This is a genomic window from Sphingobacterium faecium, from assembly GCF_003054045.1.
In the GTDB taxonomy this organism is placed as follows: Bacteria; Bacteroidota; Bacteroidia; order Sphingobacteriales; family Sphingobacteriaceae; genus Sphingobacterium; species Sphingobacterium faecium.
The window spans coordinates 230685-461370 of record NZ_QBKH01000001.1; the positions used below are offsets into that span (position 1 = coordinate 230685).

The 230686-nt window shown below is 38.1% G+C and carries 181 protein-coding genes, 4 tRNA genes and 1 riboswitch (2 of these 186 only partly in view); of the genes, 111 read left to right on the forward strand and 74 right to left on the reverse strand.

Features of this window, described 5'->3' with window-relative positions; all coding sequences use genetic code 11:
• From C8N37_RS01060 to C8N37_RS01075, 4 genes are all read right to left on the reverse strand, one after another.
• On the reverse strand, nt 1–388 hold the 5' portion of the coding sequence (locus C8N37_RS01060; protein ID WP_108157153.1) for an LURP-one-related/scramblase family protein. Its footprint begins 212 nt before the window's first position; 388 of the gene's 600 nt are visible here — the first part of the coding sequence; it begins with the start codon at nt 386–388; its stop codon lies beyond the left edge, outside the window.
• A 77-nt stretch (nt 389–465) separates the two neighbouring features.
• On the reverse strand, nt 466–951 hold the full coding sequence (locus tag C8N37_RS01065; protein ID WP_108157154.1) for a GNAT family N-acetyltransferase: 486 nt from the start codon (nt 949–951) through the stop codon (nt 466–468).
• A complete protein-coding gene (locus tag C8N37_RS01070) occupies nt 952–3033 on the reverse strand; it encodes a TonB-dependent receptor (RefSeq protein ID WP_108157155.1) in 2082 nt (693 codons plus the stop codon).
• 53 nt (nt 3034–3086) lie between these two features.
• Nucleotides 3087–4415 carry a BamA/TamA family outer membrane protein gene (locus tag C8N37_RS01075; protein WP_108157156.1) on the reverse strand — a complete coding sequence of 443 codons (1329 nt, stop codon included), beginning with the start codon at nt 4413–4415 and terminating at the stop codon, nt 3087–3089.
• 183 nt (nt 4416–4598) lie between these two features.
• Between C8N37_RS01075 and C8N37_RS01080 the strand changes: the two genes are divergently transcribed.
• Nucleotides 4599–6470, forward strand: coding sequence for a M1 family metallopeptidase (locus tag C8N37_RS01080; RefSeq protein WP_108157157.1), 1872 nt, complete (start codon nt 4599–4601; stop codon nt 6468–6470).
• Nucleotides 6471–6647: 177 nt separating this feature from the next.
• Here C8N37_RS01080 and C8N37_RS01085 read toward each other — a convergent pair whose 3' ends face one another.
• On the reverse strand, nt 6648–7118 hold the full coding sequence (locus C8N37_RS01085; RefSeq protein WP_244914306.1) for a hypothetical protein: 471 nt from the start codon (nt 7116–7118) through the stop codon (nt 6648–6650).
• A complete protein-coding gene (locus tag C8N37_RS01090; protein ID WP_244914307.1) occupies nt 7115–7687 on the reverse strand; it encodes a hypothetical protein in 573 nt (190 codons plus the stop codon). The genes C8N37_RS01085 and C8N37_RS01090 overlap by 4 nt, the downstream gene beginning before the upstream one ends.
• 170 nt (nt 7688–7857) lie before the next feature.
• On the opposite strand from C8N37_RS01090, the gene C8N37_RS01095 reads away from it, so the two are divergent.
• Complete coding sequence (locus C8N37_RS01095; protein ID WP_108157158.1) at nt 7858–9549, forward strand: sodium/sugar symporter; 1692 nt, start codon at nt 7858–7860, stop codon at nt 9547–9549.
• A 113-nt stretch (nt 9550–9662) separates the two neighbouring features.
• Here C8N37_RS01095 and C8N37_RS01100 read toward each other — a convergent pair whose 3' ends face one another.
• A complete protein-coding gene (locus tag C8N37_RS01100) occupies nt 9663–9923 on the reverse strand; it encodes a helix-turn-helix domain-containing protein (protein WP_108157159.1) in 261 nt (86 codons plus the stop codon).
• Between the two features lie 642 nt (nt 9924–10565).
• Between C8N37_RS01100 and C8N37_RS01105 the strand changes: the two genes are divergently transcribed.
• Nucleotides 10566–11141, forward strand: coding sequence for a hypothetical protein (locus C8N37_RS01105; RefSeq protein ID WP_108157160.1), 576 nt, complete (start codon nt 10566–10568; stop codon nt 11139–11141).
• Nucleotides 11142–11321: 180 nt separating this feature from the next.
• Here the strand turns inward: C8N37_RS01105 and C8N37_RS01110 are convergent, their stop codons facing one another.
• The gene (locus tag C8N37_RS01110; RefSeq protein ID WP_108157161.1) at nt 11322–11900 is read right to left on the reverse strand and encodes a hypothetical protein; all 579 of its coding nucleotides are present in this window, start codon (nt 11898–11900) and stop codon (nt 11322–11324) included.
• 542 nt (nt 11901–12442) lie between these two features.
• Between C8N37_RS01110 and prpB the strand changes: the two genes are divergently transcribed.
• The 3 genes from prpB (at nt 12443) to C8N37_RS01125 (ending at nt 15994) form a co-directional block, all read left to right on the forward strand.
• On the forward strand, nt 12443–13339 hold the full coding sequence (gene prpB / locus C8N37_RS01115) for a methylisocitrate lyase (RefSeq protein ID WP_108157162.1): 897 nt from the start codon (nt 12443–12445) through the stop codon (nt 13337–13339).
• Complete coding sequence (gene prpC, locus C8N37_RS01120; protein WP_108157163.1) at nt 13320–14474, forward strand: bifunctional 2-methylcitrate synthase/citrate synthase; 1155 nt, start codon at nt 13320–13322, stop codon at nt 14472–14474. The genes prpB and prpC overlap by 20 nt, the downstream gene beginning before the upstream one ends.
• Nucleotides 14475–14542: 68 nt before the next feature.
• Complete coding sequence (locus tag C8N37_RS01125) at nt 14543–15994, forward strand: bifunctional 2-methylcitrate dehydratase/aconitate hydratase (RefSeq protein ID WP_108157164.1); 1452 nt, start codon at nt 14543–14545, stop codon at nt 15992–15994.
• Nucleotides 15995–16142: 148 nt separating this feature from the next.
• Here the strand turns inward: C8N37_RS01125 and C8N37_RS01130 are convergent, their stop codons facing one another.
• Nucleotides 16143–18269 (reverse strand): 3-hydroxyacyl-CoA dehydrogenase NAD-binding domain-containing protein, encoded by a 2127-nt coding sequence (locus C8N37_RS01130; protein ID WP_108157749.1) that lies wholly within the window; start codon nt 18267–18269, stop codon nt 16143–16145.
• A 46-nt stretch (nt 18270–18315) separates the two neighbouring features.
• Nucleotides 18316–19503, reverse strand: coding sequence for an acyl-CoA dehydrogenase family protein (locus C8N37_RS01135; RefSeq protein ID WP_108157165.1), 1188 nt, complete (start codon nt 19501–19503; stop codon nt 18316–18318).
• A gap of 363 nt (nt 19504–19866) precedes the next feature.
• Between C8N37_RS01135 and C8N37_RS01140 the strand changes: the two genes are divergently transcribed.
• From C8N37_RS01140 to C8N37_RS01160, 5 genes are all read left to right on the forward strand, one after another.
• The gene (locus C8N37_RS01140; RefSeq protein WP_108157166.1) at nt 19867–21048 is read left to right on the forward strand and encodes a thiolase family protein; all 1182 of its coding nucleotides are present in this window, start codon (nt 19867–19869) and stop codon (nt 21046–21048) included.
• 359 nt (nt 21049–21407) lie between these two features.
• Entirely contained in the window at nt 21408–22199 is a 792-nt protein-coding gene (locus C8N37_RS01145) for an ABC transporter ATP-binding protein (protein ID WP_244914308.1), read from the forward strand.
• On the forward strand, nt 22183–22998 hold the full coding sequence (locus tag C8N37_RS01150) for a hypothetical protein (RefSeq protein WP_108157168.1): 816 nt from the start codon (nt 22183–22185) through the stop codon (nt 22996–22998). Before C8N37_RS01145 ends, C8N37_RS01150 begins: the two co-directional genes overlap by 17 nt.
• Before the next feature lies 1 nt (nt 22999).
• A complete protein-coding gene (locus tag C8N37_RS01155) occupies nt 23000–23383 on the forward strand; it encodes a GntR family transcriptional regulator (RefSeq protein WP_108157169.1) in 384 nt (127 codons plus the stop codon).
• Entirely contained in the window at nt 23380–24213 is an 834-nt protein-coding gene (locus tag C8N37_RS01160) for a carbohydrate kinase family protein (protein ID WP_108157170.1), read from the forward strand. The genes C8N37_RS01155 and C8N37_RS01160 overlap by 4 nt, the downstream gene beginning before the upstream one ends.
• A gap of 124 nt (nt 24214–24337) precedes the next feature.
• Here the strand turns inward: C8N37_RS01160 and C8N37_RS01165 are convergent, their stop codons facing one another.
• Nucleotides 24338–24844, reverse strand: coding sequence for an ecotin family protein (locus tag C8N37_RS01165; RefSeq protein ID WP_108157171.1), 507 nt, complete (start codon nt 24842–24844; stop codon nt 24338–24340).
• 212 nt (nt 24845–25056) lie between these two features.
• On the reverse strand, nt 25057–25791 hold the full coding sequence (locus tag C8N37_RS01170; RefSeq protein WP_108157172.1) for an SIMPL domain-containing protein: 735 nt from the start codon (nt 25789–25791) through the stop codon (nt 25057–25059).
• Between the two features lie 140 nt (nt 25792–25931).
• Here C8N37_RS01170 and C8N37_RS01175 point away from each other — a divergent pair, with 140 nt between their 5' ends.
• From C8N37_RS01175 to C8N37_RS01220, 10 genes are all read left to right on the forward strand, one after another.
• Nucleotides 25932–28730 carry a S9 family peptidase gene (locus tag C8N37_RS01175; protein ID WP_108157173.1) on the forward strand — a complete coding sequence of 933 codons (2799 nt, stop codon included), beginning with the start codon at nt 25932–25934 and terminating at the stop codon, nt 28728–28730.
• Nucleotides 28731–28915: 185 nt separating this feature from the next.
• Complete coding sequence (locus tag C8N37_RS01180; protein ID WP_108157174.1) at nt 28916–31102, forward strand: glutamine synthetase III family protein; 2187 nt, start codon at nt 28916–28918, stop codon at nt 31100–31102.
• A gap of 163 nt (nt 31103–31265) precedes the next feature.
• Entirely contained in the window at nt 31266–31694 is a 429-nt protein-coding gene (locus C8N37_RS01185) for a c-type cytochrome (RefSeq protein ID WP_108157175.1), read from the forward strand.
• Between the two features lie 264 nt (nt 31695–31958).
• Nucleotides 31959–32038 (forward strand) — tRNA-Leu (locus C8N37_RS01190).
• Between the two features lie 228 nt (nt 32039–32266).
• Entirely contained in the window at nt 32267–33265 is a 999-nt protein-coding gene (locus C8N37_RS01195; RefSeq protein ID WP_108157176.1) for a phosphotransferase enzyme family protein, read from the forward strand.
• A gap of 172 nt (nt 33266–33437) precedes the next feature.
• Nucleotides 33438–34118 (forward strand): response regulator transcription factor, encoded by a 681-nt coding sequence (locus C8N37_RS01200; protein ID WP_108157177.1) that lies wholly within the window; start codon nt 33438–33440, stop codon nt 34116–34118.
• Nucleotides 34115–35449, forward strand: coding sequence for a sensor histidine kinase (locus C8N37_RS01205; RefSeq protein WP_045753742.1), 1335 nt, complete (start codon nt 34115–34117; stop codon nt 35447–35449). The genes C8N37_RS01200 and C8N37_RS01205 overlap by 4 nt, the downstream gene beginning before the upstream one ends.
• A gap of 68 nt (nt 35450–35517) precedes the next feature.
• A complete protein-coding gene (locus tag C8N37_RS01210) occupies nt 35518–36771 on the forward strand; it encodes a TolC family protein (protein WP_108157178.1) in 1254 nt (417 codons plus the stop codon).
• A gap of 10 nt (nt 36772–36781) precedes the next feature.
• Nucleotides 36782–37885, forward strand: a complete 1104-nt coding sequence (locus C8N37_RS01215) for an efflux RND transporter periplasmic adaptor subunit (RefSeq protein ID WP_045753740.1) — start codon at nt 36782–36784, stop codon at nt 37883–37885.
• A gap of 3 nt (nt 37886–37888) precedes the next feature.
• The gene (locus tag C8N37_RS01220) at nt 37889–40981 is read left to right on the forward strand and encodes an efflux RND transporter permease subunit (protein WP_108157179.1); all 3093 of its coding nucleotides are present in this window, start codon (nt 37889–37891) and stop codon (nt 40979–40981) included.
• A 61-nt stretch (nt 40982–41042) separates the two neighbouring features.
• Here the strand turns inward: C8N37_RS01220 and C8N37_RS01225 are convergent, their stop codons facing one another.
• Nucleotides 41043–42209, reverse strand: a complete 1167-nt coding sequence (locus tag C8N37_RS01225; RefSeq protein WP_108157180.1) for a homing endonuclease associated repeat-containing protein — start codon at nt 42207–42209, stop codon at nt 41043–41045.
• A 251-nt stretch (nt 42210–42460) separates the two neighbouring features.
• Between C8N37_RS01225 and C8N37_RS01230 the strand changes: the two genes are divergently transcribed.
• From C8N37_RS01230 to C8N37_RS01240, 3 genes are all read left to right on the forward strand, one after another.
• On the forward strand, nt 42461–43375 hold the full coding sequence (locus C8N37_RS01230; RefSeq protein ID WP_108157181.1) for a carbohydrate kinase family protein: 915 nt from the start codon (nt 42461–42463) through the stop codon (nt 43373–43375).
• A 325-nt stretch (nt 43376–43700) separates the two neighbouring features.
• A complete protein-coding gene (locus C8N37_RS01235; RefSeq protein WP_108157182.1) occupies nt 43701–44498 on the forward strand; it encodes a hypothetical protein in 798 nt (265 codons plus the stop codon).
• 266 nt (nt 44499–44764) lie between these two features.
• Nucleotides 44765–45970: a hypothetical protein gene (locus tag C8N37_RS01240; RefSeq protein WP_146170965.1), complete on the forward strand. Its 1206-nt coding sequence runs from the start codon at nt 44765–44767 to the stop codon at nt 45968–45970.
• A gap of 3 nt (nt 45971–45973) precedes the next feature.
• On the opposite strand, the gene C8N37_RS01245 is transcribed toward C8N37_RS01240, so the two are convergent.
• A complete protein-coding gene (locus C8N37_RS01245; RefSeq protein ID WP_108157184.1) occupies nt 45974–46756 on the reverse strand; it encodes a patatin-like phospholipase family protein in 783 nt (260 codons plus the stop codon).
• Nucleotides 46757–47056: 300 nt separating this feature from the next.
• Here C8N37_RS01245 and C8N37_RS01250 point away from each other — a divergent pair, with 300 nt between their 5' ends.
• From C8N37_RS01250 to C8N37_RS01260, 4 genes are all read left to right on the forward strand, one after another.
• Entirely contained in the window at nt 47057–47770 is a 714-nt protein-coding gene (locus C8N37_RS01250) for a hypothetical protein (RefSeq protein WP_146170967.1), read from the forward strand.
• Between the two features lie 421 nt (nt 47771–48191).
• Nucleotides 48192–48347 carry a hypothetical protein gene (locus C8N37_RS22710; RefSeq protein ID WP_170114445.1) on the forward strand — a complete coding sequence of 52 codons (156 nt, stop codon included), beginning with the start codon at nt 48192–48194 and terminating at the stop codon, nt 48345–48347.
• Between the two features lie 1317 nt (nt 48348–49664).
• Complete coding sequence (locus tag C8N37_RS01255; protein ID WP_108157186.1) at nt 49665–50042, forward strand: hypothetical protein; 378 nt, start codon at nt 49665–49667, stop codon at nt 50040–50042.
• A gap of 19 nt (nt 50043–50061) precedes the next feature.
• On the forward strand, nt 50062–50559 hold the full coding sequence (locus C8N37_RS01260) for a hypothetical protein (protein WP_146170969.1): 498 nt from the start codon (nt 50062–50064) through the stop codon (nt 50557–50559).
• A 101-nt stretch (nt 50560–50660) separates the two neighbouring features.
• Here the strand turns inward: C8N37_RS01260 and C8N37_RS01265 are convergent, their stop codons facing one another.
• On the reverse strand, nt 50661–50909 hold the full coding sequence (locus tag C8N37_RS01265; protein WP_108157188.1) for a hypothetical protein: 249 nt from the start codon (nt 50907–50909) through the stop codon (nt 50661–50663).
• A 461-nt stretch (nt 50910–51370) separates the two neighbouring features.
• On the opposite strand from C8N37_RS01265, the gene C8N37_RS01270 reads away from it, so the two are divergent.
• Both C8N37_RS01270 and C8N37_RS01275 read left to right on the forward strand, forming a co-directional pair.
• Nucleotides 51371–52252, forward strand: coding sequence for a GLPGLI family protein (locus C8N37_RS01270; RefSeq protein WP_108157189.1), 882 nt, complete (start codon nt 51371–51373; stop codon nt 52250–52252).
• A 1-nt stretch (nt 52253) separates the two neighbouring features.
• The gene (locus tag C8N37_RS01275) at nt 52254–54926 is read left to right on the forward strand and encodes a TonB-dependent receptor (protein WP_108157190.1); all 2673 of its coding nucleotides are present in this window, start codon (nt 52254–52256) and stop codon (nt 54924–54926) included.
• A gap of 16 nt (nt 54927–54942) precedes the next feature.
• On the opposite strand, the gene C8N37_RS01280 is transcribed toward C8N37_RS01275, so the two are convergent.
• The 5 genes from C8N37_RS01280 to C8N37_RS01300 all read right to left on the reverse strand — a co-directional run bounded on the left by C8N37_RS01280 (nt 54943) and on the right by C8N37_RS01300 (nt 59806).
• Complete coding sequence (locus tag C8N37_RS01280; protein WP_108157191.1) at nt 54943–55461, reverse strand: STM3941 family protein; 519 nt, start codon at nt 55459–55461, stop codon at nt 54943–54945.
• Between the two features lie 35 nt (nt 55462–55496).
• Entirely contained in the window at nt 55497–56204 is a 708-nt protein-coding gene (locus C8N37_RS01285) for a LytR/AlgR family response regulator transcription factor (RefSeq protein WP_108157192.1), read from the reverse strand.
• Complete coding sequence (locus tag C8N37_RS01290) at nt 56197–57375, reverse strand: sensor histidine kinase (RefSeq protein ID WP_211322176.1); 1179 nt, start codon at nt 57373–57375, stop codon at nt 56197–56199. The genes C8N37_RS01285 and C8N37_RS01290 overlap by 8 nt, the downstream gene beginning before the upstream one ends.
• Nucleotides 57376–57516: 141 nt before the next feature.
• The gene (locus C8N37_RS01295) at nt 57517–58254 is read right to left on the reverse strand and encodes a CPBP family glutamic-type intramembrane protease (protein ID WP_108157751.1); all 738 of its coding nucleotides are present in this window, start codon (nt 58252–58254) and stop codon (nt 57517–57519) included.
• Between the two features lie 310 nt (nt 58255–58564).
• A complete protein-coding gene (locus C8N37_RS01300) occupies nt 58565–59806 on the reverse strand; it encodes a GTP-binding protein (protein ID WP_108157193.1) in 1242 nt (413 codons plus the stop codon).
• A 632-nt stretch (nt 59807–60438) separates the two neighbouring features.
• Here C8N37_RS01300 and C8N37_RS01310 point away from each other — a divergent pair.
• The 12 genes from C8N37_RS01310 to C8N37_RS01365 all read left to right on the forward strand — a co-directional run bounded on the left by C8N37_RS01310 (nt 60439) and on the right by C8N37_RS01365 (nt 80607).
• Entirely contained in the window at nt 60439–61068 is a 630-nt protein-coding gene (locus tag C8N37_RS01310; RefSeq protein WP_108157195.1) for an RNA polymerase sigma factor, read from the forward strand.
• Between the two features lie 50 nt (nt 61069–61118).
• A complete protein-coding gene (locus tag C8N37_RS01315) occupies nt 61119–62315 on the forward strand; it encodes a FecR family protein (protein ID WP_108157196.1) in 1197 nt (398 codons plus the stop codon).
• A 208-nt stretch (nt 62316–62523) separates the two neighbouring features.
• Complete coding sequence (locus C8N37_RS01320) at nt 62524–66003, forward strand: TonB-dependent receptor (RefSeq protein ID WP_244914309.1); 3480 nt, start codon at nt 62524–62526, stop codon at nt 66001–66003.
• 2 nt (nt 66004–66005) lie between these two features.
• Entirely contained in the window at nt 66006–67802 is a 1797-nt protein-coding gene (locus tag C8N37_RS01325) for a DUF4397 domain-containing protein (RefSeq protein ID WP_108157197.1), read from the forward strand.
• A gap of 49 nt (nt 67803–67851) precedes the next feature.
• Complete coding sequence (locus C8N37_RS01330; RefSeq protein ID WP_108157198.1) at nt 67852–69057, forward strand: hypothetical protein; 1206 nt, start codon at nt 67852–67854, stop codon at nt 69055–69057.
• Nucleotides 69058–69080: 23 nt separating this feature from the next.
• Nucleotides 69081–70169: a fasciclin domain-containing protein gene (locus C8N37_RS01335; protein WP_108157199.1), complete on the forward strand. Its 1089-nt coding sequence runs from the start codon at nt 69081–69083 to the stop codon at nt 70167–70169.
• Between the two features lie 17 nt (nt 70170–70186).
• Complete coding sequence (locus C8N37_RS01340; RefSeq protein WP_170114446.1) at nt 70187–71539, forward strand: fasciclin domain-containing protein; 1353 nt, start codon at nt 70187–70189, stop codon at nt 71537–71539.
• A 106-nt stretch (nt 71540–71645) separates the two neighbouring features.
• On the forward strand, nt 71646–72644 hold the full coding sequence (locus tag C8N37_RS01345) for a fasciclin domain-containing protein (RefSeq protein ID WP_084825423.1): 999 nt from the start codon (nt 71646–71648) through the stop codon (nt 72642–72644).
• 30 nt (nt 72645–72674) lie between these two features.
• Nucleotides 72675–75989, forward strand: a complete 3315-nt coding sequence (locus C8N37_RS01350) for a TonB-dependent receptor (protein WP_244914310.1) — start codon at nt 72675–72677, stop codon at nt 75987–75989.
• 160 nt (nt 75990–76149) lie between these two features.
• Nucleotides 76150–78318 carry an IPT/TIG domain-containing protein gene (locus tag C8N37_RS01355; RefSeq protein ID WP_170114447.1) on the forward strand — a complete coding sequence of 723 codons (2169 nt, stop codon included), beginning with the start codon at nt 76150–76152 and terminating at the stop codon, nt 78316–78318.
• A gap of 416 nt (nt 78319–78734) precedes the next feature.
• On the forward strand, nt 78735–79877 hold the full coding sequence (locus C8N37_RS01360; protein ID WP_108157202.1) for a sensor histidine kinase: 1143 nt from the start codon (nt 78735–78737) through the stop codon (nt 79875–79877).
• On the forward strand, nt 79852–80607 hold the full coding sequence (locus C8N37_RS01365) for a LytR/AlgR family response regulator transcription factor (protein ID WP_045754433.1): 756 nt from the start codon (nt 79852–79854) through the stop codon (nt 80605–80607). The genes C8N37_RS01360 and C8N37_RS01365 overlap by 26 nt, the downstream gene beginning before the upstream one ends.
• Nucleotides 80608–80774: 167 nt before the next feature.
• Here the strand turns inward: C8N37_RS01365 and C8N37_RS01370 are convergent, their stop codons facing one another.
• From C8N37_RS01370 to C8N37_RS01380, 3 genes are read right to left on the reverse strand one after another with little or no spacing between them, the layout of a single operon-like run.
• On the reverse strand, nt 80775–82187 hold the full coding sequence (locus tag C8N37_RS01370; protein ID WP_108157203.1) for an efflux transporter outer membrane subunit: 1413 nt from the start codon (nt 82185–82187) through the stop codon (nt 80775–80777).
• Nucleotides 82187–85342, reverse strand: coding sequence for an efflux RND transporter permease subunit (locus C8N37_RS01375; protein ID WP_094771563.1), 3156 nt, complete (start codon nt 85340–85342; stop codon nt 82187–82189). Before C8N37_RS01375 ends, C8N37_RS01370 begins: the two co-directional genes overlap by 1 nt.
• 19 nt (nt 85343–85361) lie before the next feature.
• Nucleotides 85362–86510 carry an efflux RND transporter periplasmic adaptor subunit gene (locus tag C8N37_RS01380; RefSeq protein ID WP_108157204.1) on the reverse strand — a complete coding sequence of 383 codons (1149 nt, stop codon included), beginning with the start codon at nt 86508–86510 and terminating at the stop codon, nt 85362–85364.
• A gap of 367 nt (nt 86511–86877) precedes the next feature.
• On the opposite strand from C8N37_RS01380, the gene C8N37_RS01385 reads away from it, so the two are divergent.
• Nucleotides 86878–87186: a hypothetical protein gene (locus C8N37_RS01385; protein ID WP_146170971.1), complete on the forward strand. Its 309-nt coding sequence runs from the start codon at nt 86878–86880 to the stop codon at nt 87184–87186.
• 163 nt (nt 87187–87349) lie between these two features.
• Here C8N37_RS01385 and C8N37_RS01390 read toward each other — a convergent pair whose 3' ends face one another.
• From C8N37_RS01390 to C8N37_RS01405, 4 genes are read right to left on the reverse strand one after another with little or no spacing between them, the layout of a single operon-like run.
• Nucleotides 87350–88534 carry an AGE family epimerase/isomerase gene (locus C8N37_RS01390; protein WP_045754438.1) on the reverse strand — a complete coding sequence of 395 codons (1185 nt, stop codon included), beginning with the start codon at nt 88532–88534 and terminating at the stop codon, nt 87350–87352.
• Complete coding sequence (locus C8N37_RS01395; protein WP_108157206.1) at nt 88535–89707, reverse strand: glycoside hydrolase family 130 protein; 1173 nt, start codon at nt 89705–89707, stop codon at nt 88535–88537.
• Between the two features lie 18 nt (nt 89708–89725).
• Nucleotides 89726–91126 carry an MFS transporter gene (locus C8N37_RS01400; protein ID WP_108157207.1) on the reverse strand — a complete coding sequence of 467 codons (1401 nt, stop codon included), beginning with the start codon at nt 91124–91126 and terminating at the stop codon, nt 89726–89728.
• On the reverse strand, nt 91127–92254 hold the full coding sequence (locus tag C8N37_RS01405) for a glycoside hydrolase family 26 protein (RefSeq protein ID WP_153194311.1): 1128 nt from the start codon (nt 92252–92254) through the stop codon (nt 91127–91129).
• Nucleotides 92255–92503: 249 nt separating this feature from the next.
• Between C8N37_RS01405 and C8N37_RS01410 the strand changes: the two genes are divergently transcribed.
• A complete protein-coding gene (locus C8N37_RS01410) occupies nt 92504–93385 on the forward strand; it encodes a helix-turn-helix domain-containing protein (protein WP_045754442.1) in 882 nt (293 codons plus the stop codon).
• A gap of 37 nt (nt 93386–93422) precedes the next feature.
• Here the strand turns inward: C8N37_RS01410 and C8N37_RS01415 are convergent, their stop codons facing one another.
• The 5 genes from C8N37_RS01415 to C8N37_RS01435 form a co-directional block, all read right to left on the reverse strand.
• A complete protein-coding gene (locus tag C8N37_RS01415; RefSeq protein WP_108157209.1) occupies nt 93423–94493 on the reverse strand; it encodes a cell shape determination protein CcmA in 1071 nt (356 codons plus the stop codon).
• Between the two features lie 12 nt (nt 94494–94505).
• Nucleotides 94506–96092, reverse strand: a complete 1587-nt coding sequence (locus tag C8N37_RS01420; RefSeq protein WP_108157210.1) for a RagB/SusD family nutrient uptake outer membrane protein — start codon at nt 96090–96092, stop codon at nt 94506–94508.
• Between the two features lie 11 nt (nt 96093–96103).
• A complete protein-coding gene (locus C8N37_RS01425) occupies nt 96104–99289 on the reverse strand; it encodes a SusC/RagA family TonB-linked outer membrane protein (RefSeq protein WP_108157211.1) in 3186 nt (1061 codons plus the stop codon).
• A 169-nt stretch (nt 99290–99458) separates the two neighbouring features.
• Nucleotides 99459–100514, reverse strand: a complete 1056-nt coding sequence (locus C8N37_RS01430) for an SGNH/GDSL hydrolase family protein (RefSeq protein ID WP_108157212.1) — start codon at nt 100512–100514, stop codon at nt 99459–99461.
• A gap of 127 nt (nt 100515–100641) precedes the next feature.
• Nucleotides 100642–101079, reverse strand: a complete 438-nt coding sequence (locus C8N37_RS01435; protein WP_244914311.1) for a GNAT family N-acetyltransferase — start codon at nt 101077–101079, stop codon at nt 100642–100644.
• Between the two features lie 608 nt (nt 101080–101687).
• On the opposite strand from C8N37_RS01435, the gene C8N37_RS01440 reads away from it, so the two are divergent.
• On the forward strand, nt 101688–102179 hold the full coding sequence (locus C8N37_RS01440; RefSeq protein ID WP_108157213.1) for a hypothetical protein: 492 nt from the start codon (nt 101688–101690) through the stop codon (nt 102177–102179).
• Between the two features lie 72 nt (nt 102180–102251).
• Here C8N37_RS01440 and tenA read toward each other — a convergent pair whose 3' ends face one another.
• The 4 genes from tenA to thiM are packed head-to-tail and all read right to left on the reverse strand — an operon-like array spanning nt 102252 to nt 105256.
• On the reverse strand, nt 102252–102902 hold the full coding sequence (gene tenA / locus C8N37_RS01445; protein WP_108157214.1) for a thiaminase II: 651 nt from the start codon (nt 102900–102902) through the stop codon (nt 102252–102254).
• Nucleotides 102889–103827 carry a bifunctional hydroxymethylpyrimidine kinase/phosphomethylpyrimidine kinase gene (thiD, locus tag C8N37_RS01450; RefSeq protein WP_244914312.1) on the reverse strand — a complete coding sequence of 313 codons (939 nt, stop codon included), beginning with the start codon at nt 103825–103827 and terminating at the stop codon, nt 102889–102891. The genes tenA and thiD overlap by 14 nt, the downstream gene beginning before the upstream one ends.
• Nucleotides 103824–104462 (reverse strand): thiamine phosphate synthase, encoded by a 639-nt coding sequence (gene thiE, locus C8N37_RS01455; protein WP_108157215.1) that lies wholly within the window; start codon nt 104460–104462, stop codon nt 103824–103826. The genes thiD and thiE overlap by 4 nt, the downstream gene beginning before the upstream one ends.
• On the reverse strand, nt 104459–105256 hold the full coding sequence (gene thiM, locus C8N37_RS01460) for a hydroxyethylthiazole kinase (protein ID WP_186812859.1): 798 nt from the start codon (nt 105254–105256) through the stop codon (nt 104459–104461). The genes thiE and thiM overlap by 4 nt, the downstream gene beginning before the upstream one ends.
• A 60-nt stretch (nt 105257–105316) precedes the next feature.
• Nucleotides 105317–105409: riboswitch (TPP riboswitch) on the reverse strand.
• Between the two features lie 109 nt (nt 105410–105518).
• Between thiM and C8N37_RS01465 the strand changes: the two genes are divergently transcribed.
• The 17 genes from C8N37_RS01465 to C8N37_RS01545 all read left to right on the forward strand — a co-directional run bounded on the left by C8N37_RS01465 (nt 105519) and on the right by C8N37_RS01545 (nt 135454).
• On the forward strand, nt 105519–109430 hold the full coding sequence (locus C8N37_RS01465; RefSeq protein ID WP_170114448.1) for a hybrid sensor histidine kinase/response regulator transcription factor: 3912 nt from the start codon (nt 105519–105521) through the stop codon (nt 109428–109430).
• Nucleotides 109431–109589: 159 nt separating this feature from the next.
• A complete protein-coding gene (locus C8N37_RS01470) occupies nt 109590–112166 on the forward strand; it encodes a hypothetical protein (RefSeq protein WP_108157217.1) in 2577 nt (858 codons plus the stop codon).
• A gap of 137 nt (nt 112167–112303) precedes the next feature.
• Entirely contained in the window at nt 112304–115285 is a 2982-nt protein-coding gene (locus C8N37_RS01475) for a SusC/RagA family TonB-linked outer membrane protein (RefSeq protein ID WP_211322177.1), read from the forward strand.
• 184 nt (nt 115286–115469) lie between these two features.
• Nucleotides 115470–117035 (forward strand): RagB/SusD family nutrient uptake outer membrane protein, encoded by a 1566-nt coding sequence (locus C8N37_RS01480; RefSeq protein WP_108157218.1) that lies wholly within the window; start codon nt 115470–115472, stop codon nt 117033–117035.
• A gap of 31 nt (nt 117036–117066) precedes the next feature.
• Nucleotides 117067–118119 carry a DUF5111 domain-containing protein gene (locus C8N37_RS01485; RefSeq protein ID WP_108157219.1) on the forward strand — a complete coding sequence of 351 codons (1053 nt, stop codon included), beginning with the start codon at nt 117067–117069 and terminating at the stop codon, nt 118117–118119.
• Nucleotides 118120–118173: 54 nt separating this feature from the next.
• Nucleotides 118174–119202: a glycoside hydrolase family 53 protein gene (locus C8N37_RS01490; RefSeq protein WP_108157220.1), complete on the forward strand. Its 1029-nt coding sequence runs from the start codon at nt 118174–118176 to the stop codon at nt 119200–119202.
• A gap of 393 nt (nt 119203–119595) precedes the next feature.
• On the forward strand, nt 119596–120465 hold the full coding sequence (locus C8N37_RS01495; protein WP_108157221.1) for a DMT family transporter: 870 nt from the start codon (nt 119596–119598) through the stop codon (nt 120463–120465).
• A gap of 447 nt (nt 120466–120912) precedes the next feature.
• Nucleotides 120913–121503 (forward strand): Crp/Fnr family transcriptional regulator, encoded by a 591-nt coding sequence (locus C8N37_RS01500; protein WP_146170973.1) that lies wholly within the window; start codon nt 120913–120915, stop codon nt 121501–121503.
• A gap of 174 nt (nt 121504–121677) precedes the next feature.
• Nucleotides 121678–122076 carry a response regulator gene (locus tag C8N37_RS01505; RefSeq protein WP_108157223.1) on the forward strand — a complete coding sequence of 133 codons (399 nt, stop codon included), beginning with the start codon at nt 121678–121680 and terminating at the stop codon, nt 122074–122076.
• A gap of 234 nt (nt 122077–122310) precedes the next feature.
• On the forward strand, nt 122311–122904 hold the full coding sequence (locus C8N37_RS01510) for an RNA polymerase sigma factor (RefSeq protein WP_108157224.1): 594 nt from the start codon (nt 122311–122313) through the stop codon (nt 122902–122904).
• Nucleotides 122905–123073: 169 nt separating this feature from the next.
• Nucleotides 123074–124105 (forward strand): FecR family protein, encoded by a 1032-nt coding sequence (locus tag C8N37_RS01515; protein WP_108157225.1) that lies wholly within the window; start codon nt 123074–123076, stop codon nt 124103–124105.
• 63 nt (nt 124106–124168) lie between these two features.
• Nucleotides 124169–127729 (forward strand): SusC/RagA family TonB-linked outer membrane protein, encoded by a 3561-nt coding sequence (locus tag C8N37_RS01520; protein ID WP_108157226.1) that lies wholly within the window; start codon nt 124169–124171, stop codon nt 127727–127729.
• Between the two features lie 12 nt (nt 127730–127741).
• On the forward strand, nt 127742–129106 hold the full coding sequence (locus C8N37_RS01525) for a RagB/SusD family nutrient uptake outer membrane protein (protein WP_108157227.1): 1365 nt from the start codon (nt 127742–127744) through the stop codon (nt 129104–129106).
• A 120-nt stretch (nt 129107–129226) separates the two neighbouring features.
• The gene (locus C8N37_RS01530) at nt 129227–131278 is read left to right on the forward strand and encodes a TlpA family protein disulfide reductase (protein ID WP_108157228.1); all 2052 of its coding nucleotides are present in this window, start codon (nt 129227–129229) and stop codon (nt 131276–131278) included.
• 22 nt (nt 131279–131300) lie between these two features.
• Nucleotides 131301–132923: a S41 family peptidase gene (locus C8N37_RS01535; protein ID WP_170114449.1), complete on the forward strand. Its 1623-nt coding sequence runs from the start codon at nt 131301–131303 to the stop codon at nt 132921–132923.
• A gap of 2 nt (nt 132924–132925) precedes the next feature.
• Entirely contained in the window at nt 132926–134068 is a 1143-nt protein-coding gene (locus tag C8N37_RS01540) for a TlpA disulfide reductase family protein (protein ID WP_108157230.1), read from the forward strand.
• 99 nt (nt 134069–134167) lie between these two features.
• On the forward strand, nt 134168–135454 hold the full coding sequence (locus tag C8N37_RS01545) for a retropepsin-like aspartic protease (protein ID WP_108157231.1): 1287 nt from the start codon (nt 134168–134170) through the stop codon (nt 135452–135454).
• Between the two features lie 281 nt (nt 135455–135735).
• On the opposite strand, the gene C8N37_RS01550 is transcribed toward C8N37_RS01545, so the two are convergent.
• The 5 genes from C8N37_RS01550 to C8N37_RS01570 form a co-directional block, all read right to left on the reverse strand.
• Nucleotides 135736–136632, reverse strand: coding sequence for a helix-turn-helix domain-containing protein (locus tag C8N37_RS01550; RefSeq protein ID WP_108157232.1), 897 nt, complete (start codon nt 136630–136632; stop codon nt 135736–135738).
• A gap of 69 nt (nt 136633–136701) precedes the next feature.
• The gene (locus tag C8N37_RS01555; protein ID WP_244914313.1) at nt 136702–137700 is read right to left on the reverse strand and encodes an aldo/keto reductase; all 999 of its coding nucleotides are present in this window, start codon (nt 137698–137700) and stop codon (nt 136702–136704) included.
• A gap of 556 nt (nt 137701–138256) precedes the next feature.
• Complete coding sequence (locus C8N37_RS01560) at nt 138257–138715, reverse strand: hypothetical protein (protein WP_108157233.1); 459 nt, start codon at nt 138713–138715, stop codon at nt 138257–138259.
• 98 nt (nt 138716–138813) lie between these two features.
• Entirely contained in the window at nt 138814–143316 is a 4503-nt protein-coding gene (locus C8N37_RS01565) for a hypothetical protein (protein ID WP_108157234.1), read from the reverse strand.
• A 204-nt stretch (nt 143317–143520) separates the two neighbouring features.
• Entirely contained in the window at nt 143521–143913 is a 393-nt protein-coding gene (locus C8N37_RS01570; RefSeq protein ID WP_108157235.1) for a helix-turn-helix domain-containing protein, read from the reverse strand.
• 128 nt (nt 143914–144041) lie between these two features.
• On the opposite strand from C8N37_RS01570, the gene C8N37_RS01575 reads away from it, so the two are divergent.
• From C8N37_RS01575 to C8N37_RS01585, 3 genes are all read left to right on the forward strand, one after another.
• The gene (locus C8N37_RS01575; protein ID WP_108157236.1) at nt 144042–144941 is read left to right on the forward strand and encodes a HEPN domain-containing protein; all 900 of its coding nucleotides are present in this window, start codon (nt 144042–144044) and stop codon (nt 144939–144941) included.
• Nucleotides 144931–146217: a hypothetical protein gene (locus tag C8N37_RS01580; RefSeq protein ID WP_108157237.1), complete on the forward strand. Its 1287-nt coding sequence runs from the start codon at nt 144931–144933 to the stop codon at nt 146215–146217. Before C8N37_RS01575 ends, C8N37_RS01580 begins: the two co-directional genes overlap by 11 nt.
• Before the next feature lie 795 nt (nt 146218–147012).
• Entirely contained in the window at nt 147013–148125 is a 1113-nt protein-coding gene (locus C8N37_RS01585) for an HNH endonuclease (RefSeq protein WP_108157238.1), read from the forward strand.
• Nucleotides 148126–148290: 165 nt separating this feature from the next.
• Here the strand turns inward: C8N37_RS01585 and C8N37_RS01590 are convergent, their stop codons facing one another.
• The 9 genes from C8N37_RS01590 to C8N37_RS01625 form a co-directional block, all read right to left on the reverse strand.
• Nucleotides 148291–148824, reverse strand: a complete 534-nt coding sequence (locus tag C8N37_RS01590; RefSeq protein WP_108157239.1) for an ORF6N domain-containing protein — start codon at nt 148822–148824, stop codon at nt 148291–148293.
• Nucleotides 148825–148878: 54 nt separating this feature from the next.
• Nucleotides 148879–149118, reverse strand: a complete 240-nt coding sequence (locus C8N37_RS23030; RefSeq protein WP_244914314.1) for a site-specific integrase — start codon at nt 149116–149118, stop codon at nt 148879–148881.
• 83 nt (nt 149119–149201) lie between these two features.
• A complete protein-coding gene (locus C8N37_RS01595; protein WP_244914315.1) occupies nt 149202–150101 on the reverse strand; it encodes a site-specific integrase in 900 nt (299 codons plus the stop codon).
• Between the two features lie 387 nt (nt 150102–150488).
• Nucleotides 150489–150561: transfer RNA gene (locus tag C8N37_RS01600), tRNA-Lys, on the reverse strand.
• 238 nt (nt 150562–150799) lie between these two features.
• Nucleotides 150800–152113 (reverse strand): TolC family protein, encoded by a 1314-nt coding sequence (locus tag C8N37_RS01605; RefSeq protein WP_108157240.1) that lies wholly within the window; start codon nt 152111–152113, stop codon nt 150800–150802.
• A 26-nt stretch (nt 152114–152139) separates the two neighbouring features.
• A complete protein-coding gene (locus tag C8N37_RS01610; protein WP_108157241.1) occupies nt 152140–155226 on the reverse strand; it encodes an efflux RND transporter permease subunit in 3087 nt (1028 codons plus the stop codon).
• A gap of 96 nt (nt 155227–155322) precedes the next feature.
• Complete coding sequence (locus tag C8N37_RS01615; RefSeq protein WP_108157242.1) at nt 155323–156462, reverse strand: efflux RND transporter periplasmic adaptor subunit; 1140 nt, start codon at nt 156460–156462, stop codon at nt 155323–155325.
• 247 nt (nt 156463–156709) lie between these two features.
• Nucleotides 156710–158077 (reverse strand): sensor histidine kinase, encoded by a 1368-nt coding sequence (locus C8N37_RS01620; RefSeq protein WP_108157243.1) that lies wholly within the window; start codon nt 158075–158077, stop codon nt 156710–156712.
• Nucleotides 158074–158757: a response regulator transcription factor gene (locus C8N37_RS01625; protein ID WP_108157244.1), complete on the reverse strand. Its 684-nt coding sequence runs from the start codon at nt 158755–158757 to the stop codon at nt 158074–158076. The genes C8N37_RS01620 and C8N37_RS01625 overlap by 4 nt, the downstream gene beginning before the upstream one ends.
• A 692-nt stretch (nt 158758–159449) precedes the next feature.
• On the opposite strand from C8N37_RS01625, the gene C8N37_RS01630 reads away from it, so the two are divergent.
• The 4 genes from C8N37_RS01630 to C8N37_RS01645 all read left to right on the forward strand — a co-directional run bounded on the left by C8N37_RS01630 (nt 159450) and on the right by C8N37_RS01645 (nt 164354).
• Nucleotides 159450–160262 (forward strand): hypothetical protein, encoded by an 813-nt coding sequence (locus C8N37_RS01630; protein ID WP_108157245.1) that lies wholly within the window; start codon nt 159450–159452, stop codon nt 160260–160262.
• A 9-nt stretch (nt 160263–160271) separates the two neighbouring features.
• A complete protein-coding gene (locus C8N37_RS01635) occupies nt 160272–161042 on the forward strand; it encodes a methyltransferase domain-containing protein (protein ID WP_108157246.1) in 771 nt (256 codons plus the stop codon).
• 1 nt (nt 161043) lies between these two features.
• Complete coding sequence (locus tag C8N37_RS23140; RefSeq protein ID WP_108157247.1) at nt 161044–163194, forward strand: sensor histidine kinase; 2151 nt, start codon at nt 161044–161046, stop codon at nt 163192–163194.
• A 74-nt stretch (nt 163195–163268) separates the two neighbouring features.
• A complete protein-coding gene (locus C8N37_RS01645) occupies nt 163269–164354 on the forward strand; it encodes a sensor histidine kinase (protein WP_108157248.1) in 1086 nt (361 codons plus the stop codon).
• 27 nt (nt 164355–164381) lie between these two features.
• On the opposite strand, the gene C8N37_RS01650 is transcribed toward C8N37_RS01645, so the two are convergent.
• The gene (locus tag C8N37_RS01650; RefSeq protein WP_108157759.1) at nt 164382–164852 is read right to left on the reverse strand and encodes a response regulator; all 471 of its coding nucleotides are present in this window, start codon (nt 164850–164852) and stop codon (nt 164382–164384) included.
• Between the two features lie 391 nt (nt 164853–165243).
• Here C8N37_RS01650 and C8N37_RS01655 point away from each other — a divergent pair, with 391 nt between their 5' ends.
• Nucleotides 165244–166329, forward strand: a complete 1086-nt coding sequence (locus C8N37_RS01655) for a sensor histidine kinase (protein WP_108157249.1) — start codon at nt 165244–165246, stop codon at nt 166327–166329.
• A gap of 1 nt (nt 166330) precedes the next feature.
• Nucleotides 166331–167059 (forward strand): LytR/AlgR family response regulator transcription factor, encoded by a 729-nt coding sequence (locus tag C8N37_RS01660; RefSeq protein ID WP_108157250.1) that lies wholly within the window; start codon nt 166331–166333, stop codon nt 167057–167059.
• Between the two features lie 115 nt (nt 167060–167174).
• Here C8N37_RS01660 and C8N37_RS01665 read toward each other — a convergent pair whose 3' ends face one another.
• From C8N37_RS01665 to C8N37_RS01685, 5 genes are all read right to left on the reverse strand, one after another.
• Nucleotides 167175–167963, reverse strand: a complete 789-nt coding sequence (locus C8N37_RS01665) for a DUF4249 domain-containing protein (protein WP_170114450.1) — start codon at nt 167961–167963, stop codon at nt 167175–167177.
• Between the two features lie 19 nt (nt 167964–167982).
• A complete protein-coding gene (locus C8N37_RS01670; RefSeq protein WP_108157252.1) occupies nt 167983–170310 on the reverse strand; it encodes a TonB-dependent receptor in 2328 nt (775 codons plus the stop codon).
• A 342-nt stretch (nt 170311–170652) separates the two neighbouring features.
• Nucleotides 170653–170725 (reverse strand) — tRNA-Lys (locus C8N37_RS01675).
• Nucleotides 170726–170816: 91 nt separating this feature from the next.
• Complete coding sequence (locus C8N37_RS01680; protein ID WP_108157253.1) at nt 170817–171512, reverse strand: SMUG2 DNA glycosylase family protein; 696 nt, start codon at nt 171510–171512, stop codon at nt 170817–170819.
• Nucleotides 171513–171805: 293 nt separating this feature from the next.
• Nucleotides 171806–172882, reverse strand: a complete 1077-nt coding sequence (locus tag C8N37_RS01685; RefSeq protein ID WP_108157254.1) for an agmatinase family protein — start codon at nt 172880–172882, stop codon at nt 171806–171808.
• Between the two features lie 148 nt (nt 172883–173030).
• On the opposite strand from C8N37_RS01685, the gene C8N37_RS01690 reads away from it, so the two are divergent.
• Entirely contained in the window at nt 173031–173465 is a 435-nt protein-coding gene (locus C8N37_RS01690) for an immunity 22 family protein (RefSeq protein WP_108157255.1), read from the forward strand.
• 178 nt (nt 173466–173643) lie between these two features.
• Here the strand turns inward: C8N37_RS01690 and C8N37_RS01695 are convergent, their stop codons facing one another.
• The 8 genes from C8N37_RS01695 to C8N37_RS01730 all read right to left on the reverse strand — a co-directional run bounded on the left by C8N37_RS01695 (nt 173644) and on the right by C8N37_RS01730 (nt 178731).
• Nucleotides 173644–174144: a hypothetical protein gene (locus C8N37_RS01695; RefSeq protein WP_146170977.1), complete on the reverse strand. Its 501-nt coding sequence runs from the start codon at nt 174142–174144 to the stop codon at nt 173644–173646.
• Between the two features lie 328 nt (nt 174145–174472).
• Nucleotides 174473–175267, reverse strand: coding sequence for a response regulator transcription factor (locus tag C8N37_RS01700; protein ID WP_244914316.1), 795 nt, complete (start codon nt 175265–175267; stop codon nt 174473–174475).
• 13 nt (nt 175268–175280) lie between these two features.
• A complete protein-coding gene (locus C8N37_RS01705; protein ID WP_108157257.1) occupies nt 175281–175544 on the reverse strand; it encodes a hypothetical protein in 264 nt (87 codons plus the stop codon).
• 45 nt (nt 175545–175589) lie between these two features.
• Nucleotides 175590–176033, reverse strand: a complete 444-nt coding sequence (locus C8N37_RS01710) for a hypothetical protein (RefSeq protein WP_108157258.1) — start codon at nt 176031–176033, stop codon at nt 175590–175592.
• Nucleotides 176034–176180: 147 nt separating this feature from the next.
• Entirely contained in the window at nt 176181–176681 is a 501-nt protein-coding gene (locus tag C8N37_RS01715) for a hypothetical protein (protein WP_108157259.1), read from the reverse strand.
• A gap of 106 nt (nt 176682–176787) precedes the next feature.
• Nucleotides 176788–177303 (reverse strand): hypothetical protein, encoded by a 516-nt coding sequence (locus C8N37_RS01720; protein ID WP_146170978.1) that lies wholly within the window; start codon nt 177301–177303, stop codon nt 176788–176790.
• A gap of 276 nt (nt 177304–177579) precedes the next feature.
• Nucleotides 177580–178329 carry a LuxR C-terminal-related transcriptional regulator gene (locus tag C8N37_RS01725; protein ID WP_108157261.1) on the reverse strand — a complete coding sequence of 250 codons (750 nt, stop codon included), beginning with the start codon at nt 178327–178329 and terminating at the stop codon, nt 177580–177582.
• Nucleotides 178330–178551: 222 nt separating this feature from the next.
• Nucleotides 178552–178731, reverse strand: coding sequence for an HU family DNA-binding protein (locus tag C8N37_RS01730; RefSeq protein ID WP_108157262.1), 180 nt, complete (start codon nt 178729–178731; stop codon nt 178552–178554).
• Between the two features lie 146 nt (nt 178732–178877).
• On the opposite strand from C8N37_RS01730, the gene C8N37_RS23245 reads away from it, so the two are divergent.
• Complete coding sequence (locus tag C8N37_RS23245) at nt 178878–178985, forward strand: hypothetical protein (protein ID WP_373866219.1); 108 nt, start codon at nt 178878–178880, stop codon at nt 178983–178985.
• Nucleotides 178986–179284: 299 nt separating this feature from the next.
• On the opposite strand, the gene C8N37_RS01735 is transcribed toward C8N37_RS23245, so the two are convergent.
• Together C8N37_RS01735 and prmC are read right to left on the reverse strand one after the other, a co-directional pair.
• A tRNA-Lys gene (locus C8N37_RS01735) sits at nt 179285–179357 on the reverse strand.
• A 138-nt stretch (nt 179358–179495) separates the two neighbouring features.
• On the reverse strand, nt 179496–180350 hold the full coding sequence (gene prmC, locus C8N37_RS01740) for a peptide chain release factor N(5)-glutamine methyltransferase (protein ID WP_108157263.1): 855 nt from the start codon (nt 180348–180350) through the stop codon (nt 179496–179498).
• A gap of 205 nt (nt 180351–180555) precedes the next feature.
• On the opposite strand from prmC, the gene ribD reads away from it, so the two are divergent.
• Both ribD and C8N37_RS01750 read left to right on the forward strand, forming a co-directional pair.
• Nucleotides 180556–181602 carry a bifunctional diaminohydroxyphosphoribosylaminopyrimidine deaminase/5-amino-6-(5-phosphoribosylamino)uracil reductase RibD gene (gene ribD / locus C8N37_RS01745; RefSeq protein WP_108157264.1) on the forward strand — a complete coding sequence of 349 codons (1047 nt, stop codon included), beginning with the start codon at nt 180556–180558 and terminating at the stop codon, nt 181600–181602.
• 28 nt (nt 181603–181630) lie between these two features.
• Nucleotides 181631–182911 carry a DUF2851 family protein gene (locus tag C8N37_RS01750; protein WP_108157265.1) on the forward strand — a complete coding sequence of 427 codons (1281 nt, stop codon included), beginning with the start codon at nt 181631–181633 and terminating at the stop codon, nt 182909–182911.
• Nucleotide 182912: 1 nt separating this feature from the next.
• On the opposite strand, the gene C8N37_RS01755 is transcribed toward C8N37_RS01750, so the two are convergent.
• Nucleotides 182913–183566 carry an ankyrin repeat domain-containing protein gene (locus tag C8N37_RS01755; RefSeq protein ID WP_108157266.1) on the reverse strand — a complete coding sequence of 218 codons (654 nt, stop codon included), beginning with the start codon at nt 183564–183566 and terminating at the stop codon, nt 182913–182915.
• 356 nt (nt 183567–183922) lie between these two features.
• Between C8N37_RS01755 and C8N37_RS01760 the strand changes: the two genes are divergently transcribed.
• The 8 genes from C8N37_RS01760 (at nt 183923) to C8N37_RS01795 (ending at nt 190543) form a co-directional block, all read left to right on the forward strand.
• Nucleotides 183923–184486, forward strand: coding sequence for a UbiX family flavin prenyltransferase (locus C8N37_RS01760; protein ID WP_108157267.1), 564 nt, complete (start codon nt 183923–183925; stop codon nt 184484–184486).
• 235 nt (nt 184487–184721) lie between these two features.
• Complete coding sequence (locus tag C8N37_RS01765; RefSeq protein WP_108157268.1) at nt 184722–185990, forward strand: dihydroorotase; 1269 nt, start codon at nt 184722–184724, stop codon at nt 185988–185990.
• 2 nt (nt 185991–185992) lie between these two features.
• Complete coding sequence (locus C8N37_RS01770) at nt 185993–186667, forward strand: hypothetical protein (protein ID WP_108157269.1); 675 nt, start codon at nt 185993–185995, stop codon at nt 186665–186667.
• Nucleotides 186667–187263 (forward strand): DUF4199 domain-containing protein, encoded by a 597-nt coding sequence (locus tag C8N37_RS01775; protein ID WP_108157270.1) that lies wholly within the window; start codon nt 186667–186669, stop codon nt 187261–187263. The genes C8N37_RS01770 and C8N37_RS01775 overlap by 1 nt, the downstream gene beginning before the upstream one ends.
• Nucleotides 187264–187364: 101 nt before the next feature.
• Nucleotides 187365–188315, forward strand: a complete 951-nt coding sequence (locus C8N37_RS01780) for a glycosyltransferase family 2 protein (protein ID WP_108157761.1) — start codon at nt 187365–187367, stop codon at nt 188313–188315.
• Nucleotides 188316–188324: 9 nt separating this feature from the next.
• Nucleotides 188325–189452: a glycosyltransferase gene (locus C8N37_RS01785; RefSeq protein WP_108157271.1), complete on the forward strand. Its 1128-nt coding sequence runs from the start codon at nt 188325–188327 to the stop codon at nt 189450–189452.
• Nucleotides 189453–189509: 57 nt separating this feature from the next.
• Complete coding sequence (locus tag C8N37_RS01790; RefSeq protein ID WP_108157272.1) at nt 189510–189782, forward strand: hypothetical protein; 273 nt, start codon at nt 189510–189512, stop codon at nt 189780–189782.
• Nucleotides 189779–190543 carry an MBL fold metallo-hydrolase gene (locus tag C8N37_RS01795; RefSeq protein WP_108157273.1) on the forward strand — a complete coding sequence of 255 codons (765 nt, stop codon included), beginning with the start codon at nt 189779–189781 and terminating at the stop codon, nt 190541–190543. The genes C8N37_RS01790 and C8N37_RS01795 overlap by 4 nt, the downstream gene beginning before the upstream one ends.
• A 41-nt stretch (nt 190544–190584) precedes the next feature.
• Here the strand turns inward: C8N37_RS01795 and C8N37_RS01800 are convergent, their stop codons facing one another.
• Both C8N37_RS01800 and queA read right to left on the reverse strand, forming a co-directional pair.
• Entirely contained in the window at nt 190585–191271 is a 687-nt protein-coding gene (locus tag C8N37_RS01800; RefSeq protein WP_108157274.1) for a 2-C-methyl-D-erythritol 4-phosphate cytidylyltransferase, read from the reverse strand.
• Between the two features lie 88 nt (nt 191272–191359).
• Entirely contained in the window at nt 191360–192409 is a 1050-nt protein-coding gene (gene queA / locus C8N37_RS01805) for a tRNA preQ1(34) S-adenosylmethionine ribosyltransferase-isomerase QueA (protein ID WP_108157275.1), read from the reverse strand.
• Between the two features lie 192 nt (nt 192410–192601).
• Here queA and C8N37_RS01810 point away from each other — a divergent pair, with 192 nt between their 5' ends.
• The 9 genes from C8N37_RS01810 (at nt 192602) to C8N37_RS22720 (ending at nt 204821) form a co-directional block, all read left to right on the forward strand.
• Nucleotides 192602–193846 (forward strand): ABC transporter permease, encoded by a 1245-nt coding sequence (locus tag C8N37_RS01810; protein ID WP_108157276.1) that lies wholly within the window; start codon nt 192602–192604, stop codon nt 193844–193846.
• Between the two features lie 113 nt (nt 193847–193959).
• Nucleotides 193960–196416, forward strand: coding sequence for a glycoside hydrolase family 31 protein (locus C8N37_RS01815; RefSeq protein ID WP_108157277.1), 2457 nt, complete (start codon nt 193960–193962; stop codon nt 196414–196416).
• Between the two features lie 27 nt (nt 196417–196443).
• The gene (glgB, locus tag C8N37_RS01820) at nt 196444–198354 is read left to right on the forward strand and encodes a 1,4-alpha-glucan branching protein GlgB (RefSeq protein ID WP_108157278.1); all 1911 of its coding nucleotides are present in this window, start codon (nt 196444–196446) and stop codon (nt 198352–198354) included.
• Nucleotides 198354–199772: a glycogen synthase gene (locus C8N37_RS01825; RefSeq protein ID WP_108157279.1), complete on the forward strand. Its 1419-nt coding sequence runs from the start codon at nt 198354–198356 to the stop codon at nt 199770–199772. Before glgB ends, C8N37_RS01825 begins: the two co-directional genes overlap by 1 nt.
• A 1-nt stretch (nt 199773) precedes the next feature.
• Nucleotides 199774–201045 (forward strand): glucose-1-phosphate adenylyltransferase, encoded by a 1272-nt coding sequence (locus C8N37_RS01830; protein WP_108157280.1) that lies wholly within the window; start codon nt 199774–199776, stop codon nt 201043–201045.
• 136 nt (nt 201046–201181) lie between these two features.
• Entirely contained in the window at nt 201182–201742 is a 561-nt protein-coding gene (locus C8N37_RS01835; protein ID WP_244914317.1) for a DUF2306 domain-containing protein, read from the forward strand.
• A gap of 1 nt (nt 201743) precedes the next feature.
• Nucleotides 201744–202667 (forward strand): YARHG domain-containing protein, encoded by a 924-nt coding sequence (locus C8N37_RS01840; RefSeq protein ID WP_108157282.1) that lies wholly within the window; start codon nt 201744–201746, stop codon nt 202665–202667.
• Between the two features lie 66 nt (nt 202668–202733).
• Complete coding sequence (locus C8N37_RS01845) at nt 202734–204071, forward strand: sigma-54-dependent transcriptional regulator (protein WP_108157283.1); 1338 nt, start codon at nt 202734–202736, stop codon at nt 204069–204071.
• Between the two features lie 609 nt (nt 204072–204680).
• On the forward strand, nt 204681–204821 hold the full coding sequence (locus C8N37_RS22720) for a hypothetical protein (RefSeq protein WP_153196729.1): 141 nt from the start codon (nt 204681–204683) through the stop codon (nt 204819–204821).
• Here C8N37_RS22720 and C8N37_RS22725 read toward each other — a convergent pair.
• Nucleotides 204810–204959 carry a hypothetical protein gene (locus tag C8N37_RS22725; RefSeq protein WP_170114451.1) on the reverse strand — a complete coding sequence of 50 codons (150 nt, stop codon included), beginning with the start codon at nt 204957–204959 and terminating at the stop codon, nt 204810–204812. The two genes, C8N37_RS22720 and C8N37_RS22725, sit on opposite strands and share 12 nt — an antisense overlap.
• Nucleotides 204960–205003: 44 nt before the next feature.
• On the opposite strand from C8N37_RS22725, the gene C8N37_RS01850 reads away from it, so the two are divergent.
• The 8 genes from C8N37_RS01850 (at nt 205004) to C8N37_RS01885 (ending at nt 213877) form a co-directional block, all read left to right on the forward strand.
• Complete coding sequence (locus C8N37_RS01850; RefSeq protein WP_108157284.1) at nt 205004–205363, forward strand: DUF7674 family protein; 360 nt, start codon at nt 205004–205006, stop codon at nt 205361–205363.
• A 14-nt stretch (nt 205364–205377) separates the two neighbouring features.
• Nucleotides 205378–205455 carry a K(+)-transporting ATPase subunit F gene (kdpF, locus tag C8N37_RS23250; RefSeq protein ID WP_108157762.1) on the forward strand — a complete coding sequence of 26 codons (78 nt, stop codon included), beginning with the start codon at nt 205378–205380 and terminating at the stop codon, nt 205453–205455.
• 39 nt (nt 205456–205494) lie between these two features.
• Nucleotides 205495–207183, forward strand: coding sequence for a potassium-transporting ATPase subunit KdpA (gene kdpA, locus C8N37_RS01860; RefSeq protein WP_108157285.1), 1689 nt, complete (start codon nt 205495–205497; stop codon nt 207181–207183).
• 77 nt (nt 207184–207260) lie between these two features.
• Entirely contained in the window at nt 207261–209270 is a 2010-nt protein-coding gene (kdpB, locus tag C8N37_RS01865; RefSeq protein WP_108157286.1) for a potassium-transporting ATPase subunit KdpB, read from the forward strand.
• Between the two features lie 12 nt (nt 209271–209282).
• A complete protein-coding gene (locus tag C8N37_RS01870; protein WP_108157287.1) occupies nt 209283–209849 on the forward strand; it encodes a K(+)-transporting ATPase subunit C in 567 nt (188 codons plus the stop codon).
• Nucleotides 209850–209853: 4 nt separating this feature from the next.
• Entirely contained in the window at nt 209854–210942 is a 1089-nt protein-coding gene (locus C8N37_RS01875; RefSeq protein ID WP_108157288.1) for a porin, read from the forward strand.
• Between the two features lie 65 nt (nt 210943–211007).
• A complete protein-coding gene (locus C8N37_RS01880; protein ID WP_108157763.1) occupies nt 211008–212129 on the forward strand; it encodes a sensor protein KdpD in 1122 nt (373 codons plus the stop codon).
• Nucleotides 212129–213877 carry a HAMP domain-containing sensor histidine kinase gene (locus C8N37_RS01885; RefSeq protein WP_108157289.1) on the forward strand — a complete coding sequence of 583 codons (1749 nt, stop codon included), beginning with the start codon at nt 212129–212131 and terminating at the stop codon, nt 213875–213877. Before C8N37_RS01880 ends, C8N37_RS01885 begins: the two co-directional genes overlap by 1 nt.
• Before the next feature lie 96 nt (nt 213878–213973).
• Here C8N37_RS01885 and C8N37_RS01890 read toward each other — a convergent pair whose 3' ends face one another.
• Complete coding sequence (locus tag C8N37_RS01890; RefSeq protein ID WP_228115875.1) at nt 213974–215179, reverse strand: pyridoxal phosphate-dependent aminotransferase; 1206 nt, start codon at nt 215177–215179, stop codon at nt 213974–213976.
• 370 nt (nt 215180–215549) lie between these two features.
• On the opposite strand from C8N37_RS01890, the gene C8N37_RS01895 reads away from it, so the two are divergent.
• The 4 genes from C8N37_RS01895 (at nt 215550) to C8N37_RS01910 (ending at nt 219910) form a co-directional block, all read left to right on the forward strand.
• Nucleotides 215550–216527, forward strand: a complete 978-nt coding sequence (locus tag C8N37_RS01895) for a cation diffusion facilitator family transporter (protein ID WP_170114465.1) — start codon at nt 215550–215552, stop codon at nt 216525–216527.
• 105 nt (nt 216528–216632) lie between these two features.
• Entirely contained in the window at nt 216633–218423 is a 1791-nt protein-coding gene (gene lepA, locus C8N37_RS01900) for a translation elongation factor 4 (RefSeq protein WP_108157291.1), read from the forward strand.
• 28 nt (nt 218424–218451) lie between these two features.
• Nucleotides 218452–219339: a bifunctional 5,10-methylenetetrahydrofolate dehydrogenase/5,10-methenyltetrahydrofolate cyclohydrolase gene (locus C8N37_RS01905; RefSeq protein ID WP_108157292.1), complete on the forward strand. Its 888-nt coding sequence runs from the start codon at nt 218452–218454 to the stop codon at nt 219337–219339.
• Between the two features lie 49 nt (nt 219340–219388).
• Nucleotides 219389–219910: a hypothetical protein gene (locus tag C8N37_RS01910; RefSeq protein ID WP_108157293.1), complete on the forward strand. Its 522-nt coding sequence runs from the start codon at nt 219389–219391 to the stop codon at nt 219908–219910.
• 67 nt (nt 219911–219977) lie between these two features.
• Here C8N37_RS01910 and hisD read toward each other — a convergent pair whose 3' ends face one another.
• Together hisD and hisG are read right to left on the reverse strand one after the other, a co-directional pair.
• On the reverse strand, nt 219978–221267 hold the full coding sequence (gene hisD / locus C8N37_RS01915) for a histidinol dehydrogenase (protein WP_108157765.1): 1290 nt from the start codon (nt 221265–221267) through the stop codon (nt 219978–219980).
• 36 nt (nt 221268–221303) lie between these two features.
• Nucleotides 221304–222155, reverse strand: coding sequence for an ATP phosphoribosyltransferase (gene hisG / locus C8N37_RS01920; RefSeq protein WP_108157294.1), 852 nt, complete (start codon nt 222153–222155; stop codon nt 221304–221306).
• Nucleotides 222156–222644: 489 nt separating this feature from the next.
• Between hisG and C8N37_RS01925 the strand changes: the two genes are divergently transcribed.
• The 3 genes from C8N37_RS01925 (at nt 222645) to C8N37_RS01935 (ending at nt 226463) form a co-directional block, all read left to right on the forward strand.
• Nucleotides 222645–223934, forward strand: coding sequence for a Gfo/Idh/MocA family protein (locus C8N37_RS01925; RefSeq protein WP_108157295.1), 1290 nt, complete (start codon nt 222645–222647; stop codon nt 223932–223934).
• Nucleotides 223935–223937: 3 nt separating this feature from the next.
• Complete coding sequence (locus tag C8N37_RS01930; protein WP_108157296.1) at nt 223938–225011, forward strand: Gfo/Idh/MocA family oxidoreductase; 1074 nt, start codon at nt 223938–223940, stop codon at nt 225009–225011.
• Nucleotides 225012–225212: 201 nt separating this feature from the next.
• Nucleotides 225213–226463, forward strand: a complete 1251-nt coding sequence (locus C8N37_RS01935) for a hypothetical protein (RefSeq protein ID WP_108157297.1) — start codon at nt 225213–225215, stop codon at nt 226461–226463.
• 69 nt (nt 226464–226532) lie between these two features.
• Here the strand turns inward: C8N37_RS01935 and C8N37_RS01940 are convergent, their stop codons facing one another.
• Nucleotides 226533–227156, reverse strand: a complete 624-nt coding sequence (locus C8N37_RS01940; protein ID WP_108157298.1) for a 7-carboxy-7-deazaguanine synthase QueE — start codon at nt 227154–227156, stop codon at nt 226533–226535.
• Nucleotides 227157–227569: 413 nt separating this feature from the next.
• On the opposite strand from C8N37_RS01940, the gene thrS reads away from it, so the two are divergent.
• The 4 genes from thrS to rplT all read left to right on the forward strand — a co-directional run.
• The gene (gene thrS, locus C8N37_RS01945; RefSeq protein WP_108157299.1) at nt 227570–229495 is read left to right on the forward strand and encodes a threonine--tRNA ligase; all 1926 of its coding nucleotides are present in this window, start codon (nt 227570–227572) and stop codon (nt 229493–229495) included.
• A 12-nt stretch (nt 229496–229507) separates the two neighbouring features.
• Nucleotides 229508–230071, forward strand: coding sequence for a translation initiation factor IF-3 (infC, locus tag C8N37_RS01950; protein ID WP_021191520.1), 564 nt, complete (start codon nt 229508–229510; stop codon nt 230069–230071).
• A gap of 40 nt (nt 230072–230111) precedes the next feature.
• A complete protein-coding gene (rpmI, locus tag C8N37_RS01955; protein WP_021191519.1) occupies nt 230112–230312 on the forward strand; it encodes a 50S ribosomal protein L35 in 201 nt (66 codons plus the stop codon).
• A gap of 97 nt (nt 230313–230409) precedes the next feature.
• Nucleotides 230410–230686, forward strand: the 5' portion of a protein-coding gene (rplT, locus tag C8N37_RS01960) for a 50S ribosomal protein L20 (protein WP_021191518.1). Its footprint extends 68 nt past the window's final position; only the first 277 of its 345 coding nucleotides appear in the window; the start codon lies at nt 230410–230412; the stop codon falls past the right edge of the window.

Consider the following 230686-nt stretch of genomic DNA (forward strand, 5'->3'; position numbering starts at 1 on the left):
GGATCTCTCCCAAAAAGCTATCCCCAACTTTTACCCATCCATTATCTTCTTGGATCTTGTAATCTTCTACACCATCTCGGTCAAATGCATTATAATTCGCTTTCCAAATCGATCGCATGCCTTTTCGTCCTACCTTTCCAATTATTTCAGTCGTTTTATGATCGGTAAACGTGTAGTTTGCATTGAAATCTAACCAACGGTCTGCTTTAATACTATATTGTTGTTCTGACCGACTTTCATCAGAAAAAATAATGATTTCCTCTTTTAACTTGAACAGTTTTTGACGAACGTAAAATAGCGTACGATCCTCACTATCCTTTATCGTAAAATCATTATGAAAAGTAGAAATCTTAAATAGAAAGTTTAATGGATAATTGAAGTTGCTCATGGTTTTAGATACGCTTTTATATAAAGCTAGTATTTTTAAAGGTATATATAAATGTTTAGATTAACGATATTCTATGCTTAATTTGTACGCGTTTTTAAACAGTATGAAAAAACAAGCATATGCTTCATTTGTATCCCGTTCTCTATAATAGGGGCAGTGTAATGGTCCAAAAAGAAATTCTTACGGATATGATCCATCTCAAATCCATTGCGCAAATAGAATCGATGCTGTAGGTGTCCGATATCAGCGGTCCCTACCCATATCTGTTGACAATGCTGATCTCGTGCGTAAGATTTTAAGAAAGATAATAAATCAGTTCCAAAACCCTGGGACTGTTCCTGGGGCGCAATTGCAATATTTTTCAGCTCAACAGTATCTTGATCTAAATGTACGATCGCCATGACTCCAACCAGATCATTTGACTTTTCCTTGATTAAGGTAAAGATGGTGCAATCAAAAATATACTTGTTTATAGCTTCTTTGGTTTCATCCGCGAGCAACAATAGCTCATAAGGAATAGGAGTACCATCAGCAAGTTTTTTAATAGCATAGTTCTCTTTCATCTAATAACTCAATTTTAGTCCAGCAAAAAAGTTTCGAGTAGGTGCTGCATTATAATATCGACCACCAAAAGCGTTGATATCGTTGCCGAGGCTATATTTTTCATTCAACAAATTGTCAACACCAAGATAAAGGTTAGCCTGTAGATTCGTTGAAAATTTAAAACCCCACTGCATTTTTGCTTGAATCAGATGGAAAGATTCTGCAAAGGCTGTATTAGCATCATTTAACGGCATTTTTGAGGTGTAATTATGCTGCAGATTAAAGCCAATCTGATGAGCAAGATCGAGCTGAAGTGTATGTACAATAATCCAATCGGGCACAGCCGTAAGTTTGTTGTTGTCATAGCTGTCTTTTCCTACTTGATAAGTTCCAAATCGATAATGATGGTAGGTCAAACTAGAATTGATATAGAGTGATTTTACAACATGATTTGCCGTAGACGGTGTCACGATAAAACCTGTGATCGAACTCTCGATTCCTTTTTGTTTGATCTTGCCCGCATTCTGATAATATTCGACAGCATTCTCATTCAATTGTCGAATGATGGCATTATTCATTTTGTACTGATAGTAGGATATATCAGTGATAAGGCGACGGTTCATCCATTCCCATCTTAAGCCAATCTCTTGATTGTAACCAGACTCGGGTTTTAGTTCTGTATTGATCCGATTATCTGAAGATCGGATTTCAGCAATGGTTGGAGCTGAAAATCCGGAGGATATAGAACCACGTATCGCAAAATTTGGTGTCAACAAATAGGATGTGGACATCTTGGGCATCCAAGTCGTTCCGAACGATATTTGGTCCTTTTGTAATGAAACCGTAGGATGCAATTGTTTATAAGCAACTTGATTTTTATTTAATCCAATAGCTCCTTCTACTGTCCACTTCTTGGCAATGATCATTTTAGCCCTTGCATAATAAAAATGTTGCCAATTCTCCAATTTATCCTCAGCTTGAAGATCGGTAGGGGTACCACCATGGTTATTATAGTTAGCGATATCATACCAGCCCTTTTGACCTTCTGTACCAACTTGCAATTGCCAGTTCCATTGATCTTGGGATTCATAAGAAAAATAACTTCGGTAACCTAGATTGCGCTCGTCCCTAAATTCGTAATTGGTAATAAATGGATTTTCAACTTTGGATGAAGAACCAAAAATAGTAGTTGTATTGCTCAGTCTATCCCCGATTTTGATTTTATGAGATAGTCCTGCGTATAGAGTTTTATTGTCGATAGCTGCTTTTTGTTGTTTTGCAGATGGAGCGTTTGCTGTTGCAGGTCTTGCTGCACGTGGGTTTTCTTGATATTGTTCTAGTGTGAGTCCACCCGGTGTCTGGTAGTTTAAATCACTATAAAGCGCCAATAATTTTAGACTGGCTATTGGTGTATAATCCCAGTAATGTGCTGTCTGAAAAGTTTTTTTATTTAATGCTGTCTGCTCTCTATAGCCATCCGATCGTGTAAAACTTTGATCAAAGGAAAAACGATATTTTTTATTGATATGTTGAAGAGTAGAAAATTGCTGCTGTGCAAAACCGAAAGAGCCACCCGCCAAATTCATTGCAGTTTTAGATTCTCCATCTTTTTGAAAGCCGTTGGGTTTTATGATCATGACACCGCCCGAATTAGGTCCAAAAATGGAACCATCAGGTCCTTTGAGCACTTCTACCTGTGCTATTGAGGCCGGATCGATCAGATTCAGGTAGGTATTTCCGCCAGCATCTGTAAGGGGAAATTCATCGCTATATATTTTTACATTTCGGATACCAAATGGCGAACGGATGAGGCTCCCACGTAGTGCCAAACGATAGCTACCGGGCGATCGTTCTTCCATGCGTAAACCTGGGACGGTATTTAAACCCGATAGTAAAGTGGCACTATTTTGACTAAGAATTGCTTTTTGACCAAGTATTGATACCGAGCTTGGCGTGGTCAGTAAAGGTTGTTCTGTCAAATAACCTGAAACTTTCGCTGTTTCTAATTGATAGGAAGTGATCGTGTCTTTTTTTGCATCTTGGGCGTAGAGGCACGTCGGAATAAATAATAAACAGGATAAAACAGATTTAATCACAGGCATAGGGTCTCAAAATATTTGCTCTAAAATAATGAAAAACTTCCATTAAGCCTTTTTTAAAAAGTTTCATTGAGTCCTAAGAACACACCTCTTTGATGATATCCTCCTATAGCATAATCAATACATAGATTCGTGCGGGTCGCTTTATTAAATAGAATGCGTAAGCCTGCACCACCCGCAGCCCGCCATGATTTAAACAGTTTGCTGTCCATATCATTGTTCGTAGATTGAATATTGAAAAATGTGGCACCACTAATAAATTTGTTTCGAAGGATCGGGAAACGATATTCAGCTTCATTATAGAAGTATGATAGTCCTTTGAAAAAACCGAGGGTATAGCCCCTTCCTGATCTCAGCGAATTATCTTTTGCAGTTCCCGGCAGATCTAAGTACGGGAGTCTTCCCGATATTCGGTATGAACCATAGTTCCAAAAGGCAAGTACATGCTCTGGGTTTTCCTCCGAAAGGCTGAAGTATTTTCTAAAATCGGTCGTAAGTTGTATGGCATTTTTACTACTACCCATCCACTCTTGGTTCATCCGTATCCCGATGTCCGAATATATCCCTTTATAAGCACGATTTGGATTGTCGCGGGTCATGTACTGCACATTGAATAGCAGACCATTGGAATTGTATTTTTCCGGATTAAATCCATAACGCTGGCTATAGACATAGTTCGGGTTGTCGTTATTTTCCGTTGATGCTGTGATATTTTTGCGAATATCGAACGCAAACCCGGCACCTAGAAAAAGATTATCAGAAACGCGTTTATATAACTTTTCATTGATACTGAATGAAGTGTATTTATATACAAACATGTTCTTGTCTGGATTGGTCAGGATATCATCGTCGCTTTGCCCCGAAAATGTTTTTGTCATCCCTAAACCTGCGTCTGGATTGACCATTTTAACAATAGCCCATCCTCCTTGAATATTCCATTTATTCTCTTTTGTATAGATGTTGTGACTGACGTAAAACACGAGAATACCTTTTGTTGTAACAGAAGCTGTCGATGCTGCAGTTGACATCATGGTATTTGCTTTATCTCCCAATACAACGCCTGCTACACCTTTGATCCCAATTTGGGCTCCAATGGTTGGATTTAGCGCAATTCCTGGCATGAGGGTAATTCCTGAACGTTTTTTATTTGGATTTCGTTCTTTCTTAGGATGAAGAATATTACGAAATAAATCCGAAATATCGTATTGATAGGTGGAGTTGGAATCAATTTTATGCTGCACATAGTTGGATTGGGATTCAACACGTGACGAATCCGATACAAGTGTAACTTGAGCTTGAGTAGGATTAATGAAAGTGATGAAAAAAAGCGCTAAACCGGCTATTGAGATGTCAAATGTGTTGAATTTAAGTAGCTGTTTTTTCATTTATCAAGTTTATAGTGCCTATTTTTTATAAATTTTATCGGATTTTATTCGTACAGATAGTCTACAAATATAGTTAAAAGAAAGAATTATGATATTTCTTGGTTACTAATTTTTCATATAGGCAGGTTATCTGAGTTGTACGGCGTTATCTAACTCCTTATCTTTAACAAAAAAATCCATTACATGAAAATTAAGATTCTCTTTAGTTTAGTATACGTTTTCACTTCTAGCATTTTAGCACATGCGCAGGAGCTTTACACACCGCGTCATATCAAACAGGCATACCAAAATGAGACCCGAAGTTTAACGGGAGCTCCAGGTGCCAAGTACTGGCAAAATAGAGGACAATACAACATCCAGGTAACTGTTGATCCAGAAACAAAAATAGTGTCTGGCAAGGAATATATTGTGTATGAAAACCATAGTCCCCATGCCTTGCGTGATCTCGTTATTCACTTTGCTAATAACGTTCATAAACCCACTGCAGCAAGAGCATCAGACGTCAGTACAGATTTTCTTACTTCCGGATTGAAGTTGAAGTCATTTAAATTGGATGGTCAGGTATACCAGATTGATAGTAAGGATTGGACAACCGCCAATCGGGTGATATTGAAAAAAAACATAGATGCCAAATCAACTGTAAAGGTTGAAATGGAATGGGAATACCCCTTGTCATTATCAAGTGACCGTGAGGGACAAATCGATCCTGGAACATATTATTGCGCTTATGCATATCCGCGTATTGCTGTTTATGACGATTATAATGGATGGGATATGTTAGAGCATAATGGCCGTCAAGAATTTTATCATGATTTCAACGATTATCAAGTTGAAATCCGAGTACCTAAAAATTATGTGGTCTGGGCTACAGGAAGCTTTTTAAATCCTGAAGAGGTTTTGCAGACAGCAATAATGGACCGCTTTAAAAAATCATTAAACACCGATGAAGTCGTTCAAGTCGCGAGTTTAAAAGAAATGCAAGGCCAGCGCGTTACAAAACAACAGGATTGGAATAGGTGGAAGTTTAAGGCTGATCATATTTCCGATTTTTGCTTTGCTTTGAGTAATCATTATGTTTGGGATGCTTCTAGTGTACAATTGAAGACCAAAAGAGTCAGTGTACAGGCAGCATATCGAGATGGTACCAAAGATTTTGAACAATATGTGGATTGGGAACGTTATTGCATAGATTGGTTCTCTAAAAATTGGCCTGGAGTAGAGTATCCATTTACAACCATGACTGCTGTGCAAGGATTTGCTGATATGGAATATCCAATGATGGTCAATGATAGCAGTGTACCAGATAATTTTATGGATGCAAGGCAAACAGTAGATCATGAAATAGCACATACATACTTTCCTTTTTATATGGGTACTAATGAAACCCGCTATGCATTTATGGATGAAGGCTGGGCAACCGCTTTGGAGTTATTGATTGGAATAGAAGAGAATGGTGAAGAGGCGGCGAAGCAGTTATTTAAAGAATTTCGTGTGCAAGGATGGATTCAAGATCCTGCCACCGAACAGGATCAACCATTGATATCTTTATCCTCGCAGTTAAGTGGCAAAGGTTATGGTAATAATGCCTATATCAAATCGGCATTGTCCTATTTGGCATTGAAAGATTATTTGGGAGATGAACTCTTCAAAAAAGCTTTACATCATTATATGGACAACTGGAATGGCAAGCATCCAACTCCCTGGGATTATTTCTACTCTTTTAATACAGGTGCTGGGAAAAATCTGAATTGGTTTTGGAACAATTGGTATTTCAGTAATCATTATATTGATTTGAAGTTGGAGAAGGTAAATCAGAAAAATAAAATCATGACGTTACATATTCAAAATGTGGGAGGTTTTGCAATTCCATTTGATGTGATTTTGCATTATGCAGATGGTCAACAAGAAAAAGTTCATTTTACCCCACAAGTATGGGAAAAGAATCAAAATTCAATAGCGTTAAAACTAAAAACAAAAGGTCCGGTAAAAGAAGTTGTTTTAGATAATGATATTTTTATGGATTACACAGGCGATGATAATCGGGTAAGACTTTAAGTTGCTTTTACCAATTCTTTTTAAGTGATCTTATTGATGACGATCTGAATACTGTTATTTTTATCTTCGATAAAAATAACAGTATTCAGATCGTTTTTTATTAAGTTCTTTAAGTAATCAAGAGTCTTTGTTATCCGATGAGATAGGATAAAGATAAGATGGATCACAAGAAATCAGTCAACGCAATTTCTTGTGATGATGTTTTCTTCTTTTTTCCTTGAACATCATGCTACGAAGCTGAAAGAAACCCAGGGTCATTTTATGATTGGATCGTAGATATGGTATACTCATGATGACCAATAGCGAGATACAGGCAGAAGTCCCTAAAGCACCTCCAAAACCATCAAAAAATTTGCTGGTATTGATATAGATCACACTGTAGACGAGGCCAGATAGGGAAACACCGATAAAGGTAGACAATTGATTGCTCGAAACCATACCAACAAAAGATGAACCGATAAAAATCAGTGGAATATGATTCACCAATTCTAGAGGGATATAAGAAGGGAAAAAGTGAACAAATCCAGCTACTATGCTGCTCAGTAGGGAAGAGGAGAGAACACCTCCCAGTTTCAGTTTATTATTAAAATAATAAGTCAGTAAACTTCCGAATATTCCAGTAAAGATAAGGATTGCTGTATAGATCATGATCTTGAAAATAGAAATAATATCAGATAGGTAATGGCAACTCCGGCAAAAGCAAGTGTTCCTAACTTGCCCCCAACTCCATTCAACAAACTTTTTGATATGATCAATAGCACTGCTGTACAAATACTGGCTGCTAGGATAAAATAAATATCGTGTGCTACTTTAGTATTGGACATTCCAACAAATGAGCCACAGTAAATAGCAGGGGGTAGGTGCGATAGGTAGTCTGACTTTTTATTCAGATACGGGATTAGCGCCCCAGCTAAGCCAACCAAACTAGCTGAAAAGACGGAACCTAAACCAAACTGATGATTTAAGAAATAACAGCTGACAGCCCCAATAGGTACCCATACCGCAATATAAACTTTTTCGTAAGTAAATTTATGATGATGGACAGGCGACTTAAAAAATGAATAGAGTAATAGAAATGAAATCAGAACAATGAAGAACGATAGCGCAATAGTGGAATTGTTTTCTTTAAAAATCGCTAATAAAAACAATAATTGTATGATGAAAAGCATCACCAGAGAGGTATAGCGAATAACTCTATTTGAGGATATTTTTGACATTATTGTGCAAAAATACAAAGAAAATTGACAAAGAAACACTAAAAGCCAACTATTGTTAAATACTTGAAATCGGTAGCAATGGGATTTTACTTCAATAAATATGAATTTCTGAAATAAATATTTATATATTTAGCCTCAATTTCATAAATAAATCTAATTAATCTTACATAATGAATACTATTTTAAGTACGAAGGATTATATTGTATTTTTTGTATACTTTATAATTGTTGCTTCTTATGGTTTGTGGATATACTACAAAAAGAAGTCAGCTTCAGAGGGTGCAAAGGATTATTTCCTAGCAGAGGGATCATTGACCTGGTGGGCAATCGGTGCTTCATTAATTGCGTCAAACATTTCTGCAGAACAATTTATTGGGATGAGCGGTTCCGGATTTAAAATGGGACTAGCGATTGCTGCGTATGAATGGATGGCTTCCATAACCTTGATCGTTGTGGCTATTTTCTTTATGCCTGTCTATCTTAAAAATAAGATATTCACGATGCCCCAGTTCCTCAACCAGCGCTATAATGGTACGGTAGCGATGATTATGGCTGTGTTTTGGTTGATGCTCTATATTGTGGTCAATTTAATGTCTATCCTTTATCTTGGAGCTGTTGCTATTAGCGGTATTTCTGGATTAGATTTGACCTTATGTATTATGTTGTTAGCTGTTTTTGCCATCATTATTACATTAGGAGGAATGAAGGTAATCGGTTATACAGACGTTATTCAGGTATTTTTCTTGGTATTAGGAGGTTTAGTCGCGACGTACTTGGCGTTAAATATTATATCAGATGGCAATGGGGTATTGGCAGGTTTCACCACCTTACATAATGATGCTCCAGAGCATTTTCATATGATATTCAAAACGGATAATCCAAATTATATGGATCTGCCAGGTATCAGTGTCTTGATCGGGGGTATGTGGATCGCAAACTTAAGCTATTGGGGCTGTAATCAATATATCACACAGCGTGCATTAGGAGCTTCCTTGCCTACAGCAAGAAATGGTCTATTATTCGCCGCCTTCTTAAAACTATTGATGCCGGTGATCGTAGTCATACCAGGTATAGCTGTCTACTACATCGTCAATAAAAATTTAGGAGCTATCGATTCTTCAAGTTTATTGACTTCAACCGGAGCGCAAGATCCAAATAAAGCATATCCAGCATTGCTGACACTACTTCCAGCAGGTTTAAAAGGTTTATCTTTCGCTGCTTTAACAGCTGCTATAGTTGCATCTTTAGCAGGAAAAGCGAATAGTATTGCGACTATCTTCACCTTAGATATCTATCAAAAAGCAATTAATAAAGATGCTTCTGAAAAGAATTTGGTCAATGTTGGTAAAATTGCTGTCATTGTTTCGATGTTCTTAGGTACTGGTCTAGCACTTATTTTGGGAGAGTCATTGATGGGAGAAGGAAAACAAGGATTCCAATATATCCAAGAATATACAGGATTTGTTTCTCCAGGTATTTTCGCCATGTTTATTCTAGGTTTTTTCTGGAAAAAAACAACTTCAAATGCGGCGATGTTTGCGACTATTGGTGGATTTATTTTATCCGTACTTTTCAAAAAACTACCCGATCTTATGGATCTTTCCTTTTTATCAAGTACAGGTTTCTCAGTATTAAATCCAGCTACAGGTATTTATGAAATTCCATTCATTGACCGGATGAGTTTTGTATTCATCATCTGTGTCATCTTTATGGTGATCATTAGTTTAATTGACAACAAGCGCGGAATTGTTCCTAAAGGACTGGAAATCGATACAAAAATGTTTAAAGCGCACAACGGTTTCGTAATCGGGTCACTACTGGTTGTGATGATTGTGGTTGCGTTATATTCGATTTATTGGTAAAAAATATCGTTTGGCTTGATAATATGATAAAAGGCATCCATTGGATGCCTTTTATCATTTCGCCAGTTTTTTTAACGTATTGATAGCTGCTTTTTGTAGCTTGTCGACATGACTTAAGCTGGGTCGTTTTCCGAACCAATTAATGGAATAGGCTCTTCAGGAATAAATTCTTTAGGGCTACAATTAAATAAAAGTGCTAGTCTATTCAGTTGGTCATAAGAATACATACTATCCGAATTTTTCATTTCTATTTGACCAATATAGCCCGCAGAGACCTGTATCAGTGAAGCAAGCTTAGCCTGACTCATATTTAGATCTTTCCTTTTATTACGAACAAGATTGACTATTTCAAATTCTATAAGTGATTTAGACATAATAATTTAAAAAATATTTGCTTAGTAAATACTAAGTAATTATATTTGTTTAACTTAGTTGTTACTAAGTGATTTTGTGGCTTATTCTGTGTGTTTTTACGAATAATATGAAATGAAAATAAGATAAGCCGAGCACCAATTACCAATTTTAAATTATGAAAATGCAAACTAAATTTACTGGCTATGTCAATCTCATATTCAGCTTCATTTCTTTTTCCAATTATTAGTTACAAAAGAACATAAAATGCTATCGAGAATAAATTTATGAATCTTTAAAAATGAATAGGTAAGGGGTCATCCTGTACAGCATGTTTTCGCCTTCATGCTGTATGATCCAGCATAAATTTCTTATGGATGGTGGTGGCCTACCTTAGAATTTTTACCGACCTGCTTTGCTATCAAATAATGCGATAAAAAGAAAGCAAGATGCTATTTATTCTTGACACAATAAATATAGCATTTTTTTCTTGGTAAGCCAATGATAGCCTTATGTATTTAGACCTCTTGTTTTAGCATAAAGAAGGCGGGTCGGTTTTTAATAAAAATAGATTTTGGCCATATGAAGATGGAAAAAGATGTGGTATTGGGACAGCTTTGTGGTGATTGTTAAACAGGTAGGTTAACCAATTATAAATAATTAAAATGAAAACATTACTGCTAGAACGCTTTAAGACTCGTCAAACGAAAGAATTTCAATGCCATAATCGGGAACAACCGCTCAAAAGTATTTTAAAGATAAAGCCTAAAGAACGCTATTATTCGCAGTTTACTCCACTACTGGCAGATTTGGATTCTTACAGTTGTGTGGTCCGAGATGAGCAAGCAGATGTGCTCCGCATCTCCTTAGTTAACATGGCCATTTATGAGTTTTATTTATTTGCCTTTGGTCTTTCCGGTACTTTTCCTGTCTCCCGTATTTTTGTATACAACTGCGATCGATGTAACTATGTGCACGATCACGACTGTGGTGATCATGAGATCTGGAAAGAGAATCATCTTTATTGCTATGAACTCACGTTGCCAGCAGCAACTGAGAGGGAAGAGTATCAGCAAAAAATCTTAAATGATCTCCATAATAAATTTCATCTGGAGGTGAGAATAGAAAAAGAACAGGTCGTTTCTGATGTTTATTTTAATGAAATTATGGGCTGTCCAGCAGCGACAAGCTGGCACGAACAGACTGTTATGACCATTAAACCTAGGATCATGATGTCGTGATAGGCAGGATGATGATACCTATTGGAGTCTACTTTTTCAAAACAATTTTGGAGTTAAATAATTCGTGCTGAATTATTTAAGATCTTATTTTTACCAATTATTAAATAAAAGCGTCAAACGCTAGAAAGGCGTGTACGCGTTGTACATGCCTTTTCTATTTTAATTATGCAATCTGTTTTGCTATCTCTGTCCAGGTAAGTAGATTTGAAAACCAAGTCCTACACCTAAACCAGAAGCTTTTTCACCTAAGTTTACATTTGATTTTGTATAGTTATAGCCAACAGTCGCCTCCAATGCTACTGTTCTCGTGATGAAGTGGGCATAACCTAGATTTGCTCCTAATGCCAACGAAGCTCCTTTTCCAACTGAGCTACCAGCTATACCGATATCTCCCTGTCCAAAAAAGCGACCTGATGAAGATGAACCCTCAGGGAAATAATATCGTACGAATGGTGCGATACCGTAATTCCACTCGTTGTCATGTCCTTTTACACCAATAAAACCTAAGTTAGCTTGAGCTCCAATAGCGATACCATCAGAAACGAAATAACCAGCTCTTGGTTGTACATTAATATTAAACGCTTTTCCTTCAAAACTATAACCTAGATTCGCTAAGGAACCACCGACCATCCAGTTACCCTTTTGTATTGGGGCAGTACCAACATCTGCTGAACTTTGTGGAATGGTTTCGATTTTTTGAGCATTTGCACCGAAAGCTATTCCCCCCATAATTGTAAGTAGTAGTGCTAATTTTTTCATGAGTCTTAAGTTTTTCTATATAATTAACGATTCTTGTTTATTATATAACAGTAAAAGAAAACAAAAGTTTTATTTTTTTTAGCTTTAACTTACAAGTTACCGCTGCAACAATTTATTTTTAATTTTTAGCTGTTTAATTTTCCATTACTAATAAGGCACAGGATGATGTTTTGATGTTATCCGTTTCTTACCCTCAAAATTGTCATTTTTACCTTGACCAATGTCATCAATCATGCACTATCGATGCCATCATATTTTTACATTCAAAAAGCTGATGTGATTTTTTTTTAGTCGTGATTGAAGTCGTTAAAATATTTGTAAATCAGCTTATTATTACTTCCTGTTTATACTGTGTACTGCATACAATTTCACTATATTTCATCTTGGTAATTTGCATTTTCGACTATTATTTTTCTTATCTTTAGCAGGAAGGGGGGCTGGTCAACACCTGATAAAGTGCTGAAAATAGCCTTGAAAAATAATCAAATAGGTTTAATCCATTACAGCTCGGCTTTCGAGCTAATTTGATAAGATCCAATTATATGATAAAAACCGCAGGTCTTCTTTTTAGAGAAGCGATCAAGAATGAAAAACCATTACAAGTGGTTGGTACTATCCATGCTAACCATGCACTTTTAGCCCAGCAGGCGGGTTTCCAAGCCATTTATTTATCAGGAGGGGGCGTTGCAGCTGGATCTTTAGGAATCCCTGATCTTGGGATCACAACACTTGAAGACGTATTGGTCGATGTTCAACGGATTACCAATGTATGTACACTGCCTTTATTAGTTGATATTGATACTGGATTTGGTCCATCGGCATTTAATATTGCCCGAACCATTCAATCCTTGATCAAAGCTGGTGCCGCCGCCGTACATATGGAAGATCAGGTTGGAGCAAAACGTTGTGGCCATCGACCGGGAAAAGAATTAGTGTCAAAAGCAGAAATGGTCGATCGTATCAAGGCTGCAGTAGACGCCAGGACGGATGGTACATTTGTCATCGGTGCCCGTACTGATGCTTTGGCCTCTGAAGGATTGGAAGCCGCATTGGAAAGGGCTGTTGCTTACAAAGAAGCAGGTGCAGATTTTATTTTTGCTGAGGCTGTACATGACTTGCAGCAATATAAAAGTTTCAGTGACGCTACTCAACTTCCTATTTTAGCCAACATCACCGAATTTGGTCAAACGCCCCTGTTCACCCGAGAAGAGTTATCCCAAGCGGATGTTTCGATTATCCTATACCCACTTTCTGCTTTTAGAGCTGCAAATAAAGCAGCTGAAAATGTATACCAACATATACGACAGGATGGTACGCAAGCTGCTGTAATACCCCATATGCAGACGCGAGAAGAACTCTACCGTAGCATTAATTATTACGCATATGAAAATAGATTAGATCAATTGTTCAATAGTAAACATGATGATAGAAACAAATGAAAAGGGTTTTAAACCCAAGAAAAGCGTCGCATTATCCGGTGTTGAAGCTGGCAATACAGCTTTAAGCACAGTCGGGAAAAGTGGTAACGATTTACACTATCGCGGTTATGATATTTTGGAACTTGCCGAACAAGCTAGTTTTGAAGAAGTAGCGTATTTGTTGATTTATGGAAATTTACCAACCAAAGCACAGCTCACCAGTTATCAAGCGCAGTTAATTAGCCAGCGTGGATTACCGATTGCGATACAAAAAGTATTAAAACAATTGCCAACTACAGCACATGCGATGGACGTGCTTCGTACCTATGTTTCCGTATTTGGGAGTATTCAACCAGAAAAAGAGAGTCATCCCATTGCAGGGGCACGCGATATTGCCAATCGCTTGATGGCCTCCATGGCGTCTGCTTTGCTATATTGGTACCATTTTAGCCAACATGGACGTGAAATTGACGTTGAAACAACGGATGGAACTTTAGGTGCACATTTTTTGCATCTTTTACATGGAACTCCCCCGCCAGCATCATGGGTCAAGGCGATGCAGGTATCTCTAAATCTGTATGCAGAACATGAATTTAATGCTTCAACCTTTACCGCACGTGTGATAGCAGGTACTGGTTCTGATCTTTATTCGAGTATTGCAGGAGCTATTGGAGCACTGCGTGGACCAAAACATGGCGGAGCCAATGAAGTTGCTTTTGAAATACAGAGCCGGTATGCCGATGCTGACGAAGCAGAAGCTGATATTCGAAAACGGTTAGCCAATAAAGAAGTAATCATTGGTTTTGGACATCCTGTTTATACGATCTCTGATCCACGCAATCAAGTAATCAAGCAGATTGCTAAAGAGCTTTCCGAAGAAGCAGGTGATATGACATTGTATACCATTGCCGAACGTTTGGAATCAGTGATGTGGGAGGAAAAGAAAATGTTTCCAAATCTAGATTGGTATTCTGCTGTATCCTACCATTTGATGGGGATCCCAACCGAAATGTTTACGCCTTTATTCGTGCTGTCGCGGATTACAGGATGGTCGGCACATGTATTTGAACAACGACAAGATGGTAAGATCATTCGACCGAGTGCACACTACATTGGTCCTGAAAATAGACCCTTTGTTCCTATTTCTGAAAGGTGAAAAATACTTTCAAGTCAGAGGATTAGCACGATAATTTAATATATACACTTATAGTTTTTATAAATAAAATGGCATCACAAATTTCGAATGACAGACCGCAAGCAGATCAGGTATTAGCTGATATTGCGGATTATGTCCTTCATTACAACATCGAAAGTAAAGTGGCATGGAAAACCGCATTTTACTGTTTTTTAGATACATTAGGATGCGGGTTTGAAGCGTTGACCTATCCCGCTTGTACCAAATTATTAGGACCCGTTGTACCGGGTACCATCGTTCCCAATGGGGCCAAAGTTCCAGGTACTTCTTATCAATTGGATCCGATTCAAGCAGCATTTAATATTGGAGCTATTATTCGTTGGTTAGACTTTAATGATACTTGGTTAGCTGCCGAGTGGGGGCACCCTTCGGACAATTTGGGAGGGATCTTAGCGACCGCAGATTGGTTGAGCAGAACACGGATTGCTCATGGAGAAAAGCCTTTGAAAGCGAAGGTTGTGCTGGAAGCCATGATCATGGCGCATGAGATCCAAGGCGTATTGGCATTGGAAAATTCGTTTAATAAAGTCGGTTTAGACCATGTGATTTTAGTAAAGGTGGCATCTACGGCTGTTGTTGGAAAATTGTTGGGACTGAGTCGAGACGAGTTGATCAATGCGATTTCTTTGGCCTTTGTAGATGGTCAGGCACTTCGTACCTATCGTCATGCACCTAACACAGGTAGCCGAAAATCATGGGCTGCCGGTGATGCTACATCTCGCGCGGTGAAGTTGGCATTAATGGCCCAAACGGGAGAGATGGGATACCCTTCGGTACTGTCAGCGCCTGTATGGGGATTTTACGATGTATCCTTTAAAGGACAAGCTTTCAAATTTCAGCGACCTTACGGATCTTACGTGATGGAAAATATCCTGTTTAAGATTTCTTTTCCAGCCGAATTTCATTCTCAGACAGCAGTTGAAGCAGCTATGCAATTATACGATCAACTCAAAGCTATTGGAAAAACAGCAGCAGATATTGCCCATATTCAAATTCGTACCCATGAGGCAGCCATACGTATTATCGATAAGAAGGGACCGTTGCACAATCCTGCTGATCGAGATCATTGCATACAATATATGGTTGCAGTTCCCTTGTTATTTGGTCGATTGACAGCGGAAGATTATGAAAATCAGGTAGCAGCAGATCAACGTATCGATGTATTGCGCGATAAAATGAGCTGTGTGGAAGATGTTCAATTTACAGAAGATTACCATAATCCTGAAAAAAGAGCCATTGCCAATGGGCTTACGGTCACGCTAAACGATGGTACCGTACTCGCAGAGGTCTTGGTCGAATATCCAATAGGTCATCCTCGTCGTCGCGATGAGGGAATTCCCAAACTGATTGAAAAATACAGGATTAATTTAGCTCGTATCTTTGCAGATAAGCAACAAAAACAGATTTTGAATGCGACATTGGACTACGATACTTTTATTGAAATGGATGTGAATCAAGTGGTTGATCTGATGATGAAATAAGGTGAGAAGGTTAACAGGTTAGGAGGTTATAGTGTTAGAAAGTTAGGAATTCGCTTTGTTACTGCGTCACTAGTCACTGCGTTATTAGATCACTATCGTCCATAAAAAAGGCCTGCTTATCAAATGAATAAGCAGGCTTTTTTATGTGTTAATTTTTATTTTCAACAGGCCAGTTTGACTGTAGTCCTGAGTAGAAGCTGTAGTTTTCTTGAGCCAACTTTTGGAGAGATTCAGGAATGATCCATTGCTCACCTAAGGGTGTAAAAGTTTGACAGTCCTTCACAAATTTTTCAAGACCCACTTGATCCATATGACCAAATACTCCGCCTGTATGTACAGGATATCCTATACCTAAAGTAGCGCCAACATCAGCATCGATGGGGCGATCCAATACGCCCTCTATTAAGCATCGGTAACTATCGAGTGACATCACGTGCAATAACCTATTTTGTATGGTTTCCAATTTTGGTAAGGGTTCTATTAGGGGTAAAGTGTTATCGTACCAGATTGTTTTTTTTCCAGATCCCATATCATAATCATAAAAACCCTGACCTGATTTTCGTCCATTTCTTCCTGCATCTACTAATGTTTTCAAATAATGGTAGCACCGTTTTTGGCTGGGGTGCAAATGTGGTAACTGATCGTACACATGTAGCATCAGGGATAGCGATATCTCATCAAGTACCGCGAGAGGACCAACTGCAAATCCGGCATATTTCGCTTGTTCATCAATTAATGCAGCCGGAATACCTTCTAACAACATCGTGACCGCCTCCAAGAGATAATTGAAAAAAATCCGGGAGGTAAAAAATGCAGGGCCATCATGAACAATAATTGGGATCTTTTCCAGTTTTCGTACGACTTTTAAAGCTTTAGCTAGTGTTTGCTCGCTCGTTTGTTTTCCCCTAATGATTTCGACTAAAGCCATACGATCTACAGGCGAAAAGAAATGCAGACCAATAAAGTTTTCTGGATGAGGACTTACCAAAGCCAATTCACCGATCGGAAGGGATGTGGTATTGGAAGCAAAGAAACCGTTCTTACTAAGAAAAGGAAGAGTTTCATGACTGACTGCTGCTTTGAGTTTTTTATCTTCAAATACAGCTTCGATAATGAGATCCACTTCACCAAAATTGTCAACCTGATCTGTAGGATAGATACGGGAGAGGAGTATCTGTCTTTTTTCTTCATCCATTTTTCCCAAGGTTACCCATTTCGACGATACTTTTTCGGCATAGGCTTTTCCTTGTTCTGCTTGCTGTAGAGTCACGTCTTTTAAGATGACATCAATACCCGCTCGGGCTGCTTCAAAAGCAATTCCAGATCCCATCATCCCAGCACCCAAAATCGCTATTTTTTGGAGACTGTACGAACTGTTGTCTACAGGTCCGGAAGAACTTATTGCTTCTTGAGCAGCAACATATTGTGTGCGGATGATACTCCATGTTGTGGGATCCTGAAGGACCTTGATGTAATTTTCAATTTCGAGTTCTAGCGCTACTTTTTTTGAAATATCCCTGCTCTTATCCATTACTTGTAGACATCCTTCGATATTAGGTCGAAGGCCAGCATGACGTTTTCTGATGGGATCAGAAAGTTTTTTCCAAAGTTCGTCATCCCCTATAGTTGTAGATCTTGATCTAGTATGATGGAGATTTTCGAGGATCCAGGTTTGAGCATGTTGTATAGCAGCATCATCGTCGGGTACGATTTCGTCAATAAGTCCTATCGACTTGGCTTGATGAGTTGATAGGTTATCACCTTGCGTCAATAAGGGAAGTGCCGCCTCTAATTGAAGTAATTGCGTCGCCAGTACCGTAGCCCCCAATCCTGGAAACAGACCCTGTTTTATTTCTGGGAATCCCAATTTTACATCACTTAAAGCAATGCGGTAATGTGCCCAGAGCATCGTCGTAAGCTGTAGGCTCAGACAATCATCGGTTATGATCCCCACGATAGGTTTACGTTGTTCTTGAAGGAGATCCCATGTGTTGATCAGCGATGTTAACCGCTTTTTAAAGGGATATGCTTCTTTTGCTAGATTAAGCAATATTTCATAGTCGATTCCTTGTTTGTCAAGTGGGGGAGTGAAGATTATTCCTTTCACTTCAGCATCCTCGATATTTTTTGTCAGAACAGCTACAAATTCTTCCAAAAGATCAAGGCTTTTTCCTTTGGGGGTATCAGCAGTATAACTTGGGCTGATGAATACCATTCCTTTTTCATTTCTTTCACTCTGGAAATGAATGAAGTCGGTATTTTTCACAATGTCCATAATAATCATTTATGTAAAAGATCAATCTTAAGTATCGATCTAAAAACTAATTTGAAGAAATAGGTGTACTAGCTTGTTGCTGATAGTTGACTTTATCAATCGTCATTTTAGCAATAATTTCCAGCATGATTTCAGAAGTGCCACCAATAATCGTACCCACTCGAACATCACGGTATAGGCGTGCTATTTTATAATCTTCCGTAAAAGCATATCCTCCAAAAAATTGAAAACATTGGTTTACCACACGAACCGCGAGTTCACTGGCTTGTAGTTTAGCGATTGAACATTCTTTTACCGCATACATTCCCGACTGTTGTAAATCGCAGCATGAATAGATAAAAGCTTTAGTAACCGCTATATCGGCGACCATTTGTGCGACACGATGTCTGACAACTTGAAAATCCTGAATTTTTTGTTTGAAAGCCTCTCGTTTATTGATATACTCCATCGTATACGCTAAAGCCGACTCCGCAGTAGAGATACTGTGAATCGCAGCAGTAAGACGTTCCAATTGCAATCCATCCATCAAATAGCTAAAACCAGCACCTTCTTCACCAATCAAATTTGATACGGGTACTTTTACTTGATTAAAACCCAGTTCCGCGGTATCCGAAGCGTGCCATCCCATTTTATTGATTTTAGTAGCCGTTACGCCAGCAGCATGTCGATCAATCAAGATTAGACTGATACCTTTACTCCCTTTACTTGGGTCAGTCTTCACAGCGGTGATAAAAAAATCACCATAATAACCGTTCGTAATAAATGTTTTTGAACCATTGATCAGGTAATGATCTCCTTCACGAATAGCAGTTGTTTTGATTTTTTGCACATCTGATCCCGCACCTGGTTCAGTGATGGCGACAGCACTGATCAAATCTCCTGCAATCACTCCCTTTAAATATTTTTCTTTTAATTCTTCAGAAGCGTATTTCAGTAAATAAGGAGCCGACATATACTGGATCACTAATGCAGTAATGGTAAATCCTCCAGAAAAACAGTGGGAAAGTTCCTCGCACAAAATCATGGAATAATAGAAATCCAAATCTAGTCCGCCGTAAGCTTCGGGATAATTAAGTCCTGTAAATCCCATATCGCCCATTTTTTTCCAAATGGAGCGGTCTATTTTTCCCTCTTCCTCCCATTGATCGATATGGGGCAGGATTTCTTTACGGATGAATGCTTTTAAACTTTCGCGGAATACGTGATGCTCAACGGTTAATGATGTTGCTTGCATATGCTATTAAGTTATATTGGTTATACTTTACGTTAGACTTAGTGTTCCAAGTAAGTTTGAAGCTAAATTAAATTAAAAAGATGATGTTTTCATTTATTTGAAGGTTAAATATTTGTGAAACTCTTTTGAACAGAGCTAGTTTCCTGTTTTTAGTAGTTCTAGAACTGTTTTTTAGGTGGAATTAAAATATATGCTTCAGCTGTTGATTTCCTGTTTACTATTTTTGTACCTTTAAACATAACTTTATGATAAAGCTATCCCCAAACGATTTTGTCTAAGTGAACACCGATCGGTATACAAAATATGCAGATTTGATGTTTACACAAAACACGGTAGTAGCATAGATAACCAAAATAATAAACGATGACTAAGAAAGTATTTATTGTCGCTGCACAGCGTACAGCAATAGGAAGCTTTGGTGGCGGACTATCCACCCTGAGTTCAACAGAACTGGGGGCTCATGCTGCGAATGCAGTTTTGAAACAGGCCGTTGTAGATGGAGAAGAAGTTGATGAAGTGTTAATGGGTTGTGTGTTACAAGCAGATCTGGGACAGGCTCCTGCACGTCAGGTGGTGAAATATGCTGGTTTATCTGATCATATTCCAGCAACCACCATTAATAAAGTTTGTGCAAGTGGGATGAAGGCAGTAGCCTTGGGTGCGCAAGCTATTTTATTGGGCGATGCGGAAGTAGTACTAGCCGGAGGTATGGAAAGTATGAGTCGGGTTCCTTATTATGTACCAGCGGCACGTTGGGGTGCGAAGTACGGAAATCAAACTTTGGTCGATGGCGTACAACGAGATGGACTTAGTGATGCCTATGCCCAAGAGGCTATGGGTGTTTTTGGTGAATTATGTGCTGCGAAATATGGTATTAACCGGGAAGAACAAGATGCATATGCGGTATCATCCTATACCCGAAGCCGTGATGCTTGGCAGCAAGGAAAGTTTGACAAAGAAGTTACACCCGTTACCATTACCACACGTAAAGGAGAGCAAATGGTGAAACAAGATGAGGAATTTACCCAAGTTAATTTCGATAAAATATATACCCTCAAACCAGCTTTTGAGAAAGAGGGAACTATTACAGCAGCTAATGCATCTACATTAAGTGATGGTGCTGCTGCATTACTGTTGATGTCTGGTGAAAAAATGGAAGCACTGGGTCTACAGCCTTTAGCCGAAATTATCGCCTATGCTGATGCGGAGCAAGAGCCAGAGTGGTTTACAACAACACCAAGTCTGGCGGTGAAAAAAGTACTACAGAAAGCAAATCTGACTTTAGCTGATATCGATTTCTTTGAATTTAATGAAGCATTCTCCGTTGTGGCGTTGGCTAATGCTCGAATACTGGATATTTCCTTAGAAAAAATAAACGTATACGGTGGAGCAGTATCTTTAGGGCATCCGCTAGGCTGTTCAGGTGCTCGGATTCTAGTAACCTTAACAAGTGTACTGGAACAAGAAGGAGGACAATATGGATTAGCAGCGATATGTAATGGAGGAGGAGGAGCATCCGCCATGATTCTTAAAACATGTAACTAGTCTTTTCGAGATTGGTTTTGATGCTTTTCCTAAAATAGTTGACAAACCAAATCAGGTCACATGAGCTATTAAAAAACCGAAGATTACAACAATTACTGAAATTGTATTGAAAAAAGACCGTTTATCCATATAGCATGGGAAGCGGTCTTTTTATTTGACCTGCTTGATGAATTAAGATATCGCACTATTACTCCTTCTGATTTGACGTCACATCAGTTATCATAATAAAAAAAATAAAAAATAATTGCATTTTCATTTTTCCTTTCTATATTAGTGTATTAATTAAATAATACAGTAGTATGATAACTATTAAAAACCTAAATTTCAGCTACAGCAAAACGCGACCATTATTTAAAAATATGGACTTAACATTAAAAGAAGGACATATTTATGGTTTGTTGGGGAAAAATGGTGCAGGCAAGTCAACCTTACTTAAGAATATGGCCGGTTTGGTCTATCCTGTAAGTGGTACGATTGAAGTGTTACACTATAATCCTTGCCATCGCGAACCTGCTCTGCTTCAGGAAATCAGTTTTATTCCTGAGGAATTTCATTTACCTGCAGTGAAATCCGCCACTTTTGTAAAGGCCAATGCTGTCTTTTACCCCAAATTTGATCATCAGTATTTTCAGCAGCTGATTCACGAATTTGAGATTCCGATAGAACAAAAGTTGGCGAACATGAGCTATGGTCAGAAGAAAAAGTACATTATATCATTTGGCTTGGCTTCCAATACCAAAATCATGATTATGGATGAACCGACCAATGGTTTGGATATTCCTTCAAAAGTTCAATTTCGTAAAATTATGGCTTCAGCGATATCGGACGAACGCTGTGTTATTATTTCGACCCACCAGGTGCGTGATCTCGATAACCTCATCGATGCAGTTATCCTATTGGATGAGCATCGCGTGGTGCTGAATGCAGATGTGAATATCATTACGGATCGGATCAGTTTCAAAAAAGTACGCGAATTAAGTGACGATGTGCTCTATGCCGAACCTGCATTAGGCGGCTATAATACGATACAGCTAAATACATTGGGGGACGATTCTAAATTAGATCTTGAACTCTTGTTTAATGCCGTTTTACAGAAAAAAGAATTGATTACAAACCTTTTAAACGTTACAGAAGATGTCGAACGTATTTAATTTTAATCGCTTATGTGCATTGATCCGTCGGCAATGGATTGCTGTGGGGAAAATCTATATGATGTCGATAGTGATCATTGCTGGGATCTTTATTGCTTTTTATGGTTTTTCAATTTTTAATAATTATGGAGATATAAGTACACACTCTGAAATGGGGCGATACGTGCTTAATTTTAGACAACCCTTATTTTATTTTTTAGGATTGTTTTTTATTACGATTATATCGAGCAGTTATTTTTCTGATTTGGGACAAAAGACAAAAGCTATTTTTGAATTGATGATTCCGGCTTCAAGGCTAGAAAAATTTCTTTCTGCAGTATTTTATACTGCGATTGTTAGTTTGTCTGCTTATTTCTTATTATTCTTTTTAGTTGATTTAGCATTTGTATCTTATTTAAGAAGTATTGGATCTTCCATTACAACTATTCAAATGGAGCCCAGGGGGCCAGTGGTGGTCGATAATTGGATGTATTTCTTCAAAATGGAAAAATCTGAATTTTTGCCCTATTTTTATTTTCTACCATTTATATTGAATGCCCTATTTTTATTAGGTTCCATTGCTTACCAAAATTATCAATACATTAAAACAGCTATCACCATGATCATCTATATAGCGGTCTGGATCATCACATTTATTTATGTGATGAAATTAACAACCGATAATACCATTGGCATAGATAACAATAATTATTTTGATGAGAAGGTCCATTCACTTCAACTTGTTCTAGCAATTGGTATATTTTTAACATTAACTTTTTGGGGTTTAGCATTTTTGAAATTAAAGGAAAAGGAGGTTTAAAATGGATTTTAATGCTAATAAAGCCATTTATCTCCAGATAGCAGCATATGTTTGTGATCATATTCTGCTGGGGACTTGGAAAGTGGAGGATAAACTGCCTTCGGTACGTGAACTTGCCGTACAATTGGAAGTAAATCCAAATACCGTGATGCGCACTTATGACCTGCTGCAACAAAAAGAAATTGTTGTCAATAAACGAGGAGTTGGATTTTTTGTGACCGATACATCGGTGGAAAAAGTTAAGGCATATCGCAAAGCTGTTTTTTTAGAAGAAGATCTCAATCCGTTTTTTAGAAATATCTATCTCTTGGAAATTAGTTTAGATGAACTCAAGCAACGGTATCAATCTTTTATCGAACAAAATTTTAAAAATAACGAATTATGAAACTGAGTAGTAAAATATTGATAGGCTTGGGGATAGCATTATTTATAATTCCTATAGTCACCACTTCTTATATTGTTGGCCATGATCGAGTGGATACAAAAGTGTATGAGGATATCCTTCGTCAAGAGGGGACTGATCCCAATAGCAAAGATACGTACCTAAAAACCTTCAAGACTAAAAATTTTAATAACGTAAATGTTATCGGTAATCAAAAAGGATCGATCGGTCTCTTCCTGGTAAAAAGTGATAAATATGCCGTTAAGATAGATAAAAATAGCGAGAGTGAAGTTGCTGTTTCTGTCAATGCGGAGGGTCAGTTAAATATCGAGCTAAAAGATAATGCAAAATCATACTATAAACGCATTTATATTTTTACTCCAAATATCGCCCAGATTAAGTTGTCTAACCTTATTGTCAATGACTTCTCTGGACAGTGTGACCAGTTGGAAATCATCGGAGATAGCATAGAAGAATTTAAATTTAATTCAAATATAGCGATCAATAAATTGACCTTACATTTGAAAAAATCTCTTCTCAAAAGTAGTGAGTCTGAATCCTTACAGATACCAGATTTTACCTTGGATTTAGATAGCAGCGTTGTCAACCTTGTCAATCAAAATAATGGACAAGTCTTTGTTCAGGCAAAAGATTCTAAAGTAAATTTCTTTGCAAAGGATCCAAATGTAAAACTCAAGTCTTTGCATTTGAAAACGGTGGGAAATTCGATCATTAACCTGAATGATTCTCAATTCGAAAGTATAGATGGGCAGCTATCAGAAGAAACAAAAACAGATTTTTCGATTGGTCTTCTTAGACGAATTTTGAAATAGTGAACGATAAGTTTTTATCATCATTCATCAGGATAAAAAGACTCAATTGAGCATCGTAATACTGGATACAACAAAAAGCGCTCTTCAAATTTAAAGAGCGCTTTTTGTTGTATATCAAATCTAACTATTTTGTACTTTTAACAGCAACCTCTGCAGCTTGATATGTTTCAGGTTCTGCTTTATAAATTTTGAATTTCACTTCATAACCTTCCGGTGCGTAAATCACGATTGGCATTCTTCCATTATACTCCGTCATGACAGATTGAGCAGGCACAAATGTGTTCTTCTTTTCACCTTGACAGAACATTTCGGTCATGCCTACATTTCCATCCGTTTTAAAAACATAGTATTGATAGCCCCAACCTTGCAAATCTTTTTTTTCAAATTCTCCGGATAAAAAATAACTATTGCATGCATCCGTCTCCATATATTTACCAGCAAAAAATTCAATTTTTTTATTGCTGTCACCAGCTATTCCGGCATGTGGCACTTCGATAACATATTTGACCATTCCCTTTTCTGGAGCAGGGAATATTTGAACGTCCTGTTTAAGTAAAGTTTGCGCCATACCAGATATCGAAATCAATAAAGTAGCAACGATTATTCCTGTTTGTAACATTAACTTTTTCATATCTATTATTTTTTACCATGTTTAGTATATGTGATTAGAGAAAAAATTAATGTATTGGTTTAATCAATTGCCTATTTTTTTTATCTTGAAAGACTATTAATATCTTGATTGTAACGTTATTCGTTTGATAAATAAGATGTTGCTTTTGTTTATTGTAAAATGATTTTTTAGATAACCTGTGCTGATTAATTATTCCCTTGATGGGACAAAGGTTATTGTGGCAAATAACTCGCTTTTACGGTAATGTTCGCTGTCTTCTTTCTAGAAGTGGTATTGAACGCTCCTCCATATGAAAATTCTTCATTGTCGTTCTGACCGGTGATCTGAAACACACCCAAATCTGCCTTCACCAACTGACCTAATGAAGATGCCGATTCTGATGCAATATTCGCTGCACGTTGATGTGCATTTTTCGAAGCCTGAGAAATAAGTTCCAATTTTAAATCTTCTAACTTAGAATAATAATAATTGGGGGTACTGGAGCTTAATTCCAATCCCTGTGAGATCAATGTCGATATCTCACGAGATGCATTGTCAACTTTGTTGAGATCCCGAGACTCAACACCAACAGTCTGCGACAGGGTATAACCTGAAAAAGTATTATAACTGCTTCCTTTACCATCGGTATGGTACTCAAAATCCTTAATGATATTTACCGCTTCAAATCTAATCTCTTCCGATTTTAACCCTTGAGCGATTAAAAACTTACGGACTAACTCCCGATCTTCCGCAAGTTGGTCAGAGGCACTTTTTAAATCAAAATTTTTGCGGCTATAGCTCGCATTCCATTTTACTAAATCAGACTCAAAATCTTTCTTTGCATTTCCATTTACTGTGATGGTCTGCGATGACTTAAATTTATAGCGGTAGGCGTTACTGAAAAGACAGGCAGCTACAATAATGACAATACCTGCAATGAGGGCAATGATGATTGGATTGTATTTCATAATCAGATATTCTAATAAGGTTATTTCTATTTAACAGACTCTATATGTAGCAATCATGATACCAAAAAAAACTGCTAAATTTGAATTTAAATAGATAATTTGCGGTTTTTGAATTAGAGTGTTAATATAAGTGATAAATAATGAATAAAAAAATCATTCTTATAGGATTGTTTGCGATGCATGGGGCAGCATTATTAGCCCAAAAGAAACCACTAGACCATACCGTTTATGATAGTTGGCAGAGTTTGAGTGCCAGTGAAATAAGTGTAAGTGGCAAATACATATCATTTCAGGTTATACCTCAAGAAGGGGATGGCAATTTTTATGTAAAAGATAATTTAAATAAAGCTATATTTTCCCTACCTAGGGGCTATAATGCTCGTTTAACGCGCGATGAAAAGCATGTCATCTCATTAATCAAGCCTAAGTTTGTCGATACACGCCAAGCAAAGATCAAGAAAAAGAAGCCCGAAGATATGCCAAAAGATTCTCTTGCAGTCTATACTATAGCGACAGGCAAACTGACCAAGTATGCTGATGTTAAATCATACAAATTGGCAGAAGAGGCAAGTGGATATTTCAGTTTTTTGACTGACGGAAAAACAGCTGCACCTGCAGATACAACCGCGTCAAAGACTAAAAAAACAGCTAAGATCAGTACCTTACATCTTTTTGATTTAGCAACAGGTGATACCCTTAATTTTCAGCAGGTAGATCAGTACGATTTTAATAAAACAGGAGATAAACTGGTTTTTACCAAAAAAGCAGAAGCGAAAGACTCGACTTCCAATATTGCGGGCGTTTATCTATACGATCTGACAAATAAAACCCTTAAAAAGATCACAAATGGTCGCGGTACGTATAAGAACTTTACATTTGATGACATTGGAAATCAATTGGTCTATTTAGGTGATCGAAGTGCAGAAAAATCGTTGGTCAAGGATTTTAATCTATATTATTATACCGCTCAGTTGGATACAGCACGTATTGCTGTTCAAAAAAATACCACTGGATTACCTACGAATTGGGCTGTAAGTGGCGATGGAGATTTAAAATTCAGTAAAAATGGTCAAAAGCTATTTTTAGGTTTGGCTCCTATACCACGTGTCAAAGACACCACATTAGTTGATTTTGAGCATGCAAAAGTTGATGTATGGCATTGGCAGGACGACTACCTGCAGCCGCAGCAATTGGTTAACTTAAAAAAAGATCTTGCCCAAAGTTATTTAAGTGTATTTTATCCGCAGCAGGGAAACCGAGTTATCCCTTTAGTAGATGACAAATTCAATCCAGTACGTACAACCGTTGAAGCAGATCAAGAGTATGTGTTGGCAACCACGGATTTTGGTAGAAGAATCGAAACACAGTGGGATTATCGCAGCAAGCAAGATGTATATGTCGTATCTACCGTTTCAGGAGCTCGTCAACTGGTGATTGAAAATTTATCCGGACAAGCGGTTTTATCTCCTGATGGTCAATATGTACTTTACTTCAACCAAGATAATGGCAATTGGTATTCCTATCAGATTGCTTCAAAGAAAGTCACCTTATTAAATGATGGTCTTCCAGTATCTTTTGTGGATGAAGATAACGATATGCCTGGCAAACCAAGCGGTTACGGTATGGCCGCATGGGCAGTGGACGGAAAAGGGGTATATCTCAATGATAAATTTGATATCTGGTATTTTGCCTTAGATGGATCAGATAAATATCTAGCCACCAACGGATATGGTCGTGCATCAAGTACAGTATTGCGTTATAAAAATTTGGACCATACGCAAACTAGTAAATGGAAATCAAACACACTCGATGAACGTCAACGAGTGATCCTGACTGCTTTTAATGAAAAAACGAAAGAAAATGGATTTTATGAAATGCGGGGAAAACGTAAAGATCCGAAAGCGATCCTGATGTCAACTAACGTTTATAGAAACCTCCAAGCATCTGACGACCAAAAGCAGTTCATCTATACCAAAGAAGATTATGTTCATAGTCCTGATTTATATGTGAATACCCATACATTTAAAAAGGAAGAGCCATTAACAGCATTAAATCCGCAACAGGCAAATTACAATTGGGGAACAGCAGAGTTGGTACAATGGTCGACACCAGCAGGTCATCAAGCAGAAGGAATTCTTTACAAACCCGAAGATTTTGATCCGAACAAAAAATATCCCGTAATTGCTTATTTCTATGAAAAGTTGACGGATGGTTTATATAATTATCAAGCTCCAGCGCCTACACCATCTCGTTTGAATATCCCATATTTTGTGAGCAATGGGTATTTGGTTTTTGCACCTGATATTTCTTATGTAACAGGAGAACCAGGAAAATCAGCTGAAGAATATATCAATTCGGGTATGAAGCATCTGGCTCAGAATAGCTGGGTTGACTCCTCCAAATTGGGGATTCAAGGACAAAGTTGGGGTGGTTACCAAGTGGCACATCTCATCACGGCAACAGATATGTATGCCGCAGCATGGGCGGGTGCACCAGTTGTTAATATGACTTCGGCTTATGGTGGTATCCGTTGGCAAACCGGTATGTCAAGACAATTTCAGTATGAAAATACGCAGAGTAGAATTGGAAAGACATTGTGGGAAGCACAAGATGCTTACTTGGCCAATTCACCGCTTTTTCATTTAGATAAAGTGAAAACCCCGGTTGTCATTATGGCAAATGATAATGATGGAGCAGTGCCATGGTATCAAGGAATAGAAATGTTTACGGCGTTGCGTCGTTTACAGAAACCGGTTTGGATGTTAAATTACAACGGTGACGAACATAATTTGTTGTTACGACAGAATCGAAAAGATATCCAAATACGCGAACAACAGTTTTTTGACCATTATTTGAAAGGTGCTCCTGCACCAAAATGGTTGAAGTCCGGAATTCCTGCTAAAGAAAAAGGAATAGATTGGGGTTTTTCCGTAGATTAATTTTAAAAAAGAGCTTATTTGTTACAAATAAGCTCTTTTTTTTAGCGCTTGTTTTATTTGTTGAAGCTTTTTAATAAAAAAATCAAAAAAAATTTCAATTTTTATTGAAAACAACATATTTTTACAAAGTAATTTGATGAAAAATCAAAACAAGGGTATTAAAAACTTAAAATCTGAATCATATAATGTCTAACTTAAGATTTCAATCTGTTGAAGCAGCTGCAACACGCAAGAATGCTTCTCTAAAAGTAGAAACGAAAAAAGCAACCGAAATTTACGGCAAGAATGTTTTTTCAATAGCGAAGATGAAAGAATATCTTCCTAAAAACTCATACAAAGAGTTAGCACAAGCTATTGAGGAAGGATCTGCAATTTCTCGTGATTTAGCAGAGCATATTTCACAAGCCATGAAAAGTTGGTCACTATCAAATGGTGCTACACATTATACCCACTGGTTCCAACCTTTGACAGGATCTACAGCTGAGAAGCACGATGCTTTCTTCGAACCAGATGATAATGGCGAGGCTATTGAAAAATTTACAGCTGATGCTTTGGTACAACAAGAGCCTGATGCGTCAAGTTTTCCAAATGGTGGTATCCGTAATACATTCGAAGCGCGAGGTTACACTGCATGGGATAGTTCATCACCCGCTTTTCTTTATGAGACAGGTTCTGGTAAGACATTATGTATTCCCACAGTATTTGTATCGTACACAGGAGAAGCATTAGATTATAAAGCACCTTTGTTAAAAGCTGTAAGTGCTATTGACAAAGCATCTACAGATGTTGCACAATATTTTGATAAACAAATTACGAAAGTAAATGCTTCTTTAGGTATTGAACAAGAGTATTTTTTAGTAGATCTTTCATTATATAATGCACGTCCAGATTTACAATTGACTGGCCGTACATTATTTGGTCACATGTCTGCAAAAGGACAACAATTAGATGATCATTATTTCGGAGCGATTCCAGAGCGTGTTTTAGCGTTTATGGTAGATTTAGAAAATGAAGCACTGAAATTAGGTATTCCTTTAAAAACTCGGCACAACGAGGTAGCGCCATCTCAGTTTGAGTGTGCACCGATGTACGAAGAAATGAACCTTGCCATCGATCATAACCAATTGTTACAAAATCTGATGGACCAAGTTGCTTTGCGTCATCATTTCAAAGTCTTATTACATGAGAAGCCTTATAGCGGTGTCAATGGATCAGGTAAACACAACAACTGGTCATTAATTACCAACACAGGTGTTAATTTATTATCCCCAGGTAAGACTCCTAAGACCAACTTGATGTTTTTGACTTTCTTTGTCAATATCATTAAAGCCGTATATGAGCACGCTGACTTACTACGTGCATCGATTGCAAGTGCGAGTAATGATCACCGTTTAGGTGCAAATGAGGCTCCTCCTGCTATTATTTCGATCTTCTTAGGATCACAGTTAGATGATCTTTTAGAAGAGGTAGAGTCAGCTCGTGTGGCTAAGAAAGTAAAATCTGAAGCAAACTTATGGCACGGTATTCCTAAAGTTCCTGAATTAAGATTGGATAACACAGATCGTAACCGTACATCACCATTTGCATTTACAGGTAACAAATTTGAGTTTAGAGCAGTAGGTTCTTCAGCAAACTCAGCATTGCCAATGACCGTTTTAAATGTCATTGTCGCTAATCAATTGATTGAATTTAAAATTGAAGTTGACAAACAAATTAAAAAAGGAATCAAGAAAGATTTAGCTTTACTTAATGTTGTTCGTAAATACATCAAAGACTCAAAATCAATCCGTTTCGAAGGTAATGGTTATAGCGAAGAGTGGGAGAAAGAAGCAGAAGCAAGAGGTCTGTCGAATATCAAATCTACTCCTAAAGCATTAGATGTATATGTTAAAGAAGAGACGATTCAATTATTTGAAAAATTAGGAATCTATACCAAAAGGGAGAGCGAAGCACGTCACGAAATTTTGTTAGAAAACTTCTATAAAAAACTGCAGATCGAAGCACGTGTTATTGAAGAAATCGTTAACAATCAAATCGCACCTGCATGTTTGATTTACCAAAATGAATTGATCAAAAATGTTCAAGGCTTGAAAGAATTGGGTCTAGGAAAAGAAGCATATAGCTCACAATGGAATTTCTTAGAGCGTATTTCCTTCCATGTAAACACTGTTCTTGAAAAAGCGGAAGAGATGCGTAAAGAGCGTAAAAAAGCAAATCAGATCGAAGATATGCGTGAGAAATCTATCGCTTATGACGAGATCGTTAAACCTTATTTTGACGATATCCGTTACCATGTCAATAAATTAGAGAAAATTGTTGATGACCAAAAATGGCCATTACCAAAATTGCGCGAATTATTATTCATTAGCTAATCTAACTATTAAATAAACAAAGAAAAGCGATTCCATCTGGAGTCGCTTTTCTTGTTTTATCATACTTTGTAACAATCTGCTGTATTGTCATATTAATTTCATTTTATTGTAGGTTATGATCGCATCATTTCTTACATTTAGTCATTAAAAGAAGAAGAAAAAAATGAAGAAAATTAATTTTAAATATCGGAAATTATGCATGGTTACTGCAGTTATTGCAGCAACACTCTCTTTGAGTGCATTTATTCCAAATCAGGAAAAACCAAAAGAAGAAAAGTTTTCTAACCTCAAAGTATTACCCAAAAATACAACTCCAGATCAACTAAAAGCAGTCATGCATGATTTCAATGCATCCCTTGGTGTAAAGTGTGGGTTTTGCCATGCCCCTTCAAAAGATGATCCTAAGAAAATGGATTTCGCCAGCGATGAAAATAAACACAAAAATGTCGCGCGTGATATGATGAAAATGACCGCTAAAATCAATAAGAAATACTTCCATAAAACCAATAAAGAAGGGGAGATCAAGGCCATCTCCTGTAAAACTTGCCATAATGGACAGAAACATCCCGAAATGAAAATCGCGAGTTTATAAAATCGTTCAGAAAAAGGAAGCCTCAGCTTTCTTTTTCTAATCTTAGATGCTCATATGGGATATTTAAATTTACTTTATTGTTCTATCTCCGCTATTCTGGGGGAGCACATGCATATTTTCTAAGGAATGATTTTATTTGATGTAAAAATAAAATCATTCATAATCAGATATTTCCTTGCTAAGGTGTATTTTTATTTTGCATATATCAAAAGAATATCTACCTTTGCATCACTCCAAACAACGAAATACTTGTTTGAACGGACCGCCCGGATGGCGGAATTGGTAGACGCGCTAGTCTCAAACACTAGTGGGAAACCGTGCCGGTTCGATCCCGGCTCCGGGTACCGAAAAAGGATCTGAAGTTAATTCTTCAGATCCTTTTCTTTTATGCCAGAATTTAATTGCATGATAATGGATGCATATACAGGCTAAATGATATTTCTGGTACATAATTAGCATGCGGTACAATTCTTTTTGCTCATCAGATCATTTTATTATTTCCTATAACTTTTCAGAATTGGGATTCTTATTTTGCCCTTACGAAATGAAGATAAAATATTATATTTAACCATATGCCTATTTTTCCAACCCAATATTCTACTTTGTCATCCACTGCATTGAAAATCTTTCTTCAAAGCGAATATGGATTTGAGATTCTTGTATGCACGTTTTTGTTGCGTGGAGTAAACGATCATTATCAAATTGAAACCAAAGATCACAAGTATATATTTAGAATATACAGAAATACCCATAGATCGTTTCAAGAAATAAGCTCCGAAGTATTCTTTTTAAATGTACTGAAGGAAAAAGGAATCGGTATATCATTTCCTATACGTACGTTAAATGAGGAGCAAATATTAAAGTTTGATGCAGCTGAGGGAACTAGATATGGTGTCTTATTCAGTTATGCACAGGGAGAATCGTTAGACATGCTCAGTAATCCGCAGCTTGCTAGTCTCGGAGAAGAACTCGCGCGGATTCATCAAGTCTCGGCTGAAATTACATTGCCATTTGAACGTCGCGAATATAATTTGAATACCACTATTTTACAACCTATACATGCGCTTAAGCCAATTCTCGACGTAAATTCACCCATGGCTGTATGGATTAATGAAACAAAGGAAAGAGTAATCAGCAAGTTTAAAACATTTGATTTATCTAAGTTTAGCTATGGCTACTGTCATTACGATCTTTTTCCAAAAAACTTTCATTTTGATCATGAAAATCAGATTACTTTTTTTGACTTTGATTTCCTTGGAAAAGGCTATTTAGTTAATGATCTCATGACTTTTTGGCTTCACCTTTCTCTCCATGCTACATTTAATAAAATAACTCAAGAAGAAGCAGATCGTCAATTTAGCGTATTCATTGCAGCTTATAGAGGCATAAGGCAGCTTCATGAAAATGAAATAGCCGCTATTCCCTATTTAAGTTTTGGTTTTTGGATATTTTTCATGAATTTTCATCAAGAACATTTTGACGATTTTTCCAATCCTTTTTTCAATGGCAGGTATATAAATCAAAGATTAGATTTAATAAAGACTTTAACAGATCGTTATTGCCGCTTTTAACATCTTCATGTTTATTAAACTGAAGAAAACATATACTCCTTTTTCTTTTAGATCCCTTCACACTTTATGCGGTTCAGCAGACCTAAGCTAGATTAGAATTTCATTAGATAGCTATATTTTTACCCATTTTACCCCTAGCTTTCTTTAAATTTGTGAATTAAAGTATATTACCATGCAGATTTTAGTTGTAGAAGACGATAAGCGGATCAGTGATTTTCTAATTAAAGGATTAGAAGAAAATGGTTATATGGTTACCTTATGCCGATCTGCTGAAGAAGTGATCGCAGATTTTCTGAATATCGCATGGGACTTATTGATTGTTGATATCATGCTTCCGGGCATGGATGGCAGGCAATTGGTGAGTACGCTACGTTACAAGAACTGTCATGCGCCAGTGTTGATGTTGAGCGCATTGAATACGGTACAAGATAAGGTCGATTCCTTAGACCTCGGAGCGGATGATTACCTTACCAAACCCTTTCATTTTGACGAATTATTATCCAGGATCAAAGCATTGACCCGCCGCAGTCAGATTGGTTTCGAAGTTAAAAAAAGTCAATGTATTCAAGTTGGTGCGCTAACAATTGATAAGGATCAGTACAAAGTCTATGACGGCGATCAGGAATTGGAACTGTCTCCCCGAGAATTTAAACTGCTGATGTACCTCGTTGAAAATCAAAATAAAGCAGTCAGTAGAATTCAGATCCTCAATGCTGTTTGGGGAATTAATTTTGATAATCAGACCAATGTAGTTGATGTGTATATCTCCTATGTTCGCAATAAGATCGAAAAGAAACAAAAATATATATTTACAGTAAAGGGAGTCGGGTATCTATTTAAATTGGAGCAATGAATTTAAAGAATCGTCTTTCTGTATATGCTGCTTTTATTTTTGGAGTGATTATTTTGATCGCTTCGACGATCATCTATGTTTCCTTCTACACCAGAATGGAAGGGCAGGAGTTTCGAAATCTGGAAAGTAAAACCCTGCTGTCGGCACTCTTTTACCTGGAGAAAGATGAGGTTTCCTTTATTGAACATGAAACCATTAAAAATCAGCTTCAAAAGAATATTTCTAAACGTAATATCTTGGTCGTCGATTCGCTCAATCGACGTTATGACGGACAGATGGAAGAAGATATCCCCATTTCGGCTGAATTTTTTGATTTAGTGCGTAAACAAGACGTTGCACAACTCAAAACAGATGCATTTTTTTATAATGGACTCTATTATCATGATAATGAAGGCGATTTTGTAATCGTCACTCGAGCTTCAACCGCTGAATTTCAAGATCAAATGCAATTGCTGCTCCATATTTTATTAGCAGTTTCTTTTATCGGGCTCATCTTGATCCTTATCTTTTCCCAATTTTTAGGCAATATTGCTTATGATCCCATCCTGAAGATGATCAACCAGATTAAAAAGAGAGATGATCAAAATTTTAATGAACCGATCGTTTTAAACAAATCTTATCAAGAAGTCCAGGAGCTGGTGGATACTTACAATCATTTTGTTGAAAAACTAAGCGAAACATTTTCCATTCAGAAAAACTTCATTGACTACGTATCCCATGAACTGCGGACTCCACTTGCAGCCCTCTTAGGTACGCTGGAAGTCAGTAAACAAAAGCCTCGTACCGTAGAGGAACATGAATTGGTCAACTTACAACTCAAACGGTATACCGAAGATCTTCGCGATACGATCGATCATATGATGATCCTTTCGGGAGCAAAGACCAATTTCGAAACCAAGATCATCCGTATTGATGAAGTGCTATGGGAGATTATTGAACAATTGACTTTGGTGCATGGCGCTCAAATCAATGTTGATATCCAAGTGGTGGACACGGATATCCTAAAAGTCGATGCCAATGATAAACTGTTGCAACTTGCCATTCAAAATATCATTTTGAATGGGGTGAAATACTCCAATAATCAACCCATCGTTGTGCACCTCAAATCGCATACAGGTAGATTATTAGTTGAAATTATGGATCAAGGTATCGGTATCGCGCCAGAAGAACTTATTCGGGTCACCGAAAACTTTTACCGCGGAGAGAATGCGCAAGATTTCAATGGAAAAGGAATCGGTCTATCCTTAGCCAATGTGATTTTTAAATTGCACCATATCCGTATGGACATCAGCTCCAATAAACAGGGAACAACAGTTTCCTTGTATTTCTAATCAAATTCTAATCTACTTCGAAATTCCTGTTAATCTACCAACACTAGCTTTGCTAAAAATAGTAAAGAGTGAAGATATATTGGTTTATCGGTGTTTTGCTGTTGACAGTTGGTCAATCTCGAGCACAAACGTACACGTTACAGGAATTGAAAGATATGCTCTTGCAGCATAATGGGCAACTGATCGCTCAAAAATATCAGATAGCAGCCTCAGATGCGCTGATTGTGCAAGAAAAATTATGGTCCAATCCCACCTTAAGTATCAGTGAAGTCAATCTCTGGAAGAATGGCACATCAGAGACATTGCCTTATCTGTTCGGAAAATATGGACAACAGCAGCAAGTTGCGGTAGAACTGGAGCAACTGATTGAAACGGCTGGAAAACGTCAAAAAAGAGTCCATCTCCAATCCTTAGAAAAGAAAGACGCCTTGCTCGAATATGAAGAACTGCTACGCCAATTGCAGTTTGAGCTCGATGAAGCCTATTGGAATTATAGGGGAGTTTCGCGAAAAGAAGCGCTTTTAGATACCATAGTCAATCTCTATCAAAATTTAGAACAGCAATATAAACGTCAGTCGGATCTTAATAATATTCCTAAATCTGATTATCTGCGTATTCAATCGGCATTGATGAATTTTGAGAAAGATCGGGTAGAACTCTATGCTGACAAGAATAATTGGTTGACCAAAATTAAAATTTTGACTCAACAAGAAGCGATTGAAAATCTACAAATTGAACAAGCCGATGTACGCTTGGATTTAACTCAAAAAATTCCCCTTAATATCGAAGATCAGTTATGGGATCAAAATATTGGCTATCAAAAGCAGATCAACGAACGGGATAAAGCACAGCAACAACTCCGGATTGAAAAAGCTGAAAAGACCCCAAATCTAACCTTTCAGTTGAACTATGATCGTGGAGGAAATATCATGCGTGATTTTGTAGGAGTAGGGCTGAGCATGGATCTACCCATATGGAATCGCAATAAGGGAAATATCAAAGCGGCAGAAAGTAGGACCAAGCATGCCGAATCCGAACAACAGGTCTTGCTCCATCAACTTAAAGGGCAGCTCAAGGATTTGAAATATCAAGTTCAACTTTATGAAGCGACCCTATTGAAATCACAACAGATCGCATCCGAAGAACGGAAAGCCATGATTGCCAACTACCAAAAACATTTACAAAAGAAGCAAATCACCTTATTGGAGTTTATAGACTTTATCGAAGCCTATCAAGAAACCGAAACGGGTATTGTTGATATGACCCTATCTTATCAATTGGCGTTTGCTCAGCTGCAATATTTAACAGGACAAAAATTTTAATGAGATCATAATGAAAACCAAATTAACATATGTATCGATGGTTGTTTTGATAAAATTGCTATCAGGATGTGCAGCTGATAGCACCACAACTACAACCGGGCATGTTGCTGATACTACCAAATTTTGCCTGAGTGAACAGATGAAAAAAACGACTGTTATCAGTCCAATTGATCGTTTACCGATCACCGAACAACTGTCTTTATCCGGAAAGATCGATTACAATGAGAATGATCTGGTGGCTTTTAGAAGTTTATTGGAAGGTACAGTAGAACGTGTCGGATTTGAACTGGGTGATTATGTCAAGGCAGGACAAATATTGGCCACCATCAAATCAACACATGTACAAGAGCTATTTCAAGAGCAGCGAAATTTCCAGAATCAAATCGCGATGGCGACCAAACAATTGCAGACCAAAAAAGAATTGCTACAGGACGGTATGGTTGCAGGTACCGAAGTATTGACCACAGAGCATGAGTTAGCAAGCTTAAAAATAGAATTGGATCGCGTACAACAAGTCTTAAAAATGTATCGCGCCAAGGGCCAGGGATCCTTTGAAATTGTAGCACCCAAAAACGGCTATATCATTCAAAAAGCAGTCAGTGTCGGTCAGAGTATTTCGGCAGATCAAGATCCACTTTTTTCAATATCCAATCTCAAGCAAGTGTGGGTGATGGTCAATATCTACGCCAATAATTTGAAATACATCAAGGAAGGCGATGCGGTAAAAGTAAAAACGATCGCACAGCCCGATATTTTTTATGCCGGCAAAATTGATAAAATATACCATGTATTTGATGACAATGAACACGTATTAAAAGCGCGTGTGGTTTTGGAAAATCAAAATTTACAGTTGATGCCCGGTTTAGCAGCCGATATCATTATCGACAAGTCCAATGCAGGAGCTGAAGCTTATGCGGTGCCCAATGCCGCCATTGTCTTTCACAACAATAAAGAATATGTCGTTATTTATAAAAATGACTGTGCTATTTCGACCAAACGCATTACGACACTCGCATCCAATGAGCAATATACATTTGTTCAAGAAAAATTCGAACAAGGTGAGCAGGTCATCAGTAAAAATGCCTTGTTATTATTTGAACAGTTAAACCCCTAAGGCATGCAAAAGTTAGTACAAAATATCGTGACCTTTTCGTTGCGAAATACCACCGTTATTCTTTTTGCAACGATAGCATTGCTATTTGGGGGTATATATGCCTTACGTCATACGGCTATCGAAGCATTTCCTGACGTAACCAGTACGCGCGGTCGTATCATCACGCAGTGGCCCGGTAGAAGTGCAGAGGAGATGGAAAAACTGGTCACCTTACCGATATCAAAGGTGATGAATAGTATACCGCACAAGTCCAATATTCGGTCTATATCCTTATTTGGTCTCTCCGTGGTGACCGTACAGTTTGAAGATGGAGTCGATGATTTTTATGCACAACAGTACATCTCCAATAAACTGAGTGGCGTCCAGTTGCCCGAAGGTGCCAGTGCTGAAATTGAACCTCCCTCGGGAGCGACAGGAGAAATCTTTCGCTATGTGATCAAAAGTGATCTTCCATTGAAGGAAATTACAGCCATACAGGACTGGGTGATTGAGCGCGAATTGCTTTCTGTCTCTGGAGTTGCCGATGTGGTGAGTTTTGGTGGAGAAGAGAAAACCTATGAAATCAAAATCAATCCAACAGAATTGAAAAATTTTGACCTTTCTCCATTGGATGTTTATGAAGCCGTATCCAAGTCCAATGTCAATGTGGGTGGAGATGTCATCGAACAGGGAAGTCAAGCGTATGTCGTGCGTGGAGTAGGTCTGTTGGATAAGATCGAGGATATTGGCAATATTACGATTAAATTAAACGGTTCTACTCCCATTTTAATTAAGAATGTGGCCGAAGTGGTCATCTCCCATAAACCCCGTTTAGGACAGGTCGGCTATAATGAACACAACGATATGGTCGAAGGGATTGTGGTCATGCTGCGTGGAGAAAATCCATCAGCTGTAATTGAAAATCTGAAAGCAAAAATTACCGAACTGAACGAACGCACATTGCCCGACAATGTGAAGATCGAAACTGTTATCGACAGAACCAAATTGGTGGACAATACCGTCAAGACTGTATCTAAAAATTTGGTAGAAGGGATCCTGTTGGTATCACTGATTGTTTTTATTTTTCTTTACAACTGGAAGTCCACCTTTATCGTCGCCTCGGTCATACCACTCGCATTTCTGTTTGCGATTATCATGCTCAAAATACAAGGATTGCCGGCCAACCTGATCTCCATGGGATCTTTAGATTTTGGACTGTTGCTGGAGGGAACACTTGTTATTGTCGAAACTGTTTTCGTTGCCATGGCTACCTTATCGCATCGAGTAGGACCCGAGCGTTTTGCCAAAATGAGCAAGCTGGGGGTGATCAAGAAAAGTGCAGGTAGTGTAGCCTCCTACATCTTCTTTGCATTGCTGATTTTGATCGTTGCACTATTGCCTATCTTCTCCTTTCAAAAAGTAGAGGGAAAGATGTTTACCCCATTGGCATTTACATTGGGTTACGCTTTACTAGGATCCCTGATCTTAAGTTTGACCTACGTTCCAGCGATGTGTAAATTGTTGTTTACCAAAAATATGGAGGAGAAGGAAAATATGATCACACGATTTTTCCAGAAAACAATTTTTGGTATGTATGCCACAGCATTCCGATATAAAAAAGCGACCATTGGTCTATTTTTAGGCATTTTAGCCTTATGTCTTTTCAAATTTATGCACTATGGATCCGAATTTTTACCCAAGCTCAACGAGGGAGCCATTTACATCCGTGCGACTTTGCCCAATAGCGTCAATTTGAAAGAATCGACCCGCTTGACGACAGAAATGAAAAAACTGATGCAGAAAGATTGTGAAGAGATTGATTTTATTTTAACACAAACTGGTCGGCCAAATGATGGAACGGATCCTACCGGATTTTTTAATATCGAGTTCAATGTTCAGTTGAAAGATGCGAGCGACTGGAAAAGAAACGTATCCAAAGAAGATATTATTCAAGAAATGCGCACCAAATTGGATCATTATCCCGGTATTACATTTGGATTCAGTCAGCCGATTCAAGATAATGTGGAAGAATACGTTGCTGGTGTGAAGAGTTCATTAGTGATCAAGATCTTTGGCGACGATCTTTACGATCTGGAGAAATACGCGAATCAAGTGGCCAAATCCATTTCAAAGGTTCAGGGTATTACCGACCTCAATGTGTATAAGAATATTGGATTACCGGAATTGAAGATTCAGTTGCACGATTCAAAGATGGCAAAATATGGGATTCAGACACGCGATGTACAGGCTGTTATTGAAATGACGATCGGCGGACAGGCAGCGACGACCTTTTATGAGGGCGATCGACAGTTTGATGTCATCCTTCGTTTTCAAGAAGCCTATCGCGACACGCCCACCAAAATTGGCAATATTTTGATCCCCACGAGTAATGGACAGAATATCCCTTTACAGGAAATAGCAAGTATCAATTACCAGACAGGACCTGCATTTATCTATCGTGAAGGCAATAGCCGTTATATCGGTGTTGGATTTAGTATCGACGGTCGTGATTTGGGCAGTACCATCGCAGAAGCCAAAGAAGTAGTCGCCGCAGAAGTCAGTCTGCCAAAAGAAAATCACATGGAGTGGGCAGGAGAGTTTGAGAGTAAAGAACGTGCCGCCAAGCAATTGGCTTTAGTAGTTCCGATTTCTTTAGTTCTCATTTTATTGTTGCTATATGCCAATTTTGGAAATATAAAAGATACCGCTATTGCCTCGCTCACGTTGCCCTTTGCGTTTATCGGAGGATTTATCTCACTTTGGGCCACAGGTACCATCTTTGGGATATCGGCAGGTATTGGTTTCATTATCCTATTTGGAGTCGCCACGATTGATGGGATTGTACTCATTGGAGTCATCCGCGACAACCTCAAGCATAAAATGAAATTGAAAGATTCCATTATACAAGGAGTCCGAAGCCGGATCAGACCTGTAGTCATGATCGCCTTAATGGGATCGATGGGTCTATTGCCAGCAGCCTTATCAACAGGAATGGGCTCTGAAATCCAGAAACCACTGGCCATTATGATTGTCGGTGGACTGTTGATCTGTTTGGTGCTTTCGTTCACCATTTTACCCGTTGTTTTCTATCTCGCTTATCGTAAAGAAAAAGCGTAAACCATATGGAAATATATTCTATAAAACCCTCAATTACTGCATTGAGGGTTTTATATTGATGTTATCTTTGGTTACTATATGGAGGTTTATTCAAGATATCGCGCAGCTCTTCTTCCGAATACTTTTTACCACCCTTAAATGGTAACTTAAAATTACACACGAGGCGAAGACCATTCATAGAAAAAAACCTCTTTTCGTAAATATCTCTTGAATATCCGGTCAGTTCCTGTAATTTATCCCGTGGCATACCATTTGGATATCCATGTGCTAAGCTTTTCGATTTATACAGTTCCACAAGTTGTTTTTTAGTGAGCTTGCATCTTGTCGGTGTTTTATGTGCAGGTTCATGTCCTATCGATAGGATAAAATCATTTAGAGGTTGGTTCAGTTTCCAAACGATACCACTAGGTGATATTTTCATCTTTTTAGCCAGTTCTTTTGCGGTTGGCTTACTTGTATTTTTCTTCAGATTCAAGTAGTGGTCTTTAACGCTAAATTTAGTCACCGGTATTTTTGTTCCTGCCATATAGCACAGATTATTCCACCCAAACTTTTCTTTCAGGTACCATAGCGAAGGAAAATTTTCAGGTTTCAGTTTTTCATATATTTTGCCGTATTTAATTTTATGTTTTTTGATGAGGTTAATGACCTCTTCTTTCGCTTCGGCATCAGTCATCGTTGTCACTCTAAAATAAGGACGGAGACCGACATATTCGAGCACATCTGGCCATGAATTAAGCCCAAAATGTGTAAAATACGAGCAATGATTGTAAAGACCATTCTTGGCTAGGCAATCTCCAATCGTTGGGACCTTTTGATGTTTCAGATAGTATTGCCGTAAGGAGTTTTTAAGTTTCATCTTGGACGGTATCCTTCGCGAATTAGGTTCATAGCCTGCAGCAGCTATAAATTTATTCCACGATCCAAAATATTTACATATAGTACCATTTTTCCTGGTAAATTCTCGACGCATCGGGATACGTCCATGCAATTGATAAAAATCATGCACCATGTTAAACAATCCCTCGGTAATCTGTGCTTTTGTTTTTTTTACGTTAGGTTCATAGCCTGCAGCAGCTATAAAATTATTCCAGGTTCCAAAGTACCGACGCGCTATCGTATTGATAGCTTCACGTTCACGCCTTATCGGAATCCGGCCATGTTGATCATAAAAATCTCTGATCTCGGAAAAGGCATTCGCAATAATTTGATCTTTATTTTTATTCAAGACTTATTATTTTATTAAAAATAGGGTTATAATATTGTCTTTAAATTAAGAAATTAAGTACAGCTTTCAAAATAGACTTTAAAAGGGATACCTGTTACAGCCCTATTTTTAATAATTTTTACAACAGGCTCAGATTGATTGCCAATCATTTCTTCAATTATGAGTAAATTAGCAGATAGAAAGAGTCCGATTGCGCATTAAAGACCACTCAACTGATTTTACTGTTCAATATATTTTTATTAAAAACTGATATGGCAACACCTGATATTAAAATAGCCTGTTTTGGCGAAGTATTGTGGGATATATTCCCTGGAGGAGATCGAAGAGCTGGAGGAGCACCGTTCAATGTCGCTTACCATCTCTCTAAAATGGGCGTTGAAGTCAATATGATCAGCAGTGTCGGCAATGATGAATTAGGTCGTGAACTATTGCAAAAAATACAGAATTGGAAAATCTCGACAGCAGGAATACAGGTCAACGATACCTATCCAACAAGCACCGTTGTCGCGACGATCGATGAACATCATGATGCACACTATGATATTGTTAGCGACGTAGCTTGGGATTATATTGAGTTCAATCCTGTCAACCAAGCTATGGCAACCACATCCGATGCGCTAGTTTTTGGATCATTGGCTACCCGCAACGAACGATCTAGAAACACCTTATTCCAATTGTTAGAAGCGAGTTCATACCCTGTTTTCGACATCAATCTGCGTGCACCACATTATGATGTACATGTTATAAAAGATCTGTTGTATAAAACGCACTTGGCCAAATTTAATAAAGCCGAACTGCGGATGATGATTGATTTTATGGGTAAGTCGTATACCACAGAAGAGGATAGTGTAAATTTTCTGAGAGATACCTTTGGCATGGCAGAGGTTATCGTGTCCAAGGGAAGTAAAGGAGCACTATATGCCGATCATCAAGATTTTTATTCCATACCGACCATTCCTATTCAAGTAAAAGATACCGTTGGTAGTGGTGACTCCTTTTTGGCAGGTTTTTTATCTAAAAGATTGGAGCAGGGAACTTCCGCAACCGCAATTATGCATCAAGCCGTTTCCTTAGGCGCATTTGTTACAGCTCAGGAAGGAGCTTGTCCGGAGTATACATTAGCAGATTTTATTTCCTTTCGAGAAGATGCCGCTCAGAAGCAGTGAAAAGAACTGCTTGAGTAGCGTATGATTATTTCCCTTATTGATTTCTAGATGCCTCCATAAAAGCTTATTTTTTAAAATAGCTTTTATGGAGGCATCTAGTTTAGATATATTTTTCAAAACGATTAAACAAATGGAATGGTTGTCAGTGCTTGATCCCGTACGGTAATGATTCCATCTATGGGATTGGATAACGTACGAATTTTAAACCAAGCTTGACAAATCTGAAATGGTTCGGCTCATATTTACCTGAATTTCTATTTTTGGCTAGTAAATTGTTTACAGTGAAATATAAATTTTGAATAGTAGTAATACAACCTAAAATAACATGGATCGAACAAATGCTAACCCAGGTCAAGTTCCGAGTTCTGATAACCTTCCAGAATCGAAACCTAAATCCAATAAAAGAACGATTATTTGGATTGTTGTGATTATTGCCGTACTTGCGGCAGCTTGCTTTATTGCATTTCAATATGGAATATATAAACAGCGTCAGGAAGTTTATGAAGAAGAAGTCGCCTATCCCGCTGATAGTGTTTTTGTAAATGGATGGGCCAGTCCAGAAGATTATGCTCACTGGAAAGATGCCGTTTTTACAATTCCTGAGTACAATGATATCCCTATTCCATTTCAGAGAGCAATTGTGAAGATTTTTATGGACAATAAGTTTATTCAAAATGAAGAAAACAATCAATACTTTTTTACAAAAATTAAAGATCGTGCGCATAAAGTGATTGCGTATGGCAATTTTACAGGTCAGGGCGATAAAGAAATGGCTTTTCTGGTTGAAAAACAAGATTTTGCCAGTAGTGCTATTTTTATTATAACCGACCAAGGTAACCTCTTATACTGGAAGGAATTGAATAACGAGTTGCCAACCCTTAAACGATTTGCAAAAGGAGCGCTCATATTTCTGAATGATATGAAACTTGTACCCGCTCCAACTGATGGTATCATCAGACAAAATAAAAACTCCAAATATGTGTTGATTTACAACCGCGAAACAAAAACATTTGATGAACATTATCAATATACAGATGAAGATGTTAAAAATTCAAAACTTGAAGTGGAAGATGATGAGGTGCTTATCGATGAGTTAGATACTGCAATTGCAGAACAACCTTAAGTGTTTTTTAATATGTTGATGAAACGCAATTCAATGTCAAAAGGAGTAAGCTACTTTTAATTCATCAGTTCGCTCCCTAAAGAGCAGCAGCGAACTGATGGATTAAAAATCAGAGGATAAAAAAGTGCAGGATCGATTTGATACAAGCTCATCATAAAAGTCAATCTGTAGCTTTTAAAAATAGATATAAACCGAAAATACAACTTCAGTAGATCTTGCAATTAATACGTGCATCAAGTCCTGAACCATTCATAAAAAAATATACCATGAAATTACGATACTATTATATTCTCCCGATGATCATGTTGCTCTGCTTGGCTGAAAGCGGAAGTGCACAAAAAAAGAAAGTGAAAAAAGCGACAAAAAAGGAGATCCTGAAACCGGTTAAAAAAGAAAGCGAACCACCCGTTGTGATGGAAAAAATAACAGATTCCATTTTTGAAGAAATCCCTCCGATGATTGCATATCCTATAAAAAGTCAGGATCTAGAAGATGATATAGCAGATGCTGCTAAACCCGCCCGTGAGAAAAAATCTTATGATAAACCTTTTCAGTTTTGGCCATCTATTGATACGGTGATCCACGAAGATGCACAGACCTATTTGGAAAAGAGAAGATCATCCTGGAAAAACTACAGTACAGGTAAACCCTCATCTATCCATAAACCCGTGTTGAAGTCTGTAAATGAACTGTGCTACATATTGGAGAATAATAAAATGGATACGGTACGTTATTATGGTGATGGGTGGAATGAACGTAAAGTATATGATAGCAACGGCAATCTGACTCATCTGTATATTATTTTTGAGGACGAGAAGACGAAGCAAGATAGCGCTTATCTCACTACTCAGTATTTTTACGATGGAGATCAATTAAAACTCAAATCATATTATTGGTGGGAGACAGGTCAAAAAGAAGCGGAAGAAGAACTAGAATATAATGACAAAGGACAACTTTGGAAAGTATACTACACTTCGTTAGATAAAAATGGAGATGAAATCATAGAGGAGGGGCGAGGCTTTCGGACGCTTTATAAATACGAAGATCAGCTCCAGATTGAAGAAAATTATGAGCGTCTGGAAGATGCGATGAATGAGTATGTCTTAAATGAAACCATCTATAAAACACTTGGCAAAGGTGGAGTCGTCGTTGAAAGTAAAAAAATAGCATGGCCAGAGGAAACTCCAGCTACGATGACCACTTATCAGTACGATACCAACGGAAACAAAATTTTTTCGGGAGATCAAGAATCTTCTTACACCTACCAATATAATGAATATGGCGATGTTGTCAAGTCAATTTACAAAACCGCAGATCCCAGTTCCAGTAGTACCACGACCTATACTTATACCTATGATCAGCATCACAATTGGTTGACGCGAGAAGAGGTCAATATGGACAAGGATCAGGATACGACAACAGAAAAAGTTTATTTATGGAAGCGCGAGCTATCTTATCATGATAAAGATTAGTTGTTAACCGACCTCTTTTTGGAGGTCTACAAATTCCTTTTCAAATTCTTTAGCATAGTTATATCCAAACTGGTAGATCTGATCCACTTTACTGGTGTCAAATGTTTTAAACTGATTGATATCCTCCGGCTGTAAGAATATATCGCAATCACCAGGAGCTTCAGCCCTAATATTGGAGGTCGTGATCCGGATGATACGTTCCACAATCTGTTTGTAGTTGAGTCTACCTTCGGAACGGTTGACCGGATTGACATTGATGCCGATACTTTTGTTGCAGGTCGCTTTGATCTGCTCCACTGGAAAGTTATTCACTATTCCGCCATCACAAAGGAAACGGTTGTTTTTATAAGCTACCGGTTGAAATACCAAAGGAAAACAGCAAGAAGATTTAACCGCAAAAGATAGTGAACCTTGATTGAAGATCAGTGACTCCGCATTGGTTAAATCCGTAACGGCAACATATAACGGCATTTTTAAGCCTTCGAAACTGTCGTGAGGAATATACTTTTTAATGATTTTTTCAAAAATATCTGCACTAAACAGTCCATCCGTTCTAATAGAAAAGTCAGAATAGGTGAAAAATTTTTCTAGTTTTACCAATTCCAATATCTCTAGCGGAGCGTATCCTTCTGCTATAAAAGCACCAACCAAAGCGCCAGCGCTTGCGCCCGATATCGCATGAAGTTGTATATCCAATTCCTTCAGATATTGCAGTATGCCCAAATGCGCGATTCCTCTGAAACCACCACCAGATAGTGTAATTCCTATTTTGTTATTTACAATCATTTCAATTTTTTGTAAGAATATCTATTTTAACACACCATCTTCGCAACATTTTTTCTCCGTTATCGGATTGATGGCTTTAAAATCAAATTTAAGTTTATTCGGTCAAATAACCAGTAAGTTATAGGGTTTAAATATCGACTGAACTTGGGTGTTACTTGACTACACAGTAGCATTAGTGCTTTGTTAAGAAGATAAAATCAAATTCCTCATAGCAGATATTTATTTATATTCTGGTTTCCCGTATAATTTGTTATAATATTTAACTGTATCTTAATGAAATTTTTAACTTATAGAATGAATATGAAAAAATTATTACTATTGTTTTTAGCGGTAGGTACATTAGTGAGTTGCAGTAAAAGTGAAGACTCCAATCCTGAATTTAAAATTAACCAAAAAGAAGTTAAACTAAATTATGATGGTAGTTTCAACTTTAAGGTGGAGAATGCTTCCAATGTTTCTTGGACATCATCTGATGAATTTGTGGGTACAATTGGTTCAGATGGTAAATTTGAGGCGAAACATATCGGAGAAGTGACTATTACGGGAAAAGTAGGTGGTAGCTCAGTTTCAGCCAAAGTTGTCGTTGAGCCATACATTACAGGCGTTGTGGAGCCATTTTTTGATTTTACAAAAGGAGCTTCTAGCGTAAAATCTTATGAGAAAAGAAAACTCATATCGGAAACATCAACATTTATTTATTATAGTGATGCAAGTAAATATGTTACAAACTCTCTTTATAGTTTAGAAGGTGGTGTTCTGAAAAGCTCAGCATTAATGTTTGTCTCATCAAGTGCTGAAAATGTGGTAAAATTTTATGGTGAAAGATATAAATTTGACGGTTATGAGGATAAAATTGGCTTTTTCACAAGTAAAGATGCGAAAATCATGGTAGGAGTTACTGTAGATGCTAACTTAGGATTAGTCGCTCTTTATATGCCTAATACTTCAAAGAATAAGGCTTCCATAAAAATGGCTAGCAAGGATTATCATTCGGTTGTTAAAAATATTAAATAGTCGAATTGAAATTTTTATTTTAACAAAAATCCTTACATCGTACTGTAAGGATTTTTTTATGTTAACCTATTTATATAGGGAGAGAAAACCAATATTGTACTTCCAAGATGGTGCGATTAAAGGAGAGCTGTTAAATAAAAAGTAGCTGATATCACCTAAAAACCCTATCCCTAAAAACACTTCCAAAAATAATGTTGTGCAAGCAACTAACGTGTGATTTATCAGTCAAAATTCCTTCGGTAAATATTCACCTGCTACACGATAATTCCCCGAAGATGAGCCGAACAAAATTCGAGCAGGAGCAGTAGACCAGAATCCAGCGGACAAAATACTCACCTTTTCCTAACCAACTTCGCCCCATCTTCTAGGTCGCTTCGAGTGGGATCCGAGGCGGCTTCGACTGGGCTTCGAGTGAGCGTGCATGAAAAGTCGAAGCCCGCTCGAAGCGGACTCAGGTGGAGGTAGAACAAGTCTAGAAGAAAGGTCGAAAAAAGGTCGAAGAAATGCAGTAAAATATCAAATGGATGTTTTGGAGCAGTTTTTGGCAGCGACCAGATCCATACCAGCTCCTAAGTAGATTCGGACACTGTTTTACCGAAAGCCGTCTGTACACCGCTTCTGCACCGCGTATTTCCCGTCTCTGACCCGGGAAATGGACGGTGCAGGGACTGTGCAACTGCGGTGCAGGGACTGGGAAGTTTAAAACAAGGTACGAACAAGGTTAAAACAAGGTACGAATCAGATCCAAATAGCCTGAACATCCTTGCTGTTGATTTTGAAGGAAAATAAGGCTTTCAAATTGGCCAAGAGTGTACCGTTAGTGTACGGGTTATTCACGGGGAGTGTACCAATGCTGTACCGAGAGTGTACTAAGAAGGTACCAAAGAGCTACTAAAAAGGTACCAAATAGCTACTCAGTTCAGTAGCTTGATTGAAGATCAAAAGGCTCAGCCTAGACCAGCACGGGAACAAGGTGGTTCATGTATCTCCCAAGCATCCGTAGTGCATATGCTAAGCAATGGTCAAGTATGGATAGTGCGTAAAACATTACCTGTTGATAAAGTATCAACGCACTATCCACGCTTCATCTTGCTTCATTCATACTTGACCTACATTTCAAATGTGTTTTATCTTAAATAAGGCGTTTTAAGTCCTTAAGTTTCTTTTTCCATACTCTAGTGTGTTTTTGTAGGGATTATCTTTTAAATCGCTTAAAATGACTCTCAAATGAAAGGAAATTAGGTGGTCATCATGATTGAATGAAAGGATTGGTGATTCGATATTCAGTTAAGATATCTGTTGTGTAGCTCAGCAATGAGTCTAAGATTGACCGATTTGGATTAAAGAATTTAAATGCCTGAATATACTTAAATAATATTATTGCCTAGGCAACTAAATACTTTAAATGGTCCGGTAAAAAAAGTGATATCTATAGCCTCCGAGCAATTCTTTAAGAAATTTCCAGTGGGAGTTTTGTACACATTTGCAAATAGTATCTATAATCTTAAAGCCTGCCAAGTTCTAGAAAGATTGAAGGATATCATTGAGTTGGTATTTTTTAATAATCGCAAAACTGGCTGCCGAATAAAGAAAAATATAAAAATGTCTCTAATTTCTAGTTATAGTTCCAAATCATCTTTTCAATACAAGTACACATGTGATTTTTATGTTAAGTGTGTTCGTTCGTATGGCACTCTGCTAAAAAAATCTTTCAGTAGTTTGTATGATATTTAGTTCATTCTCTTCCATCAATTCATGTTTTCATACAAGTTTTTACAATTTCTTTTTCTCGTTGGTATTTTGTGCTATCATACGAGAATAATATCAATTAATCCTACGGCTAACCGTAGCTTTTAAATATTTGTATTTGATAGGTTTGCCAAAATTTTAAACTATGTATACAATATTACGATCAGTTTTACTTGTATTATCACTTACTTCTTGTACCAGTTATAAGTATGCAACAGAGGGTAATACACAAAAGAGTAACCTCACCATGGGTACTGTAAAAAGCAAGGTAATTAAAGGGCAAACCACACAAGATGAAATCATGAAGTTGTTTGGTTCTCCGAATTTGGTTTCTAAAAACAAATTGAATAAGGAGGTTTGGAGTTATAATCGAATGTCTGTTGAGAATAAAGCTGGATCTACAGATTTTTTTGCAGGGCAGCGTGCTAGCCAAAGTAGTAGTAGTAAATCTTTTGATCTCATCATCACGTTTGATGAGCATGATGTTGTCGCCGATTATTCAGTCGTATCCACCGCATATTAACTTTTAGAATTATATTGAAATGAAAAAAACGACAGTATTGTTATGTTTTATCGCATTGTTGAGTTCATGCGCTACTCAAATGGTAACTAAATCACCTGCTGAAGTAAAAATGATGACAACGAAACAATTTGAATCTGGTCAAGATTTGATATTTAAGTCCATTATTAGCTTGCTACAGTCGGAGAGTTATATTGTGGACCGTGCTGATAAAGAAACGGGTCTAATCAATGCGAGTAAGAGAATTGAAAATAAAAATGCTGCATCACAGCGCTTTTGGACTGGTTCTTCTAAAGATGCTAACACTTCTAAAGCTATGTTTTATGTGGAGGCCGTTAATGATGATGTGACGGAGGTTAAGATCTCGATGTATGAAGGAAGCGAATCCAGTAAAAGTGGCTATTGGCGGCAAGTGAATAAGGATAGTAAGGAGCAAATGATCTATGAGCCTCGTGTTTATCAGGAATGGTTCCAGAGCCTCCAGGCTGAGGTGGAGCGAAGAAAAGCACTGGGTAGATAAGTTTCACAATCAGTGATAAAGTGAATACCGATTTTAAATTCAATTTTGCAACGCCCGTTGCAAAATTGAATTTAATCATTTAAAATGATGTTAATAATTCTTTATCTATCTTCTTTCAATTTCTTCACTTCACTGGCAAGATCTAATACCGCTTTGCTTAATGCTGCAATGGATTGGGTCTTGATGCGGTCTTCTTCAATAAATTTTTCTAATAGTGCGAGCAGTTTGTCTGACCCATCAGAATTAAATGTTGGTTGGGTATGCTGACTAGAATTGGTAGATTGGTCGCTAAATAAACCATAGAACCCTATTTTGGTATCAAAGTGTTGCGTGTCTATAAGCCCTACCATAAATAGCTAATGCTTCGGAAAGAAGCAAATCTGCTAACCTCTTTTACGATTTTTTAAATAGGAGCTTGTCATAAAAAGCGCTTTGTAATACCTGCCGGTAAATCAGAATGTTCGTTGTTGGAATCTAATTTTGTATACCATGTTTCGTGTATATCTATTTAAAGTGTGGTACATGCAGATATTTCTGGTATATCTTCTAATTATAGCTCACGATAAATTTTGCAGCATATCTACCCCCAATGCCTTATTAAACAATCTAAGCAGCAGGAAAAATCTTCCACACAGCACAAAAAACCAATACTTACAGCTCACTAAAAATGGTCTATTTTACGTGAAAATAATCATATCGTAATTTTATTGATCAAATAATCAGTTGCTTGCATTTTTATTTAATGATTTTTCATGAGGACTATTTGTTAATTACGAATATTTCGTAAGTTTACAAACAAATCGTAAACATTATGAAAAAGATCTTACTAACCGTATTGATATCAGTCAGTTTTATGGCTGTTAAAGCACAAGAAAAGGCAATCGCCAAAGTGCATTACATATTCAAGCATGTCAATGACACGACACAAAGAGATAAGCATACCCGTGATGAAGTAGTTACTTATTTAGGTCAGCAAACAAGTTATTATACCAGTTATTCAACGACCAGAATGCAGGAGCAAACCACAAAAATGCTTTCAGCTCCAGATTTTGACGGTAATTTAGTGATCTCGAGATCGACCAGTGGCATCAAAGAATCTTTTCTACTCGAACCTGCTAAATCCCAGATGGTAGAAGTGAAGCGTGTTGCTTCAGATGAGTTTTTATTGGAGACAACCTATCCTAAACAAGATTGGAATATAGCCGATGAAACAAAAGTAATAGGTGGATATACCTGTCAAAAAGCCACCACCACTTTTGCAGGTCGACATTATACCGCTTGGTTTACAACCGATATTCCGTTTTCTTTTGGACCTTGGAAATTACACGGTTTGCCAGGACTTATTCTAGCCGCAAAGGATGATAAGAATGAGGTGGATTTTGAATATTCAGGTTTTGATAAATTGGCGGCTGATGTCCAAGTGACCATTGGAACTCCCGCAAAGGCTATTTTGTCGACAAAAGATGAAGTCGAAAAATTAGAAAAAGCATTTAAGGCAAATCCCAATGCCTATATGCAATCGAAATCAAATATGAGATCTGCAAGCCCAGGTGTTTTTATCAGTAGCGGAGGTAGTGCCACTTCATCTTCCTCAGCTATAGATCCATCAAAAATTAAATCCATGTCCATTAAAAATGACGATAATTATAAACCTTCTTCGGTCACGAATAATCCTTTAGAATTAAAACCATAGTATGTTACAACGCGCTGTTTTTATTGTTTACCTGCTGCTTTGTAGTGCACAGCTTTTTGGACAGGAACAGGTGATCGAAGGATTTTTAGTGGATAAAAACACGAAGAAGGCCTTAAATCATATCCATGTCCTGCTCAAATCTAGTGACCATAAATTGTTAACCTTCAAAGAAACAAAGGCGGATGGTGCTTTCTCTTTGGCTACAGTTAAAGATGTGGATGGAGCGTATCTGGAGATCAATCATCTTGGCTACCACAAAAAAATAATCCCATGGACAGAAGTTGGCTTAAAAAAAACAATTGAACTGGAGCAAAAAGTAGTGCTATTGGAAGATGTAGAAGTCAAAAGCCGACCGCAGATCAGACAGATTGGTGATACGCTTGCCTATAACGTGGCTTCGTTTGCAAAAGAGGAGGACCGTAGCATTGGTGAGGTATTAAAACGGATGCCGGGTATTGAGGTCGGGGACAATGGAAGTATCAAATATCAGGGAAAAGCGATTTCGAAGTTCTATATTGATGGGGATGATTTATTGGATGACCGCTATGCGATCGGAACCAAAACGATCCCGCATAAGATGGTGAAGGACATCGAGGTACTGACCAATCATGAACACATGAAAGTGCTCAAAAATAGACGCTATACCGATGAAGTGGCGATCAATCTCGTGATCAAGGAAGATGCGAAACTGAAGTTGACGGGTCAAGCAAAATTAGGTGCAGGACTACCCAAGCAATATGACGGCGAACTCAATACGATCCTGTTTAATAAAAAATATAAAGTATTGAATGTCTTGCAGGGCAATAATATTGGAAATGATCTGACGGGAGATTTTACAGGGTTTAACCAAGCTACTGTGCTCTCGCGAATGGGGTATTCGGCCGTTAATAATCTACTGGCTCTAGGTACTGTCGGCGGTCCTCCTGTAGCCAAATCAAATTATTTTATGAATAATTCGGTGGCTTTAAATGCCAACAATCTATTGAATATCAAAAATGGCTTCCAATTGAAATCCAATATTCAGCTCTTACAGGATAAAAATAACACCAATTTTAAAGGAGAGACGAGTTATTTTTCAGAAGATGGCGATTATATTTTTGATGAAAATCAGTATACCCAAACAACGGAATGGCTAGCGGCACTGCGCTTGAGTTTAAATAAAAATATAGAGAAACGCTATATCAATAATGCTTTTTCATTTGAGTATGAAAAGGAAGATCGTGAGGCAAATATCGGAAGCAATGGGGAAGCTATTTTGGGCAGTCTCCATCATCAAATAAAAGGCTTTTCAAATCAATTGGAATGGGTACCTGCACTTAAAAATGGTGATATTGTCCAAGTAAACTGGTATCTCAATTACGCGACCAAACCGCAAACTTTATCATTCTCCCCAGGGCTCTTTCCTGATGTGTTCTCAGGAGGGGTTCCTTATGAACAGACTTGGCAGCATGTGGAAGTTCCAACAGTTTTTACACAAGCAAGTGTCGGATATAGACTTCCTAAAGGGAAATTAAAACAATACTACAATCTCGGTGCGATGGTCGAAGATCAAAAATTGAGATCTAATATCGCGATCCATAAAGCGGGCAATATCGCGGATGTCGCGCTAGATTCTACTCAAAATAAGCTGCATTGGAATCGCTCCTCCGTTTCTGCAAATGCAGAATATGAATGGAGCAATAGGAGATTGGCCACTCGACTGGTATTGCCGGTTTCATGGCAATATACCTTTTATGCGGATCCTTATTTTAACCTCGATAAAAATCAACATGATATTTTATTCAATCCTACATTTTCCGCTAGGCTTCGTGTGAGTCAGGAAGATGAACTTAGTTTTTCTTATCAACGAAGCCATTCATTTGGAAATATAGAAAATGTGTATCAGGGGCTATTGATTAGAAACTATCGCACCTTCTCAAGCAATAACGGTGTTATCACCGAAAATAAAAACAATGAGTTTGGCTTAAATTATAAGGTAGGGAGAACGATAAAATTGTTATTTATGAATGTAGGATTGAATTATAAACAATCCATCTCCAACACCATACTATCCAATGTGGTGAATGATCAATCGACACAGACACAATTGATCGAACAGGAAAATATCGTCAATTCTTATCAGGCGTCTGTTGGATTTGACAAATATATCTTTGCCTTATCCAGTACCATGAAGCTGGCAGCATCGTGGTCCCTTTCCGATTATAATCAGTTTTTTAATAACGAGATCCTCCCATTTCAAAATATAGGCTATACCTTGAGACCTAATTTGGAATTAAAAATCTGGAAACAATTGAATCTTTCGTACACGGGGCAGTTGTCGTGGATGAGCAGTAAACAGAAAGGAAAGGTGAGGAGATTGGATCGAAATACATTCCAGGCTTCCCATCAGCTTGGGTTACCGATGACCTTGTTCTCCGGTTTTCATGTACGGTTCAGTGCTCGTAATGTCTATGCGCATCAACCTGGATTCAACGATTTTAATTACTTGTTTTTCGATACCTTCATCCGCTATCGTCACAAAAAATCAAAAACGGACTTTGAACTCAACTTGACGAATCTGGCGAATGTTAAAAAATTTGAAACCTATTCGGTATCTGCGAACATGCAAATGCATAACAGCTATGAGCTAAGAGGGCGAATGGCAGTTTTAAAAGCCGTGTTTAATTTTAAATAAGCACTCATAACAGCACTCACCGATTCGCTTCACCATATGCTTTTAATCGAGTTTGAAGTAACAGCAAAAGTTGTGGTTCAGAAATCGCTAAAACATCAACATCGATCCAAAGTAAATCAGGTTTTGACCTCAAAAAACGACCTATCGCATTTAAAGCAGTTAAGTAAGCTGTACGTTTAACTTGGTCATATTTTTTCTCATCCTTAACGTGGATAAAGATTTGATTCTGCGCGCGATAAAAGCCGGTTTCAAAAGTTTGAATATCATTCCAAGGAATAAAAATGGGGGTATCTGCTGTGTTATTTACTATTCCTTGTTCTTCTATGCTTAATCCTGGTCTTCCTTTTTTATGTTCGATCCAGAACCTAATTTTATGAAAATATAAGATATGAAGCGTGACGAATATTAAAAATAGTAGAATGGGAGCATAGCTGTTTGACGAGTTAAAAATAAAGAAAAGTAAAAGCGCAATAAAGGCTATACATAGGAAAATACCTGTACTAATTTTACTGTTCTTAAATTGTATATCTACCATAAGGATCTTAAGTAAATATAATAAAATTATCTCTTTTATTTGATGCCCAACAACTTGAAAAACTCTTCCTTTTTATTTAAAGCAATAGCTATTGATTTACCATTGGTCAACTCGATCATATTTCCGCTGACGGTTTTGACAGCTTCGATATTAAGGATAAACGAACGCTGCACACGAAAAAAGAGCTGCTTATCTAGGATTTCGTCCATAGATTTGAGCGTAGCTTGCGTGGTATAGCTATTTTCGGGAATGACGATCTTCAGGTAATCGCCTTGCGCTTCTATATAAAGGATTTCATTCAATACAATTTTGACTAACCTTCCTTCCGATTTGATAAATATACGGTCAGGCTTAGTCTCTGGGCTTGTAGTAGCCTTACTTGTCAGGACTCTTTCTTTAGCTCTGTTGACAGCCTTTAAAAACCGATCGAATCGAACCGGTTTTACCAGATAGTCGGTTGCCCCAGCATCAAAACTATCCAATGCGAAATCGCGATGGGCAGTAACAAAAATAATAACAGGAGGATTGACCAAGGCATGTACCAGCTCCATCCCATTTATTTTTGGCATTTGGATATCACTAAACATAATATCGACCTGATGGTTTTGTAAATAGAGCAGCGCTTCTACGGAATCACCAAAGGATGCCACGAGGGTCAGAAAAGGAATTTCTTTTATAAACGTTTCGATCACCTCTCTACCGAGCGGTTCATCATCTGCAACGATGCACGTGAACTTATCCATGAGTTGTTAAATTTATTTTTAAGCTGACAACAAATTTATGTTGGAGATTTTCAATCCTGAGTTCATGTTTATCGGGATATAACAACTGCAAGCGCTTTTGAACATTCGCAATCCCAATACCTCCAAACTCCTTTGTGGAAACATGGTCATCTACATCATTTTCAAGATGAAAGTAAAATTGATTGTCCTCAATTTTTATACTCAAATATATAAACTGTTCTTTGTTATGGCTAAGACCATATTTAAAGGCATTTTCTATAAAAGTAAAAGTGAGCAATGGAGCAATATATAATCCCATCAAATTGTTTTCATCCGGAATCTGTAATACAATCTTTTTATCAGCTGGATAGCGCATTTTTTCAAGTTCGCTATAGTTTTTTATAAATTCCAGTTCTTTTTGTAAGAATACCTTTTCTGTATTGGATTCATAGAGGGTGTAACTCATAATATCCGAAAGATTGACGATCACATCTGGCGTTGCGGGATCTTTTTTTATCGCAAGCCCATATAGATTGTTTAAGGTATTGAATAGAAAATGTGGATTGAGCTGGGCTTTCAAAAAGTTTTTTTCAATATGGATATTTTCTATTTCTAAGCTTGCTTTTTCCTGCTGAATTTTTAAAGTTTTACTATAAAGTTTAGAGATTTCAAATAGAATTTTCACAAAAAAGAAGGGCGATAGAATCGAAATCACGATGAAGGCCTGCGAGATCATGCGTTTGAAAGAAACAGCCTGTAAAAACGTTTGATCGGCACTCATCTTAATCGCTCCTTTAAGTTCCCCATTTTCGATTTCAAACCCCAAAGCATGATAGAGGTGGGAAAAGAAATAGGTGATCGCAATCCAGATAAACAACAGGAAAGGCAAACTAATGATCAATAGTACAATGATCTTATTCCTGCCTCCAGCTAAAATCTTGGATAGCAAGACATAAAAGAAGAGATAGAATACGAGCATATTAACAGTCGTCATCCTGATGGTGAGGATCACAGCATTAAATAGAGAGAGTTTGTAAGCCAGTATGTAGCTTAGCAGCAATAAGACTGAAAAAGTAAACCACATGCATACATGCAGCAGCATTCGATTTGTTTTGGTATATAAACGCTCAAAATCAAATTCTGCTATCTTACTCGTTAAATAGCTGGAGAAAACCTGTGTATCCTGCGACATGAAATGTGTTTAAAAAGATCAACCAAATATAGTTTTTTGAACGCTTTATAGGGATAGTTTTTGTATAAAAAGACAAGCGACCATACTGTTGGTGATCGCTTATTGGAAAGATTACCCTTGCTATCGTTAGCCGTTGTTTGATTATAAAATTCTAATGATTGCATTACATAGATTGACGGTATTGTGTCCAAGGATGGGGTAAATCAGGTTACCTGAAAATTTTCGCAATAGGCCCAGACTGAGCGAAGATATCAGCGTGAGGTAGATGATCGTGATGATATCAAATTTGAGTTGATGATCTTCCGTGAGCACAACACCATGTGCAACACTGAATAAAAGCGTCACGATAACAAATCCCCAGCCAAATGAGATCCCTTTTATATTCCATTGGGGAGTAAAAGCTTGATCAAGAAGCCAAAAGCAAATGCCCCTGAAGACCAATTCTTCCGTTAAACCGGGCATTGTTGCCTGGAAAGCGAATGTCTCAAGATCAAAATGACCTCCTTTAGGGAATAGGATCAATTTGAAAATCAAATCAAAAAGTAAGAATCCAAGGAATAGAAAAATCCCGAATCGGACCTGTTTCTTTGCATTACTTTTCGAGGTGAATCCGATCTGCTCACGATGAGTTTTGCTTACCGAAAAAATGATGGTCAGCGATAACAATAAACTTAAGATTTTACCGACCCATGAAAATTTGAGTCCGATCGAATCCAGGCTAACATACTGTCTGCTAAAATGCTGGATATAACAATCAGCTAAAAAATAGACGATGAAAAGGATTAAAAATTTTGAATTTACTTTTTTTGTTTTGGCAAATGCTATAGCCATTAACGGTAGCATGATAGAGATCCAAATAAGCGGTGTGTATAGTGACATATCTTTTAATTTTTCTTTAAAAGTAGAGCAACACCACATCCTTTAAAAATTCTACCGATCAAAAGGCATGATCAACCGATAGAAGCTATTTTTTGATCGATTAAGCAGGTCCGTTATTAAGCGTTTGATCGCCTTGGAGATTGAAAAAATAGTGCAGTAAAAATTTAAAAGATCTGACAGATCATTAAGAGATGAGGAAATCAATTACAGGGCTGATGTACACATCTATAATGATGTCCCCTGATAAAAAAATAACATGGTGCTTATTTATGCAACCATGTTATTTCATTTTTAGTCAAGATGATCCACCTTATATATGGGTTGGAAAAGGATCTTCAAACCTGATATTTTTATCAAACAGATAAAACTCATCTTCTTGGAGTAAGCATTTTTCCAGGTCCATCCTCACCTTGTTTTCATTGATTTCTTGTCCAATAAAGACAAGTTCATTTATTCTATCCCCCCATTGTTTACTCCAGCGACCTTCGATATAGTCTTTATTGGCGAAGTAAATTTCAAATTGTATGCGTTCGAAGTAGGACATACTGATCCACCACACACCAGCAGTCTCTAGGCGCGAAGAGCCGCCAGCCTGAGAAAAATTTAAAGCTTCATCACGACGGGAGGCTAGCCAGAAAAGACCCTTGGCACGTATAATACCTGCGGGATACTGATGGTTTAAGTAATGCCAAAACCGTTCAGGATGAAAAGGTCTTTGATTTCTGAATACAAACGAACTGATCCCATATTCTTCTGTTTCGGGAGTATGCTGTTCCGACTCCAATTCCTTTTGCCATCCTGCCGAATTCTGGGCTTCATCAAAATCAAAAAGTTTGGTGTTTAATACTTCTTTTGGACTTACTTTTCCAAAAACAGAACTGATTATTTTTGCCCCAGGATTTAATTTGTGTATCGCAGCCTTTAAAACACCAACGGTCCCAGCATCCACCAGATCTGTTTTATTCAAGATGATGACATTCGCAAACTCGATCTGGTCGGTCAGCAGGTTGACGATCGTTCGGTCGTCACCTTCCATATCTGTTAGATTGCGATCCTGTAGCATTTCATTTGTACCAAAATCTTTGAAAAAGTTAAAGCAATCCACCACCGTCACCATGGTGTCGATATAGCTGAAGCGAGACAAGTCGATACCATACTCTTCGTCAACATAGGAAAAAGTCTGCGCTACCGGAATAGGCTCACTGATGCCTGTGCTCTCAATCAATAAATAATCAAATCGACCTTCATTCGCGAGTTTTTCCACCTCAACCATGAGATCTTCGCGTAGGGTACAGCAAATGCAACCGTTGCTCATTTCAACCAATTTTTCTTCTGTACGTGATAGCGTGTGTTGATGTTCAACCAAGCGCGCGTCCACATTGACCTCGCTCATATCGTTGACGATCACTGCTACCTTCAACCCCTCCTTATTATGTAAAATATGATTGAGGAGGGTTGTTTTTCCAGCACCAAGAAATCCGCTTAATACGGTAACGGGGAGTTTCTTTTGCTTGATCCCATCAGGAGTGGATACGGATGTTTTTGTCTGCATGTATTTAATTCTTTAGTATTTTAATGTAAGTGGTAAGGGGACTTTCGTGAGATAAAGTCCGCACGTGTAAAACCTAGCTGATCTGATCCTCAATCGAACCTTCAACTATTTTTGTAAACCAGCGAATGATGTTTTGATGGTGTTGAGAGCCATATAAGCGGATGAATGTTTTCGTTTCCGATTTGTTAAAGTCCTGGTAAACAGTAAGTCTCGTTCTGGCAAATTCTGCTGTTAGCGGGATCTTGCAATCATGTACCAAAAAGGTTTTCCATTGTTCAAATGTTTCAGGTATCATATATAATCTGTTTTCTTAAGTGTAATACAAAAGCAAAGATATAAAACTAATATATTAAATGCAATATAGTTGCATTTGTAGAATTAAAGAAATTGAAAAAACAGATTAGGTACACATACAGACATGATGGACAAGATAATATACCTTTTAAATGATCCGGATAAAGGAATCGGATATATTAGATAGACAATAGGGGGCAGGTACATCGTGTGCCGAGCTGCTGCTCGGCTTTATATGGAGGATCAATATGACATGATTTGGTTATTTATAATTAATGCTCTGTTAATATGCGTTCTATTTCTTTGTAAAGAAAAGTTAACCGTATGATCTTGAATTTATGTCTCCTATAACACGTCACGAACTGAAAGAACACTGGAATACATTTGTTGCAGCAGCATGTGAAGAAGCGTTTTATCAGATTTACGAATACTACCATCATTATCTCAGCTATGTAGGCACCAAACGTGGTTTTGCTATCGATATCATTCAAGATGCCATCAATGATGTGTTTCTTCATTTATGGGAAAACAGAGCTAAAAGTAGCAGCATACACAATCTGCATAATTACATCATTACCATCTTTTTGCGGAAACTATTTCGTGATGATGCCAAGAAGTATGAAATGATTCCGACAATCGCCACTTTATTGGAGAACTGCGAAGTTCCTTCTGTGGAGGATGGTTTTATACAGCGCTATACGGAAGACGAGGTGGGACGCTTTGTAAAAGAAAAAGTTGATGAGCTAGGCGAGAAACAACGTTTGCTGATTTACCAAAAATTTTATCTTGGATTATCCTACCAAGAAATTGCTGCTGCAAATGGTATTTCCATCAATACCGTCTACAATACCATCTATAAGTCTGTGGATAAATTAAGAAATCTGTTGACTGCAGAACAAGAAACATTCCTTAAAATAGCCATTGGGGCCCTTTCAACATTTTTTTTATTTTTTTTACAAAATCAGTAGTGAAAATAGCATACTCCATGCTCTATTGATCAAATGAAGAAAAATAAAACATGGAAGAACTGAATCTGAAAGCATTGTTAGCAGATGAGAGCTTCATCAACTATTGTAAAGGATACCCAGCTCAGGATGTTGCCAAATGGGAAAACTGGCTGCAAGACCATGCGCAGTACCGTAAAGAAGTAGAAGAACAGAAGCGGATAGTCCAAACGTTGGCCTATCATGCCGCCGTAACTACTGTTGAAGATCATTATCTCCGCCTCAAGGAGCAGATCGCAAAAAAAAATAAGAAAACGGATACCCGTTTTCGAATTTCCCCATGGCTAAAGATCGCGGCTTCACTACTGCTCATCGGTTCCCTATCGTACTTGATGTTACGTCAATCTTTCCTATCTGAACCTGATAACAATAAGCAAAGTGTAGTAATACCCGGAGAAGATAAAGCCTTATTGACATTGGCAGATGGTTCGACCATCTCATTGGATGAAGTTGCAGTCGGAACATTGGCCTTAGAAGGCGGTGTGCGTGTAGAGAAAACAAAAAGTGGTCAACTTATTTACAGCGTTTCCGAATCCGAATCCAGCAACAGGAATGCTTCCAATACCATTACCACTCCTAAAGGAGGGCAGTATCGACTTACCTTACCCGATGGCTCTAAGGCTTGGTTGAATGCTTCATCAACCTTACACTATCCCCTACATTTTGAACATAACGAGCGCCGGGTAAAAATGACCGGTGAGATATATTTTGAAATCGCCAAAAGGGAAAAGCGTCAACATGGTCGGGTCGAGCGTATCCCTTTTTATGTGGAAACAGCGCATCAGGAGATCCAAGTATTAGGTACGCATTTTAATGTGAACTCCTATCCCGATGAACCCGGAATAGTTACTACACTGCTGGAAGGAAGTGTGCGGGTTACCTCTTCTTTAAACGGCGAATCGATTCTGTTGCGTCCCGGACAGCAATCATTCTTAGATAAACACCTGGTCGTAAGTACGGCAGATGTCGAGCAGCAGGTAGCATGGACTGCCGGAGATTTTGTGTTTAAAAGTGAGCCATTAACCAGTATCCTGCGTAAAGTTTCGCGTTGGTACGATGTGGATATCGTATGTCCACCACATTTAGGAAAACTCAAATTTGATGGCATCGTTTCGCGTTCTCAGCCTTTGACTGCTATTATGGATATGGTTGAAATAACGGGAAAAGCAAAATTGAAATTGATAGAAAGGAGGATTATTGTGACCGATTAATACCTCTATAATACCTGATCGGCTTTTAAAAAAAGGCCAAAGGTGCTCGTAACACCTCTGGCTAGTGCGTTAAGCTGATCGATAACGTTGTGCGAACAAAATCATCAATTAATATTAACGACAACAAATATATAAAATATTCATTTGCATTGGGTAAACACCCGTCATGAATCTGCTATATAGTCTTGTTAAAGGACAATAAATACATATGAATTTTTATCAATGCATGCGTGTTATGAAAATCACCATGATGTTAATGACTTGCTTGTTGGTTCAGGTCAGTGCGTCTACTTTTGGACAACGCATTACACTGAATAAACAAAATAGCAACATACCATCCATATTACAGGAATTCAGAAAACAAAGTCAGTACGACTTTTTTTATGATACTGAATTATTTAAAAATACCAAACCGATCCATATTAACCTGAAGGATGCTTCCATTGAACAGGCATTAATGGCTTGTTTTTCCGATCTACCTTTTCGATATGTGATTAAAAATAAATTAGTAGTGGTGACCGATGCTCCAGAAAATGCTGGAAGCAAATCCAAACCCGAACAACAGCAATTTACGATTACCGGAAGGGTGCAAGATGTGAATAATAAAGCGGCTCTTGCAGGGGTCACCATTCGGGTCAAGGGTCTTTCATTGGGTGCGACTACCGATGCCTCGGGCAATTTTACAATCATCGTTCCCAAAAGCATACAGGTGTTTGTATTCACTTTATTGGGATACCAATCCCGAGAAGTATCGATTAACGCCGCCGAACGTAATATCCTAATCCAACTGCGTTCTGCTTCAACAGCATTAGATGAGGTGGAAGTCAGGGTACAGGCGCGACGTAAAGCAAATACCGAAGTTGCCGTTTTGGAAGAGCGTAAACGAGCATCTATTGTTCAGGATGCCATTTCGGCTGAATTGATACAGCGTACGGGAAGTATTACCACGACTCAAGCTTTACAACGGGTCACCGGAGTAACCGTTACTGACGATAAATATGTTGCGGTACGCGGTCTTGGTGACCGATCGGTGATTGGACAGCTAAACGGAGTACGTCTGGCATCATCGGATCCTGACCGTAGTTCTATCCCTTTAGATTTGGTACCTGCTTCCTTATTGGATAACATCACCATATATAAAACGGTGACACCTGATAAACCGGCAGATGCGGCTTCGGGGATTGTAGAACTGAAAACAAAGTCTGTCCCCGATCGGATGACTTTCGAAGTCATAGCACAGACCGGATTAAATTCCAATATTGGGATGGGAGGGAAGTACAATAGTTTCTGGAATAGTGAGATGGGATTTTTGGGCACAAAGATCAATAATAAAAATCTGTCGACTGATTTCTTACATCTAGCAAAAGAATATCCCGCAGGCTTATCATCGATCCACAATATGATCGCCAACAGTAATTATAGCAACGATGCTTATCAGGAGGTCGGACGGATTAACGGCATTATGCAGGGCTTTGATCCTGTGATGACCAGTACCTATAAAAAAGCGCCATTGAACCAGTTGTATTCGGCCACCTTTGGAAACAGTTATGACCTGTTTAATAAGAGACATAAGCTAGGGGTCATTTTAGGTGGTAATTATTATAGAAGAACAACCGATATCAGTGGCGGTGACTTGACACAATATAGTATCTATCAAGGAGTCGTAACTGGTAATCCAGACGTGTACAGTGTCCGCAATATTCCAAATTATATTACACCCAATAGTCTGTACATGGGCAAATATCAGACTTATAAGGAAAATACCGGAACCGAAACATTGAATTATGGAACGCTGGTGGGACTGACCTACCGATTTAATCCACAGCATGAAATCAGTATGCAGTACCTCGGGAGCTGGGGCGGTGAAACAAAATCTACTCACCTAAATGGTCGATACGAATACACGGGTTTGCCGGGAGAGGTGAGAAGTACAACCTATTCGCTTAAACAGACGTTCAGAAACCTGAATACCTTCAATTTACAAGGAGAACACAAATTTTTAAAAGGTGATCTTTCTCCTCGTCTAAGTTACAATGTGGCCAGTTCAAAATCCAAACAGAATGATCCTGATTTTCGTTTCGCGAGTTTAGCAGACTATATCCCGCGTGGTGGAGGTTATTATAGCAGACCAGTTGTGGGCGCAAATAATGGTGAAACAGAAGAGGTGTATACTCAACATTTGTATGCCTTGACTTCAGGTTATGTCAATGGATTTGGTACCTATGGTATTATGCAGGCGGAGCCGAATGGCCGGAGATGGCGAAATCTGACAGAACAGAATTACAATTACAAAGCTGATATCAGCATTCCTTTCCGCTTATTAGGTCAGAAGCAAGAGTTCAAAACAGGGGTAAACTATTTGTTTCGGGATCGGGATTTTACAGAAAACCAGTTATTCTTACCAGGATCGAATTTTACCAGAAATAAAGCATTACCGCTCTATGACGTTGAAGGTAATCTGAATCGTCTGGTCAGTAATGAAATCATTGGAGTGAAAATACCAGCAGCTGGTCAGGGTGAAGGAATGATGCCTATCGGCGGATTTTTATATAACAGTCAGAAATCACCGAACAATTATACCGGTTATTTTGAAACCAATGCCCTATACGGTATGCTTGATCTAAAATTGACCGACCGTTTCCGTATGGCAGGGGGTGTTCGATTTGAAATGACCAATATTGGCTCTACAGTCGATACAGCTGGCGTATTTTTGGATCCTTCATTGACAACAGGTGCCAATGGAGAAGCTCCAATACCGCTTAATCCGATTGATCCAAACTCGGTCTATAAAACAGGTTATAAGCCTTTTTACTCGTTGAATGCAACGTTTACCTTAAACGATAACATGAATTTCAGGGGCGCTGTCAATACGACTTTAGCAAGGCCGGAGCTTCGGGAAATTACCAATGTATTTGAATTTGACGCTTTTCAAATGGGATTGGTCGTTGGAAATCCAAATCTAAAAAATCAATATACACAAAATGCAGATTTTAGATGGGAATGGTTTCCGGCAAAAGGTGAGGTTATAGCCGTTTCGGCTTTTGGTAAGCGTATCGAAAACCAATTGGTCAAAGTGTTTAATCTGGAAACTCAGGGATTGGCAGCTACTTACCCAGAATTTCCGACCATACAATTCCAGAATGATGTCAATGTCGGTAAAGTATGGGGAGTAGAGTTTGAAGTGGTTAAAAACTTGGGAACTTTGATCGATCCTTTACGCAATTTCTTCGTAGGCTCCAACCTCATGCTTGCTCAAAGTGAGATCCAAAAATCAGCGGCGCGCTATGAAGCCAATCGCTCATTGGATCGACATTCACCAAAAAATAGCCCCCTGTTTGAACAAGCTCCCTATTCGATCAACGCTTGGTTAAATTATGATAATGATCAATCAGGAACAGATCTAACGATGACCTTTAATATGGTCGGCGAACGCTTGGTCCAGATCAATCTAACGGGTGAGCCAGATCTATATACACAGCCAGTTCCTTATCTGGACTTTGTATTTAGTCAACGGATCAATAAAAGAATTCAATTTAAGGGCTTTGCCAAAAATATCATGAATCCAGCGATTAAAACGGTGTATGCTAATCCGCAAACGGGAGGAAAATGGTACGGCAACGAGTACATCAACCGTAGTTATAAACGCGGTGCGGAAATCATGGTAGGCTTTACATATAATTTATTGTAGTCATGCGATATCAAAAATTAGACTTTAAACAGTACAAACGCGATCATACGCAACAAGCTTATTGGTGTCGCCTAGTGGATAACCACCTCATGTATGTGGCCATTTTATTTTTCACATTCGTGTTTACGGCCTGTCAGAAAGAAAAAATGGATATGGGTGTTGACAATCGGGCGGTAACGGAAAACCGTGAACGATCAAATGTGCGGATTATAAATATGGCTGGATTTAATCAGGTTATTTCAGGTAAAGATAGTTTAACCAATTTTATCGTGCGTCGTCCAGACGCTCCAGATACGGATCGCTATCCGGGTACATCCTATTTTCCTGTAGACGGACGATTGGGTAAAAGCTGGGTAATTCCACAGGATCTCTTTAACCAACAGGATCAAGTAAAGCTTACGTTGGGGATACGTCATTATCAGGGGGCTTTAGATCGGGACATTACTTTTCAGGCTGCCAACGATTACCGTAAACCGATGGATTATTTCTTGATGCCTACGTTATTTATGGATGGACAACCGGATATAGTAGCGGTGCCACGTGCGGTTTCCGCTCCTTCAAAACCGGATCATTTTAAAATCCGAGTCGTCAATCTGGGTGGTCCTATCAAACATCAGACCATGGGCCTTTTGGGTATGCAGGAAGATATTACGGGGGCCGTATCTCTAGCGTATGCCGATGGTACATTGGTCAGTACACAGACCAATAATATACAGACAAATGCAGTAGCTTCTGATTATATTGAACTGCCTTATGGTACCTATCAGTTTAGGTTATTGCTCCAAGACGGAAGACAGATTCCAGCTTTGGGAGCAGATACTTACGCATACACTGTCCTTCATCCGTCGACATCCACGATCGCTATCGATCATTCGAGCAATAGCAATTTGCATTACGCTCCCGTCACGACCTATCAACCCGGTGGCGTGTATACCTTGTTGGTTGCTCCCGGAGAATTTAATTACTACGTCGATGAAATCGGAAATACCTCTTCGTATTATCAGAATGCTTTTCAGGTATTGACCGATGTAGTAGCTCCTGCCAACCGGACCTATTCCCGTATTCAAGCAGCTAATGCGCGAGCAGGTCAACCGGTCAATTTTCGGGTTGATGGTAAACCACTAGCCAATGCTTTGACTTTTGGTCAGGCCAGTAATTATCTCAATATGATTCAGGGAACACATATGATAGAAGCCTTGGATGCATCAGGCAAAGTATTGGTTTCTTTGGAGCAGGCGATGCAACCGGCACAAAATTATACCATTTGGCTTTATCCCCAACAAGATGGTAAACCTCAACTGCTATTAGTAGCCAATGACTTAAGTGGTTCGGTCTATACAGGAGCTCAGGATGATGCCAGTTTTGCCCGTTTACAATATCAGTTTTATTTCCCAAAACGCTTTTTAAACTTATCCATTGGAAATCCATATGTGACGTTTACCGTGGGCAATGGACAGTCTCCTGCCACGTCTTTCGATAATCGGGACGCGGTAGAAAATCTACAACCTGGAATTCCGAAGATGGAAAGACCATATATCGGATATCGAATGCTCTATAATCCTTTTGAATTTATGGTCTATCGTTCGACACCTGATGTCGTTCCAGGTATATGGGCAAGCGATATCAGCGTGTTGACACACGAAGCTTTTATCGCCAATAAAAAACTTTACGAGAAATCAGGACGCCCCGAACCCATACAGGAAGCAGGCGTATATACGGTTGCTCTTATTGGCAAGAGTTCAAAAGATGCTACTGCGACCGATAAAGCAAGAATGATTTTAGTTAAACATACCCGATAATGGAAGGCATAAGTATTCTTGTCTGACCATGATTTAAAAAAATATTGATATGAAAAATCAACGATTAACGATTTACTTAGCACTATGGCTGCTGTGTGTTTCCCTATTTACAAGTTGTAATAAGGTGGAATATACAGCCATCGCCGAACCTGCCTATCTACGGGTGTTCAACAACCTCAATTATGTTCAGACCTTAGGCAGTAAAGATGATAAAGTGCCCTATTTCTGTATGTTGATCAATCCTACCTTTGGTGCAGGAGGAGCAATAACAGGAGCCGAGATTGTAGGTGACTTTCTGGATAAAAGAGCAGCTTATGCTCCACCTTATCCCTCACATATCGGAAATAGTACCACAGTGGATAATCCAGAATATCCAGGTAAAGAAAATGTACTGGTAGGCCCTATCTTAAACGGATTTGATTTAAGCAGCTGGGCTCAAGTTCCGTCGGGAGACCTGCGCATTATTTTCGCCTATCGACCAAAGAACAGCATACCTTTTTTGGAATTAGAAAGTCACCTGAAGACAGATGTTTTAATCGATACGGTGATCCATCTAGCAAGTAAAGAGGTGTATACCCTGCATCTGCTGCAAAAAGATTTTGTGACCAAAACGCATGGATTGCTCTTGCGTCAGGAGAATTTTCATAAACTGCCACTTTCTGATTCCTTGGTCTATGTCAATTTTTACAACATGAGTGCAACAGGCTTCTTAGAGGCCGATCTGACTTTGAAAGATGATGATTACTTACTGCGGAGTTTTAAAAATGGGATCAAAGACGAGATGAATATCTTTCTTTCGCTGTATGAAAGTCAAGAAAAACCTTTTGTTCAAGCACAGACAGTACCTGGTTATAAAGGTAAATTTTTAACGCGATTGACCCGTAATAATACCAACGCTGCGGTCAGTCCTTATGTGAGTTTTCCGCTGTGGGCAAGCAGTAAAAGTAATGGTATCCAGACTGATATCTGGCAACGGTTTGATTTCTTTATTCCAGGTATGGATATTACCAATAATCCTTTTTTCTCCGGTGATATCGCTACCGGAGGCAATTGGGCATCCGTGAACTGCCTGAAGAATGGAAAAGTATCATTAGAAGGATCTGATAATGGAACGCAGTTGCCGAACCTCTTGGTCAATGTGCATTCCGGCACCCATAATCCACAAACTTTTGCAACAGTCAACACATTAGAAGTGGTCAATGGCCGGATTTACCTGACCACCATTCAACGCAAATATGCACCACCAGTTTATTAACAGTTAGCTAGGAGATTTTAAATATGAACTATAAGATAATCGATAAGAGATGGTATCCAGTAAGGCAGTACGTATTATTTATGCTTTCGTTTTTCCTTTTCTCTTGTGAACATCCCGATTTAACGGTGGTCGTACCCAACGAGAACTTACGTCCAGCATCGGATTTTATCAAAAATAATTATGAAATGACCTTATTCAGTGCTGCGCTGGAAAAAGTGGGATTGGCATCAACATTAAATGAAAAGGGACCTTATACCGTTTTGGTGCCTACAGATGCCGCATTTAATGAATTAGGCATATTTAGACCTTCAGATTTTGATAAGATGAATCTGGACAGTTTAAAAAAAGTGATCCAATACCATATTCTTCCTCGCCGTATGCTCTTGCGGGATATCCCATCAAATGGGGTAGATGTGCGCTATGCCACGCTAGCCGGTTCGGAGTTATATGCTTCGCTAGGTTCGGTGGGACCAAATGGTGGTACGCCTACAAATGAGCTTTTTTTCAGTGGAGCAAAGGCGTCTAGAAAAGATGTGATTTTAGCCAATGGCGTTTTGTATGTTTTGGATAAAATGATGAAACCACAATTTGATACCTCTATTCAGGCCTGGTTGGCAGCACGTCCTACCTACCGTGTTTTTGTAAGTGGGTTGAAGAAATTTGGTTTATGGGATCAACTGGCAACGAATGGGCCCTTCACCATCTTTGCGCCGACCAATGAAGCATTGGAAGAAGTGGGTATTACCGAAGAAACATTACAAACATTAAGCCCAGAAAAATATCGTGCTGATGTGCTGTTTGGATCTTACCTCATCTATGACAAACACTTTTTTGTATCCGATGCTAAAGTTATGGGGATCATTGCGACTACTGGGGGCTATACCTATCAGTTAAAGAACAATCTGCATGAGATGAGTTTTGCTGCCGGAGAGGACTACCCCAGTTTTATATTAAGTTACTACCTCAGATTACGTGCAGACCGTACCGTCACAGCACCCATAATTGCTCAAGTATCGTATGGAATCAGGGCAAAGATGGACTATCTGTGTCGTAATGGTGTGGTACATGATCTTAATCAAGGATTGGTAAGACCTGAACAGGCTATTAAATAATATCACAAATTATGCTGATGAAAATGCAACAAATCAATACAATATATAAGCTGGCCTTTATGGGCTTGCTCATGACGCTGTTATTTTCCGCCTGTAAAAAAACAGAGTTTATGCCTGCAGCGGAAGGCGAACAGGTTCCCTATAAACCTGATGCGACTGAGAGTGTTACCGAAATATTAGGTAAAAATCCGGATGCGACATTATTTTATACGGCTTGGAAAAAGAGCAGCATGGAGGAGAAAATCAAGGAAAAAGGAGGGAATACAACCTATACCTTGTTGGTTCCCAGCAATGCGGCGATGATCGCATCGGGACTGACCGAAGCAAAGATTGCACAAATGCCACGGGCAGATGTAGACAGCCTCCTGTTATTTTATACGGTTTTGGGTATGATATCTCGTGATGAACTTCGAGATAATAGTTTACCTGTAAAAAGTATGCTGATGAATCCGGGTTTACGAGTTCCTTTTTATGAAGGTGGAGTCGGATCAGGTCTTGGCCAACGATATGATCCCTACTATTACAAACATTATCTGGCTATACGCGATGAACAATTGCTGATCAATGGAAAGAAAGCCGGTAAAATGAAGTATCAACCGGCACGTAATGGTGCACTTTATTTTTTGGAGCAAACCGTTACCAAACCGACAAAAACTGTTTTGGAAGCCTTGGAGCAGGATGGGCGTTTTACCATGTTTCTCGAATTGCAACGCCTTTCTGATGATGCTTTCGTGGAAGTGATGGTGACTCAAATGGAGCCTTTATTTGGCTATAAAATGTCACCTGAAGAATATTGGCAGAATTTTCCTGATGCGCGGGAGCCTTATACAAAAAAATGGCTAATTGGACCAACACCTAATCCCGATTATGCTGATCCCAACATCACCATTTCGACTTGGTTTGCTCCGACAGATGCCGCCTTTAAGCATGCTGGATTTAATTCTGTAGCAGAAATGCTTCAATTCAATGAGACTCGTGGACATGTGTTTTTTGATGAAGGAACGTTTCAACCCACTGGTGGTTATCCATTGGATAGTATCGTTAACTATCATCGGGATTGGGGACGTTTTTTTGCGATCCAGGATCCTAGTTATGGATTAGCCTATCCCAATAGTACGGTATTTTTTAGTAATGATCTGACTGCAGACTTCTTACAGGATTATTACATCAATATCGGTGGAAATGCGCAGGTGCAATATGCCTATAAAAATCCTTTTGCTTTTACAGCATCCAATGGAAAGCTATCCATGACCATAAAAGAAAGTGGCGGCACACCTGTACAGATCATCGAAACAGATATCAATACCCTCAATGGACCGATACATGTTGTTGACAATCTGCTGTTGCCTAAGGGATTTAAATTAAAGTAGACGCTTAAATCGTATGGAAACTGAAAAATAACAAGATACCGATACGATTTCAGGTGAACGCTGAATAACAAAACGAGCTGGTAAGCTCATGATTAATAAACGATAGATGAAACTACAGCTAAGATATTATAAGCAATTGGGGATATTGCTTTTTGCAACTTTCATGGTGACCTCATGTAAAAAGGACGAGGTACTGAATAGTCATGACAATAATAGGGTCAATTTGGTCATAGCCGACAACTTTAATCTGTCTAGTTTTAGTGCCGTTTTGCGTAAAAGCGGCATGGATAAAGTTTTACAGGATGGAGAAGGACCCTATACCTTATTGGCACCTTCCGATGCGGCTTTTTCAGCAGCAGGTTATGGCGATGCGGTATCAGTTTTGGCGGGAAATACGAAAGTGATCAGCAGAATTGCTCATTATCATATGTTGGATGGTAAATATGAGTTAAATAAACTTCCTTTTTTGTTTAATCAGGAATTACGCACGCGTGGAGGAAAAATGTATGCGACCCATTGGTTAAAGGGAGGGGATACGGTATTGACGCTCAACGGCTCACGTGTACTGGCTCAAAACATCGCCGCATCCAATGGACTGATTCAGGTCTTAGATCGGGTGCTGACGCCCTATGTGCACGATTTGATTGGAAATGCTATTGCTGCTGACCCCAGTATCACCTTGTTTGCACAAGCCTTAAAGACTTCGGGAGTTCTACAGACCATAAGTGATGCGGGTCCATATACCGTATTTGCTCCTAATAATGCAGCGATGCAAGCTTTAGGGTATAGTACGGTACAGCAGATTCTGTTGGCAGATCCGGTCAAACTCCGAAGTTTTTTGCTCTACCATATTGTGAAGGATAGACGTTTTGTATACGACTATATTCTGAGTACGGGTGCTTCAAATAAGGCGCAACAGGGCATGATGGACGGTAATAGCATCACCATCTCACTGGTATCAAATCCAAATGCTCCTAATTCTTTTCAAGGGATCAGCTTACGTGGAATAGGGAATACTTCAGAGATCAAATTACTGAAACAAGATATGTTAAGTGGAAATGGGGTATTACATGTGATCGATGGCGGTTTACGGATTACTCAATAATCAAATTAGGATTAGCTAAAAGAAATTAAAATGAATATTTATATCAATAGGAAGCCCAGATCAGGTCTATTTTCAGGGAAAGATATGCTTTGGAGGATACACATACAAGTTGCCTTATGGTGTCTCGTCTTTTTTATGAGCACCTCTGGTTTTGCACAGGAAACATCTGGTGCTTTAACAGGGCGTGTGCAACATGTCGATGGGCATGCTGTTGCAGGCGCTTCAATTCTGGCTGTACATACCCCATCGGGGACACGCTATTCGCTCGCTACCGATAAAGATGGGCGCTATACCTTAAACAATCTGCGTATTGGTGGACCCTATACGGTGACCGTGAGTATGGTCGGTATGCAAAGTGATACACGTACGGATATTCAAATCCGTCTTGGTGCGGCACAGGAACTCAATTTACAAGTGCAGGAAGGTAGTCAAGCGTTAGCGGAAGTTGCTGTAACTGGACGTTCGCAGCGACAACGTGTGGATATGTATGGCGCAGGGCGCAATATCAGTGCTGAGCAGGTGCGCAATATGCCTACGGTGAGTCGTTCGATTACAGATGTGACCCGCCTGACACCACAAGGAAGTCGAGACAATAGTTTCGGAGGAACTAATTTCAGGTATAATAACGTCACTGTAGATGGGGCCGTCAATAACGATGCGATCGGTTTTTCACCCTCTCTGGGTGGACAGACGGGGACTTCAGGCATGGCTGGAAGCAGTACGCGTACCAACCCGATCTCCATGGATGCCATACAGGACATGCAGGTCTATCTGGCACCCTACGATGTTAAAATCGGAAATTTTACGGGAGGTTCGGTCAATGCCGTAACCCGAAGCGGTACCAATAAAATCGAAGGCTCAGTCTATGGATATGGACGCAATGCTGCTTTAACGGGTAAAGACCGTGTGGGAAGTCTCGGTAAAATGGATCATGATTTTTATGACTACCAGTCCGGATTTAGAATTGGTTTTCCAATTATAAAAGATAAACTTTTCTTCTTTAGTAATGAAGAGATCACCCGTCGTCAAGATCCTACACAACTGCAAGTGGGGACAGCGGAGACTGCTCATATCCTAAGCGAAGAGGATGCCAAATCGATTGCCACGACAGTAGGTAACCGCTATGGTGATGTGTTTGATGCAGGTACAGCCGGTAAGTACACCAACTGGTCAAAATCCACTAAGTTTTTTAACCGTATCGACTGGAATATCAATGATAGACATCAATTAGCCATTCGTAACAATACTATTTTTAGTAGTGCGACTCACATGGACAGGGATCAACAGGATTTCCGCTTTTCGAGTATGGCGTTTAAGCAAACAAATAATCAAAGCAGTACAGTAGCTGAATTGAAAAGCCGCTTTAGCAATAATCTTTCTGCTAATGCAGTACTGGGGTTTACCGTAGTAAACGATAGACGGGATCCGTTGAGTGACCCTACGCTTCCTCAAGTACAGATTCAGGGGCGCACTCCAGGTACGACAATTTACCTGGGAACTGACCGTGAAGCCAGTATTTTTGATATGCAACAACGCACTTGGGAACTAACGGCAAATCTGAACTGGAACCTTGGCCGGCATAAACTCCTTTTTGGTACTCACAATGAGCTTTACCGTATTCGCTATGGTTTTGTTAATGCTTGGAATGGACGTGTAGACTATAATAGTATCGACGATTTTTTAAGTAATAATCCTTACCGTGTACGCGGTAGTTACAACTATAAGAACAATACGCGGGATTATATTTTAGATCATCCTGCGGCAGATTTTGGAATCAATATGTACAGTCTGTATGTACAGGATGAGATCAGGGTAAGTGATCATTTTCGTGTTACACCGGGTTTACGTGCCGATTTTACACAGTTGCCCGATATGCCGGCTTTAAGTGATAAAGTTCGCCATATACAGTCCGATCCGTACTTTGGTACAACCTATAATTACACGCCTTTGTCTCGGATTTCAAATGATTTCCTTAATCGCTTACAGTTGTCGCCCCGTGTGGGATTCCGCTGGGAGGTGTTGGAAGATCAAAGCTTAGTAGTACGTGGTGGAGCAGGACTTTTTACAGGACGTATTCCTTTTGCATGGTTGGCCTATGCGTTCTATAATACAGGGGACAGCTATGGTGCTTTTGATCAGCGTGCAGATCAGAAACCTTTTGCTCCGGGAAGTGATGCGATTAAACCCAGCCCCAATGGATTGGCCGATTTTATTGCCGCAAATGGAGCTGTAGTAAATGATCCGAAGAGTGGTAAAACGCAGGTTGATCTGGTTGATAATGGCTTTACAATGCCTCAGGTACTGCGTGGTAGTCTGGGTATTGACTATGAAACAGCGAACAACTGGAAGTTTACAGTCGAAGGTTTGTATACCAAAAATATCAGCGATGTGCTCTTTCAACAGTTGAATGTCCATGATAATCCACTTTATTATGGTTATGATATTCATCAACAGCAACCGGTGTATCAGGGTGCGGTTGATGATCGTTTCTCGAATATTTATGTATTGAGCAATACCGATCAGGGCTACCGTTATAACATCACGGGGACAATCAGCAAGCGAATGAAGAATTTTAATGGAACAGCGAGTTATACGTACGGAGAATCAAAGGATTTGAGCAACGGGGTGCGTAATTCTATGGAATCAAATTGGCAACTGAACCAATCGCTTATACCAAACAATCCAAAGTTAGCCTATAGTAATTTTGATATTCGTCACCGCATCGTTTCCAGTATCAGTTACGATCATTATTGGCGAACGGCTGGAAAAACAAACATCACCTTGTTTATCAGTGCACAATCGGGATCTCCATTTACTTATGGCATAGTAAACAACAGTATTCAAGGATTACCACAACAGGTGAGTTTAGTCTATGTACCAAATCCGGAGGAAGCAATCCGTTATTTTAAAGATATTCCTAGTGGAAACACGGCGGTACAACAAGCTGAAGCATTTAACAAGTACATCGATGGCAATGCTTATCTCAGCAGCAGAAGAGGAGATTTTACGGAACGTAATAGGGGACGTACACCTTGGAATGTGCAAGCGGATCTCCGCATTGCGCATGATTTGCCTGTGAGCATTAAAAAAGGACAGTTTATTACGATTTCTGCCGATGTGGTCAATGTGACAAACCTGCTGTACAAAAAGTGGGGAGTACAATATTTTTCGCCTAATACGTTCAATTCGACAAGTAGCGTGGGTTTGACACCGACCTTGTTTCCACCACAGCAAAATAATGGAAACTGGCCCGTATTTACGTTCAATGAACCTGGACAAACCTATAGTATTGATTATTTCAATTCAAGAGCACAGATACAACTCGGAGTTCGGTACACATTTTAAGACACGCGTTAGTCATCGTTATCAGCGATTTAATAGCTACTAAATGCTCTGAACTCAATAGGTCAGGCTGACACAAGAAAAGCATCTTTCGCTCATGCGAATGCAATAAAAGAAAGAGTGCATATGGGTATTCCATATGGTTACATAAAAAATGAAAGTCATGAAAACATGGACAAAATATAGCCTCAGTATCATCCTTTTTATTTTGGTACTTGCAGGTAGTGCAGGTTGTGAAAAGAAAGAAGCGATGCTTCCGGAGACAGCCGTGAAAATAACAGATTATTACCCGAATTCAGGAAAAGAGGGTACGCTTGTGACCATTGAAGGCGAAGGCTTTGGCACCAGTATAGGTGCCTATAAAGCAACGGTAAATGGTCAAGATGCCGCTGTGATCAGCGCTACAGCAACGGCTGTTGTCATTCGTATACCGGTGGGCGGGAGTACTGGAAAACTGGTATTGAGCTATGATAGCAAGATGATGGATGTGGGTACCTATACCTATCAAAATTTAAGTGTACGTCAGGTGTTTCCTGCTAATGGACCTGCTGGTTCCCAAATACGCATTGGAGGTACGGGATTTGGAAGTATTACTCATCCGGCGGAAGTCTTTATTAATGAAAAAAAAGCGTTGGTCGTCAGTATCAGTGATACCTTGATCGTAGCAGAGGTGCCCAATGAAGCTGGTTCCGGATCGGTATTGGTTAAAGTGGATGGCATGGATGCGAAAGGGCAAAACTTCACTTATCAGGCCATAAAAGGTATCAAGCCATTAAGCGGAGGAAAAGACACGCGTGTGGTGATTTCGGGAGAAGGTTTTGAGCAATTGACTACCCAAAATATCGTAGAATTTAATGGTAAGAAAGCTCTTGTGGTTGAATCTACCCCAGAGCGTTTGGTCGTAAAGGTTCCAGAAGGAGTAACCACAGGACCCTTATCGGTCAATATCAATAATCAGAAAACAACAGGCCCGTCTTTTACTGTGGTGGATAAACCAATCATCCAAACAGTAACCCCATTAAGCGGTCCAAAGGGGGCACAAATGACGATCAGTGGATCTTTATTCAGTAAAGAGCTGGATGAAAACCAAGTATATATCAACAATATATTGATACCGTTGAACTCAGCTAATGAATCGGAGCTGAAACTAACCGTTCCAGGAGGTACTGGGTCTGGCGTTATCCGTGTTGTGGTGAACGATCAGGTGAGTAATGGTCCACAGTTTAAAGATCAAAATCTGGGGATTACTGCGATGACACCAGACAACGGATTGACCGGTACGAGTGTGACGATTAGAGGCACAGGTTTTAGCACAACAGCATCAGAAAATAAAGTGTATTTCAATGGCGTATTAGCAATGGTAAAAACAGCAACGGAGAATAGTTTAGTGCTCGAAGCACCTCTAAGATTAAGCACTGGAAATGTGAAAGTGGTTGTTGGTGGGCAGGAAGCCCTTGCTCCGCAATTGTTTAAACGAGCAGGTGTAATGACTTTGGCGGGGGGACCTAGCAGTAATACCTTTGCCGGATATATGTCTGCTATTGCTACCGATCAGCAAGGGAATATCTATGTAACCGATACGAATAATAAACAGGTGAAAAAAATAACCCCTTCGGGAGCTGTTTCCATTCTGCAGGTCAATGGAACAGATGCGGTGTTTGTTAAACCGTATGGCATCGTCATCGATAAGCAGAATACCATGTATGTGAGTGATCAGGGAACCAATCAGGTGATCAAGATTACATCGGCCGGTCAACGTTCGGTGCACACGTCTGGATTTGCACCTGGGCATATGAGTATCGACGATGCTGGAAATCTGTATGTCAATATCAACGGATTTGCTGCAGGAGTCAATAAAGTCAATCCAACAGGAAATTATAGTAAAATTAATGGCACGGGTTGGGTGACAACCCGCACGGTAGTAGATGCTTTAGGAAATTACTACTATCCAGATCAAAATGCCATCAGTGGGAATGGTTTGATGCGTAGGGGATCTGATGGTATTACGATGAATGCATGGATCGGTTTTTCAGAGGCAGGCTATGCGGATGGTATTGGAAGTGCTGCACGTTTTCAGGGCATTAGCAGTGTTGTCCTTTTTGGAGGTAATACCATGTACGCTACGGATAACTTTAATTATGCATTAAGAGAAATTGATGTAGCAAATCGAAAGGTATCCACTATTTTCAAGGCGAACAACCGTGGATATGTAGATGGATCTTTAGTAGAGTCACGCTTTGGAGCTTTGGCCGATATGGCGGTAGACAAGAATGGTAATATTTATATCTTGGATCCGGACAATAAAGCGATCCGTAAGGTTTTCTTGAAGTAAAACCAATACTATTATTTTAATAAAAAGGCTAAAACATCCTAACAAATTGATCGTATGATCGATTTGTTAGGATGTTTTTTTCTATTTTGGTTGCTCAGCTAACACAGTTCTAGGACATAGGGTGAGAGCGATTGCCTGCTGTATATTGTCCCTCCATAATGATAAACTGGAGTTACATCTCGCATGGGTTATAGGAAGTTAACATTTCAGCATGAAATTGGTCATATTCAGCTTTTAATTTTGAGGGTTGAGCGAGTAAGTCTGTGCTAATCTGTAGAAGAACCACGATCTTTGGAAAAGAGGAATAGAAATACGGATATGTGTTAAAGAGGTCACTGAATGTATAGCCCATGTTCACTGATTGAAGCCTAATTAATAAATTTGAAGCATTATTTATGATTTAATTCATAGCAAGTATGAAGGGATATAGCGATCTGGAACAGATAAATAAACGATTTTTACCGACCCGTTTTAGGAAAATGTTGTTGGTGTTTTTTGCATTTATCATATTTTATCTGGTATCCTATATCCTCAATCCCTATAGTGATTTCTGGAAAGAGTATTTAAATCGAACGTTCTATGAAATAGTCATTGAGTGGATCGTGACTTTTCTATTCTGTTATTTGATCACGGAGTCCAGCATACTGATCCATAAAAAACTAAATCAACGTGTTCCATGGACGCAAAATAAATCCAAACGGTTATTATTAGAAGTTAGCTTTAATTTCGGGGTAGTGGTCATTCTGATCATGATGAATATGCTTTGTTTTTCTTGGATCTACTCCGATTTACCCGATACAGATATCTCCATGGAAGAGATTAAAGGTTTGCTCCAATGGATTGTGATCAGCTTAGTGATTTCATTTATGATTATTTCCATCAATACCGTTAGTTATTTGATCGATAACTGGATCGATACCTACATGGAAATGTCCCAACATAAAGTTCATGCCGTAGAATTGAGACAGGCTTCGGTAGAAGCGGAACTCAACACGTTGAAACTGCAGCTCGATCCTCATTTTATCTTTAACAATCTCAGTGTGCTATCGGAGTTGATTTTGGAAGACCAGCAGCTTGGATTCGAGTATTCCGAAAACTTTGCCAAAGTATACCGTTTTTTACTAGTTAACAGTAAAAAGAATTTAATTTCTTTAGAAGAGGAAATCAAATTCCTCCGAGCTTATATCTTTTTGATCGAAAATAGGGTCGGTATAGGAGTTCATTTTAGCATTGAAATTGATGAACGTAGTAAGCATATGTACATCCCGCCACTTACGCTGCAGTTGCTAATCGAAAATGCGATCAAGCATAATGCGACCCAGCAGAAAAATCCCCTGATGATCAGCATATACAATCCTGAAGTGGATCAGGTGGTTATTGAAAATACACGTTCTCCAATCGATCAGACCCAGATTACATCCACAGGAATCGGATTAAAAAATATGAATAGCCGTTTTAAACTTTTGGGAAAGAAAATTCCAAAAGTGTTTCAAAATGAACATATCTTTAAGGTATCTATACAATTAATAGCGTATGATAGAGAAAATAGTAATAGTTGAGGATGAAAAACTCAATGCAGACCGTCTTAAACGTTTAATAAGCGAGATCAATCCAAGCGTAAAAATTACCGCCGTATTGGATAGTGTGATGGATACGATAGAATGGTTCAAGGAAAATGAAGAACCAGATGTCGTCATGATGGATATTCGCCTTTCTGATGGGGTAAGTTTTGATATTTTTGATAAAGTAGCTATCCAATGTCCTATTATTTTTACGACTGCATATGACGAATATGCGGTACAAGCATTCAAATACAATAGCGTCGATTATATCTTAAAACCCGTTGAAAAGGAAGAACTTCATAGTGCATTAAACAAGGTAGACGATTATAAATCAAAAATGGAAAACCAGTTATCCATTGATAAGCTCCTCAGTTATGTCAAGCAAAAGGAGTATCGTACTCGTTTTCTAATTCCCTTTAGGGATGGTTTTCAAACGATATTGGTAACCGATCTATCGTTTATTTATATGGATATGAAATTGACCAAAGCACGATTGAAGAATGGTAAGGATGTTGTTTTAAATCTGAGCCTGGATGATCTTGAAAAACAATTGGATCCAAAATTTTTCTTTAGAGCCAATCGTCAATTTATTATCCATGTCGATTCCGTGGATCAATTGGTCAATTATTTCAATAGAAAACTAAAAGTTATCCTGTTTAATGCTGATGTTGAAGTGATCGTGAGTAGAGAGAAATCCAATCTCTTGAAAGAATGGTTGGATTCGTAACCGCATCAGGAATAGACCCACTGATTTGCTGATTAAAGCGCATATCAGATCTGGTCAAGCCGAAGATTGTGATCTAAAAACCCTTTTCTAAATTGGAGATGATAAAAAAAGCTGTGCTTCTGGATAGAAACACAGCTTTTATTTTTATGATGAACGTTTCCGATTTTTTAATCCACGCCTCCACCCAGAGCACGGTAAAGATCTGTGGCGGCATCAAAGCGCTCTTTTTGGATCGAGATCGCCTCCAGATCGTTCTGAAGGGAATTATTCTGTGCCGTGATCACCTCCAGATAATTGGCCATTCCACTTCTATACAGTAACATCGCATCATTTACCGCTTTCTGCAATGCTATTTTTTTCTGTTCAATAAGCGCAACTCGCTCATTGGCATATTGTCTTTTTGCTAAGGCATCAGATACCTCGCTTACGGCCGTCATGACTGCCAGTCGGAATTGCTCGGCTGATTTTTCCTGTTCAATTTTGGCTACTTCATAAGCTGTTTTTAACTTCTTATTTTGAAAAATCGGCTGGGTAATGTTACCCGCGATATTCTTCACCAGCGAACCTGGAAGATCAAACCAATTATCAAATTGGAACGAATTTGTTCCGATAGAAGGAGTCAATCGTAAAGAAGGATACATCTGAGCCTTTGCCAGACCGGTACCTGCATGAGCCACCACGACGGCATACTCTGCAGCTCGGACATCCGGGCGTCTACTGAGCATGTCGGCAGGTACACCTATTGGGAAGCTTTCCACAAAAGGTGTCATTTCCATAGTCGCTGCACGTGCGATGCTGTCCGGAAAAGAACCACAGAGAATACTTAATGCATTTTCTTGGATGGCGATGTTTTGCTTGGCTAGAGGCACAAGCAATTCAGCCGTCTTCTTTTGTGCTTCAGCCTGATCGACAGCCAATGAATTGGTTTGCGCTGACTCAAACTGCAGCTTGATCATGTGCAATGTAGTATCGCTCAAAGCAATATTTCGGGAAGCAACTTGAAGTTGCTCATCCAGTGTAATTAAATTGTAGTAAGCCTGTGCGACTTGACTGACAATACGCGTCCGCAATGCCGATAGATTTTCATGCTGCATGAAAAAGTTGGCTCGAGCAGACTCCTTTTGCATCGCTACCTTGCCCCAGATATCTGCTTCCCAGGAAAAATTGAGCGAAGCTGAATAATCGTCCATGTGTTGATTTCCTGTAAATTGCTCACTCAAAGATCCGTTCAAAGAACTTTTTGACAGATAATTTCGTGCAGCAGAAACGGAAAGTTCAGCCGTGGGAAGAAGTCCAAGTTTAGCCTGTTTATAAGAAAGATCCAATTGACGGAGATTCATCATCGCGACCGATATATCCTTATTCTTATCCAGCGCCTTTTCGATCAGAGCTGTCAGATAGGCATCTTTAAAGAAAGTTTTATAGGGCAGACTCATGGTGTCCCCCGTTACTTCAACCGTATTCCTATAACTTGATGGAGTCTCCAACTCTGGACGACTATACTTTTTGTTTACCGAGCAGGAGGACAGTAAAACTGCCACTCCAACACCGTAAAATATATTATTTATAGATAATGCCATTATTCAACACTTTGAATTTTTTGATTTTTGTTTTTACCCGATACCTTTTCCTGAAGATATTGAAAGAGTATATACAGGATTGGGATAACAAATACACCTAAGATCACGCCCGAAAGCATGCCGATTGCTGCACCTGTACTGATCGATCGATTCCCCATGGCAGAGCCACCTGTGGCAAACATTAAGGGAATCATACCGACAATAAAAGCCAATGAGGTCATGATGATCGGACGTAATCTTGATTTTGCTCCCTCAATTGCCGATTCAACGATCGTATAACCTGCGGCACGACGTTGTACAGCAAATTCAATGATCAAGATCGCATTCTTAGCTAATAGTCCGACAAGCATAATTAAACCCACCTGAACATAAATATTGTTGTCCAATCCGATTGCCCTAATCGATGCAAATGCACCAATAATACCTGTAGGAATGGAAAGCAATACCGCTAGTGGCAACAGATAACTTTCATATTGTGCGGCCAGTAAGAAGTACACAAATAACAGACACAGCGATAAAATAATCAAGGTCTGGTTACCAGCAGATTTTTCTTCTAAACTTAATCCTGTCCATTCGTATCCGTAATCTGAAGGCAATTTGCTCAGTACATTTTTTTCCAGATTATCCATGATTTCACCGTTACTAGCACCCGGTAGGGGCACAACACTGATCGTAAGGGCATTGAATAAGTTATATCTGCTCAACGATTCAGGGCCATAGACTTTATGTAGGGTGACCATGGAATTGACGGGCACCATTTGGTTCTGATCATTACGGACAAAGATTTCATTAAATGAATGTTCATCCGTTCTGAATACCCCATCTGCTTTTACATTGACGCGATAGAATTTACCGAATCGGGTGAAGTTCATGGATTGATCACCTGCAAAATAAGTTTGGATCACATTCATCATACGACTGATTTCCACACCCATCTGCTGTGCTTTATCTTCATCGACCTCCAGTTCAAGCTGAGGGAAATCTGTACGGAATGTGGTATATGCAAACTGTACACCGGGTTGCTGCATGATGTTTCCAATCACCTCATCGGACATCTGTTTTAGTTTTTCAGGCGATTTTCCGGTTTTATCTTGCAACACGATTTCAGCACCACTGGTGACTCCATATCCATCTACAGGAGGACTTCTAAAAGCCATGATCGTAGCTTCCTTGACCGTAGCAAATTGCGCTGTTAGGTTACCCAAGATGACATCAATATCTTTCTCCGCGCCACGGTCTTTTTTATCTTTTAATTTGATAAATCCCATGGCATACGCCGGACTGGCACTGTTTGATAAAATATTGAAACCCGTGATCGTTGTACTATTTTGTACAGATTCTGTCTTTTTCAAGATCTCATCCACACGTGCAGCGGCTGCAGTTGTCCGGTCCAGTGCAGTACCCGGAGGCATGCTTAAACTGAAGATAATAAAAGAATCATCTTCCATAGGAACAAAGCTTTTGGGTGTACTGCTCATCATCCAGCCTGCAAGGGCAGTGATCAGGATAATTAAACCAGCACCGATCCATTTTTTTACAATTAAGAACCGCAACCCCTTGATATATTTACCGGTTAAATTTTCAAAACCAGCATTAAATGCAGTAAAAAATCGTTTTCCAAATCCTTTTTCTTCAGATGCTCCATGTTGACCATCAGCATGATTATTTTTTAATAATAAGGCACAGAGTGCAGGAGTAAGGGTCAAGGCATTGACCGCCGATATGATAATGGCAATTGCCAATGTGTAGGCAAACTGCTTGTAAAATATACCTGCAGAACCGGTCATAAATCCAATCGGTATAAAGACGGCCGACATGACCAAAGTGATCGATACGACTGCACCCGTGATCTCGCCCATGGCACTATGTGTCGCCTCTTTTCCGGTCATGTTCGTCCCCTCCATTTTACTATGGACGGCTTCGACGACTACGATGGCATCATCGACGACAATCCCGATAGCGAGTACCAAAGCAAATAAGGTCAGCACATTGATGGTGAATCCAAAAGCGAGCAGGAAGAAAAATGTTCCTATAATAGCTACCGGTACCGCAATAGCGGGTATAATCGTTGATCTGAAATCTTGTAGAAATAAGAAAACGACAATAAATACCAATATAAAGGCTTCGATCAAGGTCGATTTCACTTGTCCCGTTGCTTCGTCCAGACGTTCTTTTGTACTCATCAAGCTCGTGTAGTCTACTCCTGGAGGAAAGTTTTTGGAAGCACTCTTCAGTACATCTTGTACACCTATTTCAATGTCATTGGCATTGGATCCCGTCGTCTGTAGAATAGCTACAGTCACGGCATTCTTCCCATTCATAGTCGTATTACCGCTATAATTAAGCGAACCAAATTCGATACGGGCAACATCTTTCAAGCGCACCAAAAGCTCACCATCGCGTTTCACGACAATGTTTTCGTACTCATGGGGTTGATTCTTTTTACCTTTATAGCGCATGACATATTCCAGAGCAGCATTGGATTCTTCTCCCAGCTTACCGGGCGCGACTTCTATACTTTGCGTACCGATAGCGTTGCTTACATCAGCAGGTTCTAAACCATAAGCAGCCATTTTCTGAGGATTGAGCCATACACGCATGGAATAATCTTTGGCGCCAAAAACTTGTGCCTGTCCCACTCCAGAAACACGTTTGATCTGTGGAATGACATTGATATTGACAAAGTTTTGAAGAAAAAGCTCATCATATTTTTCATTATCGTCCGTATATACGTTGAAAATGAGGATCATGCTATTCTGCTGCTTGGAGGTCGTCAGTCCCATTCTGATCACCTCTTGAGGAAGTATAGGGGTAGCTTGCTGCACCCTGTTTTGTACGTTTACAGCCGCTTGGTCAGGATCGACGCCCTGCTTGAAGATAATGGAAATAGAAAATGAACCATCATTACTCGCAGTCGATTTGATATACTGCATATTTTCTACTCCATTGATCTGCTCTTCGAGCGGTGTGACCACCGAACGAATAACGGCCTCACTATTCCCTCCAGGATAACTTCCCGACACCATGACGGTAGGCGGAGAAATATCCGGAAAACGCGTTACAGGGAGTCTTAATAACCCTATAACACCCAATATCAATAGCACAACCGAAATTACGGTGGCCATTACGGGTCTATCTATAATCTTTTTTAACATGTTGATACTGGTCTAGAAATTAATTTTTCAAAGAGTCTTGGCTCACGATCTTAGGCACGGCTACGACTCCTTCTGTTAATTGGTCTATACTATTGATAGCAATTTTATCGCCCGGTTTAACACCCGATTTGATGATATAATCTGAACCTGTGCGGCCATCTATTTCGATCGTTTTCATCGCCACCTTATTACTGTCAGCGAGTACATAAACAAAAAATTTGTCTTGTATATCTTTCACTGCAGCCATAGGTAATGTCAGGGCACTAGTCAGATTTTTTGTCAAAACCACGCGCGCAGCACCACCGGAACGTAAAATTTTATCGGGGTTTGCAAATACAGCTTTTAGCGATATCGTTCCCGTGTTTCGGTCAATATTACCACTTGCAATTTCTACTTGACCTTTTTGGTTGTAGCGGTTACCGTCTGCCATGATGATCTCTACGGTATTCATCCCTACATCTTTTTTTCGATCATTCATAAAGGCAATGAATTTAGCTTCATTCAGATTGAAGTAAACATAGACCTGATCTATCTCAGATAAACTGGTCAACGGATTTGCATCAGTAGGGGTGACCAAATTTCCGACCCTGCTCGGAATACGTCCTATGTAACCACTTACGGGTGCCTTAATGATCGCAAAAGCAGCATTTAACTGCGAAGAGCTCAGGGCTGATTTAGCCTGTGCCACTTGAGCTGTTGCAGCATCATATTGCGCCTGTGCAGTTTTTAACTGTAGGTCTGAAACCACCTTTCCCTGAACAAGAGGTCTTATTTTTTCCAATTCGATCTGAGCGTTGGCCTGTGACGCTAATGCCGATTGTAATGATGCTTTGCTATTAGTCACCTGCTCATTGAAGACATCGCTCTTGATTTTGAACAGCGATTGTCCTTTTTGTACATATTCTCCTTCTTTGACATAAGTAGCCTCTAGATAGCCGGATACTTGTGCTCGAATATCGACATTGACTGTTCCTTCTATAGTACCAGGGTAAGTTTCTACGATGGTAGTCGGAGATTCTTGTAATGCGATGAAATCAGCATGTAATGCCTGTTGTTCGTATGATCCTCCCTGTTGTTGTCCTCCACATGAACTAAACAAAATACCGAAAGCAAATACGGCTATGTATAGATTGAAATTGATCCTTGCTTTGAATTCTTGCTTTACCATTTTTTTATACTATTAAAATTTCAGATACAAATAACAAGAGTTATAATCATTTAAGAAAGGGATAAGTGACTGAACTGGCGAAAATGGCTTCTGAAACGAAACTGTTGTCATCTGAATCAACACGGTATAAAGTTGTACAGAACCAAACCTGTATGTCGTATATTTAACAGCTGCAGGCTTAATATGGGAGAGGTAAAAGAGTAAGATGGATCGTCAAGAAAATAGATGGGATACGGTTCAGCAGGTTGACGTTTTCAATTCAACATCGAATTTTGCTAGTTGAGCTATTTTTCTCTTAACAATAAGGCACCTCTTCTCTATTTTTGTATGACCTCCGAAGAGTAATCCAATGATGAAGAGTAATCCAATGATAATTAGGAAAGCGAATCAGGGTATCAGCGCTCAACGGGATAAATACTTAAACACAATTTCTACCATGATGATGGAATATATTTTGGTTTTTTCAATCTGCAAAGATATGATCGTAAGAAGGCAGGAGATCATGTCCTATCTGCAGCAACATCTCGATCATTTGGAATTAACGACCATTGAGTTACAAGATCGGAAGTTTACGATGTCCATCAAGTCTAGAGAACGCCTGGAATACCAAATTCAGAAATTGATCCGTTCAAAGGGTTTACAGATCGGTTTTATATCTGGCGAGCGTATCGGATAAGTCCACGCTTATGGATTGTGTATTAGGCTTATTTTATGATGAGCTAGACCATCCGTCAAAACTGCCGGAATTATTCATAATTAAAAAATGCACCTTCCTGCTTATGAGTCAAATTTTGACGGAAGGCACATTCTCTAATTTTTACTGCTTTTATTTGCACGGATCAATCTTTTGGTATTCGATGCAGTAATTCTAAGCAAGCTCGCGTATTATGGTAGGGGCATTTCCAGATGCCGACCTTATCTTCTCCCAGCATAAGTTCACCCTGCGCATCTCTTCCCCAGAACCATTCGCCATGTTTAGTATCAAGAAGATTGGATTTGATATAACTCCAGATCTGATACACGACTTTCAAATACTTCTCGTGTTGTGTAAGGGTATAAGCGGAATAAAAACCCACTAAAGCTTCAGCTTGTACCCACCAATGTTTTTCTGCATGCAGATGTCGGGTAGCATGGTTATATTCATAGTTGAGCGCACCACCTTCAAATCCTTCTAAAGCGCCTTCGGCAAGTTGAATGGCATGTCTTTTATAAATTTTGATCCACCTTTTATCTTGGATCGTTTCAGCACATTCTAACAGGAGCCAGGAAGCTTCAATATCGTGACCGAAGGAGAAAAAGCGTTGTGAACTTTCCCACCGATTATTCATAAAGAGGATCAGATGTTTGCCATTAATGATGTATTGGTCAAATATGGATAATAAATGATCTATTTTCTCTTTTAAATAATCAGTAGGCGCTACACGATATAAATTGGAATAGGCTTCAATAATATGGAGATGAGTATTCATGGTCTTGCTTGCCTGAAGATCCTTGTCTGAAAGGCGCACATCATCGATCTTAGACCAATCCTGACCTAATGCTTCGATATAGCCACCATATACAGGTTCAAAAGCATATTTTTCGAGTTTTTCAACTAATTTATTTGCCCAGGCAAGTACTTCCATATCCTGCGAAATTTCATAATATGCCGACAGACCATAGATCACAAATGCGATGGCGTAAGTTTGTTTTTTACCCTCCAATACTTCCCCTTTATGGGTCAATGACCAATATACCCCTCCATATATGGGGTCTATTCCATAAGTTTTTATATAGTGATAAGCGCGTTCGGCAAGAGCTAGATCAGTGGGATCGTTACTGTTTTTATAGGCTGCGGAAAATGACCATAGTAGACGTCCCTGTAGCACTAAACCCTTTGCCGCAGTATCATCTACCTGATTATCTTGCGTGATTCTTCCCACAAAACCACCATTGATTTCGTCGATGGTATTGTTCTTCCAGTAACGGAGGATATTGTTCAATGCGATATCCAATTCTTTGCGAAGGTTAGTTGTTGCCGGCATTTATGCGATCTTATTATTGGATTCAATCAAAGCTATAATTCTTTCTACAGAACTATTGGAAGTCAATAAATCTTCCGGAGTTTGCGTGACGTAATCAATCAATTGTTTTATAGTGGTTGTCGCTACATGCATGCGTGTATCTGAAGAAGCGTAATAGATCAATACATCGTCGCCATCCTGAATCCAGCCATTAGAAAATACAACATTGGAAACATCTCCAATACGCTCATCACCTTCTGGAGCGATAAAATAGCCTGCAGGTTTATAAATAACTTGCGTAATATCATGAAGGTCGGTCATAAACAGGTAGAGTACATAGCGAAGACCTGCAGCAGTATGGCGTACCCCATGTGCAAGATGCAACCAACCTAAATCTGTTTTTAAAGGAGCAGGTCCTTGACCGTTTTTAGCTTCGTAGACAGTATGATATACTTTTTTATCAATCACAATTTCATGATCGATGATCGCATTTTCCATTTTATCACAATAACCAATGGCGATTCCACCACCTTGTCCAGCTTCAAGGAATGAATCTTGTGGACGGGTGTAAAGGGCATATTTTCCTTCAACAAATTCGGGATGTAAGACCACATTTCTTTGCTGTGCAGCATGGGTTTTCAAATCGGGTAAACGTTCCCAGTTGACTAAGTCCGAAGAACGAATAATGCCGCATTGGGCAATTGCTGCTGTCTGATCATTTTCAGAAGCGTTTTTATCTCTACGTTCTGTGCAAAATAGACCATAGATATACCCGTCTTCATGTGCCGTAAGTCGCATATCATAGACATTGGTATCTGGTTCTTCTGTTTGTGGCAGTAAAATCGGTCTATCCCGAAAACGAAAATGATCGATCCCATTGGGGCTTTCAGCAATGGCAAAAAATGATTTCCGATCTGCGCCTTCTACACGTGCAACTAATAGATATTGGTCATGGAATTTTATTGCTCCTGCATTAAAAACAGCATTTATAGCAAAGCGTTCTATAAAATAAGGGTTTTCTGTTTGATTAAAATCAAAGCGCCATTTTAAAGGGATATGTGCCGCAGTAAGAACAGGATACTCGTATCGATCGAATATACCATTGCCAATTGCTTTTTTGTGGTTTTTTCGAACAAGTAATTCTTCTTGTTTTTGCGTGAGTAGCTGTAATCGAGATTCGAATATTGTGGTCATAAGAAAATATAAATTGTATTAATGGTGATTTCTGCGCTTCTCCAATTCTTCGGATATCGCATACATTTTCGCATCAGTAAGGCTATAGAAATAAATAAAAATAACGGAGATCAATGCCCCTATGGCAGGAATAATACTCATCATTAAGCGAATTCCATTTTTTGCACTATCGGTTTGTATTGCATTGGCTTCGAAGCCATAGATGGCCAATATCCAGCCCGTCAATGCTCCACCCATCGTCCAGCCTAACTTTTGAGACATCGAGGAGGAGGAGAAGATCAATCCTGTTGCTCTACGTCCAGTTTTCCATTCCGAATAATCGGCAATATCGCCATACATGGACCATAATAAAGGAAAAATTGCTCCTGCACAGATGGAAATTAAGCATTGTAAAATAAAAATATAAGCCACCTGTGTTTCGTCTAAACTATAAAAAAATAAACTCAGGATCCCGGCAAGGATCATAGCCGAGGCAAATGTTTTTTTCTTTCCTAATCGATCTGCAACGGGCTTGACAAGTAATACCCCAATAATATTAGCCCCTTGACCTAATACCAGGTAGAGTGTGGAATAGTTTAAATGGAGATTTAGAAATGGAATATGTACGGCATTTTGATTGGTAAAGTAGTATTTAAAATAGAAAATAGCAGAACCATCACGTAGGGAATTGAAAATCAATGTTGCAATCCCTGCAGCAAGCAATATAAACCAAGGCTTGTTGGTCGCTAAATCACGCAGGTCATCCCTCAGCGAATTGTCGGTACTTTTAACAGGAAGGATTCGTTCTCTTGTCCATGCAAATGTAAAATAGAATAAAACAGAAGCGATACAAGCAAAAATAATCATGGTATACTGCCATCCTCTTTGAGCATCGAATAGACCATTTTGCACTTTTCCAAAATAATCAACCAACGGTTCTGCTAATCCTAAAACTAAGATGCTTCCAGCAAATGCAAATACAAATCGATAAGAAGATAAGGCCGTCCTTTCTTTGATATCAGCGGTCATGACACCCATTAATGAGGCATAAGGCACATTGATAAGCGAATAGATCATCATCATCAAGGTATAGGTACAATAAGCATAAATAATCTTACCCGATTGACTCAGTTCGGGGGCTGAAAAGGTCAGGATGCCAATCAGACCAAAAGGGAGCGCAATCCATAAAATAAAAGGTCTAAATTTTCCCCACTTGGTGTGTGTACGGTCGGATATGATCCCTACAAGAGGATCAAATGCGGTATCCCAAATCCGTGTGATCAAAAACATGGTCCCTACTACAGCGGCGGAAATACCAAATACGTCAGTATAATAATAGAGCAGGTACACGGAGAATATTTTCCAAAAAATAGAAGATGCAAAATCTCCAAAGCCATAGCCCACTTTCTCCTTAAAGGATAGTTTTTCTGTTTTCATCATTTATTTATAGAGATTTAGCGCTTTAGTTTTCTTTCCAAAATAGACGTTAGGTAAGGCGTAGAAGTTTTTGAAATCAGAGGAGGAGGGGTGTCCCTTATATGGAGCATAATAATGCATTTGATTTTCTTCTTTTTTCAAACCATGATTTCTCCAGATCAAAACATAACAGATATCAAAATCTTGAACAGATGCATATAAAGTCTGCGTCCACCAAGTAGGATCGGGAATGGTTTCAAATCCTGTTTCCGCGAGTGCCATCGGTTTTTGATTTTTCTGGGCATATTGCTGCAATACGGTTAAATTATTCCGTAGCAAGGCCGTGAAATCTTTTTTTGATTGTTCAAGTTCTGCCTTAGAAGGGGATGGCTTGGCGAATTGATACGTATCGAAACTCATCATATCAGCATAATCATTGCCGGGGTATCTATGGATAAATTCCTCTTCAGATTGAAAATTATTGGTATTATAGACGTAGATCAGGTGGTGAATATTCTTTTTATTTTTCAGATAATCCACGGTAAACTTCCATAACTTGATATAATCATCTGGAGAACAGTGTGGATTTCCCCACCAAAACCAGCCACCATTATGTTCATGAAAAGGTCGAAATAGAATGGGGGCATATACGCCTTCTTTCGTTTTAAGTTCCTTCAGAAAATCTGCGGCACGATCTAACCATTGGACATATAACTGATGGTTTTTACCACCAGGAATAATGCTGGCGACTGCCGTTGTGGTATCCCATGAGTTTCCTAAGCTTTGTGGATTGTCCATATGCCAACTGATGGTGTTAATAGACCCAGCTTCAAAACGATCCACGATAAATGCTTTCATTTTAGCAAATGATACCTGATCGATATTATGCGAACGTTGGTGCTCAATGCCACCAATATCCCATCCAAAGACAGCCGGATAGTCGCCAACGACGTCTTTGACATCCGATCGATTCGGTACATCTTTCCAAGTGACACCGTAGGCTAATGCATCTTGGTGTCCAAATAGTAAAGCTTTTTTATCTTGTAATTTGAATAGGTTTTGATACAGGTTTTTGGTTTCTATTGTTGCTTCTTGGTCGATCAATACTTGCGCCCTTAACGGAAGTAAATACATGGATAAGAGTGAGCACATGAATAAATTGAATATTGGAAATCGCACTATAAATAGATTTATTGGTAAAATAATCAGGTTGCTAATTGTTGATTCAATATTACAAAGTAATTAGAAAATAGGCTAATACTATTTTAACAATATTGATTGATAATCTGACATTATCATTTGTTTAAATGATATGAAACCTATTTTTATTTAAAATTTATTTAATATTTATTTATCACATCTGATAAAAAATACTAGATTAGTATACCAATTGTAAACATCATGGATCATACCAATATCATTAAGGAAATAACACCACTAACGCAGTCAGATTGTTTTACGATGTTCAGTCGCATCAAGAAGGAGTTTGATTTTCCGCTGCATTATCATGATGAATATGAATTAAACCTGATTATAAATGGACAAGGAGCGAGGCGTATTATCGGCAATCATATCGAAACGATCGATGAACTGGAATTGGTATTGGTAGGACCCAATCTTCCCCATGCCTGGTTTACCCACCAATGTCAATCTGAGGAAATTCAGGAGATCACGGTACAGTGGCATAAGGATTTATTTGATGAAAAATTTCTAAAGCGCAATCAACTTAATTTCATTAAAAAAATGTTCGAATTATCATCCAAAGGCTTGAGTTTTTCCAAAGAAGCCATTGAGATGATAGCCCCTCGGATAAAAGATCTGGATAAAAAATCAGGATTTGATTCTGTGATTTCCCTGATGCTCATCTTACGGGATCTATCTTCTTCACGCGGGGTGCAAACCTTATCGGGAGATAATTTTATTCAGGTAGACAATTTCTCGTATAATAGCAGACGGCTTGATAAGGCATTTGAATATATGAATGCCCATTATGGTAAGCCAATATCGTTGAAAGAAATTGCCAAATTGGTCAATATGACAGAGGTTTCATTTTCCCGATTTATAAAAAAGCGAACGGGTAACACGTTTATAGATTCGTTAACAGAAATTCGATTGGGGCATGCGACCCGATTATTAATTGAAACCACACATGCGGTAGCAGAGGTGTCATTCACCTGTGGCTTTAATAACATTTCCAATTTCAATCGTATTTTTAAAAAGAAAAAGGGATGCACGCCGACCGAATTTAGGGAGAATTTTTCGGGCTCGCGGATATTTGTGTAATGTAAAAGGCGATCCGAAGATCGCCTTTTACAGGGTACTATTTAATAAAGATGAGATCATCTAAATAGATATTTTGATTAGCATCATCAGGACCCGGAAGCCAAAATCCCAATTGAACGATATTTCTACCGTTGACAAACTGATCTATATCTGCGGTTTTCAATTTAAAGTAATTCCATTTATTGGCCTTGACAATAAGTTCAGTATTCCGATCCGAATTGCCATAGGCAACATTTCGAGTATTCGAGGTGATATATAACGTCTGATCCGATGTACCACCTTTTAACCAGAATGAAATATAGGTATATTCGACAGGAACGCTAATTCCTCCTGACCAATTGGCAAATCCATTAGCCGACCAATTTCCTTTATTATAAGTCATCTTGAAAGAATGTGTTCCTGATTTAGCAGCTTCACTGGATACTTCTGCCGGTCCCCATGAACCATTGACAAGACCTTGCTCCATATCTTCATAAAACAACACTAAAGCTTTATCTAAATTGACAAAATCATCTTTACTGGTGATACTACCTGCTTCATTAGTCAAGATTAATTTGGATTGTGTAAATTCAACAACAGGGATTTTCAAGGTGATGGAAGTAGCCGTTTTCGAAACAATTTGAATCACTGCTTGCTCATCCTTGACAAATTTAGCTTCGGAGATATCCGCAAAATTCTTACCCGTCAGTGTAAGCTCACCATTTCCTTTAAAGTTATAATTGGCTACTTCGAGTATGTTTGGAAGACCCAGTACTTTAAAAGGAACGGTAAATTTGACGTCTTTGTAATTGATAAAAACAATATTTTGGTCTGCAGGTATTGCATCATCTGGAATACGGAAGATCACGGCATGGTCTGTATTGAAATTGGGATTTAAGGTGGCTTCAATACTATCTTTTTCAAAATAGATTGTTTTAATTCCACCTAATCCTGTGCCTTTTAGTGTCAATACTTCTCCTGCGGCACCTTGGCCCGGTGATATTTCTTGTGGATTGGGATTGGTGGAAGGCTCACTTAAGTTGCTTTCTTCTTTTTTACAGCCTATAAAAACTCCGACTGCACATAACATCCCGATGGATATAAATAATGGTTTTAATATATTTTTCATTTTTATAGGGGATTAATTCGTGTAATAAGGAACTGCTGGTTTTAATAATTCAGGATCAGAGACAGTTTCCGATTGCGGAATAGGTAAAAACAACTGCGCTTCATTATTGATCGTCGTTTTGAATGTGCTGATTCCATTACCGGTATAAGAACCACGTTCCTGTTTGGACACAAATTGCTTCGCAAAATCAAAACCTCTTCTTTGCACATCAAACCAAAAATCGCCTTCATAAGCAAATTCGGCACGTCTTTCTTTAAAGATTAGGTCTGCAGTTAAAGATGTAGCTGGGATGTTGTTGAAATTTCCCGCTCGATTGTGAACCTTATTGAAAGCATTTAATGCGGTTGCATCTGAAGTGCTCGCTTGGGTTCCTAATGTCGCCTCGGCATAAATAAGTAAAATATCAGCATAACGTAAAATATAGGTACAGATATCAGAAGATCCATTATCAGATAATTTTTCACCATTGGAACCTGGACCTACGACATATTTAAGCGAATTTGCTCGAGAACCATTTCTAAGAGTAGTCGTTGTTTCATAGTTTGTGCCGGTGGTATCGTAGGTAAAACCATTTGGAAAATTGACATTTTTCCAATCCGCTCGGAAAAAACCTTGTTCCATATTTGACCATTTACGGCGTCTATCTTGTGCGGCATAAGATTCTAACATATCGATAGTTGGATAGACGGATGAGTACCCAGTTCCTTTGTCGGGTTTCATTAAGGTACTCGGTGCTGCATAAGCATTGACAGCATTGGCATAACCATAACCACCATCTGCTATCCACTGCAATGCGAATAAAGACTCTTGATTATTATTTGCTTTAGAACTGGTGAACATTTCCTCATAATTTGGATATAGATCATATTTTCCGGAACTAATGACGAGTTGCGCTTTTTCTTTGGCCTTCTCATAATTCTTTTGATATAAATGTACTTTAGCCATCATTCCTGAAGCAGAAAGGGACGAAACTCGACCTTTTTGATAGGGAGTGGTCGGAAGATTTTGTTCAGCAAATGCTAAGTCTTCTAAGATAAAGCGTAATACATCCGATTGGATATAACGGGGTACATTGTAATTACCTGATCCAGCTAACGCAACTGGATCATTGACAATAGGAATATCCTTGTATATTCTGGTTAAGTAAAAGTAGGCAACTGCGCGAATAAAACGGGATTCGGCAATAGCGATATTCAAATAATCTTTATCTCCAGAAGTGGTTTTTTTCTGCTCGAAAGTCGAAGCCAAAACAGTAGCTGTACCCGCAACTTTATAGAGTGAGCGCCATGCAGAAGCAACCAGTCCATCGGTACTCAGGACGGTGAAATTATTAAAACTACCACCATCATAATTGGGCCCTGTTTCGGTTAACATATTCCCAGCTAGTGTTTCCCCGATAGCATGGAACGATTTGTCGGTGTAGTCGTACCAAACCGAATTATAAAGATAACCAGTAGCCGCATATACCTCTTCTGCAGTATTGTAATAGGTATCTAAGGTTGGATTATTTTCAGAGGGTTTATTTAGAAATTCCTTTTTACAAGCAGTAAGCATAAAGCCAAGCCCGAGGATCATATATATAAATTGATATCTTTTCATGATGATGGAAATTAGAATTGAATATTAGCTCCGATCGTAAATGTTCTTGGATTTGGATAGTGACCATTATCCACATTTTGAGATAAGACTGATTTATTGAACGAACCGATCTCGGGATCATACCCGGAGTATTTGGTAAACGTATATAAGTTTTGTGCGGATAAATAAATTCTTGCACTAGAGGCTTTCACCGATTTCATCCAACGTTCCGGAAGGTTATAACCAATGGCAATATTTTGAATTCTCAAATAAGAGCCATCTTCAATATAGCGGTCAGAATTTTTGGTATTGTTACTGTGCCATTGGTTGACAAAACGCGGAATAGATGCGTTGGGGTTGGATTCTGTATAGCGGTTTAAAACATCAGCAGATTGATTTAAAAAAGGATTTGAAAGTGATTCGGTATATTTCTTTGTCCAGTTAAAAATTTTTGAACCCTGCACTCCTTGTAGGAAAATAGATATGTCAAAATTTTTGTAGGTAAAATTATTGGTGATCCCGTAATTGAAGGTCGGGTTAGGATCTCCAATAGTGGTCACGTCTTCAGAGCCTATTTTTCCATCACCATTTAAATCTTTATACCGTACATCTCCTAAATATAAACCTGTTGGACCTACAGCCAATCCCCAATCCGTACCATTATTGAGTTCGTCCATCGAACGGAATAATCCGTCCGTGACATATCCATAGAAGGTACCGACTGCATGTCCTGCTCGCGTAATGTTAACGACAGAAGTAGAGCCCGTGAAATCTTGCTCTACGCCACGCAGTAACGCATTTTCCGAGTTTAGGCTAACCAATTTATTTTTATAGTGTGAAAATACAACGCTTGTTTTCCAAGTGAAATTGTCGCGTTGTATATTGTAACTGGTGATTCCGATATCAATACCTTTATTGGACATTTTGCCCGCATTTGTAACCGGAGGTTCAATTTCTTTATAGGCATTGTAGGGTGGGTTTGGATCTAATCCTGCAAATACTGGTAGTGTGGTGGAAAGAATCATATCCGTGGTCACTTTATTATAAACATCTACGGTTATTTCTAATTTTTTCTTCAATAGGGTTAAGTCAAAACCTGCATTTGTCGTTTTCACAGACTCCCATCCTAAATTTGGATTTCCGACATTGGCGGGAATACCTCCTTTGCCAAATGGAGAAATAGGGAAGAGGCGAATATTGGTAGAGTATGCATTTTGAACCGGAGAATTCTGATTTCCTACTGTACCATAACCAACACGAAATTTGAGATAATCGATCGCATTCCAGTTTTCAGCAAACTTTTCCGAAGTCATTGTCCATGCACCGGAGATAGCTGTAAAAGTTCCATGTTTCCTATTTTCTCCAAAGCTCGAAGCCCCATCACGACGTAGGGATCCGGAGATCGCATATTTATTGTCGAATGTATAGCTCGCGCGACCGAAATAAGATTCCATAGCCCATGAACTGGTGGTGGAGTTTGTTCCGGAAGGTACAACAGTTCCTGCATTAATAGATTTGATATTTTGATCTAGGTCGATGGCACTGATGTAATGTCCATTATAGTGTGATTCCTGTGCTTCATGTCCTAATACGGCCGACACCCAGTGTTTAGCACCAAATCCTTTGTTGAAATTTAAGAAATTTCTCAAAGCCCAAAAATGACTTGTGTTTCGATCTTCTCGCAATTTACTGGGAGAAAGAATACTTTGACCAGTATTCTGATTATCTATTTTGGGCTGGAATGCGGTATTTTCTGCTAATTGGAAATCATAGTTTACTTCATTTCTTAGCGTCAGATAATCGGTAAATTTCAGTTCCGCATAAATATTACCAAAAGCTTTATTTTGGATCGCATTTACTTCACGCAAAAGTGCAGTAGCAATTGGATTGCCATTGGCATTGCCAAACGTATTGTTACCTAAAGAACTTGTCGTGATATAGTTGCCATTTGCATCTTTAATAGGGGTTGCAGGACTATTATATAAAACGATTGCTGTGGGCGTTTCTACTCCGTCGGTAAGGGTAATCCCTTGATTAGAACGGGATAAGTTTGCGGTAATACCTGCTTTTAACCAAGGTTTCACTTCTTGATCCAATGCAAATCTACTGGCTAACCGATTAAAATCTGAACCAATGATGGTACCCTTTTGATCAAATGAATTGAGCGAAAAATAGTAAGACGTTTTGTTGTGCCCTCCAGAGAATGCTAATTGATGATTGCTCGTATGGCCAGTTTGGAATAATGCATCTTGCCAATCGGTACCCTTACCCAATATTGTGGGATCTTTGAGTTCACCGATCTCGTTGAGTGCAGTTCCAGAAGCTTTGAATACTTCGGGGATTAATGAATTATAATAGGTTGCGTACTGTGGCAAGTTCATGATGTTGAGTTTTTTTGCCACCTGCTGGATACCATAATAGCCATCATAGGTAAATTTACCTTCACCGGCTTTTCCTTTCTTAGTTGTGACTAGGATTACGCCATTGGCACCCAATGATCCGTAAATAGCTTGTGCCGAGGCATCTTTTAAGATGTCAATCGATAAAATGTCATTTGGATTTAATGTGGCGAGGACAGACTGCTCGGTCTGACCACCTTTTCCTCCAAGTTGGTCTTGTGAGACCGAGTTTGTACTGGTTAGGATCGGAACTCCGTCGATCACATAAAGAGGTTCTGTTCCATTGACTGAGGTAATACCACGTACTTTAACGGAAACGCCACCTCCGGGCTGACCGCCATTGTTGGTCACCGTTACACCTGCGACTTTACCCTGCAGTGCTTGATCTATTCCAGCTACGGGTTGGTCCTTAAAATCTTTTTCAGAGATAGAAGAAATGGAAGAAGTAACATTTGCTTTACGGACAGAACCGTATCCGATCACGACCAATTCATCCAAAGTATTGCTAAAGGGCTCTAAAGAGATGTTAATGGTGTTTTTATCTGCAATAGTAACTTCTTGAGCTTTGGAACCGACAAAGGAAAACACTAAACTCTTAGCGTTTGATGGGATCGTGATGGTATATTTTCCTTGACTATCTGTCGCGGCAACGGTATTGGTCCCCTTTACCGTAACGTTGACGCCAGGAAGTTTTTGTCCCTCTGCATTTTGGACTATACCTGTGATTACCCGATTTCCGGATTGTTGGGCATAAGCAGAATGGAGACATAATGTAAAAAAGCCCACTGTAAGTAGGGATCTTTGTAGAATGTTTAACATAGCTTTATTTCTTGGTTATAATTATCCAAATATGGAGATAATTCAAGTAGATCTTTAATACTATTATGACCAATCTTAATAATATTCGAACTATTTAAACCAGAAAATGTTTATTTAAGCTATTTTTTGTAGGTTACTGTATTGATACTATTTTGCTATTTTTTTGGTTCTATTTTTTCCAGTTATATTGTTTTAGGATAGCATGCTCCAGTTCTTGTGCGATCTGCACATGTTCCTGCGCATCAGGATGGCTGTCGCATCCAGAATTGTAAGATTTTTGAAAGAGATAATAGTTGATGTTCGTGTCATCTGCACGCTTCACAATTTCAGGTAATTGTAAGGCAAAATAGGATTTAAGTTCCGGATCTGCCATTGGGCTGCTTAAACATAAAATTTCTGCTTGAGGATATTTTTGACGTAGCTTCTTTAGAAAGTCAATATAATTCTTTATAAATAATTCAGCAGGTTGAAGACCATCATTCTGTCCAAGTGTCACACAGACTAAATCGGGTTGATAAGTGGAAAAGTTCCAATTGATGCGATTGTCGCGCAAATTTATTTTATCATAAATATCAGGCATTGTAAATTTTAGATCACAACACGAATGCATAAGACCTATTCCTGAGTATGATGTCAACTGCCATTTTGCATGGAGACTACGTGCTAAAATGGGGCCATACGCTGCATAGGCATCGTGCTGGTCAGACCATTCTCCTGTGCCGCAGGGGATGCTGAGGTTGGAGCCAGTCCCACAGGTGATGGAATTGCCATAAAATTCGATTTTGCGGGTCGTTTGGTCCAATGATTTGTAAATCTGTTCTGCTTGGATATTCTTTAATGCTAGGGACCCTATATTTGCTTCTGTTCCTTTACAGATCAATACGTGATGTCGACCTGCAGCAAGCTTTTCACCAATCCGTATTTTATTTTCCTTCGAGGCAAGCTTCAATCGTTGCACCGGTTCCTGATCGATGAGTATACTGATGTAATTATGATTTTTTCCATATAATTCTTCATCGATAAGTATAATGTCACAATAGGATCCTTCGTAATCGAACTCAAAGTACACCCCAGGAGCATAGAAAGTGGGCAATTTAGGATCTGAAAAATCAATTCTTCCAGTATAAGTAATTGCAGGGTGGTCAGCAGAAAAAGTTTGTGTTTTTTGCTGTGCTATACAGGAGAAAAAAGAGAACAATAGGATACTGATACAAATTCTATACATGGGGTTGTTTATTTTGGTGCTATAATATAGGTGTAAAGTTGTGTTTTTTGTGGCAACATGTACATCAAATAAGAATTAAATATGTGATGCAGAAATTTTGTATACGCTAGCTCTAAAGGCTCAAGTTTTAAACCTGTTCATTTTTAATATAATAAATTTTGCTTTCTTTAGCTTGAAAGCCGATACCTTGATAAAGGTTTAAAGCGGCTTCGCGATGATCTTCTGTGTAGAGTAAAATCTCCTTAAGCTTTTTCTCATGGCCAATTTCTAATATTTTTTCAATGAGTTTTTTTCCGATACCTCTACCTCTATATTGCTCATTCACCACCACGTCCTCGATCCATCCTTTGCTACCTGAAATTACTTGATAAGTACATATACTAGCTATCCCTGCTACATGCTGATCAATTAAACAGTAAACGAATGATATGGGATTTTCATCCTTCAATATTTCAGTTAACGGCAATTGCTTTTTTTGAGGACTGAGCTGTTTAAAAAGCGCTGCTATCTCTTCGGCAATTTGATCATTGATGTCAGCTAAGCTCAAAATTTTTATTTCCATCATATTTTTAGTTTGTTTTATTTAAAAATATCTCCTGTTACTGGTTCAGAAATTAAATACTGGTATTTATATGTAATATTTACAAATTTGAGAGAAAAAAAGTTATTTACCAAATACAATGTCTCGTGTAGAGATGTGATTGGCTTAATTTCCTTTAAGATCATACTTTAATAGGGATTGATGATCTTTTTTAATAAGCTACTCAAGAAAAAAAACAGATTCGTCATCTGATCGATCAAGCTGTACGGGTCAACTTTACTATCATGGTAAATCATCCCATCATGAGATGGCAGTACCGCAGCTGTGAGGATCCTAAATTTTATTCCTGATGATTTTGCGAAAACTGGAGTAAACCGAAAGTATTTGGTTGCATAAAGTTATTAATGCAACCATTTGGAGTGGATTAGTAAAAAAACAATAAATTGGGATTTTAATATTTAAAAACACCTTTTAAAGCTTATTTAAGCTTTTTTTAGCCTAAAACCGCCCATTCTGTGACCACTTCTTAGCTTTGTGCAGCCCTTTCTTCAGAAGAAGCAGCCCTTTCTTGTGAAGAAGGGGAATAAGATGTCTGAAGTCAAATCATTTGTTTCATACAGGGAGTTGCATGTTTGAAACAAGTGACGTCTTGTTGTCGAGGTTGGATCAGTATATCTCAAACTGCTGATGTTTCTTTAGCAAAAACGATCCCTTATGATGAAGCTGTGTTCCCTTACTGCAAACAAGCGATCACCTATGGTGAAGTTGTGTTCCCTTATCGCAAACAAGTGATCCCTTGTTGTGAAGTAGTATTCCCTTATTGCAAACAGGTGAACCCTTGTTGTAAAATTGTGATCCCTAATTGCAAACAAGTGAACCCTTGTTGTGAAGTGGTAATCTCTTATTACAAACAAGTGACTCCTTGTTGTGAAATTGTGATTCCTGATTGCAAACAAGTGACTCTTTGTTGTGAAGTGGTGATCCCTAATTGCAAACAGGTAACTCCTTGTTGTGAAGTGGTGATCCTTGATTACGAACAAGCGATCCCTTCTTGTCAAGAAGAGATCGCTGAAATCCAACAAGTAATCCCACTTTTACGCTCTTTATTTAACTTTTTGCTATAATTTTAGTAAACAGGTAGCGTGCTAACTATTTTTCATAACTGAAATGAATAATAGGATTTAACCTCTTTTCCATTAAATCCAGCTTTTAATATCATAAGCAGCTTCCCAGAAATAATATTCCATTTTTGAAGCTGTAATAAAAGCTTCGGTCATTTTTTCTCTAATGGTCGGTGATGCTTCCGCTGCTGCCTTGTCGCACAGATCAATGGCTTGCTGGACGGCAGTTGCAAAGTCTTCACCACCATAGGTATCAATCCATTTTTGGTACGGATTACTGCTACTGTTCACCTGATTAAGGATATGATCACCGACCTTTTTATAGATCCAAAAGCAGGGGAGTACCGCAGCCATAGCGATTTCAACGGCGTCTAGTGCTGCCGTACTTTTTAAAAAGTGTACGTAGTGATGACACACAGGTTGCATCGTTCCCTTTTCCGTTAAACCAAAATCCTGAAAGTATGCATGATGAAGGGCATTTTCGACCACAATCGCTGTTTCCGCATACTTGATATAGTTTAAAGTAGTATCTACATCATTTGCCCGAGCTGCGATCAGTGCTAATGCTCTTCCGAAGTGTTCCAGATAGAGTGAATCTTGAGCCATATAAAACTGAAATTTATGTATAGGTAGATTTCCAGCAGCTAGTTCAGTAATAAAGGGCATGTCTAAGATAGACTGGTAGTTATTTTCAATTTGATTCCAAGTGATTTCAGACCAATTCATTTTTAATTAATTTATCAGGGTTAAAAAAGTGGTTAAGAGGGCCATTGCCTTTTCCGATTACGACATCTTTTCCATGTTTAATAGCTTCGTAGATATAATCTTGCGCTAATGCTACTGCGGTATGAAAATTTTCTCCACGTGCCACGTAAGCGGCGATTGCTGAGGAAAGTGTGCAACCCGATCCATGTGTATTTTTTGTCGCAAATTTTTTCGTTTCAAAGGCTGTGTACTGGCCATTTTCTTCAAAAAATAATGAGGTTAGAGTAGCCGTTTGTTGGTGTCCCCCTTTAACAAGAACATGTTTACAGCCTAAGGTTTGAATAATCTTTGCCGCCTGGTGCATATCGTCCAGAGTTTTCACATCAATGCCAGCCAATAGTGCAGCTTCGTCCATATTTGGAGTAATGATGTCGGCTATTGGAAATAGCTTGTCCATTATGGTTTGGATGGTATCTGCCTCAATAAGTGTATGACCACTTGTCGCCACCATGACAGGATCAAAGACGATCGGGATCTTTGGATAATGACTTAAAGAAGTCGCGATTGTTTCCACCAGTTGGGGGGTATGGACCATGCCTATTTTAATAGCAGCAGGCATAATATCATCTAAGATCGAGGCGATCTGGTCGGATACAGCTGCTATCGGAATGGGATATATTTTTTGTACCCCTTGTGTATTTTGAACCGGTAGTGCAGTAAGGACTGACGTAGCATAGCAGCCTAAAGCTGAAAAGGTTTTAATGTCGGCCTGAATGCCTGCTCCGCCACTACCGTCAAAACCAGCAATGGTGAGCACCGAAGGATAGGTGTATTTTTTCATTCGTATCATTACTTTCTGAGCGCGAAGTCTCGGTTTGTGTTTGATGATGAAGCTATCGTGAGTCATATGAAGCAGTTTTTGTGCATATGCTCCTGAGGGCTTCATTTTAATAGTTCATTTTTAATCGCATAAGCAGCTTGTTCTGGATGGTCAGCACCACAGATCGCGGATACCACCGCTAAAGAATCGGCTCCCGCTTTTACGATTGCTGACGCATTTTCCAATCGGACATTTCCGATTGCAACCAAGGGCTTATCCGTACGAGAACGGATCATTGCTAATCCACTCAAGCCCCATTCCGTTACGGTATCTGTTTTCGTTTTCGTATTAAATATGGGGCTGATACCTAAATAATCTGCTACAGCGGTGTTTTCGTCATCTAATTGAGGGAGATATTCTATAGAATAGCCAATGAATTTATGCTCAAAAGAATGTTGACGGCGTAGCACAGCAGGAGCGACATCCTGATTTCCAACATGGATTCCAGCAGCCTTTATTTTTTCAGCTACCTCAGCCTGATCATTGATGATCAGTGGGATATGATATTTATCGGTAATCTCTTTCAATTTCAGGGCTTTATAAATAAACTCTTTAGTCGTGATCTCTTTTTCACGCAGTTGAATTATATCCACACCTCCACGAATGGCATATTCAGCAACTTGAAGGAAATCACGTCCTCGGCAGTCCTTTTCCGAAATCACTAAATAGAGAGGATAAGGAAATGAGGGGTGCAGGTTCATGATTGGACGATTTTTAAATGGGTAAGAAATTCGTGTTCTGTGATATTATAGAGTTTGTCTAGGATATGGGTCTGTAGACTTCCAGGACCAGCACTCTCATTTGCCGCTAATTCTCCTGCTATGCTCAATAGACTCATCGCAGCAGCAACAGCCTCCGTTTTATGGTCAACAACAGCAATAAACGCAGCGATTAGAGCTGATGCAGTACAACCTAATCCGGTCACCTTGGTCATCATTGAATTTCCATTCTTCAAGTATATACATTGATTTTGGCTGATGATGATATCTGTTTCACCTGAAATGCATATGATTGCGCCAGTTTTGGCGTGTAGATTGCGAGCAGCCTCAATAGCCTCGGTACTGATCGCGGTACTATCAACCCCTTTTGTCACTACATCTGCTGTTTTTGCAAGAGCAATGATTTCAGAAGCATTCCCTCTAATGACGGTAGGCTTAAAAAACAACAGTTGATTTAAAACAGTATCGCGATAGGAGGTCGCACCTGCACCTACAGGATCTAAGACCCAAGGCTTCTTGACCGAATCTGCTTTTTTAGATGCTATGAACATCGATTCGGTCCAATATTCGTCCAGCGTACCGATGTTGATGACCAGTGCATGCGATAGCGTTACCATTTCTTCGACCTCAGATTTGGCGTGTGCCATGATCGGTGATGCCCCCACTGCCAATAGTGCATTAGCGGTATTATTCATCACCACATAATTGGTGATATTGTGAATAAGAGGCGAGGTATTTCTTACCTGAATGATGTGTTGCCAGAGTTTTTTTTCCATTCTTATATTTTTAACAATAAAAGCTTTAGGAAAAATCCATAACAACAGTCCGGATAAGTAGATGGACTGATTGCTTTTCCCTACGCCGGTGTTAGCCGGATCAGGTTCAAAGGGACTCTCTCAATTCTTTACAGAATACCCCTAAAGCGTAAACAAAAGTATTGAAAAAAAATGAATTAATGGATATGCGGTCCGACTCATCATCATACGCTCCAGATTGTATTTACACTTTTAAATAATTATGTTTGTAAATACCTTGTTTATGATGCGGACAGTTTATTTGTTTTTATTGCTATTCCTTTCGCTTTGCTGTTCTTCTGTTTTTGGGCAATCGTTAGATTTTCAATTTTTTAGAAATATAGGGCTTGGAGCAAAAGCGAGTACAGTGCACTGCTTTGCGCAGGATAGCCTGGGTATATTATGGTTGGGTAGTAATAATGGATTATATAGTTACGATGGTTACTCCCTTCATGCTCCAACGGAGGCAGCATTGCACTATCAGACCTTTATTTATAGTATTGCTGTTCTTGACGGTACTCATCTTGCTTTGGGGACTGGTAAGGGTGTTTTTTTATACAATTATCGCGAAGATCGTTACGAAGTATTTCCAGCTGGTGGCCCCTCCGATGTCAGATCGCTCCTGTTAGTTGTTGATCAACTATGGATCGGTTCCATCTCCGGTTTATATGGATACGACACGAAAACCAAGAAACTGACTAATTACGGAAAAACTTGGTATAAAGATTTGGATGGACAAGCTATTTATGCCTTATCCACTCAATCGGATAAAATTTTAGTGGGTACTTATAAGGGGCTGTATCAACTCCATCCTGCTCGTAAAGAGGTGAAGAAATTGGTTCTACCAGATTATAAATCGGGCAGTAATCAATTTGTCAATTCTATTTTTTCCCTGACCTCGCCTAAAATAACATTTATAGGAACGGAATATGGTTTGTACATGTACGATAACAAGACCGAAAAGCTGTCCAAAGCACCGGTACTGCAAAACCATCCTATCAAATCAATGGCGACAAAAGATAGTCAAACGTTATTGATAGGTACTGATGATGGGCTCTTTGAATATCAGCCCGTACTCCATACGCTCTTGCGAACCAAGCATGATTCTCGAAATACGTATTCTTTAGCCAATAATATTATTTGGAGTATCTATCGGGATCGTAGCAATAATATCTGGGTCGGTACAGATTTGGGGATCTCCCTCTGGTCGAACCAACAAAAGGAGAAAAATTTTCCGATTTATCAGTTTACCAATAGCAGCGATGGGAATCGATTTTACAAAGTATTCAAAGATCGTGCAGGATGGTATTGGCTTGGTGGCGACAATGGTTTGATTCGGACCAGAGGATTGGGGCAAAAAGACTTTGAGAGCTATTGGTACCGGATGGATGCTGCTCCATATAAACTTCCCCATAATCGGATTCGGGATATCTATCAGGATGTTGCGGGACATTTATGGATAGCTTCTGACGGTGGGGTCAACGTATTTGATGCCCAGACCAAACAGTTTAGAAGTTTTGATATTGTGGATTCAAATGGCATGAGAAATGCAAAATGGGCCTACAATATCTTAGAGGATAAGCAGGGTGAACTTTGGATAGCAACCTATATGGGGGGTATATTTAAGGTCAATAAAAATAAACTTTTATCCTCTTCGGGATCTTTTATTGCTAATAAAAATTATACTCAATCTGATGGATTATTGGCCGATTTTGCCAATCAGATCGTTGACAATGGACGCGGGAAAATTTTAGCCCTGTTTTATAACTTGGGTATCAGTAGTATTGATCCTTTGACGGGAAAAGTGGAAGAATGGAAAGATAAAGAGGGTAAATCGCTGAACCAATCTACGTTTATGTTGAAAGATCGGGAGGGTACGGTGTGGATAGGACAGCATGGCGAATTGAGGCGGGTAGACAAAAATGATCGTAATGATCTTCTTGTTTTCGATCCTGTGGTCAAAGGAGAAGTCACTGCTATGGTAGAGGTGGGTGATGAGATCTGGCTTTCTACCAATGGAGGTGTCTGGAGCGTAAATAAAAAAAGCTTAAAACCCGAATTACTGAGGTATAGCCATGATATAACGGCGATGTATTATGACCAAATTCAACATGAGGTCGTACTGGGCGGAATCAATGAGCTGACAGTCTTACCTGATAAAGCGATCCATGGATCCAAGCAAAAAACTAAAAAAATTGTGCTCACAGCCATGTATGTGAACAATGAAGCATATGGTAATTACGGTTATGGTTTGCGCTACAGGAATGAAATTACATTGGATCATGATCAAAATAACCTGAGACTTGAATTTTCAGATCTTGATTATGGCAATCATCTTGGACACCGTCTGGCTTATAATTTTAAAGATAAAAATGAAAATTGGATCCCACTGGAGCGCGGAGATAATAAAGTCCTGCTTTCCAATTTAAGATCAGGTGATTATCATTTGCAGCTGACAAAAGTGGATCTTTCTGGAAACGTGGTGTCGGATATTTATGAATACCATATTGTGATCAAACCTATCTGGTATGCGTCTATATGGGCTAAAATTGGTTATGTGCTGGCAGGTTTTGGCCTTATTATTTGGGTGATGAACTTTTTTCGAGTGCGTAATACCTTAAAATGGGAAAGACGTGAACGACATAAAGTCCAGGAACTGACCCGTATGAAAATGGATTTTTTAACCGCGATCTCTCATGAGTTGAAAACACCACTTAGCTTAATTTTAGCTCCTGTTAGCCAATTAATGCGAAAGACAAAAAACAGTGAAAATAAGAAAAGTTTAGAAGGAGTGCATCGCAATGCGCTTAAAATAAATAACTTGATTCAGGAAGTAATGGCTTTTGATAAAGCCGAAAATCAAGATTTATCGGCACCTAATTTACTCAATTCGCAAATTGATCTTGTTGCATATGTCAAGCAGATCACCGAAGAGTGGCAAAACAATACAGCCTATGCGCATCTGGAATTTTATTTTAGTTCAGAAATAGAAAGTGTTTTTGTCTATACTGACGTCTCCAAGCTGGGATCCATTTTAAATAATCTGCTGTCGAATGCATGTAAATATAATCGACAGGAAAAGGGATCGATCGCTGTTAAGATCACGAAGGGTGAAGAAACATTAAGCCTGGTTATTGTTGATACCGGAATAGGGATCAGCCCAGAAGATCTGCCTTATATCTGCAGCAAATTCTACCGTTCATCTTCCGATGAGGTCAATCGACTTGAAGGAACTGGGGTGGGCTTGTATTTGGTGAAGAGTTACTGTGATCAACTGGGCTGGGAAATGGATATTGTATCCACTTATCAGTTGGGAACTGCGGTATCGATCAGGATGTTTATGGATCGTTGGGAGCTTAGGGAAGATGATGCAGAAAGCATGCCTTCAGATAAACGGAAGCTCCTGGTTGTGGAGGATAATGAAGAATTGTCTTCTTTCTTAAAAGTAGCCCTCGAGTCCTTGTACATCTGTAAAGTAGCGAAAGATGGCCACGAGGCCATGCAGTTGATCAATGACCATGCTTTTTTGCCCGATATCATCATCTCAGATGCGATGATGCCGGTAATGGGGGGACTTGAATTGGCGAAAAAATTACGTCAAAATACGCTCACCTCAACAATACCTATTATTTTATTGACTGCTAAGAATGATGATCTGATCCAACGAGAATGGGTTGCGGTAGGTATAGATGTGTATATGGCTAAACCTTTCGATCTGGAAGTCCTTAAGATGCAATTGTTACATTTATTGGACAAAAAAGATAAACTGGCAACCCAGTTGCGGATCCAGGAGATCGGTCAGCCGAGCGTGAGCAGCGATCAGGTATCTCCAGATGAAAAGTTACTGAGTAAAGTGACAGCGATCATCGAAAAGAATATCGATGATTCCGACTTTTCGGTACAGCGACTTGCTGAAGAAACGGATACTGGAGCAAAGCAATTGTACCGTAAGATTAAACAAATGACGGGCTATACTCCGGTCGAATATATTCGTACGATCCGGATCAAAAAGGCAGCTCTTTTATTGCAACAGAAAAAGTTTACCGTTGCCGAAGTGATGTATATGGTGGGGTATTCTAATCCTTCTTATTTTTCAAAGTGCTTTCAGGCAGAGTTTGGTGTCACACCGAAAGCTTATATGGATCGAAATGCCTAACGGGTTGTTATTGAGACTCTTGATTTTGTTGTCCAATGGGTTGATTCCGCAGATGTCCAATTTGTGTTGTTCTTTGTCCGATATGCGTTCGTAGATATCGTATGCGCTTTATAAGTTTGTGTTATCAATTGAAACCAAATTTATAAACTGAATTATTGTATGCGTATAAGTATTATATTTATCGGCGCTATTTTTGCGTTTTTGACTTCTTTTTCTCAAGAAAATAATCGAGTGCCTACTATTTTTGTAGACAAGCAAGGTGTCATGCGCTGGTCGGATACCCAAAAAGAGGCGTCTTTCTACGGCACGAATTATACGGTTCCATTTGCCCATGCTTATCGTGCGCTATCTTATAAAGGAGTCAACCATAAAGAAGCGATAGATCGGGACGTTTACCATCTGGCGCGCTTAGGTTATAATGCTTATCGCATCCATATCTGGGATGTGGAGATCTCAGATGCAAAGGGCAATCTTTTGGAAAATGAACATCTGGATTTACTGGATTATCTATTTTTTAAATTACAGGAGAAAGGTATCCGGATTTTAATTACGGGGATGACTAATTTTGGAAACGGATATCCGGAAAAGAATGAAGATACTGGGGCTTTTACTTACCTTTTTGATAAATGTCAGGTTCATGCTGATCCACGGGCAATAGCGGCACAAAAAGCATATATCACACAGCTCCTTCGTCACAAAAACCCTTATACAGGTTACACCTATCAAGAAGATCCCTATGTTGTGGGATTTGAAATCAATAATGAACCCTGCCATATGGGATCGGTACATACGACAGCAGCTTATATAAAAGAAATGGTAACCGCTATGAAGAAAGCGGGAAATAAAAAACCTATTTTCTATAATGTAAGTCATAATATCGATCATGTACCAGCTTATTTTAATGCGGATATTCAGGGTACTACTTATCAATGGTATCCCGTTGGTCTGGTTGCTGGAAAACAACGTGAAGGAAATTTCTTACCCTACATTGATCAGTATAATATCCCTTTTTCGACCGTTAAGGGGTTTGCAAATAAAGCCAAGGCTATTTATGAATACGATCCGGCCGATAATCTATACGGTTATATGCATCCGGCGATGGTACGTACATTTCGTTCTGCAGGTTTTCAGTGGATTACTCAATTTGCATATGATCCCATCGATATTGCGGCCTATAATACCGAATACCAAACCCATTACCTCAATTTGGCTTATACACCTGCTAAAGCAATCAGCACCTTAATTGCAGCACAAATTGCCTATACGATTCCAAGAAATCAACAATTTCCAGCTTATCCTCAGGATACACTCTTTGGCGATTTTATGGTCAGTTATAAGCAAGATCTGTCTGTGATGAATACGCCAGAAAAATTTTACTACAGTAATGAGACTTCATATTTGCCGAAACAAATTGATAGACTACAGCATATTGCGGGCTATCGATCTTCGCCTGTCGTTGGATATACGGGTTCTGGTGCCTATTTTTTAGACCAATTGGAAGATGGGCTTTGGAGATTGGAACTCATGCCCGATGCGGAGCAGGTGGCGGATCCATTTGGCAAACCATCTCTTTCCCGTGAGGTGACGCAAATTTTGCACACCGCACATGTTATGGATATCAAATTGCCCAATCTCGGTACAGCATATACGGTTCAACATATAACAAATAATACCGATGACAATAATCTTCAACAAGTGCAACATACGAGTTTTGTCGCAACTCCAGGCGTGTATCTACTAAAGCGTAAAGCCTGGAGCAGTAAAAATAGCTGGACAGCAGATAGCAAATGGGAACTTGGAAAGATAGGTGATTTTTATGCTCCTGTAGCAACTGTAAACAGTAAACCGGTGATGCAGCATCAACCTGCTAAAACGATAGAGAAAGGTAAAGCAGTCAGGTTAGATTTTCGCTTGATCACGGCACAGCAACCCGATTCGATCATTTTGCAGACGGATCAGGTTTCTTTCTGGAAAGCGCATAATCCTTATATTAAACTGTTGCCGAAGGATCATTATACTTACGAAGCTCAGCTACCCGAATCGATGTTGCAGGGAGACTTGCTCCGCTATACCGTTACCGTATTTATGAATGGAAAACAGTTCACCTATCCTGATGATAAAAATGGGGCACCGCTAGATTGGGATTATCAGGTCGGTCAGTATTGGACATCTGATCTGGTTGAATCGAGCAGTCCCATACTCTTGACCCAAGCCGAAGGACCGGACTGTCCATTTGAACGCTATGCGATTCCGGAGAAAGCTTATGTAACATCTAAAATAGTACAAAACAACTTGACCGAAGTCGCGCAATGGCAGTATACTTTCGAAGGTAAAGATGCTGGTTCCCGTTATTTCTGGGTGAAGGATGTGAAAGATATTATTGCTGCACGACCTAAAGGAATAGCGCAGGCAACAACAGTCTGTATACAGCTGCAATGGAAAGATCATACAGGTTCATTGGATATCGGCTTTGTGGATGATCAGGGATATACTTATGCAAAACAAGTGTTTGTGGAAAATAAGGAAAAGAAGGTGTTGCGCATTCCTCTGGCTGATCTGCAGATGATACCGACTGCTTTATTACCAGCTCCTTATCCCGATTTTTTAAACCGTTATTTCCATCCGGAGATTCCTCTTCCTTTTGTAAAGGATAAAATCGAGAAATTGGTTATAGCGACAAATGGGGAAGTGCAACAGGGGGCTTCGGTTTCAATTGGAGCGCTTTGGTTAGAGTAGGGTTTGTTGTGACAAAAATTGTAAGGGAGTAAACTTTTGTCGTCGTGATCTGGTAAAGGGTATAGACCCTCTTGATCTGTGCAGGCGTCAAAAGAGAGAGATAGCATTAAATTATATACGATTATAAATCTAAAAAAATGAAGGGTTTTACATTTAAAACAAGTGTATTGGGTTTGTCTTTGCTTTCTTGTTTAAGCGGGATGACCGATCTGCATGCGAGTATGATACCGCATAGCAGATGGACAAAACCCCTGCAACAAGAAATACGGGGTATTGTGCGCAATGAAAATGGGGAGGCTTTGGTTGGTGTGACAGTTATGATAGCGGGTACAACGGTAGGTACCTCGACATCAGATGATGGGTCTTATCGTATCCTGTTACCTAATGGGAAGTCGCAACTTGTATTTTCCATAGTAGGTTATAGCAGTCAAACGTTGACTGTGACTGGCCAAAAGCTGGATGTGCAGATGAAGGCTAGTGGTACAGTATTGGAAGAATTGGTCGTGATTGGCTACGGTAGTTCAAATAAAAAAGATCTGACTGGAGCGGTGACAACGGTAAGCAGTAAGGATTTTAATGCAGGATTGGTCGGTTCTCCAGAACAATTGATCAATGGTAAGACTGCTGGGGTGCAAGTGATGTCCAATAGCGGTTCGCCCTCTGCGGGAAGTACGATCCGTATCCGTGGCGGAGCATCGCTAAGTGCGAGCAACGATCCTTTGATTGTACTGGATGGTGTGCCTTTGGAAACGGGGGGTATCAGTGGTAATAGTGGCAATTTTTTAAGCTTGATCAATCCCAATGATATCGAGAGCATGACGGTATTGAAAGATGCCTCTGCAACGGCTATTTATGGTTCTCGGGCATCCAATGGGGTTTTGTTGATCACCACAAAAAAAGGAAAAGGGGATACCTTACGACTTTCATTTTCGTCGATCGTATCGATGCAGCAGGCTTTGGGGGTTGCGGACATGATGTCACGTGAAGAATTTGCAGATCTGATCAATACCAAAGGTACTGCAGCACAGAAAAATTTATTGGGCAATGCTTCTACGGACTGGTTGGAAGAAGTTTTCCAACAGGCGATGGGTACTGATAATAATGTGAGCTTGCAGGGTAAAATAGCCAAGACATTACCGTTTCGTGCTTCCGTTGGTTATTATGATCAACAGGGGACCTTGCGAACGGATAGGAGCGAACGCATCACAGGTGGAGTGGTGCTGACGCCAACTTTTTTTGATCAGCACTTATCTGTAAATCTGAATTTAAAAGGTGCCAGAAACAACAATCGTTTTGCGAACACGGATGCCATATGGTCTGCCATAGCATTTAATCCGACACAACCGATCTATTCGGGAGTGGACGCCTATGGTGGTTATTACGAAAGTTTGGACAATGCGGGGCTCCCAGCTACTGGAGCTAATCTAAATCCGCTGGGTCTGATCAAACAAGAGAAACATCGTAGTACTGTCAATCGAGGTATCGGAAATCTGGATATGGATTATAAGTTTCATTTTTTACCAGCTTTAAAGGCACATGTGACCATCGGGTATGACTACGCTAAGGGTAGTGGTTCTAATCATATTCCAGCAAGTGCGGCAAATAATTTTTTGATTGGTGGTGCATATGATGCGTATGAGCAGACCCTTAAAAATAAATTATTTACAGGTTATTTGACATATAATAAAACTTTCCCCAATATCAAAAGTACCGTAGAGTTTACGGCAGGACACGACTATCAGCATTGGAGCTCAACAAGACCTGCCATTAGTTATTTTAATGAAGCCGGAGATTTGCGTTCTACAGGGATCGCTTCGGACGAAAGACACACCTTGATTTCTTGGTATGGCCGACTTAATTATAATTACGATAGCCGCTATCTGTTGACTGCCACGATCAGAAAGGACGGTACTTCCAGATTTAGTCCAGAAAATCGTTGGGGAACATTTCCATCGCTTGCACTGGCTTGGAGACTTTCGGAAGAATCTTTTTTAAAAGATGTATCTTTTTTGGATGATCTAAAACTTCGTGGTAGTTATGGGATCACAGGGCAGCAAGAAGGGATCGGTAATTACGAATATCTGCCTGTGTATACCCAAGGTACTACCTATGCGCAATATCGTTTTGGCGATCAATACCATCTCGTTTACCGTCCATCGGTCTACAACAGAGATCTAAGATGGGAAACAACAAAAGCCTTTAACTATGGCTTGGATTTTTCATTATGGAAAGCACGAGTTTCTGGTTCTGTCGAATATTATACCCGTAAAACACATGATCTACTAGCCAATGTACCTGTTGCTGCAGGGACAAATTTTGATCAAAATGCGACCATCAATGTGGGTAATGTGGAAAGCAGAGGTTGGGAGTTTCAGTTAAATACGGTGCCTATTCAGACCGATAATCTACGATGGGAAGTAAATATCAATGCCACCAATCAACATACTCAGGTGACCAATATTGCTCTGGTACAGGACGCTTCATCCGTAGGAACTTATGTAGGACCGGTAGTCAGTGGACGGGGTATACAGATATTGACCACAGGATACCAACCGTATATGTTTTATGTCTATAAGCAGTTATATGATGATGCTGGAAAACCATTAGAAGGTATCTATGCTGACCTAAATGGCGATGGAGCTATAGATGAAAAGGATCTATACCGGTATGAATCACCTGCTGCGAAGTGGTTATTTGGTTTCAATACGCAATTGTCTTACAAGAAATGGACAGCGTCTACGACTTTGAGAGCTAATCTAGGTAATTATGTGTTCAACAATACGAAAATGAATCTCAGCGCTTGGGAGACTGTACAGTACGTAGACCCAGCACTTAATAATCTGCATCGCGATTATTTCAATACGGGATTTCAAAGCAGACAATATTATTCAGATTATTATGTTGAAAATGCTTCGTTCTTACGGATGGAAAACTTTTCGCTAGGCTATAATTTTGGGAAGATCGGAAAGGTGTCCAATCTACGAGTGGGTGCTATCGTGCAAAATGTATTTGTGATCAGTAACTACAGCGGTAATGATCCGGAGGTCCCTAGTGGCTTTGATAGTTCCTTCTATCCGCGTTCCCGCACGTATTCTTTAAGCTTAAATTTAGATTTTTAACCCTTTTAAAAACCAAGTTCATGTCCGATGAAATCCTCATGAATACCTGTTTACATACAGCGATGAATAGGGCTCATGATCGCTTCATAAACGATAAAAACACTGCGGGCAGCATGCCTAAAGAAACAATCAACTTGTGAATATATAAATCGAGCTTACGAGCTCACAACGTAATGATATACTGATGAAAAACTTGAAAATATATAGCTGTAGCATACTATCGATCTTTCTAATGCTGTTTTCATGCACCAAGGATCTCGATCAATATCCTACAGTACAGACCACATCTGAAGCCGTATATACTTCAGTAGCTGGTTATCGTTCGGTACTGGCAAAATTATATGCTTCTTTTGCTGTCGCCGGAAATGGTCGTGGAGATGCCGATCCAGATATGGCAGGAGCAACAGCTTCATGGGGTTACCTGCGCGTTTTCTTTAATTTGCAAGAGGTGCCCACAGATGAGGTTATTTATACTTGGGCCGGTGGTGATAACATGGAGGATATACAGTACGTAAAATGGGGCGCATCCGACACTTGGGTGAATGCCATGTACTACCGTATCTACTATTCAATTGCATTATGCAATGAGTTTTTAAGGAATGTGACGACAGAAAAATTAGCCGCTTTTGATCCTGCAGAACGTGCCGAGATTGAGCGGTTTGCTGCCGAGGCTCGTTTTCTACGCGCTTTAACGTATAGCCATGCCATGGATCTGTACGGCCATGTTCCTTTTGTAACAGAGAAAGATCCTGTTGCTGCATTTTTTCCTCCTCGTATAGCAAGAGCTGATCTTTTTAACTATATCGAACAAGAGCTAATCGCTGTTGCAGACCTGTTGCCCGAGGCACGTCAAAATCAGTATGGTCATGTCAGTCGAGCTGCCGCTTGGGCTTTGCTTGCTAAAAACTATTTGAATGCGCAGATCTATACCGGCACAGCACGCTACGCCGACTGTCTGCTATATAGTAAAAAGGTGATCGATAGTGGACATACGCTGCATAATGACTATAAACAGCTGTTTAATGCTGATAATGATAAACGGTTGAATGAAATTATTTTTCAAATTCAAGCTGATGTAGCCCATACGACAAGCTGGGGGGCAACAACTTATTTGGTCAATGGTCCTATCGTGGGAAGCATGCAGGCTGCAGATTACGGCGTGATCTCTGGATGGAACAGTTTCCGTACCCTGCGTGAATTTGTTTCTATATTTAATGCTAACGATAAGCGAGGCGATTTTTGGACTAAAGGGCAATCTTTGGATGTCGATGATCCGGCTTCTTCTAGTCAGGGATATGGTGTGGTAAAATTTACCAATTTAAATGATGACGGCACTTACAAAACAGATGAAGGTCTAGTGAGTACCGATTTTCCAATGATTCGTTTGGCTGATAGTTATTTGATGTATGCCGAGTCCGTTCTACGTGGTGGTGGCGGTAATATTCAAGAGGCGCTCAATCTGGTGAATCAGATTCGTCAACGCGCTTATAAAGGTTCCGCTGGCGCTATTACACAGGCACAGCTTACGTTAGATTTTATCCTTGACGAACGTGGAAGAGAGCTTTTTTGGGAATGTACAAGACGGACCGATCTGATCCGCTTTGGACGCTTTACAGGTAATACGTATTTGTGGCAATGGAAAGGTGGGACTGTCAATGGAAGTAGTGTAGATGCAAAGTTCAATCTGTATCCGATACCGACTACTGATATGACTGCCAATCCAAATTTAGTACAAAATACAGGTTACTAAATAAGCTATTTATTATCCAATTACACCGATTATGAAAAAATTGATTATTTACACGTTGGCCTTTCTTTTATTTTCTTGTAAAAAGGAAGGCGGTGAGCCCGTCCTGACAGGTTTTGAGGCAGCAATGCTCCATAGCAGCACAACAGATGTTCTGTTGACATCTACTGATCGTAAAAGTCTGGCATTGCAACTGGTATGGGATGAGTCGAATTTGACTAGTGCACAGCCAATCGCTCCGTCTACGCTTCAGCATACCGTTGAATTTGCCGCAGAAGCGACATTTGCCGTGATTGCTAAAAAGAGCGAACAAGTGGCGCCATCTTTGAGTTATACCCACGAACAATTGAATAGTTTAGTAACCGCTATGGGCTTTGAACCTGGGAAAAAGAAAACTTTATATGCACGTGTTTCGACACGTCTAGCACGTAATGTTGATGTCGTATATAGTAATGTGATCGCCATAGCGGTGACGGCTTATGAACCTATTGTTGATGCCCAATACCTTTATATGGCCAATAAGGAACTGACACAATTTCCATGGAAGATATGCTCGCGTAAGGAAGATGGTTTCTATGACGGATTTGTACAGGTAGACCAATGGTTTAACTTCTACCTGACCAATGAGGAAAGCGCCAATGCGTCTGTGATCTATGGTTCTTATCCATTGGAAGGTAGCCAATATATTCTGTATAGTGGAGATGATCGTTGGAATAGTTGGACCAGCAATGGGGGATACCTGTACCTGACTGCCGATGTCAATAAATTAAGCTGGAAAGAGACGGTCGTCGAATCCTTGTCCGTCACCGGTGATTTCAATGGATGGAGTGCGTCTGCTACACCCATGACTTACGATAAAACGGAGAAATTGTGGAAAGCAACGATTACGAATACAGTTGCGGAGCAATGGGGGATCAAGGTCTTGATCAATGGCAGCTGGACGTGGTTTTTTGGAGCTGCAGAGGAAGCAGGAACCTGTCATTTATATACGGCAGACGCCAGTGGTTTTGTATATGACAAGATCGGAACACATACGCTTGTACTCGATCTGAGCGATCCTAAAGCATTTAAGTACTGGGTGCAATAGGTTGCTGTTTTGGGGTAAGGGAAAGAATAATAGGTCGGTTTTAAAAAGAATGAGATGAAAAACTTAGTAATAGATTTACGATTTTACTTGATTTGTTTATGCTTCAGCTTATATAGCTGTAGCGATGAAGGGGTGGCACAGCCGATACAACAAACGGGCCATTTAGCTCAAGGTGCTGATGTCAGTTGGATCACAGAAATGGAAGCTTCGGGTGTACAGTTTTACAATACGGGGGGAACTTCAGTGGACGGTATGAAGCTCGTCCAGTCATTAGGGGTCGATGCTGTCCGATTGCGGGTATGGGTAAATCCTCAAAATGGATGGTGCAATCAAGATGATCTTTTGGTAAAAGCACGACGCGCAAAGCATCTGGGGATGCGCTTACTGATCGACTTTCATTATAGTGATACTTGGGCAGATCCCGGACAGCAGAACAAACCAGCTGCTTGGTCAACATTATCTTTTAGTGAATTAAAGGCTGCTGTAGCATCCCATACGACATCTGTATTGCAATTGTTGAAAGATAACGGTATCCAACCAGAATGGGTACAGGTAGGCAATGAAACCGGAAATGGGATGCTCTGGGAGGATGGAAAAGCTTCGGTCAACATGGCTAACTATGCTGCGTTGAATAATGCAGGATATGATGCGGTGAAAGCGATTTTGCCAAATAGCAAGGTGATTGTACATCTGCAAAATGGTCAGGATAACAGTTTGTTCCGTTGGCTTTTTGACGGGTTAAAAAATAATGGTGGTAAGTGGGATGTGATCGGAATGTCGTTATATCCCAATAAAGAAAACTGGGAAGCTTATAATACGGCTTGTATCAACAATATCAACGATATGATCGGCCGTTATCAATCGGAAGTGATGATCTGTGAGGTGGGGATGAGCTGGGATGAAGAAGAGGTTGCAGAACAATGGTTGAAGGAATTGTTGAAAGCGGCAAATGGGATTCCGAATCAAAAAGTATTGGGGATATTCTATTGGGAACCTTTGGCTTATGCCGGGTGGAATGGATATACTCTTGGGGCACTTGACAATAACGGTAGACCAACAAAAGTATGGAATGCCTTTAAATAAACTGCATCTGTTTAATCGGTTGTAAAGGGCAAGTTGTTAATGTTCAGGGTGTTAGATCCATTTGCGAATAAGAGGAATTTGTTGTTTTAATAATCTATGTTAGTAAAAGCCACTTTAAGAAGTGGCTTTTTACATATAGCATTGGACAGGACGTGATGTAAAAACTTATCATCGTCGATTATTCAAAATGATTCTTAATTTTGAATTGTAATTAAATAAAAAAACAACTACTTTTAAAAGAAAAATTATGAACGGAAAAAGTTGCCTTCCTCCTCCAATCCTTTAATGTCCTATTCAAATAGATAGACATGACTACGGCTTAACAAGTTGTATACGATCTGTCATGTCTAATTTTTAGATATTCATTATTAGAATTAAATAAGGTAATTTTTCATGAAAAAATCATATTTGCTATTACATATAGCAGTAATACTCGCTGGATTTACAGGAGTTTTTGGTAAACTGATATCGCTAAACGAGGGATTATTAGTATGGTATCGCGTTTTGTTTTCCGCAATTATATTATTTTTTATTTTAACATTTTTTAAAAAAGATGTAAAACAATCCATAGCAGAGAAATTTAATATAGCCTATGTAGGTTTATTAATTACCACCCATTGGATCTTTTTTTACGCGAGCATTAAATATTCCAATATCTCGATAGGAGTTGTCTGTTACTGTCTGACCAGTCTATTTACAGCCATTTTTGAACCGCTGATTAATAAAAAGCGATTTTCTATAGCACAACTTTTATTAAGCGGTCTGACGTTGTTAGGGATCAGTCTTATTTTTCATTTTGATTCATCCTATCAGCTGGGTATAGTACTTGGAGTCATATCTTCTGCATTTGCGGCACTTTATACGGTTTTTAATGAACGATTGGTACAAAAGCACAACAGTATCGTGATCAATTATTATCAAATGCTAGGAGGAACCATCGGATTGGGTTTATTACTGCCCGTTTACCTCCAATTTTTTCCTGTAGCAACTTGGATACCTTCATCAACAGATTTTTTTTATCTGCTGCTACTATCAGCTATTTGTACAGTGACCCTATATGTTTTATTCACAGAGGTTTTGAAGGTAATTCCAGCATTTACCGTCAATTTGAGTTTCAATTTAGAACCGATTTATGCTATCATATTAGCGTTTATATTTTTTAATGAAGGAAAAGAAGTAAATTCTTCCTTTTATATTGGATGTAGTTTTGTGCTGCTGTCCGTGATACTGCAAAGTTTTTTTTCAAAACCTAAAAATACATAAATCAGAAAGCCGTTTACATATGATGTGAACGGCTTTATTATTAAATCAAAAAATATGAATTGCTTATGAGAAATCAAAAACGATGTAGACAGGGAATTTGCAGCCTGGCCTTCACCTTTTATGCATGGGTGGAAACCAGTGGTACGATCCATGAAAGTGAGCCAATTGGAATTTGAATAAAGTTAAAGCAAACACGTTGATTATCGCAGATCTCTATATGATGCTTCTTTTATGTAGGTATTCAGCATTATTGACTCCTGAACTTTTTTTTTCAAAACTCGATAGCTGCATGAATACCGAAGTCCTCTATCCTCTGGAAAAATACGTTCAGCAATCAAGCTGTTCGTGAAAATTATAGGTAATACAACATTTCAGTCGGTTGTTTGATCATATTAACGTATTAAAAAAGTATCTATATTATTTCAATTTTGCAAGTACCCTTTACAGATGAATATTTCAATGCTTTATCCCTACATCACCCAAAAATTTGCACATTTTAATCTCAATGAGGAAGAAATGTACGAACTATCTAAAATTTTGACTTTCAAAAAATTTCATCGAAAAGAAATCTTGTTTTTTGATGGTGAACGTGTGAATACCATTGCGCTGATTGTGGAAGGTTCCGCTTATTCCAGCATTTTAGATGTTGATGGAGTCGTGCGGATTACGAGCTTTCACTACCCCTCTTCTTTATTGGAAATTGTTTTCAATTATGAAGATTATTTACAAAATATGCCCTCTCAGAAGATTTATAGAGCTTACGAAGATGTTTTACTTCTACTTTTAGATATTGCAGCTGTTAAACGTTTGTATGAAAAATTTCCAAGATTTTATCAATTGGAACTTATGATTATGGAACCGAATTTTGTGATCGCGTTAAAAAATGTAAGGATACTACAAGCTAAAACTGCAACTGATAAAATAAAATTACTAAAAGATTATTTTCCTCAAATATTTCAGATATTTCCGTACAGTTATATTGCATCATATTTGGGTATCCATCGCAACACGTTCAAAAAAGTGATGACCAGTATCTAGATAAAGCATGTTAAGGTGTTTATTTGACTTTAAAAAGCCATGATAAGGCATAAAATTAATGCTTTTAAATAGCGGGATGGATGCATATATTTCATGAAGTTTGAAATAATATAAGCGATATTTTTTGCACATTTTTGGGCATCTTCTCTTTTTTGTTGATGTTAATTTTGGGCAATGGTTACAGGATTAATTAATAAAAGAAAAATAAGTATTGCAGTGGCAGATGATTCTCCTATTATTAGACAAATGCTCTCATTACTCATAGAGAAAGATGAACGTTTTAGATTAGTTGGTGTTTTTGAGGACGGATCTGAATTAATTTCTAATATCAAGGAAATGAGTGGTTCGTTATCTGTTTGTTTACTGGATATTATGATGCCTCAATATAACGGTATCGAAACTGCTGGAATTTTGCAAGTTGAACATCCGGAATTATTAATTTTTGGATATAGCTCTTTCAGTGAAGGGCCATTGGTTGATGAAATGTATCAAAATGGTGCAAAGCGCGTTTTTCAGAAAGGTAAATGTACTGTTACACAGCTTTTAGATGTAATATATGAAGAATTTATTTGAAGTGATCGAAAAGAAGAGCAAGTTGGCCAAGGGGAAATAACTCGCTCTTATGGTTTATAATAACAAAGTCTGTCATAGCTATTCTTTATTTTTGAATTTAGGCTCATGTCAATGGTTAGGAATCATACGAATTTTAAATGTTCGGTGCTTTAGAAACTTTTAAACATTTTTTATACATTTGAAAAGGAAGATTTTCATCATAATAGCTCATCCTGAAAAATCTTGCATTTACTTATGGATTCCGATTTACAAATATGGCAGCTGTTCCAGGTTGGACATGAAGCATCGTTTAAAGTCCTCTTTGAACGATACAACCAACCTTTGTATAACTATGGATTCAAATTTACACAGGATAATGCTGTTATTGAAGATAGCATACAAGAATTATTTGTCAAATTGTGGAGTAATAAAGAAAATTTAAATACCGAGGTATCTGTTAAAAACTATCTGTATAAATCATTTCGTCGTATTTTGATCAAAAATATTGAGCAGACCATAAAGCGTGCCCACGTGACAAACTCAGCTATCGAGCATCTTCCTTTTACCATCGAATTGCCCCATGATGTCAGCATGATCCGTCAGGAGCGTGTGCTAGAGATCAAGGATAAACTGGATCAAGCGTTGTCCAATATGACCCCTCGTCAACGTGAAATCATTCATCTTCGTTTTTTTGAAGAACTCACTTATGCGGAAATTGCAAGTATTATGGGATTATCGACCAAGGATACTTATAAACTGTATTATCGAGCATTAGATAATCTGAAGAAGCATTTTGGAAAATTTGGCGTTTTGGTGCTTTTGCATCTGTTGAACCAAGTCAAAATATAAATCAAGTACTCCAAAACTTGAAGCCATCAACAAACGACGATTCCTGCGTTGTTAATAATAAACAATCTCTTAAATTGGGTATTTGTTAATCATTTTAGAAATTTTTTAAAAAAAATAAAATTTATTGGGGTAAAATGTTGAAAAGAGGTGTATCTATATAAAAAAGGTTATGGATCCTCAATTTTTAAAATACAAAAATTATAAAGCAGCAGATTTTTTCGATGATGAAGACTTTGTTCACTCCAAGTTGGGGCAGATCGAAAATGATAAAGATTTTTGGAAAAGATTGGGAGCACATGATCGTGAACTTGCCGTTCAGATGGACATCGCTGAGCTATGGATGACATTGATCAAGCAGCAACCAGTTACGAACAGAGGGTTCACGACCGATCAACGGTGGGAAAACATTCAACATGCAATTCCTTCCTATTCGCGAAAACAAAATCAACAACTACTGATTCGAAAAATAGTCAAATGGACTGCGCGTGCAGCTGCAATCATTATTTTTATTTTTATCGTCTATGATATCAGCCAATTCGGAACGAAATCGACCAATACCACATATGGTGAACGTACGGAAGTATTACTACCAGATGCTTCCCTGATTAACCTGAATAGCAACTCTAAGTTGTCTTATGTTAGGAACTGGAAAACGGACAAACCTCGGGAAGTATGGTTCGAAGGTGAAGGTATGTTTGAGGTAAAGCATACAGCTATCAAAAACCGTTTGCGCGAGAATGATCTATTTGTTGTACATGTAGGCGAGCTGTCTTTAACTGTGCTCGGGACCAAGTTTAATGTAAAAGATCGCCGTGGCCGTATCGAAGTCACCCTTTTTGAAGGAAGCGTCAAAATCTATGGAAAAAATGGGGTGGATAGATTGCTCAAGCCCGGAGAGACATTTATTTATGACGAACAGTCAAAAGCTAATGAAATTGTTCCCAACACCAATCCATCTAAAGTATCATCATGGACCCGTGGTGAGCTCAATATAGAACACAGCAACCTGGCTCATATCGTCAGTGTGCTAGAAGATAATTATGGTTATCAAGTCATTGTCGAAGATCCAAGTCTTTTGAATAAGCGTTTCACCGGAATAATTCCATTAAAAGGAATTGATGATGTACTCTTTGTGATCAAACATACCATGAACGTCGATATCGTCGTAAAAAACAAACAAATAATAATAAAACCTAACTAACTAACTAACTAACTAACTAACTAACTAACTAACTAACTAACTAACTAACATTAATCAATACTTATGAAACCACGATTACTCGTGCTGCTTTTCTGCCTGTTTACCTATGCAGGCGGCTATGCACAAAAAAAGGTGAGTCTCTCCCAAGCTCTGGGTGAAGTAAGCCGGATTTATGGGACAAAATTTTCTTATGAAGAGGGCTTGATACAAAATGCCTTCATCGATTCAGAACTGATCCCTAAAAATAAAAGACTGCCCGTAGAGTCTGTGCTAAAGGAACTTTTATATGCAAACAATTTTTTGTTTTTGTATGTACAAAACAATTATTTTACCATCATTCGTGATAGTCGTAACAATAAAGGTCAGGACGGCGATGATCGTTTTTGGAAGGTGATATCTGGTGTTGTGAAAAACAATGAGGGAGTACCTTTGGTTGGGGTGACGGTAATAGCCGATGGTTATGCCGTTAGGAATGGCGTAACTACCAGTAGCGATGGGCGCTACACCCTACGCATGACTGATCCTGCTGAGGCACTTATTTTTTCTTATGTCGGTATGGAACCGCAACGGCGTGTCATCGGAAGCCATAATCAGATCAATGTTTCCATGAGCGAGGTCGTTCATGTCCTCCAAGATGTGGAGGTTGTGTCGACAGGTTATACCCAGCTACCAAAAGAACGTGCTACGGGATCATTTGGTACCGTTACGGCAAAACAAATACAAGAAACTCCTGCGATTAATATCTTAGAACGTATTCAGGGTTTGGTACCGGGGATGTATGTAGATCCTAGAAATAATGCGATCCGTATACGTGGTATCAATAGTTTTGGAACGGGGGGGACGCCAAAAGATCCCTTAATCGTGATCGATGGATTTCCAATGGCAGAGAATGTTGATGCGTCATTTTCATTAACAGGTAAAGGAACTACGCAGAGTTCGGGGGGTGCGATATTAAGTCGAATCAATCCAAACGATATTGAAAGTATCACGGTGCTTAAGGATGCTGCAGCTGCGTCTATTTGGGGGGCGAAAGCGGCAAATGGTGTGATTGTTATCGAAACAAAGAAAGGTCGCAATATGCCAACTTCGTTAAGTTTCGGTACATCATTAAGTATGGCTGCACCTGCAGATCTCAATAAAATGGATCGGATGTCTTCTGCACAATATATTGATTTAGAAAAGCAATTATTTGAAGAGGGTTTTATCGGAGATAACATCCTTAAAAATGACTGGGATCCATTTAATTCCAATAAGCCGCACTCTGAATCCATGGAGTGGCTTTTCCGAGTAAAACGTGGTACTGCAACTGAACAGGAACGAGATGCGGCATTGGCCAAACTCGCAGCTACAGATAATAGAGATCAAATCAAGGATTACCTCTTGCAAAATGCGGCCTCACAGCAATACAACCTGTCGATAACGGGTGGAGCAAATAAAAGTACATATTACGTTTCGACCAATTATAGTAAGGATGTACCAGTATTTAAAAGTAACAAAGCCGAAAGTTTTACCACGACAGTCAATCTGACCAACATGCTCTTTCATGATCGGGTGAAAATCGGTACAGGAATAAATTATAACTATGGAAATTCCATCACTAATACTGCAACAATTAATGCGCTGTCGTCCAATCCATATTCGGGTGGTCTGCTGCCTTATAATCTGTTAAGAGACGAGAATGGAAATAACATCAGACGCTATTTGCAATTTAGACCTGAGGTAGTTCAAGATTTTGAAAAAAAGGGATATCTAGATTGGGCTTATAATCCAATTGAAGAATTGGAAACTGGAAATTATGACGATCAGACGCACCGTTTGCGTATGCATATGGATATCAATACCAAATTGACGAGCTGGGCAGATCTTTCTTTTATGGGACAATGGCAACGTGAAATGAATAATCAGGAAAATATTGACGATGTTGATAGTTATTCACTCCGTAATCAGATCAATCAAGGAACGACGTTTAATGACAGAGGAAATTATGTATATGGTTATCCACTTGGTGGAAGACTTGGTATCCGTAATTACAATGGTTCACAATATATGTTCCGTACACAATTGAACGTCAATAAGGCTTTTGGTCAAGCAAACGAGCATAATTTGAATTTCTTGGCCGGTGCGGAATGGAAACAAAATGATTATAGATCATCCAGTGATGTCTATCTCGGATTCAGTGAGGATACTTATTCGTTTGCTGTGATCAATCCGAGAGGAAGTTATACCAATATCTATGGTTGGTCCGATTACTTCAGTTCGAATGCCTCAATCGCAAAAAATAGATCACGGGCACTTTCTTATTACTCAAATGCTGCTTTTTCGACTTTCAAAGGAAAATATGTGTTTTCTGGAAGTGTTCGTTTTGATGACTTTACCGTTGTCGGTGCATCGCGCGGCCAGCGTGCGAAACCGCTATGGTCTGTGGGTGGGAAATGGGATGCTAAAAAAGAGACCTTCTTAAAAGATGCGGTTTGGGCCGACGCACTAGGGATACGGATAACGTACGGTGTCAATGGGACATTACCTCAAAGTGCCGGTCGGGTTATTGTCATAAATACTAGCAATGATTTGATCTCTAACGAAGTGACTGCAGATATTGTGTCTCCAGCGAATAAACAGATTTCTTGGGAAAAGGTTAAAACCTTTAATATCGGTCTTGATTATGGGATCTGGAATAATAGGTTGCAGTTTAATTTTGACTATTATACCAAGCGCTCTTCCGATATCATCTATGATTTTCCGTTTAATCCTACCTATGGGTGGACAAGAGTTAAATTTAATAGCTCAACGATGGAAGGAAATGGGATAGACTTGGGCGTAAAAGCGACCTGGTTACAATCGAAAGTGAAATGGAATACCTTATTTAATTTTGGATATAATACCAATAAGGTGACCGATTCCAGATTCATTAATCCAACTCGGGTATTGGATTATATCAATGCGAGTGTACCGATTGTTGACAATCCTACGGACTATATGTATGCGTACCGTTGGGCTGGTTTGGATAATCAAGGGCGTTCACAAATCTACAAACAAAATGGTGAAATCGTCAGTGCAGATGCTCCTGCTACAGCTCTTACGGTAGATGATCTGGTGAAAGTTGGAAGGACAACACCACCATATTTTGGTGGATTGTTTAATACTTTTTCTTATAAAGATTTTACTTTTGGCGTACGGATTAGCTATGAATTGGGACATGTGTTAAGACGTTTGTCAGTACAAAATTATCCCGATTATGCACCTTATTCCGGTGCAATAGGTTTGCAGTCTGATCTTGCTCTTCGATGGAGAAAACCTGGAGATGAGGCGATAACCAATGTACCAGGACTGAGTAGAGAGGGATATCAATACAATAGTTTGTCGCGCTATGCCAATTCCGATGCGCTTGTTATCAGCGGTAGCAATGTGCGTTTACAGCAAATTGACCTCGCTTATAATGTCCCGTTTAAAACGCTTGAAAATACACCGTTTAAATCGGTAAATGTGAGCGGTAGTGTACGGAATCTAGGTCTTATCTGGCGTAAAAATAAGGATGGAATAGATCCAACTTATAGAACCTTGAACAGTTACTCCAATTTACCACCATCGCCAACATTTTTTGTGACGCTAAATATGTCTTTTTAAACAGCTAAAGCTATGAAAATCAAAAATATTTTACTCTATAGTTTGGTTATCTCAGGAGCATTACTTACTTCCTCCTGTAGAAAGTATGTAGAGATCGACCAAAATGATAAACGTACCTTAAAAACCACAGACGATTACCGTTATTTGCTCAATAACAAAGGAAATTTTGAAAGTTCTTTTGTCCTGCCACTGATCACCAGTGACAACATTGCTGCAGATGTTGCTCTATCTGCTTCGCTTGCTTGGGGGGAGATCTATCAACGCGCTTATTTGTGGAATGATTACTTCTACATCGATAATCAGCAAGATATAGCTTGGAACAATTTATATAAACATATTTATATCGCCAATGAGATCTTGGCTGGTGTGATGGGTAGTCAAAATGGGAGTGATGCGCAGAAACTGAATATTGCCGCAGAAGCACGTGTACATCGTGCATTTGCCTATTTTTCTTTAGCGAATCAATATGCACCGATTTACGATCCGACAAAAGCAAGTAGCCAGCAGGGCTTACCTTTGCTATTGACTCCGGATCTTTTTCAAAGCCTAAGCCGTGTGCCCTTATCACGCGTATATGAGCAAATTATTGAAGATCTTAATGTGGCGATTGAAAACTTGCCTAATTTTCCAACCTTCAATTATCACCCCTCCAAGATTGCGGCTTATGCACTTTTAGCGCGGGTATATTTGACTACACGAAATTTTGAAGAGAGTGGGAGGTATGCCGATTTGGCTATGGCGCTTGATCCAACTGTATATAATTTGGAGGAATTTACAGCAGCTACTTATCCACGATTGATTGACGATAAGGAAGTGCTGCTTTCAAAACTGAGTGCAGGCTTTATTCGAGGTCCCCTCAATCCAGATCTTGTGGCGCTTTATGATCAGAACGATCTCCGCCTCAAAATGTTTGTCGGTACAGATCCAAATACCTATAAAGGTTACGTGTATATCAAACCGCAATCTAATGGCAATTTCAATTATAATGCATACATAGGATTGAGTACACCTGAAATTTACCTCAATAGAGCAGAAGTGTATGCACGCCAGAATAATGTCTCTAAAACGTTGGAAATGTTGAATCTATTGCGTAAAAAACGTTTCTCAACAAGTAAATATGTCGCATTAACAGCGGCAGATGTACAAGCAGATCTGCTGCAATATGTAATGGATGAGCGACGACGAGAATTTGTAGGAACAGATTTACGTTGGTATGATATGAGGAGGTTGACTTTGGATGGCAATTATTTTAAACCGGTAACCAGGACACTCAATGGTAAGAGCTATACCTTACAGGCAAATAGTCCCCGTTTTGTATACCCCATTAATCAGGAGGTGCTCACGCTAAATCCTGAAATTGGTCAGAATCCTAGATAATAACCATACTATAGAACCATTATGAGAAAGCACGCACAGATAGGGATGATTAGTGCTCCTGATGGGTTTTCTTAGATAAAGTGGACCAAAGCAGTAGTAATGCCGAGAAATAGTTAATTCATGAATAAACAAACCGAGCTAGCGAGCTCACAAAGTAATAATAAACTGATGAAAAAGCGAACGATTTTTTTACTGTTGTTTCTTATCCAGGCTGTGTTATATGCACAGCCAAGATATGATAGCCGTGTTTTTAAGCCTAAGAACCCAAAAACAAATGATCTTGTACAGCTGATGTACAACGCAAAAGATAAAGATTTAGAATTTAGTGATGAGGTAAATGCCAACCTGTTTATTTTTGACAATTTTAAATGGACCAAACTCATCCTGCCTCTGCAAAAAAACAGTGATGGATTATGGACGGCAAATATACCCGTTAAGCCGAGTACTGCCTTTATCGGCGTGAAATTCTTTCAGGGAGATAGCCAGCAACCGGATGTTGTTGATAATAATAATAACTTGGGTTATGCTATTGCGCTGATAAGTGCAAAAGGAAAACCTCAGGCAGGATCTTACCTGGCTGAAGCAGCATTTCAGTCACCTGGCATAACTGGTGGAGAAATGTTAAGTTATTATACCAATCAACCTGATTCTCTTGAACCTGCCTATTTAAAAATGTTGGGTGCTAAGGAGTCTGCTTTATTGGGAAAAAATTACGTCAATTATTTTCAAGACTTTATGAATCTGCAGAAGCTGGGATTGGGGAATGAATTTCCTGCATATGCCAAAAAATTTGTGACAGATGCGCTTGCTAATAAAAGCTTGGATGACGAAACATTAGGTGTCTTTTATAATTATGCAAATTCCCGTATGAAAGATGTGGATCTGGCTAAATTCATAGAAAAACGGGTTTATAGTGACTTTCCAAATGGTGCAACTGCCCGTTTTATTGCTTATAATAATACGATGGGGGTAAGTGCTGATCAGGCCAAGGCGATCAGTGCTTATGAAGATTTTTTGAAACGTTTTCCGATAGAGCAATGGCGCAAAAAACCAAATAATCAGAATTTTATTTATTACGCGGTATATCGAGGCTTAGGATCCTCTTATTTCGATTCCAAGCAATTTGACAAGTTCATATCATTATACGAGGATCTTGATTTTCGTACTGGTAATGAATTAATGCGTTGGAATATCATGCGCGCTTATATGTTTAAAATGGTTAGTAAAGATACATTGTACACTATCTCAGAAGCGATTATGCCTAAATTGATTGCACAAAAAGGTGATCAATCCTATAAAGAAGATTTTGATACCAAGGCACAGGCAGATGCTAATGTGGTAAAAAATCTAGATGATAGACTGTTTACACATATCTCACTATTAAACGATTTGAAAAAATATTCAGAGGCACGCAAGTATTTCGTAGAACTTTCTGAAAATGGGAAATATAACAATGCCGAATTGAACGAGATCAATCTACAGGTGCTGGAAGGACTTAACGATGATAAACAGATCTTACCACTTTTGGAAATGAGTGCCCGGTACAATGCCATGACACCGCGTATGTTTGATAAAATGAAATCTATTTATCTAAAAGGGCATAATAATGATGACAAGGGGTACGAATCTTATTTGGCGAGTCTTAAATCGGATGAGGAAAAAGCGGAAATGAAAGCTTATGTGGAACATAACTGGGTCAATCATCCTATGCCAGATTTTCGTTTAGAAAGTGCAGAAGGATCATTCGTAACACCTGAAGACTGGAAGGGTAAAATTGTCGTCGTCGATTTTTGGGCTACGTGGTGCCGTCCGTGCATTATGGCGTTTCCGGGGATGCAGCTCTTGGTGGATAAATATGCCCACGACCAAACTGTAGCAATCTATATGTTGGGCACGATGCAGACAGGAGACTATAAAAGCAAGTCGGTAAACTATGTTCGTGGGGAAGGATATCGCTTCCATCTATTACATGATTCGGTCAATCCAAAGACAAATGAGCAGGACTTGTTATTTAAACAATTGGTGCCCCTGTTTGGTGATTCTTCTATTCCTCGTAAAATCGTGGTCAAAGATGGTCGTATACGGTACTGCTCGGGTGGATATTCTGGTAGTCCAAGTAAGTTAATGGATGAATTATCACTTGCCATAGAGGCCCTAAGGAATGAGAAATAAACAGTTTTATAAAAAATACCATATGAATAAGAAAGCAACGGGCTTACTCCTGGGGATGGTAGGTCTAAGTCTGTCTTTACAGGCTCAGATGAATCCGAAGTATAAATTTGAGGAGGCATTGAAACTGATTCAACAAAACTATGTCGATCAGGTCAATGAAGAGCATTTAGTAGATGCTGCCATAAAAGCGATGATTGCCGATTTAGATCCACATTCCCGATACACCAGTAGAGAAGAGGCTGAGGCTATGCGAGAAGCAATGAGTGGGAGTTTTGCAGGTATCGGTATTCAGTTTTTAAAAAATAATGACCAGACGTTTATTACGATCGTGAATCCTGATGGTCCAGCAATGCGTGCTGGGATTCAGGTGGGCGACCAGATCATCCGTATTGATGGTGAATTGATCGCAGATAAGAAATGGGGGAATAAGGAAATTATGGAGAAACTCCGTGGTGAAAAAGGTATTCCTGTCGCATTAGAAATTTTATCTTCTGGTCATTCGGAGCCCAAAAAGATCAGTATCGTCAGAGAAAATATTTTGGAAAAGTCAGTACGCGAAAGCTATATGGTTGACAGTCAGATCGGATATATAGCACTCACTATTTTCAACCGTACGACACGCCAAGAGATCGATGAAGCTTTGACAAAACTGAAAGAACAGGGCATGAAGAAGCTGATCTTGGATCTACAAAGTAATGGTGGGGGATATGTCGAATCCGCTATTGGTGTTGTAGACGAATTTGTGCCAAAAGAGAAAATTGTCTTCTACTCGGTACCTAATGAAGGGGGAAAAGATTATTATTTTACGGGCGGATTCGGTCAGTTTTATGAAGGCGAATTGGTGGTCTTGATCGACGAATCAACAGCATCTTCCAGTGAGATCGTTACAGGTGCATTGCAGGATTGGGATCGTGCGGTGATTATCGGAAGACGTAGTTTTGGAAAGGGCTTGATGCAAAAACCTGTTCCTTTATCCGATGGTTCTGAGATGCAATTGACTGGAGCTCGATATTACACACCTTCAGGTCGTTCAATCCAAAAACCATACACAAAAGGTAAGGATGATTATTTCCAAGATTTCAACCGCCGTATGGAGTCTAAAGAGTTATTGGAAGAAGGACATGTTCAATTTCCAGACTCTTTAAAATATACGACACTTCATAATAAAAGAATTGTTTATGGCGGAGGTGGCATTATGCCCGATCGCTTTGTAGCTATCGATACCAATGAATATAGCACCTGGATGGCACAACTCATGAACAGTGGCTTGGTCGCTAAAGGAGGATTTGAATTTGCTCAACAAAATCGCCAAGCTTTGTTAAAAGCTTATCCCGATTTTACCACGTTTAATAAAGGGTTCAAAGTACCAAAACCGGTTCATGTACAATTGCTGGATGCCGCCCATAAACTTTCCATTTTAATACCAGAACAAAAGTTTACAACTGCTCATGATGCGATTGATATTGAATTTAAGGCTCAGGTAGGATCGTTACTTTATACAGGAGGTGACTATAGGACACGCGTGCGAAATGAGGCTAACCAAAGTTTTAAACAAGCGCTACTGGTATTGCGTGATGAACAACTTTACAAAAAGTTATTAAATACAGGAACAGTAGGAGAGAAAACAAAACAAAAAACAAAATAAGGATGAAAAATATGAAATGGGCTTTAATGCTAGCTGTAGCTTTACCAGCTTTTGGATTTGCACAGCAAAATTACACGTTACAAGGGACAGTTGGTAAATTGAATAAACCAGCAAAAGCATATTTACGTTTAAATTACGACGGTAAGGAACGTATTGATTCTGTTGAGATGAAAAATGGCATGTTTGAATTTAAAGGTAGCATTCCTTCACCTATGGAAGCGCATTTGCGTATTATCCACGACAATACACCTATTGATCCTGCAAAACCACAAAAACAGGACATCTTTGGTTTTTTGATTGAAGGGACAACTATTAAATTTGTATCGGCCGACTCCATAAAAAACGCAAAGATTTCGGGATCTCCGCTTAACATTGAGAATGATAAAGTGACGGCACTATTGAAACCGATCTACGATCAATATGAGGTGTTGAACACGGAGTATAAATCTAAATCTTTGGCCGATCAACAGGATCCAATATTTATCAAGTCTTTAGAGGATCGTGCTCAAAAAATTCAGCAAGCTACTATTGATGCAAAAATGGATTATGTCGCGAAAAACCCCAAAAGTTATATGTCGCTAATGGCTTTTAATTCAACTTTACCTCCTGATTTTAATGCTGTTAAAGCTGAAGAAGTATTTTTAAAACTGGATCCAAGTCTACAAAATTCCATTCTTGGTCAAGATTTAGCCAAGCGGATTGCTTTGGTGAAGAAAACAAGTGAGGGGGTGGAAGCACAAGATTTTACACAACCTGATACAGATGGGAAACCGGTGAAATTGTCCGATTACCGTGGTAAATATGTATTGATCGATTTTTGGGCATCATGGTGTGCCCCTTGCCGCCGTGAGAATCCGAATCTGGTCAAGTCCTATGCTAAATACCAAAAAGATGGTTTTGAAATCTTAGGTGTATCTATGGATAAAGCTGCAGACAAAGCAAAATGGTTAAAGGCTATTCAAGATGATGGCTTGACATGGAAGCAAGTTGGTGACCTTAAAGGTTGGGAAAACGAAGCTGGTGTCATGTACGATGTGAAAGCAATTCCGATGAACTTTTTAGTGGATCCGAATGGAAAGATCATTGCAAAAGAGTTGCGTGGTAGCAAATTGGATGAAAAACTTGCTGAAATATTTGGAAAGTAATCTAGTAACCTTTATAAATATTTAGTTATAAAGGAAAGAGCCGCCTCTCCAAGCGGCTCTTCTTTTTTGATATTAAATAATCATTTTATTCGATTTGATATGGGAAAAAAAATAGTCGAGGTCTTGATTTTATACGTCGCTCTGATCGGATTTTGTCATGCGCAAGAGCAGGTGATACATGCGAATATCCAAAAAATCATTATTTTACTAAATACTAAAAATAGCAGTGGCCTATTGGAAATGATGGCAGACTCTTGTCAAATAGGTAATTTGCCTGCAACAATTGATAAGCAAAAAGTTCTTCCAGATATTCTTGCTAATTTTCAAGGCATTGATTCCTATGATTGGATTACAGACCACAGGAAGTCAACTGGAGATCACTTTGTTTCGTTACTGGTGAACTATAAAAATGGGGGGCGCGGTAAGCCTACATTTACATTTAACAAAGATGGTAAACTCATCGAATTGGGTATTATTAAGGTTAAATTAACTGCCAATCCGGCACAAGCACTTGCCGCAGCATTGTCCAATACCATTATCCCTGATACGATGCGTGTCAAGTTTAAATTGGTCAATGACTTAATCTATGTTCCAGCTAAATTAAACGGTATGGATGGATTTTTTATGTTCGATTCTGGTGCACCTACCATTATGCTTAGAAAGAAATATGTGCCGGATCATGCGATCAATAAAGATGTCACTCTGGATTTTACGGGTATGGGGGGCAACATGTCGGACGTGAATTGGTCTGTTGGGAATCACTTGATCTGGGGCGATATGATCATCAAATCTCTGGATGCAGCAGCGGTGTCACTGGATGAGATGGATCAGGAAGAATTAATGGTTGGACCGCTTTTCGGTTTAATGGGCTTCGGTATTTTTAGCGGTTTTCAATTATCTATAGATTATGATCAGCAAGAACTCCTTTTTGAGCGTGTGGATCGAGGGGGGCATTTAACCGGCATATCTTTTAAGCATGGCGAGCCCCTTGCTACTATTCCTATCACAATGAGAAGGCATATCCCTATAATTGATATCCATATTGACGGGAAACCTTATCCGATGGGTATAGATTGTGGTGCAAATACTAATTTACTCAAGCAAGAAGTTGTACATGACCTCAAGACTCATCTTAGATTTGAAGGAAAAACGACGAGCCTATTGGGTGTTGGTAATAGGAAAGTGATCAGTGAAGTGGCACATCTGGAGGAAGCGCAGGTAGGACCACTGACCTTAGTGCCTATGTCAACCGTCATTACAGATCAAGCCATTGGTGCAGGCAAAGGGGACCAGCAATTACCAATGGTGGGACTACTTGGTACACCATTTTTAAAGCAATTTAAGGTCGTGTTTAATTTTCAAATTGGACATCTTTATCTGTATTAAATCAGGTTCATATCCCTTTTTTGGTTAGCATAGAATAGTATGTTCTCCATCACTGATCATCATGGAATATTCCTATTCTTTTTGCATTAAAACTGGTCATTACTAGAGGCAGTTCTCTATGACTATAAACAAGAAAAGCTAATCGCAAGATTAGCTTTTCTTGTGTAATTATAGTTGTGCACGAAACGCAGGTTTTCTGGAAGATTTGAAGCTTTTAAGTGATATCATGGCTTGTTAACATGAGGTTATTCTAATGATCTGTTTCTAGTAGGTATGGATAATCAATGGAATGCCTGCCGAAATTCAAGAGGTGACAAACTGGTTTTCTTCTTAAATAGCGTACTGAATGATTGTGCGTGTTCAAAGCCTAATGTATAAGCAATTTCGCTTACCGACAAATTTGTAGTCGAGAGTTTTTCCTTCGCTTTTTCAATCAATCTCTGATGGATATGCTGTTGTGTATTTTGCCCTGTATGCATGCGCAGAAGATCGCTCAGATAGTTTGGAGAAAGATTCATAAGTTCGGCCATGTGCTGTACCGTTAGTAGTTCCGGTTGAGTGGTCGTACCGCTGTCAAAATATCCATCAATAAGGCGTTCAAATTTGGCAAGCAGTTGATGATTGTGGTTTTTTCGGGTGATAAACTGTCGTTCGTAAAATCGATTGGAATAATGGAGTAACAATTCAATTTGTGATAGGATAATTTCTTGAGTATATTTATCAATATGCAGGCATTCCTTATCGATCTTGTTTAATATTGTAATGAGATCATCTTCTTCTTCAGCAGAAAGATGTAGCGCCTCATTGACAGCGTAAGAGAAGAAGTTGTAGCCGTTGATGTTACTTGCTAAGGGGTGGGCCAGCAAAAAGTCAGGATGGAAAATAAGCAGGTAACCTGATCCGCATTCGACATTGTTTAGATCCAGATATTGAACTTGATTGGGAGCAGTAAAGCTCAGAACACCTTTATTGTAATCATAATGTTGCTGTCCATATCGTATTTTACCCTTGGCTTCCCTTTTGAGGGCAACACAATAAAATCTATTCACAAAACCCTTCCATACATCATCTTGCAGGAAAATAGTTTCGGCGAGGTTAATCACACTGACCAATGGATGGGGCGGCTCTGGCAAAGAGAGTAACCGGTGAAATTCTGAGACGGAAATGATGGCATTCATAATGCTAATTTAAACATTTTAATGGTTAGAGTAGCGGTTGCACGCTTAATATGCAACCGTATCAACATGCTAATCAATAAGTCCCATACTAAACTCATCATATGGATGACCGGTATCAGTTCCTAATGGCACGATGCTTTCGAGTTTCGACAGATCAGCTTCATTGAATTCAATTTCGGTGGCAGCGATATTTTGCTCGACATATTTTCTTCGTTTGGTGCCCGGAATAGGTAAGATGCCCTTATTTATAATCCAAGCCAGTGCCAACTGTGATGAGGTTATTTTTTTCTCTTGGGCCATTGCTTGAATGGCTTTGACTAACGCTATATTTTTATGAAAATGAGCTTCCTGAAAACGGGGAATTGACCGGCGAAAATCATTTTCGGGTAAGTCATCTATGGATCGGATCTGTCCGGATAAAAATCCACGCCCTAGTGGAGAATAAGCAACGAAACCTATCCCTAGTTCATGCAAAGTATTCCGTATGCCACGTTCTTCGGCTGTACGCTCAAATAAAGAATATTCACTTTGTACCGCCGTAATCGGGTGAATGGCGTGAGCTCTTTTTACTGTTTCTGAAGATACTTCTGATAGTCCGAGATAACCGACTTTTCCTTCCTTCACCAACTCGCTCATCGCCTCAACGGTTTCTTCAATGGGTGTATTTTTATCGAGTCTGTGCATGTAGTACAAATCAATATAATCGGTGTTCAGATTTTTAAGAGAACGTTCTACCGCTTTTTTTACATATTCTTTTTTGCCATTAATAGCCCAGGTCACTTTGTTGTTGTCATCTATCTCCCAACCGAATTTTGTGGCGATAATATATTGATTACGTTGACCATCTATAGCTTTAGCAATCAACTGCTCATTTTTGAAAGGACCGTACAAATCGGCTGTATCTAAAAAATTGCCGCCTAATTCGAGTGATCGGTGAATGGTGGCAATTGCTTCTTGCTCATCTGCTTCTCCATATATATGTCCTTCTTCAAACCCCGTCATACCCATACAACCCAAACCTATGATAGGTACAGTTAAACCTGCACTTCCTAAATTTATTTTTTTCATGACCATCATATATTCTTTTTAATAGGTCAAAGTTCGCGAAGAACACGTTAATCGCTGTATGCAAAGCCCTGAGAGTTGTATGCAAATCAAGGATTTACTCTATATAGATGAAAAGAAAAACGCTAAAAATTAAATTTGATGTTTTTATGGAGATTCAGGTAGAGTGACATCATGAGCTTAGAAGTCAATCGTATTGAAATAATCATCATGCTCGCACACAGGATTGCAACGAAAGGATCAGAACCCATCCCAACGCTTCTGTTCTCATCCCATTGGATACAAAAAAAGCCTCACATTTCTGTGAAGCTTTCTTGTGATCCCGCTGGGATTTACACCTAGTGCAAAAATCAGGGTTTGCAATATTTTAGAGTGGTTTTGAAATTCGACTCCCCGAATAACGCACCTTATTTTTAATAAACTTTAGTTGCAAATTCTATTTATAAAAATAACATAGTATTATTAAAAAACAAAATTTAAACATGAATATTCAGACCTTTTGCAGAGTTAAAATTTGTTTATGATGGTCACCACGTATTACATTGAATTATTTAATACTCTAGCTTTTATCTAAATAGCTTAATCTCAATGCTTGTGCTAAAATATCAAAATTCAAATTGGAATCCCTGTAATCACACCAATTATTTTTAAATTCTTTTCTTTCTTCAAATCTCTCATTTCCTAATGAATGAAGATTCTTTAAATTAACCATATTTCGTCCTTCTGACTCCCCTGAATCAATAGTGCTTTGCATTATATTTTGCGAATCTATTAGATTATCAATACTATCCCAGTCACGGACGGCAAAATCGATTGCGCCAATTAGATAAATTAGTTTACCTATTTTTTTTGATGTTTCAGATTCACAATTAAAATATTTTTTAAAATCTTCAAATATGTCATTGTACTTAGTGATGTCGAAGCTAGGATCGAGGTAAAGTACTTGATATAATGCGGTGTCCCGCCATCCGACATTTTGGCATTTTAGCCATTCTGTTAAATCTTCAATAATTGTCATAATTTATGTATTATTTATTGATTAAATATCACAAAGTAGATAGAAAATGTTAATATTTTTGTATATAATTTATTGTAGCTGCGAATCAATAATCCTGTTTACTTAAAATGGATATTCGGATTGCCATACAAATGCATTGCTGCCCAGCCTCTTGGAGAATAAAATCCGAAATATTCATCAAATCCTTCTTTCGCGGAGACTTTGTTGGCTTTTTGAACTGCAAAACTAATTGACAAACCAGCTTTCAGCGAATCAAGAAAAGTGTCTAACCAAATAGCACATATTGCAGGATTATATTTCCATGCTGGTGCTACGACGGCACTGTAACCCAGCGACAGTATCTCGCTTACAAACGAAATAAGCTTTTGACTGTAGATATCTTTGGTCATCGAACCGGAATCACAAATGAAAACGACTGCTATAAAGCCAGTGCCAAAGACTCTCGAAATTCCAGTTTCATTGACTATCGCATGCCCTTCGTTTTGTCCTCTAGTGTGAACAGATCTGAAACCAGTGATGGTTTTTGCACCATGAGCCACAAAAACATTTACTGTTGAATTTAATGGTGGCTGTGGATAAACACTGTTCTGTATTGTCGAGTTATATTTATCTTCAATAATGGGGCGAAGTGTTTTTTCAGCTATGTACAAAGTCATATCCTCATCAATAGTAGGAATCCAGCACCCAACACTTATTTCTTCTTTACTCTTATTTATTTCTATCCCTTTTGAGCTCAAAAACTCGATGGAAATAATATTGGTCACAGGCTTTTGAAAGCCTATAAAATCAAATGGTTGTTCTCTCAGATGTTCTTTTACACGTTCTTCATGGGGTTCGATTAATTCAGGAAATTTTGAAAAATCAATGGGGATTTCCAAAAGGTTGGGAGGAAATACAGCCAGTTCGAGACTATAACATACTAGTAACTCGGTGAAATCGAAAGGAATGTCAAGTTTATTAAAATGTAATTTTTTTAAATCATCTATATAATCGCCTTCCTGCTGATTGATTGGATAACTATTTTTCTCATCGAAGAAATAGTCGTCAAGTCCACCTAGCCATGTCCGCATTTCTTTTATTGACCAATTCGGCATATGTTGCAAATTGGTATTTAGATGTTCGTCGATGTATAATGCATAAACTTTCCCATGAAACTCAAATAACCAGAGTATAACTTGCCCAGATTGGATAGGTGTTTTTTTGAGAAGATCACTTCCATACGACTCGAAATCTGGCGTAACAACCTTATCCAGAGAAACAATATCTTTGGATTCATTTGCCTCTAGTTCATGAAAAGTGAGCGTTTGGTCATTTAGCACTAGACCAGATATCAATAAATTATTTAAATCTAACGGATTAATAGACAAACTTGCAACATTATTAGCGAGCATTTCTAGAGCAGTAATTTCAGAAACATAATCCTCAACTGCCATAGTCTCATAGGTCTTTTTGAGAGCCTCCTTTAAAAGGATAACTGATTTCTTTCCATCTGGGAAAAACTGTCCATGAATATTTTCGAGGGTCAAAGGATCAAGCAATTTTTCAAACTCAGTGAGGTAAATCTTCAGAGAAGCGGGTACGATTATGTGGCCGGCTTTTTCTATATTAATTAAATTGTAAAGAAATGCTGTCCAAGGTAAAGCACCCTGCTGACCATGTTCCGTAATTTCTAAAATATGTTTATTTAAGAAATCTTCTGCTAATACGAGATGCTGTTGGAGATTTTTTACATCGCTTAATTTTGCATTCATGAAGCTAAGCGTGATTTGTTGTAACTGATAAGACTCCAACGGCATTGAGTTTAGGCTTACGAAGAAATTATCTGCTAGTTCCTGAAATCCAAAATTTCTAAAGAATAGCATTGCGTTATAGAATCCGTCAAAGGCTTGGTGCATTTTTACTGATGGAAGCGCATTTAGTGCTGAAAAATAGGCATTGCCGTAAAACGCGGCATCCTGAATATTTTTTTGTTTACTAAAACACTTAAAAAGAGCCAGCCAGCCTAATAATGGCACAGTTTCATACTTAAATGAATAAGCTAAAGCTTCCTCACTAAAATTCCTCGCTTTCTGAAAATGACCGTTATAATTTAGGGTGTCCATTAAGTTGAGAAAAGTTGAATATACTTCTTTTTCAAAATGTTTCAATCCAGCAGCAAGCCCAACTGTAATGGTTGCCAAAAGATAAAAATCTTTCAGGCGCTCTTCTTCATAGATGCCAGGACCGTAGCTTGATATAAGTGAAAATAGATGCCTAAGAAGATTATCACGATCAACGTCAGATAAATTATGGTGCATTGAGAAATTAGAAGGACTTATTGGTCCTTGTATTGCACCAGACTTACTTAATTCCCGCCATTGGGAATCGGCTTTCTCATGATCAATTGGGGGTAACTCTGGAAGAGGCAAAATTTCTATTCCTTTTTTTGCGGTTTGACGACTGACTTTTAAAAGGTTGTTTAAAAGGAAGACTGTTCCGTCAAATCCGACCTTTTTAAAGTTAGAAAGTAAAAGTATCCTTGATTCCCTGTTAGTCTTATCAATTGAAAAATAGCTAAAAGTAAGAGGTGTTAGAAATTCGATCCGATCTGATATAAGTCGCTTTCCTTCCGGGTCTTTATTATAGTCTGCATCAAAGTAATGCAGTTGTTTGAGGTATTCAAGGAGTTCTGATACAAGATTTGACATGCTTTCACTAAGCGGTTGCAATTCGGCTGTTTGAGCAAAAATAAGGGGGGACTGCTCACCCAATGAAATTTTAAAATTTTCAAGTCTTATGTTTTTAACCATTTCGTGAACAGGAGAAGGCTGGTAAAGGAATGATAAAATGTTTTTATCAAATGACTCATCATCATGGTAATATGGATATGATGATATATCCTCGGAATTTATTTGTTCAGGGCTCATCACAATCATTCCACGCCTGTATTTGCCTACATCTATATAGTTTTTAAGAAGAATAGCGTCCAGTACCGGAATATCTTCCAGAGTCATACCGCTGAAAAGGGGGTGGTTAGTCACTAGCGATCCAACAATTTTTACCTGCTCTCTACCTGTTAAATCCTTGATGTTTGCTTTTAAAACTTCTATGTTGCTCTTTAATATTTCAACCTGTTTGAATAGACTAACCATTTCCGCAGCAGTGGTTATAGCATCTAAAGGATATTTAATCAAACAAAGCTGAAATACGAGTAAGTGCTTTAAAGATTGATAAACGAGTAAACCTTCAGATGAAAGATTTGCGCTAACTGGTGAAATGTCCACTTGCTTTAGTGTATGACCATGCTTGCTTGTATTCAACTCTAGCTCCAAATGGTTTTTGAACAGCTTCATCTGCTCATGTTCTGGTACGAAGCCATCTAAAAGATGCTCGAATTGATAAGTGAGATGTCCTCCAATTGCACCTAAAAGAAACAATAGATTATTCCCAACTTGAATAAAGGGTTTTGCCCAAATATCCATATCTTGACTTAACGGTTGGCTTAGTAACGACGTAAAACGTTTCGTTAATTCAATAGATATCCCAGATTCCGAAGAAAGAAATGCATTCAAGTGATCGATTTCTATTTCATAAGGTATATAGCGATAGTCCTGACTAGATGTTGCCTTAGATACAATCGAATCCACATCAACAGAGTGGAAAGTTGCTCGCAAGTATTCAAAAAGCTTGAAAAGATCATTTACTCTAAACTCCTCAAATTCGTTTAATTTGGCTAAATTCAAGTGAAAATGGAATGCCAAGAAGTCACATAAAATCTGAGCCTCCATATTTGTTTCATCAGGCTGACTTCCTCTGCTAAAATTAATTTGTCCGTTTGCAATAGTAGAAATAGGCCTTATCAATTTATTTTTTTGAAATCTATTTGCGGTTATAAAAAACTCCATAATTTGGTTTCTTTGCCTTATTTTATTTGCCGCTTTGATCAGAAAATAACTTCCTGGAGATTTGCTAAATGTTATGGTATCGAAGCTAAAGTCAATTTCAGCAGTTTCAAATTGAAATTCCTGAAAGTTGTATTTCATAGCATATATTATCGAGGCGATTTGAAGCACTGCAGCTAATTGTGAGGTGATTTTCGGCTCACTTATCGGCAGTTGGGCTTCATCTGTGATATTTAGGCTAAGTATGATTTTGATAATTTCGTTTGCTGCATCATTGACCGAATCACTAATATCAGTAGCTGAAACACCTGTGCCATTCATATTCTTGAATTCATTCCTGGCAAGATTATGTATATCTTCTAACTTACCTTTATCATGATCATCCTTTACTTCCTTTTGTTGCTGAAGTACTGAAAGGTAATAGTAGTTCGTCGATGCAATTACCCTACTAATCAAATCTGGGCCTGTCAAACCAGTAGACTTTAGAATTTCCTTGATTTGATCAATATAACTTTCATAAGTTTTATTTAGCTCAGATAATGCCGAGACAGCTTTTGCCCCCTTTTGATCATATTCCACATCTCCGATGTATTTATCTTTAATGATTGCATCAAGATTATTCGATAACTGATAACGGTCGAATTGATCCCCAAATGGATTAAATGATTCATTGTTTCTAACTTCAATTGCTAATATCTGATAGAGCGTGAGTTTTGCCATGGTTAAATATTTGAAACTAAAGTACTTCTTAATTGCAATTTATACTAACCAAAGGCAGATTAAAACAATTTCTTTTATATGTACTACAGAGCGGATGATAACAGTAATGCTATATTGTTGAAACTATAGTATTGGAACTCCTTGGTACAAAAGCTAAATTATGATTAGGCCATAGAGAGTGGACGCTATTATAGCATTAAGTAATCATTGCTGACAATTTCCATTTTTCAGGATTTCTATTTTTTCCCTCTCGCTAGCAAGTAGACGCTCATAAAGCTCAACTACTTTATCTAAAGGATTGTAATGACATTGGTAATTATACTGGTATGCTGATGCATTATCATGCATATTTTGAATATGGAATATAAGAACTTCTTCACTGAAATTCTTGATTGCTTCAGCGCTCACACCAAGTACACCTGCAATTTTTTCCAACATTGCATCTTCAACTTCCTCACTTTGCTCTATCTTGGAAATGGTCTGCTGGCTTACGCCTAGTTCAATAGCAAGATAGTCCTGTTTGATACCACGTATTTCCCTGATACGGCTGATCTTTCTGCCGATGTGCACTTTGTTAGATTTTGTAGGCGTTTCCATAAAGCAAATATAATAAATTCCTAAGATAGTAATGAACCAATGTGTTGTAGTAAGATACCAGCCTTATTGGTAGGTTACGGCAAGCCATGTCCGCAATTTTAACCTGTTAATCAAAAAATGTAGCGATCATGGAAATACAATTCTCGCAATCTGGCCAGTTCCAGAAAGAAAACTTTTCGGCCTTTATCAAAGAGCTGGTTCAAAAATTCAAACCCGAGCAAATCTATAGCTTTGGTAAAAACATCAATTTTAAAATCAATGACGGTTGTTTTATCGAGAACCACAGTACAGAAAACTATCATTATTTTTTGCTGATGGTGACCGAAAGCGTTACCAGAATTGAACATGAAGTACAAGACTTTGCCAATAATCATTATCCCTTCGGCAAGATCACCATATTGGCTCATGGGCAAGAAACAATTGCAGAGGCAATAAAGGCCAATAACAGGTTTTTCATTACCGTTTACAATGAGGGTAAAATTATCTATAGTCGGGATGGCATGGTACAACCTTTCCAATCTACAAGTTTGATACCTACACAGGGAGCGGTAAAAGCCCAAAAACATTACAACCACCGCTTTCCATTGGCAACAGGTTTTTTAAAAAGTGCAAAAGAATGCCTGACGAACCAACATTACAATCTAAGCGCATTCATGGCGCATCAGGTTGTAGAGCAATGCTGTATTGCTTTGATAAGGGTTCATCTGGCATACCGTTCTGATATACACAACCTGTATAGACAGCTTCGGTTGTGCGATAGCTTTTCTCCGGCACCATCAAGCCTCTTCTTATCGGGCAGGGAAGATGATAAACGGCTTTTTGATATTATGGTAAAAAGTTATTCCGCTGCACGTTACAAAGATGATTTTAAGGTTGAACAAGCCGATTCAGTGCAAATATTCACCCGTGTTTCCACCTTTTTAAAGCTCACTGAAATTATGTGCGGTGACAAGATAAATTCCCTTGCAACTGTGGCGGAATCTTACCTACGATTAAAAAAAGAAAGTGAGGTGGTTTATGGAGGATAAAACTATTCCATCGATGAACTTCTTTCATTTGCCTTTCAGGCCAAATACAAGAATACTTACAGAAAATACACTGAACCAATATTCCGAGATCAGAAAACCTAAAAGGGGTTATTTCCCAATTAAAATCAGGAAGATATCTTTCAGCAATGAGGTGCTTGTAATAGGTGTAATTCTGGACAAAGAGCCCGAAGAAATGGTTTATCTTAAGGTAACCACCTCCGAACTATTGGTGAGCTGCAGCGTTGATACCCATGAAAACTATTTGAGCCGATATGCTTATTTTTCGCTTAAAGAACTGATGTACTATTACACTGAATATAATTTCGAGGACTATTATTGGCCAGGATTCTTTGATCAGGAAACAGGGGGATCTAAACACCTGATGATCCATAAGTCGAAGGATAATTTACATGTGTCGTCAAAAGTGAGGTACAGAGGCCTATATAAACCTGGAAAACAACTCCCTGTAGTATCTGCAAAGAGAGCGGAGCTACGGAAAGCAGTTCATTCAATTCAAGAACAGCCCCCTAGAGAAACACACACGGTGTTGGGTTTCTGTTTGGCAGATAACAACAATGAAAGGTTCCGAACAAATCATTATCCCTTTTTAATTCCTTACATAGGGATTTTGAACAAGGCTAAAACCGAGGTAAGAAGCTTTACAACATACGTGCTTAATAAAATGCAACTTTCTGAAATCGATCTTTCGGATGAACAACAAAACCTTGTTGAGATTTGCTTCGACATGAAGAAAATAGCCTTGGTTGCTAACCCGGAATATAAAGAAGACGCTCATAAGCTTTCTGACAGACGGAAACAGAACCAAAATAATTTCAATCAGCTTTTTGAGCTCTGGCAAAAGGCGCTTCCTTTACTTTCAGGAAGGTTGTACACACACTACAGTTATACATATGGGATGCGTAATGTAAAAGGCAAGCCAAGAAGATCGTATATGACGCCATGCGCCTTTAATAATGAAACACCAGAAATCTGTTTTCTATGGAAAGATATGGGCGATTATTATAAACTGGAACTTCGACTAATGTTTCAGGGAAAAATACATCCGCTACAATATTACTTCAATACCGCTTTTTTTGCTATGCTGAGCTACAGCCCGAGAAATTATGTGCTGTTGAAGTCTGTTGATGATAGCCAACTGGTCAGTTATTTTCAGCAAAGCCAATTTCAGCTCTTAGTACTAAAGAAACACTATGATGGTGATTTCAAAAATTTTGTAGATCAATTAAGAATGGTATATCGTTTCATCAATAAATAAAGAGGTTATGGAAGAAATTTTAAAGGCTTTAAATTATCAACCCATTGATATCTCCGATGAGGATCTTGAGAATCCTGTGCCGTCAATTACTTATTTTTTCGTGAACCATCCGATTCACGAATCCCGTACTAAGCTTTGGGAGCTATACGAGGGATGGATTCATTTCCTGCTGAATCTCCTGAAGCCGAGGAACTAACAGATATGTTATTTTTTTATAATCAATTGGTGGAACTGCTGAACCTATGTTATGTATTTACCAAAAAAATTGAATTAAATAAATAGAGATATTATCAATCAAAAACCATAAATAGGATTTACTTGAATAATGCCTGCAAATTGGCCGTCCCGCATTTGCGGCCTGCAGAGCGGCCTCCGCTCTTGGCTGTTGCTGTTCCCGCTTTTGGCATATACGGAGAAGCCAGTAACAGAAAACTACCGTTCAAGACGACTATTTTGAACACCTGGAACGCTTTCCTAGGGTATTAGAACCGATCATCGAAGATTTAAAAAGCAAAGGTTTCATAGAATAGGATTTCGATTATTCATTGGAAATCTGGATAAATAAGCCCTTTATCGGACTGCTTTAGAACTTTTTATTTGGAATTTAATCAGTTAACGAAATACCCACATCTATCTTTAATAGTTGCATCAGCTATGTGAAATTCTAATCAGTTTGTGTAGGAATTTGCCGATTACTACATGTATATTAGACACTGCGAAAGGGTTACGCTACCTTATTAGGTAGAATAATGAGATAAATTGGCATTATATCCCAACACTAAACTATGACCGCTTATGATACAGGCAACTGAATGGAATCCCTATTATTATTACCCAAAACAGTGCGAAAAGCAAGGTGAAGAATTCTTTTCCCGATATCAGGTTATCTTCGAAATAGGCTGTCCAGATGAAAAAATGAAAGGTCTTAAGGAGACCAACCTCCGCACTTGCAGGTTTTGCGGAAAGAAGAAGCCATATGTTACTTTTCATAAAGTTGCGCATGTGATACCTGAAATGTTAGGCAACCGATTTCTCGTATATGATCAGGAATGCGACGATTGTAATGGGATTTTTGGTAGATATGAAAACGATCTGGCAAATTACCTTGGTATAAGTAGAACTATCCAGAACGTTCATGGAAAAAAAATCCCAGTGTACAAATCCAAATTTGATGAAATTGTAGCAAGGTTTGAAAAGGATTCGACAGAAGGAGATTATTTAAGTATCAAACGATCTGAAGTCGGCAAAGACAATTTCGAGTTTGATAAGGAAAAAAACCAGATGTACATTACATACACAAAAAACCCTTACGTCCCACTTAAGGTGTTTAAGGCTTTGATGCGCACTGCGCTAGCTATCATGCCCCAACATGAGCTAAAAAACTATAAGTTCGCGCTTGAATTTCTACGTACGAGTAAACATGACGACAAATTTATGGGGTTTGGTATAGTGCATACCTATACGCTACCACTTTTGACTTTTAGATTCGAGAAACCAAGCGCATTTTTATTTAGGAAGAAAAATCCCAAGGATCCACTGTTTTCCCATCTTTTCGTTATTTGTTTCATGAATTACGAATTTCAACTATTCATTCCTTTCCATGAATCTGATATTGAGCACTGCATTCGTGGGGCTATAGAGACACCATGGATGCCTCCTATCCTTGGGAGACAGGATCCTACTGAAATTGGTGAAATCATCGTTGCCTCTAGAGACTTCAATTCACTGGATAAGAAAATTGATGATGTTGACAAATTGATTATCCCTAACCTTTTCAAGGATTATGAAACTATGCCGTTTATTAATAAAGAAACGGACGAGATTTATGAGAAAAAATTCGAACCTGAAAAAGTTATAGGCATGAATCTACAGTTTATAGAAGTGAAGGAGGATAACAATAAATCATGACTTAAATTATCATTAGTCCGCATCTTCTAATGATCCTAGCTACTGTCTCCATAAAATGAAACAGTACTTGTTAACTCAATGTTATTTAAAAGAGTTTTGCAACCCTCAAAAAAAAGGGATTGCTCTTTCGGGAGCAATCCTTTCGATATTCTGGGATAAGTCCGATTAATAGAGTTCGTCGGGTTTGAACCCAATTCGTGTCCTTTTCGGCGCTGGCCGTTCCTGTTTCTCCAGCAGTCCGTCTAGGTAGCGGAAAACGATCTCCATGTTTTTGTCTTGGTTATCCAGTTTTCCTTTAATCTTTTCAATTTCCAGCCTGATCTCTGTATTATCGGACAGCACATGGCGGGTTCTGGTAAAAATGCGGATGATCTGGATGTTTACCTCAATAGCCCTTGTACTATTTAGTACGCTGGAAAGCATCGCTACGCCCTGTTCGGTAAAGGCCATAATATTATATTTCGAGTGGGCCCCATGTCTTAAGGTGCCAAATTGGCTCCTTAAGACTTTCTGTTCTTCCGTATTCAACTCAAACATGAAATCTTCAGGGAAACGTTCCACATTCCTTTTTACCTGCCGCTTTAGCTGTTTGGTTTCTACTCCATATAGTTCAGACAGATCCGAGTCCAGCATCACTTTATGTCCTCTTATCATGTAAATCTGGTTCATAACCAGCTCATCAGAAATTTTTATTTCCATCTTATCTATCAAGTATTTAAAACGGTCGGCACATGAGCTGCCGACCGGAAGGAGTTAAATTGAGGCGAAAATTTGTCTCAAAGGTGCCATGTCACTGCTTACCTTTTCATCCAGCATTTTTGCATAAAGTTGGGTGGTGCGTATATTGGTATGTCCCATCATTTTTGATACGCTTTCAATAGGTACACCGTTCAAAAGAGTAACTGTAGTGGCAAAAGTGCGCTTGGCGATCCGGTTGCCGAGTGTTTTGACGATGCCTGATAGTGCGGCAATTTCGACCAAATACTCGTTCATCTTTTGATTGCTGGAAATTGGCAGCGCTCTGTTCTGATTGGCACATAAAGGATGATCTTTATATCTTTCTAGAATATCAGCGGCTAGGGAATAAGCGGGACAGCTATAGGAGTACCTGTTTTTTTACGATAGCTGAACAGCCACTTTTCCCCATCAATACCTATACGTATGTCAGTTTGTTTGAGTTTTTGCACATCGGCATACGACAGTCCCGTATAACAGCTGAACAAGAAAAAGTCCCGAACCTGCGATAGCCTCGCGGTACTGTATTTTTTGCCCGCAATGTTTTGCAGTTCATCGGCAGTCAGGTATTCCCTTTGTACGAGTTTGGATTTCAACTTATAACCGAAGAAGGGATCAGTAATGATCCATTTGTTTCTAAGACATATACGGACGATTTTCCCTAGGTTTTTAAGATGCTTACTGGCGGTATTGATATCATTATCCTTTGAGGTGTGCAGGTAGAAATCAAAACCATCAATAAACTCATGGTCTATATTTCGGATGTTAAGGTCACCTGTTTGGTATTTGAATAAAAGATATTCTTTAACGTGTTTCTCCAGTATTTTAAATCGCCTCAGTGTACCTTCTGCATAATCTTCCTTTTCTACAAGTGCGGCCATGTTTGTATTGTGGATTTTAATGGCCTCCATAATGGTGTGCGTTTTTTCGGCCTTGCCTAAGAATTTGCATTTAACGCTATCAGCGGTTATTGCAGCTCCGTCCGAGTTTAGCTGGCTATGCGCTGCATAAACTTCGGCTTTAATATTTTCCAGATAGGCATTCAGGGTTTTAACATCTTCCTTTGTACCAATGACTTTTCCGGCTTTTGCATTCCACCGCTCCGGCTCGCAGTTCCTGCTTGTTGACATTTCCGAACGCACCCCGTCCACTGTAATCCTTAAAAAGATAAAGTAAACAGCCCCTTTTGTGTAGTTTTTTGGCTTTTTCAAAAAGAAAAGCACGCTAAAATTAGTTTTCATAACGATTACATTAAGGTTAAACAAAAATAGCTTTGCAGTTTCACTAACACAAGATGTTCATCTATTAAACTATCTGAATATCAATGCATTAATACGAATTAGGGGAGTTTGATATTATAAAGAACGACGCACCGAATGACGCACATTTTATACGCGATTTCGTGCATATTTTGGTAAAACCCGTAAAATCAAAAACCCTGCAATCATTTGATTTGCAGGGTTTTATTTCTCTTTGATATTGTTTCTTGTGATCCCGCTGGGATTTATTGCGACCCACATACCCCAAACGCATGTCCGCAATGAAAAAGGTCTAACCCATCCCAACGCTTCTGTTCTCATCCCATTGGATACAAAAAAAGCTTCACAATTCTGTGAAGCTTTTTGTTGTGATCCCGCTGGGATTCGAACCCAGGACCCATACATTAAAAGTGTATTGCTCTACCAGCTGAGCTACGGAATCTTACTCTTTTTTTGAAGTTTCCTTCGTTGTTTGGAGTGATGCAAAGGTAGAAAAATACCTGATATATGCCAAGTATATGTTGTGAATATTCTTTAAAACGTTTATTTTGAGGGAGAATATTTTTTAATTGACAATTTTAGTCCTTCTTTTCCGCTTGATTTTGTGTTGTTATGTACCCAACGATCCAAGAATATCGTAAGATTTTTACTGTAAACGTTCTACTTTTTCATCAAGATCGTTAAAAATAAATATCCCATATTCCAGCGGATCGTTCCAATTCCACAAGCGCTACAGCATTATTAAAAAGTGTTTCATAATAATGTTGCTGCATTTCTATGTAGGTGCGCTGTGCATGCAGCACTTCTAATAAGCTGGATTCTCCTCGCTCATAACTATAGCGTTTTCCCTTTAAAATAGCTTGAGCATCTTGGAGTAAGCCGGTGGTAAACTGTTGAAGTTGCTTTTGTGTTGCTTCATATTGATAATAAGCCTTTACAACTTCTGTGTGTACCTGAAGTTCGATCTGCTTGTACTGTACTTCGGATTGCTGTAGGGTATAGTAAGCTTCTTTTAATTCACCTTTTCGCTTGTTTGAAAATTTTAGAGGAAGACTGATGCCTATGTTTGTTGCTGTGAAAGCAGGACTTGGTGCTACTTCATTGTGAGCTGCGGCATTACGGGTTAATCCCGTATTTAAACCGAGATCGATCACCCGATTGGCTTTGACCAATTCTAATGTTTTTTTCGAAACATCTTGATGTTGCCAGGCGTAAAGTAGATCGGAACGGTATAACTGTGCTTGTTCGAGCAAGTCATGCAGATGAAAATTCCTATTGAAGGTTGAAAAACCTCCACTTGCGGACGTGACAACTTTTGCTTGCTGGCTGCCCATTAATAAGTCTAAGTTTCCGAGAGCGGATTTCCAATAACCAATGGACTGGATGACTTCATTCCACATGGATGCTGCCTCTAGTTTACTTTGTTTGGCATCGATAGCAGTAATTGCACCCAATTTTGCGCGTATACTGTCTGATTTTGATAATTGATTCAAAGCTTCATAAGAATTGAGCTGTAGTTTAACAAGTTGTTCATGGTACACAGCTGTTAAGTATTGAGTAGTAGCATCGCTTCGTAGATTTTGAAAAAATTCCTGCAGTGCATGCAGTGCTAATTCCGATTCACTTTTTGCAAGGTTTACTCTAGCTTTTCGTTTACCGCCAAGCTCTAATGTCCAATCTAGCCCGATATCGTAGCCATATCCCATTTTCATGTGCTGTTGATCGTTATTGAAAAATCCGGCACTTAATTCGGGATCAGGAATTATTGTAGCTTTTTCAATAGCTGCTTGAGCTATGTTGATGTTTAATTTTTCTGCTGCATAGGATAGGTTGTTTTGAACAACAGCTTCCATATATTCCGAATAGGTCATTATTTTTTTAGGAAAAGTGGTATCCACCAGAACTTGAGCCTGAATCGGTGCAAGATCAACGAGCAATAGGGGCAAGTAGATGAATAACAATATATTTTTAGTTATCGTGGTGATGTTAAGCATGATTTTTATGATTTATGGTGAAAAATTTAATGCGCTACTTGAGCTGTATTTTTCTTTTCCATGAGGTAGTATAATGAAGGCAGTGCATAGAGGGTAATCACTGTAGCAAAGAATAACCCATAAACAATCACCGTTGCTAACGGTCTCTGTACATCAGAACCAATTCCTGTAGCGAGTGATGCCGGTAAAAGACCTAAGATCGCTACTGTAGCCGTCATGATCACGGGTCTAAAACGATGTTGTGACCCCATGCTAACAGCTTGTTGAAGGGAATAGCCATTTTTTCTTAAGGTGTTGAATTGTGTTATCATCAATACTCCATTTTGGATAGCGACACCAAATAGGGCTATAAATCCTACAACGGACGATACATTGAGGGTCATTCCACGGATATGGAGTGCGAGCATACCACCAAACAGGGCTAGCGGTACAACGCTCATGAGTAATCCAGCTTGGGAGAAACTTCCAAATGCTCCATAAAGAAGTATAAACATAATCACTAATGCCATCGGAACAATAATCGCCAAATGTTGGTAGGCTCTATGTTGGTTCTCAAATTGTCCTCCCCATTTTATTTTGATATGATCATGATCATATTGAATGTTTTTTTCTATGGTTGATTGTGCTTCTTTGAGAAAAGACGTCAAATCATTGCCTCGAAGATTTAACCTTACAGTTAAATGTCTTTTGTTCATCTCACGAGCTATCGTACTCTCTCCGGTATGGAGCTTGATCGTTGCAATTTGTGCCAAGGGGATCTTCATGCCTGATTCACTTGTGAGCATCAAGGCGCCTATTTTTTCAGGTGTATTTCGACTTTCTTCCTGATAACGGCAGATGATATCGTATACTTTTCCTTCTTGAAATATTTGAGAAATTGCCTTTCCTCCAATCGCAGTTTCAATAAGCTCTGAAACATCAGCTACATTTAATCCATATTGTGCTATTTTATTGCGGTCTGCTTTAATTTGTAACTGAGGTAAGGGTGGTTCTTGGTCAATAGCCAAATCCACAGCTCCTTTAACTTGATGTAATGTGGACATGACTTCTTCCGCAATTCGACGAATTTCTTTGAAATCATCTCCATATATTTTTACGACCAGTTCACTATGTGCTCCCGCTATTTTATCCATGACCCCATCGATCATAGGTTGAGAAAAAGCGACATCATAGCCAGGCATCTCTGCGTATGCAGCTGCCAATTCTTCGATAAGATCAGCCTTAGTTTTACCACCTTTCCATTGTTTATAGGGAAGTAAACCAATACTACACTCAAAATGTGAGGGCGTCCAAGCATCTGTGCCATCATCATTTCGACCTGCTTGAACCATCATATAGGTCACTTCATCAAATTGGAGTGTTCGTGCACGTAGTGCATCACTCATTTCTTTTGATTTTTCAACTGTGATGCCTGGCGGAAGGGCTACTTGCAACCAGATGGAACCTTCGTCCAGGGGTGGAAGAAAATCTTTACTGACAGTAGCGGTGAGCACTAGTGCACCGGAAAATATAATGGCCAGTGGCAAAAAGACAACCTTTGGTTTTTTCAACAGTTGTTTGACTTGTCTATGATAACCTGTTGTCAAATTTGCTAACCACTTGTTGTGATATACTTTTTGCGGTTTGCGGTACACAACATAAGCGATTCCTGGAATTAGAAACAGGGCAACCAATAGTGCTCCAAATAAGGCATAGCCTACGGTGAATGCCATGGGTGTAAATAATTTCTTTTCTACACGCTCAAAAGCAAATAATGGGATATAAGCGGTGATGATAATGATGGTCGCAAAAAATATAGGTTTTGCTATTTGTTTGACCAATGAAGCTACATCTGATTCTGTTAACTCTGCTTGCTCATTTTCTTCTCTTTTTTTCAAAATAGCTTCCATCATCACAATAGCACCATCGACGATAATACCAAAATCAATCGCCCCCAATGATAATAGATTAGCAGGGACATGGGTAAAATGCATGAGAATAAAAGCAGTCAGCAATGCTACAGGGATGGTAATAGCCACAAGCAGGGCTCCACGCCAGCTTCCCAGAAATACGATAAGTACAATAATAACCAACGCCATTCCTTCTAAAAGAGTATGGGAAACAGTATTTAACGTCGTGTCGATCAGATCTGTACGATCCATAAACGCATGGATCTGTACGCCATCGGGGAGGATGCTGCTGTTTAATTCATCCATCGCTTCGTTGATTCCCTGTAAAACAATGGATGGATTCTGTCCTTTTAGCAAGAGCACAATTCCTTCAATATTATCGGAGTAATTTGCTCCACGCTTGTCTGAATAACCCAAAGCACCTTTTCTTTCCAGATTTCCATATTTAATATGACCGATATCTCTCATTAAAATAGCCGTTCCATGTTGTGATTTGACAACAATATGGCCGATGTCTTCCAGTGTTCGAACCAATCCAATTCCTCGGACTACATAAGATTGGTCGCCTCTGTTCATCACGCTTCCTCCTGCATTGGTATTATTTGCTTCGATTTTACTGACCACTTCGCTTAAGGCAATACCATATTGCTCGAGTTTTTGGGGATCGATCTCAATCTGAAATTGTGTGGTGATTCCTCCAAAATTGGTGACATCGACAACACCAGATACTTGTTTAATCCGCGGAATAATGACAAAAGTCTGCAAATCTGTGAGCTCTCGTAAATCATGGGATTTGCTTTCGATGATGTAACGAAATATCTCTCCTGTCGGAGAGGTGAGTGGATCTAGACTGGCGACAGCTTGATAGGGTAATGCTAAGTCTGTCAAACGTTCCTGAATGCGTGTCCGCGCGAAATAATCGTCCGTTCCGTCTTGGAAAACGATTGTCACCATAGATAGACCAAAGGTGCTTTTGCTGCGCATGACATGCATACCTGGTAAACCATTGATAGCGCGTTCTATGGGAATAGTGATTTGTTGCTCCACTTCTTCTGCCGCAAGTCCAGGTACTTGAGTCACAATTTGAGAACTCACATCGCCAATATCTGGGTAAGCTTCAATGGATAATTGTGTCCAGGAGTAGTATCCAAAGAAGGTCAAAAGGATAAAAAGAGCCAAAATAAGCCAACGTTTGGCAATGGTATTGTCGAATATATTTTTCATCAATATAAGAATCTAGAAATTATAATGAGCACTAAAATCATCTCGGGAGGTGTGCTCTCCTTGCACACGATGATTGGATGAAGCTGATCGTTTTATTTATTTTGCATTTAACAAGTAAAAAGCGCCTTCACTGATGATACATTCACCTACTTTAAGACCTGATATGACCTGTACTTTGCCTTGATCTGTGATACCTGTTTTGACAGGACGTTTCAGGTATTGATCTTGACCAATCTGCACCAACACGTAACTTTGATCATTGTATTGTAGCAATGATTTTTCGGGAATAAAGATTACATCGGATGCTTTTTCTATAAAATTGACACTGACATACAGACCAGGTTTTAGTAATTTATCTGAATTCTGACAAGCAACAAGTACTTGAACACTTCTGGTATCTTCGTTCAGAATTTCATCAATGTGATAAATGGTACCCTTTATTTTTTTATCAGGAAAGGCTGCAATGGAAATCTCTGCTACATCCAGTTTGCTGATGAGGTTGAGATCCTGCTCTTTGACCATTCCTACAACCCAAACTTGACTCAAATCGGCAATTTTTGCGCGTGAGGGTTCGTCAGATTTGATATATTGACCCACGACGATATCATGGGTAATGACTTCTCCGGAAATGGGTGAGCGCACAAGAAGAGATTGGCCAAGAATGAGTTTATTGATGTCGATCTGGAAGATTTGGAGCGCAGCTCGTGCATGCTCATACTCTTTCTGAGCAATTTCATAATTTGCTTTAGCTTCTTCAACATCTCTTTCGGAACCGACACCATTGACTTTAAGATCTTGTTGGCGTTTTAAGATTAAAGATGCATTTTGAAAAGCTGTCTTTGCCTGAAAGAATAGTTTTTGACTCTCCGTAAATTCGGGTGATGCAATTTCGAAAAGCGGTGTTCCGGGTTTTGTTTTCATTCCTAATTTGAGATGTACTGCTGTTACACGTCCTGAGAAAGGAGCGGTAATTTCAGCATACTGATTCGGAATAGCTTTGACTGTTCCTGTTGTGGTCAGTTCCAGTTGATGAAGCTCTTTTTGAACTTTAATTGTTTTTAAGTATGATTTTACTTGAGCTGCTTGATGTACCAAAATTGTATCGCCGCGTAAAGTCATACTTGCTTCTTTTTCTGGATCAACTGGAGTGTGACAACCCAGTAAATGTAGCGACATGAAAGAGATAAAAAGGAGCTTTGCTAAAGCGGTATATTTTTTTGTAGTGGTTGCTTTCATCGATATGATATTTTTGATTTGACTTGAATACAAACTTTACATCACTTCCCTTTAAGAAAGTGCCTGTTTTTTTGAACAGGGCAAAGGTGCCGAGTCTATCGATGATAAGCTGTTAGAAGACCAATAGAAAAATATTAGAATTTTATTAGAAAGGATATTTAACTGGTTATCATTTTCTAAAACTTGATGCGGTGTTGGTTCATGATGTTGTTCATGATACAAGGGAAGAAGAGAGGCCGATGAACAATTAGCTGTTCCAAAGGGTTACGATAAAGGTAGTTCCCACATTTTCTTCCGAAACGACTGTTATCGTACTGTTGTGCAGCATAACGATCTTTTCGGTCAGTGCAAGTCCAATACCATTGCCATAGGTATAGTCTTTATTTTTACCCCGATAAAATGGGCTGAATATCCTTGAGCGATCCTGTTTGGATATCCCAATACCTTCATCTTTAAATTTTAAGATGATATGTTTGCTGTCAAATAAAACCAAAACAGTACATCGATGCGGGTTGGAAAATTTGCACCCATTTTCAAACAGGTTACTGAAAGCAACCTGCAATAAGTATTCGTTGCCGTTTACGGAAATTTGACTATCGCTTTCAAAATCATCTTCAAAATGGATATCAATTTTATATTCAGGATTTGTTTTTTGAACAAGCTGTCTTGCATCTAATAAGACCTCGTCTATACGAACGGGCTTGAATGTGATTTCACTAGGGTCATAGCTAGCTTTTGCGAGATCGAGTAGACTGTTGGATAAACGGACTATTTTTTTTGAATCATTTAAAGCATTATGAATCGCTATTTTATATTCTGTAGTACTGCGCTCTTTGGTACTGGATAATTCCAGTTCAGCAATAATGGCAGCGAGTGGTGTGCGCAATTCATGGGATATATTCGAAACGAAGTTTTTTTGTGCCTCGAACGAATTTTCTAAACGATTGAGCATTTCATTGAATGTATCTGCAAGTTCAGATAACTCATCTTTACTTTGATGGCTGGATAATCGAAGGTCAAGATTTGTGGCTGATATATTTTTTGCTTTTTCAATCATCGCTCGTACAGGTTCGAATGCTTTCTTAGAGAAAAAGATTCCCGCTATGAGGATGAATAGAATGGAAATGATAAAAACAAGGATGCTGTTGTGGAGTAAATTGTCTAGTTTACTATATCCATACTGATCATATGCGGCTGCGGTTACGATATAATTTTTACCTTCATAAAGATAGGGTAGACCCACGACTTGCCAACCCTGCTGATAAAACTTAATTTCCCCTTTTTGATTTATTTCATCAATCATAGGTTTGGTTTCTTTGACAAAATCAATGTCGACAGCATCATGATAAAGTAGATCAAAACTAGTGTCATAAATAGCAACCTCAACTTCATTTAATATTTTTCGGTTGTTATGATAGATGTCTTGCAAGATCTTTTTGTCTACATGGGCATTTAAGAAAAGATTAGCTTTAGTAATCGCTTCTTTCTGCAGTAGATGGTAAAACTCTATTTGCCTATTCTCTTTGGCAGATAGATAAATGATCGTAGCAAATAGCCCTAATATAATCGCTGTGATCAGTGTGAAAAGTATAATCAGCCGAGTTCTTATCTTCATGATTCTGTTTTCAAAATAAAGCCCATCCCGGATTTTGTATGAATGAGTTTTTTATCAAAATTTCGATCTATTTTTTTTCTGAGGTAGTTGATATAAACATCAATAAAATTGGTGCCGGTATCAAAATGGGTCTCCCAGACCTTATCTGCAATTTCGACCCGAGATAATACGCGCTCTGGATTTTGCATCAGATAGGCCAATAATTTAAACTCTTTAGGAGTTAGACTAATCTGCTGTTGATTTCGTTTCACCATCTTGGTATGCAAATTCATTTCAAGATCTTCGTAGACTAAGATAACGTTCATGTTTCCCGATTTTTTTTGATTTCGCTTCAATAATGCTCTGATGCGTACTAATAGCTCTCGCATTTCGAAAGGTTTTACCAAATAATCATCTGCTCCTGCGTCAAAACCCTCTACCTTATCGTCTGTGGTGCCGAGTGCTGTTAACATGATAATAGGAAGGTCGGGATTTGTTTGTCTGATGTATTTGCAAAGATCTAAGCCATCCATCTTTGGTAGAATGATATCGGTGATGACGAGATCAAATTGATCTTGTGAAGACAATTTTTTGCCTGAAAGACCATCATAAGCTAATGTCGCCTCAAAACCCTGTTCTTCAAGTCCTCTTTTAATGAGTTCTGCTACACGTTGATCGTCTTCTACAATTAGTATTTTCATGGAACAAGTTTTTTTTGCTAAATGATTGTCATGAGTATAGACTTGATGATTTAATTTGCTGTATATAAATGATAATCAAGCAATCAGCAAAATATGTTTAACGTAATAGTTATTGCCCAGTTCTACATACTCAAAATGATGTTATAAGACAAACTTACAATTTATGATGGTATTATCGTAAACTACACATGATTCCGATGTACGATCAGTCTTATTTCTAGTGACCATCGAGGAATTTTCTTTAACAAGATATCGTTTTTATTCTTGATTTTAATGAAACTATCGTTCAAAAAAAAATGTTATGTAACACATAGTTATGTTAAATTAACTTTTAAGATTTTTTAATTATATTTATAAAGATTTTAAGCTTAGTTTTACACTGTTTAATTAATTGGCTTAAATTGTTGTTTTTTGGAGAGGTGATTGAAAAGGGTTCTGTGGCTCCTATTTTTTGGTTGTCTGAGTCGAATTAATCTAAATTTGATATGATCAGTGATTACAAAGTATTTGGATATCTACTTGAACATCATGATTTTAGGTGCCTTTTCAATAGAGAGTTAACTCTTTTAAAGATCTGTGGGTTTAAATTTGAAAAAATAATGCGCCTGTAAAATTGTAAAGTTTTTTTTATCGCTAACATCTTTTGATTATATTGATTATTTTTGAATCTTAATCGAATAATTAACTGTTCCATGGCACTAATATTTAAAGAGGGACGTCCTGTGGTCAGGTTAAGAGCGTTTCGTGCGATTGATGATCCTAAAACTTGTGAGCGTTTTATAGAAGGTCATGCACATGTTTTAACAGCGATAGGTGTTAAAAAAGTTACATCATCCAAAAATGATTGGATGTATAACCCTGCAGCTTTCGTTTTAATTGTGGAGTCTCTCGATGGGGAAAACGTATATGGAGGAGCCAGAATACATGTTTCTGGAGGTTCTCAACCTCTCCCGATCGAGGAGGCGACTGGAAAAATGGACGCTAAGATCTTTGATCTGGTTTGGGATTATGCACAAGAGGGTACAGGAGAAGGATGCGGATTATGGAATTCGCGCGAAATTGCGGGTTATGGAATCGGTAGTATTTTCTTGACAAGAGCAGCGATTGCAATTGCCCCTCAAATAGGTATAAAATCATTATTTGCACTATGTGCTCCCTATACGATTAATTTGACAAAATGCGTGGGTTATCGTTTGGAAAGCGGAGTGGGAAATAATGGTACATTCTATTACCCGAAACTTGATCTCCTTGCGACAACCATGATTTTAGATGATGTCAATAATCTAGACTTAGCATCTGAAGAAGACAGAAAAGCAATTTTAGAATTGCGTAATACAGGCAACGTGGTGAGAATCGAGGAATTGCGATCCAAAGAGATTGAGATCCACTATATGTTGCAATTGGACAACATGGAGCGATGGAACTTGAAAGACGTAATCAACCAGATGACCAAACAGAAAAATAATGACGAATTTTTTGATGAGAATAATCTTAATATACTTTGATCAGATAAAATGTACGAAAAGCACTATAATATAGACTATTTAGCCGAAACACTAAAATTACTTAGTGGTGTTAAAGAGAAATCTTACGCATTTTTTAAAAATACACCAGACGGGGGAACTATCGTTGATTTGGGTTGCGGCTCTGGACAGGATGTGCTGAATATGAGCCGTATGTTTAATAACGATAAATTGCAGTTTATTGGTATTGATCATGACCCTGAAATGATCGCGGCTGGCAATAATGCGATACAAGAGGAAACCAATGTCAAGTTTTTGGTTTCAAATGTATTGGAGATACCGTTAGCTGATAATTCAGTGGACGGCGTAAGGATGGAACGCTTAGTTCAACATCTTTCCGATCCCTTGACTTTGTTTAAAGAAACCCAACGCATTCTAAAAGATAAGGGAGTGATCGTGATTGTAGAGTCTGATTGGAATAGCCTCTCATTTTATAATGGAGATAGCAATACGACAGCTAAATTGAACCATTATCTAACTGGAAAAAAAGTAAATAATGGAAAGGCAGCACAATCTTTATCGACGTATCTGATGGAAAGCGGATGTTCACAAATATCGATCGAAGTTTTTCCATTTGTATTAAAAAGATATGAAGATGCATGTAAATATCTGTGGATTGATAAAATGATAGATGAAATGCATGCATTAGATATGATTGGAGCTGATGAACGAAATCATTTTATTGAATCCCAAAGACGTGCTGATCAATCTGGTTATTTTTCTTGTTCCATGAATATTGTGGTCGTTTCGGCTGTTAAATAGTATGATGTTATTTAGATTGCTATTATTTTTATTAATAATACCTATACCTGTATTTAGTCAAATACAACTGGCTGATAATTTTGAGTATGTGGCACCTGACTCTAATTTACATATATTAAAATTAGATAGAGAGGTGCAGCCGCAAGAGATCAAAACACTTCTCCATGAATTTATTCCAAGTAAGAGTGCCAATCCAAATCTTGGGATTAGTAAGTTCAGCGTTTGGGTTGCTTTTTCAATTCAAAATCTCAGTAATCGTTCACATTATTTATTAGATGTTGCTTATCCGCTATTGGATGATGTCGAATTGTATGATGTAGATGATACTGGCCACCTTCGATCATTAGCTCATTTGGGAAGTTTCAAAGCTTTTAAACATCGGACTTATCAAAGCACAAATTATATTTTTGATCTCCACCTCAAGTCTCCCGAAACGAAGCAATATTTTTTAAGAGTAAAAAGTTCAGAACAAATTATACTGCCTATTGCTGTGGGCAAGCCAGATATCGTTTGGGAAAGATTATGGAAAGAGAATATTTTATTAGGCTTATTTTTAGGCGTGGTGCTCATCATGGCCATCTACAATTTTTTCCTATTTCTGTCCGTGAGGGATTCAGCATATTTATACTATGTGCTTTATATCTCTTTTTTGGGTCTTACACAATTAGGAATTGTCGGCTTCAACTTTCAATTTCTATGGCCAAATAATCCGGAATGGGAATCGGTCAGTGTTGTTCTCTTTGCATGCTTGAGTAGTATCGCTGTATTGTTTTTTTCCAATCAGTTCCTCAATCTCCGTACGAATGCACCCATCATTCGTAAGATGTTGTTGGTGCTTTTGGTTTTGTTCGTGATTAGTTTTCTCTTGATGATTTTTGGTTATCATCAGTTCGCATTCGAATTGATGCAGATTACCACTTCATTGGAGACAGCTGTGCTATTTGTCGCTTCTTTATATGTGTTAAAAAAGAATTATCTTCCAGCAAGATATTTCTTTATCGCATGGTTTATCTTACTTATAGGAGCTTTAATATTTCTTTTAAAGGATTATGGAATATTGCCCTATAACTTGTTTACCAGCAATTCTTTTAGGCTAGCATCCATTATTGAAATGGCCTTACTTTCTTTTGCTTTAGCTTCTCGCATTAATATTTTGAAAAAGGAAAAAGAAATATCTCAAGCTAAAGAATTAGCAACTTCACTTGAGAATGAGCGTTTGATACGTGAGCAAAATGTCGTATTAGAGCTAAAGGTAGAAGAGCGAACAAGTGAATTGATGGAGGCTAATGAATCATTGCAAGCAACCTTGACTCACTTAAAAGAGACGCAATCGCAATTGGTAGAAGCAGAGAAAATGGCATCTTTAGGACAATTAACTGCTGGTGTAGCTCATGAAATCAATAATCCGATTAATTTTGTAACTTCAAATGTTGCTCCTTTGAAACGTGATATTAATATGATTTGGGATACTTTGGAAGAAGTCGAGCATCTTGCTTTTGATCAAGACCTTTCCCTAAGTGAAAAGAAATCACGTATCCAAGCTTATAAAGAGGAAATCGATATCGAATACTTAAAAACGGAGGTTGACTTTTTACTTAAGGGCATGAGTGATGGTGCTAATCGGACTGCTGAGATCGTTAAAAGTCTTCGTATTTTCTCTCGCGTAGATGAAGATACACTTAAATTTGCTGATATTAATGAAGGATTGGAATCTACCATGGTCATTCTGAATAGTTTGATACAACAGGGAATTGAGGTGAAGAAAAATTATGGTGATTTGCCACTTATTGAATGTTACGCAGGTAAACTTAATCAGGTTTTTCTAAATGTTTTAACAAATGCGATCTATGCTATAAATAAAAAGTTTGTCAATAAACCAGGGGGAGTGTTAAAATTGAACACTGGAATAGAGGAGGATCAATCGTTTATTTTTATTAGTATCGAAGACAACGGTATTGGCATTCCTGCTAATATCAGAGAGAAAATATTCGAACCATTTTTTACAACAAAAGATGTTGGTGAAGGTACAGGATTAGGCATGTCTATTGCTTATAATACAATTGCTAAGCATAATGGAAAAATAGTCGTTGATTCTGTCGTAGGGGAAGGTACTATGTTTAAATTGATTATTCCTATTCGACAAATTATTTAACAAAGGGAATGTACTTAAAGTAACAAATATTCTTACTTTTGTTATTGCGGAATGCATTGCTATATTATTAGATTATGATTAAAGACATAGAAATATTATATATTGATGATGAATTAAATAACCTATTTGGTTTTAAAGCCAATTTTAGATATAGCTATGTTGTGCACACCGCTTCCTCGACAGTTCAAGCTGAAGAAATACTCATTAAAAATCCTAATATCCGGATTATATTCTGTGATCAGCGTATGCCAAATGAATTGGGGATCGATTTCTTTTTCCGTATAAAAAAAGAGTTTCCAAGACCGATTCGTATTCTATTAACAGCATATGCGGATATGGAGACTGTAATCGATGCCGTTAACAAGGGACATATTTTTAGATTCGTCCGTAAACCGTGGTTGGAAGAGGAGATGATTTCTTGTATTGAAGAAGCTGATAAGTTTTATGCAGCCAATTCCATGTTGGATATTAAAAATGAGGAACTTGAAAAAGCCTACCATGAACTAGATAAATTCGCTTACAGTGTAAGTCACGATCTTCGTGATCCACTTACTGGAGTCTTATCAGCTGTCAAGCTGGCTTTACAATTTGATCAAATCGATCAAATTCATGAATTGCTCACCTTGATGGACGGTTCTTTGACTAGGCTTGATTTATACATTGATAGTTTACGAGACTATTATTTGTTGAGACGCGGAGAATTATTTTTATCTAATATCGATTTTAAAGAGCTTTTCAATGATATTTCAGCATTTTACAATATGTATGTGCGTAATAACGATGTACAATTTTTAATACATGTTGATCAGCAGGAAGATTTTAAATGTGATAAGACTGTTTTAGAATTAATTTTGCATAATCTACTTTCTAACGCATTTAAATATCAACGTAAAGATCAGGAAAATAAGTTCGTAAAGCTGTCTGTGAAAGTCGTTGAAGGCTATGCTACTTTTATCGTTAGTGATTGTGGAATTGGAATTTCTCCAGAATATATCAATGATATTTTTAAATTGTTTTTCAGGGCGAGTGATCAGGCCGAGGGTATGGGTTTTGGTCTTTACAACGTGAAAAGTGCCTTAATGAAATTACAAGGCACAGTTGATGTGCAATCTGATATTGGGGTTGGAACAACTTTTACCATAGTTGTTCCAAGTAAGTAGTTGATATCTGATACCGCTAATTATTGCTTAAGAAAGCAGTTTTTGACGAAGTAAAAATTCCAACTGTTCGTTAGATAATTCCAATTTTGAATAAGTATCCAATAAATTTTTACGTTCAGAATAGATATCATACGCACGGTTGATGGTTTCATCCAATTCTTCTTCGCTCCAAGGTTTGTTTAGATAATGAAATATCTTTCCTTTGTTTACAGCATCTATGACTGCGCCCATATCTGTATAGCCAGTTAGTAAAATACGCATAGGTTCTGGGTCGATGTTGATAATCTCTTCCAGTAATTCAACCCCCGTCATTTCCGGCATCCGTTGATCAGTCACAATGACATCAATGGAATTTTTCTTGACAATATCGATGGCTTCAGAACCACTGATGGCAGTGAATATTTTATACTTGAACCGGAATGTCGCTTTAAAGGAAACGAGATTGTTTTCCTCATCATCAACATATAATACAGTTATTTTGGGTTTTTTATTTTCCATGTTATTTGTTGTCATAAGTAAGAGATATTAATAAAATCGCCTTAACAATATACAAATGCTGTTATTATTATTTGTAATAACAAATGTTTAATACATTGGTTTGTAACTAAATATGCTTATATATATATTTATCGATGATAAAAAAAGCTTTTTCAGTATTTAATCAAACAAGATGTACCTATAGATAGAATAGTTATTTTTATGTATTACAAAGTTAAAGAATAATTTGAATCTAATTTCAATATGAAGCAGATTCATGAAAAATATTTTTGATTAAATAATTGATTGAAGTACCGCGAATCTATCGCATGATGAAGAAGGTGAACCGCTAAATCGTTTTCAGCTTTATAGCGTATCTTTGTTAAATGAATGCTTTTGAACACATCTTTACATGAAAAATGGACAAATTATTATTGGCTATGAAAATAGTCTTTTTATAGATTTTATAATAGATAGTAAATACCGATGGATTCGGCATGTCCTACTAATCGCAGCCATTATAGGGATTCATTTTTTACCCAATAGTGCTCCCGCAGAGGTAGATAAGAAGGCTGAGATATGGAATTTATGGGTCAAATTCATCTCCATTATTATCCTCTTGGCTCTCTTTTATATCAACCATTATATTTTGATTCCTTTTTTTATACTAAAAAGTAGATTCTTAGATTATGCCGGTAGTTTATTTTCACTTTACACCTTCATATTTTTAAGTATGCTGGTACTGGAAAGTCAGGAATTGCAGTTTGTTAAAAAACAGGATCAGTCACTTTTAAACTGGAAGGATTTTATAGTTTTGATTATTCTATTTACCATTTTTATAGCTGCGGTAAGTAGTGTTAAGTTATTTAAAATATGGATCGTTAATTTAATTAGGTTTAAAGAATTTGAAAATAATACGTTAACCATTCAGCTTGAACAGCTCAAAAGTCAGATTAATCCTCATTTTTTATTTAATACACTTAATAACATTAATTTTTTGATTGATGAAAACCCCAAATTAGCATCAAAAGTTCTAGTGAAACTGAGTGATATTCTTCGAAATCAATTGTATTTATCAAAAGGGGATACGATCGAACTTGGGAAAGAAATAGTGGTATTGAGAAATATTCTCTTTCTGGAAGATATCCGTAGGGATAAATTTATAGTGGATTTTAAGGTTGATAGCGATTTGGAAAAGATGCATGTATCACCATTTCTTTTTATACCTTTTATTGAAAATGTGGTCAAGCATGGTGCACATCAAACTATGGAGGGAGGTTTACATGTACAGATCCAGTTATCCATAAATAATCAGCATATTTGTTTTACCTGTATCAATTCGCAAAAAAAGAAACTGCATCAAGCAGCGTATGGGGGTTTAGGATTAAGTAATATTCGTAAACGACTAGAAATCCTTTATCCTCAGACATATGATTTACAGATAGATGATGGTGGAGATATATTTAAAGTTTTTTTAAGTATTCCAATAAAAGATTGATATGACTAAAGACAAGTTAACGATTAAATATATTGTCATTGAGGACGAACCCTTGGCTAGGAGGGGTCTGGTCAAATTATTAAAAGATTATGAGTGCTTGGAGTGTATGGGTATGTATAGTAATACAGAAGATGCCCGTATGATCATGGAAGGGCAACAGTTAGATTTGGTTTTTTTAGATATTCATTTGCCGGAGGAGACTGGATTGGAGTTTGCAAAGCTTGTCCCAGCTTCTATCCAGATTATCTTTACGACAGCCTATCCCAATTATGCTTTAGAAAGTTACGAATTGAATGCTTTAGATTATCTTTTAAAGCCTATTGCTGAAGACCGTTTGAAAAAAGCTGTGGATAAAGTAATTAACCATTTTCAAAAAAACATATCAGAGCAGGAAATAGTAACGCAGACTGATCACATTTTTGTAAAAGCTGATCGCAAACTGTTTCGACTGGAATTAAATGAAATTCAATACATAGAGGCGATGAAAGATTATGTGATGATTCATACAAAGAATAAAAAATTAATGGTAGCGATGAATATCAAGACCATTTGTAATCAACTGCCCGGTTCGGATTTTGTCCGTGTCAACAAGTCATTTGTCGTCAATTTGAATAATATTGAAAGTGTGGATAATCATTGGGTGACTGTGGCTGGATTTGAGATGCCCCTAGGAGCTAGCTTTAAAGAGAATTTATTAAAGCGAATTGAGAAACACACTATCAATCGATAATTTGAGGAGGAGGAGAAATTTTATGAGAACATCAAGATTCAACCATGAGTCGCACGTATTATTAAGTAAAGGAGATTTCTTATCGGAAATCTCCTTTACTTTAAATAGAAGCAAGTTAATCCACCTGGATTTGTTTGCTTGACGTGGTCTGTGCACTAAAATAACCAAATACAGACGGGCTAATATTAGTGGGGGGATTACTGGGCGTTATACCCGCACCAGCAGACTGCTGCATGAGACTATACCAATATTGATAGATGTTTTTATCTATCCCGATCATTTCGACGCGAATTTTATCTCCAGAAATGATATCGACGTCTTCATCGGGTCTTAATGTAACACTGACCTGATTTCCATTGTTAAAATCATCATTTACTGCATATATATCTTTAATCTGTTTATCATTGACAAATAGGACGAACCGATATTGATTAATTTGATCTTTGGGATCCTGATAAAATACTTTTATGTTGCGGGTATCTTTTTCTCCAAACTTAGGTTTTTCCGCAGCAATTGAATCTAGGTTTACCACTTGAGGCATCTGCGATATCGCCGTATATTTGTTTTCATGAAGACGAACTTCAAAGCTGTAGCTTTTTCCAGGTATTCCGGTAAATGCTTTCGACATATAGGTGCCTGCAGTGGTTTCGCTAAATACATATTCATTTTTTTCATCATCCCGGACAATAACAATGGCGCCTGATACTGCTGGATAGTTGCTGTGATCTGAAAATGCGATATTTTTACTCAGCTTAATTTCTTGTTGTGCTTCTGTATTGTTAATGATACCTTCAATGACAAGCTTGCCGATATCATCGTCTACTTGAATATCAATGACTTTTTCACAAGAAGTCGCTAAGATAAAAAGAATCAGGATGAGCGAATATGGAATATATGTTTTCATGTTTTTTGCTGATTTAAGATTAAAATTTAAAATTCCAGGTAACAGAAGGAATAGGAACTCCAAAAATACTGGTTTGAACAGCCTCTGTTGCATTGGGAACTGTTTTGCTATCTTTGAATGTAATGCGATATGGATCTTTTTGAGCATACACGTTATAGATGCCAAATGTCCAGCTCGATTGGAAATATTTACCTGGTTTTCCTTCATACGTAGCCGCAATATCTAGACGGTGTGTAGCAGGTTGTCGATATGCATTTCTTCCTGAATAGGAATAAGTGGTATGGCCACCGACACTATATTTACCTGTCGGGTAGGTTACGGCTTTACCTGTTCCATATACAAAATTACTGGAGAAGGTCCATTGCTCATTAAATTTGTATATAGCAACTAAAGATAGGTCATGTGTCCTGTCATGGGTCGCAGGGTAATATTTGCCATCGTTGATTTCTTCAAATTTACGCTCAGTTTTGGATAATGTATACCCAACCCATCCATTAAACTTTCCATATTTTTTCTTCAGAAATAGTTCGGCACCATAAGCTCTTCCGACGCCATAAAGTAATTGCGATTCTACATCTTGATTGACGAGCAATTGCGCAGCATCTTTATAGTCGATTTGATTTTGTAAGTTTTTATAATAGAGTTCTGCAGATAATTCATATGTGTTGTTTTTGAAATTTCTAAAATATCCCATAGAAACCTGATCGGCAATTTCCGGTTTAATATTTTTACTACTCATCACATACAGATCTGTAGGACTTGAACTAGTAGAATTTGTTAATAGGTGGATGTTTTGCGTGTTTCTATTATATGATGCTTTGATGGATTGTTGTTCATTGAGCATATAGCTGACACTAAAACGCGGTTCCAGATTTAGGTAGTTCTGCACCACTTCACCTGAATTATACTTTTCGGAAACTGTGATATTGCCTGCAGCATCATAGCTGTTGAAAGTACCTGGGCCTACAAGCAACATAGAACTTAAACGTAAGCCATATAACATACTGAGTTGATCATTTACTTTCCATTCATCACTTGCGTATGCCGCCATTTCATAACCGTAACGATGTTCTACATGTTTGTTGTTGAAACTCGAGCTTGCAGTTGTTGTAATATCACCCGGCGCAATGTCATGTCTTGTTGCTTGTAATCCAAATTTTACGTTATGGTTGTAAGCTGCATAATATTGAAAATCTTGCTTCAAATTGAGATCTGTAATTTTAGAAGTTGCTTTAAATCCATCATTGCGATCTAGTCCTTCAATGACATAGTTATAATTACTGTAGATGAAAGATGTATTTGAAAATAGCTTGTTGTTGAATACATGGTTAAATCTTAATGTACCTGTTGCATTTCCCCAGTTGGTACCAAAGATATCTTGAAGTCCTAGCACATCTTTCCCAAAATAACCGGAAAGGTAAATCGCATTTTTATCGTTGAATCGGTAATTGGCTTTTGCATTGATGTCATAAAAGTATAATGTACTTTTATTGATGGTTGTATCTGATGAAGCTTTGAGAAATAGATCGGCATAGGTACGACGGGCAGAAATCATGAATGAACCTTTGTCCTTTACAATTGGACCTTCAACTTTGATCCGAGAAGCAATCATACCGATCCCACCTTGAACTGTTATTTTTTTATTGTTTCCTTCATTCATTTTTACGTCTAGAACAGATGATAATCGACCGCCATATTCAGCAGGCATACCACCCTTGTAGATGCTCACATCTTTAATAGCATCTGAATTAAAGATGGAAAAAAATCCTAAGAGGTGAGAGGCATTGTATACAGTGGCCTCGTCTAATAGAATTAAATTTTGATCTGATCCTCCTCCTCGAACATAAAAACCCGTATTACCTTCGCCAGAACTTTTTATTCCAGGCATGAGCGTGATACTCTTTAAGACATCTTGTTCACCCAATACGACAGGCAATTGATTAATTTGACTCATATTGAGTTTTTCAACCCCCATTTGTGGAGATGAAATATTTTTATTGTTTTTTCTATTAACAGAAACGACTACTTCATCTAATGTAGATTGCGATTGCATTGCAATAGGTAATACCATATCGCTATTTAAGGATACGGTATCTGTATAAGTCTTGTAGCCGACATAAGAGCCTGTGAGTAGATAGCGTCCTTCTGGAGCTGAAACGGAATAGAAGCCATAGGAATTGCTTAAACTACTCGATTGAGGTAACTCCTGTAGTCGGATCGTGGCACCGATCAGTGTTTCACCGCTTGAAACATCTGTGATTGTCCCTGATATCGTATATCTCTTTTGAGCAATGGATAGATGGGTAAGGGATACAAAAAGGAATAAAAAAGATATTGATTTTAACATTTTTCGAATTTTCTACGAAAGTAGCTGTTTGATAAAGTCGAATACTTTTTATTATAGGAACACTGGTAGATATTATAGGAACAGATGATTTTAGGGTGTTTTGTTAGCGTTTGAAATGATAAATGAGATTTGTTTTTCTCTTCTTTCGAATCCCAAATATCTTTAAACAAAAAAAGCTAATCGCAAGATTAGCTTTTTCTTAGTGATCCCGCTGGGATTTATTGCGACCCACATACCCCAAACGCATGTCCGCAATGAAAAAGGTCGAACCCATCCCAACGCTTCTGTTCTCATCCCATTGGATACAAAAAAAGCCTCACATTTCTGTGAAGCTTTTTGTTGTGATCCCGCTGGGATTCGAACCCAGGACCCATACATTAAAAGTGTATTGCTCTACCAGCTGAGCTACGGAATCCTTTCTTGTTTGGAAGTGTGTTCCTTTTTTGAAAGTGATGCAAAGATAGAATTTCTATTCACATACTCCAAATAAATTTTGATGTTAACGATTAAGTGCCTAATACACCGATATATTTATTTATATATAGATCCCGATCCTTGGATTTATACTGCTGTATGTAACGCGGATGCTCAAGAACAGTCAATTTTTCAAACAATTGCTCTTCTCTGTTTATTTTTTCAATGAACGTTACATTTTTTTTACCCAATACAAATGCTTCACTCGTATCTAAACCTAAGCTTATATGTTTTTTGAGCGAGTTTATCATAAAAGGCTTGACCATTTCAAACAGATTTCTATCGTCATAATAATTTGCGTTAATCCATTTGTTCTCTTTTGTTCTTCTAACAATGGCTAAGGGAAAGGGTGAATTGATATAGTATTGCTTGTAAAAAGCTTGAGCGCCTCCAAATTCTGTAATCATATCGTAAAGGAAAACAGATGAAATTTCATGTGTATGTGCCGATTCCATCGGAATACCACAAACGTGTTCCAAACGCTTGGTATCTGTAAACGGAACACCAGTGACACCCGCACCATGACGACTTGGATTAATGCCAATGATGAATTTGCGGCTCGATGTGTCGTTGTAATATGTATGGTAGAATTGTTGCATGACTACCAAAGTTTCCGGATTTCCTAAATAAGGGTTTAATACTTGAAAATCAGGAGGAAGATCACCTTGATAGTGTAATTGTTTATTGAAATCAATAATTTTTTCTGCTAAAGTTTTATTGGTAACCATACAATGACGTCGCTAATTTTTCAATTTACAAAATTTATTTTCTTCTATTGTTAAAGAATAGTCAATTCAGCTCACCATAATCTTCTCGATCCCTATCTTAAGAGCAGTACACTTAAGCCTAGATGGCTTAAACATAGAGGATATCATATGATGTTGTATTAAAACAACAAAGCCGATCGAAAGATTGGCTTTGTTTGTCATTTTAACTGCTGCATGTTGTGCATCAGGATTTTAATATTTTACCCATATTGGGGTAGGGGCAATCTGATTTTAATACCTAGTCTCTAATGCTGTTATAAAACAATTTTAGTTCCTGTAGCCAGTTTATTGTTTTTTGCGAATACACCACATAAATGGAATAACAATCGGGCACCTACGTTACCATCCCAATCATCTTCTCCTGGTGCAACTTCAACCAAATCAATACCAACGATATTTTTATCGCTATTGGCCAGTTTGCTCAACAAATAAGTTGCTTGCTCATAGGATAATCCGCCCGGTACAGGAGTTCCTGTATTTGGACAGTACCAGCGTTGTAAAGCATCAATGTCAAAGCTGACCGCCACATGTTGAGGTAGCTGTGCTAAGATTTCATCACATTGATCTTTCCACGTCTTCCCTTCAAAACTGTTCGCTTTTAAATCGGTATCTGTATATACTTTAACTTTATTCGAACTTTTTACGGCCTCCAATTCACCCTCACTAAAATCACGAATACCTACTTGTACGATTTTCTCGATCTGAGGAAGTTGAATAGCATTGAACATAATAGAAGCATGAGAATAAGTAAAGCCTTCGTAAGCATCACGTAAATCCATATGCGCATCAAAATGTAGGATACCAAATGAATCATGGTTTTCTGCTAAAGCCTGATAATATCCTAATGGAGTAGAATGATCACCTCCCAATAGAATTACTTTTTTGCCTTTATTCATCCAATATGAAGCACGTTCTTTCACTTCGTCATTGAATTGTTTAGAAGCTTTGTTAATTTCTTCTAAGTTGCTTTTTAATGCAGGTATGGTATCGATATCGTCACCATTCTCTAAAGCCTCTATGATCGGTTGCGCGAGACTTTTATAATTTTCACTGTTTTCTAACCAGTGTTCAGGAGCTTCGTCCATGAAAATTCCTAATTTCCATAAATCTGGAAATTCTTGATGCAATAAATCTACTTGAAAAGAAGCATTTAAAATAGCATCAGGACCATTGCTAGCGCCACTACCGTAGCTGACGGTCACTTCCCAAGGTGCTGGTATGACGATAATATCACTTTCTTCTGCTGTAAAAGGAAGTCCATATATGCTTGAATCTGGTAAGCCAGGTTGTGATGGATCGAAATTTTCAATTTTTGTTTGCTTTGTCGACATGTTATGAATCACTAGTTGAACTGCAAATATAAAAAACTTAACTGCGTTAAAAAAAGATATGTTGACCGAGTATGTTGACGATAAATGAAAAAGAAAGGTTCAGTAATTTAGGGTATCTTTACGATCTACAAAAAGTATAAGAAATAAAATGGCAGAACAACGTATCCATATCTGGGCAGGAACATCAACTAAAACAGAAGATCAATTTTACAAATATTTTGATCAAAGCAAGTTTATCAAAGATTATCATCGATTTAAAACGGATGAAACTTATGCTAGAAATGCTCCTGACTTTAACCTGAGATCCCAGTTCAGTAAAGCAATTGACAAGCAGTACGATTACGATGTCGATTGGATCACGGTATACTATAGTCGCAAAAAAATGAGCGTTCAGGCAGCCATCGAAGAACTACCGATATGGAATGACCAAACAGAAGTGAAGATTTATCAAGCATGCGTGGATAAAGGTATATCAACGGTAAATGCGATATTATGTTATGCCGATGCAGAACTTATCATAGACAAACCGCTCGGTAATTATAACGATATGATCTATATTGGAAGTTTCAACGTACCTGCATAATACATACGATAATCAGGATCAAAATACTTATGTATTGTATCTGTTTTGAATTCTGGTAGCCATCAACAAAAAAGCTAGTCCTATGATTAGCTTTTTTTGGCTTTCCATTTTCGGTGAAAGCAAGAAAATTCCTGCAGATGATGATGCTTTTTCAAGATCGTATTTTCAAAACTTCAATCTAATCATCACTATTCATAAATTTTTCTAGTTCTTGAATAGACTCAAAACGATCTAAAAAACCTTGGAAATAAGTAGACCACTCATCATTCATTCCTGGATCATCCTTACTTTCCTCTGTATTTGTAACTTGTCGAATTAATCTGCATTTTAACATATCGGGTGCGGCATAGGACATCATATGGGTCTGGGTTTCTGACCACACCCCTCCTTTATTCATCCAGGTGTAACTGAGGTTATTCCCCGCAATCATCGTCATTTCTTTAAGAAAGTCATACTTCTCAATTTTATTGTTATCAACATTATAATTGTATCGGGTAGCAGTACCATTGGATACCCTTACAATAACAGCTAATTTACTGTCTTTGCTATTTTTTAGCACTCCAGCCCAAATTCCTTCGTAAGAATTGGGAGTAGCAACGTGTTGTCCATTTGCAGTTAGAAAAAGCAGCGTGCAAATTAGCACAAGCATGGACTTAAAAAAGCTAGCTTTTTTATTCATAGTGTTGAAATAAAGCCCTATTTTCTTAGTTTTTAAAAAGATACTGTGAAATCTGTTTCCGGAATTCAAGTAAATTGGAAGTGATGTTTTCATAGTTGGTTAAGTTTATTGGTAAAAATTAATATGTATTTGATGATCATGCTCTTTTGATCATTCTTCCTATTTGGCTAGTGGTTTTAATTGGGATACCTATTTTAGTAGTATACTCATAAAATTAAATAGAAACGAGACCAAAAAAAATACTCCAATAGGAGTATTTTCATCTTAAATATCTTAATATATGGCAGTTGGAGTTTACACCTGCTATGTTTATGTAAATCTATCCGTGTCAAATTATCCCTTGACGAGTACATTCGTTAATGAGTTGCGTTATGTTTTTGCAATCTGTTTTACCTAGAATATTTTGCCGATGTGTTTTTACTGTCTGAACAGTTATAAAAAGTTTTTGGGATATTTCTATGCTGCTGAAACCTTCGGCTATAAGTTTGAGGATTTGCTTCTCTTTTTTTGAAAAGTAACCCAAAGAACGCTCTTCTAGACGCATGTTGAGGTAAGATGGTTCGCCATAAAGACCGATCAGTGAAATGTTATAAGTATTACAATGACTAAGGTGATCAATTTGGGTATGGATGTTTAATGATTTTCCATAGCCTCCATCATCGCTCAAAGAAAGCATAACGGCCTGATGATTCAATAATGCATAATCACCATTTTTTAATCTGCCTCGGTAACAATAACTTATTTTATATTTCGTTAATTTTTCACGACTTATGTTTTCAGAGAAAAAGCGAGTTAGAAATGCTTCAGCTTTTACAACAAAATCAATATCATCTGGATGAATAGTGGCTAACACATCATTAAAAGTCACCCGATCAATATCCAACCCATGAATCTCTTCAATTCCAGGACTGACATGAGATAATGACATATCGTAAAAATCAATAATATAATAATAAAATGGTCCTGTGCCGACAATAGAATTACTGAGCTCATCGAAACCAATATTCTGAAAATCAGTGTTCTGAGCTGCTCTATGGTCAAGCCACACTTGGTGTAGTTTTTGCAATTCAATGGTCATTTTATAAATCTTTTCATGAGAAGAAAATGCTAAGTTAAAAACCATTAAGATCTTTATTTTAAAAAGAGAAAGGTCTTATATCTTCAGTATCCCGGGCTATTGGCACTCCTTCCGGATCTAGAATCATAGCTTCCTGAATAGCTGTCTTGTGAAGTGTAGCTCCGCTTGCTATCACTTTATATCCATTTTCATATTCGGTGAAATAACCACAAGGGAAAGCGTAATAGCCATTTGGTAAAAGCACCCGTGTCTCATGTTGAAATCCCCAAGCAATGACCTTTTGGTTTAAGATATGGATTGTAAAAGCTTCTTCGTAAGTCATATGACATAGTTTAATTTGCTTTGCAAATTTCGTGTGACAGTTAGGTTAATTACCAAATAATGATTTACCTCTAAAATCCAATGTTTGAAGCGTTACATCACTACCACTAAAATTTGCCATCCGTGTTAATTTTTCTCTCATTTCTGTGCTATAATCGGATAAATATAAAGTGATACTAGGTGCAGAATAACCTTCATCTTTCGTATTTAATGTAACATAGCCCTTTTCTTTGTCAGTTAAGCCTAACATGGTTTTTTTTATTTCTGACCAATACATTTTAACTTCATATTTTTCGCCGTCGTTCCGGGTTTCTGCCCTAATAAAACTTTCGGTCATTTCTACGGTGAAATCCTCGCTACTATAACCACTAGGATTGACCATCGTAATATATTTCTTGTGCTTATTTAGCCATTTTAATGTTTCTTGCTTATTTTGGGCACTTACGCTAAGTAGTATAATAGAAAATAATAAGGTAAATACGTATTTCATAATTTTTAGATTTATGGGTTTTAATTTTTTTTAGTAAAAATTTCTTTAAGTTATTTTTTAGTAGTCTACTACTTGAGTATCGTATTGATCATGTTTATTTTCGATTCGTCATTTGTGTTGGTCAGTTGCTTTTTATTTAGCTTTATTTTATCGCGGAGAAGTATATATCGCACAGTTTGGCAATATTTCTTCTGCTTTGATAATCTTTTCTAATATAGCATCCCGATCCGAATCGTCATCCTTATCGTTAGCCGATACGTAAAGTTCTTTTAACTTGTTAAGGTTAGTTAAAGCAACTACATCTTCTAACCGAATTTGGGTCTTCCAAACATCAAGATACTCTAGATCGATTAATTTATTGATATCAGGCAGGCAAGCTTTAGTGATCCCAACATGCTTCATCAGTGTGAGTGTTTTTAATCCTTTAAAACTGCTTATAAACTTTACGCCAACATCAGTAATATTTGTTTCTTTTAAATAAATATGATGAACGATGGGAACCTTTGCTGCGATCATACCCACATATTCATCGTCAACGTCCATATCATCTATACAGGTGAAACCAGGCAATTCGATAGGGATATGCTTGGAATCGGTAATGTGTCTAAAGTGCCACCAAAAATGTTTTTCTGCTCCTTTGAGTTTCATATCACCTTTTTATTGTTTTTAATTTATTTGACCAAAATGAATAGCTCTAGAATAAATGGTGATTGCAAGAGGTCACTAAGATAAAGTCTCATAGCGTAAACTCGACTTAAGATACCTCTACAAGTTCTTGAAATAATTCCTCTAACGTATCATAAATCTCATAACCATCATCTCCTTTCATCATGATATACATGACGACCATATCTGATTGGTCTCGACTGGTTTTACCACCTTGAACACTCGTTATATCTACACTATTGTCGTCGAGTGTGAGTGCAAATAAGAATGCTTTGTTGCCTCGTTTTTTATCAAGCTCATCGTTTAAGCTTATTTCTTCAATCTTTGTCGGATCAAAAGAATAGGTAAGAGTTAGATTTTCATAACCACTTCCCCACGAGGTCACACTCGTCAATGAAACCCATCCTTTCTTACTGGAATGCGCTGAAAAATTCATGTAAGTATGAGTAATGTGTGTAGGACTGCTTTCGCTGGTCATTAAGCGAACGTTTTTTACATGTTGAAGCAGGTCATTGATGTTTTTAATGACCTCTGATTTGCTTTGTGCAAAAAGGCTGAATGAGCTTATGGCCAATAGGAATGCCAATACTTTAGATTTCATCATGTTTAGATTTATTAATTTCAGATAGAATTACTTATTTTAATGGCTAATCGATCCTAATGGTCAAACTGAATAAGTTCGTTGATATGGTATAACTATTCAGATCTAACTTTATGCGGACATTTGTTTTCTCTAGGTAAATTAAAATAAAATTAGAAAGAAAGTATAATGGATAAAATACTCCAAAAGGAGTATTTTTACTGTGTAAATAAGCGAATGGCGAGTTATTTTTAATTTATTATTAGCGTTCATTTCGATAGCTAATATGGATCTAACTTATTAAATCAATCCCTGCAGCGTGCATTGGTTGATAAGTTGCGTGAGATTTTTGCAATCTGTTTTTTCAAGAATATTTTGTCTGTGTTTTTTTACCGTAATGGCAGCGATAAATAGTTTTTCTGCTATTTCATTGTTGGTCAAACCCGCGGCAATAAGTTGGAGTATCTGTTTTTCTCTTTTTGAAAAGCAAGGTAAAGATTTTTCCTCTAGACTCATATTTAGGTAAGAGGGTTCGCCTTTAAGACCAATAAGGGATATCTTACGGGTATTTAAATTGCTCAGATGATCAATCCGTGTATGGATATTGAGCGATTTTCCAGATCTTCCGTTCTCATCGAGACTTAATAGAATCGCTTGATGATTTAGTAAAGCATATTCTCCGTTTTTCATTCTGCTTCTGAAGCTATAATTCATTTTATAATTGAGGAGCTTTTCTGTTGCAATTCGTTCGCGAAAAAATTTACCAATAAAAGATTCTGCATTGGCTACAAAATCAACATCATCAGGGTGAATGGTAAGCAATATATCATTAAAAGTGACCAATTCAGGGGTAATACCATGGATCTCCTCTATGTCACCGTTTACATGAGATAAAGACATATCGTAGAAATCAATCACATAATAATAAAACGGTCCAGTACTGATAATAGCATTAGTGAGATCATCAAAACCGATCATAGGAAAATCAGTGTTTTGATGCGCTCTGGTTTCTAGCCAAATGCGATGCAGTTTTTGTAGATCGGTATTCATGAGGTGCGGTTCAATGGTTTTCTAGTATAAATTAAATGAATAAAAATCATTTTTCAATAAGATTTTGAGAAAAAACTGGATCAAAAAAATAATTTAATTACACTGACGCACATTAAAGGTAGAACTTCATCTGATAAGCAGTTATTCTACCTTTTCTATGCGGAGTGGCTTTCCTTTGGCTACACGTTGTGGCAGAAACCGGTAGTAATAAAAGAGGAGGCGTCATTTGCTTTTGAATATACCCATCATCTTGTACATCATATTGAATATATTTCGAATTCCTTTTCTATTGGCTAATTCTTCTTGCATCACTATTTCTAATGCATCCAATACTTTTTTGCAATCGGCAATTGTGACTTGGGACAATTCCGATACTTTTTCTATCGTTTCTTTTTTGTTCATTTTGTATTCATCTTTATTAATCCCACAAAATTATAGATCCCAGAAACGCGTTTTCGAAATAGGAGACAGAACACTGTTTTTTAGAGACAAAAACTGTTTTATACCACATTTAAGTTGAAATTAGAGGGGGTACACCAGCTCCAACTATTGATGAGCAATGGATTAAATATAACTCTACTCATGTTGAATATAAAGATGCTAAAGTGATTCACTATCATATCGATCAAGGGAATATGGACACTGGTATGCCTTAGGAAGAGCACTTAAAGTACAACAAAGATTTACCCACTAATAGAGGCGGTTGTCTTAAAGGTGGTTTAGGGAAAATTGGTAATACATTAAGTGGAAATATGTTAGCTTTTTACATCTTTAGTAGTGATCCGATTTACTCAGCCCCGCTAACCCAAACTCTACCCTGAGCGAGAAAGTTGGTTCAGCCCTACAATTCTCGTACACGATCCTGAACTCCCAGGGGATAGAATCCATCCCAACATTTCTGTTCGAATCCCATTGGATACAAAAAAAGCCTCACAGAATGTGAGGCTTTTTGTTGTGATCCCGCTGGGATTCGAACCCAGGACCCATACATTAAAAGTGTATTGCTCTACCAGCTGAGCTACGGAATCCTTTCTTTTTGGAAATAAATCCGTTTTTGAAAGTGATGCAAAGGTAGAAAAAATAGTGATATGTGCCAATTTTTTACACAATTTATCTTAAATTATTTTGTTACTATTTGGTAATGAAATAATTAATTTTTTGTCTCCCTATTTTTTCGCATGTATCATTCTTGGATTTTGTTGCATGTCATGATATAATTCTACGGTTTTAAACCCTTTTTTACGAAGCATATCAACTGTTTCACCTCCATAATACTGATTAATTTCAAAATATAGATCCCCATCAGCCGTTAAATGTTTCAACGCGAATGAAGCGATCGTCTCATAAAATAATAAGGGAGCAGTTTCTTCCACAAAAAGTGCAAGATGTGGTTCAAACTCCAATACGTTGGGATGCATCTCCTCTTTTTCCTTTGGTGTGATATAAGGAGGGTTGCTGACGATAATATCATATTGTTGCGATTGAAAAATATATTCCCACTCTAAAATATCCGCATTGACAAAGTTGATAGGAGTATCCAATCGCTGTGCATTGCGTTTAGCTGTTGCTATAGCTTCTTTAGAAATATCTAATGCCGAAATTTGCGCTTCTTTTAGATGTCTTTTCAGTGAGATCGGAATGCAACCCGATCCAGTGCCAATATCGATAATGCGTAATGGCGATTGATCTTTGTGATGGCGGATAATCATATCAACCAGCTCCTCCGTTTCTGATCGAGGAATCAATACAAAAGGATTGACCTCAAAAACTTCACCGTAGAAATCCGCTTTTTTCAAGATGTGCTGTATGGGTTTCTGCTGCACTAGGTCATTTAGAATATGTGACATACGGATGCCTTGTTCTGCTGATAAGACTAGATCTTTATTTACACTATACTGCATTCTGGAAAATCCTAAAACATCTTCAATAACTATGTAGAAGATGTTTTTGATTTCTTCTGCATCATAAAATGTAGCGAGATTTTTTTGGAACAAGCTGTCGTAGGTTTGTAAATTTTCCATTAGTCAAACTTAAATAAATTTGTTTTATTTACCATTATAATTGAATCAGATGGCAAACAATTTATTTCTTGAAGTTTTTATTGTTTGGAACTCATGTTATTAGATCATGATCGACCTCCGATAAATCGTCAAGAATTATTTGATGATTGAAATTTACAATAAATCTTGTGTTTTCTGTTCTAGTATTGTTTTGATACTTTTGTGTATGAATATGCAAGAAAGCTACATGCGCAGATGCCTAGAATTGGCCGTTTTAGGTGCTGGTACTACAAGTCCCAATCCAATGGTAGGTGCAGTTATTGTCTGTGAAGATGAAATTATTGGAGAAGGTTACACTTCACCTTATGGTGGAGCGCATGCAGAAGTAAATGCTATTCAGCAGGTATTGGATTGTTATGGAGATGATGCGGCAGCTAAATTAAGGCAGTCAATTTTTTTTGTGAGCTTAGAGCCTTGTGCACATTTTGGTAAGACTCCTCCTTGTGCAGATCTCATTGCGAAATATAAACCGCAAAAAATTTACATCGCCTGTTTGGATCCGTTTGCTCAGGTAGACGGTAAGGGTGTGGAGATTTTGAAAAATGCAGGTGTGGAGGTAGAAGTCGGGCTTTTGCAACAAGAAGCTTTGTGGTTAAATCGCAGGTTTTTTACACGCGTTCAAAAAAATCGTCCCTATGTCATTCTCAAATGGGCAGAAAGTGCCGATGGGTACTTAGGAAAAGAAGGAGAGCAAGTGTGGATTAGCAATGCCGCGAGTAAGCAATTGGTTCATAAATGGCGAGCAGAGGAGGATGCAATTTTAGTTGGGACCAAGACCGCGTTAGTCGATAATCCAAGCTTGACTGTACGCGAATGGCAAGGGGAAAATCCGAAACGTATATTGATCGATAAATTACTGACTGTACCAAAAGAAGCTGCGATTTTTAACGATGAGGCTGAAACCATCATCTTCAATGCCGTTAAAACGGAGTGGTCAGGTCACAATAAGTATATTGAATTGGAAAATTTTGACTGGTATTTACCACAAAATATTTTATATCAATTATACCTGATGGACGTTCAATCAATCATCATAGAGGGCGGAGCAAAGACATTATCTTTGTTTATTGAAGCAAATCTATGGGATGAAGCCCGGATAATTAAAAGTTCAAAAAACTTGGGAGAAGGAATCAAGGCACCTCACCTGGATGGTATATTAAAGGAAAGCGTAAAAGTTTCAGATGACGAATTGAAAATATTACTTAATATGTAAATTAAAATTATTTGATTATCTTTAGGTTATGACTATTCCTGAAGATCTTTTGCAATTCATATGGAAGTTGCGTCTTTTTCAGACAGACCAATTAAAAACTGTTCATGGTGATCCTATTCATGTTGTACAGGTGGGGGAGCAAAATAACAATGCTGGCCCTGATTTTTTATTTTCAAAAATCCGTATCGGTAGAGAAGAGTGGAGCGGCAGTGTAGAAATTCATGTGCGATCATCAGATTGGTTTTTACATGGCCATCATCACGATCCTAAATATCAGAATGTGATCTTACATGTCGTATGGGATGATGATCAGAAAGTGTTTCATGAAGATGGATCGCCGATACCCACATTTAGATTGGCGAACTACGTTTCAGAAAAATTGCTCGGCCAATATCAGCGTTTGATGGAGGGGCAAAGGTGGATTCCCTGTGAAAGTCAACTTCATCAATTGGATCGTTTCAAAATCGAACATTGGGTAGATCGTATGGCCATCGAAAGGATGGAAGAGAAGTCTCAGGTAATTTTGGCTCTATTGCAACAATTTGAAGGGGACTGGGAGAAGACTTTTTTTGTTTGGCTTTTTCGAAGTTTTGGATTTAAAGTTAATGCAGAAGCTTTTCAAGCATTAGGGGAGCAGCTATCCAGCTTATTGTTGCAGAAATATAGACATGATGCTTTCAAATTAGAAGCCATGATCTTTGGGCAGGCAGGTTTTTTAAGTGCAAATTTTGAAGAAGAATATCCTTTAAAACTACAGCAAGAATACAGTTATCTAAAAAAAGCATATCATTTAAAGGAAACTCATTTTCCTTTGCTGTTTTCAAGAATGCGACCCCATAACTTTCCTACAATCCGATTAGCCCAATTAGCCAGTTTATTGCAAAATGATCGCATGCGTCTACAAGAAATCCTGAATGTTGAAAAACTGAATGATTTTAAAGTTCTATTGGATGATATTCAAGTGGCGACTTATTGGAAAACTCATTTTAATTTTGGAAAACAATCTTCTATGATCTGTGATCATCGGCTCAGTACAAGGAGTCAGCATATCGTGATGATCAATGCTTTCATCGTATTTACTTTTTCATATGGCACATATTTGGGGTTGGAAGAATTTAAAGAAAAGGCTATGAATTGGCTGGAAGAATTACCCGCTGAGAGAAATAACATTATTCATAAATTTGAACAGATAGGTGTACCAGCTTTACATGCTGCCCATTCTCAAGGATTGCTACATATCAAAAATAAATATTGTGACCTAAAACAATGTTTAAGCTGCGGCATAGGTTTAGAACTGTTAAAAAGATAGCTTATATTTCTTTTAGTATTTCTGCAATATCACTGTACCCTTTGGAAGCAGCAAGATCCGAAGCAGTTTTATTATTTATGTTTTTTAATTCAATGCGTGCGCCATTCTCCAGAAGCAGAACAATTAATTCAATATTACCCTGCTGAGCAGCGAGGTGCAATGCGGTCTGACCATTGCTGGGCATACTATTGACATCAGCACCAGCTTCTATAATCAGTTTGCTGATGGCATTATTTTTATTTAAAAGTGCGATTTGTAAAGGATACAAGCTTTCTTCATTTTGTGTAGGAATATCTGGGTTGGCTTTGTGCGTCAGTAGAATGCGCACCGTATCTTCTTTATTAAAATGTGTTGCCAAGGCTAAAGCAGAATAACCATGTGTTGAAATTTCATCAACAACTGAAGGTAATTGATTGATCATAGCCTCTATGTAATTGTTTAAGCCCGCAGCAACTGCTTCATGAATATTTAAACCTTGGTTATGTTGAAGAAGCACGCGTATGATTTGGGGTTTATGAAAATAGCAGGCCAATAATAATGGTGAAATTCCATGACTGGTCTCTTCTAAGATTAAATCGGGGTTATTCGTTAAAAGTAAATCCAAATCCCTACTATTTCCAGATTCGATGTATTGTTCTAATATACTTAAGCTCATTTTTTCGTATTATGCGGTCTTATAGGACTCTAAAATAGAAAAAATATGTGATGGAAATCTGGATTTTAAAAAAAATATCGAGATTAATTTGAGCGTCAATCCCTATGGTGAAGCAGCTATTTGCTCCTGATTGTATGCTTTTTAAATCCTCTTAATTTAAAAATGTAGCCTTTAAGCTTCATCTGTGGAGACGTAGCTACACCATATCCCTTTTTTGATAAATTTCTTTTGAAATATTCACGCGAATGGTATATTTGTATATGCTCATCCCAAGAGCAGGTTTTTCATAGGTAGATGTAGGGTCGAATATTTCTTATTCGACCCTTTTTTATAGCTTTGTTATTTAAAATGAAATTATGTCTAGAAAAATTGTAGTGGCGGTAACGGGAGCAAGCGGTTCCATATATGCGAAAGTTCTGCTCAATCGGCTGATGGAATTAAAAGATCAGATCAGTGAGGTAGGAGTAGTCATGTCAGATAATGCGAAAGTAGTATGGCAGGAAGAGTTACAAAATCAAGATTACAAGCTTATACCATTTAAATTCTACAGCAAAAATGATTTTTTTGCTCCATTTGCATCCGGTTCAGCACGTTTCGATACCATGATCATCTGTCCGTGCTCTATGGGTACATTGGCAAGGATTGCTCACGGTATTTCTTCAGATCTGACCACGCGTGCAGCAGATGTTATATTAAAAGAAAGGCGAAAATTAATTTTAGTGACGCGTGAAACACCTCTAAGTCAAATTCATATCCAAAATATGAAAATTATTACGGATGCTGGAGGTATCATTTGCCCTGCTTCCCCGTCATTTTATAGCTTACCAAAGACTTTTGATGACTTAGCAGCGACAGTGGTCGATCGGGTATTGAGTTTGGCAGGTTTTGATTTTAATCATTATCAGTGGGGGACCGAATAAGGGAGCATTGCACGAATATTTTCTAAAATTCAATGCAAAATCGATACAATTTTGTAACTTTGTTCTTTGAAATGAAGCAGTCTAAAGCGACACGTATTAAAAATCATCCTTCCTCTAATTTTCAAAGAGAAAACTCCCTATTTTTATTGAATTCCATTACAGAAAAGATGTTGTTATGCTTTAAAACTTCGAGTACTTACTATTCAAATCCAATAAATTTCAATTTCTTAAACATATGAAAAGCGTATTAATTACTTCTGTAAAAGTGGTTTTGCCTGGAAATGAATTTGATCAACAGGTGGTTGATGTGTTCATTGAAAAAGGAAAGATTTCTAGAATTGCAAAATCCATTGAAGTCGCTGATAAAAATATAGAAATATTCGACGGTACAGGAAATGTGCTTTCGGTAGGTTTTTTTGACCTAAATGCCAACTTTGGTGAACCGGGATTAGAAACAAAAGAGGATATTACTTCTGGATCGGCAGCTGCAGCAGCTGGAGGATTTACGGCGGTCGCGGTAATGCCTAATACAGAACCTGCTATCCAAAGTCGTGCAGAGGTAGCCCTGATTGTCAATATTGCGAAAGGTAATTTAGTTGATGTGCTGCCTATTGGAGCAGTCAGCAGAAATCGCGAAGGACATGAAATGGCCGAATTGTATGATATGAAACAGACTGGTGCTATCGCATTCAGTGATGGTAATAGAAGCATGCAGCAAGCAGGATTAATGAGCCGAGCATTGTTATATGCAAGGGGATTTGGTGGATTGATCATCGCCCATGCTGAAGATGCGTCGATGGCAGGAGGGAATAAAATGAATGAGGGTGTCATGAGTACTTATTTAGGAATGAAAGGCATCCCTAATCTTGCCGAATCGTTAATGGTATCCAGAGATCTTTATCTTGCTGAATATGCAGAATCACCCATTCACTTTACTTCCATCAGTACGGCAGAAGCAGTAGATTTAATTAAAAAAGCAAAAGCAAAAGGAATTCAAGTAACTTGCGACGTAGCTGCTCATCAGCTTGTATTCACGGATGATGAGATCGTTGATTTTGATAGCAACTATAAAGTAAGTCCTCCTTTGCGTACCAAAGCAGATGCTAAAGCATTAATAAAGGGATTAAAGGATGGGGTTATCGATGCTGTAGTCTCGCAACATACCCCACATGAAATTGAATTTAAAAATGTTGAATTTCATATCGCCAAAAATGGTATCATTGGATTGCAGACCGTTTTGCCGCTGTTGATCAAAGCTGGATTAAACGAGCAACAAATAGTTGAAAAATTAGCTGTAAATTCACGTCAGATCGTGGGATTAAATGTTCCACAGATAAAAGAAGGAGAAGTAGCAAATCTGGTATTATTTAATATGGATGAAAATTGGATTTTTGATCAACAATCGAATAAATCCAAATCAAGAAATAGTCCTTTATTCGGAAAAGAATTAAAAGGAAAAGTTAAATTAGTGATCAATAATGGTCAAATCATAAAAAATGCTTAATAATGGAAGCGAATATTAAAGCGGCTGTTGCTGCAGGGATTAACACCTACGGTAGAGTAGACAACATCGAAACAAAATCAGAATTTTTAACAAAAGTTGAAACCGTTTTTGATACAGATGGAAAATATATCGATAAATTGGCTTTGTTGGATGTAGTATTTGATGACTATCCACTATTCGATGAATTGAGAGAAGTATATGTCGATCTATTATTGATGAACTTTTTCTCTACAGATATCCAAAAATTGGAAGATGATTATTTAGAATCTGAAGAATGGGAAAAAATCGAAGATGAAACAATTGATCGCGGTACAGAACTGTTAAACATCTTTTTGTATTTACGTGAATGTAAAGACGATGAGATTGAACCAGATTTGGATGACTATTTGAAAGAATTCTTATTGGTTGATGAAGATGAATTTCAAGATGAACATGAGATTTATGAAGACATCATTGCGAATCAGATTTTAGTAGAGAGCACGTATGCTGAAATTGCAAAAACAGCAAAAACAATCAATCCATCGAGCGAAGTGTATGAACTGTTTTATGCAATCTTAAGCTTCTTTAGTGAAATTAATCCAAAAGATGCTCAGTTTGAACAATACGAAGCTCACAGTGAAAATAAAGCTTTTGATGCTGCACTATATCAGATTATAACTCAGTTTTATAAAGGATAATGGAAGTTGGCGTAGACAAAAATAGTAAGATTACAAGCATTGTATATGGTGTTGTCTTAGGCGTGATTTCCTTTGTTTTGGGATTATGTTCGATCTACATCGTGAGACCCTTGGCAGGATCGTCTCTTTTACAATTTACCAATCCGTTTTTTAACTTCATTTTATTTGTAGGTGTTACGGTTTTATTAACGTTCTCTTTACGTAAGAAAATGGGCGGGATATGGGACTTTAGTAAAGCATTGAAATGTATTTATATCATGCTTGTAATTAACCATTTAGTCGCTTCAGTAAGTACATTTTCTTATTTGACATATGTCGAACCTACCATTCAAGAAGAGAATTTTCATGTCATGATGAATGCACGGATTGAAAGTATGGAGAAAAGTACCAATTTTGCTAGTGAAGAAGAAAAGCAACAAACGATAGATGCAAGCATCGAACAAATGGAGAAAGATAATGAATCGGTAGCTACAATGACCCTAGGAGCACGCGTGAAAGGTTTTATAATCACCTTGTTGCCTTATTTTCTGTTTGCCCTATTGTTGGCTGCTTTGACAAAAAATGGTCAAAAAAGTATCGGTAATCCGACAGTTTAAAGGAATAAAATTTAAAAAAATCAATACGTTAAGGTGTTGTCTTATAGACGATACCTTAACTTGTTTATAAAGCAAATATATTGACAATGATCAACGTACATATGGATATTTCAGTTGTTGTTCCTCTTTTTAATGAAGAAGAGTCTTTACCAGAGTTGACCTCATGGATAGACCGGGTGATGGCTAAGCATCAGTTCTCTTATGAAATTATTTTAATTGATGATGGAAGTAAGGATAAGTCCTGGGCTGTAATCGAAGATTTGAAAAAGGACAATAATAATATTTCTGCCATCAAATTTAGACGTAACTATGGTAAATCAGCAGCTTTAAATGTTGGTTTTGCAGCCGCTCAAGGTGATGTGGTGATTACGATGGATGCAGATTTACAGGATAGCCCTGATGAAATTCCAGAATTGTACGACCGAATCATGAATAAAGGTGCTGACTTAGTTTCTGGATGGAAGCAGAAACGTTATGATCCTTTAACCAAGACCCTACCTACTAAACTCTTCAATGCGGTGACCAGGGGGATGTCAGGAATTGATAATCTGCATGATTTCAATTGTGGATTGAAAGCATATCGCAAAGACGTAGTGAAAAATATTGAAGTATATGGCGAAATGCATCGCTATATCCCTGTTATAGCCAAATGGGCAGGTTTTACCAATATTCAAGAACAAGTGGTACAACATTATCCACGCAAATATGGAACAACAAAATTTGGAGCTGGACGTTTCGTAAAAGGTTTTTTAGACTTATTGTCCATATTCTTTGTTGGAAAATTTGCCAAACGGCCGATGCACTTCTTTGGAGTTATGGGAGTGGTAAGCTTTTTATTGGGTCTTGTGATTACCCTATATCTGATCTGTCATAAATTGATGAGTATAGCATCAGGAACTCCATTTAGGGATATTACTGATCAACCCTTGTTTTTCTTATCATTGACGGCAATTATCATTGGGACACAATTATTTTTGACCGGATTTTTGGCAGAACTGGTATCAAGAAACAGTACGGATCGTAATAATTATCAGATCGAGAAAGTCATATAAATTACCGGTATGCGTATTGTTATTTTAGGTTCTGCGTATCCATTGCGAGGAGGAGGCATTGCTTCATTCAATGAACGATTGGCCCAACATTATCAGCAACTAGGCCATGAGGTGGATATTTATTCTTTTTCGCTACAGTATCCTAACTTTCTGTTCCCTGGTAAATCGCAGTTTTCAGATGAACCTGCTCCCAAAGGCTTGCGCATTTTTTCGAAAGTAAATTCAATCAATCCTTTTAACTGGATTAAAATAGGTCTTGAGTTGAAAAAAGAAAAGTATGATCTTTTGATTGTGCGATTTTGGATGCCTTTCTTTGGACCTTGCTTAGGTACTATTCAGCGGATTGTGCGTCAAAATAAACATACCAAAGTAGTTTGTATCGCTGATAACATCATCCCTCATGAACATCGGATGGGAGATGAACTGCTGGCAAAATATTTTTTAAATGCAGTAGATGGTTGTGTGACCATGAGTAAAAGTGTATTGGAAGATTTAAGAGCGATTAACCCCAAATTACCAGCAGTCTATACCCCGCATCCCTTATACGATAACTACGGACCTTGTATGAGCCTTGAACAAGCAAGAGCAGAGTTGAAGATACCTGTAGCCGAAAAGGTAGTCCTTTTTTTTGGTTTTATTCGTCAATATAAAGGATTAGATATGTTGCTAGAAGCACTATCAAAAGCCGAATTAAAAAAAATGAATGTCAAGTTGTTATTGGCGGGAGAGTTCTACGGAGATGAGGGTTATTATCAGAAACTAATTGAAAAGTATCAGCTTCAAAATCGAATCTATCTCCATACTTCATTCATACCTAATGATGCTGTAGGCAAATATTTTTGTGCCGCAGATGCTGTGATATTACCTTATCGATCGGCAACACAAAGTGGAATCACACAAGTAGCCTATCATTACGATGTTCCCATGATTGTTACCCGAGTGGGAGGATTACCTGAATTGGTGCATGATCAGGTTGTGGGTCTTGTTGTTGAGCCCAACGCAGAAGAAATCGCTAAGGGAATAATCGCTTTCTATCAAGATGATAAATGCGATAGATTTCGTGAAAATATTAAGGTAGAAAAGAAAAAATACAGTTGGGATACCTTTGGAAAGGAAATACTTCGATTGGGAGAGTGATTTTTAATTTTAAAAATTACTATATTTGAATATAAGGGCGGATAAATTGAAGATAAATTGGTAACATTCACACAAAGTAGTTTAGATAAGATTGAAGATCTTTTTAAAGATCAGGGGTATCGAGTGAGATACGAGAAAGGAACATTCAAAACAGGAGCATGTGTATTGCAAAATTCACATGTAGTGGTGGTGAATAAATTTTCCAATTTAGAGATGAAAATTCAATCTTTGATTGCAATATTAAAAGATATTGACATCGATGAATCAAGAGTTAATGAAAAGCATATCGCCATTTATACACAAATTGCTAAACTAAAATCTAAACGTTGAAAATCAAATTTTTAGGAACGGGGACTTCACAGGGTGTACCTGTAATCGCTTGTCAATGTATTGTTTGTCGATCAAATAGTCATTTTGATAAACGTTTGCGTTCTTCTATTTTGATTCATTATAATGATAGAAATGTTATTGTAGATACGGGGCCAGATTTTAGGTATCAGATGTTGCGGGAGCAGGTTATGCATTTGGATGCCATATTAATGACCCATTCGCACAAAGATCACATTGCAGGTCTAGATGATGTTCGTGCTTTTAATTTTAAACAGCAATCTTCCATTGATATTTACGGAACAGCGGTTCTTCATGATGCCCTGAAGCGTGAATTTTATTATGCATTCTCGGGAGCACAGTATCCAGGTATACCAAGATTGGAATTGGTAGAAATAGAGGCTTTAAAGCCATTTTCTCTGTTCGATAAGGAGATTATGCCGTTAGAAGTCATGCATTATCAAATGCCCGTTTTGGGTTTTCGAATAGATGATTTTGCATATATAACCGATGCAAAAACTGTATCAAACGCAACTAAAGAAAAACTAACAGGGCTGAAAGTTTTAGTGATCAATGCGCTACAAAAAGAAAGTCATATTTCCCATCTGACATTAGAGGAAGCGATCGAATTTGCACAAGAGATAGGAGCAGAACAAACTTATTTAACACATATTGGCCATCGTATGGGCTTGCATCAAGATGTATCACAAGAGTTGCCTCAATATATTAACTTAGCCTACGATCAGCTTGAGATCGAGTTATAAGGAATAATAGAAAAATCTATTTTCATTATATTGGAATAGCTTTACATCTTTAAATAGATTTCGGCAATTTCTAGGTCTTCAGGATAAGTAATTTTTATATTTCTATAGTCACCCATCACGATTTCAATCGCATGGCCAAGTTTTTCCACAACGGAAGCATCGTCCGTGAATGTGGGTTCCTCTTCTTGCTTATAAGCACGTTCTAACAAACCACCTTCGAATATTTGTGGAGTTTGTACCAACCAAATCTGATTACGGTCGATCGCCTGAGTATTTGTACCTGTCGACACTCGTACCGAATCTGTAGAAGATCTGGCGACAATAACAGCATTTGATGTTTTCACCTTTTCAAAAGCAAGATCAATGGTGGTCGTATGGATCAATGGTCGGGCTCCATCGTGTATAGCAATTGCAGATCCACTTAAATCTGGACGCATATTTTTGATAAATGCAATTCCTTTTTCTACCGTTTGGAATCGCGTCTGCCCTCCATAGGTAATGGAATGAGGGATAGTGAAATGATATTGTTCACAAAGAGACTTCCAAAAATCTTCCATCTCAGAGTCGATCGCAATAATGAGTTGAGGTTTTGTTTCACTTGCATAAAATTTTTCGATTGTATGCATAAGCACAGGTTTGTTTTCCAAAAGCAAGTATTGTTTTGGCAGATTAGACTGCATACGGCTTCCTTTACCTGCGGCTACTATTAAAACGAAGTTTTGATCCATCACAATTTGGTGTCAATAAGGGAATATTGGAAATAAAAAACGTGGATAAATAGCATACTTATCCACGTTAATCTTTTTAAGAAGTTGATTAGATAATCAACATGGCATCGCCATAGCTATAGAATCTATATTTTTCTTTTACAGCTTGTTCGTATGCGTTCATCACATGCTCATATCCTCCAAATGCAGCAATCATCACTAATAAAGTAGATTCTGGTGTATGGAAGTTGGTAATCATGGAGTTTGCGATGCTGAAATCGTATGGTGGATAGATAAATTTGCTGGTCCAATCATTAGCCGGTTTTAAATGGCGATCAGCAGAAACTGCAGATTCGATAGCACGCATAGAGGTAGTACCTACAGCACATACTCTTCTTTTCAGATCAATAGCTTTATTAACAGTTTTCGCAGCTTCATCTGTGATGATAAACTGCTCAGAATCCATTTTATGTTTTGTTAAATCTTCTACTTCAACTGTTCTGAATGTTCCTAAACCAACGTGTAGGGTTACTTCAGCAAAATCAACACCTTTCAATTCCAATCGTTTCATCAACTCCCGGGAGAAGTGAAGACCGGCCGTTGGAGCAGCTACAGCACCTTCGTTTTTAGCATAGATCGTTTGGTATCGGAATTTATCCTCAGGAGTCGCTTTACGCGTGATGTATTTTGGAAGAGGTGTTTCTCCTAAAATCTCAATATTACGACGGAATTCTTCATCCGTGCCATCAAATAAGAAACGGATAGTACGTCCACGAGAGGTCGTGTTATCGACAACCTCAGCGACTAATAGATCATCATCTCCAAAATAAAGTTTATTACCTACGCGGATTTTACGAGCAGGATCAACCAAAACATCCCATAAGCGGAGCTCTTTGTTTAATTCACGTAACAAGAATACTTCGATAGTAGCACCAGTTTTTTCTTTGTTACCATATAAACGTGCTGGAAAAACTTTAGTATTATTTAAAATCATGACATCTTTGTCATCAAAGTAATCTAATACATCTTTGAAAATTTTATGCTCAATTTTACCAGTATCGCGGTGTAAGACCATTAAGCGTGATTCGTCACGATTTTCAGTTGGTTCAGACGCCAAAAGAGACTCTGGTAAGTTGAATTTAAATTGAGATAACTTCATCTTTAATATTGATATTTTAAATGATTGCCTGTATATGTATTTAAGCTCCAAAGAACAGACTTATCGGAACATAAATAAGCATACAAAGGTAGGTAATTTTTTAGTTAAAAGGGAGTCTCTTTCGGTATTAAATTGATTAATGAATTCATTTTGACATAAAACCAAAACTAAATTGTATTTTAGAACCTGAATATGCTAGTTATAGGTCTCATAAAAGAAAGTGCGAAATTCGCATTGTCAGCATTAAAAGATAATCGTACCCGTACGTTATTGTCCTTATTAGGGGTTACAATAGGTATTTTGACGATTATTGGTGTATTTTCGGCTGTCGATACATTAAGGAATAACATCGAAGATTCTGTGAAAAAAATAGGCTCCAACACTTTATACATCGAAAAATGGCCATGGACTGGTGGCCCAGATTTTCCTTGGTGGAAGTATTTGAATAGACCAGAACCGAAATATGAAGATTTTTTAGCACTTAAGGAACGGATCACCACGGCCGATAAAATAGCCTATATCATCAATATCGGTGGTTCAACCATTAAATATAAAAATAATAATGCCTCTGGGGTTATGATTTCTGCAGGTACCCAAGACCAATATAGCATACAAAACTTCAATGTTGAAAAGGGAAGATATTTTGTGGAGAGTGAAACTCGCGCAGGATCGTTAGTAACGGTACTAGGAGCTACTATTGCCGAAGGACTGTTCCCTAATAGCGATCCACTAGGCAAATATGTCAATATGTTGGGAAGAAAAGTTCAGGTGGTAGGAATTTTGAAAAAAGAAGGAGAAGGAGTATTAATCAATACCTCTCCCGATAATAGTGCATTTATTCCTTTCGAACTTGCTCGAAATTTGGTGAATTATGATAATTTTTCTCCAAGTATAGCGATTCGAGTGATGTCTAAATATTCTTTAGCTGAAGCGGAAAGCGAAATTAAAGTGTTGATGCGATCTATCCATCGTATAGCACCACAGCGCGAAGACGATTTTTCTATCAATCAAACCACTATGATTACTTCACAACTGGATAAATTATTTGGAATAGTCAATTTAGCGGGTTTTTGTATAGGCATCTTTTCCGTATTAGTTGGCGGGTTTGGTATTGCAAATATTATGTTTGTGAGCGTCAAAGAGCGGACACATATTATTGGTATCCAAAAAGCTCTGGGAGCTAAAAATTTCTTTATACTATCTCAATTTTTGATCGAATCCATTGTCCTTTGCTTATTAGGTGGTGCTATTGGTCTCTCCATTGTATTTTTAATCACCCTATTAGTAAAATTAGCGATCGGAATGACGATCGTGGTGAGTTTGAAAATGGTGTTGTTAACCGTTTTTATTTCCACATTAATAGGCTTGATATCAGGCATAGTTCCCGCTTTAATGGCTTCTAGGTTAGATCCTGTAGAAGCTATACGTAGCAAATAGGCTATAAAATAAAAATATTTTACTCTTTAAGCGCACAAGTAGCGAGTTTTTGTGTTATTTATTGTAATTTAAGTTCAGCTTAAACTCATTAAATTATTTAAAGAATAGATACTATGGCAGACTCAATTAAAAAAGAGGAATTTGCAAGTGAATTGTTAGGTGATGAAACATCTGATGGTACTGTACACCATGTTAATAATCCCGTATTAGACCTACCGACTATAGAGAAAAAGTATCTTGCTCGAGTGAGGTCCTATAGTAAAGATCGCAATACGTTTTACTTTACTGATGGTATTGCAAAAGTCGAAATCCGTGTTGTTTCAGATGAAATTATTCGTGTCCGTTTAGCACCACAAGGTTCATTTTTGGATGATTTTTCCTATGCGGTTATCGATACCGATCAACATGCTGTATCGTTTTCCGTAGAAGAGGATGAAACTAGTTTTTATGTAAAAACGAATAAAGTTATTTGTTCTATTCGTAAAGCAGATTTTTTGGTTTCATTTCAAGACCTTTTCGGTAAAGTCTTTAGTGCCGATGATAAACCTATGCACTGGGAAGAAAATCCTGATTTTGGAGGTTATTATGTTTACTGTAGTAAAAAAGCACATGAAGATGAAGCATTCTTTGGTTTAGGAGATAAAGCTACGAACCTAAATCTGCGCGGAAAACGTTTTAAAAATTGGAATTCAGACACCTACGGCTATGCGTTTAATCAAGACCCTCTTTATAAAACGATTCCTTTTTATATTGGAGTGACAGGCGGTGAAGCCTATGGTATATTCTTCGACAATACCTTTAGAACATTTTTCGATTTTGCTTCTGAAAATAAGCAACGGACAAGTTTTTGGTCTGAGGGAGGAGAGATGCAATATTATTATATCCATGGGCCTAATATGATGGATGTGGTAAAACGTTATCACAGCATCACGGGTACCCATTTTATGCCACCTCTATGGGGTATCGGTTATCACCAATGTCGCTGGAGTTATTATCCCGAGCAAAATGTAAGAGACGTTACGGCTGAATTTAGGAAAAGAGAAATTCCTTGTGATGCCATTTATTTAGATATCGACTATATGGATGGATATCGCTGTTTTACTTGGAATAAACAGTATTTTCCCGACCCTAAAAAAATGATTTCAGACTTGGCTGCCAATGGTTTTAAAACCGTAGTTATGATTGATCCAGGAATTAAGGTCGATGAAAATTATTGGGTATTTAAAGAAGGACAGCAAAATAGGTATTTCTGTCGTCGTGGAGATGATTATTTTATGGAGGGTTTTGTATGGCCAGGAAGATGTCAGTTTCCTGATTTTACAAATCCAGCAGTAAGGGAATGGTGGGGTACTTTATATAAAGGCTTGGTTGATGATGGTGTTGCCGGATTTTGGAATGATATGAATGAACCAGCCGTATTTGGACGTGGCACTTTTCCAGATGATGTCCGCCACAATTACGATGGATACCGAGGATCACACCGTAAAGCCCACAATATATATGGTATGCAAATGGTTCGGTCAACATATGATGGCTTGAAAAAACTATATAAAAATAAACGTCCTTTTACCATCACTAGGGCAGCATATTCTGGCACCCAACGTTTTTCATCGGTATGGACAGGAGATAATATTGCCACCTGGGAGCATTTGCGGATTGGACTTCTTCAATTGCAGCGACTGTCTGTTTCAGGACTATCTTTTTGCGGAACAGATATCGGAGGATTTACAGGGGAACCGGATGGTGAACTTTTCACGCGTTGGATGCAATTTGGTGTGTTTTCTCCCTTTATGCGTGTGCACTCCGCCGGTGATACGCGTGATCGCGAACCTTGGAGTTTTGGACCAGAGTGGGAGGCTATTTGCAAGAAATTTATTGAAATGAGATATAAGTTATTGCCTTATATCTATACGGTATTTTGGCAACAACATCGGTATGGAGAACCGATATTAAGACCGATCTCTTTGGTTGAACAACATATTCCAAAAAATTTAATTCGGGAAGAAGAATTTTGTTTCGGTGATAAAATTTTAGTTTCACCTGTGATGAATCCTGATCAAAAAAACAAAGTTGTGTATCTACCAGAAGGTGATTGGTATTATTATTTCAACTTACAGAAATATGCGGGTTCACAGGAACATACGATCGATACTCCTTTGGATGAGATGCCTATTTTTATCAAAGGAGGAAGTGTTATTCCTGAGTATCCAGTGATGCAATATACATTTGAGCACAAAATAGACGCATTAAAACTAAATGTATATTATAGTAAGGGAAAGTTTGACTCCTATATCTATGCAGATCATGGCGATACATTTGCTTATGAACAGAGTGTCTATGCTGAAAAACATTTTCTTTTAGAAGGAACAGAAAATACGCTGGTTATATTACAACAAGTAGAGGGATTGTACAATGAAAGGTTTGATGATTACAAAATCTATTTAGTAGGGATTCCTTTTGAAGTAAAAACAATCAAGGCAGATGGCGTTGAAGTTACCTTGTCAAAAGATGAATTGGGTAATGACTATGTTTTGATAGAAAAAGATTTTAGAAATTTAATTATAGCATAATTTACGATTATTAAACCTAATCTGATCATGAGTCAACCAGTAGAAGTTTTTTCGTTGCTGACAGCATTTGATGTATCCTTATTTAGGGCTGGAAGACATTATAAATTGTATGAGAAATTTGGTTCTCATGTGGTTGAACACGCCGGTAATTCTGGTGTTTACTTTGCCGTTTGGGCTCCCAATGCAAGTCAGGTTTCTGTAACTGGAAATTTTAATGGCTGGAATCCGCATATGCATCTACTGCATGTGCGTTGGGACGGAAGTGGTATTTGGGAAGGTTTTATTCCTCATATTGGTATTGGGGAGGTATATAAATACCATATCCAGTCGACCAATGGAGAGCAATTGGAAAAAGCAGATCCTTTTGCTTTGATTTGCGAATTGCCACCAAAGACAGCATCCATAGTGGGTACAACCTGGTATGAGTGGCAAGACTCCAATTGGATCTCGCAGCGAGCTCAATTCAATAGTTTGGACAAGCCTATGTCTGTGTATGAAATGCACTTAGGATCTTGGCAACGCGACCCATCAGATCCAGAAAGATTGCTGTCTTACCGTGAAATTGCAGACCGCTTAGTTCCCTATATCTTAGAAACAGGATTTACGCATGTCGAGTTTTTGCCGGTTATGGAGCATCCTTTTTATCCTTCTTGGGGGTATCAGATCACCGGATATTTTGCCGCATCATCTCGATATGGAGGACCTCAAGATCTGATGTATCTAATAGAAGCGTTACACCAACATCATATCGGTGTGATTCTCGATTGGGTACCTTCGCATTATCCTGGTGATGCACACGGATTACATCGTTTTGACGGTAGTTGTCTCTATGAACATGAAGATATAAGAAAAGGTTTTCACCCAGACTGGAAATCATATATCTTTAATTACGGAAGAAATGAGGTACGATCTTTTTTGATCAGTAATGCGCTCTTTTGGCTGGATCGCTATCATGTAGATGGATTACGCGTGGATGCTGTCGCCTCCATGCTTTATCTGGATTATTCCCGAAATGAAGGAGAATGGGAACTTAATGAATTTGGAGGCAGGGAAAACCTGGAAGCAGTTCACTTTCTCAAAGAACTCAATGAAGCTGTATATCAACATTATCCTGATGTACAGACCATAGCAGAGGAATCAACGTCATGGCCAGGAGTGAGTAAGCCAACATTTTCCGGAGGCTTAGGCTTTGGAATGAAATGGATGATGGGATGGATGCATGATACTTTAGACTACTTTAAAGAAGATCCAATAAATCGAAGTTACCATCATCATAAACTCACTTTCGCAACAGTATATGCTTATCATGAAAATTTCATGCTGCCTTTGTCTCATGATGAAGTTGTGCATGGAAAACATGCTCTGTTAGATAAAATGCCAGGTGATGAATGGCAGAAATTTGCCAATTTAAGAGTGCTCTATTTATATATGTTCACATTAACAGGGACAAAACTATTATTTATGGGGGATGAATTTGCACAGAAAGCAGAGTGGAATGAAAATAAATCGTTGGATTGGCACCTACTGGAACATGCACCCCATAGCGGTATGCTTAAATTTATTAGTCAATTAAATCATACTTACAAAAATCAACCTGCGCTATATCAAAAAGCATTTTTACAAGAAGGATTTCAATGGGTAGAACAAGGCGATGATAAAAATAGTGTGTTTGCTTATTTACGTAAAGGGTATGAAGAAAAGGATGATCTATTGATCGTCTTAAATTTAACTCCTGTGGTAAGGCAAGACTTTCGTATGGGAGTTCCAAAAAATGGAGTCTGGGAGGAAATTTTAAATTCGGACCAACTGGATTTCTACGGAAGTGGTATAGTAGTCTCATCATATAATTCCAATACAGTACACTGGATGGGGTTTGATCAATCCATAGTGATGACATTGCCTCCCCTTGGTGGCCTAATATTAAAACGAAAAGCATAATGAAAGTAATACATCTAAGTGTCGAATGTTTTCCTGTAGCAAAGGTTGGTGGATTGGCCGATGTAGTAGGCGCTTTGCCAAAATATCAACGCAAGCTTGGAATTGATGCATCTGTGGTGATGCCTTGGTATGATCGAAAATTTACACAAGAAAATAAGTTTGATCAGATCGCTTCTGGTTCTTTTTATCAGGGATCAGAACAACTGCATTATGAAATATGGAAAGAAGCAAGTGACCAACTTGGATTTCCATTGTATCTGATTCGAATACCTGGAAAGTTAGATCGGGAGGAGGTTTATTGTTATCCCGATGAAGCGGATCAGTGGTTGTCTTTTCAACATGCATTTTTACATTGGTTAAAGGCAGAGCAGATCATACCCGATCTGATCAATTGCCATGATCATCATGTTGGATTGGTTCCTTTCCTGCTAAAATACAGCCATGACTTTCAACAGCTTTCACAAGTCAAAACACTTTTTACAGTTCATAATGGACAGTATCAAGGTTGGATGAACTGGAGTAAAGGAATTTTATTGCCCAGTTTTGATACGTGGCGATGGGGGGTGCTGGATTGGGACGGTCTGATCAATCCAATGGCGGCAGCAGTGAAATGTTGCGATGCATTTTCTACGGTATCAGAAGGCTATCTGAAAGAATTGTATGTGGATGCAAATGGATTACAAGCTTTATTTAGAGCGGAATCTCAAAAAGGCTATGGCATCGTGAATGGCATCGATACCGAATATTGGAATCCACTATTAGATAAGCTGATTCATACTCAGTATGATTCCACTTCGGTGAAAAAAGGTAAGTATGAAAATAAAAAAGCACTATGTCAACAATACAAGCTAGATCCTTCTTTGCCCTTGATGTCGTTTATTGGTCGATTTGCTATTGAAAAAGGAGCAGATTTATTAGCTGAAATAATTGATCAACTTTTAGGAAAAGTTAAGGCTAAAATGAGTATATTTATTTTAGGCTCTGGTGATCAAGATATTCAGGCTGCATTGCAACAGATGATGGAAAAATATCCACAACAGTTTGCCGTTTATTTTGGTTATAACGAATCACTAGCCCATCAGGTATATGCAGCAACAGACTTGTTGCTGATGCCTTCTCGTGTGGAGCCTTGTGGATTAAACCAATTATATGCGCTTCAGTATGGAACAATCCCTGTAGTTAGAGGTATAGGAGGTCTCAAAGATACCGTTATAGATATGGAAGAGCCAAATGGTTATGGGATTGTATTTCCCGAAGCAAGTGTTGTCGATGCATCCGAAGGTGCGGTACGGGCTTTAGAAATTGTTGCGCAAGCCGACTTGTTATCAGAAATTAGAGATAAGGAAATGAATTTGGATTTTTCATGGCATAAGTCGGCTCAAAAATACTTGGATTTGTATACTAAATTATTGAATTAATATGTCACACAAAGTAGTCTCTATTGTTTTGGGGGGAGGACGAGGTACTCGTTTGTACCCTTTGACGGAACAGCGCTCAAAACCAGCTGTACCAATTGCAGGTAAATACCGTTTGGTGGATATTCCGATTTCTAATTGTTTAAATTCCGGATATAATAAAATCTTTGTGCTGACGCAGTATAATTCGGCATCTTTAAATAAGCACATTAAAAATGCTTATAATTTCAGTATTTTTAGTAAAGGATTTGTAGACATCTTGGCTGCAGATCAAAATAATGAAGGTGATCGTTGGTTTGAAGGAACAGCTGATGCGGTGAGAAGAACACAAAAGAATTTGTTGAATGTCGATTACGATTATGTATTGATATTATCCGGAGATCAATTGTATCAAATGGATTACGCCGCGCTAGTCGATTTTCATGTTAAAAACAAAGGCGATGTCACGATTGCTACAATACCCGTAAGCGCTAAGGATGCAACGGGATTTGGAATACTTAAATCTGATGAAAATAATATCATTACTTCCTTTACTGAAAAACCCAATAAAGAAGAATTGGTAAACTGGAGTTCTGAAGTTTCGGAAGAGATGGACAAGCGTGGACGTCATTATTTAGCTTCTATGGGAATTTATGTTTTTTCAAAAGGTATATTGGCCTCTTTGTTAAAAGAAAATCCAGGAATGGATTTTGGAAAAGAAATCATTCCGGAAAGTATAGATTCTAAAAATGTACTGAGTTATCAATTTGATGGATATTGGACAGATATTGGTACCATAAGTTCTTTTTTCGAAGCTAATATTGGACTAACAGATGATATTCCCGATTTCAACTTGTTTAATGAAACGGTTTATACAAGAGCGCGTATGTTGCCTCCTTCCAAAATATCGGGTACCACATTAAATAATACAATTGTGGCCGATGGATGTATTCTGAATGGTGATAAAATTCAACGATCCTTGATAGGTATTCGTTCCCGCATTGGTCATGGTACAGTGATTAAAAATACGTACATGATGGGTAGCGACTATTATGAGCAATTGGAAGATGTGTTAGAACTGGGAAGTACCCAAGCGCCTCCACCTGTCGGAGTTGGTGAACGATGCTATATCGAAAATGCAATTTTAGATAAAAATTGCCGTATTGGCAATAATGTCAGGATAAAAGGAGGGAAGCATCTGAAAGATGGCGATTTTGAGACTTATGCCGTTTGTGATGGCATAGTGGTGGTCAAAAAAGAAGCCGTTATCGTAAATGGTGTAACGATTGGATGTTAAGTTAAATTTCTTCATTCAGGTAATTAGTATTGCTAATTACCTGAATTCAATCAATTGAGTGATCATGATTTCGGGTTGGAAAAATATCACCTTTAATTTGGTTCTAATACTGCTGTTTGCATATAGCTGTATGTTGATGGGCGAAATTACGTGGCGATATCGAAATTTTGAATTAGATGCTTCATTTTTACAAATTAAGCAAACAGAGATTACAGAGATTAGTTGGTATAAATATGCCTTTTATATCCATGTCATCTTTGCTATTCTAGCATTGCCAGCTGGATTTACACAGTTTAATAAAACCATTTTAAAAACATTTCCCGACCTACACAAAACACTCGGCTATCTATACGTTGTTGTCATCTTATTTTTTGCAGCGCCTTCAGGTTTTTTGATTGGGATGAAAGCAAATGGTGGACTTGTAGCCCAAGTTGCTTTTACCTTATTAGCCGTATCATGGTTTTATTATACGCTCCAAGCTGTCCTAAAAGCAAAGAATGGAGATTTTAAAGCACATAAAAATTTTATGATCAGAAGTTTTGCTTTGACATGTTCGGCATTAACTTTGCGCTATTGGAAAGTGATATTAGTGTATTTCTTTCAGCCTAACCCTATGGATGTGTATCCGCTGATTGCCTGGTTAGGTTGGATTCCAAATCTATTGATAGCAGAGTGGATTATTAACCAAAATAAATAAGATGAAAAGACTTTTTTTTGCAGTGCTCGGATTTGCAGCATTAGCTTCTTGTCATAATAAAACGAATAAAAAATCTTCAATGCCACCTGATTCAGTTTCAGCTGTTGTTGAAAATGAGATTCACAAAGAATTGTATGGGAATTGGGTAGGTGACTTTACGGTCGATGAAAAGGTCTCCGAAGAAATTCTTCAAAATAAGGGAGAATTTCCTGCTGGATTTGATTACAGTCCTAAAATTAATTTGACAATCAAACGAATCACTGCTGATACGGTAATTGGTCAAAATGTGGTGAAAGGCAATTTAAGACCATTGGTCGGGAAAATCGAAGAGAACGGAAGTTTGATATCATTTATCCTGGATGAACCAGGGGATAAAAAATCTGATGGACGATTTGAATTTAAATGGAATAACGATACGCTGGTCGGATCCTGGACCGCTTTTGATCAAGGAGTAAATGTTAGAAAGCGTAATTTTAAACTGACGAAAAAGCAGTTTGTATATAATGCCAATCTCATGTTGCCCAATGATGAGAATAGTGAACCATTAATAGATTGGTATGCCTCAAAAAAGGAAACTCGGACAGTTGAAGATGGTGACACAACGTATACCTACATCAATGATCTGTATCGGGCAGCATCTCCAGCAGTATTTAAATTGAATGGTTCCAAAATGAAGTTGACAGAAGGAGATTTGAAAAACCTCAAGAAGTTGGATTTAGAGATTATTCGAAATACAATTTTTGCGAGACACGGCTATGCTTTTACCAAAATTAATGTGCGTCAATTCTTTGATCCTGTAGATTGGTATGTGCCAGTTTCTAATGATGTAACCAAAGAGCTGTCAAAATTGGAACGTGATAACATCGCTATATTGACACGATTTGAAAAATATGCAACAGATAATTACGATCAATTCGGTCGCTAAATATTTTTTAATTTTCCATTATAATCGTGTAAAATTTATCTAAGTTTGATATCTAAATTTTAAGCATTGAGCACTATCCTAATCATTGACGACGAAGAAAAGATTCGTACATTACTTGCTAGAATAATGACACTTGAAGGTTACGAGGTATTTCAAGCATCAGACCTCAAGAAGGGGCTTAAAAGGTTGGAAGAGCAAGATATTGACGTCGTTATTTGCGATGTCAAATTACCTGATGGGAGTGGTGTAGATATCACTAAAGTAATCAAGGTCAAATATCCATGTCTTGAAATTATTTTATTGACAGCATATGGAAATATACCAGATGGTGTGCAAGCAATGAAAAATGGTGCTTTTGATTATATTACTAAAGGAGATGATAATAACAAGATCATTCCCTTGGTATACAATGCCAGTGAAAAAGTGTCGTTGGCAAAGCGGGTGCAACAGCTCGAAAAACAGCTAGGCGATCGTTATTCCTTTGATCAGATTATAGGGAAATCCAAAGCGATCTTAAATGCGATTGATCTAGCTAAAAGAGTTGCCGTAACGGATACAACAGTGTTATTGACGGGTGATACGGGCACTGGAAAAGAGGTTTTTGCACAAGCAGTACATCAAGCAAGTAACCGCAGTAAATTTAACTTTGTTGCCATTAACTGTGCCGCCTTCAGTAAAGAATTATTAGAAGGTGAACTTTTTGGACATAAAGCTGGTTCCTTTACAGGTGCAATGAAAGATCAAAGAGGACTTTTCGAAGAAGCGAATAAAGGAACTATTTTTTTAGATGAGATAGGAGAGATGCCGATCGAATTGCAAGCCAAGATATTAAGAGTATTGGAAACTGGTGAATTTCTGAAAATTGGTGAAACAAAAGTAACAAAAGTCGATGTCCGTATTATTGCGGCAACGAATCGGAATCTAGAGCAAGAGATAGCAAATGAACACTTCAGAAGTGATCTCTTTTACCGTCTTTCGGTATTCAGTATTTATTTGCCGGCATTGCGAGAACGTAAACAGGACATTCGATTATTGGCTCATCATTTTACCCAAATATTCTCTTTGCGCGCAAAGAGAAAGGAGCTACAAATTTCAACTGAATACCTTACTGCATTAGAAAATCATGATTGGAAAGGAAATATTCGCGAACTTAAGAATTGTATTGAGCGGAGTGTAATTTTATCCGATACCGATATACTAGGCGTCGAAACTCTTCCTTTTGCTCATGTAGCGATGGAGTCAGGAACAAAAATGTTATCTGCGTTTTCCATGGCAAGCGTAGAAAAACTACATATTCAAAAAGTATTGCAGCATACGCAGGGTAATAAAGCGGAGACGGCCCGTCTTTTGGAAATTGGTATTGCAACACTTTATCGTAAGATCGAAGAGTATAAATTAAACTAATGAATATGAAGTTTCCATTTATTGACTCGGACTCGCTGGTGGATCATTACTAGATCAAATGTGAGTCCAGTTTACGGTTATCCATTCCTTAAGGATATGGATAATCTCTTATTAAATCTCGAAAAATCATTTCTTAAGGTTTATTAAACCTAATTTTTTAGTGTTGTTAGCTTGTTAATAAGTGCAGTTCGTATAAGCGGTTATTCGAGTTTTCTTCATCCTAAATTTATGCTATATTCATACTTCATAGAGCATAAATCCGTGTTAAGTCCGTGGTGAGTCCGTGTTAAGTCCACTATTACCGTACTTTCAGCATGATATCATTATTTTTTGACCCTACTTCTAGGTATAAGATATACTGCATTACTTCCTTTTTTGTATTGCAGCGTAGTAGCATTGATTAGATATAAAGGCTCCACATCTTTATAGTCGGGCATCCTGTATATTGAAGTAAATCCTTCTATTATGATATAGAGCCTATCAAAATGATAGGCTTTTTTGTTTCTGTTTTTTTACTGTTTTGTCTTAACCTGCTGTTTTATAGGTTTTTGATGTTTTTGCGTTTGACTTGGAATAATATTGGCATTCCCCATTCCAAAATGAATACTCATGTTAAATTCAAAATGGAAAAAAATCAGGCAGTACGACAGGTACTGGAAGTGTGGCATCACGCAGGGATTGTTGAAAATTGCCTTTGTTGCGATCGTAACTTTTGCAGTAGTGAAATTTGTAGATATCCTAAGCACCTAAATTAAAGTAGATATGATCACCATAGTATTGACAGTTGTCGGTGTAATTTGTTTTGCACTGTTTTTTAAATCGATTGACTTCTTTGATCAGATTTAATACAAAGCCAAGAGCTAAGTTATCTAGGTAAATAGTAAACATAATTTAGTTGAGCTCTTGACACAAATGATAAAAAAGTAAGTAGGATGAAATCAAAAATGATGAGTACGCTCGAAGAATGGATACCGGAATCTCGTAGTTGGATTTTGGACAAAGAAATAAAAGACCATGCCATAGCTGATTATCTTCTATTGGGAAAATTAGCCGAAGAGTGTTTGAAAAAGATCAATTCAGGGAATGAATATGAATATGCAGATGCTGCGGAAATTGCAAAAGTGGTGAATTTGATCTACCAAGGCGGGAATCAATATACCCGTAATGCGATCGAAAATGAATTTCTGACGAAATTATCCATAGAAGAAAGTCCATCAAGTCTAAAAAAACATCTGGACATGCTTCCCAAGGAATTGAGGAAGGAATATCTAAAAACGATATTAGAAAATTAAAATTATAGTAAACGATGGTAGGATTACTCATAGTAGCAGTAGGCGTGTTTGCATACATCGTGTATGTATTACTAAAGCCCGAACAGTTTTAACAGTCAAACTGTGAATGAAATTATATTTAAAATTTAATTATGAATACAGAAATAATAGCCATAATCGTCATGTTTCTTGGTACGATTGCTTTAGCAATTCCTTTAGGGAAATATATTGCTCAAGTATTTGCTGGAAATAAGACCATCTTTGATCCCGTTTTCAATCCGATTGAAAGATTATTTTATAAACTCACAGGTATAGACCCAAAGGTTGAAATGAGTTGGAAGCAACATATGGCTGCGATGCTCACCATCAATATGATCTGGTTTCTGTTGGGAATGCTGGTACTGATGACGCAAGGAGTTTTACCTTTAAATCCGGATCAAAATCCAAGCATGACTGCAGACTTGGCATTCAACACAGTCATCTCTTTTGTTGTGAACTGTAATTTACAGCATTATTCAGGTGAAACAGGAGTGAGCTATCTAGGACAATACTGGCTCATGTTCTTACAATTTGTCAGCGCAGGTACAGGTATGGCTGCGGCAGTCACTCTTTTTAGAGCTTTTAGAGATAAAACAGCGATAGATCTTGGTAATTTTTACGAATATTTTATAAAATCTTGTACACGGATTTTACTTCCCCTATCCTTTGCTGTAGCGATTGTACTTGCTTTTCAAGGTACGCCTATGACATTCGAGGGCAAGGATACCATAGTGAACCTGCAAGGAGATACGGTTCAAGTCTCACGGGGACCTGCCGCTGCATTTGTTGCGATCAAACACATCGGCACAAATGGAGGTGGTTTTTTTGGGACCAATTCGGCTCACCCTTTTGAAAATCCAACTTACCTCAGCAATATGGTAGAAATGGCCGCACAGATGATTGTCCCATTTGCCATGATCTTCGCTTTCGGTTACTTTATCAAGAGAAGAAAACTATCGTGGATGATGTTTGCCGTGATGACCGTAGGTTTTTTGATGCTTGCAATTCCCAATATCAAGATGGAAATGGAAGGTAACCCTGCTCTAACAAGCATGGGAATCGACCAGTCATTAGGTGCAATGGAAGGGAAAGAAATCCGAATTGGTGCAGCGACATCTGGATTCTGGAGCATTGTGACAACAGTGATTTCAACCGGATCTGTCAATTCCATGCACGATAGTTCCATGCCACTTTCCGGAATGAATGAATTATTGGCGATGATGATCAATAGTTTCTATGGAGGTGCTGGTGTTGGTATTCTGAACTTTTTCATCTTCATTATTTTGGCGGTATTTATCAGTGGCTTAATGGTCGGTCGAACACCCGAGTTCTTAGGTAAAAAAATAGAAGCAAGAGAAATGAAGATTGCGATGATCATTGCATTGATTCATCCCTTTCTGATCTTAATCAGCGCCGGTTTAGCAACAGCGTTTCCTGCACAAGGGGCATCAACATTAAACAATCCAGGATTTCATGGATTCAGTGAGATTTTATATGAATATACCTCCTCATCAGCAAATAATGGAAGTGGATTCGAAGGTTTAGGGGATAATACACCTTGGTGGAATATCAGTACCGGTATCGTTTTGATCCTATCACGCTTCTTGCCGATTATAGGGCCTGTAGCAATTGCTGGCTTGTTGGCTAAGAAAAAGTTTATTCCTGAAGGAGAAGGAACTTTGCAAACGGATACGGCAACTTTTGGGATTTTGGTATTTACAGTAATCATCATCGTAGCAGCATTGTCATTTTTCCCTGCCCTAACCTTAGGTCCTATTGCAGAATATTTTTCTATGCGTTAATCTCATTTGAATGGTAACGGATCGTTGGCTTATATCGTAAAAACGGTCGTTGCCATCATCTATATAAATATTTAAAAATGAATAAGAATCAATCATTATTTCAGAGTGACATGTTATTGCAAGCTTGCAAACAGTCTTTCGTGAAATTGAACCCTAAACTGATGTTTCGTAATCCCGTTATGTTTACGGTAGAGATCGGAACTTTTGTGATGATGCTAGTCAGTTTATGGATTTTAACAGGAGAATCATCACAAGGTAGTTTTGGTTATAACTTCACCATATTTCTGATTTTATTGCTTACCCTGCTATTTGCCAATTTTGCAGAAGCTATTGCCGAGGCAAGGGGAAAAGCTCAAGCGGATAGTTTACGTAAAACAAGAGAGGAAACGCCAGCAAAATTGGCTGATGGGAAAATGATTTCTTCCTCACAATTGGTCAAAGGAGATGTTTTTATCTGTGAAGCAGGTGATATCATTCCCTCTGATGGTGAGATTATCTCGGGCTTGGCAACCATAGACGAAAGCGCGATCACAGGGGAGTCAGCTCCAGTCATTCGTGAAGCCGGAGGAGATAAAAGTAGTGTAACAGGAGGAACAAAAGTATTGTCCGATAAGATACAGGTAAAAGTAACGACCGAACCAGGTGAAAGTTTTTTAGATAAAATGATCGCTTTGGTAGAAGGAGCAAGTCGTCAAAAAACACCTAATGAAATTGCACTGACCATTCTTTTGGCAGGATTTACGTTGGTATTCATTATTGTGACCGTAACCTTAAAACCTTTTGCTGATTATGCGCAGGCGCCTATTACAATTGCAGCTTTCATTTCACTATTTATCTGTTTGATACCAACTACGATTGGTGGATTATTATCCGCCATTGGTATCGCAGGAATGGATAGAGCGTTGCGGGCAAATGTCATTACTAAAAGCGGAAAAGCAGTAGAGACAGCTGGAGATATTGATGTCCTATTATTGGATAAAACAGGTACCATTACCATCGGTAACCGTAAAGCAACTCATTTTTATCCAACTAAAGGTATAGCCGAAGAGCAATTGATTAAAGCTGCTGTATTAAGTTCGATGAGTGATGAAACTCCTGAAGGAAAATCAATCATTGAGTTGGCTGGTGTTAATCCGTTGGCGTATCCAATCAATGCACCCGTTTTTATCAAATTCACGGCAGAGACAAGAAGCTCGGGGATTGATTTTGATCAGACCCGTATTCGTAAAGGTGCGACAGATGCGATCCGTAATATCGTTACGCAGGCCGGAAATGTATTTCCAGTAGATATAACCGATCAGGTTACTAAAATTTCTCAAAATGGAGGTACACCCTTAGTCGTTTGTGAAAACGAAATTGCTTTAGGTGTTATTGAGTTGCAGGACGTTATTAAACCGGGGATTCAAGAGCGATTTGAACGTTTGCGGAAAATGGGTATCAAAACAGTTATGGTAACTGGCGATAATCCTTTGACAGCAAAATATATTGCCGAAAAGGCTGGAGTAGATGATTTTATTGCTGAGGCTAAGCCAGAGGATAAGATGAACTACATCAAAATGGAACAAGCTAATGGCCGTCTGGTTGCCATGATGGGTGATGGTACCAATGATGCTCCAGCACTGGCTCAGGCAGATGTTGGTGTCGCCATGAATAGTGGGACGCAAGCTGCTAAGGAAGCGGGTAACATGGTGGATTTGGATAATGATCCGACGAAATTGATCGAAGTGGTGGAGATCGGTAAACAGTTATTGATGACCCGCGGTACACTGACTACGTTCAGTATTGCAAATGACGTGGCAAAATATTTTGCGATCATTCCAGCTTTGTTTATCACGGCTATTCCTGCATTACAGGGATTGAATATTATGCAGTTAGATAGTCCGGAAAGTGCCATTTTATCTGCCGTAATATTCAATGCACTGATTATTCCATTTTTAATACCATTGGCATTAAAGGGAGTCGCATACAAGCCGATTGGTGCAAGTGCACTGTTACGTCGCAACCTGCTCATCTTTGGTGTAGGTGGTATTTTGGTCCCTTTTGTTGGTATTAAATTGATCGATCTTATTGTATCCTTATTTATCTAAAAAAACGAAAACATGAAAAAGCATATTTTACCAGCGATAAAGCTGACTCTTATCCTAATTGTTTTTTTTGCGGTCATTTATCCCTTTGCCGTATGGGCAATTGCGCAAGCCGCTCCCAATGGTGGTAAAGGTGAAATAGTCACTTTTAAAGGCAAGACTTATTACAGCAACATTGGTCAGGCCTTTACAGATGATCACTATTTTTGGTCCCGTCCTTCTGCTGCAAATTATAATGCAGCAGGTTCTGCGGGAAGTAACAAAGGTCCTTCAAATCCCTTGTATCTTGAAGAGGTAAAAGGCAGAATAGATACATTTTTGGTGCATAATCCAGGAATCACTAAGGCGGAAATACCAGCTGATCTGATTACTGCAAGTGCCAGTGGCTTAGATCCGCACGTTTCACTACAGGCTGCTCAGGTTCAGGTAAAGCGTATTGCAAAGATCCGCAATATACCTGAAGCAGATTTGAAGACACTAGTCAATGAGCATACCGAAAAACCATTATTGGGGTTATTTGGTCCAGCGAAAATAAATGTGTTGAAATTGAATATTGCATTAGATGAATTAGCTTCAAAATAATTATATGAAAAAATACATCATCAGTTCCATGTTATTACTTGGAAGCATCTATATTTTGCAAGCACAAGAAAGCGTTGAAGTCAAAAAACCGTTAACAATTAGTGGTTATGTAGAAGTGTACGGCCAATACGACTTTTCTAATCCTGAAAATAATACAAGACCAGGGTTTGTATACAGCCATCATCGTAATAATGAGGTGAATCTAAATCTGGGATTGATCAAATTAAATTATGAAACCGATAGGATTAGGACTAACCTGGCATTGGCGGCAGGTACTTATATGAATGCAAATTATGCTGCTGAACCAGCAACGTTGAGAAATATCTACGAAGCAAATGTCGGTATCAAGATTTCAGAAAAGCATAATTTATGGGTCGATGCTGGTGTTTTGCCATCTCATATTGGATTTGAAAGTGCGATCAGTAAAGATTGCTATACCCTAACTCGGAGTATCGGAGCTGACAATTCTCCTTATTTTGAAACTGGAGCGAAAGTATCCTATACAACCGACGATGGAAAATGGATGGTGAGTGGATTAATTTTGAATGGTTGGCAAAGGATTCAGCGAGTGGATGGAAATAGCACGCCTGCTTTTGGCCATCAACTGACTTATAAACCTACGGATAAAATAACGCTTAACAGCAGCTCCTTTATAGGAAATGACAAAGCCGATACAGTTCGTCAGATGCGGTACTTTCATCATTTTTATGGACAGTTCCAACTGCATGACAAATTTACGGTGATAACAGGCTTTGATATGGGAGCTGAACAAAAGGAAAAAGGAAGCAGTCGCTATAACACATGGTTTACTCCGGTTTTAATTGCTTCCTATAAACCGCATGATGACTTCGCGATAGCGCTACGAGGAGAATATTATCAAGATAAGAATGGTGTGATAATCAGTACTGGAACTGCAAGTGGATTCCAAACATTTGGTTATTCTGTCACGTTGGATTATGTGGTTTTCTCAAATTTAATCTGGCGAACAGAGTTAAAGAGATTACAGAGTAAAGATGCTATTTTTGTAGAGCGAAATGATTCTTTAAAAAAGGATAATATGTTAGCAATTACTTCTTTGGCATTACGTTTTTAATCTAATCAAATTTTTTTCTGCTGCATGGCATATGCAGCAGAAAATAGGATAACATGATCTATGCTATGGAAGAAAGAAAAGATGCGGAACATTTCTTAGGATTGATAAAAAAATCTCGGAAAGGAAAATTTAAACTGTATATCGGTATGAGTGCTGGTGTGGGGAAGACGTACCGCATGCTTCAAGAGGCACATATGCTCTTGCGTAATGGGATAGAGATTAAAATCGGGTATATTGAAACCCACAATAGAAAAGAAACACATGCCTTATTGGATGGACTTCCGTTGATCCCCAGACGCAAACTCTTTTATAAGGGAAAAGAGCTTGAAGAACTAGATGTGCAGGCGGTTATTAATTTGCACCCGGAGATAGTCATTATTGATGAATTGGCGCATAGCAATATTGAAGGAAGTGTGAATGCTAAACGTTGGCAAGATGTAGTCGACATATTGGATGCTGGGATTAATGTGATCAGTGCGGTCAATATTCAGCATATTGAAAGTCTGCACGATGAGATTAAAGACATTACAGGTATCGATGTACAGGAGCGTATACCCGATAGTGTATTAGCGTTGGCGGATGAGGTGGTCAATATTGATTTGACTGCAGAGGAGCTGATCAACCGCTTGAAAGAAGGTAAAATTTATGATGCAGCAAAGATTGAAATGGCGCTGGCCAATTTTTTTAATAGTGATCATATCCTACAATTACGTGAATTGGCTTTAAAAGAAGTTGCGTCACAGGTACAAAGGAAAGTAGAAACAGAGGTCATTAATCATAAATATGTCAAAAAGGAACAGTTTTTAGCTTGTATCAGTTCAAATGAAAAGACCGCTAAAATTGTGATTAGAAAGACCGCTAGGTTAGCAAACTATTATAATAGTAAGTGGTTTGTACTTTATGTACAAACTCCTAAAGAAAGTGTTGCTAAAATAGCATTGGATAAACAACGACATTTGATTAATAATTTTAAATTAGCAACAGAATTGGGAGCCGAAATTATAAAAGTTAATCATAGCAAAATTGCTAAAGCAATTATTGAACAATGTGAATCCAGACAGATAACGACGGTGTGCATAGGTAAGCCTCATTTGGGATTGATAAAAATAATCTGGGCAACCAATACCTTTAATACACTTCTCACGAAGCTTTCAAACGAAAAAATTGATCTTATAATTCTTTCATAATGCGTATAAAAACAAAGTTAACTTTTGGTGTTGGGTCACTGTTTCTCATGATCGTATTATTGGTTGTGGTAAGTGGTTGGTACGTCAATCAGTTAAAAAGAGATACCAATAATATCCTCGTGGCGAATTACAATACCTTGCAGTATGCGCGTAATATGTTGTTAGCACTTGAAGAATATCATGTGGATCCTGCAGCAGTACATGACTTCAAGGAAAACTTGGAGAAACAGAAACATAATGTTACCGAGATCGGCGAAGTACAAGCAACTGATCAGGTAGAAAGACATTTTTATCAATTTGTAAAAAATAAGGAAGATGTAACATTACTTTCAAAGATTAGAAAAGATATAACGGAATTGATGCGGCTCAATATGGAAGCAATAGAACGTAAAAGTGATATTGCATCCGTAACAGCAGAAAAAGCGATTGCAGTGATTTCCATAACTGGGACTATGTGTTTCTTAATAGCTTTCATTCTCATCGTCAACTTACCTTCCAATATTGCCAATCCTATAAAGGAATTGACAGAGAGTATTAAACAGATTGCTGATGAAAATTATAAAAAACGTATCCATTACGAAAAACGTAATGAATTTGGGGAGCTTGCAAAGTCTTTTAATACGATGGCGGAAAAACTGGAGGAATATGCGGAGAGTAAACTGGATAAGATCTTGAAAGGAAAAAAGCGAATAGATACGCTTATTAATAAAATGCATGACCCTGTAATTGGTATTGACGAACAAAAGATCGTATTGTTTGCTAATGAAGAAGCATTGAAAATAACCGGATTACTAACTGACCAATTAATTGGTAAACAAATACAAGATGTAGCCGTTAATAATGATCTCGTCAGGGATTTTATTAAAGATTTATTTCAAGATGAAAAACAACGTGAATCTACACTTCTAAAAATTTATGCCAATGGTAAAGAAAGCTATTTTGAAAAAGAAATCGTCGATATCAATATTGTACCCACAGGAGAGTCAGATTTACAATTTATAGGGCAGGTTATTATGCTGCGCAATATTACGCAGTTTAAAGAAATGGACTTTGCCAAAACTAATTTCATAGCGACCATTTCGCATGAATTAAAAACACCTATTGCGTCTATAAAAATGGGGTTACAACTTTTAGAAAATAAGCAAATCGGCATGCTCAATGATGACCAAAGTAACTTGGTGAAGAGTATCGGAGATGACACAGGGAGATTGTTGAAAATTACTGGTGAACTCTTGAATATGACGCAGGTTGAAAGTGGGACAATTCAGTTAAATGTGGCGCCAACAAACGTTAGTGAGCTCGTGGAGTATGCCATACGGGCGACAAGATCTATGGCAGACCAAAAAAAGATAGAACTGCAATTGCAAATGGAAAATAATCTGCCAGATGTACTTGCTGATAATGAAAAAACGGCTTGGGTATTGACCAACCTATTGTCGAATGCCGTTCGTTATTCCTATGAAAACTCTTCTATTCTGATTAAGGTGGAGTCAACTGAGGATAAAGTGAGATTTGCGGTGAAAGATGCAGGACAGGGCATAGAAGAAAGGTATATGGATAAAATATTTGAACGTTATTTTCGTATCCCTGGAACAAAAAAAGAGGGTACGGGTTTGGGTTTAAGTATTAGTAAAGAGTTTATAGAAGCACAGGGGGGAGCCATTACAGTCCAAAGTGAATATGGTTCGGGAAGTGTTTTTTCATTTACTTTGAATCGCGTAGATAGGAGCCATTCGAAAATGGCATAATCCAAGCAAAAATCATAATATAGAAAAGATCAAGCAAAAAAGCGGTCCCTTGACTTAGTCAAGGGACCGCTTTTTTAAGCAGTGCTATATGGAGTATTAAGCTAATTTTCCTAATGCTTCTTTAATACGTTTCAAAGCTTCTACTAAACTCTCGTCCGAAGCAGCATAAGATAGGCGTATGTATTTGTCATTTCCAAATGAATCTCCACCCACTGTAGCGACATGACCTACGTTTAATAGGTATAATGCTAAGTCTGATGAATTGTTAATTACATTTCCATTTTCATCCTTTTTCCCAAAGAAAGAACTGATTTCTGGGAAGAAATAGAATGCACCCTCAGGTAAGTTGGTTTTAACACCCGGAATTGCAGCTAATAAATCATGAACCAATTGACGACGACGAGCAAATGCTTCTTTCATTTTATTCACAGATGCTAACCCTTGCTCATAAGCAACGATTCCTGCACGTTGTGAGATCGAGCATGTTCCCGATGTCGTTTGACCTTGTAATTTATCATTTGCAGCAGCAATCTCTTTATTACATGCGATGTAGCCTAATCTCCAGCCTGTCATTGCAAATGCTTTAGAGAAACCGTTGATAATGATGACACGGTCTTTGATACTATCAAACTGAGCGATCGACTCATGTTTGTCTACAAAGTTAATATGTTCATAGATTTCATCTGATAAGATGAATACCTGTGGATGTTTTTCAAATACTTTTGCCAAAGCAGCTAATTCATCTTTACTGTATACCGTACCTGTAGGGTTGTTCGGTGAGGAAAACATGAATAATTTTGTTTTTGGCGTGATCGCAGCTTCAAGTTGTTCAGGTGTAATTTTAAAGTTATTGTCAATTTCCGTATTGATGAAAACTGATTTTCCTTCCGCTAAAACAACCATTTCCGAATAAGAAACCCAGTAAGGAGTAGGGATAATAACTTCATCTCCAGGGTTAATTAGCGTTAAAATAACATTTGATAATGATTGTTTTGCACCAGTAGAAACTACGATTTGAGAAATATCATAATCAAGATTATTTTCAATTTTCAATTTATTCACAATAGCCTGACGCAATTCTGGGTATCCCGGAACTGGAGAATAACGCGTCCAATTTTCGTCTAAAGCCACCTTAGCAGCTTCTTTAACGTGGTCAGGAGTATTAAAATCTGGTTCGCCAACACTTAAGCTGATAACATTAACGCCTTTAGCGGCTAATTCACGACCAAGCTTAGTCATTTTAAGCGTAGCCGATTCGGATAAATTGTTTATCCTATCTGATAAATATGATTGTGTGCTCATGGTAAGACAAAGATATTATTTAGAATGCAAATAATGCCCTAATTTCTTGAAAAAAGACAAACGATTGTTTCTTTTTTACAAAAAATATGTAAAATTATTGCGATTTTGATTACTTAATTAATACAATCCCCTATATCTAGAAGTTGAGTAAGATTCTTTACGTATAGAAAATCTAGATGGGTGAGTAAAGGTCTGGAATAGGCTCTAAATTTTTATCAAGTTTTTTTACTTAAAAACGAATATCTATTTTAGGGTGGTATATTAAATATAAATGCATGACATGGAGCTAAAAAGATAACCAGTATCAAACTAAAAAGCAAATCATAGCGTTATATGACTACCTTTGTCGCGAAAAAAAACAAATAATATGATGTCTAAGCAAAAGAGATTAGTTCTGTTATCCTTATTAACGGGCTTAGGACTGATGATCGTCAAATTTGTTGCCTATTTTCTCACAGCATCAAATGCTATCTTTACTGATGCAGCCGAGAGTATAGTCAATGTTATTGCTTCAAGCTTTGCTTTTTACAGCATTTATTTAGCTGCACAGCCTAAAGACCACAATCACCCCTATGGTCATGGTAAGGTAGAGTTCTTTTCAGTTTTTTTAGAAGGAGGATTGATCTTTATAGCCGGTTCTATTATTTTAGTAAAAGGATTTTACAATATCTTTTTTCCTTCCACGTTGTCCAATCTAGAAGAAGGAATAGGTCTAGTAGCAATTACTGCCCTGATTAATTTTGTCATCGGATTTTATATTATGAAAAGAGGGCGTGCACTTGGATCACTCACTTTGGAAGCTGATGGTAAGCACTTACAAGTAGATGCGTATAGTACAGTAGGTCTTATTATTGGGTTGATCCTCATGAAATTGACAGGGTTGAAATGGATTGATATTGCCATTTCTTTTGCACTTGGTGGTTTCATATTATATAGTGGATATAAATTGCTACGTCAATCGATAGGTGGTTTGATGGATGAGTCTGATGTAGATTTGGTTAAAGAGGTCGTTCAAGTATTACAGCAAAATCGTCACGTCGATTGGATTGATATTCATAATTTGCGGGTACAACGCTATGGCAATGAATTGCATGTTGACTGCCATTTGACGCTTCCTAATTATTATACTTTAGATAAAGTGCATGATGATATATCGACCTTAGATAAGATGGTGAATACAAAAATGTCCATTGATACGGAGTTTTTTATACATGCCGATCCATGCCTTCCGGAGTGTTGCAGTTACTGCCAAGTAAAGGACTGCCCTATACGTTCCCAAGAGTTTAAAGGTCAGATTGAATGGCAGGTAGAAAACGTAACCGCAAATCGAAAACATTTTTTATCTTAAAGGCTATAGAACAAAATTATGTGTATAAAATAGGATCGAGCTTAGCTTAAATGTCTGTCAAAAAAAGTATCTTTGCTTTTTAGAAACGATTTTTAAAAATCCTATATGAAGCAAATACGTAATTTCTGTATCATCGCACACATTGATCACGGTAAAAGTACATTAGCCGATCGATTATTGGAGTACACCAATACCATTACACAACGTGAAGCGCAGGCACAATTACTAGATAATATGGATTTGGAACGTGAACGTGGTATTACCATTAAGAGTCACGCCATCCAGATGAACTATATACAAGACGGAGTAGAGTATATCTTAAATTTAATTGATACTCCAGGACACGTCGATTTTTCTTACGAAGTATCACGATCTATTGCTGCCTGTGAAGGAGCATTGTTAATCGTCGATGCATCGCAGGGAATTCAAGCACAAACAATTTCCAATCTTTATCTAGCATTAGAGCACGATTTGGAAATCATTCCAATTTTAAATAAAATGGATCTTCCAGGGGCTATGCCTGAGGAAGTGAAAGATCAAATCATTGATTTAATAGGCGGTAAACGTGAAGATATTATTCCAGCATCTGGTAAAACAGGTCTTGGTATTCCTGATATTTTAAAAGCGATTGTAGCACGAGTGCCGGCACCACTAGGTGATCCGACAGCTCCGTTACAGGCTTTGATTTTCGACTCTGTTTATAATTCTTTCCGTGGTATCATGGCGTATTTCAAAGTTGAAAATGGCGAGATCCGTAAAGGTGACAAAGTAAAATTTGTGGCTACAGGAAAAGAATATAGTGCCGACGAGATCGGAACCTTGAAATTAAATCAAGTTGCTAAAGATGTCGTTAGAACTGGAGATGTTGGATACATCATCTCCGGAATCAAAGAAGCACGTGAAGTAAAAGTGGGAGATACCATCACCCATAAAGAAAGACCTTGTGATGGTGCCATTCAAGGATTTGAGGAAGTAAAACCAATGGTTTTTGCAGGTATCTATCCTGTTGATACCGAAGACTATGAGGAATTGCGTGAATCTATGCATCGTTTACAGTTGAATGATGCTTCTCTGGTATTTGAACCAGAATCCTCAGCAGCATTAGGTTTTGGATTCCGTTGTGGGTTCTTAGGTATGCTACACATGGAGATTATCCAAGAGCGTCTAGAGCGTGAGTTTGATATGACTGTTATTACGACAGTACCCAACGTATCTTATAAAGCTTACTTGACAAAAGATAAAGAAGAAGTCCAAGTTCATAATCCTTCAGATTTACCTGATCCAAGTAAATTAGATGCGATTGAAGAACCCTATATTAAAGCAAATATCATCACTAAATCGGATTTCGTAGGACCGATCATGTCTTTATGTATTCAGAAACGTGGTGCAATCATCAACCAATCTTATTTGACATCTGATCGTGTTGAATTGGTATTTGAAATGCCAATGGGCGAGATTGTATTTGATTTTTATGATAAATTGAAGACCATATCTAAAGGATATGCTTCTTTTGATTATACGCAGATCGGATACCGTCAATCGGATTTAGTACGTTTGGATATTCGTTTGAATGATGAGCCAGTAGATGCATTATCATCTTTGATCCACAGAAGTAATGCCTATGATTTTGGTAAGAAAATTTGTGAAAAATTAAAAGAACTATTGCCTCGTCAACAATTTGAAATTCGTATCCAAGCATCTATTGGGATGAAAATTATTGCACGTGAGACCATTTCAGCATTGCGTAAAGATGTAACAGCAAAATGTTATGGTGGAGATATTTCGCGTAAACGTAAGCTTTTGGAAAAGCAGAAGAAAGGTAAAAAACGTATGCGTCAAGTAGGTAACGTTGAAATTCCACAATCGGCATTCATGGCAGTATTGAAATTAGATTAGAAAATTAAAAAATCCTATTCCTATAAAAATGAATTTATTAGACGGTAAACTCGTATCAGCTAAAATTAAAGAAGACATCAAAAAAGATGCAGCTGATTTTACAGCGCAAGCTGGACGTAAACCACATTTAGTGGCTATCTTAGTCGGAAATGACGGCGGAAGCGAAACCTATGTGGCGAGTAAAATGCGTAATTGTGAATTAGTAGGTTTTGAGTCTACTAATATTCGTTACGATGTCGATGTGACAGAAGAACAATTGATTGCGAAAATTCAAGAAATCAATGCAGATGCATCTATTGACGGTTTAATCGTACAGTTGCCTCTTCCCAAACATATCGATCCTGATAAAATCACAGAAGCAATAGATTACCGTAAAGATGTCGATGGTTTTCATCCGATCAACTTAGGTAGAATGCAACGTAATCTACCTTGTTTTATTCCAGCAACACCTTATGGTATTATGTTGATGTTGGATTATTATAAAATAGAGACTGCTGGTAAACATGCTGTAGTCGTTGGAAGAAGTAATATTGTTGGTTCGCCAATGAGTATTCTTTTAGCCCGTAATGCAAACCCAGGTAACTGTACAGTTACCTTGACACATAGTCGTACGAAAGATCTTAAAACGGAGGTTTTACGTGCCGATATCATTGTTGCCGCAATAGGTAAGAAAAACTTTGTAACTGCAGATATGGTGAAAGATGATGCTGTTGTTATTGATGTTGGTATCAATAGAGAAGACTCTATTGAAACTAAATCTGGCTTTAAACTATATGGCGATGTGGATTTTGATCAAGTTGCCCCTAAGGCTTCATGGATCACACCTGTACCTGGAGGAGTGGGTTTGATGACTATAGTTGGTTTATTGAAGAATACATTGGAAGCTGCAAAAGGTACCATATATCCAAGATCATAATTGGCATAAATATTGTTTGGTTAAATATGTTAACCAAAAAAATATAGAAATGAAGAAAGTTGCATTTTTAGCATTGTTCGCAGGAGTTTCATTAACTTTTGCTGCTTGTAATAATACTCCGAAAGAAGATAAAAATAGTGATGGAGAAGTCACAGTAGGTGAAAAGTTAGATAATTCCTTAGATAGTTTAGATAAACATGCAGATGTTGCTGCGGATGAAGCGAAAGCTAAATATGAGCAAGCTCAAAAAGATCTAGACGCTGCTATTGCTAAAGGAGATAAAAAAGCGGAAGAAGCTGCTCGTAAAACAGTCGCGGAAACAAAAACTGCTTGGGAAAAAATCACTGCTGGTACAGCTAAGGTAGCGAACGACGTTGAAGATGGCGTTAAAGATGCTGCTCACGCGACAGGTAATGCCCTTGATAAAGCAGCAGATGCTACGGCTAAAGCTGGGAAATCTGCAGTTGAAGGTACTAAAGACGCAGCTAAGGCTGTAGGCGAGGGTACAAAAGATGCTGCTAAAGCTGTTGGCGATAAAGCTAAAAAAGTGGGTGAAGCATTGAAAAACTAAATCCAAAAAAGTATTAAAAAAGCCTTTCAGATCTTTACTGAAAGGCTTTTTTTTGGGATATTGTATTTTAATTTTCCTTTCGGATAGTAACCGCATTTTTATGAGCGTGAAGCCCCTCTAATTCCGCTAAAATCTCTACCGTAGATCCAATATTTACTAAACCTTCCTCACTAATATGTTGAAAAGTAATCTTTTTGACGAAAGAGTCAACAGAAACACCCGAATAAGATCTCGCATAACCCGACGTGGGCAATGTGTGATTGGTTCCTGAAGCATAATCTCCAGCACTTTCAGGAGTTAAGTGTCCTAAAAATACAGAACCTGCATTCAAAATAAGACGAACAAGACGTTCCCATTCATCTGTTTCTAAAATCAAATGCTCGGGAGCATAATAATTGCTAAAGGCAAGTGCTTCTTGCATATCAGCCACTAATACGGCATAAGAGTTTTCAATGGCTTTACTTGCTAATTCAAAACGGGGTAAAACGGCCAATTGCTTTTCTAACTCCAGATTTACAGCATCAATAATAGCTGTAGAAGTTGCTACCAGTACTGCCTGACTATCGGCTCCATGCTCAGCTTGAGCTAACAGATCTGCAGCAACAAATGATGCTGTTGCTGTTTGATCGGCAATCACTAATACCTCGGAAGGACCTGCCGGCATATCGATACTGACATTTGCCATTCCTTGAACAATACTCTTGGCTTTGGTCACAAACTGATTTCCAGGGCCAAATATCTTATCTACTTTTGGGATGGTTTCGGTACCAAATGCCATCGCTGCTATAGCTTGGGCACCACCTACCAAGTAAATACGCTCTATTTTTAACAATTTAAGGCAGTAGGCAACAAAGCCATTGATCTTACCACTTTTTTGAGGTGGAGAACAGACGACAATTTCTTTACAACCCGCAATTCGCGCTGGCACACCCAGCATTAACAATGTACTGGGCAAAACAGCCGATCCTCCAGGGATATAGAGACCTACTTTTTCAATAGGGCGAATTTCTCGCCAGCATTTTACTCCAATTGTAGTTTCTACCACACGCTCACGTTTTACTTGTGAAGAGTGGAATTTATGGATGTTTTGGAATGCAATCTCTAAAGCACGCTGTTGATCACGATTGATCGTTGATGCTAAGGCATCAATATCATCAGCATCAAGATAAAGCTTCTCTAATTCAACTTTGTCAAATTGATAAGCATAGTTGATTAAAGCTAGATCCCCACTCTGACGTACTTCTTGAATAATATCCAAAACCGTATCTTGGATAGCATGTGAAGGATCTGTATTACGCGTAGTTAACTCTTGCAGTTCAGCGGGAGATAACTTGGCATATTCAAAAGTTTTAAGCATCATGGATTTTTTTTTAAGCGAAAATAGCCTATTTTTTTACATAATAATTTTCTCGATCGGCATCACCACAATTCCTTGGGCACCAGCAGATTTCAATTTGTTGATCTTGCCCCAGAAATCATCTTCTGAGATAACGGTGTGAACTGCGACCCAACCTTCTTCAGCTAAAGGAACAACAGTAGGCGATTTTACCCCATGTAATAAAGCTGTAATGGTAGGTAGATTTATTTTCTCGACGTTAAGAACAACATATTTTGTTTCCTTCGCCAATAAGACGGACTGAATCCTTTGCAAAAGCTCCATCAGTATTTCATTGTCCTCTAATCCTGGACGACCAATAAGAATCGCTTCAGATTTGCGGACATCAGCAAATTGTTTAAGACCATTGTTTTTCAATGTTCCACCAGTAGATACAATATCGCAGATCGCATCACTCAATCCTAATCCTGGAGCGATTTCAACAGATCCAGAGATCATTTGGATATCTGCTTCAATGCGATATTCGTCTAAAAACTTCTTTAAGATAACAGGGTAGGAGGTTGCAATTGATTTGCCATTGAGATCTTTTAGATCTTGAATTTTACTGTCTTTTTGAACAGCCAATTTTAAGGTGCATTTTCCAAAGCCTAAACGCTGCAGATAATTTACTTCAGATTCGGTTTCATCAATGACATTCTCACCAACAATGCCTAAATCAGCAATTCCCTGTTCCACATATCCTGGGATATCATCATCGCGAAGGAAAAGAATTTCTAGTGGGAAATTGGAAACGGTTGTAATTAAAGAACTTTTATAGTTTTCGAAGTCAAGACCACAGTTTTTAAGTAATTGAACTGATTTTTCGTTTAATCTACCCGATTTTTGGATAGCAATTTTAAGATTTTTCAAAGCTTTATAATGTTAGCTGTAAATTATTAATATATAGAAATCAAACACAAGGGAAAAAAATGCTTCACGTAGAAACACACTTATTACATATCGCCGCAATGGCGATGATGCATATGAAAGTGATGTACGTGTGCAAAAATCATGTTTGTATTAATAATGAGTCAAAAATAATACTTTGTTAATAGAAATCAAATTAAAATAGCTATTAATTGATAAAAATAAAATAGACATCGCTTAAATGTGATATTTATGTATTTAAATACTCTTTTTCCTATTATGATTTAAAAAATATTAGCATCATCTATCAATTTTTTTCTTTGTAAGAAGCGATATTAGCTTCTTACAAAGAGACCTAATCGACCAACCCACAACATTATTACATAAGGAGGGCAATTATAATTTTATAGTCTCAAATTTAATATTAATTTTAAAACTCTCAATTTGAAAGAATAGAAGAGATAAACACAACCGAAAATAATAAGCTATCATATGAATTTAGAAAATCTAAATCGCCGTTCTTTTCTAAAGAAAACAAATACTATGGTTTTGGGCACTGCTTTAGCAGCTTCAAGTCTAGACTTGTATGCCACGAATGCTTCGAAGAAAATTAAAATCGGCCTTGTAGGTTGCGGAGGTAGAGGGACAGGAGCAGCTTCACAGGCCTTGCGTGCAGATCCAAATGTCATCATTACGGCTGTTGCCGATATATTTCAAGATCAAGTAGACCTATGTCTTGATTCTTTAAAACAAATTTCTAAAGATCAAGTCAAAGTAAACGATAAAAATATATTTTTAGGTTTTCTAGGCTTTCAAAAATTGATGGATACAGATGTGGATGTGGTATTGCTCTGTTCACCACCAAATTTTAGACCTGATCATTTGGAAGAAGCCGTGAAAAAAGGAAAACATATTTTTTGTGAAAAACCGGTAGCTGTGGATATTCCCAATCTGAAAAGAGTTTTTGAAAGTGTAAAGATTGCAAAAGATAAAAACCTTTGTCTGGTGAGTGGTTTTTGTTTTCGCTATGCAACACCAAACCGTGAAATTTTTCAAAGGATCAAACAAGGAGATATTGGTGATATACAATCCATTTCTACCTTTAGATTTGGAGGCGAATTGTCACATAAAGATAGGCAGGCAGATTGGTCTGATTTGGAGTATCAGTTGCGAAACTGGTTTTATTTTCAAAGATATTCAGGCGATTTGATCGTAGAGCAGGCGATACATAGTGTCGATATGATGTCTTGGGCATTAGGTGATATTGTCCCCAAGACCATTATCGCCACAGGTGGAAGACAGTCTCGTGAACGAGATAAATTTGGAAATGTTTTTGACCATATGTCGATCGAATTTGATTATGGTAATGGATTGAAAGGTTTTCATTCCTGTCGCCAACAGAATGGTACAGATTCAAGAAATACAGTTGATGTTATTGGAAAAAATGGACGAGCAAACCTAAATATTCCTTCCAATTTTGAAGTCTATGGTGATAAACCTTGGAAATTTACTGGAAGAAATAATAATATGTATCAAACTCAGCACGATGAACTTTTTCAAGCGCTCCGCAATAAGAAAGTCATCAATGATGGTCCACATCTTGCTAATAGTACCTTGCTTGCCATTTGGTCTCGAACAGCTGCATACACAGGAAAAGCGATCACGTATGACCAGATTATGCAGTCTACTGAAGTATTAGGACCAACCTCTGCGGAGTATGATTGGAAGATGCAAGCCGATAATCGTGCGATTCCTCAACCCGGGAAAACACCTTTTATTTAAGATATGAAGACAGTAATTAACATATTAGTCGTTGGATGTGGTAATATGGGCGCTTCGCATGCGCGTGCTTACCATGATCTTGCTGGATTTGAAATTGTTGGTCTCGTGTCTCGTGGGACGAGTAAGACCGTGTTAAATAAATCCCTTAATACCAATTATCCTGAATTTGATAATTTTGAGCAGGCACTTTTAGTTACAAAACCCGACGCTGTCTGTATTTCTACTTATCCTGATACACATGAAAACTATGCTATTAAAGCCTTTGAAGCGGGTGCTCATGTTTTTATCGAAAAACCTTTAGCGGATACGGTACTAGGAGCGCAACATGTTATTGATGCGGCTTTAAGGTATCAGAAAAAGCTCGTGGTTGGATATATTTTACGTTACCACCCTTCTTGGGAAAAGTTTATTGCGATCAGTCGTACGTTAGGGACCCCATTGGTGATGCGTATGAATCTGAACCAGCAGAGTCATGGATACATGTGGAATGTGCATCGTAACTTAATGGAGAGCTTGAGTCCCATAGTCGATTGTGGCGTGCATTATATTGATGTTATGTGTCAAATGACTGATGCAAAACCGATCCGTGTTTCTGCGATAGGAGCAAGATTAACAACAGATATACCTGAGACAAACTATAATTATGGGCAGCTTCAGTTGCATTTTGATGATGGTTCTGTTGGTTGGTATGAAGCAGGTTGGGGACCTATGGTGAGTCAGACGGCTTTTTTTGTTAAAGATGTATTTGGACCTAAAGGATCAGTATCTATCGTTCCTAATGATGCTGTGAAAGAAGGAGTTTCGGACTCTGTTGAGGCACATACCAAAACAGAGTCAATTCGCGTTCATCATGCTAATATAGATGTGGATAATGAATTTTTAAAAGCTGATGAATGGATTAGACTCGAAGATGAACCTACGCATCAGGATTTATGTAATCGTGAACAGTTGTTTTTTCAAAAAGCAATCATCGAAGATATGGATTTGACAAAACAAGCTGAAGATGCTATAAATAGTTTGCGTATTGCATTTGCCTGTGATGAAGCTGTAAAAACAAAAAGGATCATTGATCTATAAATGATAAATGGTAAAAAAATAGATCAGAAATCATATTTGAGTGGAACCTAAGAAAGGAGTTGGATGCGAATTGGAAAAATTTACATCGCTATTTTAGTTTAGATCAACAAAAAGGAACTAAATCAACGAAATAATTTTTTATTGCAAAAGATAGATCATTTTGGTCTATCTTTTGTTGTTTACGAGCTATATTTGTAATGTATGAAAAAGTTGGTTCATGTTGTATTTCTGACCATACTATTATCCCATTCTGCAATAGCACAGGATAAAGTATGGCAAATGAAAGTAAGTTTTAAGGGACAGATCGCGCTCGAAGAATTAGAGAAATCAGTACCCGAATTTGCGGTCGATTTTTATGAACCTTTTATAAAGGGGGGAGTAGCTATTAAAGAAGTTGTCATCTTCACATCTCCCTCGAAAATTAAATCTGTAGACAATCAAGGTCATGTGTTGATCGCAGATCGGATTCAAAAACAGGAATATTCCTTTACAAAAGGTGATGACTTGTTGTCTCAAGATGCTTTATCCCATGAATATCCATTACTGAAAGATCCTAGACATGAAGAGGATGCTTATCTTACTTTGGAGAATGAAGCTGAAAAAGAAATTATAAATGGTATCAGCTGTGTCAAGGCAAAATTAAAAGTTATTGATCCCAATGCTGGCGAGGTTACTATGATGGTCTGGTACGCACCCGAGTTGCCAAGTTATTACTTGAGTAGCTTACCTTTCTTGATCAATATCCCCGGGGCTGTTTTGAAATTAAATGATCAGGTTCATGAAGAGTTGGGTTTTGAAGTTTCTGAATTAAAGAAACTCGCTGACTTAAAAGAGTTTGATTTACCTGATGATGTGAAAATCGTCAAATTATCTGCTACTGAGGGAAGTAATCTAGAAGATGCAAGTGTATTTCAAGATGCTTTTGAGCTGAAAGCTCCCCTAAAGTGGTTTTCACAGCAGAACGCATCTTATGGTGATGAACATTTATTTGGCGTTAAAAAAACAGATGGTACCATTGTACAACCTGCAAATTTCTATTCGATTGATGTGCTGAATAAAAAGAGAGCAATCGTATCGGATAGCAGTAGCCTATTTTGGATCATTGATGATGAAGCTAAGAAAATAAATCGCGTAGGGTTTGAAGTTCTCTACGGTATCAATGATGAAAATATGGTCTATGCCATAGAAGACCAATATGGCATTATTAACGCATCAGGAGTTTCTATCATTGGGGGCTTAACGAATATCAGCAATTTTGTTGGAACATATCTGTTATTTTCGGAAAATAATAAACAAGGGTTATTAGATTTCAATGGAAAGGTTGTTCTTAAACCGACTCTGGATTTTATAGATACGGATGATCAGGGTAATATTTTAGTTAAAGATCTGAAAGTTAGTCCACAAGTGCAGCAATATTCGCTAACTGATTTTCAAGCAAAGTATCTGAAATAAGTAAAGAAATCTTCATCCACAAAAAAGGCGATCATTGATCGCCTTTTTTGTGGATGAATCCCTTATGGATTAAGGGATATTTAAATACTTATGGGTCTGAAGAGAGATATTCCATTTTGGATTATCTTTCACATGATCAATGATCAATGGAGTCATTTCAGAATATTTGGACCATTCGGGCTGCAAGTATAATTTACAATTGCTATTAACTAATTTTGAGTGCTCTTCGGCCCATTCAAAATCACTTTTATTGAAAACAATGACTTTTAATTCACCTGCTGCTTCTAAAACATCTTTCCTAGGAGCTTTGAATTTCTTTGGAGATAGACATATCCAGTCCCATTCACCACTTAGTGGATAGGCTCCTGATGTTTCAATAAAAGTTTGAATCCCAGCTTCGTGCAGTCCTTTTGTTAGATAGTCTAAATTATATATTAAGGGTTCTCCTCCAGTGATTACAACTGTTTTAGCTGGATATTTTTTAGCATTTTCAATGATCTGGTCAGCAGTAGTCAGCGGGTGTAAAGTAGCATCCCAGCTTTCTTTGACATCACACCAGTGACAACCGACATCACATCCTCCCAATCGAATAAAATATGCAGCTTTTCCTGTGTGAAATCCCTCTCCCTGAATTGTATAGAATTCTTCCATCAACGGAAGTAAAGTACCGTCTTCTGGAACTTGATGTGACATAGTAATGAATTTAAGATTGCAAAAATAATAAAAAAGATTGTGATATCTGGAGTGTTTTCAATTCATTACTTTTAAATTAGATAGGAATCTCACTCACTCTACAATCATAACGATAAAAAAATCATTCCATATTCTGGTTTAGTTTTTCTATCGCCAATATGCGTTTGCTATCCTTGGTTAAGGAAGTAAAAGCCTTTCAATAGGGAGAGGACGCTAAAATGTAGCTCACGATAATGGAGTATGAGTAAAGAGTTAAAAGTGTAGTTGTCGATTATTTTCAGTATATTTGATGGATAATGAATCTATTATCAGATTTTAAGTGTTAAGCTTTGCCGATTAGAAGCAACTTAGTATGTTGTGAATCTGTAAAGTATTGTTTTATAAATAATTACTAAAAATAATCATATTTGTTGATGATTAAAATTACATTACCTGATGGTTCCGTTCGTGAATATGAAAAAGGAACTTCAGCTGCTCAAGTAGCACTGTCAATTTCGGAAGGTCTAGCTAGAAATGTTTTAGCGGCTGAAGTAAATGGAGAAATTTGGGATTCATCTCGCCCAATTGAAGAAGATTCTACAGTAAAATTGTTGACTTGGAATGATACCAATGGTAAATCGACCTTTTGGCATTCTTCAGCGCATTTATTAGCAGAAGCATTAGAAGAACTTTATCCAGGTATCAAGTTTGGTATTGGTCCAGCGATTGAAACTGGGTTTTATTATGATGTAGATTTTGGAGATCGTGAATTCTCATCGGATGATTTTAAACAAATCGAAGATAAGATGTTGGAATTAGCAAAGCGTAAAGAAATTTTCGAACGTAAAGCTGTTTCAAAAGCTGATGCCATTGCTTATTTTACTGAAAAGGGAGATGAGTACAAATTGGATTTGATCAAAGATCTAGAAGACGGTAAGATCACATTTTATACACAGGGTGAATTTACCGACTTATGTCGTGGTCCGCATATTCCGAATACAGGATTTATCAAAGCGATCAAATTAACGAATGTCGCTGGTGCGTACTGGAGAGGGGATGAGTCACGTAAACAATTGACCCGTATCTATGGTGTTACTTTTCCAAAGGCTTCTGAATTAACCGAATATTTGAAGTTTATTGAAGAAGCAAAGAAGCGTGATCATCGTAAATTAGGTAAAGAATTAGAATTATTTGCTTTTTCTGAAAAAGTTGGTGCAGGATTACCATTGTGGTTACCTAAAGGAGCAGCTTTACGTCAGAAATTGCAAGATTTTTTACAAAGAGCTCAATTGAAATCAGGATACGAGCCTGTCATGACTCCACATATTGGTAATAAGCAATTGTATGTGACTTCAGGTCATTATGATAAGTACGGTGAGGATTCCTTCCAGCCGATTAAAACTCCAGTTCAAGACGAAGAGTTTTTCTTAAAACCGATGAACTGTCCGCATCACTGTGAGATCTATAAGACAAAACCGCGTTCATATAAAGATCTTCCTGTACGTTTTGCAGAGTTTGGTACTGTTTATCGTTACGAACAATCTGGAGAGTTACATGGCTTGACACGTGTGAGAGGGTTTACTCAGGATGATGCGCATTTATTTTGCCGTCCTGATCAAGTAAAAGAAGAGTTTAAAAAAGTAATCGACTTAGTATTATATGTATTCAGAGCCTTAGGTTTTGAAGAATATACGGCACAGATTTCGTTGAGGGATCCGGAAAATCGTACGAAATATATTGGTACAGATGAAAACTGGGCATTAGCAGAAAGTGCGATTATTGAAGCTGCTGCAGAAAAAGAATTGTCAACAGTCATTGAGTACGGAGAGGCAGCTTTCTATGGTCCTAAACTAGATTTCATGGTGAAAGATGCTTTGGGTCGTAAATGGCAGCTAGGTACTATTCAAGTGGATTATAATTTGCCTGAGCGTTTTGAATTGGAATATACGGGTTCTGATAATGCAAAACATAGACCGGTGATGATTCACAGGGCACCATTTGGTTCGATGGAGCGTTTTATCGCCGTATTGATCGAACATTGTGCGGGAGAATTTCCATTATGGCTTGCGCCAGAACAATTTATCATCTTGCCTGTATCAGAAAAATATGAAGAATATGCGAAAAATCTTTTAGAATCGCTAAATAATTCCGATATTCGCGGACTGATAGACTTGCGTGATGAAAAAGTAGGTCGTAAAATCAGAGATGCAGAGGTGAAAAAACTGCCTTACATGTTGATTGTGGGCGAGAAAGAGGCTGAGAGTGGCACGATTTCTGTTCGTAAACATGGTTCAGTAGACTTGGGTTCCATGACTGCTGACGAATTTAGAGAAGTATTAATTAAAGAAATAACCGTTTAAATATTTAAACATTTGGCATTAAAAAGACCAGGTGGTCCTAGACCACCAATGAGAAAGAAAGAACCAGATCACCGCATTAATGAACTAATCCGTGTGCCTGAGGTACGTTTGGTAGGTGACAATGTGGAAACAGGAGTATATCCTACACGTAAAGCTTTAGAGCTTGCAGATGAATTGGAACTTGATTTAGTTGAGATTTCGCCAAATGCTGTTCCGCCGGTTTGTAAAATTATCGACTACAGTAAATTTGTTTACGAGCAAAAGAAGAAACAAAAAGAAATCAAAGCTAATGCAAAGCAAACTGTTATTAAAGAAATCCGTTTCGGACCTAATACCAGTGAACATGATTTTGATTTCAAATTGAAACATGCAATCAAGTTTCTTGAAAGTGGTGAGAAAGTTCGTGCTTACGTACACTTTAAAGGTCGTGCAATTGTACACAAGGAACAAGGAGAGATCTTGTTATTGCGTTTTGCTCAAGCTTTAGAAGAAGTAGGTAAAGTAGAATTGCTACCTAAATTAGAAGGAAAACGTATGTTTTTAACTTTAGCACCTAAGTTGGTAGCTAAAAAATAATAAAAAAATTCTAACAGATTGATATAAAATTTAAAGTATTATGCCAAAAGTAAAAACCAATTCCAGTGCTAAAAAACGTTTTAAGCTTACTGGAACAGGTAAAATCGCAAGAAAAAACGCTTTCAAAAGCCACATCTTGACAAAAAAGAGCACAAAACGTAAACGTAACTTAACAACAACAAGTTATGTATCTGATGGCGATATGGGCAACGTTAAACGTATGCTTGCTATCGGTAAATAAGTTTTATTCGATTTAATTAATAATAATTTTTTAACCGGGTACAGGGTAGTAAGTTCATTGTAAAACATGGCGCCTTTTACCAAATAATTTTAAAAATATGCCACGTTCGGTTAACGCAGTTGCTTCGAGAAGAAGACGTAAAAAAATCCTTAAATTAGCGAAAGGCTATTATGGATCACGTAGCAAAGTATATACTATTGCTAAAAATACAGTAGAAAAAGGTTTACAGTACGCTTACCGCGACCGTAAAACCAAAAAACGCGAGTTTAGAGCTTTATGGATTCAACGTATTAACGCTGGAGCTCGTCAACAAGGATTATCTTATTCCGTGTTGATCGGTAAATTAAATGCTAAAAACATTGGTTTAAATCGTA

What these genes read in the sequence shown, in the direction of transcription:
- C8N37_RS01065 (WP_108157154.1), bottom strand. Translation starts at nt 951, where the DNA reads ATGAAAGAGAACTATGCTATTAAAAAACTTGCTGATGGTACTCCTATT.
- C8N37_RS01070 (WP_108157155.1), bottom strand. Translation starts at nt 3,033, where the DNA reads ATGCCTGTGATTAAATCTGTTTTATCCTGTTTATTATTTATTCCGACG.
- C8N37_RS01075 (WP_108157156.1), bottom strand. Translation starts at nt 4,415, where the DNA reads ATGAAAAAACAGCTACTTAAATTCAACACATTTGACATCTCAATAGCC.
- C8N37_RS01080 (WP_108157157.1), top strand. Translation starts at nt 4,599, where the DNA reads ATGAAAATTAAGATTCTCTTTAGTTTAGTATACGTTTTCACTTCTAGC.
- C8N37_RS01085 (WP_244914306.1), bottom strand. Translation starts at nt 7,118, where the DNA reads ATGATCTATACAGCAATCCTTATCTTTACTGGAATATTCGGAAGTTTA.
- C8N37_RS01090 (WP_244914307.1), bottom strand. Translation starts at nt 7,687, where the DNA reads ATGTCAAAAATATCCTCAAATAGAGTTATTCGCTATACCTCTCTGGTG.
- C8N37_RS01095 (WP_108157158.1), top strand. Translation starts at nt 7,858, where the DNA reads ATGAATACTATTTTAAGTACGAAGGATTATATTGTATTTTTTGTATAC.
- C8N37_RS01100 (WP_108157159.1), bottom strand. Translation starts at nt 9,923, where the DNA reads ATGTCTAAATCACTTATAGAATTTGAAATAGTCAATCTTGTTCGTAAT.
- C8N37_RS01105 (WP_108157160.1), top strand. Translation starts at nt 10,566, where the DNA reads ATGAAAACATTACTGCTAGAACGCTTTAAGACTCGTCAAACGAAAGAA.
- C8N37_RS01110 (WP_108157161.1), bottom strand. Translation starts at nt 11,900, where the DNA reads ATGAAAAAATTAGCACTACTACTTACAATTATGGGGGGAATAGCTTTC.
- prpB (WP_108157162.1), top strand. Translation starts at nt 12,443, where the DNA reads ATGATAAAAACCGCAGGTCTTCTTTTTAGAGAAGCGATCAAGAATGAA.
- prpC (WP_108157163.1), top strand. Translation starts at nt 13,320, where the DNA reads ATGATGATAGAAACAAATGAAAAGGGTTTTAAACCCAAGAAAAGCGTC.
- C8N37_RS01125 (WP_108157164.1), top strand. Translation starts at nt 14,543, where the DNA reads ATGGCATCACAAATTTCGAATGACAGACCGCAAGCAGATCAGGTATTA.
- C8N37_RS01130 (WP_108157749.1), bottom strand. Translation starts at nt 18,269, where the DNA reads ATGGACATTGTGAAAAATACCGACTTCATTCATTTCCAGAGTGAAAGA.
- C8N37_RS01135 (WP_108157165.1), bottom strand. Translation starts at nt 19,503, where the DNA reads ATGCAAGCAACATCATTAACCGTTGAGCATCACGTATTCCGCGAAAGT.
- C8N37_RS01140 (WP_108157166.1), top strand. Translation starts at nt 19,867, where the DNA reads ATGACTAAGAAAGTATTTATTGTCGCTGCACAGCGTACAGCAATAGGA.
- C8N37_RS01145 (WP_244914308.1), top strand. Translation starts at nt 21,408, where the DNA reads ATGGACTTAACATTAAAAGAAGGACATATTTATGGTTTGTTGGGGAAA.
- C8N37_RS01150 (WP_108157168.1), top strand. Translation starts at nt 22,183, where the DNA reads ATGTCGAACGTATTTAATTTTAATCGCTTATGTGCATTGATCCGTCGG.
- C8N37_RS01155 (WP_108157169.1), top strand. Translation starts at nt 23,000, where the DNA reads ATGGATTTTAATGCTAATAAAGCCATTTATCTCCAGATAGCAGCATAT.
- C8N37_RS01160 (WP_108157170.1), top strand. Translation starts at nt 23,380, where the DNA reads ATGAAACTGAGTAGTAAAATATTGATAGGCTTGGGGATAGCATTATTT.
- C8N37_RS01165 (WP_108157171.1), bottom strand. Translation starts at nt 24,844, where the DNA reads ATGAAAAAGTTAATGTTACAAACAGGAATAATCGTTGCTACTTTATTG.
- C8N37_RS01170 (WP_108157172.1), bottom strand. Translation starts at nt 25,791, where the DNA reads ATGAAATACAATCCAATCATCATTGCCCTCATTGCAGGTATTGTCATT.
- C8N37_RS01175 (WP_108157173.1), top strand. Translation starts at nt 25,932, where the DNA reads ATGAATAAAAAAATCATTCTTATAGGATTGTTTGCGATGCATGGGGCA.
- C8N37_RS01180 (WP_108157174.1), top strand. Translation starts at nt 28,916, where the DNA reads ATGTCTAACTTAAGATTTCAATCTGTTGAAGCAGCTGCAACACGCAAG.
- C8N37_RS01185 (WP_108157175.1), top strand. Translation starts at nt 31,266, where the DNA reads ATGAAGAAAATTAATTTTAAATATCGGAAATTATGCATGGTTACTGCA.
- C8N37_RS01195 (WP_108157176.1), top strand. Translation starts at nt 32,267, where the DNA reads ATGCCTATTTTTCCAACCCAATATTCTACTTTGTCATCCACTGCATTG.
- C8N37_RS01200 (WP_108157177.1), top strand. Translation starts at nt 33,438, where the DNA reads ATGCAGATTTTAGTTGTAGAAGACGATAAGCGGATCAGTGATTTTCTA.
- C8N37_RS01205 (WP_045753742.1), top strand. Translation starts at nt 34,115, where the DNA reads ATGAATTTAAAGAATCGTCTTTCTGTATATGCTGCTTTTATTTTTGGA.
- C8N37_RS01215 (WP_045753740.1), top strand. Translation starts at nt 36,782, where the DNA reads ATGAAAACCAAATTAACATATGTATCGATGGTTGTTTTGATAAAATTG.
- C8N37_RS01220 (WP_108157179.1), top strand. Translation starts at nt 37,889, where the DNA reads ATGCAAAAGTTAGTACAAAATATCGTGACCTTTTCGTTGCGAAATACC.
- C8N37_RS01230 (WP_108157181.1), top strand. Translation starts at nt 42,461, where the DNA reads ATGGCAACACCTGATATTAAAATAGCCTGTTTTGGCGAAGTATTGTGG.
- C8N37_RS01235 (WP_108157182.1), top strand. Translation starts at nt 43,701, where the DNA reads ATGGATCGAACAAATGCTAACCCAGGTCAAGTTCCGAGTTCTGATAAC.
- C8N37_RS01240 (WP_146170965.1), top strand. Translation starts at nt 44,765, where the DNA reads ATGAAATTACGATACTATTATATTCTCCCGATGATCATGTTGCTCTGC.
- C8N37_RS01245 (WP_108157184.1), bottom strand. Translation starts at nt 46,756, where the DNA reads ATGATTGTAAATAACAAAATAGGAATTACACTATCTGGTGGTGGTTTC.
- C8N37_RS01250 (WP_146170967.1), top strand. Translation starts at nt 47,057, where the DNA reads ATGAAAAAATTATTACTATTGTTTTTAGCGGTAGGTACATTAGTGAGT.
- C8N37_RS22710 (WP_170114445.1), top strand. Translation starts at nt 48,192, where the DNA reads ATGAAAAGTCGAAGCCCGCTCGAAGCGGACTCAGGTGGAGGTAGAACA.
- C8N37_RS01255 (WP_108157186.1), top strand. Translation starts at nt 49,665, where the DNA reads ATGTATACAATATTACGATCAGTTTTACTTGTATTATCACTTACTTCT.
- C8N37_RS01260 (WP_146170969.1), top strand. Translation starts at nt 50,062, where the DNA reads ATGAAAAAAACGACAGTATTGTTATGTTTTATCGCATTGTTGAGTTCA.
- C8N37_RS01265 (WP_108157188.1), bottom strand. Translation starts at nt 50,909, where the DNA reads ATGGTAGGGCTTATAGACACGCAACACTTTGATACCAAAATAGGGTTC.
- C8N37_RS01270 (WP_108157189.1), top strand. Translation starts at nt 51,371, where the DNA reads ATGAAAAAGATCTTACTAACCGTATTGATATCAGTCAGTTTTATGGCT.
- C8N37_RS01275 (WP_108157190.1), top strand. Translation starts at nt 52,254, where the DNA reads ATGTTACAACGCGCTGTTTTTATTGTTTACCTGCTGCTTTGTAGTGCA.
- C8N37_RS01280 (WP_108157191.1), bottom strand. Translation starts at nt 55,461, where the DNA reads ATGGTAGATATACAATTTAAGAACAGTAAAATTAGTACAGGTATTTTC.
- C8N37_RS01285 (WP_108157192.1), bottom strand. Translation starts at nt 56,204, where the DNA reads ATGGATAAGTTCACGTGCATCGTTGCAGATGATGAACCGCTCGGTAGA.
- C8N37_RS01290 (WP_211322176.1), bottom strand. Translation starts at nt 57,375, where the DNA reads ATGTCGCAGGATACACAGGTTTTCTCCAGCTATTTAACGAGTAAGATA.
- C8N37_RS01295 (WP_108157751.1), bottom strand. Translation starts at nt 58,254, where the DNA reads ATGTCACTATACACACCGCTTATTTGGATCTCTATCATGCTACCGTTA.
- C8N37_RS01300 (WP_108157193.1), bottom strand. Translation starts at nt 59,806, where the DNA reads ATGCAGACAAAAACATCCGTATCCACTCCTGATGGGATCAAGCAAAAG.
- C8N37_RS01310 (WP_108157195.1), top strand. Translation starts at nt 60,439, where the DNA reads ATGTCTCCTATAACACGTCACGAACTGAAAGAACACTGGAATACATTT.
- C8N37_RS01315 (WP_108157196.1), top strand. Translation starts at nt 61,119, where the DNA reads ATGGAAGAACTGAATCTGAAAGCATTGTTAGCAGATGAGAGCTTCATC.
- C8N37_RS01320 (WP_244914309.1), top strand. Translation starts at nt 62,524, where the DNA reads ATGAATTTTTATCAATGCATGCGTGTTATGAAAATCACCATGATGTTA.
- C8N37_RS01325 (WP_108157197.1), top strand. Translation starts at nt 66,006, where the DNA reads ATGCGATATCAAAAATTAGACTTTAAACAGTACAAACGCGATCATACG.
- C8N37_RS01330 (WP_108157198.1), top strand. Translation starts at nt 67,852, where the DNA reads ATGAAAAATCAACGATTAACGATTTACTTAGCACTATGGCTGCTGTGT.
- C8N37_RS01335 (WP_108157199.1), top strand. Translation starts at nt 69,081, where the DNA reads ATGAACTATAAGATAATCGATAAGAGATGGTATCCAGTAAGGCAGTAC.
- C8N37_RS01340 (WP_170114446.1), top strand. Translation starts at nt 70,187, where the DNA reads ATGAAAATGCAACAAATCAATACAATATATAAGCTGGCCTTTATGGGC.
- C8N37_RS01345 (WP_084825423.1), top strand. Translation starts at nt 71,646, where the DNA reads ATGAAACTACAGCTAAGATATTATAAGCAATTGGGGATATTGCTTTTT.
- C8N37_RS01350 (WP_244914310.1), top strand. Translation starts at nt 72,675, where the DNA reads ATGAATATTTATATCAATAGGAAGCCCAGATCAGGTCTATTTTCAGGG.
- C8N37_RS01355 (WP_170114447.1), top strand. Translation starts at nt 76,150, where the DNA reads ATGAAAACATGGACAAAATATAGCCTCAGTATCATCCTTTTTATTTTG.
- C8N37_RS01360 (WP_108157202.1), top strand. Translation starts at nt 78,735, where the DNA reads ATGAAGGGATATAGCGATCTGGAACAGATAAATAAACGATTTTTACCG.
- C8N37_RS01365 (WP_045754433.1), top strand. Translation starts at nt 79,852, where the DNA reads ATGATAGAGAAAATAGTAATAGTTGAGGATGAAAAACTCAATGCAGAC.
- C8N37_RS01370 (WP_108157203.1), bottom strand. Translation starts at nt 82,187, where the DNA reads ATGGCATTATCTATAAATAATATATTTTACGGTGTTGGAGTGGCAGTT.
- C8N37_RS01375 (WP_094771563.1), bottom strand. Translation starts at nt 85,342, where the DNA reads ATGTTAAAAAAGATTATAGATAGACCCGTAATGGCCACCGTAATTTCG.
- C8N37_RS01380 (WP_108157204.1), bottom strand. Translation starts at nt 86,510, where the DNA reads ATGGTAAAGCAAGAATTCAAAGCAAGGATCAATTTCAATCTATACATA.
- C8N37_RS01385 (WP_146170971.1), top strand. Translation starts at nt 86,878, where the DNA reads ATGATAATTAGGAAAGCGAATCAGGGTATCAGCGCTCAACGGGATAAA.
- C8N37_RS01390 (WP_045754438.1), bottom strand. Translation starts at nt 88,534, where the DNA reads ATGCCGGCAACAACTAACCTTCGCAAAGAATTGGATATCGCATTGAAC.
- C8N37_RS01395 (WP_108157206.1), bottom strand. Translation starts at nt 89,707, where the DNA reads ATGACCACAATATTCGAATCTCGATTACAGCTACTCACGCAAAAACAA.
- C8N37_RS01400 (WP_108157207.1), bottom strand. Translation starts at nt 91,126, where the DNA reads ATGATGAAAACAGAAAAACTATCCTTTAAGGAGAAAGTGGGCTATGGC.
- C8N37_RS01405 (WP_153194311.1), bottom strand. Translation starts at nt 92,254, where the DNA reads ATGTGCTCACTCTTATCCATGTATTTACTTCCGTTAAGGGCGCAAGTA.
- C8N37_RS01410 (WP_045754442.1), top strand. Translation starts at nt 92,504, where the DNA reads ATGGATCATACCAATATCATTAAGGAAATAACACCACTAACGCAGTCA.
- C8N37_RS01415 (WP_108157209.1), bottom strand. Translation starts at nt 94,493, where the DNA reads ATGAAAAATATATTAAAACCATTATTTATATCCATCGGGATGTTATGT.
- C8N37_RS01420 (WP_108157210.1), bottom strand. Translation starts at nt 96,092, where the DNA reads ATGAAAAGATATCAATTTATATATATGATCCTCGGGCTTGGCTTTATG.
- C8N37_RS01425 (WP_108157211.1), bottom strand. Translation starts at nt 99,289, where the DNA reads ATGTTAAACATTCTACAAAGATCCCTACTTACAGTGGGCTTTTTTACA.
- C8N37_RS01430 (WP_108157212.1), bottom strand. Translation starts at nt 100,514, where the DNA reads ATGTATAGAATTTGTATCAGTATCCTATTGTTCTCTTTTTTCTCCTGT.
- C8N37_RS01435 (WP_244914311.1), bottom strand. Translation starts at nt 101,079, where the DNA reads ATGATGGAAATAAAAATTTTGAGCTTAGCTGACATCAATGATCAAATT.
- tenA (WP_108157214.1), bottom strand. Translation starts at nt 102,902, where the DNA reads ATGAATTGGTCTGAAATCACTTGGAATCAAATTGAAAATAACTACCAG.
- thiD (WP_244914312.1), bottom strand. Translation starts at nt 103,827, where the DNA reads ATGAAGCCCTCAGGAGCATATGCACAAAAACTGCTTCATATGACTCAC.
- thiE (WP_108157215.1), bottom strand. Translation starts at nt 104,462, where the DNA reads ATGAACCTGCACCCCTCATTTCCTTATCCTCTCTATTTAGTGATTTCG.
- thiM (WP_186812859.1), bottom strand. Translation starts at nt 105,256, where the DNA reads ATGGAAAAAAAACTCTGGCAACACATCATTCAGGTAAGAAATACCTCG.
- C8N37_RS01465 (WP_170114448.1), top strand. Translation starts at nt 105,519, where the DNA reads ATGATGCGGACAGTTTATTTGTTTTTATTGCTATTCCTTTCGCTTTGC.
- C8N37_RS01470 (WP_108157217.1), top strand. Translation starts at nt 109,590, where the DNA reads ATGCGTATAAGTATTATATTTATCGGCGCTATTTTTGCGTTTTTGACT.
- C8N37_RS01475 (WP_211322177.1), top strand. Translation starts at nt 112,304, where the DNA reads ATGAAGGGTTTTACATTTAAAACAAGTGTATTGGGTTTGTCTTTGCTT.
- C8N37_RS01480 (WP_108157218.1), top strand. Translation starts at nt 115,470, where the DNA reads ATGAAAAACTTGAAAATATATAGCTGTAGCATACTATCGATCTTTCTA.
- C8N37_RS01485 (WP_108157219.1), top strand. Translation starts at nt 117,067, where the DNA reads ATGAAAAAATTGATTATTTACACGTTGGCCTTTCTTTTATTTTCTTGT.
- C8N37_RS01490 (WP_108157220.1), top strand. Translation starts at nt 118,174, where the DNA reads ATGAAAAACTTAGTAATAGATTTACGATTTTACTTGATTTGTTTATGC.
- C8N37_RS01495 (WP_108157221.1), top strand. Translation starts at nt 119,596, where the DNA reads ATGAAAAAATCATATTTGCTATTACATATAGCAGTAATACTCGCTGGA.
- C8N37_RS01500 (WP_146170973.1), top strand. Translation starts at nt 120,913, where the DNA reads ATGAATATTTCAATGCTTTATCCCTACATCACCCAAAAATTTGCACAT.
- C8N37_RS01505 (WP_108157223.1), top strand. Translation starts at nt 121,678, where the DNA reads ATGGTTACAGGATTAATTAATAAAAGAAAAATAAGTATTGCAGTGGCA.
- C8N37_RS01510 (WP_108157224.1), top strand. Translation starts at nt 122,311, where the DNA reads ATGGATTCCGATTTACAAATATGGCAGCTGTTCCAGGTTGGACATGAA.
- C8N37_RS01515 (WP_108157225.1), top strand. Translation starts at nt 123,074, where the DNA reads ATGGATCCTCAATTTTTAAAATACAAAAATTATAAAGCAGCAGATTTT.
- C8N37_RS01520 (WP_108157226.1), top strand. Translation starts at nt 124,169, where the DNA reads ATGAAACCACGATTACTCGTGCTGCTTTTCTGCCTGTTTACCTATGCA.
- C8N37_RS01525 (WP_108157227.1), top strand. Translation starts at nt 127,742, where the DNA reads ATGAAAATCAAAAATATTTTACTCTATAGTTTGGTTATCTCAGGAGCA.
- C8N37_RS01530 (WP_108157228.1), top strand. Translation starts at nt 129,227, where the DNA reads ATGAATAAACAAACCGAGCTAGCGAGCTCACAAAGTAATAATAAACTG.
- C8N37_RS01535 (WP_170114449.1), top strand. Translation starts at nt 131,301, where the DNA reads ATGAATAAGAAAGCAACGGGCTTACTCCTGGGGATGGTAGGTCTAAGT.
- C8N37_RS01540 (WP_108157230.1), top strand. Translation starts at nt 132,926, where the DNA reads ATGAAAAATATGAAATGGGCTTTAATGCTAGCTGTAGCTTTACCAGCT.
- C8N37_RS01545 (WP_108157231.1), top strand. Translation starts at nt 134,168, where the DNA reads ATGGGAAAAAAAATAGTCGAGGTCTTGATTTTATACGTCGCTCTGATC.
- C8N37_RS01550 (WP_108157232.1), bottom strand. Translation starts at nt 136,632, where the DNA reads ATGAATGCCATCATTTCCGTCTCAGAATTTCACCGGTTACTCTCTTTG.
- C8N37_RS01555 (WP_244914313.1), bottom strand. Translation starts at nt 137,700, where the DNA reads ATGAAAAAAATAAATTTAGGAAGTGCAGGTTTAACTGTACCTATCATA.
- C8N37_RS01560 (WP_108157233.1), bottom strand. Translation starts at nt 138,715, where the DNA reads ATGACAATTATTGAAGATTTAACAGAATGGCTAAAATGCCAAAATGTC.
- C8N37_RS01565 (WP_108157234.1), bottom strand. Translation starts at nt 143,316, where the DNA reads ATGGCAAAACTCACGCTCTATCAGATATTAGCAATTGAAGTTAGAAAC.
- C8N37_RS01570 (WP_108157235.1), bottom strand. Translation starts at nt 143,913, where the DNA reads ATGGAAACGCCTACAAAATCTAACAAAGTGCACATCGGCAGAAAGATC.
- C8N37_RS01575 (WP_108157236.1), top strand. Translation starts at nt 144,042, where the DNA reads ATGGAAATACAATTCTCGCAATCTGGCCAGTTCCAGAAAGAAAACTTT.
- C8N37_RS01580 (WP_108157237.1), top strand. Translation starts at nt 144,931, where the DNA reads ATGGAGGATAAAACTATTCCATCGATGAACTTCTTTCATTTGCCTTTC.
- C8N37_RS01585 (WP_108157238.1), top strand. Translation starts at nt 147,013, where the DNA reads ATGATACAGGCAACTGAATGGAATCCCTATTATTATTACCCAAAACAG.
- C8N37_RS01590 (WP_108157239.1), bottom strand. Translation starts at nt 148,824, where the DNA reads ATGGAAATAAAAATTTCTGATGAGCTGGTTATGAACCAGATTTACATG.
- C8N37_RS23030 (WP_244914314.1), bottom strand. Translation starts at nt 149,118, where the DNA reads ATGAACGAGTATTTGGTCGAAATTGCCGCACTATCAGGCATCGTCAAA.
- C8N37_RS01595 (WP_244914315.1), bottom strand. Translation starts at nt 150,101, where the DNA reads ATGAAAACTAATTTTAGCGTGCTTTTCTTTTTGAAAAAGCCAAAAAAC.
- C8N37_RS01605 (WP_108157240.1), bottom strand. Translation starts at nt 152,113, where the DNA reads ATGCTTAACATCACCACGATAACTAAAAATATATTGTTATTCATCTAC.
- C8N37_RS01610 (WP_108157241.1), bottom strand. Translation starts at nt 155,226, where the DNA reads ATGAAAAATATATTCGACAATACCATTGCCAAACGTTGGCTTATTTTG.
- C8N37_RS01615 (WP_108157242.1), bottom strand. Translation starts at nt 156,462, where the DNA reads ATGAAAGCAACCACTACAAAAAAATATACCGCTTTAGCAAAGCTCCTT.
- C8N37_RS01620 (WP_108157243.1), bottom strand. Translation starts at nt 158,077, where the DNA reads ATGAAGATAAGAACTCGGCTGATTATACTTTTCACACTGATCACAGCG.
- C8N37_RS01625 (WP_108157244.1), bottom strand. Translation starts at nt 158,757, where the DNA reads ATGAAAATACTAATTGTAGAAGACGATCAACGTGTAGCAGAACTCATT.
- C8N37_RS01630 (WP_108157245.1), top strand. Translation starts at nt 159,450, where the DNA reads ATGGCACTAATATTTAAAGAGGGACGTCCTGTGGTCAGGTTAAGAGCG.
- C8N37_RS01635 (WP_108157246.1), top strand. Translation starts at nt 160,272, where the DNA reads ATGTACGAAAAGCACTATAATATAGACTATTTAGCCGAAACACTAAAA.
- C8N37_RS23140 (WP_108157247.1), top strand. Translation starts at nt 161,044, where the DNA reads ATGATGTTATTTAGATTGCTATTATTTTTATTAATAATACCTATACCT.
- C8N37_RS01645 (WP_108157248.1), top strand. Translation starts at nt 163,269, where the DNA reads ATGATTAAAGACATAGAAATATTATATATTGATGATGAATTAAATAAC.
- C8N37_RS01650 (WP_108157759.1), bottom strand. Translation starts at nt 164,852, where the DNA reads ATGGAAAATAAAAAACCCAAAATAACTGTATTATATGTTGATGATGAG.
- C8N37_RS01655 (WP_108157249.1), top strand. Translation starts at nt 165,244, where the DNA reads ATGAAAAATGGACAAATTATTATTGGCTATGAAAATAGTCTTTTTATA.
- C8N37_RS01660 (WP_108157250.1), top strand. Translation starts at nt 166,331, where the DNA reads ATGACTAAAGACAAGTTAACGATTAAATATATTGTCATTGAGGACGAA.
- C8N37_RS01665 (WP_170114450.1), bottom strand. Translation starts at nt 167,963, where the DNA reads ATGAAAACATATATTCCATATTCGCTCATCCTGATTCTTTTTATCTTA.
- C8N37_RS01670 (WP_108157252.1), bottom strand. Translation starts at nt 170,310, where the DNA reads ATGTTAAAATCAATATCTTTTTTATTCCTTTTTGTATCCCTTACCCAT.
- C8N37_RS01680 (WP_108157253.1), bottom strand. Translation starts at nt 171,512, where the DNA reads ATGGTTACCAATAAAACTTTAGCAGAAAAAATTATTGATTTCAATAAA.
- C8N37_RS01685 (WP_108157254.1), bottom strand. Translation starts at nt 172,882, where the DNA reads ATGTCGACAAAGCAAACAAAAATTGAAAATTTCGATCCATCACAACCT.
- C8N37_RS01690 (WP_108157255.1), top strand. Translation starts at nt 173,031, where the DNA reads ATGGCAGAACAACGTATCCATATCTGGGCAGGAACATCAACTAAAACA.
- C8N37_RS01695 (WP_146170977.1), bottom strand. Translation starts at nt 174,144, where the DNA reads ATGAATAAAAAAGCTAGCTTTTTTAAGTCCATGCTTGTGCTAATTTGC.
- C8N37_RS01700 (WP_244914316.1), bottom strand. Translation starts at nt 175,267, where the DNA reads ATGGTTTTTAACTTAGCATTTTCTTCTCATGAAAAGATTTATAAAATG.
- C8N37_RS01705 (WP_108157257.1), bottom strand. Translation starts at nt 175,544, where the DNA reads ATGACTTACGAAGAAGCTTTTACAATCCATATCTTAAACCAAAAGGTC.
- C8N37_RS01710 (WP_108157258.1), bottom strand. Translation starts at nt 176,033, where the DNA reads ATGAAATACGTATTTACCTTATTATTTTCTATTATACTACTTAGCGTA.
- C8N37_RS01715 (WP_108157259.1), bottom strand. Translation starts at nt 176,681, where the DNA reads ATGAAACTCAAAGGAGCAGAAAAACATTTTTGGTGGCACTTTAGACAC.
- C8N37_RS01720 (WP_146170978.1), bottom strand. Translation starts at nt 177,303, where the DNA reads ATGATGAAATCTAAAGTATTGGCATTCCTATTGGCCATAAGCTCATTC.
- C8N37_RS01725 (WP_108157261.1), bottom strand. Translation starts at nt 178,329, where the DNA reads ATGAATACCGATCTACAAAAACTGCATCGCATTTGGCTAGAAACCAGA.
- C8N37_RS01730 (WP_108157262.1), bottom strand. Translation starts at nt 178,731, where the DNA reads ATGAACAAAAAAGAAACGATAGAAAAAGTATCGGAATTGTCCCAAGTC.
- prmC (WP_108157263.1), bottom strand. Translation starts at nt 180,350, where the DNA reads ATGGAAAATTTACAAACCTACGACAGCTTGTTCCAAAAAAATCTCGCT.
- ribD (WP_108157264.1), top strand. Translation starts at nt 180,556, where the DNA reads ATGAATATGCAAGAAAGCTACATGCGCAGATGCCTAGAATTGGCCGTT.
- C8N37_RS01750 (WP_108157265.1), top strand. Translation starts at nt 181,631, where the DNA reads ATGACTATTCCTGAAGATCTTTTGCAATTCATATGGAAGTTGCGTCTT.
- C8N37_RS01755 (WP_108157266.1), bottom strand. Translation starts at nt 183,566, where the DNA reads ATGAGCTTAAGTATATTAGAACAATACATCGAATCTGGAAATAGTAGG.
- C8N37_RS01760 (WP_108157267.1), top strand. Translation starts at nt 183,923, where the DNA reads ATGTCTAGAAAAATTGTAGTGGCGGTAACGGGAGCAAGCGGTTCCATA.
- C8N37_RS01765 (WP_108157268.1), top strand. Translation starts at nt 184,722, where the DNA reads ATGAAAAGCGTATTAATTACTTCTGTAAAAGTGGTTTTGCCTGGAAAT.
- C8N37_RS01770 (WP_108157269.1), top strand. Translation starts at nt 185,993, where the DNA reads ATGGAAGCGAATATTAAAGCGGCTGTTGCTGCAGGGATTAACACCTAC.
- C8N37_RS01775 (WP_108157270.1), top strand. Translation starts at nt 186,667, where the DNA reads ATGGAAGTTGGCGTAGACAAAAATAGTAAGATTACAAGCATTGTATAT.
- C8N37_RS01780 (WP_108157761.1), top strand. Translation starts at nt 187,365, where the DNA reads ATGGATATTTCAGTTGTTGTTCCTCTTTTTAATGAAGAAGAGTCTTTA.
- C8N37_RS01785 (WP_108157271.1), top strand. Translation starts at nt 188,325, where the DNA reads ATGCGTATTGTTATTTTAGGTTCTGCGTATCCATTGCGAGGAGGAGGC.
- C8N37_RS01800 (WP_108157274.1), bottom strand. Translation starts at nt 191,271, where the DNA reads ATGGATCAAAACTTCGTTTTAATAGTAGCCGCAGGTAAAGGAAGCCGT.
- queA (WP_108157275.1), bottom strand. Translation starts at nt 192,409, where the DNA reads ATGAAGTTATCTCAATTTAAATTCAACTTACCAGAGTCTCTTTTGGCG.
- C8N37_RS01810 (WP_108157276.1), top strand. Translation starts at nt 192,602, where the DNA reads ATGCTAGTTATAGGTCTCATAAAAGAAAGTGCGAAATTCGCATTGTCA.
- C8N37_RS01815 (WP_108157277.1), top strand. Translation starts at nt 193,960, where the DNA reads ATGGCAGACTCAATTAAAAAAGAGGAATTTGCAAGTGAATTGTTAGGT.
- glgB (WP_108157278.1), top strand. Translation starts at nt 196,444, where the DNA reads ATGAGTCAACCAGTAGAAGTTTTTTCGTTGCTGACAGCATTTGATGTA.
- C8N37_RS01825 (WP_108157279.1), top strand. Translation starts at nt 198,354, where the DNA reads ATGAAAGTAATACATCTAAGTGTCGAATGTTTTCCTGTAGCAAAGGTT.
- C8N37_RS01830 (WP_108157280.1), top strand. Translation starts at nt 199,774, where the DNA reads ATGTCACACAAAGTAGTCTCTATTGTTTTGGGGGGAGGACGAGGTACT.
- C8N37_RS01835 (WP_244914317.1), top strand. Translation starts at nt 201,182, where the DNA reads ATGGGCGAAATTACGTGGCGATATCGAAATTTTGAATTAGATGCTTCA.
- C8N37_RS01840 (WP_108157282.1), top strand. Translation starts at nt 201,744, where the DNA reads ATGAAAAGACTTTTTTTTGCAGTGCTCGGATTTGCAGCATTAGCTTCT.
- C8N37_RS22720 (WP_153196729.1), top strand. Translation starts at nt 204,681, where the DNA reads ATGTTAAATTCAAAATGGAAAAAAATCAGGCAGTACGACAGGTACTGG.
- C8N37_RS22725 (WP_170114451.1), bottom strand. Translation starts at nt 204,959, where the DNA reads ATGTTTACTATTTACCTAGATAACTTAGCTCTTGGCTTTGTATTAAAT.
- C8N37_RS01850 (WP_108157284.1), top strand. Translation starts at nt 205,004, where the DNA reads ATGAAATCAAAAATGATGAGTACGCTCGAAGAATGGATACCGGAATCT.
- kdpF (WP_108157762.1), top strand. Translation starts at nt 205,378, where the DNA reads ATGGTAGGATTACTCATAGTAGCAGTAGGCGTGTTTGCATACATCGTG.
- kdpA (WP_108157285.1), top strand. Translation starts at nt 205,495, where the DNA reads ATGAATACAGAAATAATAGCCATAATCGTCATGTTTCTTGGTACGATT.
- kdpB (WP_108157286.1), top strand. Translation starts at nt 207,261, where the DNA reads ATGAATAAGAATCAATCATTATTTCAGAGTGACATGTTATTGCAAGCT.
- C8N37_RS01870 (WP_108157287.1), top strand. Translation starts at nt 209,283, where the DNA reads ATGAAAAAGCATATTTTACCAGCGATAAAGCTGACTCTTATCCTAATT.
- C8N37_RS01875 (WP_108157288.1), top strand. Translation starts at nt 209,854, where the DNA reads ATGAAAAAATACATCATCAGTTCCATGTTATTACTTGGAAGCATCTAT.
- C8N37_RS01880 (WP_108157763.1), top strand. Translation starts at nt 211,008, where the DNA reads ATGGAAGAAAGAAAAGATGCGGAACATTTCTTAGGATTGATAAAAAAA.
- C8N37_RS01885 (WP_108157289.1), top strand. Translation starts at nt 212,129, where the DNA reads ATGCGTATAAAAACAAAGTTAACTTTTGGTGTTGGGTCACTGTTTCTC.
- C8N37_RS01890 (WP_228115875.1), bottom strand. Translation starts at nt 215,179, where the DNA reads ATGAGCACACAATCATATTTATCAGATAGGATAAACAATTTATCCGAA.
- C8N37_RS01895 (WP_170114465.1), top strand. Translation starts at nt 215,550, where the DNA reads ATGTCTAAGCAAAAGAGATTAGTTCTGTTATCCTTATTAACGGGCTTA.
- lepA (WP_108157291.1), top strand. Translation starts at nt 216,633, where the DNA reads ATGAAGCAAATACGTAATTTCTGTATCATCGCACACATTGATCACGGT.
- C8N37_RS01905 (WP_108157292.1), top strand. Translation starts at nt 218,452, where the DNA reads ATGAATTTATTAGACGGTAAACTCGTATCAGCTAAAATTAAAGAAGAC.
- C8N37_RS01910 (WP_108157293.1), top strand. Translation starts at nt 219,389, where the DNA reads ATGAAGAAAGTTGCATTTTTAGCATTGTTCGCAGGAGTTTCATTAACT.
- hisD (WP_108157765.1), bottom strand. Translation starts at nt 221,267, where the DNA reads ATGCTTAAAACTTTTGAATATGCCAAGTTATCTCCCGCTGAACTGCAA.
- C8N37_RS01925 (WP_108157295.1), top strand. Translation starts at nt 222,645, where the DNA reads ATGAATTTAGAAAATCTAAATCGCCGTTCTTTTCTAAAGAAAACAAAT.
- C8N37_RS01930 (WP_108157296.1), top strand. Translation starts at nt 223,938, where the DNA reads ATGAAGACAGTAATTAACATATTAGTCGTTGGATGTGGTAATATGGGC.
- C8N37_RS01935 (WP_108157297.1), top strand. Translation starts at nt 225,213, where the DNA reads ATGAAAAAGTTGGTTCATGTTGTATTTCTGACCATACTATTATCCCAT.
- C8N37_RS01940 (WP_108157298.1), bottom strand. Translation starts at nt 227,156, where the DNA reads ATGTCACATCAAGTTCCAGAAGACGGTACTTTACTTCCGTTGATGGAA.
- thrS (WP_108157299.1), top strand. Translation starts at nt 227,570, where the DNA reads ATGATTAAAATTACATTACCTGATGGTTCCGTTCGTGAATATGAAAAA.
- rpmI (WP_021191519.1), top strand. Translation starts at nt 230,112, where the DNA reads ATGCCAAAAGTAAAAACCAATTCCAGTGCTAAAAAACGTTTTAAGCTT.